Source organism: Bacillus sp. es.036 (assembly GCF_002563635.1).
Taxonomy (GTDB): Bacteria; Bacillota; Bacilli; order Bacillales; family Guptibacillaceae; genus Guptibacillus.
The window spans coordinates 1955782-2186467 of record NZ_PDIZ01000001.1; the positions used below are offsets into that span (position 1 = coordinate 1955782).

The 230686-nt window shown below is 39.6% G+C and carries 249 protein-coding genes, 8 tRNA genes, 1 other RNA gene, 1 pseudogene, 4 riboswitches and 2 other annotated features (1 of these 265 cut by a window edge); of the genes and pseudogenes, 46 read left to right on the forward strand and 213 right to left on the reverse strand.

What is annotated here, in order from left to right; genetic code table 11:
• Window positions 1–640: 640 nt before the first annotated feature.
• The 23 genes from ATG70_RS09990 to ATG70_RS10100 all read right to left on the reverse strand — a co-directional run bounded on the left by ATG70_RS09990 (window position 641) and on the right by ATG70_RS10100 (window position 17131).
• Entirely contained in the window at window positions 641–1522 is an 882-nt protein-coding gene (locus ATG70_RS09990; RefSeq protein ID WP_098444163.1) for a polyprenyl synthetase family protein, read from the reverse strand.
• The gene (locus ATG70_RS09995) at window positions 1519–1755 is read right to left on the reverse strand and encodes an exodeoxyribonuclease VII small subunit (protein WP_098444164.1); all 237 of its coding nucleotides are present in this window, start codon (window positions 1753–1755) and stop codon (window positions 1519–1521) included. Before ATG70_RS09995 ends, ATG70_RS09990 begins: the two co-directional genes overlap by 4 nt.
• Window positions 1742–3100: an exodeoxyribonuclease VII large subunit gene (gene xseA, locus ATG70_RS10000; protein ID WP_098444165.1), complete on the reverse strand. Its 1359-nt coding sequence runs from the start codon at window positions 3098–3100 to the stop codon at window positions 1742–1744. The genes ATG70_RS09995 and xseA overlap by 14 nt, the downstream gene beginning before the upstream one ends.
• A gap of 21 nt (window positions 3101–3121) precedes the next feature.
• Window positions 3122–3508 (reverse strand): transcription antitermination factor NusB, encoded by a 387-nt coding sequence (nusB, locus tag ATG70_RS10005; RefSeq protein ID WP_098444166.1) that lies wholly within the window; start codon window positions 3506–3508, stop codon window positions 3122–3124.
• 210 nt (window positions 3509–3718) lie between these two features.
• Entirely contained in the window at window positions 3719–4114 is a 396-nt protein-coding gene (locus tag ATG70_RS10010) for an Asp23/Gls24 family envelope stress response protein (protein ID WP_098444167.1), read from the reverse strand.
• Between the two features lie 10 nt (window positions 4115–4124).
• Window positions 4125–5492 carry an acetyl-CoA carboxylase biotin carboxylase subunit gene (gene accC, locus ATG70_RS10015; protein WP_098444168.1) on the reverse strand — a complete coding sequence of 456 codons (1368 nt, stop codon included), beginning with the start codon at window positions 5490–5492 and terminating at the stop codon, window positions 4125–4127.
• An 11-nt stretch (window positions 5493–5503) separates the two neighbouring features.
• The gene (accB, locus tag ATG70_RS10020; RefSeq protein ID WP_098444169.1) at window positions 5504–5992 is read right to left on the reverse strand and encodes an acetyl-CoA carboxylase biotin carboxyl carrier protein; all 489 of its coding nucleotides are present in this window, start codon (window positions 5990–5992) and stop codon (window positions 5504–5506) included.
• A gap of 333 nt (window positions 5993–6325) precedes the next feature.
• The gene (locus ATG70_RS10025; protein WP_098444170.1) at window positions 6326–6892 is read right to left on the reverse strand and encodes a SpoIIIAH-like family protein; all 567 of its coding nucleotides are present in this window, start codon (window positions 6890–6892) and stop codon (window positions 6326–6328) included.
• 1 nt (window position 6893) lies between these two features.
• A complete protein-coding gene (gene spoIIIAG / locus ATG70_RS10030; RefSeq protein ID WP_098444171.1) occupies window positions 6894–7532 on the reverse strand; it encodes a stage III sporulation protein AG in 639 nt (212 codons plus the stop codon).
• Window positions 7533–7537: 5 nt separating this feature from the next.
• Window positions 7538–8140, reverse strand: a complete 603-nt coding sequence (spoIIIAF, locus tag ATG70_RS10035; protein WP_098444172.1) for a stage III sporulation protein AF — start codon at window positions 8138–8140, stop codon at window positions 7538–7540.
• A gap of 10 nt (window positions 8141–8150) precedes the next feature.
• The gene (spoIIIAE, locus tag ATG70_RS10040) at window positions 8151–9335 is read right to left on the reverse strand and encodes a stage III sporulation protein AE (RefSeq protein ID WP_098445784.1); all 1185 of its coding nucleotides are present in this window, start codon (window positions 9333–9335) and stop codon (window positions 8151–8153) included.
• A 25-nt stretch (window positions 9336–9360) separates the two neighbouring features.
• Window positions 9361–9750 carry a stage III sporulation protein AD gene (gene spoIIIAD, locus ATG70_RS10045; protein WP_098445785.1) on the reverse strand — a complete coding sequence of 130 codons (390 nt, stop codon included), beginning with the start codon at window positions 9748–9750 and terminating at the stop codon, window positions 9361–9363.
• 12 nt (window positions 9751–9762) lie between these two features.
• Window positions 9763–9969 carry a stage III sporulation protein AC gene (gene spoIIIAC, locus ATG70_RS10050; protein ID WP_048308951.1) on the reverse strand — a complete coding sequence of 69 codons (207 nt, stop codon included), beginning with the start codon at window positions 9967–9969 and terminating at the stop codon, window positions 9763–9765.
• Between the two features lie 19 nt (window positions 9970–9988).
• Complete coding sequence (gene spoIIIAB, locus ATG70_RS10055) at window positions 9989–10501, reverse strand: stage III sporulation protein SpoIIIAB (RefSeq protein ID WP_098444173.1); 513 nt, start codon at window positions 10499–10501, stop codon at window positions 9989–9991.
• Between the two features lies 1 nt (window position 10502).
• Entirely contained in the window at window positions 10503–11438 is a 936-nt protein-coding gene (gene spoIIIAA / locus ATG70_RS10060; RefSeq protein WP_098444174.1) for a stage III sporulation protein AA, read from the reverse strand.
• Between the two features lie 76 nt (window positions 11439–11514).
• A complete protein-coding gene (locus ATG70_RS10065; RefSeq protein WP_098444175.1) occupies window positions 11515–11775 on the reverse strand; it encodes a DUF2619 domain-containing protein in 261 nt (86 codons plus the stop codon).
• A 109-nt stretch (window positions 11776–11884) separates the two neighbouring features.
• Window positions 11885–12544 (reverse strand): TetR/AcrR family transcriptional regulator, encoded by a 660-nt coding sequence (locus ATG70_RS10070; protein ID WP_098444176.1) that lies wholly within the window; start codon window positions 12542–12544, stop codon window positions 11885–11887.
• A 15-nt stretch (window positions 12545–12559) separates the two neighbouring features.
• Window positions 12560–13573, reverse strand: coding sequence for an ABC transporter permease (locus ATG70_RS10075; RefSeq protein WP_098444177.1), 1014 nt, complete (start codon window positions 13571–13573; stop codon window positions 12560–12562).
• The gene (locus ATG70_RS10080) at window positions 13570–14292 is read right to left on the reverse strand and encodes an ABC transporter ATP-binding protein (protein ID WP_098444178.1); all 723 of its coding nucleotides are present in this window, start codon (window positions 14290–14292) and stop codon (window positions 13570–13572) included. The genes ATG70_RS10075 and ATG70_RS10080 overlap by 4 nt, the downstream gene beginning before the upstream one ends.
• Window positions 14293–14422: 130 nt before the next feature.
• Entirely contained in the window at window positions 14423–14980 is a 558-nt protein-coding gene (efp, locus tag ATG70_RS10085; protein ID WP_098444179.1) for an elongation factor P, read from the reverse strand.
• A 19-nt stretch (window positions 14981–14999) separates the two neighbouring features.
• Complete coding sequence (locus ATG70_RS10090) at window positions 15000–16067, reverse strand: M24 family metallopeptidase (RefSeq protein WP_098444180.1); 1068 nt, start codon at window positions 16065–16067, stop codon at window positions 15000–15002.
• A gap of 20 nt (window positions 16068–16087) precedes the next feature.
• The gene (aroQ, locus tag ATG70_RS10095; RefSeq protein WP_098444181.1) at window positions 16088–16507 is read right to left on the reverse strand and encodes a type II 3-dehydroquinate dehydratase; all 420 of its coding nucleotides are present in this window, start codon (window positions 16505–16507) and stop codon (window positions 16088–16090) included.
• A gap of 93 nt (window positions 16508–16600) precedes the next feature.
• Window positions 16601–17131 (reverse strand): YqhR family membrane protein, encoded by a 531-nt coding sequence (locus tag ATG70_RS10100; protein ID WP_098444182.1) that lies wholly within the window; start codon window positions 17129–17131, stop codon window positions 16601–16603.
• A 223-nt stretch (window positions 17132–17354) separates the two neighbouring features.
• On the opposite strand from ATG70_RS10100, the gene ATG70_RS10105 reads away from it, so the two are divergent.
• Together ATG70_RS10105 and ATG70_RS10110 are read left to right on the forward strand one after the other, a co-directional pair.
• Complete coding sequence (locus ATG70_RS10105; RefSeq protein ID WP_098444183.1) at window positions 17355–18302, forward strand: DUF1385 domain-containing protein; 948 nt, start codon at window positions 17355–17357, stop codon at window positions 18300–18302.
• Window positions 18277–18714, forward strand: coding sequence for an SA1362 family protein (locus tag ATG70_RS10110; RefSeq protein WP_142329570.1), 438 nt, complete (start codon window positions 18277–18279; stop codon window positions 18712–18714). The genes ATG70_RS10105 and ATG70_RS10110 overlap by 26 nt, the downstream gene beginning before the upstream one ends.
• Window positions 18715–18801: 87 nt before the next feature.
• On the opposite strand, the gene ATG70_RS10115 is transcribed toward ATG70_RS10110, so the two are convergent.
• The 4 genes from ATG70_RS10115 to ATG70_RS10130 all read right to left on the reverse strand — a co-directional run bounded on the left by ATG70_RS10115 (window position 18802) and on the right by ATG70_RS10130 (window position 24272).
• Complete coding sequence (locus ATG70_RS10115) at window positions 18802–19716, reverse strand: patatin-like phospholipase family protein (protein WP_098444185.1); 915 nt, start codon at window positions 19714–19716, stop codon at window positions 18802–18804.
• A 118-nt stretch (window positions 19717–19834) separates the two neighbouring features.
• Window positions 19835–20281: a transcriptional regulator MntR gene (gene mntR, locus ATG70_RS10120; protein WP_098444186.1), complete on the reverse strand. Its 447-nt coding sequence runs from the start codon at window positions 20279–20281 to the stop codon at window positions 19835–19837.
• A 181-nt stretch (window positions 20282–20462) separates the two neighbouring features.
• Window positions 20463–23027 carry a vitamin B12-dependent ribonucleotide reductase gene (locus tag ATG70_RS10125; protein WP_098444187.1) on the reverse strand — a complete coding sequence of 855 codons (2565 nt, stop codon included), beginning with the start codon at window positions 23025–23027 and terminating at the stop codon, window positions 20463–20465.
• A gap of 414 nt (window positions 23028–23441) precedes the next feature.
• Window positions 23442–24272 carry a lipoate--protein ligase family protein gene (locus ATG70_RS10130; protein ID WP_373560760.1) on the reverse strand — a complete coding sequence of 277 codons (831 nt, stop codon included), beginning with the start codon at window positions 24270–24272 and terminating at the stop codon, window positions 23442–23444.
• Window positions 24273–24599: 327 nt separating this feature from the next.
• Here ATG70_RS10130 and ATG70_RS10135 point away from each other — a divergent pair, with 327 nt between their 5' ends.
• Window positions 24600–24971, forward strand: a complete 372-nt coding sequence (locus ATG70_RS10135) for a rhodanese-like domain-containing protein (protein WP_098444188.1) — start codon at window positions 24600–24602, stop codon at window positions 24969–24971.
• Between the two features lie 64 nt (window positions 24972–25035).
• On the opposite strand, the gene gcvPB is transcribed toward ATG70_RS10135, so the two are convergent.
• The 3 genes from gcvPB to gcvT are packed head-to-tail and all read right to left on the reverse strand — an operon-like array spanning window position 25036 to window position 28960.
• Complete coding sequence (gene gcvPB, locus ATG70_RS10140; RefSeq protein ID WP_098444189.1) at window positions 25036–26493, reverse strand: aminomethyl-transferring glycine dehydrogenase subunit GcvPB; 1458 nt, start codon at window positions 26491–26493, stop codon at window positions 25036–25038.
• A complete protein-coding gene (gcvPA, locus tag ATG70_RS10145) occupies window positions 26490–27833 on the reverse strand; it encodes an aminomethyl-transferring glycine dehydrogenase subunit GcvPA (protein ID WP_098444190.1) in 1344 nt (447 codons plus the stop codon). Before gcvPA ends, gcvPB begins: the two co-directional genes overlap by 4 nt.
• Window positions 27834–27859: 26 nt before the next feature.
• On the reverse strand, window positions 27860–28960 hold the full coding sequence (gene gcvT, locus ATG70_RS10150; protein ID WP_098444191.1) for a glycine cleavage system aminomethyltransferase GcvT: 1101 nt from the start codon (window positions 28958–28960) through the stop codon (window positions 27860–27862).
• Between the two features lie 211 nt (window positions 28961–29171).
• Window positions 29172–29260, reverse strand: a riboswitch (glycine riboswitch).
• Window positions 29261–29469: 209 nt separating this feature from the next.
• Here gcvT and ATG70_RS10155 point away from each other — a divergent pair.
• Together ATG70_RS10155 and ATG70_RS10160 are read left to right on the forward strand one after the other, a co-directional pair.
• Window positions 29470–31140: a DEAD/DEAH box helicase gene (locus ATG70_RS10155; RefSeq protein ID WP_098444192.1), complete on the forward strand. Its 1671-nt coding sequence runs from the start codon at window positions 29470–29472 to the stop codon at window positions 31138–31140.
• Entirely contained in the window at window positions 31118–31918 is an 801-nt protein-coding gene (locus ATG70_RS10160) for a YqhG family protein (protein ID WP_098444193.1), read from the forward strand. The genes ATG70_RS10155 and ATG70_RS10160 overlap by 23 nt, the downstream gene beginning before the upstream one ends.
• A 12-nt stretch (window positions 31919–31930) precedes the next feature.
• Here ATG70_RS10160 and ATG70_RS10165 read toward each other — a convergent pair whose 3' ends face one another.
• From ATG70_RS10165 to ATG70_RS10220, 12 genes are all read right to left on the reverse strand, one after another.
• A complete protein-coding gene (locus ATG70_RS10165) occupies window positions 31931–32128 on the reverse strand; it encodes a YqzE family protein (protein ID WP_098444194.1) in 198 nt (65 codons plus the stop codon).
• A 57-nt stretch (window positions 32129–32185) separates the two neighbouring features.
• Window positions 32186–32683, reverse strand: a complete 498-nt coding sequence (locus tag ATG70_RS10170) for a shikimate kinase (RefSeq protein WP_098444195.1) — start codon at window positions 32681–32683, stop codon at window positions 32186–32188.
• Between the two features lie 2 nt (window positions 32684–32685).
• On the reverse strand, window positions 32686–33105 hold the full coding sequence (comGG, locus tag ATG70_RS10175) for a competence type IV pilus minor pilin ComGG (protein WP_098444196.1): 420 nt from the start codon (window positions 33103–33105) through the stop codon (window positions 32686–32688).
• Window positions 33065–33478: a competence type IV pilus minor pilin ComGF gene (gene comGF, locus ATG70_RS10180; protein WP_098444197.1), complete on the reverse strand. Its 414-nt coding sequence runs from the start codon at window positions 33476–33478 to the stop codon at window positions 33065–33067. Before comGF ends, comGG begins: the two co-directional genes overlap by 41 nt.
• On the reverse strand, window positions 33468–33821 hold the full coding sequence (locus ATG70_RS10185) for a hypothetical protein (protein ID WP_098444198.1): 354 nt from the start codon (window positions 33819–33821) through the stop codon (window positions 33468–33470). The genes comGF and ATG70_RS10185 overlap by 11 nt, the downstream gene beginning before the upstream one ends.
• Window positions 33775–34227: a competence type IV pilus minor pilin ComGD gene (gene comGD / locus ATG70_RS10190; RefSeq protein ID WP_098444199.1), complete on the reverse strand. Its 453-nt coding sequence runs from the start codon at window positions 34225–34227 to the stop codon at window positions 33775–33777. Before comGD ends, ATG70_RS10185 begins: the two co-directional genes overlap by 47 nt.
• On the reverse strand, window positions 34227–34556 hold the full coding sequence (gene comGC / locus ATG70_RS10195; RefSeq protein WP_098444200.1) for a competence type IV pilus major pilin ComGC: 330 nt from the start codon (window positions 34554–34556) through the stop codon (window positions 34227–34229). The genes comGD and comGC overlap by 1 nt, the downstream gene beginning before the upstream one ends.
• Before the next feature lie 14 nt (window positions 34557–34570).
• The gene (comGB, locus tag ATG70_RS10200) at window positions 34571–35599 is read right to left on the reverse strand and encodes a competence type IV pilus assembly protein ComGB (protein WP_098444201.1); all 1029 of its coding nucleotides are present in this window, start codon (window positions 35597–35599) and stop codon (window positions 34571–34573) included.
• Window positions 35574–36656, reverse strand: a complete 1083-nt coding sequence (comGA, locus tag ATG70_RS10205) for a competence type IV pilus ATPase ComGA (RefSeq protein WP_098444202.1) — start codon at window positions 36654–36656, stop codon at window positions 35574–35576. Before comGA ends, comGB begins: the two co-directional genes overlap by 26 nt.
• A 99-nt stretch (window positions 36657–36755) precedes the next feature.
• Window positions 36756–37592: an alpha/beta fold hydrolase gene (locus ATG70_RS10210; protein ID WP_098444203.1), complete on the reverse strand. Its 837-nt coding sequence runs from the start codon at window positions 37590–37592 to the stop codon at window positions 36756–36758.
• A gap of 46 nt (window positions 37593–37638) precedes the next feature.
• A complete protein-coding gene (locus tag ATG70_RS10215) occupies window positions 37639–37953 on the reverse strand; it encodes a YbjQ family protein (RefSeq protein ID WP_098444204.1) in 315 nt (104 codons plus the stop codon).
• Entirely contained in the window at window positions 37934–38128 is a 195-nt protein-coding gene (locus ATG70_RS10220; RefSeq protein WP_098444205.1) for a hypothetical protein, read from the reverse strand. Before ATG70_RS10220 ends, ATG70_RS10215 begins: the two co-directional genes overlap by 20 nt.
• Before the next feature lie 262 nt (window positions 38129–38390).
• Between ATG70_RS10220 and ATG70_RS10225 the strand changes: the two genes are divergently transcribed.
• Window positions 38391–38462: transfer RNA gene (locus ATG70_RS10225), tRNA-Gln, on the forward strand.
• Here ATG70_RS10225 and ATG70_RS10230 read toward each other — a convergent pair.
• Window positions 38463–38846, reverse strand: a complete 384-nt coding sequence (locus ATG70_RS10230; RefSeq protein ID WP_098444206.1) for a Spx/MgsR family RNA polymerase-binding regulatory protein — start codon at window positions 38844–38846, stop codon at window positions 38463–38465.
• A 248-nt stretch (window positions 38847–39094) separates the two neighbouring features.
• Between ATG70_RS10230 and ATG70_RS10235 the strand changes: the two genes are divergently transcribed.
• Window positions 39095–39340 (forward strand): DUF2626 domain-containing protein, encoded by a 246-nt coding sequence (locus ATG70_RS10235; RefSeq protein ID WP_098444207.1) that lies wholly within the window; start codon window positions 39095–39097, stop codon window positions 39338–39340.
• A gap of 23 nt (window positions 39341–39363) precedes the next feature.
• Here the strand turns inward: ATG70_RS10235 and ATG70_RS10240 are convergent, their stop codons facing one another.
• Complete coding sequence (locus ATG70_RS10240) at window positions 39364–40374, reverse strand: SAM-dependent methyltransferase (RefSeq protein ID WP_179886244.1); 1011 nt, start codon at window positions 40372–40374, stop codon at window positions 39364–39366.
• Window positions 40375–40455: 81 nt separating this feature from the next.
• A complete protein-coding gene (locus tag ATG70_RS10245; protein ID WP_098444209.1) occupies window positions 40456–41097 on the reverse strand; it encodes an MBL fold metallo-hydrolase in 642 nt (213 codons plus the stop codon).
• Between the two features lie 67 nt (window positions 41098–41164).
• Between ATG70_RS10245 and ATG70_RS10250 the strand changes: the two genes are divergently transcribed.
• Both ATG70_RS10250 and ATG70_RS10255 read left to right on the forward strand, forming a co-directional pair.
• Entirely contained in the window at window positions 41165–41650 is a 486-nt protein-coding gene (locus ATG70_RS10250; protein WP_142329571.1) for a hypothetical protein, read from the forward strand.
• A 143-nt stretch (window positions 41651–41793) separates the two neighbouring features.
• Entirely contained in the window at window positions 41794–41979 is a 186-nt protein-coding gene (locus ATG70_RS10255; RefSeq protein ID WP_098444211.1) for a DUF2759 domain-containing protein, read from the forward strand.
• Window positions 41980–42041: 62 nt separating this feature from the next.
• Here the strand turns inward: ATG70_RS10255 and ATG70_RS10260 are convergent, their stop codons facing one another.
• The 15 genes from ATG70_RS10260 to ATG70_RS10330 form a co-directional block, all read right to left on the reverse strand.
• A complete protein-coding gene (locus tag ATG70_RS10260; RefSeq protein WP_098444212.1) occupies window positions 42042–42347 on the reverse strand; it encodes an MTH1187 family thiamine-binding protein in 306 nt (101 codons plus the stop codon).
• Window positions 42347–43120, reverse strand: coding sequence for an ABC transporter permease (locus ATG70_RS10265; RefSeq protein ID WP_098444213.1), 774 nt, complete (start codon window positions 43118–43120; stop codon window positions 42347–42349). Before ATG70_RS10265 ends, ATG70_RS10260 begins: the two co-directional genes overlap by 1 nt.
• 3 nt (window positions 43121–43123) lie before the next feature.
• Entirely contained in the window at window positions 43124–43819 is a 696-nt protein-coding gene (locus tag ATG70_RS10270; protein WP_098445787.1) for an ABC transporter ATP-binding protein, read from the reverse strand.
• A gap of 132 nt (window positions 43820–43951) precedes the next feature.
• Complete coding sequence (thiD, locus tag ATG70_RS10275; RefSeq protein WP_098444214.1) at window positions 43952–44764, reverse strand: bifunctional hydroxymethylpyrimidine kinase/phosphomethylpyrimidine kinase; 813 nt, start codon at window positions 44762–44764, stop codon at window positions 43952–43954.
• A 15-nt stretch (window positions 44765–44779) separates the two neighbouring features.
• Complete coding sequence (gene thiO, locus ATG70_RS10280) at window positions 44780–45871, reverse strand: glycine oxidase ThiO (RefSeq protein ID WP_098444215.1); 1092 nt, start codon at window positions 45869–45871, stop codon at window positions 44780–44782.
• 15 nt (window positions 45872–45886) lie between these two features.
• Entirely contained in the window at window positions 45887–46648 is a 762-nt protein-coding gene (locus ATG70_RS10285) for a thiazole synthase (protein WP_098444216.1), read from the reverse strand.
• Window positions 46649–46652: 4 nt separating this feature from the next.
• Window positions 46653–46850 (reverse strand): sulfur carrier protein ThiS, encoded by a 198-nt coding sequence (gene thiS, locus ATG70_RS10290; protein WP_098444217.1) that lies wholly within the window; start codon window positions 46848–46850, stop codon window positions 46653–46655.
• Window positions 46847–47482, reverse strand: a complete 636-nt coding sequence (gene thiE, locus ATG70_RS10295; RefSeq protein WP_098444218.1) for a thiamine phosphate synthase — start codon at window positions 47480–47482, stop codon at window positions 46847–46849. The genes thiS and thiE overlap by 4 nt, the downstream gene beginning before the upstream one ends.
• Before the next feature lie 113 nt (window positions 47483–47595).
• Window positions 47596–47712: riboswitch (TPP riboswitch) on the reverse strand.
• Window positions 47713–47763: 51 nt separating this feature from the next.
• Window positions 47764–48951, reverse strand: a complete 1188-nt coding sequence (locus ATG70_RS10300) for a M14 family metallopeptidase (protein WP_098444219.1) — start codon at window positions 48949–48951, stop codon at window positions 47764–47766.
• A 168-nt stretch (window positions 48952–49119) separates the two neighbouring features.
• The gene (locus tag ATG70_RS10305; RefSeq protein ID WP_098444220.1) at window positions 49120–50991 is read right to left on the reverse strand and encodes an LTA synthase family protein; all 1872 of its coding nucleotides are present in this window, start codon (window positions 50989–50991) and stop codon (window positions 49120–49122) included.
• Between the two features lie 294 nt (window positions 50992–51285).
• Window positions 51286–52263, reverse strand: coding sequence for an ROK family glucokinase (locus tag ATG70_RS10310; RefSeq protein ID WP_373560761.1), 978 nt, complete (start codon window positions 52261–52263; stop codon window positions 51286–51288).
• 21 nt (window positions 52264–52284) lie between these two features.
• Complete coding sequence (gene nfsA, locus ATG70_RS10315; RefSeq protein WP_098444222.1) at window positions 52285–53034, reverse strand: oxygen-insensitive NADPH nitroreductase; 750 nt, start codon at window positions 53032–53034, stop codon at window positions 52285–52287.
• A complete protein-coding gene (locus ATG70_RS10320; RefSeq protein ID WP_098444223.1) occupies window positions 53027–53230 on the reverse strand; it encodes a YqgQ family protein in 204 nt (67 codons plus the stop codon). Before ATG70_RS10320 ends, nfsA begins: the two co-directional genes overlap by 8 nt.
• Window positions 53231–53322: 92 nt before the next feature.
• Window positions 53323–54786: a spore germination protein gene (locus ATG70_RS10325; RefSeq protein WP_098444224.1), complete on the reverse strand. Its 1464-nt coding sequence runs from the start codon at window positions 54784–54786 to the stop codon at window positions 53323–53325.
• A 108-nt stretch (window positions 54787–54894) separates the two neighbouring features.
• Complete coding sequence (locus ATG70_RS10330) at window positions 54895–55944, reverse strand: M42 family metallopeptidase (protein ID WP_098444225.1); 1050 nt, start codon at window positions 55942–55944, stop codon at window positions 54895–54897.
• 109 nt (window positions 55945–56053) lie between these two features.
• Here ATG70_RS10330 and ATG70_RS10335 point away from each other — a divergent pair, with 109 nt between their 5' ends.
• The gene (locus ATG70_RS10335) at window positions 56054–56962 is read left to right on the forward strand and encodes a hypothetical protein (protein WP_098444226.1); all 909 of its coding nucleotides are present in this window, start codon (window positions 56054–56056) and stop codon (window positions 56960–56962) included.
• Window positions 56963–56975: 13 nt separating this feature from the next.
• Here the strand turns inward: ATG70_RS10335 and ATG70_RS10340 are convergent, their stop codons facing one another.
• The 16 genes from ATG70_RS10340 to ATG70_RS10410 all read right to left on the reverse strand — a co-directional run bounded on the left by ATG70_RS10340 (window position 56976) and on the right by ATG70_RS10410 (window position 73233).
• A complete protein-coding gene (locus ATG70_RS10340; RefSeq protein ID WP_179886245.1) occupies window positions 56976–57683 on the reverse strand; it encodes an HAD family hydrolase in 708 nt (235 codons plus the stop codon).
• A 114-nt stretch (window positions 57684–57797) separates the two neighbouring features.
• Window positions 57798–57971, reverse strand: coding sequence for a hypothetical protein (locus ATG70_RS22490; protein WP_179886246.1), 174 nt, complete (start codon window positions 57969–57971; stop codon window positions 57798–57800).
• 67 nt (window positions 57972–58038) lie between these two features.
• Window positions 58039–59400: a Na+/H+ antiporter NhaC gene (nhaC, locus tag ATG70_RS10345; RefSeq protein ID WP_098444228.1), complete on the reverse strand. Its 1362-nt coding sequence runs from the start codon at window positions 59398–59400 to the stop codon at window positions 58039–58041.
• 86 nt (window positions 59401–59486) lie between these two features.
• Window positions 59487–59683 (reverse strand) — a binding site (T-box leader).
• Between the two features lie 112 nt (window positions 59684–59795).
• Window positions 59796–60815 carry a ThiF family adenylyltransferase gene (locus ATG70_RS10350; RefSeq protein WP_098444229.1) on the reverse strand — a complete coding sequence of 340 codons (1020 nt, stop codon included), beginning with the start codon at window positions 60813–60815 and terminating at the stop codon, window positions 59796–59798.
• Window positions 60816–61412: a molybdenum cofactor guanylyltransferase gene (gene mobA, locus ATG70_RS10355; RefSeq protein ID WP_098444230.1), complete on the reverse strand. Its 597-nt coding sequence runs from the start codon at window positions 61410–61412 to the stop codon at window positions 60816–60818.
• On the reverse strand, window positions 61409–62179 hold the full coding sequence (locus tag ATG70_RS10360) for a DUF92 domain-containing protein (RefSeq protein WP_098444231.1): 771 nt from the start codon (window positions 62177–62179) through the stop codon (window positions 61409–61411). The genes mobA and ATG70_RS10360 overlap by 4 nt, the downstream gene beginning before the upstream one ends.
• The gene (locus tag ATG70_RS10365) at window positions 62176–62742 is read right to left on the reverse strand and encodes a 5-formyltetrahydrofolate cyclo-ligase (protein WP_179886247.1); all 567 of its coding nucleotides are present in this window, start codon (window positions 62740–62742) and stop codon (window positions 62176–62178) included. The genes ATG70_RS10360 and ATG70_RS10365 overlap by 4 nt, the downstream gene beginning before the upstream one ends.
• Before the next feature lie 78 nt (window positions 62743–62820).
• Entirely contained in the window at window positions 62821–62970 is a 150-nt protein-coding gene (rpmG, locus tag ATG70_RS10370) for a 50S ribosomal protein L33 (protein WP_048308894.1), read from the reverse strand.
• Window positions 62971–63046: 76 nt separating this feature from the next.
• Entirely contained in the window at window positions 63047–65029 is a 1983-nt protein-coding gene (locus ATG70_RS10375; RefSeq protein ID WP_098444233.1) for a glycoside hydrolase family 15 protein, read from the reverse strand.
• Window positions 65030–65143: 114 nt separating this feature from the next.
• Window positions 65144–65803: a phosphate signaling complex protein PhoU gene (gene phoU / locus ATG70_RS10380; protein ID WP_098444234.1), complete on the reverse strand. Its 660-nt coding sequence runs from the start codon at window positions 65801–65803 to the stop codon at window positions 65144–65146.
• Between the two features lie 21 nt (window positions 65804–65824).
• Window positions 65825–66646 (reverse strand): phosphate ABC transporter ATP-binding protein PstB, encoded by an 822-nt coding sequence (pstB, locus tag ATG70_RS10385; protein ID WP_098444235.1) that lies wholly within the window; start codon window positions 66644–66646, stop codon window positions 65825–65827.
• Window positions 66647–66687: 41 nt separating this feature from the next.
• Window positions 66688–67566 (reverse strand): phosphate ABC transporter permease PstA, encoded by an 879-nt coding sequence (gene pstA, locus ATG70_RS10390; protein WP_098444236.1) that lies wholly within the window; start codon window positions 67564–67566, stop codon window positions 66688–66690.
• Window positions 67566–68498, reverse strand: a complete 933-nt coding sequence (gene pstC, locus ATG70_RS10395; protein WP_098444237.1) for a phosphate ABC transporter permease subunit PstC — start codon at window positions 68496–68498, stop codon at window positions 67566–67568. Before pstC ends, pstA begins: the two co-directional genes overlap by 1 nt.
• Window positions 68499–68577: 79 nt before the next feature.
• Window positions 68578–69555, reverse strand: a complete 978-nt coding sequence (locus tag ATG70_RS10400) for a PstS family phosphate ABC transporter substrate-binding protein (RefSeq protein WP_098444238.1) — start codon at window positions 69553–69555, stop codon at window positions 68578–68580.
• A gap of 292 nt (window positions 69556–69847) precedes the next feature.
• Window positions 69848–71869: a peptidoglycan D,D-transpeptidase FtsI family protein gene (locus tag ATG70_RS10405; protein WP_257147659.1), complete on the reverse strand. Its 2022-nt coding sequence runs from the start codon at window positions 71867–71869 to the stop codon at window positions 69848–69850.
• A gap of 113 nt (window positions 71870–71982) precedes the next feature.
• Window positions 71983–73233 carry an MFS transporter gene (locus ATG70_RS10410; protein WP_098444240.1) on the reverse strand — a complete coding sequence of 417 codons (1251 nt, stop codon included), beginning with the start codon at window positions 73231–73233 and terminating at the stop codon, window positions 71983–71985.
• Between the two features lie 101 nt (window positions 73234–73334).
• Between ATG70_RS10410 and ATG70_RS10415 the strand changes: the two genes are divergently transcribed.
• On the forward strand, window positions 73335–73622 hold the full coding sequence (locus tag ATG70_RS10415) for a hypothetical protein (RefSeq protein ID WP_098444241.1): 288 nt from the start codon (window positions 73335–73337) through the stop codon (window positions 73620–73622).
• A gap of 47 nt (window positions 73623–73669) precedes the next feature.
• Here ATG70_RS10415 and ATG70_RS10420 read toward each other — a convergent pair whose 3' ends face one another.
• The 10 genes from ATG70_RS10420 to ATG70_RS10465 all read right to left on the reverse strand — a co-directional run bounded on the left by ATG70_RS10420 (window position 73670) and on the right by ATG70_RS10465 (window position 77854).
• Entirely contained in the window at window positions 73670–74281 is a 612-nt protein-coding gene (locus ATG70_RS10420) for a superoxide dismutase (RefSeq protein ID WP_098444242.1), read from the reverse strand.
• Between the two features lie 271 nt (window positions 74282–74552).
• Window positions 74553–74628: transfer RNA gene (locus ATG70_RS10425), tRNA-Phe, on the reverse strand.
• 156 nt (window positions 74629–74784) lie between these two features.
• Window positions 74785–74861 (reverse strand) — tRNA-Met (locus tag ATG70_RS10430).
• A 184-nt stretch (window positions 74862–75045) separates the two neighbouring features.
• Window positions 75046–75138 (reverse strand) — tRNA-Ser (locus ATG70_RS10435).
• A 10-nt stretch (window positions 75139–75148) separates the two neighbouring features.
• Window positions 75149–75225, reverse strand: a tRNA-Ile gene (locus ATG70_RS10440).
• A gap of 12 nt (window positions 75226–75237) precedes the next feature.
• A tRNA-His gene (locus tag ATG70_RS10445) sits at window positions 75238–75313 on the reverse strand.
• A 22-nt stretch (window positions 75314–75335) separates the two neighbouring features.
• Window positions 75336–75412, reverse strand: a tRNA-Met gene (locus tag ATG70_RS10450).
• Window positions 75413–75415: 3 nt separating this feature from the next.
• Window positions 75416–75490: transfer RNA gene (locus tag ATG70_RS10455), tRNA-Asn, on the reverse strand.
• 133 nt (window positions 75491–75623) lie between these two features.
• Window positions 75624–76106, reverse strand: coding sequence for a DUF456 domain-containing protein (locus ATG70_RS10460; RefSeq protein WP_098444243.1), 483 nt, complete (start codon window positions 76104–76106; stop codon window positions 75624–75626).
• Between the two features lie 119 nt (window positions 76107–76225).
• Complete coding sequence (locus tag ATG70_RS10465; protein ID WP_179886248.1) at window positions 76226–77854, reverse strand: Na/Pi cotransporter family protein; 1629 nt, start codon at window positions 77852–77854, stop codon at window positions 76226–76228.
• Window positions 77855–78092: 238 nt separating this feature from the next.
• Here ATG70_RS10465 and ATG70_RS10470 point away from each other — a divergent pair, with 238 nt between their 5' ends.
• The 5 genes from ATG70_RS10470 (at window position 78093) to metH (ending at window position 86757) form a co-directional block, all read left to right on the forward strand.
• The gene (locus tag ATG70_RS10470) at window positions 78093–78890 is read left to right on the forward strand and encodes a DUF1189 domain-containing protein (protein WP_098444245.1); all 798 of its coding nucleotides are present in this window, start codon (window positions 78093–78095) and stop codon (window positions 78888–78890) included.
• A 94-nt stretch (window positions 78891–78984) separates the two neighbouring features.
• Window positions 78985–79095, forward strand: a riboswitch (SAM riboswitch).
• A gap of 74 nt (window positions 79096–79169) precedes the next feature.
• A complete protein-coding gene (locus ATG70_RS10475; protein ID WP_098444246.1) occupies window positions 79170–80297 on the forward strand; it encodes a methionine biosynthesis PLP-dependent protein in 1128 nt (375 codons plus the stop codon).
• Entirely contained in the window at window positions 80287–81480 is a 1194-nt protein-coding gene (gene metC / locus ATG70_RS10480; RefSeq protein WP_098444247.1) for a cystathionine beta-lyase, read from the forward strand. The genes ATG70_RS10475 and metC overlap by 11 nt, the downstream gene beginning before the upstream one ends.
• The gene (locus tag ATG70_RS10485) at window positions 81477–83333 is read left to right on the forward strand and encodes a bifunctional homocysteine S-methyltransferase/methylenetetrahydrofolate reductase (RefSeq protein WP_098444248.1); all 1857 of its coding nucleotides are present in this window, start codon (window positions 81477–81479) and stop codon (window positions 83331–83333) included. Before metC ends, ATG70_RS10485 begins: the two co-directional genes overlap by 4 nt.
• Window positions 83314–86757: a methionine synthase gene (metH, locus tag ATG70_RS10490; RefSeq protein WP_098444249.1), complete on the forward strand. Its 3444-nt coding sequence runs from the start codon at window positions 83314–83316 to the stop codon at window positions 86755–86757. The genes ATG70_RS10485 and metH overlap by 20 nt, the downstream gene beginning before the upstream one ends.
• A 90-nt stretch (window positions 86758–86847) precedes the next feature.
• Here the strand turns inward: metH and ATG70_RS10495 are convergent, their stop codons facing one another.
• From ATG70_RS10495 to ATG70_RS10540, 10 genes are all read right to left on the reverse strand, one after another.
• Window positions 86848–87429 (reverse strand): NAD(P)-binding protein, encoded by a 582-nt coding sequence (locus ATG70_RS10495; RefSeq protein WP_098444250.1) that lies wholly within the window; start codon window positions 87427–87429, stop codon window positions 86848–86850.
• The gene (locus ATG70_RS10500; RefSeq protein ID WP_179886249.1) at window positions 87426–88169 is read right to left on the reverse strand and encodes a sirohydrochlorin chelatase; all 744 of its coding nucleotides are present in this window, start codon (window positions 88167–88169) and stop codon (window positions 87426–87428) included. Before ATG70_RS10500 ends, ATG70_RS10495 begins: the two co-directional genes overlap by 4 nt.
• Before the next feature lie 13 nt (window positions 88170–88182).
• Entirely contained in the window at window positions 88183–88968 is a 786-nt protein-coding gene (gene cobA, locus ATG70_RS10505) for a uroporphyrinogen-III C-methyltransferase (protein ID WP_098444252.1), read from the reverse strand.
• Window positions 88969–89019: 51 nt separating this feature from the next.
• Entirely contained in the window at window positions 89020–89625 is a 606-nt protein-coding gene (gene cysC / locus ATG70_RS10510; RefSeq protein WP_098444253.1) for an adenylyl-sulfate kinase, read from the reverse strand.
• A 14-nt stretch (window positions 89626–89639) separates the two neighbouring features.
• A complete protein-coding gene (gene sat, locus ATG70_RS10515; RefSeq protein WP_098444254.1) occupies window positions 89640–90788 on the reverse strand; it encodes a sulfate adenylyltransferase in 1149 nt (382 codons plus the stop codon).
• Between the two features lie 25 nt (window positions 90789–90813).
• Window positions 90814–91878 carry an inorganic phosphate transporter gene (locus tag ATG70_RS10520; protein WP_098444255.1) on the reverse strand — a complete coding sequence of 355 codons (1065 nt, stop codon included), beginning with the start codon at window positions 91876–91878 and terminating at the stop codon, window positions 90814–90816.
• The gene (locus ATG70_RS10525; protein WP_098444256.1) at window positions 91875–92597 is read right to left on the reverse strand and encodes a phosphoadenylyl-sulfate reductase; all 723 of its coding nucleotides are present in this window, start codon (window positions 92595–92597) and stop codon (window positions 91875–91877) included. The genes ATG70_RS10520 and ATG70_RS10525 overlap by 4 nt, the downstream gene beginning before the upstream one ends.
• 98 nt (window positions 92598–92695) lie before the next feature.
• Window positions 92696–92839 carry a YezD family protein gene (locus ATG70_RS10530; protein ID WP_098444257.1) on the reverse strand — a complete coding sequence of 48 codons (144 nt, stop codon included), beginning with the start codon at window positions 92837–92839 and terminating at the stop codon, window positions 92696–92698.
• Between the two features lie 96 nt (window positions 92840–92935).
• A riboswitch (SAM riboswitch) is annotated at window positions 92936–93041 on the reverse strand.
• A 116-nt stretch (window positions 93042–93157) separates the two neighbouring features.
• On the reverse strand, window positions 93158–93814 hold the full coding sequence (locus ATG70_RS10535) for an NfeD family protein (protein ID WP_098444258.1): 657 nt from the start codon (window positions 93812–93814) through the stop codon (window positions 93158–93160).
• 71 nt (window positions 93815–93885) lie between these two features.
• The gene (locus ATG70_RS10540) at window positions 93886–94761 is read right to left on the reverse strand and encodes a DUF1002 domain-containing protein (protein WP_098444259.1); all 876 of its coding nucleotides are present in this window, start codon (window positions 94759–94761) and stop codon (window positions 93886–93888) included.
• Between the two features lie 184 nt (window positions 94762–94945).
• Between ATG70_RS10540 and ATG70_RS10545 the strand changes: the two genes are divergently transcribed.
• Together ATG70_RS10545 and ispG are read left to right on the forward strand one after the other, a co-directional pair.
• Window positions 94946–95275, forward strand: coding sequence for a hypothetical protein (locus ATG70_RS10545; RefSeq protein ID WP_098444260.1), 330 nt, complete (start codon window positions 94946–94948; stop codon window positions 95273–95275).
• Between the two features lie 140 nt (window positions 95276–95415).
• Window positions 95416–96534 (forward strand): flavodoxin-dependent (E)-4-hydroxy-3-methylbut-2-enyl-diphosphate synthase, encoded by a 1119-nt coding sequence (gene ispG / locus ATG70_RS10550; RefSeq protein ID WP_098444261.1) that lies wholly within the window; start codon window positions 95416–95418, stop codon window positions 96532–96534.
• Between the two features lie 68 nt (window positions 96535–96602).
• Here the strand turns inward: ispG and ATG70_RS10555 are convergent, their stop codons facing one another.
• Window positions 96603–97004: a DUF4190 domain-containing protein gene (locus ATG70_RS10555; RefSeq protein ID WP_098444262.1), complete on the reverse strand. Its 402-nt coding sequence runs from the start codon at window positions 97002–97004 to the stop codon at window positions 96603–96605.
• Between the two features lie 151 nt (window positions 97005–97155).
• Here ATG70_RS10555 and ATG70_RS10560 point away from each other — a divergent pair, with 151 nt between their 5' ends.
• The gene (locus ATG70_RS10560; protein WP_098444263.1) at window positions 97156–97734 is read left to right on the forward strand and encodes a hypothetical protein; all 579 of its coding nucleotides are present in this window, start codon (window positions 97156–97158) and stop codon (window positions 97732–97734) included.
• A 12-nt stretch (window positions 97735–97746) separates the two neighbouring features.
• Here the strand turns inward: ATG70_RS10560 and ATG70_RS10565 are convergent, their stop codons facing one another.
• Genes ATG70_RS10565 through ATG70_RS10575 form a run of 3 tightly spaced genes read right to left on the reverse strand, consistent with a single transcriptional unit; the run spans window position 97747 to window position 99800 of the window.
• Window positions 97747–98163: a Fur family transcriptional regulator gene (locus ATG70_RS10565; RefSeq protein ID WP_098444264.1), complete on the reverse strand. Its 417-nt coding sequence runs from the start codon at window positions 98161–98163 to the stop codon at window positions 97747–97749.
• A gap of 17 nt (window positions 98164–98180) precedes the next feature.
• Window positions 98181–99020 carry a metal ABC transporter permease gene (locus tag ATG70_RS10570; RefSeq protein WP_098444265.1) on the reverse strand — a complete coding sequence of 280 codons (840 nt, stop codon included), beginning with the start codon at window positions 99018–99020 and terminating at the stop codon, window positions 98181–98183.
• A gap of 3 nt (window positions 99021–99023) precedes the next feature.
• Window positions 99024–99800, reverse strand: coding sequence for a metal ABC transporter ATP-binding protein (locus ATG70_RS10575; protein WP_098444266.1), 777 nt, complete (start codon window positions 99798–99800; stop codon window positions 99024–99026).
• Window positions 99801–99954: 154 nt separating this feature from the next.
• Here ATG70_RS10575 and ATG70_RS10580 point away from each other — a divergent pair, with 154 nt between their 5' ends.
• Together ATG70_RS10580 and ATG70_RS10585 are read left to right on the forward strand one after the other, a co-directional pair.
• The gene (locus ATG70_RS10580; protein WP_098444267.1) at window positions 99955–101490 is read left to right on the forward strand and encodes a Ppx/GppA family phosphatase; all 1536 of its coding nucleotides are present in this window, start codon (window positions 99955–99957) and stop codon (window positions 101488–101490) included.
• 90 nt (window positions 101491–101580) lie between these two features.
• The gene (locus tag ATG70_RS10585; protein ID WP_098444268.1) at window positions 101581–103683 is read left to right on the forward strand and encodes an RNA degradosome polyphosphate kinase; all 2103 of its coding nucleotides are present in this window, start codon (window positions 101581–101583) and stop codon (window positions 103681–103683) included.
• Between the two features lie 87 nt (window positions 103684–103770).
• Here the strand turns inward: ATG70_RS10585 and ATG70_RS10590 are convergent, their stop codons facing one another.
• Complete coding sequence (locus tag ATG70_RS10590) at window positions 103771–104571, reverse strand: lytic transglycosylase domain-containing protein (protein WP_257147660.1); 801 nt, start codon at window positions 104569–104571, stop codon at window positions 103771–103773.
• Between the two features lie 78 nt (window positions 104572–104649).
• Entirely contained in the window at window positions 104650–105516 is an 867-nt protein-coding gene (locus ATG70_RS10595) for a YitT family protein (RefSeq protein WP_098444269.1), read from the reverse strand.
• Between the two features lie 150 nt (window positions 105517–105666).
• Here ATG70_RS10595 and ATG70_RS10600 point away from each other — a divergent pair, with 150 nt between their 5' ends.
• Window positions 105667–105927, forward strand: coding sequence for a DUF2624 family protein (locus ATG70_RS10600; RefSeq protein WP_098444270.1), 261 nt, complete (start codon window positions 105667–105669; stop codon window positions 105925–105927).
• Window positions 105928–105953: 26 nt separating this feature from the next.
• Here the strand turns inward: ATG70_RS10600 and ATG70_RS10605 are convergent, their stop codons facing one another.
• Window positions 105954–106847: a deoxyribonuclease IV gene (locus ATG70_RS10605; RefSeq protein WP_098445789.1), complete on the reverse strand. Its 894-nt coding sequence runs from the start codon at window positions 106845–106847 to the stop codon at window positions 105954–105956.
• Between the two features lie 134 nt (window positions 106848–106981).
• Entirely contained in the window at window positions 106982–108259 is a 1278-nt protein-coding gene (locus ATG70_RS10610) for a DEAD/DEAH box helicase (RefSeq protein WP_098444271.1), read from the reverse strand.
• A gap of 304 nt (window positions 108260–108563) precedes the next feature.
• On the opposite strand from ATG70_RS10610, the gene vrrA reads away from it, so the two are divergent.
• Together vrrA and ATG70_RS10620 are read left to right on the forward strand one after the other, a co-directional pair.
• Window positions 108564–109157 (forward strand): VrrA/YqfQ family protein, encoded by a 594-nt coding sequence (gene vrrA, locus ATG70_RS10615; RefSeq protein ID WP_098444272.1) that lies wholly within the window; start codon window positions 108564–108566, stop codon window positions 109155–109157.
• Between the two features lie 93 nt (window positions 109158–109250).
• Window positions 109251–110195, forward strand: coding sequence for a 4-hydroxy-3-methylbut-2-enyl diphosphate reductase (locus ATG70_RS10620; protein ID WP_098444273.1), 945 nt, complete (start codon window positions 109251–109253; stop codon window positions 110193–110195).
• Window positions 110196–110228: 33 nt separating this feature from the next.
• Here the strand turns inward: ATG70_RS10620 and ATG70_RS10625 are convergent, their stop codons facing one another.
• The 25 genes from ATG70_RS10625 to rpsU all read right to left on the reverse strand — a co-directional run bounded on the left by ATG70_RS10625 (window position 110229) and on the right by rpsU (window position 133414).
• Window positions 110229–111350, reverse strand: coding sequence for a Nif3-like dinuclear metal center hexameric protein (locus ATG70_RS10625; RefSeq protein WP_098444274.1), 1122 nt, complete (start codon window positions 111348–111350; stop codon window positions 110229–110231).
• The gene (locus ATG70_RS10630; RefSeq protein WP_098444275.1) at window positions 111347–112057 is read right to left on the reverse strand and encodes a tRNA (adenine(22)-N(1))-methyltransferase; all 711 of its coding nucleotides are present in this window, start codon (window positions 112055–112057) and stop codon (window positions 111347–111349) included. The genes ATG70_RS10625 and ATG70_RS10630 overlap by 4 nt, the downstream gene beginning before the upstream one ends.
• Before the next feature lie 137 nt (window positions 112058–112194).
• Entirely contained in the window at window positions 112195–112557 is a 363-nt protein-coding gene (gene cccA, locus ATG70_RS10635; protein WP_098444276.1) for a cytochrome c550, read from the reverse strand.
• A 217-nt stretch (window positions 112558–112774) separates the two neighbouring features.
• On the reverse strand, window positions 112775–114430 hold the full coding sequence (locus ATG70_RS10640; protein WP_098444277.1) for an AMP-binding protein: 1656 nt from the start codon (window positions 114428–114430) through the stop codon (window positions 112775–112777).
• 97 nt (window positions 114431–114527) lie between these two features.
• Entirely contained in the window at window positions 114528–115667 is a 1140-nt protein-coding gene (locus ATG70_RS10645) for an acyl-CoA dehydrogenase family protein (protein WP_098444278.1), read from the reverse strand.
• Between the two features lie 350 nt (window positions 115668–116017).
• Window positions 116018–117133: an RNA polymerase sigma factor RpoD gene (rpoD, locus tag ATG70_RS10650; protein WP_098444279.1), complete on the reverse strand. Its 1116-nt coding sequence runs from the start codon at window positions 117131–117133 to the stop codon at window positions 116018–116020.
• A 48-nt stretch (window positions 117134–117181) separates the two neighbouring features.
• Window positions 117182–119002: a DNA primase gene (dnaG, locus tag ATG70_RS10655; RefSeq protein WP_098444280.1), complete on the reverse strand. Its 1821-nt coding sequence runs from the start codon at window positions 119000–119002 to the stop codon at window positions 117182–117184.
• A 19-nt stretch (window positions 119003–119021) separates the two neighbouring features.
• On the reverse strand, window positions 119022–119513 hold the full coding sequence (locus ATG70_RS10660) for a YaiI/YqxD family protein (RefSeq protein ID WP_098444281.1): 492 nt from the start codon (window positions 119511–119513) through the stop codon (window positions 119022–119024).
• Window positions 119514–119768: 255 nt separating this feature from the next.
• The gene (locus ATG70_RS10665) at window positions 119769–120593 is read right to left on the reverse strand and encodes a pyruvate, water dikinase regulatory protein (RefSeq protein WP_098444282.1); all 825 of its coding nucleotides are present in this window, start codon (window positions 120591–120593) and stop codon (window positions 119769–119771) included.
• Window positions 120594–120607: 14 nt separating this feature from the next.
• Window positions 120608–121246 (reverse strand): helix-turn-helix transcriptional regulator, encoded by a 639-nt coding sequence (locus tag ATG70_RS10670; protein ID WP_165996774.1) that lies wholly within the window; start codon window positions 121244–121246, stop codon window positions 120608–120610.
• A 150-nt stretch (window positions 121247–121396) separates the two neighbouring features.
• Window positions 121397–122146: a DNA repair protein RecO gene (recO, locus tag ATG70_RS10675; RefSeq protein WP_098444284.1), complete on the reverse strand. Its 750-nt coding sequence runs from the start codon at window positions 122144–122146 to the stop codon at window positions 121397–121399.
• Between the two features lie 39 nt (window positions 122147–122185).
• Window positions 122186–122323: a YqzL family protein gene (locus ATG70_RS10680; protein ID WP_098444285.1), complete on the reverse strand. Its 138-nt coding sequence runs from the start codon at window positions 122321–122323 to the stop codon at window positions 122186–122188.
• Window positions 122324–122423: 100 nt separating this feature from the next.
• Window positions 122424–123332, reverse strand: a complete 909-nt coding sequence (gene era, locus ATG70_RS10685) for a GTPase Era (protein WP_098444286.1) — start codon at window positions 123330–123332, stop codon at window positions 122424–122426.
• Window positions 123325–123723: a cytidine deaminase gene (locus ATG70_RS10690; RefSeq protein WP_098444287.1), complete on the reverse strand. Its 399-nt coding sequence runs from the start codon at window positions 123721–123723 to the stop codon at window positions 123325–123327. Before ATG70_RS10690 ends, era begins: the two co-directional genes overlap by 8 nt.
• 12 nt (window positions 123724–123735) lie before the next feature.
• Window positions 123736–124125: a diacylglycerol kinase family protein gene (locus tag ATG70_RS10695; RefSeq protein WP_098444288.1), complete on the reverse strand. Its 390-nt coding sequence runs from the start codon at window positions 124123–124125 to the stop codon at window positions 123736–123738.
• The gene (ybeY, locus tag ATG70_RS10700) at window positions 124109–124582 is read right to left on the reverse strand and encodes an rRNA maturation RNase YbeY (protein ID WP_098444289.1); all 474 of its coding nucleotides are present in this window, start codon (window positions 124580–124582) and stop codon (window positions 124109–124111) included. Before ybeY ends, ATG70_RS10695 begins: the two co-directional genes overlap by 17 nt.
• Window positions 124579–126705: an HD family phosphohydrolase gene (locus ATG70_RS10705; RefSeq protein WP_098444290.1), complete on the reverse strand. Its 2127-nt coding sequence runs from the start codon at window positions 126703–126705 to the stop codon at window positions 124579–124581. The genes ybeY and ATG70_RS10705 overlap by 4 nt, the downstream gene beginning before the upstream one ends.
• A gap of 232 nt (window positions 126706–126937) precedes the next feature.
• A complete protein-coding gene (locus tag ATG70_RS10710) occupies window positions 126938–127900 on the reverse strand; it encodes a PhoH family protein (protein WP_098444291.1) in 963 nt (320 codons plus the stop codon).
• Between the two features lie 6 nt (window positions 127901–127906).
• The gene (gene yqfD, locus ATG70_RS10715) at window positions 127907–129094 is read right to left on the reverse strand and encodes a sporulation protein YqfD (protein ID WP_098444292.1); all 1188 of its coding nucleotides are present in this window, start codon (window positions 129092–129094) and stop codon (window positions 127907–127909) included.
• A gap of 45 nt (window positions 129095–129139) precedes the next feature.
• A complete protein-coding gene (gene yqfC, locus ATG70_RS10720) occupies window positions 129140–129430 on the reverse strand; it encodes a sporulation protein YqfC (protein WP_098444293.1) in 291 nt (96 codons plus the stop codon).
• A 147-nt stretch (window positions 129431–129577) separates the two neighbouring features.
• Complete coding sequence (locus ATG70_RS10725; RefSeq protein WP_098444294.1) at window positions 129578–130027, reverse strand: hypothetical protein; 450 nt, start codon at window positions 130025–130027, stop codon at window positions 129578–129580.
• Window positions 130028–130062: 35 nt separating this feature from the next.
• A complete protein-coding gene (gene floA, locus ATG70_RS10730) occupies window positions 130063–131052 on the reverse strand; it encodes a flotillin-like protein FloA (protein WP_098444295.1) in 990 nt (329 codons plus the stop codon).
• 21 nt (window positions 131053–131073) lie between these two features.
• Window positions 131074–132387 carry an NfeD family protein gene (locus ATG70_RS10735; RefSeq protein ID WP_257147663.1) on the reverse strand — a complete coding sequence of 438 codons (1314 nt, stop codon included), beginning with the start codon at window positions 132385–132387 and terminating at the stop codon, window positions 131074–131076.
• Between the two features lie 389 nt (window positions 132388–132776).
• The gene (locus ATG70_RS10740; protein WP_098444297.1) at window positions 132777–133220 is read right to left on the reverse strand and encodes a GatB/YqeY domain-containing protein; all 444 of its coding nucleotides are present in this window, start codon (window positions 133218–133220) and stop codon (window positions 132777–132779) included.
• Between the two features lie 17 nt (window positions 133221–133237).
• Window positions 133238–133414 carry a 30S ribosomal protein S21 gene (gene rpsU, locus ATG70_RS10745; protein WP_048312787.1) on the reverse strand — a complete coding sequence of 59 codons (177 nt, stop codon included), beginning with the start codon at window positions 133412–133414 and terminating at the stop codon, window positions 133238–133240.
• Window positions 133415–133776: 362 nt separating this feature from the next.
• Here rpsU and ATG70_RS10750 point away from each other — a divergent pair, with 362 nt between their 5' ends.
• A complete protein-coding gene (locus tag ATG70_RS10750) occupies window positions 133777–134709 on the forward strand; it encodes a Na/Pi symporter (RefSeq protein ID WP_098444298.1) in 933 nt (310 codons plus the stop codon).
• A 43-nt stretch (window positions 134710–134752) separates the two neighbouring features.
• On the opposite strand, the gene deoC is transcribed toward ATG70_RS10750, so the two are convergent.
• From deoC to gpr, 12 genes are all read right to left on the reverse strand, one after another.
• On the reverse strand, window positions 134753–135424 hold the full coding sequence (deoC, locus tag ATG70_RS10755; RefSeq protein ID WP_098444299.1) for a deoxyribose-phosphate aldolase: 672 nt from the start codon (window positions 135422–135424) through the stop codon (window positions 134753–134755).
• 46 nt (window positions 135425–135470) lie between these two features.
• Window positions 135471–136826, reverse strand: coding sequence for a tRNA (N(6)-L-threonylcarbamoyladenosine(37)-C(2))-methylthiotransferase MtaB (gene mtaB / locus ATG70_RS10760; protein ID WP_098444300.1), 1356 nt, complete (start codon window positions 136824–136826; stop codon window positions 135471–135473).
• A 4-nt stretch (window positions 136827–136830) separates the two neighbouring features.
• Window positions 136831–137583, reverse strand: coding sequence for a 16S rRNA (uracil(1498)-N(3))-methyltransferase (locus ATG70_RS10765; protein ID WP_098444301.1), 753 nt, complete (start codon window positions 137581–137583; stop codon window positions 136831–136833).
• 12 nt (window positions 137584–137595) lie between these two features.
• Window positions 137596–138540, reverse strand: a complete 945-nt coding sequence (prmA, locus tag ATG70_RS10770) for a 50S ribosomal protein L11 methyltransferase (RefSeq protein WP_098444302.1) — start codon at window positions 138538–138540, stop codon at window positions 137596–137598.
• Between the two features lie 91 nt (window positions 138541–138631).
• Complete coding sequence (gene dnaJ, locus ATG70_RS10775; protein WP_098444303.1) at window positions 138632–139741, reverse strand: molecular chaperone DnaJ; 1110 nt, start codon at window positions 139739–139741, stop codon at window positions 138632–138634.
• A 366-nt stretch (window positions 139742–140107) separates the two neighbouring features.
• Window positions 140108–141940, reverse strand: a complete 1833-nt coding sequence (gene dnaK, locus ATG70_RS10780) for a molecular chaperone DnaK (protein WP_098444304.1) — start codon at window positions 141938–141940, stop codon at window positions 140108–140110.
• Window positions 141941–141971: 31 nt separating this feature from the next.
• Entirely contained in the window at window positions 141972–142544 is a 573-nt protein-coding gene (gene grpE / locus ATG70_RS10785) for a nucleotide exchange factor GrpE (RefSeq protein WP_098444305.1), read from the reverse strand.
• A 92-nt stretch (window positions 142545–142636) separates the two neighbouring features.
• A complete protein-coding gene (gene hrcA, locus ATG70_RS10790; RefSeq protein WP_098444306.1) occupies window positions 142637–143677 on the reverse strand; it encodes a heat-inducible transcriptional repressor HrcA in 1041 nt (346 codons plus the stop codon).
• Window positions 143678–143878: 201 nt separating this feature from the next.
• Window positions 143879–145021 (reverse strand): radical SAM family heme chaperone HemW, encoded by a 1143-nt coding sequence (hemW, locus tag ATG70_RS10795; protein ID WP_098444307.1) that lies wholly within the window; start codon window positions 145019–145021, stop codon window positions 143879–143881.
• Between the two features lie 103 nt (window positions 145022–145124).
• On the reverse strand, window positions 145125–146957 hold the full coding sequence (gene lepA / locus ATG70_RS10800; protein ID WP_098444308.1) for a translation elongation factor 4: 1833 nt from the start codon (window positions 146955–146957) through the stop codon (window positions 145125–145127).
• A 165-nt stretch (window positions 146958–147122) separates the two neighbouring features.
• Window positions 147123–147470, reverse strand: a complete 348-nt coding sequence (locus ATG70_RS10805) for a DUF3679 domain-containing protein (RefSeq protein WP_098444309.1) — start codon at window positions 147468–147470, stop codon at window positions 147123–147125.
• 68 nt (window positions 147471–147538) lie between these two features.
• Window positions 147539–148660, reverse strand: a complete 1122-nt coding sequence (gene gpr / locus ATG70_RS10810; protein WP_098444310.1) for a GPR endopeptidase — start codon at window positions 148658–148660, stop codon at window positions 147539–147541.
• A 153-nt stretch (window positions 148661–148813) separates the two neighbouring features.
• Here gpr and rpsT point away from each other — a divergent pair, with 153 nt between their 5' ends.
• Window positions 148814–149080: a 30S ribosomal protein S20 gene (rpsT, locus tag ATG70_RS10815; RefSeq protein WP_098444311.1), complete on the forward strand. Its 267-nt coding sequence runs from the start codon at window positions 148814–148816 to the stop codon at window positions 149078–149080.
• Window positions 149081–149126: 46 nt separating this feature from the next.
• Here rpsT and holA read toward each other — a convergent pair whose 3' ends face one another.
• On the reverse strand, window positions 149127–150149 hold the full coding sequence (gene holA / locus ATG70_RS10820; RefSeq protein WP_098444312.1) for a DNA polymerase III subunit delta: 1023 nt from the start codon (window positions 150147–150149) through the stop codon (window positions 149127–149129).
• A gap of 402 nt (window positions 150150–150551) precedes the next feature.
• Between holA and ATG70_RS10825 the strand changes: the two genes are divergently transcribed.
• Complete coding sequence (locus tag ATG70_RS10825; protein ID WP_098444313.1) at window positions 150552–150683, forward strand: YqzM family protein; 132 nt, start codon at window positions 150552–150554, stop codon at window positions 150681–150683.
• 20 nt (window positions 150684–150703) lie between these two features.
• On the opposite strand, the gene ATG70_RS10830 is transcribed toward ATG70_RS10825, so the two are convergent.
• The 3 genes from ATG70_RS10830 to ATG70_RS10840 all read right to left on the reverse strand — a co-directional run bounded on the left by ATG70_RS10830 (window position 150704) and on the right by ATG70_RS10840 (window position 154227).
• Window positions 150704–152971, reverse strand: coding sequence for a DNA internalization-related competence protein ComEC/Rec2 (locus ATG70_RS10830; protein ID WP_179886250.1), 2268 nt, complete (start codon window positions 152969–152971; stop codon window positions 150704–150706).
• Between the two features lie 17 nt (window positions 152972–152988).
• A complete protein-coding gene (locus ATG70_RS10835) occupies window positions 152989–153552 on the reverse strand; it encodes a ComE operon protein 2 (RefSeq protein WP_098444315.1) in 564 nt (187 codons plus the stop codon).
• Between the two features lie 63 nt (window positions 153553–153615).
• Window positions 153616–154227: a helix-hairpin-helix domain-containing protein gene (locus ATG70_RS10840; RefSeq protein WP_257147664.1), complete on the reverse strand. Its 612-nt coding sequence runs from the start codon at window positions 154225–154227 to the stop codon at window positions 153616–153618.
• 101 nt (window positions 154228–154328) lie between these two features.
• Between ATG70_RS10840 and comER the strand changes: the two genes are divergently transcribed.
• Window positions 154329–155165, forward strand: a complete 837-nt coding sequence (comER, locus tag ATG70_RS10845; protein ID WP_098444316.1) for a late competence protein ComER — start codon at window positions 154329–154331, stop codon at window positions 155163–155165.
• An 88-nt stretch (window positions 155166–155253) separates the two neighbouring features.
• On the opposite strand, the gene ATG70_RS10850 is transcribed toward comER, so the two are convergent.
• The 8 genes from ATG70_RS10850 to ATG70_RS10885 are packed head-to-tail and all read right to left on the reverse strand — an operon-like array spanning window position 155254 to window position 160268.
• A complete protein-coding gene (locus ATG70_RS10850) occupies window positions 155254–155982 on the reverse strand; it encodes a class I SAM-dependent DNA methyltransferase (RefSeq protein WP_098444317.1) in 729 nt (242 codons plus the stop codon).
• A gap of 1 nt (window position 155983) precedes the next feature.
• Entirely contained in the window at window positions 155984–156337 is a 354-nt protein-coding gene (gene rsfS / locus ATG70_RS10855) for a ribosome silencing factor (protein ID WP_098444318.1), read from the reverse strand.
• 20 nt (window positions 156338–156357) lie between these two features.
• Entirely contained in the window at window positions 156358–156924 is a 567-nt protein-coding gene (gene yqeK, locus ATG70_RS10860; RefSeq protein WP_098444319.1) for a bis(5'-nucleosyl)-tetraphosphatase (symmetrical) YqeK, read from the reverse strand.
• Window positions 156911–157483 (reverse strand): nicotinate-nucleotide adenylyltransferase, encoded by a 573-nt coding sequence (locus ATG70_RS10865; RefSeq protein ID WP_257147665.1) that lies wholly within the window; start codon window positions 157481–157483, stop codon window positions 156911–156913. The genes yqeK and ATG70_RS10865 overlap by 14 nt, the downstream gene beginning before the upstream one ends.
• A 17-nt stretch (window positions 157484–157500) precedes the next feature.
• On the reverse strand, window positions 157501–157791 hold the full coding sequence (gene yhbY / locus ATG70_RS10870; RefSeq protein ID WP_098444321.1) for a ribosome assembly RNA-binding protein YhbY: 291 nt from the start codon (window positions 157789–157791) through the stop codon (window positions 157501–157503).
• A complete protein-coding gene (gene aroE, locus ATG70_RS10875) occupies window positions 157785–158630 on the reverse strand; it encodes a shikimate dehydrogenase (protein ID WP_098444322.1) in 846 nt (281 codons plus the stop codon). Before aroE ends, yhbY begins: the two co-directional genes overlap by 7 nt.
• Before the next feature lie 10 nt (window positions 158631–158640).
• A complete protein-coding gene (yqeH, locus tag ATG70_RS10880; RefSeq protein WP_098444323.1) occupies window positions 158641–159750 on the reverse strand; it encodes a ribosome biogenesis GTPase YqeH in 1110 nt (369 codons plus the stop codon).
• 2 nt (window positions 159751–159752) lie between these two features.
• Window positions 159753–160268 (reverse strand): YqeG family HAD IIIA-type phosphatase, encoded by a 516-nt coding sequence (locus tag ATG70_RS10885; RefSeq protein WP_098444324.1) that lies wholly within the window; start codon window positions 160266–160268, stop codon window positions 159753–159755.
• A 354-nt stretch (window positions 160269–160622) separates the two neighbouring features.
• On the opposite strand from ATG70_RS10885, the gene ATG70_RS10890 reads away from it, so the two are divergent.
• Window positions 160623–160766 carry a sporulation histidine kinase inhibitor Sda gene (locus tag ATG70_RS10890; protein WP_098444325.1) on the forward strand — a complete coding sequence of 48 codons (144 nt, stop codon included), beginning with the start codon at window positions 160623–160625 and terminating at the stop codon, window positions 160764–160766.
• 41 nt (window positions 160767–160807) lie between these two features.
• On the opposite strand, the gene ATG70_RS10895 is transcribed toward ATG70_RS10890, so the two are convergent.
• Window positions 160808–161266 (reverse strand): hypothetical protein, encoded by a 459-nt coding sequence (locus ATG70_RS10895; RefSeq protein WP_098444326.1) that lies wholly within the window; start codon window positions 161264–161266, stop codon window positions 160808–160810.
• Window positions 161267–161444: 178 nt separating this feature from the next.
• Here ATG70_RS10895 and ATG70_RS10900 point away from each other — a divergent pair, with 178 nt between their 5' ends.
• The 6 genes from ATG70_RS10900 to mnhG are packed head-to-tail and all read left to right on the forward strand — an operon-like array spanning window position 161445 to window position 166705.
• On the forward strand, window positions 161445–163787 hold the full coding sequence (locus ATG70_RS10900; RefSeq protein WP_098444327.1) for a Na+/H+ antiporter subunit A: 2343 nt from the start codon (window positions 161445–161447) through the stop codon (window positions 163785–163787).
• Window positions 163787–164125, forward strand: a complete 339-nt coding sequence (locus ATG70_RS10905; protein ID WP_098444328.1) for a Na(+)/H(+) antiporter subunit C — start codon at window positions 163787–163789, stop codon at window positions 164123–164125. Before ATG70_RS10900 ends, ATG70_RS10905 begins: the two co-directional genes overlap by 1 nt.
• Window positions 164118–165599, forward strand: a complete 1482-nt coding sequence (locus tag ATG70_RS10910) for a Na+/H+ antiporter subunit D (protein ID WP_098444329.1) — start codon at window positions 164118–164120, stop codon at window positions 165597–165599. Before ATG70_RS10905 ends, ATG70_RS10910 begins: the two co-directional genes overlap by 8 nt.
• 5 nt (window positions 165600–165604) lie before the next feature.
• On the forward strand, window positions 165605–166081 hold the full coding sequence (locus ATG70_RS10915; RefSeq protein WP_098444330.1) for a Na+/H+ antiporter subunit E: 477 nt from the start codon (window positions 165605–165607) through the stop codon (window positions 166079–166081).
• Window positions 166078–166368: a Na(+)/H(+) antiporter subunit F1 gene (locus ATG70_RS10920; RefSeq protein WP_098444331.1), complete on the forward strand. Its 291-nt coding sequence runs from the start codon at window positions 166078–166080 to the stop codon at window positions 166366–166368. The genes ATG70_RS10915 and ATG70_RS10920 overlap by 4 nt, the downstream gene beginning before the upstream one ends.
• Window positions 166340–166705, forward strand: coding sequence for a monovalent cation/H(+) antiporter subunit G (mnhG, locus tag ATG70_RS10925; protein WP_306472702.1), 366 nt, complete (start codon window positions 166340–166342; stop codon window positions 166703–166705). The genes ATG70_RS10920 and mnhG overlap by 29 nt, the downstream gene beginning before the upstream one ends.
• A gap of 41 nt (window positions 166706–166746) precedes the next feature.
• On the opposite strand, the gene ATG70_RS22495 is transcribed toward mnhG, so the two are convergent.
• The gene (locus tag ATG70_RS22495) at window positions 166747–166902 is read right to left on the reverse strand and encodes a hypothetical protein (protein ID WP_168212300.1); all 156 of its coding nucleotides are present in this window, start codon (window positions 166900–166902) and stop codon (window positions 166747–166749) included.
• Between the two features lie 187 nt (window positions 166903–167089).
• Between ATG70_RS22495 and yfkAB the strand changes: the two genes are divergently transcribed.
• Window positions 167090–168208: a radical SAM/CxCxxxxC motif protein YfkAB gene (gene yfkAB, locus ATG70_RS10930; protein ID WP_098444333.1), complete on the forward strand. Its 1119-nt coding sequence runs from the start codon at window positions 167090–167092 to the stop codon at window positions 168206–168208.
• Between the two features lie 114 nt (window positions 168209–168322).
• Window positions 168323–169069, forward strand: a complete 747-nt coding sequence (locus ATG70_RS10935; protein ID WP_098444334.1) for a GDSL-type esterase/lipase family protein — start codon at window positions 168323–168325, stop codon at window positions 169067–169069.
• A 112-nt stretch (window positions 169070–169181) separates the two neighbouring features.
• Here the strand turns inward: ATG70_RS10935 and ATG70_RS23030 are convergent, their stop codons facing one another.
• The 4 genes from ATG70_RS23030 to ATG70_RS10950 all read right to left on the reverse strand — a co-directional run bounded on the left by ATG70_RS23030 (window position 169182) and on the right by ATG70_RS10950 (window position 171038).
• Window positions 169182–169421, reverse strand: a complete 240-nt coding sequence (locus ATG70_RS23030; RefSeq protein ID WP_441296374.1) for a WYL domain-containing protein — start codon at window positions 169419–169421, stop codon at window positions 169182–169184.
• 128 nt (window positions 169422–169549) lie between these two features.
• On the reverse strand, window positions 169550–170257 hold the full coding sequence (sigK, locus tag ATG70_RS10945; RefSeq protein ID WP_159783352.1) for an RNA polymerase sporulation sigma factor SigK: 708 nt from the start codon (window positions 170255–170257) through the stop codon (window positions 169550–169552).
• A gap of 127 nt (window positions 170258–170384) precedes the next feature.
• Window positions 170385–170543, reverse strand: a complete 159-nt coding sequence (locus ATG70_RS22500; protein WP_179886251.1) for a hypothetical protein — start codon at window positions 170541–170543, stop codon at window positions 170385–170387.
• A 54-nt stretch (window positions 170544–170597) separates the two neighbouring features.
• Entirely contained in the window at window positions 170598–171038 is a 441-nt protein-coding gene (locus ATG70_RS10950) for an Rrf2 family transcriptional regulator (protein WP_098445792.1), read from the reverse strand.
• A 197-nt stretch (window positions 171039–171235) separates the two neighbouring features.
• Between ATG70_RS10950 and hmpA the strand changes: the two genes are divergently transcribed.
• Window positions 171236–172450 (forward strand): NO-inducible flavohemoprotein, encoded by a 1215-nt coding sequence (gene hmpA / locus ATG70_RS10955; protein WP_098444336.1) that lies wholly within the window; start codon window positions 171236–171238, stop codon window positions 172448–172450.
• A 44-nt stretch (window positions 172451–172494) separates the two neighbouring features.
• Here hmpA and ATG70_RS10960 read toward each other — a convergent pair whose 3' ends face one another.
• The 6 genes from ATG70_RS10960 to ATG70_RS22510 all read right to left on the reverse strand — a co-directional run bounded on the left by ATG70_RS10960 (window position 172495) and on the right by ATG70_RS22510 (window position 175166).
• Window positions 172495–172941: a hypothetical protein gene (locus ATG70_RS10960; RefSeq protein WP_098444337.1), complete on the reverse strand. Its 447-nt coding sequence runs from the start codon at window positions 172939–172941 to the stop codon at window positions 172495–172497.
• Between the two features lie 97 nt (window positions 172942–173038).
• Window positions 173039–173488: a hypothetical protein gene (locus tag ATG70_RS10965; RefSeq protein WP_098444338.1), complete on the reverse strand. Its 450-nt coding sequence runs from the start codon at window positions 173486–173488 to the stop codon at window positions 173039–173041.
• A gap of 86 nt (window positions 173489–173574) precedes the next feature.
• Complete coding sequence (gene nadE, locus ATG70_RS10970; protein ID WP_218925497.1) at window positions 173575–174387, reverse strand: ammonia-dependent NAD(+) synthetase; 813 nt, start codon at window positions 174385–174387, stop codon at window positions 173575–173577.
• A 203-nt stretch (window positions 174388–174590) separates the two neighbouring features.
• Window positions 174591–174734, reverse strand: coding sequence for a hypothetical protein (locus ATG70_RS22505; RefSeq protein WP_179886252.1), 144 nt, complete (start codon window positions 174732–174734; stop codon window positions 174591–174593).
• A gap of 123 nt (window positions 174735–174857) precedes the next feature.
• Window positions 174858–174992 carry a hypothetical protein gene (locus tag ATG70_RS22775; RefSeq protein ID WP_257147670.1) on the reverse strand — a complete coding sequence of 45 codons (135 nt, stop codon included), beginning with the start codon at window positions 174990–174992 and terminating at the stop codon, window positions 174858–174860.
• A gap of 27 nt (window positions 174993–175019) precedes the next feature.
• Window positions 175020–175166 carry a hypothetical protein gene (locus tag ATG70_RS22510; RefSeq protein WP_160918700.1) on the reverse strand — a complete coding sequence of 49 codons (147 nt, stop codon included), beginning with the start codon at window positions 175164–175166 and terminating at the stop codon, window positions 175020–175022.
• 508 nt (window positions 175167–175674) lie between these two features.
• Between ATG70_RS22510 and ATG70_RS10975 the strand changes: the two genes are divergently transcribed.
• Both ATG70_RS10975 and ATG70_RS10980 read left to right on the forward strand, forming a co-directional pair.
• Complete coding sequence (locus ATG70_RS10975; protein ID WP_098444340.1) at window positions 175675–177216, forward strand: hypothetical protein; 1542 nt, start codon at window positions 175675–175677, stop codon at window positions 177214–177216.
• The gene (locus ATG70_RS10980) at window positions 177213–177902 is read left to right on the forward strand and encodes an OmpA/MotB family protein (protein ID WP_098444341.1); all 690 of its coding nucleotides are present in this window, start codon (window positions 177213–177215) and stop codon (window positions 177900–177902) included. The genes ATG70_RS10975 and ATG70_RS10980 overlap by 4 nt, the downstream gene beginning before the upstream one ends.
• Window positions 177903–177986: 84 nt before the next feature.
• On the opposite strand, the gene ATG70_RS10985 is transcribed toward ATG70_RS10980, so the two are convergent.
• From ATG70_RS10985 to ATG70_RS11010, 6 genes are all read right to left on the reverse strand, one after another.
• Window positions 177987–178217, reverse strand: a complete 231-nt coding sequence (locus tag ATG70_RS10985) for a YrhC family protein (RefSeq protein WP_098444342.1) — start codon at window positions 178215–178217, stop codon at window positions 177987–177989.
• A gap of 115 nt (window positions 178218–178332) precedes the next feature.
• Window positions 178333–179466 carry a bifunctional cystathionine gamma-lyase/homocysteine desulfhydrase gene (locus tag ATG70_RS10990; protein WP_098444343.1) on the reverse strand — a complete coding sequence of 378 codons (1134 nt, stop codon included), beginning with the start codon at window positions 179464–179466 and terminating at the stop codon, window positions 178333–178335.
• 3 nt (window positions 179467–179469) lie between these two features.
• The gene (locus tag ATG70_RS10995; protein WP_098444344.1) at window positions 179470–180393 is read right to left on the reverse strand and encodes a PLP-dependent cysteine synthase family protein; all 924 of its coding nucleotides are present in this window, start codon (window positions 180391–180393) and stop codon (window positions 179470–179472) included.
• A 15-nt stretch (window positions 180394–180408) separates the two neighbouring features.
• Window positions 180409–180876: an S-ribosylhomocysteine lyase gene (locus tag ATG70_RS11000; protein WP_098444345.1), complete on the reverse strand. Its 468-nt coding sequence runs from the start codon at window positions 180874–180876 to the stop codon at window positions 180409–180411.
• On the reverse strand, window positions 180869–181573 hold the full coding sequence (mtnN, locus tag ATG70_RS11005) for a 5'-methylthioadenosine/S-adenosylhomocysteine nucleosidase (RefSeq protein WP_098444346.1): 705 nt from the start codon (window positions 181571–181573) through the stop codon (window positions 180869–180871). Before mtnN ends, ATG70_RS11000 begins: the two co-directional genes overlap by 8 nt.
• 19 nt (window positions 181574–181592) lie before the next feature.
• Window positions 181593–182231, reverse strand: coding sequence for a class I SAM-dependent DNA methyltransferase (locus tag ATG70_RS11010; protein ID WP_098444347.1), 639 nt, complete (start codon window positions 182229–182231; stop codon window positions 181593–181595).
• Window positions 182232–182391: 160 nt separating this feature from the next.
• Here ATG70_RS11010 and ATG70_RS11015 point away from each other — a divergent pair, with 160 nt between their 5' ends.
• On the forward strand, window positions 182392–182598 hold the full coding sequence (locus tag ATG70_RS11015; protein WP_098444348.1) for a YrzA family protein: 207 nt from the start codon (window positions 182392–182394) through the stop codon (window positions 182596–182598).
• A gap of 33 nt (window positions 182599–182631) precedes the next feature.
• On the opposite strand, the gene ATG70_RS11020 is transcribed toward ATG70_RS11015, so the two are convergent.
• The 18 genes from ATG70_RS11020 to ATG70_RS11105 form a co-directional block, all read right to left on the reverse strand.
• Entirely contained in the window at window positions 182632–183312 is a 681-nt protein-coding gene (locus ATG70_RS11020; protein ID WP_179886253.1) for a YrrS family protein, read from the reverse strand.
• Between the two features lie 83 nt (window positions 183313–183395).
• Window positions 183396–185120 carry a peptidoglycan D,D-transpeptidase FtsI family protein gene (locus ATG70_RS11025; RefSeq protein ID WP_098444350.1) on the reverse strand — a complete coding sequence of 575 codons (1725 nt, stop codon included), beginning with the start codon at window positions 185118–185120 and terminating at the stop codon, window positions 183396–183398.
• Between the two features lie 145 nt (window positions 185121–185265).
• Window positions 185266–185742, reverse strand: coding sequence for a transcription elongation factor GreA (greA, locus tag ATG70_RS11030; RefSeq protein ID WP_098444351.1), 477 nt, complete (start codon window positions 185740–185742; stop codon window positions 185266–185268).
• A gap of 82 nt (window positions 185743–185824) precedes the next feature.
• Window positions 185825–186463, reverse strand: a complete 639-nt coding sequence (udk, locus tag ATG70_RS11035) for a uridine kinase (RefSeq protein ID WP_179886333.1) — start codon at window positions 186461–186463, stop codon at window positions 185825–185827.
• A gap of 57 nt (window positions 186464–186520) precedes the next feature.
• Entirely contained in the window at window positions 186521–187165 is a 645-nt protein-coding gene (locus ATG70_RS11040) for an O-methyltransferase (protein ID WP_098444353.1), read from the reverse strand.
• Window positions 187166–187251: 86 nt separating this feature from the next.
• Entirely contained in the window at window positions 187252–188406 is a 1155-nt protein-coding gene (mltG, locus tag ATG70_RS11045; protein WP_257147672.1) for an endolytic transglycosylase MltG, read from the reverse strand.
• A gap of 217 nt (window positions 188407–188623) precedes the next feature.
• Window positions 188624–188932, reverse strand: a complete 309-nt coding sequence (locus ATG70_RS11050) for a DUF1292 domain-containing protein (protein WP_257147774.1) — start codon at window positions 188930–188932, stop codon at window positions 188624–188626.
• The gene (gene ruvX / locus ATG70_RS11055) at window positions 188928–189347 is read right to left on the reverse strand and encodes a Holliday junction resolvase RuvX (RefSeq protein WP_098444355.1); all 420 of its coding nucleotides are present in this window, start codon (window positions 189345–189347) and stop codon (window positions 188928–188930) included. The genes ATG70_RS11050 and ruvX overlap by 5 nt, the downstream gene beginning before the upstream one ends.
• A gap of 9 nt (window positions 189348–189356) precedes the next feature.
• Window positions 189357–189620: an IreB family regulatory phosphoprotein gene (locus tag ATG70_RS11060; RefSeq protein ID WP_098444356.1), complete on the reverse strand. Its 264-nt coding sequence runs from the start codon at window positions 189618–189620 to the stop codon at window positions 189357–189359.
• 79 nt (window positions 189621–189699) lie between these two features.
• A complete protein-coding gene (gene alaS, locus ATG70_RS11065) occupies window positions 189700–192333 on the reverse strand; it encodes an alanine--tRNA ligase (RefSeq protein ID WP_098444357.1) in 2634 nt (877 codons plus the stop codon).
• Between the two features lie 371 nt (window positions 192334–192704).
• Window positions 192705–193769, reverse strand: coding sequence for an AI-2E family transporter (locus ATG70_RS11070; RefSeq protein ID WP_257147673.1), 1065 nt, complete (start codon window positions 193767–193769; stop codon window positions 192705–192707).
• Window positions 193770–193799: 30 nt separating this feature from the next.
• A complete protein-coding gene (locus ATG70_RS11075; protein ID WP_098444358.1) occupies window positions 193800–193988 on the reverse strand; it encodes a hypothetical protein in 189 nt (62 codons plus the stop codon).
• A gap of 145 nt (window positions 193989–194133) precedes the next feature.
• Window positions 194134–196404 (reverse strand): SF1B family DNA helicase RecD2, encoded by a 2271-nt coding sequence (recD2, locus tag ATG70_RS11080; protein ID WP_098444359.1) that lies wholly within the window; start codon window positions 196402–196404, stop codon window positions 194134–194136.
• A 27-nt stretch (window positions 196405–196431) separates the two neighbouring features.
• The gene (locus ATG70_RS11085) at window positions 196432–197100 is read right to left on the reverse strand and encodes a tetratricopeptide repeat protein (RefSeq protein ID WP_098444360.1); all 669 of its coding nucleotides are present in this window, start codon (window positions 197098–197100) and stop codon (window positions 196432–196434) included.
• A gap of 108 nt (window positions 197101–197208) precedes the next feature.
• Entirely contained in the window at window positions 197209–198324 is a 1116-nt protein-coding gene (gene mnmA, locus ATG70_RS11090; RefSeq protein WP_098444361.1) for a tRNA 2-thiouridine(34) synthase MnmA, read from the reverse strand.
• Between the two features lie 44 nt (window positions 198325–198368).
• On the reverse strand, window positions 198369–199511 hold the full coding sequence (locus tag ATG70_RS11095; RefSeq protein ID WP_098444362.1) for a cysteine desulfurase family protein: 1143 nt from the start codon (window positions 199509–199511) through the stop codon (window positions 198369–198371).
• A gap of 37 nt (window positions 199512–199548) precedes the next feature.
• Window positions 199549–199968: a cysteine metabolism transcriptional regulator CymR gene (gene cymR, locus ATG70_RS11100; protein ID WP_098444363.1), complete on the reverse strand. Its 420-nt coding sequence runs from the start codon at window positions 199966–199968 to the stop codon at window positions 199549–199551.
• Window positions 199901–200608: a YczE/YyaS/YitT family protein gene (locus ATG70_RS11105; protein ID WP_098444364.1), complete on the reverse strand. Its 708-nt coding sequence runs from the start codon at window positions 200606–200608 to the stop codon at window positions 199901–199903. The genes cymR and ATG70_RS11105 overlap by 68 nt, the downstream gene beginning before the upstream one ends.
• A gap of 147 nt (window positions 200609–200755) precedes the next feature.
• Here ATG70_RS11105 and ATG70_RS11110 point away from each other — a divergent pair, with 147 nt between their 5' ends.
• Window positions 200756–202099 (forward strand): AAA family ATPase, encoded by a 1344-nt coding sequence (locus ATG70_RS11110; RefSeq protein ID WP_098444365.1) that lies wholly within the window; start codon window positions 200756–200758, stop codon window positions 202097–202099.
• Between the two features lie 149 nt (window positions 202100–202248).
• Window positions 202249–202914 (forward strand): RsfA family transcriptional regulator, encoded by a 666-nt coding sequence (locus ATG70_RS11115; protein ID WP_098444366.1) that lies wholly within the window; start codon window positions 202249–202251, stop codon window positions 202912–202914.
• Between the two features lie 676 nt (window positions 202915–203590).
• Here the strand turns inward: ATG70_RS11115 and ssrS are convergent.
• The 4 genes from ssrS to ATG70_RS11135 all read right to left on the reverse strand — a co-directional run bounded on the left by ssrS (window position 203591) and on the right by ATG70_RS11135 (window position 207491).
• Window positions 203591–203774: non-coding RNA, 6S RNA (gene ssrS, locus ATG70_RS11120), on the reverse strand.
• 77 nt (window positions 203775–203851) lie between these two features.
• Window positions 203852–205639: an aspartate--tRNA ligase gene (gene aspS, locus ATG70_RS11125; RefSeq protein ID WP_098444367.1), complete on the reverse strand. Its 1788-nt coding sequence runs from the start codon at window positions 205637–205639 to the stop codon at window positions 203852–203854.
• Between the two features lie 2 nt (window positions 205640–205641).
• A complete protein-coding gene (hisS, locus tag ATG70_RS11130) occupies window positions 205642–206922 on the reverse strand; it encodes a histidine--tRNA ligase (protein ID WP_098444368.1) in 1281 nt (426 codons plus the stop codon).
• A 102-nt stretch (window positions 206923–207024) separates the two neighbouring features.
• Window positions 207025–207249 (reverse strand) — a binding site (T-box leader).
• Window positions 207250–207317: 68 nt separating this feature from the next.
• Window positions 207318–207491, reverse strand: a complete 174-nt coding sequence (locus ATG70_RS11135) for an RNA polymerase subunit sigma-70 (protein ID WP_098444369.1) — start codon at window positions 207489–207491, stop codon at window positions 207318–207320.
• A 131-nt stretch (window positions 207492–207622) separates the two neighbouring features.
• Between ATG70_RS11135 and ATG70_RS11140 the strand changes: the two genes are divergently transcribed.
• A complete protein-coding gene (locus ATG70_RS11140) occupies window positions 207623–209053 on the forward strand; it encodes an N-acetylmuramoyl-L-alanine amidase (RefSeq protein ID WP_098444370.1) in 1431 nt (476 codons plus the stop codon).
• 72 nt (window positions 209054–209125) lie between these two features.
• Here the strand turns inward: ATG70_RS11140 and dtd are convergent, their stop codons facing one another.
• The 9 genes and pseudogenes from dtd to ATG70_RS11185 all read right to left on the reverse strand — a co-directional run bounded on the left by dtd (window position 209126) and on the right by ATG70_RS11185 (window position 219486).
• The gene (gene dtd, locus ATG70_RS11145; protein ID WP_098444371.1) at window positions 209126–209569 is read right to left on the reverse strand and encodes a D-aminoacyl-tRNA deacylase; all 444 of its coding nucleotides are present in this window, start codon (window positions 209567–209569) and stop codon (window positions 209126–209128) included.
• Between the two features lie 19 nt (window positions 209570–209588).
• The gene (locus ATG70_RS11150; protein WP_373560782.1) at window positions 209589–211751 is read right to left on the reverse strand and encodes a RelA/SpoT family protein; all 2163 of its coding nucleotides are present in this window, start codon (window positions 211749–211751) and stop codon (window positions 209589–209591) included.
• A gap of 187 nt (window positions 211752–211938) precedes the next feature.
• Window positions 211939–212451: an adenine phosphoribosyltransferase gene (locus tag ATG70_RS11155; protein ID WP_098444373.1), complete on the reverse strand. Its 513-nt coding sequence runs from the start codon at window positions 212449–212451 to the stop codon at window positions 211939–211941.
• The gene (gene recJ / locus ATG70_RS11160) at window positions 212452–214806 is read right to left on the reverse strand and encodes a single-stranded-DNA-specific exonuclease RecJ (RefSeq protein WP_098444374.1); all 2355 of its coding nucleotides are present in this window, start codon (window positions 214804–214806) and stop codon (window positions 212452–212454) included.
• A 129-nt stretch (window positions 214807–214935) separates the two neighbouring features.
• Window positions 214936–215271 carry a LapA family protein gene (locus tag ATG70_RS11165; RefSeq protein WP_098444375.1) on the reverse strand — a complete coding sequence of 112 codons (336 nt, stop codon included), beginning with the start codon at window positions 215269–215271 and terminating at the stop codon, window positions 214936–214938.
• Window positions 215272–215306: 35 nt separating this feature from the next.
• Complete coding sequence (locus ATG70_RS11170) at window positions 215307–216215, reverse strand: cation diffusion facilitator family transporter (RefSeq protein ID WP_098444376.1); 909 nt, start codon at window positions 216213–216215, stop codon at window positions 215307–215309.
• Window positions 216216–216345: 130 nt separating this feature from the next.
• Window positions 216346–218560 (reverse strand): annotated as a pseudogene (gene secDF / locus ATG70_RS22930) (protein translocase subunit SecDF).
• Window positions 218561–218668: 108 nt separating this feature from the next.
• Window positions 218669–218926 carry a post-transcriptional regulator gene (locus tag ATG70_RS11180; RefSeq protein WP_098444377.1) on the reverse strand — a complete coding sequence of 86 codons (258 nt, stop codon included), beginning with the start codon at window positions 218924–218926 and terminating at the stop codon, window positions 218669–218671.
• Between the two features lie 74 nt (window positions 218927–219000).
• Window positions 219001–219486 carry a COG2426 family protein gene (locus ATG70_RS11185; RefSeq protein WP_098444378.1) on the reverse strand — a complete coding sequence of 162 codons (486 nt, stop codon included), beginning with the start codon at window positions 219484–219486 and terminating at the stop codon, window positions 219001–219003.
• Between the two features lie 120 nt (window positions 219487–219606).
• On the opposite strand from ATG70_RS11185, the gene spoVB reads away from it, so the two are divergent.
• On the forward strand, window positions 219607–221160 hold the full coding sequence (spoVB, locus tag ATG70_RS11190; protein WP_098444379.1) for a stage V sporulation protein B: 1554 nt from the start codon (window positions 219607–219609) through the stop codon (window positions 221158–221160).
• A gap of 55 nt (window positions 221161–221215) precedes the next feature.
• Here the strand turns inward: spoVB and ATG70_RS11195 are convergent, their stop codons facing one another.
• The gene (locus ATG70_RS11195; RefSeq protein ID WP_098444380.1) at window positions 221216–221881 is read right to left on the reverse strand and encodes a YetF domain-containing protein; all 666 of its coding nucleotides are present in this window, start codon (window positions 221879–221881) and stop codon (window positions 221216–221218) included.
• Window positions 221882–221987: 106 nt separating this feature from the next.
• A complete protein-coding gene (locus tag ATG70_RS11200; RefSeq protein WP_098444381.1) occupies window positions 221988–223277 on the reverse strand; it encodes an ArsB/NhaD family transporter in 1290 nt (429 codons plus the stop codon).
• Window positions 223278–223404: 127 nt separating this feature from the next.
• Between ATG70_RS11200 and ATG70_RS11205 the strand changes: the two genes are divergently transcribed.
• Window positions 223405–223794 carry a TIGR04086 family membrane protein gene (locus ATG70_RS11205; protein WP_179886254.1) on the forward strand — a complete coding sequence of 130 codons (390 nt, stop codon included), beginning with the start codon at window positions 223405–223407 and terminating at the stop codon, window positions 223792–223794.
• Between the two features lie 37 nt (window positions 223795–223831).
• Here ATG70_RS11205 and yajC read toward each other — a convergent pair whose 3' ends face one another.
• The 9 genes from yajC to ATG70_RS11250 all read right to left on the reverse strand — a co-directional run.
• Window positions 223832–224104: a preprotein translocase subunit YajC gene (gene yajC, locus ATG70_RS11210; protein ID WP_098444383.1), complete on the reverse strand. Its 273-nt coding sequence runs from the start codon at window positions 224102–224104 to the stop codon at window positions 223832–223834.
• 40 nt (window positions 224105–224144) lie between these two features.
• On the reverse strand, window positions 224145–225287 hold the full coding sequence (gene tgt, locus ATG70_RS11215) for a tRNA guanosine(34) transglycosylase Tgt (RefSeq protein ID WP_098444384.1): 1143 nt from the start codon (window positions 225285–225287) through the stop codon (window positions 224145–224147).
• Window positions 225284–226330, reverse strand: a complete 1047-nt coding sequence (gene queA, locus ATG70_RS11220) for a tRNA preQ1(34) S-adenosylmethionine ribosyltransferase-isomerase QueA (RefSeq protein WP_098444385.1) — start codon at window positions 226328–226330, stop codon at window positions 225284–225286. Before queA ends, tgt begins: the two co-directional genes overlap by 4 nt.
• A gap of 127 nt (window positions 226331–226457) precedes the next feature.
• Entirely contained in the window at window positions 226458–226655 is a 198-nt protein-coding gene (locus ATG70_RS11225; RefSeq protein ID WP_098444386.1) for a DUF2905 domain-containing protein, read from the reverse strand.
• A gap of 2 nt (window positions 226656–226657) precedes the next feature.
• Window positions 226658–227656: a Holliday junction branch migration DNA helicase RuvB gene (ruvB, locus tag ATG70_RS11230; protein WP_098444387.1), complete on the reverse strand. Its 999-nt coding sequence runs from the start codon at window positions 227654–227656 to the stop codon at window positions 226658–226660.
• A gap of 12 nt (window positions 227657–227668) precedes the next feature.
• Window positions 227669–228271 (reverse strand): Holliday junction branch migration protein RuvA, encoded by a 603-nt coding sequence (gene ruvA / locus ATG70_RS11235; protein WP_098444388.1) that lies wholly within the window; start codon window positions 228269–228271, stop codon window positions 227669–227671.
• A gap of 345 nt (window positions 228272–228616) precedes the next feature.
• A complete protein-coding gene (locus ATG70_RS11240) occupies window positions 228617–229153 on the reverse strand; it encodes a BofC C-terminal domain-containing protein (protein WP_098444389.1) in 537 nt (178 codons plus the stop codon).
• Between the two features lie 102 nt (window positions 229154–229255).
• A complete protein-coding gene (locus ATG70_RS11245; protein ID WP_098444390.1) occupies window positions 229256–230005 on the reverse strand; it encodes a YebC/PmpR family DNA-binding transcriptional regulator in 750 nt (249 codons plus the stop codon).
• A 118-nt stretch (window positions 230006–230123) separates the two neighbouring features.
• On the reverse strand, window positions 230124–230686 hold the 3' portion of the coding sequence (locus ATG70_RS11250) for a YhcN/YlaJ family sporulation lipoprotein (protein ID WP_098444391.1). 64 nt of this gene lie beyond the right edge of the window; only the last 563 of its 627 coding nucleotides appear in the window; its start codon lies off the right edge, out of view; it ends in the stop codon at window positions 230124–230126.

Here is a 230686-nt window from a genome sequence, read left to right on the forward strand (position 1 = left end):
GGTCACTTAAAGAGTAAAGACTGCGGCTTAGGTCCAGTAGGTTTTCCCAGATTGATACCTCAACGTCGCCGTTCAGGCGGTTTCCCTTTACATCAATCTTAGCGTAGTCACCATGCGCTAGACTGGATTACCACTTAGTCCGCACTATAATCCCCTTTAAGTGTCACTCGGAACAGTCTAGGAGTTTTCCTCAACAGTTCCACACATTTCCTAGCCTCTTTTGCAGAGCAGATTTCATATGGGTGGTAGGAAAAAAGCGGCCGGCCGAGCTGCAAATTTCCAATAATCCATAATCCCCTCTAGCTCCACTCAAGGCAGGCTACGCTGTTCAACTGCGTTCCCATGCAGCTGCAACAGGTTCATACCCCAATTCATAGCAGGCAGCGTTAACCGCTCTGCTACAAGAATGGGCCTCCGCGGAAGCAGGGTCAACGCCCACATGCCTTTGTGGATCGCCCTGCGACCTTAACTCCCAGCATCGACCCAAGTCTGGGCGACTCAAGCCAACACCAGGAACTTCATCGATGTGCCCTATGGCGGATTTTTAGGCCCGCCTTCAGAAATGGCGAACTGACTAGAATACTGCACCACTCAGTCTTAGTTTATTATACCACACATTAGTTTTATGCTCAATTATGTGTTAGTGGTCCCGCTCTACAATAAATTTCGCAATAGATTGTAAAGTGTCTTTTTCTACGTTAGCAGCAGTTAGATGGGCTAATCCCTCTTTAAAATGGTGATTAAGTTTTTCTTTTGCTCCGTCTAGCGTGAGAAGCTTTGGATAAGTACTTTTTTCGTTCGTTTCATCACTACCAGGAAGTTTTCCGATCTTCCCTTCTTCTCCTTCAACGTCAAGAATATCATCGCTAATTTGGAAGGAAAGACCTATGTGTTCGCCAAAAGCACGTAGATGTTCACGTTGATGACTTGTTGCATGACCAATTATTGCCCCAGCCATAATAGAGAATACAAGAAGTTTTCCTGTTTTATGATGATGAATGTATTCAAGTTGTTCTAGCGTTAATTCTTGCTTCTCCCCGTCTAAATCCGCCATTTGTCCTCCTACCATTCCGGAAGGACCAGCAGCGTGTGATAATAATTTAATCAAGTCAACTTTTTGTTCACTTGTTAAATTGGAATCTGCAATAAGTTCAAAGCTTTGGGTTAATAGCGCATCCCCAGCAAGAATTGCAGTTGCCTCTCCAAAAACGATATGATTTGTTGGTTTACCTCGACGTAAATCGTCATCGTCCATTGCAGGCAAGTCATCATGAATCAATGAGTACGTATGAATCATCTCAACCGCACACGCCACTGGAATGGCTTCTTTAATGGAGTGACCAAATGCTTCTACGGTAGCGAGCATTAATATTGGACGGATACGTTTTCCACCTGCGTGAATCGAATACAACATCGCATTCTTCAATGATTCCGGCATCTCCAAGCGGTCAATGTATGCGGGAAGTTCTTCATCCAACAGTTTCTTACATTCGTTCATATAGGAACTGAGATCTGAAGTCACGCTTCATCCTCCTGGACAGAAAAACGTTTAATTTCACCGTTTTCTTCAACGATTTGATCCATTTTACCCTCAACAGATTGCAGTTTCTCATGACATACATTTGATAAATTCATTCCTTCTTGAAAGAGTGAAATCGCTTTTTCAAGAGGTACATTACCTTCTTCCAATGCTCCGACAATTTGCTCTAACTTTTCCATCGCTTCTTCAAATGTTACGTTCTCATTTTTCTCCATTCGAATCACTCTCCTCTAATCCCCATACATGGCAATCAATTTTTCCATCTGTCATTTCAAGTTTTAGAATATCTCCAGGTTGAACCTGATGAACAGATTTAATGAGTTCTTCTTCTTTATATGCAAGGCTATAGCCACGCTCCATTACTTTCAATGGACTTAAAGCATTCAGTTTCCCTGCAGCAAGCGAAAAATCACGTTGTTTTCCCAGTAGAACACGCTGCATTTCTTTATTTAAAGAATGCTTAAGCTCTTCAAGCTCCTGACTCGCTTCTTTAAGAAGTTTTTGTGGATGCTGCTTCACTAGCTGCTTATGATTTCGTTCTACTCGCTCTGTTGTATATGATAGCAATCGCTTCATATTTCGTTGCATTCGTTCAACTTGCAAATCAAGCTCTTGTTCCTTTTGTTTCAATAATTGATCAGGGTAACGAAATGCATATGACTTCTGGAGGTTTGACAACCGATCTCGATCCGTAGCTAACTTTTCTTGCATGACTCTCATTAACCTATGTACTCGTTGGTCAACCCGCTCTTTTAATTCTACTACGCTGGGTACTGCCAGTTCAGCTGCTCCAGTTGGGGTCGGTGCTCTTAGATCTGATACAAAATCAGCAATTGTAAAATCGGTCTCATGGCCAACAGCTGATATAATTGGCACTTTTGAATTTGCTATGCTTCTGGCAACTTCTTCTTCGTTAAACGCCCATAACTCTTCAATTGACCCTCCACCACGTCCAACAATCAGCACATCAATCATTTTCATGGCATTTGCCATCTCGATCGCCTGAACAATTGATCCCTTAGCACTATTCCCCTGAACGAGAACGGGAAACACCGTTATCCTAGCAGCAGGATAACGTCTTTTGATCGTTGTAAAAATATCTCGAATAGCTGCTCCAGTTGGGGAGGTAATCACTCCAATTTCTGTAGGATATCGGGGTATTTGCTGTTTGAGGTTTTCTGAAAACAATCCTTCAAAATCGAGTTTTCGTTTCAATTCTTCATAAGCTAAATACAAATTTCCAATTCCATCAGGCTGCATTTCTTTTGCATAGAGCTGATATTGACCATACGGTTCAAACACTGATATCTCGCCTCTAATAAGGACTTTCATCCCACTTTCCGGCTTGAATTTCATATGTCGATTGTTTCCAGCAAACATCACTGCCTGAACACGCGACTTATCATCTTTTACAGTAAAATAAAGATGCCCTCGATTGTGAAGCTTCACATTCGATAGTTCACCACGTAACCAGACATCTTGAAGTGCTGGCTCATTATCAATCATCCGCTTCACGTGTCTCGTAAGGGCTGTAACCGATATATAGCGATCCGCTTTCACAACGTTCCCCTCCTCATTGAATTAGCTTTTTTGTATGATTTTAGAGAGGACTCCATTTACAAAGCGTCCCGATTCTTCTCCACCGAACAATTTTGCTAGTTCAACGGCTTCATTTAAACTAACATTTACTGGTATATCATCTCTCATCACTATTTCATACGAAGCCATTCGAAGAACAGAACGGTCTACATTACCAAGTCGGCTAAAGGTCCAGTTAACAAGGTTCTCTTTAATGACTGCATCAATCTTTTCGAGATTCTCAAGCGTTCCGAAGACAAGCTCAGATAAAAACTCGTCACCTTCTCCCTCATTTAAAACGTGTTGCAGGGCCTCACGTGGATCGGTGTCTGTTACATCTATTTGAAACAATACCTGGATGGCTTTTTCTCTTGCATGTCTTCTTTTCATTGCTATACTCCCTTTACGCTAATATTGCTATACCAATAAATAATAGCATAATGTTGAGGACAAATACAGGTTTTGCAATGTCCAATTGTTTTCACAAACTTAGGAAGGTTCATGAAAGTTGCTCGGATGCGTAAAATTTATTTCATTAATGAGTGGAGTCACATTCGTAAAAAAAGCAAAAAAACAAGCAGAGGGGACATGCCCCGCTGCTTATTCTTCGTCTTCAGTTTCTTTTTTATCAAACGTGATTCCAACAACGCTCACATTAACTGCGCTGATTTCTAGCGCAGTCATTGTTAGAAGCGCCTGTCGAATGTTTTCTTGTACCTTCTCACACACTTCAGGAATAGATAAACCATAGCTTACCACAACGTATGCATCCAAGATAATGCCATCCTCATCAAGCTCTACCTTGACACCTTTTCGATGATCTTTTCGTCCAAAGCGTTCCACAACACCTGAAGCGAAATTCCCTCTCATTTCTGCAACACCGTCAACTTCTGAAGCAGCAATACTACCGATTACTTCAATAACTTCTGGTGATATTTCGACTTTTCCAAGTCCAGTATCGTGCTCTTCCATTTCAAATGATTGAAGTTCATTCATATTGAACACCTCACTTAGAATTCGTTGATTGTTCTGTTAAATCGTATTTCTCAAGAAACTTAGTATTGAAATCGCCGCTTACAAATTTCTCGTGACTCATTAAACGCATATGGAATGGAATGGTCGTTTTGACACCTTCCACCACAAACTCTCCAAGAGCTCGTTTCATTCTAGCAATCGCTTCTTCTCTTGTATCAGCGTAAGTAATGAGCTTTGCTACCATTGAATCATAGAAAGGCAAAATATCATAACCAGGATAGACAGCAGAATCTACACGAACGCCAAACCCACCTGGAGGGAGGTACATGTCGACTTTCCCTGGAGATGGCATGAATTTCTTGTCAGGGTCTTCTGCATTAATGCGACATTCAATCGCCCATCCTTTGAACGTTACATCTTCCTGAGTGTACCGCAACGTTTCATCAGAAGCTGCTCGAATTTGCTCTTTAATTAAATCAATACCCGTTACCATTTCTGTCACAGGATGCTCAACCTGAATACGTGTATTCATTTCCATAAAATAAAAATTCCCTGTTGGCTCAAAAATAAACTCAACAGTTCCTGCACCAGAATATTGGACGGCTTTCGCAGCACGAACGGCAGCATCGCCCATTTTTTTTCTGATGGTTTCATCAAGAGCTGGGGAAGGGGTTTCCTCTACAAGCTTCTGCAAACGTCTTTGGATTGAGCAATCTCGCTCTCCAAGATGGATCGCATTGCCATGATTATCAGCAAGGACCTGAATTTCCACATGGCGAAAATCTTCGATAAACTTCTCAATGTAGACACCAGGATTACCAAATGCAGTCGATGCTTCCTGCTGGGTAATGTTAATTCCTTTTACTAATTCGTTTTCATCCTTAGCAATCCGGATACCTTTACCACCACCGCCAGCGGTCGCTTTAATAATGACAGGGTACCCCATCTCATTAGCCAGAGCTACCGCTTCGTCTGCATCCTTCACGATGCCCTCAGAACCAGGTACAATCGGAACTCCAGCTTCCTTCATCGTTGTTCTAGCAACGTCCTTTGTACCCATACGACTAATCGCCTCAGGGCTTGGTCCAATGAAGGTAATATTGCACTCTCTACATAACTCTGCAAAGTCTGCGTTTTCCGAAAGAAATCCATAACCAGGATGAATCGCATCAACACCGGTTACCGTTGCAATACTCATGATATTGGTGAAGTTTAAATAGCTGTCTTTTGAAGCAGTTGGTCCAATACAATAAGCTTCATCAGCTAACCTAACATGCAGGGCTTCTTTATCGGCTTGAGAATACACAGCAACCGTTTCAATGCCAAGCTCTTCACAAGCACGGATAATTCGAACAGCAATTTCTCCTCGATTGGCTACAAGTACTTTCTTAATCTCCATACCATCATCACCTATGCTTTCACTAAAAACAGAGGTTGTCCGTATTCAACTAGCTGTCCATCCTCAACTAGCATTTCAACGATTTCTCCATTTACCTCTGCTTCTATTTCATTAAAAAGCTTCATTGCTTCAATGATGCAGACTACGCTATCTTCTGAAACTTTCTCTCCAGTTTTCACGTAAAGTTCCGATTCTGGATTCGGACGAGCATAGAACGTTCCAACCATTGGTGATTCAATCTTATGTAATGATTCATCTTGTACTTCTTCTTTTTCAGCCGCTTTAGGTTCTTCTTTTACAGGAGAAGAAGCCGGCATCGTTTGATCAACAGGCTGTTGCGCAATGGTTTGCTGTACAGGTTGTTGAACAGGTGCTTCTGCATATTGCACTTCATTTTTCTTTAATACAATCTTAGATCCATCACTTTCATATTCAAATTCATCAATGCTTGATTGATCAATTAGTTTGATCAATTCGCGAATTTCTTGAACTTTTAACAAGATTTCCACTCCCTGTCGTCTTTTTGCTAATTTTAGATAGTAAGGAGGTTTTCTGTATAGAAGACACTCTCCAACTTATAGCGATTATAGCATAATAATAATGACCATTAGTATCTCCCGTAAAACTTACAGTCAATCAAACCTCATGATTAAGACCATTATATAACAGCTGGTCCTAAGCCTATATATCATATCATATCTTACGGTTACTTGGTAGAAGTCAACTTTGCATGACCTCCTCCACTAAGGGTAACAAATAAAGAAATCGTTTTCACTAGTATTTTTTGAAACGCGCTTAATTATAAAAAAAAAGAGATGGAGTAATCTCCATCTCTACTTTGCCACAGGCTGAAATTCTACAGCGATTCTATGACCTTCCCCTAACTGTTCTTCTGCTAGCACCATAATGTTATTTGCTTCTTCATTTGATAGCTGATCCGCTTTAACAATTACTCTTACTTTCTCGTCTTCAAGGGTATAAACCACTGCATCGCTATACCCTTCTGACTTGATCACATTTTCTAGAACTGATTCCTTTTGAGACAAAGCCATTAATTCTTGACGCTGTTCGTGTGCTTCATTTCGTAAGTCTGCTGATGCTTCACTTGCTATCACAGCCGTATAATCTTCAATCGCTGCATCTCGCTTTTCTTGAATTTCAAGCCTTAGCGCAGCAAAGACTTCATCACCAGAAACATTCATCGAAACAGATTTATCTTCAACACCATTCGTTTCTTTTGCTTCTTTTGCTTCTTCTCCTTTCGCCCCTTCCTCGCTTTGCTCCTGATCTCCCACATATGCCACATTATCCGAACCAGGTGTCATGATGTAATAAGCTGATAAAACAATAATTAAACTTAGCATTGTCAATAACCATACCGTTTGCTTTTTTAAGACCATTTTATGATTCCCCCTTTAGTTTTTTCGGCAAAACCATCACCCGATGACTTTTCACATCAAGTAGTCTCGTCACTGCATCGACAATCATTTTCTTCACTTCCATGTTTTCTGCTCCAACTGCCACGACAACTACACCTCTTACAACCGGTTTCTTCGTACTTACTACGATCGGTCCTTGACCATTATCATTCTGGACAATAACGACTTGTTCATCGTTTGATTGTTCTTCAATCTTTCTCGAACCTCCATCGTTTGGAGATTCATAAGTATATTTATCAGTAGAAGTGCTGTTTTTCTCCACAACTTTTTGCTCTGTAGAATCTAAATTTACAATGACAGTGGCGTCTGACACTCCAGCCACTTCGTCTAACGCTTCCTTTAATTGAGTTTCATACATATTTTCATATTCTGACATTGACGAGGGACTGGACTTTTTTTGACTAAAGGCTTCTTCACTTTCCGATGAGCTTTCCTGCTCACTGAACACTTGCTGGCCCGGTTCAGGCGTCGAGAAGAAACTACCGGAAAACATGAAGATGACACCAAGCCCTGCTGCAATCATTAAATAATAAAGCGGGATTCCTTTTTTCTTCTTCGGTTTTTTCAATTGATCTAGCCAGCTTGTTGGTTTTTCATCCATGTTACCTACTCTCCTCCCTTCACCTGAACGCCAACCTGGTTTGGATATAATCCCCATTCATCAGCTAGAAAATAAGCGACTTTCTTTGACTGTGCATCTGATGATTGAACCTCTTCTTCCGAAAGTTCAAATGATACCGATACAGCTTCGACGTCCTGAACATCCTTTTCTACTGCCTTACTTACCGTTACTGCAATTTGTTCAATATTCTTTTCTCCCTCTGCATCTTTTAGCTCAAGACCTACATGTGTAATTTCAAGGTTAAACTGGTCTCTCAACTCCTTTTCAACCTGGCTTTTCATTTGGACAGCCATTTGTTCTTCAATATATGCAGCATTGGATGCTTGTATTTCACTTTTCTTTGATTCTATCTGATTTTCCATCCTTACATCCGGAGTCGCATCTGTGAGAGCTGCTGATCTTAACATTGAATCAAAATCTTTTGTGAAGATTGTTAGAATAGGCGATAGAATAACAGCCATTAACATTAATCCGATGACCATTTTGACATATCGCTGCATATTGGAATTTGGCAACAACAATTCAAGAACGGTAGCAAGTAAAATAAGAACAATGATATTCGTGATCCATCCCGTAATAACTGCCAATTCAAACCTCCTAACGCACCATTAGCGTAATATTTCCAGATGCTATAATAATTGTTACCGCTAAGAAAAACATCAATGAAACAATGGCAAGAGCTGCAAAAATAAACAAAATACTTTTTGATATTACATTAAGAGACTGGATAATTGGTCCTCCTCCTAATGGTTGAATGACTGCTGCCGCAATATTATAAATCAGCACTAGTGATAAAACTTTTAGTGCAGGGAAGGCACATATCATTAGTAAAATGACAACCCCAGCTAGTCCTACCGTATTTTTCAAAAGCACCGATGCACTTAGTACGGTATCTGTTGCGTCCGTGAACATCCGTCCTACAACAGGTATGAAATTACCAGTTACAAATTTAGCCGCACGAATCGTCACACCATCTGCTACGGCGGTTGAGGCACCCTGCACTGAAATCACACCTAAAAATACTGCAAAAAATACTCCTAGTGTACCGATCGCTATATTTCGTAGTAAATTAGAAAGCTGGGTAACTTTGTACTGCTCACTAATCGTACTTACAATCGCAAGAACTGCGGATAGAAAAAGCATTGGTAGTACAAACTTCTGGATAAGCAATCCACCAGTGTTAACTAAAAACAGGACGATTGGGTGAAAAAAAGCTACAGAAGCCACGCCACCAACAGAAGCAATCAATGCTAAAAGTAGCGGAATTAACGCTAAGAGAAACCCCATCATATTCGCTATCGCGCTTTCTGTATATTGAATTGCCACGTGAAAACTATTAAGCGCAAGAATAATTAAAACCATATAGATAATGCCATACGCCACTGTGCTTACTGCTTTATGTTCAAAGGCATTTTGCATGTTTTGTAACAGAATGCTGAAAATAGTTAACAATATTAAGCTACCAAGCAATTTGCCATGGACAAGTAATTCATGAAAAAGAAATTTCAATAAACCTAATAAATAAGCTTTTAGAGAAAATTGTTTTTCTCCTTTTATAAATTCCAAGAAGGAACCTTTCTGACTTTCAGGCAAAAAGCCGCCATACTCTTCGATCACTTCGTCCCAATAGGCCTGAATCTCTTGTAATCCGAGTGTGTTTAACTGCTTGTCTACAATTTGAGTTGTTAGCGGCTCATTTTCTTCGCCCTGAGCAAGTACTGTAGATTGAAATTGCAATAAGGTGAAGCAGAGGAATAGTAGCATCAACATCGTTTTTTTCATGTGAGGCATGTCCTGCTCCTCCCTCTTATGATGGTAAAAGTTTAAGCACCGTTTCAATAATCAGTGTGAGAATCGGTATGGCCATCGCTAAGATTAATAATTTACCAGCAAGTTCAATCTTCGAAGCAATCGCCCCTTGACCAGCATCTCTCACAATTTGCGCACCGAATTCAGCAATATAGGCAATTCCTATAATCTTTAACACCGTTTCAACATAGACAATTTCGACATTTGCTTTTGACGCCAGACTTTCTAACATTTGAATAATATGTTGAATTTCTCCAATTAAATATAGAAAAATCAAAGCGCCTGTGAAAACCGTTATTGTAAAGGCAAACACAGGCTTTTGTTCTTTGACAACAATGACAAGGAAGGTAGCGATTAAACCTAGACCAACGATTTGCAAAATATCAATCGCAGTCACCCCCTAACCCTGGAAAAGGAAGACCCCTCGTATTTTCTGAAAAAGATCGTCAATGATCGTGATTACCATATAAAGAACAACGATAAAACCAATTAAGGTAACCCAGTGCGCATATTCCTCTTTCCCCATTTGCTTAAGAATCGTATGAAGCATTGCCACAATGATTCCGATACCCGCTATTTGGAAAATTGTATTCACATCATGATTCATTTCCATTTCCTCCCAATGACTAAATCAATAGAATGACAAGAAGAATCCCTCCAAGAACACCAAGACTCTTGAACATCCGTTCATACTTCATTTGGTTGTCTCTTGCTTCACTTTCTTCTCTTTCTAAATGAATCAAGGCAAGTTTGATTTGTTTCTGTTCATGCTCCCTATCGTGTTGTCCAATAGTGGCACCAAGTTGTTTCATTACTTCTTTTTCTTCTTGCTTAAAAGCCGTATACTTCCAAACCTCATCCATACTTTCCATCCACGCTTCATAAGCTGTGCCTTGTCCAGCATCGAGCTTTTTCCGAAATGAATCGAAAAACCAGGAAATTGGGTGGCCTACCTGTCTACAAATGTGACTACAGGCAACACTGAGCGGTGTCATTCCATATACAATTTCAGCTTCCAATGACTGAAGTGCCGCTTTTAACTGCCGCAATTGTCGAGATCGTTCGCTCACAGTTCTTGACCATTCCACACCTGCCCACGTACTCGCTAAAATAATGAGCACTGCACCTAATAGCTTCATGCTAGATCACCTTTTTACGTCGAATTTCCTTACCCGTTTTATCTTTGATCGCATGAATCGTCCCAGGACCATTTTTACGTGACAGTTCGACAATTCTTTCAAAAGATCCAGAGTTCAATAAACCTTTCATACTTGGCCTTCTGTGTAAATCATCCATGCACGTTCCGTGGACAGTTACAACAAGGTTAATACCAGCATTAATTGCTTCAACAATAGCTTCACTATCTTCTTTTCGACCAATTTCATCAACGATCAATATTTCTGGACTCATGGAACGAATCATCATCATCATTCCTTCTGCTTTTGGACAAGCATCCAAAACATCGACGCGATTTCCTAACCGATGTTGAGGGATTCCATGGACACAACCAGCAATTTCAGATCGTTCATCAACAATCCCTACTTTAGCTGACGGAATCCTTCTTACGTCATCGCCTTCAGCCATTATTCGAGTTAAATCACGTAGCATCGTCGTTTTGCCGGATTGAGGTGGTCCTAGAATAATTGTATTTGTCCAACCCCCTGCATAAAGATATGATACAAGCGGTACAGCTATACCAAGCTTTTGTTTTGCGATTCTGACATTAAATGATGCAATGTCACGGATCGCTTTAACATGTCCGTTTAGCGTAATGACTTTTCCTGCAAGACCGACGCGGTGCCCGCCTTCAATCGTGACAAATCCCTTTTTTAATTCTTCTTCTAACGCGTACAGGGAATAATGGCTAAGTTTATTTATCATTTGTTGACTATCATCTTTTGAAATGAAGTATGTTTGACCGTTTAAGAGAGGAAAATTCGGTTTTCCATTGATCATTATTTCAAGCGGACGGTTAATGCGCATTCGAATTTCTTCAATCGTTGATTTTTCCATTTCTGTGTATTGACGCAGGATTTTCTTTACGTTTTCTGGAAGCACACGAAGAGCTTCTTCCACGAATGTCCCTCCTCCCACTGCTTGTTTCTCTCTACACTACTATTCCTATTACGATCGAAATATGTCTCTATCAAATCTATGAGAGCGTCCCAATTAAAATAAAGCCTACACCAATTACAATGAATAGAATTTTTGTGATTGATAGATCTCCTGCTAGACCAATTAGTCCAGCTGTCATCGTAACGACAAGGATGATAGGCCCGACAATGGCTAAAAATGCATTGATCAACATTGCGGTTTTAAGATCATGAATAACTAGAATCAATACAGCTGCAATGAGCTCAATAACACCAGATAGTATGCGAAGTAAACCCATTAAAAGAACGGAATGAATCATCCTAACCCTCCCTAATCAGTACAACTTATGATGACACCGATTATTTCAGAAGACTAAGTTATAGACCAGTTCTTAAAAGAACACAAAAAAACCACCCTAATGTGGGTGGTTATCTTGCTTTTAAACCATGTAATATGAATTGAACAGTTATTTCAATTTCTTTCTCATCATCCCAATCACGGTCCGGAACCATAATATATCTTGCTAGAAAAAAACCGAGAATGGCGGTTAATGAAAGTCGAATTGCAGAGGAAGGTGGGATTTCAATCAATTCTCCTTTTTCTTGAAAGTGAACGACTACTTTTCCAAATCGATCAAATAAATCTTTCGCTATATGCTCGATAAATTGTGTGCGAAGTTCTTCATGAAAGGGAATTTCCTGAATAAGGATTTTCACAATCGGTAAGTGCTTACGAATAAATGTTTGTCTATTTCTTACAACCGCCTTTAAAAAATCTTCATAGTGCTCATAGTCTTGTTTTAGTACTTTATCTAAATCTTTAACGATAAAAGGAGCAACAAGATGACTCATGACAGGTGTAACAATAGCTAGAAGCAAATCTTTTTTCGTACGATAGTGGCGAAATATGGTTCCTTCTGCTACACCAGCACGTCTGGCAATTTCGCTAGTTGATGAAGCAGAAAATCCCTTTTCCTGAAACATCTCAACCGCTGCTTTTACGATGCGCTTTTGCTTCTCAGTTAAATCTCCAGAATCGCTCACTTCTTCATCAAAAAGCCATTCCATGTCATTCTCTTCCTTCTTCATATGCTCCCCCTGATTCTAAATTCGTCGATGTTTTTTTAGTGCGTATATGTTTAAAATCATAAAAACGATTGAAAATCCAAGTAAAACAAGTAAATCAATCCATATATCTGTTAAGCCTTGTCCTTTAATCATAACACTTCTCAGGGCATCAGCTCCATAATACAAAGGAGTTAACGGACCAATCCAACTAAGATAGTTTGAGATCGTATCAAGATTAAACAGCCCAGAGAAAAAGATTTGGGGAACGACCACAAGAGGAATGAACTGAATCATTTGCAATTCATTTTTTGCGAATGAGGAGAGTAAAGTTCCCAACGTTAGTGCACTTAACGCTAGCATAAGTGTAATCAACAAGACATAAAGAAAAGCTCCTTCCATCATGAGATCAATCACATAAATACTATATAATGCTATTATGGCCGATTGAAGCATTGTAAATAATCCAAAACCGATTACATAACCTGTTACAAGTTCCCACCGTTTTATTGGGGTAGCCAAAACTCGTTCAAGCGTCCCTTGTGTCCTCTCTCTTAAGAAAGAGACTCCAGCAATCAAAAACACAAAGAAGAATATAAAGAAGCCTACTAAAACAGGTCCAAAGTGATCAAATGAACTCATATTGTTCGAACCAAACAAATAGGACACTTCCAAATCCATTTTTTGATTTTTCCCCATTGAACTACTTTGAACCATATTTATGACTGCTCGATTAATAGAAGGATCGCTTCCTTCAAGATATAGCTTTTTCGCACCGTTCCCAAAATCAATCACAGCATCATAATCTTTTTTTAAAGTAGATTCAATAGCTTCATCTGAAGCAATGGGTTTTACACTAGCGTGTTTTTCCATTTGTTCAACGATCGATTCAGGGGTGTTTCGTACGCCTAATTTCAATTCCAGATCTTCTCCGTTAAAGACAAGAGATAGCATGGTTAAAATGATAATAGGTGCCACAATCATTAAAGCCATCGTTCGTTTATCACTTATAAACTGCCTCAATATCCTTATTACAACTGCAAATATCCTCATTCCACCCCACCTCCAAACGAAAGAAACGCTTCCTCGATTGTTACTGAGTCAGTTTGTTTTTTTAATTCGTCCGGTGTACCGACTGCAATCAATTGACCATTTCGGATCATACCAAGCCTTGAACATCTTTCAGCTTCATCCATTACATGAGTTGTTACCAATATGAGGACTCCATTGCTTCTTAGTTTTTCAAATGTCCACCAAATTTTTTGTCTAAGTGAGGGGTCAATTCCAACAGTTGGCTCATCTAACAATAAAATATCAGGATTGTGCAACAAAGCAATGGCGAGGGATAAGCGTCGCTTCATTCCACCCGAAAAATCTTCTACTTTCTTTTGAAGTTCATTTTCTAAATTAACGAGCTTCATTACCTCTATAATCCGTTCTTTTTGATCACGTCGATGGACACCGCTTAGAGTTGCAAAAAACTTCAGATTTTCATAAGCTGTTAATTCACCATACAAAGCATCCGCCTGCGCCATATAACCAACTTTCTTCATCATACCAAGATTGGGCATTTTCGTATCGAGCACCTTCACCTCACCTTCAGAAGCCTCTTCAATACCACATAAGAGTTTCACTAAGGTAGTCTTACCAGAGCCGGATGGTCCTAAGAGACCGAATATCTCACCGCGTTTTAGTGAAAGATTAACATGATCTAAAATGGTAGTTTTGCCGTAGTTCTTCGTAACATTTGCTTCAATTGCATCTTTGGGCATGTGACCCCTCCTAAAATGAGTGATTACTCACTATATTTTATCACGAAATCATTCAATGTAAAGTGAGTAATCACTCATTTTTAAAAAACAAAAAAACCGCTCATACAGAGCGGTTTTAAAAATCATTTCACTATCCCCTTGATACATATTCACCTTTAGAAGTATCAATAATGAGAATGTCTCCCTGGTTCACAAAGAACGGTACTTGAACCGTTAAACCAGTTTCAACAGTTGCAGGCTTTGTTCCTCCTGAAGCTGTATCACCTTTAATACCAGGCTCAGTTTCAGTAACAACGAGTTCAACAGTATTTGGTAATTCCACACCAATTGTTTCTTCACCGTAAGTACGAATGGAAATTTCCATGTTTTCTTTTAGGAATTTGAGTTCATAATTAATTTGCTCTGTAGGAAGTTCCACTTGTTCATAAGATGTTGTATCCATAAATGTGTGCATATCTCCACTTGCATAAAGGTACTGCATTTTACGGTTTTCAATATGAGCTTTAGAAACCTTTTCGCCAGCACGGAATGTTTTTTCTTGAATACCGCCAGTACGAAGGTTACGTAGCTTTGTTCTTACGAAAGCTGCACCTTTACCAGGCTTCACGTGTTGAAATTCCATTACTGTCCAGATCCCATTATCCACTTCAATCGTAAGACCAGTTTTTAAATCGTTAACAGAAATCATAAGTAGTCCCTCACTTTCATTATTCGCCGAGAATCAGCAATTCCTTAGTTGAATGAGACAGCGTCTCATTGCCAGTCTCGGTAATGACTGTATCATCTTCTATTCGTACTCCGCCCTTACCAGATAAGTAAATGCCTGGTTCAACGGTAACGACCATACCCGGTTGTAACACCGTATCAGATTTAGCTGAAAGCCCAGGGCCTTCATGTACTTCAAGACCAACACCATGACCAAGTGAATGCCCGAAGTATTCTCCGTAACCTTTTGCAGCAATTAAATCCCGGGATATAGCATCTGCTTCTTTTCCACTCATTCCAGGCTTAATTTGTTCCATCGCCTTAAGCTGAGCTTCAAGGACCGTGTGATAAACACCTTTAAGTTCTTCGCCAGGATCTCCAACAGCCACAGTACGTGTAATATCAGAACAATATCCTTTATAATAGGCGCCAAAATCTAGTGTAATTAGTTCGTTTTTGCCAATAACTTTATCACTTGCAACACCGTGTGGAAGGCTTGAGCGAATACCCGACGCAACTATAATATCAAATGAAGACGAGGTTGCGCCATTTTTTCTCATAAAAAACTCAAGCTCATTGGATACATCAAGCTCGGTTAAACCCGTACGGATATAGCTTGTGATATGTTGAAAAGCAGCATCTGCTATTTCAGTAGCTTCTTTCAAAACGTTTAATTCACTAGCATCTTTGATCATACGTTGTTTCTCAAGAAGTCCATTTATAGGAACAAAACTTGCTTCTACTTTGGATTCATATGTCTTAAAAATCTGATATGTAACTTGTGTTTCTTCAAACCCTAACTTTTTAACGCCTAGTGCATTTGCTATTTTTGCCACTTCATCTACAATTGGGCCTTTGTGTTGTACAATTTCAAAACCCTTCGCCTGTTCTTTTGCCTGGTCAATATAGCGGAAATCAGTTACAAACTTGGCTTCATTCTCAGTAATTAGAACAACGCCTGAACTTCCCGTAAACTGAGAGATATACCTGCGATTGCTTGTTGATGTAATTAACATCGCATCAATATCATACTCTTTAAATGACTGACGTAGATTCTCAATACGTTCCAAAACTTCGTCCTCCTTTAGAATTATAAAAATGATCGCAACGCTAGTTCATAACCCACTAATCCAAATCCTACAATTTGCCCTGTAGTGACAGGGGAAATGACAGACGTGTGTCGAAAAGGCTCTCGCTTATGTACATTTGAAATATGTACCTCTACCACTGAAACAGGAACACTAGCAATTGCATCACGGATTGCATAACTATAATGAGTGAAGGCGCCTGGATTTAGTATAATACCCGAAGCATTCTCTGCTTCATGAATCCAATCAATTAGATCTCCTTCGTGATTCGATTGACGAAAAATTACAGTTGCCTCATTTTCACGAGCTAATTGAGATAATCGCTGTTCCACATTTTCAAGCGTTTCGTTCCCATAAATGTCGGGTTCACGTTTACCCAGTCGATTTAAATTAGGTCCGTTTAGCACATAGAATGTTTTCATGCCAGTCTCCTTAATCATGACGATTCGGCAGTTCTCTCTAACTCAGATGTTGCATAAAAAAAGAGAATGTTCCATGAACATTCTACCATAGCTTCATTTGTTTGAATAGGAAGTGCCCTTTTGCTGGTTCTCATGATACTCAAAGGAGATCGAATAGCCAATGAATACTCCATAAAGTAAATAGAGGCAGATTGTTGTAATAACTGTATTGCGATCTAGTTTTGTAATTGTTGGCAAGTCAATAAACATTGGATTAAGCAAGTAGAATACAATGATCCATAGTACAACCCCATAAGCAAGCCCTGCCAGCATATTATTGATTTTCACAAGCGTTATTTTATATAAAAATGCAACGAGAATGGAAATGAGTCCAATTGAAAGGATACCTATCCATTGACCTAGCTGTTCATTCTTCCACTCTCCAAGTGCCCACGGTGAAAGAATTAACGAAGGCGGTATTTTCGTGAACTTAAACAAATAAGTCAAGTACCCAATAAGCCCCCAAAACAGCCCCCCCGCTATTCCGATGGTAACAATTTTTGATGTGAAAGAAAGAGGTTGTTCTTGCTTATTCTGTTCAAGCTGCTCGTTTTCTTTTGAGTCCTGCTGCTTTTCTTTTTCCATTACATTCACCTCATACCTAGCATTTCCTACTGTACACGAAATTATTTATTAGAAAATATGTGTATTGAAGAGATTAAAATCGCTAACGTTGGGGAAAATGATTATTAACATCTCCTATCTAGAGGTTTTTGCCTATTTCTTGTAGAATGGTATTAAGTACATTTAATTAAGAGTATAATCGTTTCAAAACATTCTACTTCATACTATAGGTTGGTGAGAGATATTGTCAGATACTAACAAGCCTGCATATGGCGGGCAAGCGGTTGTGGAAGGCGTCATGTTTCAGGGGAAACATACATCTGTAACCGCTATTCGGCGAAAGGATGGATCGATTGATTATCTAGAAGTTCCCAAACAGCCGAAACCAATACGAACAAAACTTAAGAAAATCCCCTTCATACGCGGAGTTGTCGCAATCATTGATGCTAGTGGAAATGGGACGAAGCATTTAAATTTCTCTAGCGAGCGTTACGATGTTGATCCTTCTGAAGATGAGGAAGTCCTTGGAAAAGATGAGCCTTCTAAACTAACTCTTTTATTAGGTGCTGCTGCTATAGGCGTTATTTCTTTCGCTTTTGTGAAAACGATTTTCACCTTATTACCAGCATTAGCTGCAGCTTCACTGGAGTTTATATTTCCAGGTCACGTGGTTCAGAATTTAATAGAAGGTTTCATTAAACTGATTCTACTGCTAGGCTATATTTATTTCATTTCACTCACACCTATCGTTAAAAGAGTGTTTCAGTATCATGGTGCAGAGCACAAAGTAATTAATGCTTATGAAGCTGGATTACCCATTACAATCGATAATGTGCAGAAACAATCACGACTGCATTACCGATGCGGAAGTAGCTTTATTCTTTTCACAGTCGTCATTGGAGTATTTATTTATCTATTAGTTCCCACTGACCCTTTATGGGTCAGGTTAGTATATCGTGTGGCATTAATACCAGTTGTCCTTGGTGTCTCTTTTGAAGTTCTTCAGCTAACGAACAAAGTGAGAGATATCCCAGTTTTGAAGGGGCTTGGCTATCCAGGATTATGGGTACAGCTCCTAACGACGAAAAATCCTGATGACAAGCAAGTAGATGTAGCAATTCACTCATTTAAAGAACTACTTTCTCGAGATAAATTACGAGAGGAAGATGATTCAAGCACAAAAGTTGTGTAAAGATGAACAGGAGGTGAATCATTTGTCGCGCCGTGTTGTTCAACCTCTGATTTATTTATTAATAGGTCTTGCAGCTATTGGTTTTTTATGGAAAATACTCACAGATCCAAGCGGACTTTTCAAGCAGCTTCTTATCACTGCAGCAATTGCCGTCGTGATCATCTTTATTGCCAAAAAATTGATGGCAAAAAAAATGGGGCAACAATCAACTGCCTATCAAAGAGCTGCAAAACAATCTTCAAAATTAAAAAAGAAAAAAGCTACACCTAGAAGAAATGCCACTCACCTGCGGGTCATCCCATCTAAACGACTTACGCCTAAGAAGCGTTCATTACAAGAAGACAAGAAAGAAAATCCTTTTACGGTCATTGAAGGACGTAAAGGCAAGAAGAAAAACAGAGCTCTTTTTTAAAATTGTGGCTTTAAAGTGAAGCACCGTGCTTTTAGCAAGAGTTTTCATTTGAATTTAAGTCTTTAAATAAGAAAGGATGGCTGATATTCAGCCATCCTTTCTTTGTATTTCGGGCATTTTCCGCCACGTATTGAGGAATTGAGAAGTTCGCTCCTTACCTAACATGATTAATTTCTTCTGCCCATGTCTCTCTAATTTAAATGCAGTGGTAATATCCTGATTGATCGGAATGAATACGATATTTTGAGCTTTTTGATCATCAATGTATCGTGCATCATGAGCTCGTTTCATTGTTTCAAAGAGAGCCTGATACATGTCAACGGCATTTGATATTTTATTTTCAGGAATTTGATTAAAGTTTGCACTCAGTTGAAACCCCAGCACAGGGCGAAGCGGTTTTTTATGATCAGGCGTTTGAAAAACCCACAGTGGAAAATTACTCAATATCCCCCCATCTACCATGTAATGTTTTTTTCCATTAATGGAATAAAGAGGCTGAGGCTTAAAAAAGAATGGCAAACTTGCACTCATACGCACTGCTTTAGCAACTGAAAATTGCTCTGGCACGAATCCATAATGGGCAAGGTCATCAGGTAATACAACAAGCCTTCCTTTCGTAATATCTGATACGATAATCTTAAGGGAACCTTCAGGCAGATCTCCAAATGTTGAAATTCCCTTCTTTTTCAATAATCCCCCCACCCAAAGTTCTAGGTCCTTTCCAGAATAAAGACCAAGATTCCAATATAACATCAACCAGCGAAGAAGCGGGAACGTAAAACCTGAATTTTTCTCTAATAATGAAGTCAAATCTGTATCAAGCAATGTGTTTTCTAACTCATGCCCCTTATACCCTGCAATGATCAGTGCAGCAATAAGAGCACCAGCACTCGTTCCAGCTGTTCTCTTAAATGAAAGCCCTTTTTTCTCCACAGCTTGAAGTGCTCCCACAAGTGCAATTCCTTTTACTCCCCCACCTGAAAACACTCCGTCAATATACACATCTCTACCTCCTTCCAACCTTATTAAAGCCTAAGCTTATAAGCTAAGATTTAGTACAGAAAAAAAGATATTGTTTCATATCCAAAAAGCCTTTATTGATAAAAAAAGAACAATCCGATTACACCTCGGATTGTTCCTCGTGAGCTTCTTCATTTTTCCGCTGGACTTCCCTAAGTTCATCCACTCGTCCATTCGTTTCTTCAAAATATTGGACTAGATCTCCAATTCGATCAATAGCATCCCAACTTAAATGATGCTCGATCCCTTCAACGTCTTCGTATATGTTCTCTTCATTAACCCCGATAACACCTAGAAATTGTTCAAGCAAAGCATGGCGATCAACGAGTCGCTTGCCTAGCTTTTTCCCTTTGGGAGTAAGCATGAAGCCGCGATACTTTTCGTAAACGACATATTTACCTTTATCTAATTTTTGAATCATTTTTGTTACCGAGGAGGGATGTACCTCTAGTGCTTCCGCAATGTCTGATACGCGAGCATACCCTTTTCCGTCTATTAGTGCATAAATACGTTCAATATAATCTTCCATACTTGGAGTAGTGGCCATTGGATTCCCTCCATCTTTTATTCCATTTAAGCCAGTTAATAAAAGCATACACCATAGTATGGGCGGATACAAGGAAAGGTTCCATATGCTTTTATTAAGAGGCAAACCTTAGTGAACCAGCTAAAGGAGATCACAAAAAGATGAAGGATAAACGTTTCCGCTTATCCTTCGCTCCCAGATCCTAAAGTCCGCACTTCAGTTGTGCACTACAATTATCACATGTATTACATCCACCGATTTCTTTTACTTGTCCTTTCCGACAGACTGGACACGTATTACCTACTTCAGACCCGATTGTTACATCAGTTGAACGAAGGTCAGTGATTGTATCAACAAGAACAACTTGTTTCTTTTCTTGCATCCCATCCTCAAATTCAAGCTGCTCAAATGAATTATCCTCAGCTTTAAGGGTTAGAACTTGAGAATCACGGCTTCCATCTACATAAACCGTGCCTCCCTTAGCGCCGCCATTATAAAGACGCTCATAAACAGCTTCTACTTGCTTTACGGAATAACCTTTTGGCGCATTTACCGTTTTAGAGATCGAACTATCTACCCAGCGTTGAATCACACATTGCGTATCAGCATGATCTTCAGGGGCAAGTTCCATTGCGGAAACAAACCATTCTGGCAACTTCTCTGGATCTGCTTCTGGATTTTTTTCGTAGTATTCTGCTAGTATATCTGCTTTCACTTCGATAAATTTACCGAGGCGACCACTGCGGAAATAAGAGAACGAGAAGTATGGCTCAAGACCGGTTGAAACGCCAACCATCGTACCTGTACTACCCGTAGGCGCTACAGTTAGTAGATGTGAGTTACGAATACCATAATCCATAATGCTGTCTCGTAAATCATTCGGCATTTGTTGCATATAGCCAGTGTTAACAAAAGCTTCACGTAACCGATTTGTTTCGTCTGCTGTCTCACCTTCTAGGAACGGGAAACTGCCTTTTTCCTTAGCTAAGTCAACTGAAGCACGATAAGCCGTAGTCGCGATTGTTTCAAATATTTGATCAGTTAACTTATTTCCTTCTTCAGAGCCGTACACTGTTTCGCAATAGATCAATAAATCATGAAGCCCCATTACTCCTAGACCCACGCGGCGCTCACCAAGAGCTTGTTTTTCGTTTTCTCTTAAGAAATATGGCGTTGCATCAATAACGTTATCTTGCATTCTTACGCCTACTTCGACAGTTTCTTTCAATTTTTCGAAATCAACTGTTTTCTTCTCTTTATTTGCCATTTCAGCGAGGTTTACAGCCGCGAGGTTACAAACTGAATAAGGCGCTAACGGTTGCTCTCCACAAGGATTCGTTGCTACCACTTTTTGGCCATAAGATGTAGCGTTTGTTTTTTCATTAGCATTATCAATAAAGAAGATTCCTGGTTCTGCCGAATATGTTGCACAAATATTGATAAGATCCCATAGCTCTTTTGCCTGAACTTTACGATACGTTCTTACAGGGAATCCTTGTTCTTTCCAATCACGAACATCACCAGATTCGTGCCAGTTCTCATTGTAGAAACTCATTTGTTCTTTCGTATAGTTTTCTACATCAGGAAAGCGCAGTTCATACTCAGCATCATTTTCGACTGCATCCATGAAATCCTTCGTGAGACAAACAGAAATATTTGCTCCAGTTAAAAAGTCTGGATTATGAACGGAATACGTACCACCAGTCGCTAATTTTTCCTGTGCGTCTTGCATCACTTTTTCTTCAAAACCACCTGTACCGGGGATACTACGATAATTTAGAATGCTTTGGTACATCGATCTCTCAGCATCAGAAAGAGGCGTGAATTTCAGTTTATCTTCTGCAAGCTTTTTAATCTGCTCGTCTTTTGTGTTTTCCACAAGAAAACGAAGGATGCGTGGGTTTTGCATTTTTGAAATGATGAATTCAATAATATCAGGATGCCAATCTGCAAGCATGATCATCTGTGCACCGCGACGTGATCCGCCCTGCTCTACGAGATGTGTAAGCTTTGCAATATCATCAAGCCATGAAACGGACCCCGATGACTTTCCATTAACTCCTCTTGCAAGAGTGTTCCTCGGACGAAGCGTTGAGCCATTTGTTCCTACCCCGCCTCCGCGACTCATAATTTCCATTACCTGTTTGCGGTGCTCCGAAATGCCTTCTCTTGAATCTTGTGGAAACGGCATAACATAACAATTGAAATAGGTTACTTCCGTATCTGCACCTGCGCCATATAGTACTCGTCCTGCTGGGACAAAGTTCATTGATGAAAGTTCATTATAGAAACGATCTTCCCAATATTTCTTTTCACCATCCGTTTTCTCAACATCTGCCAAGCCCCGAGCGTTCCGTCGTGCAATTTGCTCATAGTAAACTTCAAGAGGCTTCTCAATAACGTCCAATGAACGTACAATTAAGCCAGTTTCTCTCTCTTCTTCAGTATCCAGTACACCGATATAGTCTTCATGCACAGCAACAGTCGCTTTCTTTGAAGCTAGATCCAGTTTTTCAATATATCCAAGACCTCGTGCTGGGAACTTTGGATCTTCCTTAATCGTTAAGACAACAAAATCACCTTTTTGCAACGTCTTTTTTTCAGTATCTTTAAAGGCATAGCGATCCAGCATAACAAGACGACTTACACCTTTGTGGCTAAGGTGCATATCTTCTGTAATAGGATGAACCTGCGCGAACATCTCAATATCTTTATTTAACTGTGCGATGTTAATGGACCTTCTTTTTTCATTGGTTTTTATTGTCATATAAACCCCTCCGTTTCGACATTTATACATATAAGAGCAACTCTAGATGTATGTAACTGTGATAAATCGTCTTGATTAATAGTAGCACATGTCCATCATGCAGACAATCATTTTAAACCATATATAGTGTTCAGAATTCTTTGCCCAATACTACATATAGTAAAACGGCGGATGTTCGTTTAATTTGTCAACTTTCAAATTAAGTGAAAATACGAGATTACACTCGATAAATCCAGGTTGAATTACAAGAACAGAGAAAAAAGAGGAATTTTGTCTATTGCACATTTATCCACATTCTGTCTTTTGATCTTAGCCTATCTTTAAATAAAGAACGCGTTTCGTTAATGCAACAAGAATAACTTTAGAACATTTGTTCCTCTATAGTCAATAGGAAAAAGCACCCATGGCAGGTGCTCATTTACTAAAGTTCCATTCGTTACTTGCATACTTGTCCATTGCCAAATCGTTCACGTAAGCTTCTTGTTCTTTTGATAGCTCAAATAGGACTAACTCAATGTTAAGGCCTTTTTGAAATCCATCATAAAAGGCTTTAATCGCTTCTGAAATTGATACTGGTGTATCGCGAAGTGCATTAATAGCCACCGCTTTGTTTCTGAATCCTCTTTGCATCCGTTCACGAATTCGATCATTTTTAAATTTAAAGCAATCAAACAATTTATCTTCATCAATATCTAGCAAAATAGATCCATGCTGGAGGATGACACCTTTTTGGCGCGTTTGAGCACTCCCAGCCACTTTCCGTCCTTCTACAACAAGTTCATAATACGAGGGAGAATCAAAGCATACACCAGACCTGGGAGCCCTAAGTTCTTCTTTTTCTTTCTCAGTTTCAGGAACAGAGAAGTAAGCATTTAAACCAAGTTGTTGAAAACCAATCAATAGGCCTTCAGAAATAACACGGTATGCTTCCCTTACTGTAGTTGGCATATCAGGATAATCTTCAGATACAATAACGCTGTATGTAACCTCTTTATCATGAAGAACAGCTCTTCCACCTGTAGGTCTTCTCACAAAGCCCAACCCATAGTTCTCTACGGCTTCCATATTTATATCTTTTTCAATACGTTGGAAGTAACCGATTGATAGGGTTGGAGGGTTCCATCCGTAAAATCGAATGACTGGAGGTATGCTCCCTTCACTGTGCCATTTCAACAACGCTTCATCTAGTGCCATGTTATATGCTGGAGAACGTTCTCCCGAATCAATAAATGCCCATTGCTTCATTATCGGTACTCCTTTATCACAGTTAATTTCTAACACCTCTCCTATTCTAGCAGAGGTGAAAATGGATGACCAATGAACACTCTCTTATTTTATAAAAGAAAGATCGATACGTGACGGACGTTATTTCTAACCAAGTTTCTTTTTAAAACAAAAATAAATGACGAACAATCTCAGAACTACCTATCGGAACTAGAAAATAATATTCCGCATTTAATTCAGTAACCTTCAGGTGAATTTTTTATTTATTCTTTTTTTCTTTTGCGGAAAGGGGAAAAGACGTGTAAACTTAAGGTTGTCGATTTTACTTGAAAGGGTGTAACAAAGTATATGGAATGGATTATCGCATTACTCGTCGCGATCATTGTGTATGTTGTCATTACTCGCTACATACAGAAAAGGAATTTGAAAACGTTAACGGAGGAAGAATTCCGAGCGGGCTACCGTAAAGCCCAACTGATTGATGTTCGTGAACCAAACGAATTTGATAACGGCCATATTCTTGGCGCAAGAAATATTCCTGTTAGTCAACTCAAAATGCGTATTAAAGAAATTCGCAAAGACCAGCCAGTCTATATGTATGATTACAACGGAATTATTGTCGCTCGTGCTGCAAGCATCCTTAGAAAGCACGGGATCAAGGACCTTTATCAGTTAAAAGGCGGCTTCAAAAAATGGGGCGGAAAAGTAAAGAAGAAATAAAAAGCAGCTGCGTAGCAGCTGCTTTTTTATTTCCGCAAAGTATTTAATTACGCTGATACGCAGATTACGCTTTTTGGTATCGTAATATTGGTTTTCTAGCAGCGGTCGTTTCATCCAGTCGACCAATGACAGTTGTATGAGGAGCTTCCTGCACAATTTCAGGGTTATCTTCTGCTTCTTTAGCAATCTGAAGCAGTACATCACAGAATTCATCAAGCGTTTCTTTTGATTCTGTTTCTGTAGGTTCAATCATCATACACTCTTCGACATTGATAGGGAAATAAATCGTAGGTGGATGATACCCAAAATCAAGCAAACGCTTGGCCATATCTAACGTTCGAACACCCAGTTTCTTTTGTTTCTTACCAGAAATAACGAATTCGTGCTTACAATGCTGTTCATACGGCAACACAAAAGCATCTTGAAGACGTCTCATCATATAATTTGCGTTCAAAACCGCGTTTTCAGATACTTGCTTTAGTCCTTCTGGCCCCATCGTACGAATGTACGTATAAGCACGGACGTTAATACCAAAGTTTCCATAATAAGGTTTCACTCGTCCAATCGATTGAGGACGATCATAGTCAAAACGATACGCATCATTTGCTTTTACAAGGACTGGTTTCGGAAGATATGGGATTAAATCTGATTTAACGCCCACAGGTCCTGAACCAGGTCCTCCTCCACCGTGTGGTCCAGTAAAGGTTTTGTGTAAATTTAAATGCACGACATCAAAGCCCATATCCCCCGGGCGAGCTGCCCCCATAATGGCATTCATATTTGCACCATCATAATAGAGTTTTCCACCAGCATCATGAATAATTGTCGCCATCTCGGTAATTTGCTCTTCAAACAGACCAAGGGTATTGGGATTTGTAAGCATAAGAGCTGCCGTGTCATGATCTACAACACGCTTTAGATCTTCAAGATCAACTAGCCCTTTTTCATTTGATTTAACGGTCACTGCCTCAAAACCAGCAACGGTGGCAGAGGCGGGATTTGTACCGTGGGCAGAGTCTGGGACAATGACTTTTGTACGATTAAAATCCCCATTTGCTTCATGATAGGCACGAATCATCATTAATCCTGTCCACTCGCCATGAGCACCTGCAGCAGGTTGTAGGGTCACTTCGTCCATACCTGTTACAGCGACAAGGTTTTCCTGAAGGTTGTACATCATTTCTAGCGCACCCTGAACGGTCTCCTCTTCTTGAAGCGGATGGACAAAAGCAAAACCAGGATACCTTGCCACATCTTCGTTAATTTTTGGATTATACTTCATCGTACATGAACCAAGCGGATAAAATCCAGAATCCACCCCGTGATTACGTTTCGATAAGGCGGTATAGTGACGCATTAGCTGCAGCTCTGACACTTCTGGTAGCTCCGGTTCAGTATTGCGATTAAATTCCTCCGGTAACCATTCATCTAAATCAATGTCAGGAACATCAAGTTCAGGAAGACTGTATGAAATACGCTCCGGTTCACTTAGCTCAAATATTAACGCCTGGTCTTTACTCATTTTGCTCCCCCCACTTCTTCTACAAACATATCAATTTCCGCTTTTGTACGATTTTCTGTTACTGCGACAAGCATGTGATTGTTAAGTTCCGGATAATCGCGACCAAGATCATACCCGCCGATGATTCCTTTAGTTAATAACTTGCGATTCAATTCCTTGATTGGGCCGTTAACCTTAATAACAAATTCATTGAAATAGATGCCATTGAACACAGTCTCTACACCAGCTTCTTGAAGACGTGCTTTCGCATAATGAGCTTTTTTTATATTTTGCTCTGCCATTTTGCGTACGCCTTTCTTTCCGAGCGCGCTCATAGCAACTGAGGAAGCTAGCGCATTTAGTGCCTGGTTTGAACATATATTGGACGTCGCTTTATCCCTGCGAATATGCTGTTCTCTTGCTTGTAACGTAAGTACAAAACCACGCTGTCCATTATCATCAGTTGTTTGTCCAATCAAACGTCCTGGAACTTTCCGCATTAGTTTTTTCGTCACTGCGAAATATCCACAGTGAGGCCCACCAAATTGAGCTGGGATACCAAACGGCTGACAATCTCCCACAACAATATCTGCACCCATCTCACCAGGTGGAGTTAAGCGCCCAAGCGCCAGTGGGTTACTTGAAACGACAAACATTGCTTTTTGCTCATGTACAAGCTTTTCAATATCTGGCAATGGTTCAAGTTGCCCGAAAAAGTTCGGATACTGAACCATCACACAAGCAGTATTTTCGTCAATTTCTTGCTTCAACTTATCTAAGTCTGTAACTCCATTGCTCGAATCGACTTCAACCACGGATAAGCGTTGCCCTCTAGCATAAGTATCAATTACGGCACGCGCTTCTGGGTGGACCGTTTTAGATACGATGATTTTTTTCTTTTTTGTTTGTCCGGCACTTAGCAGACCCGCTTCAGCTAGAGCCGTAGGACCATCGTACATCGAGGAATTCGCTACTTCCATTCCTGTTAATTCACTAATCATCGTTTGAAACTCAAAAATAGCTTGCAATTCACCTTGAGAAATTTCAGGTTGGTATGGCGTGTAGGCCGTATAAAACTCAGAGCGACGAATAACGTGATCTACGACAGAAGGAATGGCATGATCATAAACGCCTGCACCGAGGAAAGACGCATTTTCGAGAGTATTCGCATTTTGGGATGATAGCTTTGACATGTAACGAATCAATTCCGATTCAAAAAGCTGCTTTTCCACCTTAAGTTCGCCTTTAAAACGAATGGCTTCTGGAATATCCTCAAAAAGATCCTGAACAGAGTCCACCCCAATTGTTTCAAGCATTTCTTTCCTGTCCTGGTCAGTCGTTGGCAAATAGCGATGTTTCATATGTTCATTTCCTCCTCAGTATCCGTTTATTTCTGACGTTTATAGAATGGTGATGGAATAACTTTTGCTTGTACACGCTTATTGCGAATTTCCACATCTAACTCAGTATCCATTTCTGTATACTCTTTCTTAATTAGCGCAAGACCAACGTTCTTTTTTAAAGTTGGCGATTGTGTACCTGTTGTCACTTCTCCAATCAGTTGTTCCCCTTTATAAACAAGGTAGTTCGTACGAGGAATACCCCTCCCAATCATTTCAATGCCAACCAATTTTCGCTCCAGGCCTTTTTCACGCTGACGAAGGAGAGCAGATTTACCAATAAAATCAGCCTCTTTACTAGTTTTAACAGCAAAACCGATTCCCGCTTCAAGCGGAGTGATATCCTTCGTTAGCTCCTGTCCGTAAAGAGCCAGCTTAGCTTCAAATCTAAGAGTATCACGAGCTCCCAAGCCGCAAGGTAAGATATTTTCAGGTTCACCCGCAGCTAAAATTGCCTTCCAGAGAGCAGGGGCATCTTCTGAAGCGGTATATAGTTCAAATCCATCTTCACCTGTATAACCAGTTCGAGAAACTAACGTTTTAATTCCCGCGATCATAAGATCAGCCTGAAACTTAAAGAAACCAATTGATGAAAGATCTGTATTTGTGAGACGTTGCAGAATGACCTCTGCTTTTGGACCTTGAATCGCTAGTTGAGCCATCTCATTCGATATATTGTTAAGGGATACACCTTCAATGATGTGCTCCTCAAGCCAGTCAAAATCCTTAACGGTATTCGCTGCATTTACGACTAATAAGTAATGTTCCTCCGAGTATTTGTAAACGAGAAGGTCGTCTACCGTACCACCATCCTCATAGCACATCGCAGTATACTGGGCTCCATTTACTTTCAGTTTGCTAACATCATTTGTCATCATCTTCTGAAGATAATCAAGGGCTTGTTCACCTTTGACATCAATTTCTCCCATATGAGAAACATCAAATAAACCAGCTCTTGTTCTCACAGCTTCATGCTCTTCCTTAATACTAGAAAATTGAACAGGAAGTGCCCATCCACCAAAATCAATCGTTTTAGCACCCATTGACTTATACGTTTCAAATAACGGGGTTTTCAATAACTCGCTCATCTTGTTCCCTCCTATAACATCGAAATCAAAATCGTTTCATTTAACCCTAACCAACTATGCAAACCAAACCATGTCCAGCCATTAAAAAAGGACAGAGAAAACCCGCTGTCAGTAGCGCGTTTTCTCTGTCCTTTTGACCTGAAAGTTTCTCCTCACATTAAAGTGCGAGGATTACATCTTTGGCGGCTTAAAGAAGCTCTCTCCAGAGGTGCGTCTAACAAGAGTCTTTTTGCCTGAGAGATTCACAAATTTGCTTGCTCCTTCGGCGCTGCATCTAGCAGTCTCTCCTCTTGCCTTCATTCGCTTATTTTCAGTTTTAAGGTATTGGATTGTATGGATTGATTCATACTATTAATGCTTTCGATTTCAATCCTACCACTACCACAGGAGCGTTGGCAACAATCTTTTTAATAATAAAAGTATTTTAACTACTATATTAAACACGAACAATATTATACATTAAACTTATATCATTCGTAAATAACAGTTTTAAAGAAAGGGTTTTCATTTTGAGGACTGAATTACAATTCGATCAACAGTGGACAAACAACTTTCTCAAACAAATTGAAGAGGATGGACCATGGGCTAATTGGGAGCTTTTTAAACTGGCTATCGAAGCTGAACAACATCGGGCTATCCCATCGTTTAAAGGATTACAAGCTCCTACTTACCTTCCTGACTTAACACCCCACCCTTATCAACTCGAAGCTGCACGGCGAGTCGTTGAGGAGATGAACGGAAAGGCTATTCTAGCAGATGAGGTTGGTCTCGGAAAGACAATCGAAGCTGGTCTTATAATTAAAGAGTATATGATTCGTGGGTTAGTAAAAAAAGTTCTTATTCTTGTCCCAGCCTCGTTAGTGTCTCAATGGGCTATCGAGCTTAACACAAAATTTTATATACCTGCTGTCGTTCAACGAAAAAGCTATGTTTGGGATCAGTGTGATGTCGTCGTATCCTCGATTGATACAGCAAAACGTGAGCCCCATCGGTCAATTGTTTATGAGCAACATTATGATATGGTCATCATCGATGAAGCGCACCGTTTAAAAAACAACCGAACAAAAAACTATGAATTTGTCCAACATTTGCCTAAGAAGTTCTGCCTTCTATTAACAGCTACTCCCGTTCAAAACCGTCTTGATGAAGTTTTCAACCTAGTATCATTACTAAAACCAGGTCATCTCGGCAGCTTTGAGAATTTCGAAAAGGATTACAAAGGAAAAGAAAAAAATGCTGAAGACGAAGAGAGACTTCGCACACTGATACAAAAAGTAATGGTAAGGAATCGCCGCGAGGATACTGGTATGGATTGGCCTGAACGCATTGTAAAAACGGTACCGATTACTTTCTCGCCTGAAGAAGAAGATCTTTATCGTTCAGTTGAAGCATTGAAAAAGGAACCGATTTCAACCCGTAGTCAATTTTCAATTATTACCTTATTAAGAGAAATTTGCTCAAGTCGTGAAGCTGCCTATATGACGTTAAAAAAAATGCTTGAGAAAGATTCTCTTGATGAAGTCACACAAACCTTCATCCACTCCTTAATTAAAAAAATTGAAGGTGTACCAACAAATTCAAAAGCACAAAAAGCCCTTGAACTAATTCAATCAATTGAAGGAAAAGTCATTATCTTCACGGAATATCGAGCGACACAGCTATATTTACAATGGTTTTTAAAGGAGCACGGTATCACTTCCGTTCCTTTTCGAGGTGGGTTTAAACGCGGAAAGAAAGATTGGATGAGAGAGTTATTTAAAAATCACGCTAAAGTTCTTATTGCAACAGAAGCTGGTGGAGAAGGGATCAACCTTCAATTTTGTCAGCACGTCATTAACTATGACCTTCCATGGAACCCTATGAGGATTGAGCAACGGATCGGCCGCATTCACCGACTTGGCCAAGAAGGCGATGTTCACATTTATAATTTTGCAACAAAACATACGGTTGAAGAACATATACTTACCCTGTTATACGAAAAGATCCAGCTGTTTGAAAGTGTCATAGGTCAACTAGATGAGATCTTAACTCGCCTCGGGATGCGTGATATCGAAAAACATATTTCTGACATTCTACTTCATTCCGAAAGTGAAGGGGAAATAAAAATTAAGATGGATAATATTAAAGAACTAATCAATTATCAAAAGGAGGATTCAGATGCACCAAGAAAATATTCATAACTATTTGCGTTCGTATTTTCTCGCGAATGATTGTCGTATTCTACACGAAAAACCTGGCCTCCTCGATGTTCAACTCACCATTGAACTCGATAAAGAGTTAATGAACCGACCATTTTATTGGCATTATCTTGAAAAGACAGGCGGAACGCCACGACAAATGACGCTTACGTTAATTACAAATCAAACTATTGAAGAGAAAGGTGAGTTTGTTCATTTTGGAGCACCAAGACTGCATCAAATCTTTTCCTCCACAAAAAAACTCGCGTCTTCCATTCGTCTATATGAGGATGTACAAACGAATCAGCAACAGCAATATCCTCTTCATCCCTGGCTTTGTCTTAATATAAAAATTTCCTATCAATGTGATAGAAAAAAACACCGTCTTCTTTCACTCGGTCTTCACCTTGTTAGTGGAGCGGTAGTCGATGACTTTCACAATTTGTTACTAGAAAAGTCGCTTACCCCAAAAATTCCTGACTATGCTTTTACCGTAACACCTATCATAAAACCAGAAAGTGGATTAAAAAGACTCGAATCTGTTGTAGAAATGCTGCTCACAAAAGAAGACGTACAGTGGGCCGAAGAGGCAAGAATAAGGTGGGCTTCTGATCAGCACCTTCTTGATCAATTTTACGAGGGCAATACGAACGATCAACGATATGAAGTAGAAAAAGAGGCACTAAGGAAACAGTATGAGCCAATCATTACTGCAGAAATTATTAATGGAGGTATTTTCCACCTTGTTCCCGGTATCGAATCACAACCTTATCCCACTTAAAAAAGCTCGGACTCAACTGTCCGAGCTTTCACGCTTCTTTTTCTTCATGAACATCGATACCGACATTGGAATGATGCCAAACCATCGAAACAAAAAAGGCTGCTTTTTTGCTTTTCTTACAGCACGCTGCTGCTGTCTTTCTTCTTTTGGTTGATCAATATATGAGACAACTTGTTGTGTCATATATTTCACTAAATCATTCGATGACATCTTGATCACCCTTTTATCATTGTCTTCATTATTAAGGGTGTCCAAATACTTAGTTTTTTATCCTATGCGTTGACATATTTCGGCGACAATGTCTTTTACTGAACGATTCGTCGTTTCAATTTCATAATCTGCTTCACGGTATAACGGCAGCCTTTCCGTGAATATAGTGTTAATCTTATTTTGCTTGTTATCTCCAGCAAGCAATGGCCTAGAAGTATCGCCTTCTAACCGCTTAACAATTTCTTCAGGCTCACAGTGTAAATAGATCATTGTGCCATTCTGCTTCATAAAAGAGCGATTATTTTCACTTAAGACGATCCCACCGCCTGTACTAATAATAATATTTTCAGTCGGAAGATCTTTGAGAGACGCTGTCTCATATGATCGAAACGCTTTCTCCCCCTCACTTTCAAAGATAACTGGAATTTCTCGTCCTTGCATCTTCGTTACATGCTTATCCGTATCCTCTGAAGGAAGAGCTAACGCTTTTGATAACTCTTCAGCAACAGTTGTTTTGCCTGATCCCATAAAACCTGTTAAGTAGATCGCTTTCATGTTTATCCCTCACTCCATTCTACGACTTCTTTCAATGTTTGATTGTATTGGAACAGCGCAAAAACCTTCGTTGCATCTTGAGTTGTCCCATTTAACGTGATGTAAATAACTTCTGAAGGAGAAAACTGGATCGCGGCGTGAATCGTGCCTTCTTCATAAATAAATGTTTTCTCAGTAGTTTCGACATCGTTTTTTTGTATATATGAAATTGTATCTTTCATTCCTAGCACTAGCAAGGAATGCTTTTTGAATTGTTCCTCTTCACGATCTAGGAATGCTCGTTCGTTCATTGTTGCATAGCATAAATGAAAAATGAACCCAAGAAGAAGTGTGCTAATTAGCATCATCATAGCAGTCATATAGCCTTGGTCATCCAGTTGCTTAAGACATTTGAAAACTAACTTGTTTCTCCGTTTTCCCATTATTCAGATCCACCTCGATCATTACTCTCCTCCCGGAGATTTGAACCTTAAAATCTCTAATGTCTTGTAAGACAATTTCATGACCGGTATTATTGACGCGGCGACGTATGGAAGATCCATACCTTTCATACTTAACGATCGCTCCATCTTTTTTTGTTAGTTCAATACTTCCCTTACTAAGTATAATTTGAGTGGCTTCTCGAACTTCTTTAGAAAACAAGTGAAAAAACAAGCGTGCTTCTTCTTGCTGAAAATCTGCCCCTGAATTTTGGATGGCCGCGCTCATAAGTAAAGGAAGCGTCCATATTATAGCCAGTAATATGGTCAAGGTTAGCATTAGTTCAAGTAGCGTAATCCCTTTTTCACTTCTCATGAGGCAAGCTTCTACATATCAATAATTCATCCTTTTTCTCTTCATTGTAAGAAATACACAACCCATTCGGTGTTTCAGTTAAGTAAAATGCAGTGCCTTCCAAGATTTCTTGCTTGGGAGGTACTACATTGTTTAATACAAAGTCATTCCAATAATGATCGAGCAAAAGGATCGCTTCCTTTCTCGTTTGAATGCTCATTCGCTCTTCATAAAGTTGTACATAAATTGGCAATGCGCCAGAAGATAAAAGAGTAAGTATAGAAAGGGCTATCAAACCATCAAGTAACGAGTAACCATTACAATTTTTTAATATAGAAGCGACCCGCTCCCACTTGTACAACAAGCTTATACTCCTCCTTACCCGCCTTCATATAAAGGGTACCTGCCTTTTGAACATTTCCATTCCCGCCATAAACAATTTGATACCCCATTGTTCCTTCATCGATTGTGATGTGATCTGGAATCTCATTTGTTCTCACTACTGTCGAGGCATTACCCTGGATACTATAAATACCTTTACTTGGCGAAATCAAAAACCGATAAGAAGAACCATTTACATAAGCGAGTTCTTGAGTATACCTAAGATCCGATTGAATCTCTTCTAGGAAATGTTTTGTTACAGAAGCATTTTGCGTAGGCGTAATGTGGAGAAAAACCAGGGTTAAGAGAATCGACAATAGAGAAAGTACGATCATCATCTCGATTAAGGTATAGCCAAAAGAATTTATTACGTAATGAAATCGTTTCATTACTCGGTTAATATCACTTTTCCATCGGTGATCGTTAATGCCTCTCCTCCGGGACAAGTGGTTTCATCCATATCGAGATAGCCATCTGTAACAAGATCAGCGATTGTAGTTGGAAATTCTTTTTTATTCGCTTTGTATGCTGCTACCTGTGTTTGAGCGACTTTTATCGTTGCTTCACAACTTTTTTCTTCAACGACTTCGTTATTTTTCGTTAAACCAGGGACAGCAATTAAAAGAAGAACGGAAATAATCATAATAACGATCATCATTTCAATGAGCGTAAATCCTTTTTCTTGTTTAAATAAGCCTATCCATTTTCTTAATTTCATTCATAACTTCCCCCTTAAATGTTTTGCAAATAATAAAACATCGGCATAAGAATGGACATAAACATCAACATGACGACAAGACCAACACCAACAAAACTAACAGGCTGCAAAATCATAAACCCTTTCTTGACAAGCTCTTCAAATCGTTCGCCAACCACCTCCCCATACAGAATAAGCTCCCTGCCGAGATTACCACTTACTTGTCCATGCATTAAAATTTCTTTGAACTCAGGTACATATAAACTAGTGTGATCAAATAAACCTTCTAACTTTTCCCCGCGCATCAACGACAGGGAAACCCGACTAGCTTCCTCTTGAAAAAAAACAAAATGCGATTGCTTTGTTAACAGCGAAAAAGCCTCGGCAATGGAAAGACCACTTTGAAGTAATAAACCTAAGTGAAGGGAGGTATGATGAGTGAGGTAGAGAGGGATAAAGAGGTGAACGAATGGTACTTTACTATAAATAATCATTTTCTGTACTGCAGAACTAGGTTTGTTTTTCACTAACGTAGAAAGATAAAATGCAATGGAAAGTACAATAACACCTACAACAATAGCTGGCATAAACCGAACAAGCTCCATAAAAAACTTCGAAATAAATGGGAGAGGAACATCGAGCGTTTGGTACAACGTATTAAATTGAGGCAATAAATACTTTCCTACCACAAATAACATAATGGCCGTCATCCAAAATAGAAAGATTGGATAAGCAAGCGTACTGCGTAGACGTTTTTGCCATTCACTTCTCGTTTTCATTAATTGTCCAGATGCAGATATGCCTGTCGCAAAATCACGCTGTTCAGACATATACAAGTAAGATAATATATCTCCTGGGAAGTGAAAATCAGCTAAAACATCATGAAAGGAGTCCCCACCTTTTAACCTTACAATAATCATTTCAATGTTGGCTCGAATATGATCATTTTGATATAAAGCATAAACCTCCAGACATTTTGAGAGCGAATACCCCTCTTCAAGCATCTTCCCTACCCGACAAAGAAAGTCTGCTTTTCGATCAAGCTTCCATTTGGATCGTTTCACGGTTAAATAATCCCAACTCCTTCTCTACGGTTTCTTTTTGAATATAGCCTAAGGCATAGGCTCTAAGAATGTAATCTTTAATTGTGGATTGACCTGGTATGGTTAAAAGCTCTGGATAATCGAGGGCTTTTTGAAGGTGGAGACCTGCGAGGATTTCAACAACAGCAAGCTTTCTACGAGTTCTCCTTTTAAGACATTCAAGAGAACACACATCACAATAGGGACACTTTAAAGGTACTAACCGCTGAGTTGCAACCCCTCTTAACGTCTGGGTGATGTTATGAAGTGGAATACCGAACTCGAGTAATCTTGGAATGCATTCAAGTGTACTTCCCGTATGGAGTGTGGAGACAACCAAATGACCAGTCATACTAGCTCTTATCGCGAGCTGAGCCGTTTGTTCATCACGTATCTCTCCTACGACAAGAATATCAGGATCATGCCTTAAACCGGCTTTAAAACCCTCATAATACGAAAGTCCAGCCTTCTCGTTCACTTCCATTTGAATAAAATCAGGATTTCTCTTTTCGATCGGATCTTCTATTGTGAGAACACGGCGATGTCGCTTTACGCTTAACGTTTGAAGTAAGGAATACATGGTTGTCGTTTTACCTGATCCAGTAGGGCCTGTGATCATAAATAAACCACTGTTACAACTAACAATCTGAAGAAGTCGGTTTGCAATTGAGGGAAAAAGAAAAAGTTCTTTAAAGGAGTGAGTTTCATCTTGTGGCAAAATACGAATAACGAGACTTTCGTGGTACGGAGTTGGAATTGTAGAGAGACGGAGATGAAGTTTTCTTGGGTAAAGAATCATATCCATTGCACCATTTTGAGGACGACGTTTTTCACCAATGTCCATTCCACTCAAAAATTTAAAATGAGACAATAGCTTTTCAGCGACACTCATTGGTAACCATAAAGCATCATAAAGACGATTATCCACCCGAAATTGAATGGCTGCACCTTTCTCCTTCGGGTGAAAATGTACATCAGATGCCCCCACTTCCATCGCTTGTTTGATAATGTCTTTCCCCTTTTCTTCAATATTCAGCAAAACACACCTTCCTTTCGTCTAAGTTCACGATTTTAAATCGTAAAGAAAAGGATTCGCCAGGTAACTGGAAAATCCTTCTCGGTAATTTTAAATATATATTTATTTAAGTGAAAACTCTTGAATACTTAATTCAAACAAACACTCTTCTTCAAGGAATGGGTAATGATTGCTTTCATCAAAAACAACCAAATTTGCATTAGGAATCATACTCGCCATTTCTTCGGAATAAGAAAGCGGACATTGCACATCATATCTGCCGCAAGCAATAAGAGTAGGGGTTGTGATGGCAGTAAGCTGTTTTGTTACATTAAACTGTAAAATTTCTCTTGCGAAAAAATTCATTCGAGCTGCCGCCATCTTTTTATGTATTGGTTTTGAAAATAAAATATTATATAGCTCTGGTCGATAAAGAGAAAGTTTCGTCCTTTCCTCAGTTATTTTTTTTCGTTCATTTTGCTCAAGATCAGGGTCTTTTAACCGCTCAATGAGTTGCTGCATCAGCTCATGTTGAGGATGATCGACATGATAGATACAAGCGGGAGAAGAAGAGGCGTATTCCCTAGCAGCAGCTCCTACAATGATTAAACCTTTTAGTGAGTTTGATGCATGAATTCCATATACACAAGCCAGCATTCCACCTGTGGAATGACCAGCGAAAACCCACTTTTCAATTTTCATCTTTTCGCGTATACTTTCAAGATCAAATACCGTTTCAATCATAAAAAATTCGTGCGGTGAGTTTACAGAATCTGTGTTTCCTGCTTCTTTAAGATTCACTAAATATACGGTGTAGTTTTTTGTAAATACATCTGCAAAATAATCACCACTGTTATTAAATTGAGAATAAAGATGGGTCACGCAAAGTGCTGGACCATTACCTTTCACAAAAACCTCAAACTTACCTCGTTCTGTTTTAACGAAAAGTTGTTTCCACATCAAGAATCCCCCAAACGGTACTTATTATTAATACAGAAATGAAAGGCTACTCTAGAATGACAGCCGTACCGTAGGCAATGATTTCTGATGCACTCGCCATAACGGCTGAAGACTGTAACCGAAAAGCAACGATTGCATTAGCACCCTTACTTTCTGCATCCTTTACCATTCTCGCAATTGCTCTCTGTCTAGCTTCTGTCATCATTTCGGTATACTCAGTAATTTCACCACCAACAATTGTCCGAAAACTCGCAAGAATGTCCTTCCCTACGTGCTTAGACTGAACAGTGCTTCCTCTAACATAACCAATCACTTCCTTAATATTTTTATTTGCGACTTGATCAGTAGTTACGATTATCATCAATTTGTTCCTCCTTTTCCCTTTTCCTTCGATCTTTAATAAGCAAATAAATCAAGAAACCAAGTGAAAGCGCATATCCAACCATAACGAGCGGAACCCATGAAGCATTGATAAAAAACATAACGACAATCAGAACTTGAAAGATTGAAGCACCTATTAACAATAATATTTTCATTGCGCCTATCACCAGCTTTCTACATCTAACTTAAGAATACCTTATTTTGTGTGATTTTTCTTGTCCTGTTTTGCCAATTCAATACCACAAGAAAAAGCGATACGCAGAGTCGTTTCCGCATATCGCTGTGACATAGATTATGATGTTATCTTATTCAACCAATTGCCCGGACATTCCTATAATGAAGGTGATTTTTTGCCTTCTGCTAAAAATAAGTATAAGTATCTAAACCGCTGCTCATACTACTAGAGCACGAAACCATTGGGCTATAGCCAAGCGGTAAGGCAACGGATTTTGATTCCGTCATGCGCTGGTTCGAATCCAGCTAGCCCAGTTAAGAAACGACAGCAAGCTTCTTTTTACGTTGTTTTAAATTTTGCAAACCCGACTTATTGTAACCTACAATTAATTTCTTTCCGTTAGTCACGATAGGCCGTCTTAGAAGCTTTGGTTCATTATGCATTAGTTCAAGCATTTCAGTAAGGGTAAGATCATCAATTTCAACATTTAGCTTCTTGAATGAAGTACTCCTTCTTGCAAGAATTTCTTCAATACCATCTGTAGATAAGGTAATGATTTCTTTTAATTCATCAATTGAAGGTGTATCTTTAAATAAATGACGCTCTTCAAAATCAACACCATTTTCTTTTAACCATGCTTTTGTTTTTCTACAAGATGTGCAACTTGGATAAGTATAAAACAATAATTTATCTTCCAATTTAAATCCTCCCCGATTCGTTTTCCGTTGATAACTAACTTTACCCACATTATACAACACTTAAACAAATATTGTACAAGAAAAAGATTTGTATTTTTGTGAACGATTTGGGATAATAAATTGGAACCCTTTTCAAGGTTAAATAAGGAAAGTCATTATTTTGCCATGAGACTAGCATTTACTTTTCCACAAGAACTCATATATAATACGATGTGTATGGGGAATGAACGAGCAAGGGAGGAACTTTTATGCCTAGAATGTACCGAGTTTTAGCTTTCTGGACCGGCATTTTCTCACTCATGGGTTTTGTTGGTGAGATGCCAGTATTAGGATTGCTGTTCCTTGGCCAGGCCGGCATGTTTTTAGCGTTAAGTTATCTAAACTTAACAGAACGTACTTATTTGTATATTTTCGGTGTATACTTAACTTTGTTTATGGTCGGTTTTTCCTACTGGTCAGTGTTCATGATGACGCCTGGATCAGGCGGACATTAATCCGAACGCAAAAAAGACGATGCTTACGCATCGTCTTTTTTTGGGCGCTTTTCTTGAATCATTACTAAAAATTGATTCGACTGAGCAAGCCACCTTACTGCTCGATTTTGTTTATGTTCTCTAGAAAAAGGGTTATCCGGAGTCGTTTGCTGAAGAAATTGAAGCAAACCCTCTTTTAAAAGAAATTGTCCTTGTGGGAGACAATCCACCCACTGGATCCCATGACTTAGACCAATGTTTCGAATAGCGTCAACATGAACATGAGTTGTGATATCCATTTCCCCAGGGAACTGTAAAACATTTTCTATGAACTGATGATTTTGGTATCCCCTAAGACTGCCTTCTCTTCTTCCAGGGGTTTCCCATTCCTCATTTGTATATCCATAATCTACCGTAAAGACTTTTCCATGAGATAGCCAACTTCCTACCTCATTCAACCATTCTCCCATGGCAAGCGGAATTTCGATCCGTTGTCCATCACTAACCTGAAGTTCGTGACACGCTAACCAGTTCAGAATCTCCGGGTCTGTACAGGGAATGTACACCTCTTCAAAACAATCATAATCATTCAAACCAATACAGACTTCAACAAGTTCACGTTGTTTTTCAATAACACGTACAGGAAACGCATCGAGCAATTCATTTGAGAATAGAATGCCATTTAACTTCGGCAGCTCTTTCTTAATTGTAGAAAGTGAAGGATAAATCAGCACGTTATGATGCTTTGTGCGCTCAGCAATTAATTGCTGATGATAAGGACTAGATTCCAGTACAAAATAAGTTAACTTTTCATAAAACTTATAGTCCACCGTTTTTACTTCATCAAGAAAGGAAGAAATGAAGTTACCATCACCTGAACCCGCATCGACAATAACCGGTGCATACTCGTTCTTTTGTATTTCTTTTATAAGCACTCGGGCCATTACGCGAGAAAAAACGTCACCTATACTTGTTGAGGTAATGAAATCACCTCTTTCCCCCGTCTTTGGTGCATTCTTCTGATAATACCCATACTTTTGATGATAAAGAGACAATGTCATAAACCGCTCGAAAGTGATTGAACTATTTGGACTCTGTTCAATTTCATTTTTAATGACAGTTTTTAACGACATTGCCTATAAAGAAAAGCCATTTAGAAATGGATTTTCAGTCATCTCAGTTTCAATAGTTGTAGCAGCTCCATGTCCAGATGCTACGATCGTATGTTCAGGTAGCACAAGTAGGCGATTATGTATGCTCTTAAGCAATTGTTTTTGATTCCCGCCTGGAAGATCTGTTCTTCCTATACTTCCAGCAAACAGAGCGTCACCGGAAAAGACGATATTCGCGTCTTGGAAATAAAACGATACGCTGCCAGGTGAGTGTCCTGGTGTCTCTAGAACCGTAAAATTAAATGAACCGATTGTCATATCTCCTTCTCCCTCAATGAGATGGTCAGCGGGTTTACCAGAAATGTTATCAACAACCGGAAAAAGTTTTGACCCATTTAAAGAAGGATCTGAAAGCCAATTTGATTCATACGCATGCAAATAGACTGGAACTTGATAAGTCTCTCTTAGTAAATCAACGGCACCGATATGATCAAAATGAGCATGAGTTAAAAGAATAGCCAATGGTTTTAACTCATGCTTTTCGATCTTTCTCTTGATTCGTCCTCCCTCAGCTCCTGGATCTATAAGAAGAGCTTCTTTATTTTCATTCCATATGAGTGCTGCATTTGCTTGTACAGGACCAACAGCCATTTGTTTCCATTCCATAACATTCGCCTCCATTGAAAGATTATGCTTCTTATTCTACACTATAAAAAAGAGTGATTAAAAGGAGATGTTTCTTCTGAACTTCGTGTATGGTGTTGAAATGAAACCACCTGTTAATAAACTACCTGGGTTCATAGCGCAAATTGTCAAAAGAACGGCTGATCTTGCTAACGTGGTGGATCGTGATAAACAACTTGTTATCATTTCAGATCGAATCGAAGCTGAAGCCCTTCAGAACTACTATCAGTCCAAAGGTGTTCTCGAAGACGTTCATCCACTCATTCATCTTTCTAAAGCATCTGATTGTAAACTTTCTTTCACAGACTACGGCTTCAATTCTCAAAACAACGAACTTTATCTCTACAAAGAAATGGTTGCGTGGTTCAGGATACTTAATGGAGACGACCAACAAAAAAAAATGGCGCTTTTACAAATGGAAGAGCATTTCATTTGCCGGAATGACCAGCTTTTTTTTGTCGATCGAATGCACATAGAATTAATGCAGGGTATTGCTCGAGCTTACAACATTGAACTTACATTTTCGAGTGAATAACACCTCGACAAACGAAAAGAAAACGGTTAAAATAAGAAAGGACTTATCGTACATACCATTCAAGAAAAATTTACGATTCAACCATGCAACAGTCATTTTACGGGTATACTGATAATGAGTGCATGGATAGGGAGGTATTCCAAATGGGATTAGCAATTATTTTTGCAATCGTTACTTTATTTTGCGTATGGGGTGTTTTTCGTTCCCTTCGTGAAAAGAACTTTATGGGCCTTGCCTTTGCAGGATTAACAGTGCTTGTATTCGGCGCCTTTACTGTTGCTACAATGATCGATATTCTTTTCGGATCTGGTGGCGGCGGAGGCCACTAAAAAAACAGCCATTTCGGCTGTTTTTTTTATGTCTTAGAAGCACATGATACGTCATGTTACTTTTATTTTAAATGTCTTTTAACTGATTCGAGTTTATCTTCCATTTTCACCTTTTTATCACGACGATCATCGATTCGTAGATTGGTGGCTACACGCTCAATACCTGCTTGAAAGGGCGCTTCATGAATCGCTTTAACAACATCTAGGAGATCAGAAATATCTCCTTCAATAAGAGTACTCATAGGTGTTAAACGATATGTAATCCGATCAGAAAACGATTCTAGAACCTCCTGTACATCCGCTACATACTTACTAACACTTGGTGTTTCCGTTCCAATTGGAATCACTGTAACATCTACAATTGCCATTATTTTTTTCCTCCCTTTTCTTCAAGTAACTGCATTTTTCGATTAAAGAAAAAGCGATACGTCACCAATGAAATAATCATCGCACAAATGGATACAGATGAAAAGATGCTAATCGAAATGACGATCTGATAGCGAATGGCTTCAATTGGCGAAGCCCCACCAAGAATTAGTCCTGTCATCATCCCTGGCAATTGCACAAGTCCAATCGTTTTTAATCCATCCACATTAGGAATCATCGCTGCGCGAATCGTTTTTCTAATAATCATTTGAGAAGCTTGCGAAGCATTTGCTCCAAGCGATAATGCTGCAAGAATTTCTCCTTTACTATCGTGAAACTCGTTCTTCATTCTCTCAAATGCAAGACCAGTTGCCACCATACTATTACCAATAATCATTCCACTCATCGGAATAACCTGTTCAGATCGAAAAGGAATAATATCAAATACAATCCATAATGACAAAACAAACACTTCAATAAGAATAAGCGAAGAGAACGACAGGAGAAAAGCGTACGGAATCCCCTTTCCTCTCTTTGATGCTTGAAGAGAAGCAATGACTAGCATAACAGCTACCCACAATCCTACCCCCTGCCAATCTGGAATAGAAAAGAGAAATGTGAGAACATAACCTATAAAAAACAATTGAACGACGCCGCGGATAGAAGACCATATAGCTGATTTGCCTATCCCGAGCGAAAACAAATAAGAAAGCGAAACAGGAATCATGACAAATAGAATCATTGTAAGCAATGAAAGGTTCGATATGTTCGTCATAAATTATCCTTCGAGAAAGTGCTTTAACGTAGCGGATTTTGGTTGATAAAACAATTCGGTTGTTTTTCCTTGCTCTTCAACCCTACCTTCATTCATAAATAGGGTATAGCTACCAAGTCTTTCTGCTTGCTTAAGGTCATGTGTAATCATCAAAATTGTCTTCCCTTCTTCATTCACGAGCTTATGTAACAATTCTTCCATCAAATCCACTGTCCGCATATCAAGTGCACTGGTCACTTCGTCTAATAACAATACCTCAGGATTATTAGCAAGCGTTCTTGCAAATGCCACGCGCTGCTGTTCGCCACCAGATAAATTTTCTACTTCTTTCGTTAAAAACGCTTCAGGCAACTGTACTTTTTCCAATAACTTAACCCCATCATTGGGCTCCCACTTTTTTTGAAGAGAAGGACCAAACTTTAAATTATCTTCAACCGTTCCATCAAATAAATGAGCCTGTTGAAACACCATACCAATGTTTCTACGCAGCTCCGATATAGGAAAATCGCTAATTTTTTTCCCTTTAAAGTGGATTTCACCCTCATCCGGATCTTCTAGTCTATTTAACAAAAGTAATAAGCTACTCTTCCCTGCACCTGAGGGTCCGATAATTGTCGTTAAACTGCCTTCCATTAATGAAAATTGAACATCCGTTACACGTTCATTGGATACATTTTCTACTTCGATTAGTTTATTCATTGAACTTCCTTTCTTGAAAGCGAATTGCTTCATTAACACCATTCTCAAAGTTCCTTGCTTAGTCTATGTATTTTTCCCCTCCTCATTCGAATAGCAAACTTATTCACATAAAAAAACCCTGCAGAAGCAGGGTTAAGTTTTCATGATGGAAGTTTGTGTTTGTCGATAAGCAGCATGGTTTGTTGGCCCAATTCCTTTTCCTATTGGGAGGGCGTGTGTTATAGCAGCCGTAATATATTCTTTTGCAATAGCTACAGCCTCGGGGATCGGCCTCCCCTTAGCAAGTTCAGCTGCGATACAAGCTGAATACGTGCAACCAGTTCCGTGAGTGTGTTTTGTTTCAATACGCTCTGATTCATAATGGTAAAAGCGGTCGTTTAGATACAGAACATCCACAGCAGTATTACTCGTCATATGTCCACCTTTAATAAGAACAGCTTTTGCACCGCTTTCATGTAGGGTTTTTGCCGCCTCCTCCATACCCTTGATAGAAGTAATAGCATTACAATTTAGCAATTCGGCTGCTTCAGGAAGATTAGGCGTAATAACAGCTCCTAGCGGAAAAAGCTTTTCTTTCATAGCCAATTTTGCTTCATTTTGCAAAAGAGACGCCCCACCTTTTGCGATCATCACAGGATCAATAACAAGATTTGAGACATTGTAGTCCCTTATCTTTTCCGAAACCGCAAGAATGATTTCACTCGAAAAAAGCATCCCAGTTTTTACTGCGTCCGCCCCAATATCTGAGAGAACAGCATCTAGCTGTGATTGCACCGCTTCGACCGTTTGTGGGAACACATGATGAACGCCAAGCGTGTTCTGAGCTGTAAGTGCTGTAATCGCACTCATCCCAAACACGTTGCGCTCTTGAAACGTTTTTAAATCAGCCTGAATCCCAGCTCCGCCACCACTATCTGAACCAGCAATCGTCAGTGCTTTATACATTAGACCCTCTCCTTATTAGATAGCCTGAAAACGATCCGGACGAAATTGACCAATTGCAATTTGTTGGGGAACCTGATCAATTTCATCCGCTACGATTTTTGCCGTAATTGGGCTAAGTAAAATTCCATTTCGATAATGTCCGGTCGCCAAAATAACCCTCGGTTTCTCAATTAACTTTCCAATAAGTGGAAAACCATCCTGTGTAGCCGGCCTTAACCCGGCCCATTTATGAAATGGATCCATCTTCTCGAGAACAGGCATCACCTTCTTGCTCCACTTTTCGAGACGACCAATCCCATGTTCTGTTACGTTCGTATCAAAATTAGCGATATCCTCTGAGGCACCGACCACAACGGAACCATTCGCTTTAGCTACCAAATACCCCTGGCTTGTAAAAACAATGTGGTTTAAAGGTGGAGCTTCATATGCACAGATTTGTCCGCGGATCGGATATACGGGCAATGTGCAGCCAAGCTCTTTTTCCCAATACATTGACCAGGCCCCTGCTGCAAGAACAACCTGATCACTGTCAATTCGCTCCTGTTTTGTTACAACAGCATAACCATCAAGCGTTGCATCTCCCACATATTCGATGACATGAACACCTAGATTACGGCAGGCTTGTAAAAGAGCCGCCACATAGCCAGGGGCATAAATATGAGACTCTTCGGGACACCATAAAGCGGCAACAACATCTCTAGAGAGCCCTGGTTCTTTAACGCTTACTTCTTCAGCGCTTAAGATCGTCGATTCAACGTTAAACTTTCTTTGCCATGCCTGTTTTGTTTCAAGAGAAAGACGGTCGGCTTCATGATAAATACAATAAAGACTACCACTTTCATTGTACTCAAAATCAATATCCGAATGACGTTTGACCTCTTCTTGCCATTTAGGAAAAATCTGCAAACTCCTTTGGCATAGTCGGAAAAAATCGTCAGGGTCTTCTTCAATTTCAGAATATGGAGCAAGCATTCCTGCTGCTGCACCAGAAGCCTGTCCACCACATTGCTGCGCTTCGACCACAGTAACGTTATGTCCTCTTCTTTGACATTCAAATGCAATGGATAAACCGATCACTCCGCCACCAATAATCGTGATTCTAGCCATATAGATCCTCCTTTCTTAGCTTTGTATCGGACTACTCGCCGTCGCATACTTCTTTTTAGAAATTCTACCTGCGCTATAGGACAACCTTCCAGCTTGAATCGCATGTTTTACAGCCTCTGCCATCATAACTGGGTTTCTCGCTTTTGCTATCGCTGTATTTAACAGCACGCCATCTGCGCCGAGTTCCATTGCCTCTGTAACATCAGCTGCACTTCCAAGACCAGCATCTACGATCACTGGCACTGTAAGCTTCTCAGTAATCCGTTCAATATTATAAGGATTTAAAATACCAAGACCTGTACCAATGGGAGACCCACCTGGCATCACTGCCGCGGCACCAGCTTCTTGTAATCGATAACAAAGTGCAGGATCATCTGATGTGTACGGCAAGACAATAAACCCTTCGTTCGCTAAGATTTCTGTTGCTTTTAGAGTTTCGATTGGATCAGGAATGAGCATTTTTTCATCTTGGCTCACTTCGATCTTAATCCAATCACTTAGTCCAGATGCTTTTGCTAAACGAGCGATTCGAATCGCTTCTTCTGCTGATGTTGCACCTGAAGTATTCGGTAAATATTGAAATGGTTTTTCGATGTGTTGAAGGATCGCATCTTCGTCTGGTGCTGAAAGATTCACTCTTCGAATCGCGAACGTGAGAACCTCCGCTTCGGAAACCTCAATCGCCTTGTTTTGAACATATGGATTTGGGTATCTTCCTGTGCCTAGAAAAAGCCTCGATGATAATTGTTTACCAGCTATTGTTAATTTGTTAGTCATTTACTCAACCTCCACCTACAAAGTGAACAAGTTCAATTTTCATGCCATCTTGTACATTGATATCTTTCCAGTTCGATCGATCAATAATTGTCCCATCTACCTCTGTTACAACCAGACCTTCTTGCAAACCAAAATGCTTCACAACATCCTTCAACGTAATCACGTCTAGATGGTGCTCATCGCCATTTATTTGTAATCTCACTTCTCGATCACCTCACTTTTAATCACTTGCTGAAATAATTCACATGTTCCTTTCACATCGTCACTTCCTACTACTTCGCTGATCACACAAATCCGTTTCGCCCCCGCACGTAAGACGTCTGAAACATTGTGTAGTTTAATTCCTCCAATGGCGACAAATGGAATGGAAATTTCAGAAGTCACTTCCTTGATATATTCAGTAGTAACAGGGTCTACCACATCGCTTTTACTGTTAGTCGGAAAAATTGGACCTGCCCCGATGTAATCAGCTCCTCCCTTTTCTGCAGCAAGCGCTTCTTCAATACGATGAGTTGAGATTCCGATTATTTTACCTGGTCCAATGATTTTTCTTGCCGTTTCTAAAGGCAAATCATCTTGCCCTAAATGAATACCGTCTGCATCAACAGCTAGAGCGACATCAATATGATCATTAACAATAAACGGTATATTGTACTTTTTTGTTAATGCTTTTAACTTTAGCGCTTTTTCAAGCACTACTTTTTTTGAATTTGTTTTATCACGTAGCTGAATAATATCCGCTCCACCTCGTATGGCTTCCTCCATTACGTCGACTAAATCTCGATCTGGATGAAATTCTTCTCCTGTAATCACATATAATTGAAACTGCTTCATGACTGGCTTCCTCCATTATCGTTATGACTTACTTCACATTTCTACAAAAATGAGATAAAAGACGCTAGAACGTGAAAAACCCCCATTCCGCGTATGGAATGGGGGTAGTATAAAAACACCGCTACCGACTTCCCTACGCTGGTATCAACCAGATCAGGTTCAAGGGTAAAAGAAATAACGGTTTCTTTTTCTCAGCCTTCCCTTATTTGAAGGCACCCCTAGTCTTAGAAATTATGAAATTACTATTATTATGACAAAAAAGCTCTTAGAATTCAAGCTCCCTACATGTATAGGGAAGACAAAAAGATGCCTATCGTATTTTGATAAATATCGTTAAATTGGCTAACTGGTAAAGGATTCTCTCCTTTCCCGATTTCAACAGTGAAACCAGGTCTTCTAAAATCCTGTATAAACCAATCCTTGTAACCTGCAAAACTATCAACATACCGAATGGGTAGATAGCCACTTAAGCGAGAAAATTCTGTTACAAGAATTTCCGACTCAGGGGGTTCAAGACCTTCAAATCCCCAAAAAATCACTTCACCCTGTGAATGGAATGCTAGCGCTCTGTCAAACTTCTTTCTTCTAGTTAAATCAGCAATTGCAATTGCTTCTGGTTCAGTAAGCGGGGCTTTTCCCGGGTAATTTCTTGGAGATGGCTTTGTTGGTTTACGCTCAGCTTCTACTTCCCATTTGGCCGGGTATTGATTATTTAAATCAACACCTCGAATGTTCGCCTTCCAACGACTAAATTGGTCACTCCCATTGTTAATCTCATTTGCAAGAGAACGATAGGGTTCCTCTTCAGGTAAACCATTAATGACAAGATCAACACCATCTGGATTGACCATTGGAACGAGTGACAAAGAAGTGGATTCATAAAGCGGGGGGAGATAGACACCGCTAAGCTGCTGGCTACTTGTTAATTCTTGTGCATAATCATCGATAAATTTCATGATTAAAGTTGTCGTTAACCACTCATTTGCGTGGAATGAGCCATTCATGTGAACTTTTTTCACGCCAGTTCCTACCACTAATTCCGGAATTGGTTTTCCCATTACTGTCTCACCAATTAGTCCTCTTTTAATAAATGGGTAAACACCAAGGATTTTTCGGATATCCTTAACAAGAGTCCCATAATCATAATTTTGATCGGGGTTTATCAGTGACCACGTGACACGAATCGGGATGTTCACTTTCTCACCCGGCTTTAGCGAAAAGGGATTTTGATCATTTAGCAATAAAACACCGTCTAAAGGCGCACCATACCAACCCGCTATTTTCCATAATGTATCTCCTTGTTTAATCGTATAACTTTTTGTTACATAACCAGGGATCTGTATTTGTTCTCCAATCATCAACTGATCAGGATCTTCAAGATTGTTGCTATCTAAAATGAGACGGAGCGGTATTTGAAAGACACGACTATATTTCCAAAGGCTGTCCCCACTTTTCACCCTAATTTTCATCATTCACCCTCCCACATGTCATCTCCCTCTTACAATAATATGACTAGAAGGGTGGCCTATGCTTCGTGAATAAAGCTTTTCTCAGAAGAAGATGTTTATTATCTCCACTTCTATGTTTAGATGCATATAAAAAAAACCACGCTTTAAAAGCGTGGTTTTTCTGGTGGTTTATTTTACCTCGGCATCTTCTTGTTGCTCTCCATGCTTTCCTAAGAAACGAAGCAGATCGCCGTACACAATTTTATCTGAGTAAGCAAGGTCTGTTTTTGCCTTTTCCATGTATGGTTCACAGGCAGCTTTATCCGTTTCTTCTCCGGTTTCCTTATCATAACAAACATTTTTCGTATAAAGGTTATTTTCTGTAATGAAACTTCCATCACGAAGTATCGTGAAATTATCCTGTTCTTCTGCAAACAGGTCATTACCAAACTTAATCATATCTTTTGTTTCAATTCCGAGAAGGTGCATGATTGTAGGTTTCAAATCAATTTGTCCACCCACTTGATCCATTACTTCTCCCTCCTGGCCAGGGATATGGATAATAAGAGGAACCTTTTGTAGTTCTGTCGATTCAAATGGTGTGATTTCTTTCCCTAGAAACTCGCCCATTGCTTTATTATGGTTCTCAGAGATACCATAGTGATCCCCATACATAACAAAGATTGAATCTTCATATAGTCCTTCTTCTTTCATGCGCTCAAAGAATTTTTTAACAGCTTCGTCCTGATAGCGAACCGTTGTGAAAAATCTGTTTACAGTACCATCGTCTGAAGTCCACTCTGGAATATATTCATCTTCTGATTCAAGAGTGAAAGGGAAATGATTCGTAAGGGTAATATATTTAGCATAGTAAGGTTCTGGCATTGTTTCTAAATACTTAATGGATTGATCAAAGAAATATTCATCTTTCAATCCCCATCCGATTGAATTATCGGGTGTGACCGTAAAGTCATTAATATCATAGAACTTATCATATTTAAGGGCATCATACATAACGTCACGATTCCAAAAACTTTTATTATTTGCATGGAAAACGGCATTATAGTAGCCATTTTCACTTAAAATTTCTGGAGACGCATTGTATTCATTTCCTGAGTGCGTAAAGAACACCGCACCGCTCGGTAGTCCATAAAGAGAATTCTCAAGAATAAACTCAGAGTCGGAAGTTTTCCCCTGTGCTGTTTGATGATAGAAGTTAGGGAAATAATAACTTTCATCAATAAGATCATTAAGGAATGGGGTAATTTCTTTTCCGTCAACCTCTTCGTTTATCACGAAACTTTGCGTAGACTCTAGAGATACGAGAATAATGTTTTTGCCTTCTGCTTTACCGAACATTTCAGGGTTTGGTTCAACATGGTTCGCTTTCACATAGTTTTCAATATCGACAATTTCACTACCGTCGGCAAATGCTCGTTGTGCCTTTGCTTTCGATTGTAGAACAGCATCATAAACATGATAGTTGTAAGTACCGATATATTTAATAAGCATTTCACGATCAAACGTCCGAGTTAAGAGTTGAGGACGCTCTGTTTCAGCAAGGCCGACATTAATAGCGAAAAGGGCGATGGCACTTGCAAATACAATAGCGATTTCTTTTTTCTTAACTGCGTATGTTTTAGTTTTACGTACAAATAGATAAGCTGAGAGAAGTATGATATCTATAAATAACAAGAAATCAAAACCGCTTACTAGCTCTGCGATACTGTTACCAAGTTCACCCATGTTATTCGTTTGAAAAAGAAGCGGTATCGTAATAAAGTCTGTAAATTCTCGGTAGTAGACAACATTTGCAAATAAAATAAATGACCCGACAAAATTAATGATCAGCAATACTCTGTTGCGATACTTAGGTGAGGCAAATAATGCAAAACCGAGGAATAACAAGACAGAACTAATCGGGTTTAAAAATAAGATAAACCCTTCCATTTTATTTTCAGGTTCAATGTTAAACGCAAATTCATACACCAAATACGTTTTTAACCACAGCAAAAATGCTACGACTAGAAAAAACGAATACTTATTTTGTAGCTTTTTCATGTTTTCTTAGTACCTCCTTAGTTGGATATAAGGAAAAGCTACCATATCTTTCTACGACCATACATAATCGCTATGATAGTATGTTTTCGAAATTTAATCAACTAACTTTTGTCCTTATTTTAGTATTTCTTTCAACAATTTTTTTGATTCTATTTAGTGCGGCCATTACTAATAACGAATAAGTCGTCCAAAAAGTTTCATCTGTGCAAAAAAATCATAAAAAAAGAAGAGATCAGACTCCACTGATCTCTTCTTTACCCCTATCATGACAGGGATAAACGCGAACAACTAGGACTATTTAACTAATTTAGTTTTAACAAGCCAGGCCCCACCTATAACGCCAGCATCATTGCCAAGAGTAGCAATTGCGAAATCTGAGCCTTCTTTCACCCTCGGTAAAGCATATTTTTCAAATTGATGCTTTAATGGTTTTAACAAAGCTTCTCCCGCTTTAGAAACGCCACCTCCAATGACAATCTTAGATGGATTTAAGGCGTTTGCTAAATTAGCAATGGCCAAACCAAGATAGAACGTAACTTTTTCAACTACTTCTTCAGCGTAAGAATCATTCGCTTCTGCAGCTTCAAAAATGTCACGAGAAGTAAGCTGATTCTGCTCCTTATATGTATGATAAAGAACGCTTTCTTGATTAGACGTAAGGTTTTCCATCGCAATCCGAACAATACCAGTTGCAGAAGCAACGGTTTCAAGACAACCCGTTTTACCACAGTTACATGAAGCACCGGCTTCAGGAACAGAGGTAATATGTCCAATCTCTCCCGCCATTCCGTTCGTCCCATGTATTATCGTACCATTTGTAATAATGCCACCGCCTACTCCAGTTCCAAGCGTTACGCAAAGCAAATCACGAGCACCATCACCTGCACCTCGCCACATTTCTCCGAGTGCAGCAATATTAGCATCATTATCAATAATAACCGGTAATCCTGTTTCAACTTCTAGCTTATCTTTTAAAGGAAAGTTCCGCCATCCGATATTAACAGCATGGTAGATAAAACCTGTCTCCATCTCAATGAACCCTGGAGCTCCCATGCCAATTCCAGCAAATTTCTCTTTGGCTAATTCCATTTCTTCCATTTTATCGTCGATTGCTCTTGCAATATGCATGGTAATATGTCGACCCGCTTCTGATTTATCCGTCGGAATTTCCCATTTCTTTTTAATTTCTCCGTAAAAATCAAGGAAAGCAAGCTTGATTGTTGTGCCTCCCAGATCCACACCTATGAACCATTTTTCTTCTTTCATCATCATCCACCTTTCATAACCTTGATTTTATTTTAAAGGAAAACCTTTCTTTTCGAGAAACTTTTTCATGTACGTTCGAACAGGACTCGTTAATTTATGAGCCATCATCGCTGTCCAACCACCTGTGCGCTGTCCAGCCGTTCGATCTGTATAATAAGATGAAATCACTTCATCATATTTGATTAATTCATCTTTAAAAACTTTTTCATTTTGTTCATATTCATCTACGTGATAAATGTTTTCTAGAGGCAAACGCGGTTTAATATCAGGTTCCTGATTAGGATATCCTACGCAAAGACCGAACAATGGAATCACGTGTTGAGGTAGATTCAATAAATCATTTACTTTTTCTAGATCATTTCGAATACCACCAATATAACAAATACCAAGACCCATTGATTCAGCAGCCACGCTTGCATTTTGTGCTGCAAGAGATGCGTCGATTAATCCTACCATGAATTTTTCAGTAGATTGAACCGTTTCTATAACATCAGTTCCGTGCATTTCTGCCGTAGCATGATGACGGTTAAAATCGGCACAGAATACGAAGAAATGGCCATTCTCTTCGACGTAACTCTGTCCCCCTGCGAGCTCTGCTATTTGTTTTTTCTTCTCTCTATCTTTCACACCGATAATAGAGTATGCCTGAATATAACTTGACGTTGACGCAGACTGGGCCGCTTTGACAAGAATATTAATTTGTTCTTCTGTTAGTGGCGTATCTTTAAACGCTCGAATAGATCGATGAGCGAGCATCGTTTCAATGGTTTCATTCATGTTTGTCTCTCTCCTTGTTGATTTCATTTCGTAAGATCATTCTGGCGACGAGGTAATCTTCTTTTTCGAGAATCTTCATTTCATATAATTCTTGTACCTCATCTTCCATTAATTCAAGATCTCCAAGTCTGCTACCAGTATAAACGATCATGCCATAGCGTTTTAAAAGTTGTTGTATATCATAAAATGTTTTCATTTTCCTCACCATTGCTATTATAGCAATCCATACTCTTAAAAAAAATAAATAAGCACAAAAAAGGACACATTCTTTAGTAAAGAACATGTCCCTTAACGATCTGGATCTTTTGTATGAAGGACTGTTGGCCTTCGATTTTTAAGAGGCATCGGCGCTCGGAAAATAACATCGCGAAAAGCACGATATGAAAAAGGAATAAACGGCCACAGGTATGGAATATGAAAAGATTTTGTACGAATAAGAAGGACCATCCAAAGAGTAAAGCCGACAACAAAACCAATGACTCCAAAGGCAGCTGTTACGACAAGTAATAGTAGTCGAAACAAACGGTTGGCAAGACTCAATTCATAAGACGGCGTTGCAAAGGTACCTAAAGCTGCAAGAGCTAGATATAAAATAACCTCATTAATAAATAATCCTACCTCAACAGCTACTTGTCCTATTAATATAGCTGATACAAGACCAAGCGCTGTCGCTAAAGACGTTGGTGTATGAATTGTTGCCATTCTAAGAATATCAATTCCTATTTCAATAAGTAAAAATTGAACAAATAACGGCAGGGTCCCCCCTTGATCAACGCCAATAAATTGCATATTCGATCCTAATAACCTTGGATTTGTAGCAAATAAATACCAGAGCGGTAAGATGAAAATTCCGATCCATACAGCAATAAAACGGACAAGCCTCAAATAAGCTCCAACAAGCGGTTTTTGTCGATACTCTTCCGCATGCTGCAAGTGATGCCAAAATGTAGTTGGTGTGATGAGCACACTTGGGGATCCATCAACATAAATCAAAACGTGACCTTCATAAAGATGAATGGCAGCAGTATCTGGTCGCTCTGTATACCGTACAAGAGGATACGGATTTAAATGCCTACCACAAATAAACTCTTCAATTGTTTTTTCACCCATCGGTAAACCATCTGTATCGATATTACTAACCGATTCCTTGATCCTCTTAACAATTTCTGGATCCGCAATATCCTCAATGTAACTAATACAAATATCTGTTTTAGACCTTCTACCAACCTGCATATATTCCATTCTTAGTGTTTTGTCCCTAACTCTTCTCCTAGTCAATGACGTATTAAATACAATTGTTTCAACGAATCCATCTCTAGCCCCTCTCGTTACACGTTCCAAATCTGGCTCTTGTGGTCCACGAACTGGATAGGTTCTTGCATCAATCATGATAATTTCGCTTATGCCTTCTACAACAAGAGCCGTTGGACCCGCTAGAACAAGGTCCATGACGACATCAAGGTCGTTCTGTCGATCAATTTCAACATAAGGAATATGAACTTTCATGAGCTTTTCAAGCGGATCTGGATCAAGTTGTTCTGGCTCAAGTCTTGATAATAATTTCATTAAATAATGCAGAATATCATCTTTTACAAAACCATCAATTAAGAACATCGCCATTTTCCGACCTGCATAGTCGAGATCAAGTTGAATCACATCAAAGCTTTTACCGACTCCTAATTCTTTATGAAGAAAATCTATATTTTTTTCAAATGAATGACTAACTGGATGAATAATCTTTTTTTGAGACATTGGTCCCCCTCCTCGTTTCCATCATTCACCAATCTCATTCGTTACATACCTATCAAATAATTGGGCAAAGAAATGCCAGCCTTCTCTTTGAGAAGGCTGGCATTTACTTCAGTCAATCATCTGTGATAAAAGATAGCGATAAATTAAATGAGCTGTATGAAGCATTGAAGCCTCATGGGTGCGCTCATAAGCATGGGAAGCATCAATACCAGGACCAATTAGAGCATGCCGGACATCTACACCTGCACGGATAGCTGCCGATGCATCTGAGCCATAGTAAGGATAAATATCTAGCTTGTACTCAATATGGTGTTCTTCTGCAAGGCTGACCAAATGCTCTCTAAGGCGATAATGATAAGGACCACTCGAATCTTTCGCGCAAATGGAAACGGTGTATTCATCTGAGGATTGCCCATCACCAAGTGCCCCCATATCCACGGCTATGTATTCTACAGTTTCTTCAGGAATATTCGAATTTCCACCGTAACCAATCTCTTCGTTATTAGAAATTAAGAAATGTGTTGTATGAGGAAGCGTTTTGTTATCTTCTTTTAGTTTTTTTATATTTGCAAGAAGGAGGGCAACGCTTGCTTTATCATCTAAATGTCTGGACTTAATAAACCCACTCTCTGTTAACTGCACCCGAGGATCAAAAGATGTAAAATCGCCGACCCGTATTCCTAATTTCTTAACGTCTTCAGCGTTAGCAACACGTTCGTCGAGGCGCACCTCCATATTTTGTTCGTCTCGCTTGATCTCTCCATTGTTTTTATAAACATGGACAGAGGTTTGGTGTAAAAGTATTGTGCCAGTAAAACGCTTACCATCTCCTGTAATTATTTCACAGTATTCTCCTTCTATCGCATTAAATCGAAAGCCACCAATTAAAGATAGGCGTAGGCGACCATCACTCTTGATTTCTTTAACCATCGCGCCTAACGTATCTACGTGAGCTGTTAACATGCGCTGTCGGGACGAATCAGCACCTTCTATCGTAGCAATTAGCCCACCTTTATGATTTCGCTTCGTTTCTACACCAAGTTCTTGCATTCTTCCTTCCACCCAACTAATCACTTCATCCGTGTAGCCTGATGGACTAGGAATACTAACTAATTCTTTCGTCGTTTGTAGAAGCTCTTCTGCATGGAATACTTTCATTGCAATCATCCTTTCAAATTAGCTTGTAGTAGGGGGAAAACGATCTTCATATTTTTGTTTTCTATCTCATAACATATGATGACAAGCTTAATGAATCGGAGGGCTCCGGATGATCAAAAGAATTCACTACGTTATCATGCTAGGAATGATTGGTTTTTTTGCGCTCATCCTTGTTAATACAAGTAGTAATCCTGTCAGGGAATCATTTACGTATTTCCCTCCCGACCCGGACGTTTCATTTGATTCAGCTAGTACATCTCTCACTATTTTAACGCAGGAAGATGAAGATGAATACACATTGAACTGGAAGACTGAGTCAACTCTTTCGGAAACGGCCTATTTACGTCAAGATTTATCGTTTCTTTATGAAGAGGGACGCTTAATCGACTCCATGTCGACCTGGAAAGAGAATACGGCAACCATTCGGCAAAAAAAAGGAATCACGAGTGAAGATAGTGGTCATTATGAAGCCATCACTTACCATTATGGCGAAATACACTACCCAAATGATGTGATAAAAAGCGCTCAAAAAATGAGCTACGACCAGCTATACGTGATTGATTCGCCAATGACTCCTCTAGAATCATTCAAACAAGCTTCAAGTGAAGAAGAAAAAGAATGGCAATACATTCTTGATCATGCTATAGATCAGCAAGCTCAATTGGTTTTCAAATCTATGGTAGCTGAATATAACTTACATCCTGAAGATTATACGATTTTATCACTCACTTCATTAGATCAATATGAAAACAAAGCACTTCCTGGCTTATCTCAAAAGCAAACTACTGATGCTATTGGAGGGATATGGGAAGGGTTATATAAGAACTATTTTCTAGGCATCTTGCTCCCTGATAGTTCTACTGAACCACCTATAGGAAGCACCATTCCAGTCATACTCATTCATAAACAATCCCCTTATCTACTTATCCTATTTCAAACAAAAAGTGGAAAAAACGTTCAATTAATCCAATACCTTAACGAGCCCTTACTAGAGCGTAAAGATGACTCAACTAACTAAAGGAAAGTGTCTGCTAATCAAATAAAATCTTCTTTAATTCATCATAAGTAACGATTTCAGGGACTTGATTGACAAGACTCTGATCAACCTTTTCGTTTCGAGAGTTGAAATAAATCACATCAAAGCCTGCTTCTAATGCAGGTTTAATGTCATGTTCAAAGGTGTCGCCTATGTATAGATATCGACCGGTACTACCTAAAACGTAGTGAAAGATAGAAGTTTCGGGTTTTTCCAACCCTATAACTTCTGAAATATAGATGTTTTCTCGAGGAATCCACTGTAACAGTTGTAACGCCTCAATCTTTGCTGTTTGGGTTTCCTCCTCACCGTTCGTAATGATGCCTAGTTCAATCCCTTTATTTTTCAGTAATGATAATATAGAATCACTTTCTGGATATAACTCAGCGAAAGAGGCCACTTTGGACTGATATTCTTCTTGAAAATCAATTGCTTCTTGTTCAGAGCATGTTAAATCAAAAAATTCATTCGTCTTACAAAATCGATTGATCTGATAACGCTCTCTTGACCACTCTCCTTCTTCATAAAATCCCCAAAATTTATCACAGTTACATTTGAAAACAGTAAACCATTTATGAACTGGAAGAGATGATTTTTTCTTATATAACATGTTTTCTGCACAATGCAAAATGGTTTTTTCAAAAGCTTTTTCATGATCGTAAAGAGTATTATCTAAATCAAAATAGATGTGTGTCCATTTCACAAAAATCGCCTCCAATCTGAGTGGAATCAAATCTTCACTTTCTTATCATGCTTCTTATTTTACTCTTTTCTATTTTTAGAAGAAAGGAAAAACCTCCACCCTTTGAGGTGGAGGTTATGATAAAAACGAGTTAAAAAGTTTGTTACGTATACCAGGGAATTTTAATGAATTGCCCACGATGAAGCGTCTAATTACCGCCACACCTAATAGTCCATTTAATAAACGATAGCGATATTCATAAATCACCACGACTAAGGATAAAAGAACGAGTACCTTCGTTATTTTCATCATACGCCTCCTGAAACTGTACTATACCTCTACTGTTTGCAGGTAATGGCGTTTTTATCCATAGTTCCTATCCAAGCTTCTTATTATTCGAGTAACCCAGTATTATTGTAAATAATGGAGATAACCAAAGGAAGATGGCAAATGGAAGATAGCTCATTACCGCTACACCTAGCGTATCTGCAAAAAAGGCTCCCGAAACGCCCCAAGGAATTAATGGATTTATTAATGTTCCTGCATCTTCAAGTGTGCGAGAAAGGTATTTACGATCTACTCCTGCTTTATCATAAAAAGGCTCAAACGTTTGGCCTGGAAGTAAAATTGACAAGTACTGCTCACCCGTTAATAAATTCACACCAATGGCTGATGTCGCTGTCGCAGAGATTAAATGTCCTCGCCTGTTTAGCAGCTTTGTTAAACCGCTCATGAGCGATTGAATCATACCCATGGCTTGAAGTACACCCCCAAGTGCAAGTGCTAATATAATGAGGGACACGCTCCACATCATTGATTGTAGTCCACCTCTATTTATAATTCCATTTACGAGATCACTGGACGTTTCACTTGCAAAACCATTTTGCATGGTTCCTATAATCGAGGAGGCTGAATAAACGCCTTGTGTTACCATTGCCACAATAATCCCTGCAAGTAATCCAGCAAATAGAGTAACGAGAACCGGCACTCTTTTAACTGCAAGTATAAGCACAAGCAGTGGTGGGACTAACGTCCATAGCGATATATGAAACTCGCTTTTTAGAACCATCATTGCGTTGTTTAGATCCTCTGGATTAACAGAAGAAGATAAGTTTTTACTCATAATAAAAAAGAAAATAACCGTTACGATAATCGCTGGAATTGTTGTTCGCATCATGTGTCGAATGTGCGTAAACAAATCTACTTTTGCCACTGCAGGTGCGAAGTTAGTTGTATCAGAAAGAGGAGACATTTTATCACCAAAACATGCACCAGAAATAACAGCTCCTGCTGCTAGCGCCGGACTTACCCCCATTGCAGCACCTATACCCATCATCGCAACTCCAATTGTACCTATCGTTGTAAAAGAGCTCCCCGTAAAGGTTGATACGATAATGGTAACAATCAACGCACTTATTAAGAACCATTCAGGTTGGATAAATTGAAGTCCACCATACAATAATGTTGGCACCGTTCCACTTTGCATCCAGACAGCAATCATCATACCAACGACAAAAAGTATTAAAATCGGTTTTAACCCCGTTGTAATGCTCTCTAAAAGAGCCTTCTCAATTGCCTCCCACTTCATACCGAGTAAAAGTCCCATTATACCCATACCAACTACGCCCGCAAGGAGAGGAATATGAGGCTCCACCTTTAACCCAATAATACTAAATAACATCCAACTCATTAGTAAACCAATAACAACAAGCGCAACTGGAAACGAAATTTTTTTCATTTTCTTTCTCTCCCTTAATCTATGTGTTCTCATCGATTAGTTTTGCTCTATCTGTATTATTCCATTAAAAAAAGCCCTTCTTTAATTGAAGGGACGAAGTTCTTCGCGGTACCACCCTTATTGACAACGTTAGCTGCCCACTTATACCCCTTTTAACGGCTGGGATGCCGCGTACTAGTTCATCAGATGTAATTTCACTTCTAGACGCTCTGGTTTACAGCAACCACCAGATCTCTTCTGCTGCTCTTCTAAAGAAGTTACTTTTCTAAATCTTCACTTTTGTACTTTTATGCTTTTGCGCGTTTAAGTAACATCGTTATTTTATACTTGAATCCATCCTCCTGTCAAGAAAATGACGGATGTAAAAAAGCACCAGCCATGCGACTGATGTTTTTTTACATTCCAATATACCTTGCATAAAGTGCTTTTGCTCTTCCGCTATCTTCTGTTCCTTGAACAAGCACCCGACCGTCTGGAAATAATACAAGCCTCTCCCCTTCTTCCAGCTGAGCTTTAAGTAGGAAAGGTGTTTTCTTTACTTTTGTCGTTTTTTCAAGTTTTTCTGCCCATTCTTTTAGATCAAAATGACTTTCAAGCTGAATCTGAATCGTTTCTCTCCCACATAAAGAGGTAATATCCTGCATTACTCCTGTCTTTAAAGAAGGGTACTCGTTCGTTTGACAAGTTGGACAATCTTTCTTTGGAGAAGAAAACTTCATAGCATAACTGTGATTCTGCCAAATATCCATGGTCATTAGGCTACGATGAAGCTTTTCATGATCTCCAGCTATATATTTCATAATTTCTGTCACTTGATACGATGCGATAATATCTACGATCGGAGAGATAACACCAATCGTATCACACGTTTCACCTGTCGTTCCTTCTCCTCCCTGAATAAAGCACCGTAGGCAAGGAGTTTCATCTGGGACAAATAGAGCTGTCATCCCCCTCGAACTAACAGCACCACCATAAACAAATGGAATTTTATTTTTAAAACAAGCATCATTTAGAAGAAATCGCGTAGAAAAGTTATCCGTACCGTCCATTACAAAATCCATACTTTCAATAAATTCGGTAATGTTACTTGGGTTTACGTCGGCTGTAATGGCTTCGATTTCAACAGCGGAATTCATTTTTTTTAATTTATTTTTTGCCGCAACTGTTTTAGGTAATGCCGCTGCAACATCCTCTTCGTCAAATAACATCTGTCTTTGAAGGTTGCTTTTTTCTACATAATCTCGATCGACTATTCTTATGTAGCCGAAGCCTGCTCGAACAAGATGATTCGCTATAGAAGTCCCGAGCGCCCCCATTCCGACAATAAGAGCTCGCGACTGACTGAATTTCTTTTGCCCAACTTCGCCGATAGGAGAAAAAAGCATTTGTCTAGAATATCTTTTGAAGTGATCCATTTAATCTATCTCCTTTTGAACAAGTTTAAATTCTTCACGTGTATTTACATTTAAAAATTGTCTTTCTCGATTTTCAACTTCTACAAAATGGACATCAATTGATTGGAGAAGATCATTCATTCTTCTTTTCCCTGATATGAGTAGCTCTTCGATAACAGGCTGACATGAAGAATGGTAAAGAGCACAAAGAGGCTGGCGCCTTCCTGAACTGACAGGTATAATTGCCATTGCATCGCGATGCATTAATCGCTCTTCTATTAAAAGCGAAAATAAACCATCTGTTACAAACGGCATATCGCAAGCTACAGTAAGATAATAATCCCCATTCGATTGATTTATCCCAGAATAGATCCCTGCTAACGGACCCATCCCCTCGAAAGCTTCCTCATCTTTTATTACTCTTATATTTTCAGTTACCTGCATGTTAAACTGCTTTAATAAATTCATTTTGGTTACGATCATGGCTTCATCTACTACAGGATGAAGCTGATTTAACACCACTTGATAAAATGGTTTGTCATAATAAGTAGCAAATGCTTTTGGAGACCCAAATCTTCGAGACTCCCCTCCTGCTAGCAATAAACCAGTTATTTTCATAACAACGCTGCACCTCCAACGAGTGCGCCAATAATAGACGAGGCGAAATTGACTACATCATTATTCAAACCTTTTAAGCCTTTTATTTTGTCAGTCTTATTTTCACAATGAATATGGCGCTCGGTTTTTGTTCCACACCTTTGGCATTGAAACTCTTCTTGCAAGGTTCCTCCAATTAACGTATCGCTTAAACAACCGACAAAGCCTGCGAGCGTAACAAAGGCTATTGCTTGAAAAGATAAGTCAAAAACGAAAGCACCAACAACACTAATTAAACCCGCTCCCAGAATAGACGCTAATAAACCTAGCATACTAACTGCTCCAGAAGTGCCTGGTGGAACGAATTTCAAAGTTTTTATATGGAGCGGTCTTCGCGTCGATAGAACACCAAGTTCAGATGCCCAGGTATCAGAATTAGAAGTAGCAATCGCTCCTAGAAAAATCAACAACCATGCATCTCCAGGGAAAATGCTCATCATTACTCCAGCTAAAGCGGCAACCCCGCCGTTAGCAAGGACCTGATATTCATCTCTCGACGAACCTTTTTCTACAATTTCTTCCACGTTATCTTTTAACTCCGTTTTATACTTACTCCAAATCGTTGAAGACAGAAAAAAGATACCGAGAAGCAAAAGCCCTTTCCATGCAAAACCAAGTGCAATGGCGCACCCTATTCCTGTAGCAGCAACTGCTCCTTTTTTCGAAAGGGCTTTAGCTTTGTAACCTAGAAAACCTGTAATCGCACATATAAAAAAGTAAATGCTCATTTAACGTTAACAATCTGTTCATCTGTGATGATTGCCTCCACAGGCAAATCAAACGTTTCGGTTGGCACATTTTCGACAACTTGAAATTGGTAAGCAAGTGAAACAGTTGAGTTTGAATAGTCCTTCAAATAGCGATCATAGTAGCCACCACCAAAACCAATTCTATACCCATTTCGATCAAAAATGAGTCCTGGTACAAGCAAAAGTTCTATTTCGTCAGGAGGACACATTTCTGTTTTTTTGGGACGTGGTTCTTCTAGACCAAAATATACTTTTTCTAATTGATCCCATTCCGTTAAATAGTAAAAAGTCATCTGTTTGGTTTTTGGATTACACTTCGGTACTGCTACTCTTTTCCCTTCACTCCATGCTCTTTCTATAATTTCTTTTGTATTTATTTCACCTTTCATTGCCACCGTTAAGCCGATCGTTTCTGCATTTGTGTACGGTTTATATGTATATAGACGATCAAGTATTTGTTGATCAAGATTCACTTTATCAGCAGCAGTTATTTCTTTTAATTTTATTTTCATATTTGTTCGCCACTCGTGTTTTGATTGCATCATCATTCCTCCTACTTTTCTCACTTACTAGTTTACGGGAAAATGAGCAAATAAAAAAGCAGTAGGATAACCTACTGCTTACTTTGTTTCGCGATGTAACGTCTGCTTTTTAAGTCTTGGGCTGTATTTTTTAAGTTCAAGACGATCAGGGTTAGTACGTTTGTTCTTCGTCGTGATGTAGTTACGATCGCCTGTTTCAGTGCAAGCCAATGTAATTTGTACGCGCATGAATATCCCTCCAAATCCTATCAAACTGTTCATTTAACAACATACTTTATTATGATAACAAACAAATCTCATTCAATCAAGTTGTTTTTGTTGTGGAAAGTGCTTCATACTTTTCAAGGTAATCTTTCACAACATCCACAAACGTAGCATGCGACCATGTTAAGGGCGCTACTGATAATGGTTTTCCTGTATACGGATGTACCTGCTCTGGTAGTATACCACTTGAGAGGGCCTGTTTATATACCCAATCTATGTGATGTTTCGCATCACGTAATTGTTTCAGTGTTTGGGCACGGGAAATTTTCCATTTAGCGATCCACAGAGTACAAATTACCCAAGGATTACCGGGTACTTCTTCAACATTTTGCGATTGTTGAAAATAATAATCGCTAACATAACGCGCTACACCACCAATGCTCGTTTTTACAGAAAGTCTTTTTTCAATCTCTTCCATCGTTCGAACCATACGAGGATCATTAGCAGGAAAAACCCCAAATGCAAATAATCCAAATAGGCTGCTTTCGATTGTATAATCTTTCGTTATTTCACCTGTTTCATTATTTCGATAAAGCCCCCTTAAGAAGCAGGAACGTGTTTCGTCATAGAGATGTTCCTCAATCCCCTTTTTAATCCGCTCTGCCCCTTTATAATAGCTCTCAGCACGATCATCTTCTCCGAACAACCTTGCAAACGAGTGAGCAGCCATAAGACCACCATAGCAAGCGGACGCTGTAAAACTAAAAACACCAAACCTTTCTTCCCAAAGATCATAAGAAGGAAGTGGCAGATCGAGGGTTTCATCCATAAATTGCAACAGAAATTTTGCACCAGGTCGAACTAAAAACTTATAAAGCGATTGAGCAAATTCAATATCACCTGTTGATTGGTAATGTTCCCAGAACGCCCAGAGAACAAGAGCCGTCTCATCCTCTTGTATCGGAAGCTGAGTTTTCTTTAAACGATCGACATAAGGATGCCAGCTCGACCCTACAGAACCATCAGGATTGTATTTATGATGTAAATACCCTTCTTTTGAAAGAAGCTCTGCACAGCAGCGATAAAAGTTTGTAACCATTCCATGATACCCTGCTTTAGACATGGCAGAAGCAATTAGCGCACCATCTCTAGGCCACATATAGCTATAGTGATCGCGGTTATAATGCAAAATATCTGAGTCATTCGCTGCGATAATCGTACCATTTTGATTCGTTTGTGTTCGAACAATTAATAGACTTCTTTTATAAAGAGATAGGATATTTGGACCTAAATCAGTCTCCGGAAGCACGGATTTGTTTACCCATCGATTCCAATACATACGAATTTTTTCAACCGTTAATTGAGTACCAATCTCGCTCACATATTCATGAATGCTACTCACTTCTTCTTTAGTTCTACCTACTGTCATCCAGTAATAAGCTGTTTTTTGTTGATGCGGTTCCAACTTTGTTTCGAGTGAAAAAGTACTATCAACTGAACCTTGCGCAATTGGATTAACATGTAGATGGCCATCTTCAGCATCACGCCACGTGCCCTCAGCAGCCTGAAATCGCTTTACTCCAGTCGTGTACTGTTCAATTCCCTCTCCATCTAGCTCGCCATTGAACAGAAAATACCTGTAGCGTTTATAATGAATCACAGACTTTGTATCCGGACAAAAGTAAGCTGTGTCGCCTACTTCTGTTTCATAAATATTTAAATCTTGATGAAAAAATAGTCTTACATCGCGATTTTGATTTTCTAAATTAACAATCGTAATTTTACGAATCATTAGCATTTCACGTTGATGCACGCCTTCTTCAAAAACAAGTTTAATTCCAAGATGAGGATGTACCGCAGTACTATACGTCACGAGCGTATCCTGATCATAATTTGGCTGGATATCCCATTCCGATGAGTGGAGCCATGAAAATTTCCCATCTACCCAAACCCCGATTCGATTTGCATGACCTTGAACGTGATTTTGCTGCCCTACATAAGGGTAATAAATATCTCGAATTTGTAGAAATTGATCCATATTGATAAGCAGTTGGCCGTTTCCAATGACTAAATGTCTTGGCATTTTGCTCCCCCCTATCCATCTCCTACACTAGTCTATTGCAGAAGTGGACAGGTCATTACTTAACCTTTCTAAATAGATTAAAAAACCACACTCATTTAGAGTGTGGTTCTTTGATTAAGCATTTAGGTCGTAGCGCTTCCCTTTCACAACGTAGATCACGCTTTCTGAAATATTTGTGCAATGGTCTCCAATACGTTCTACATAGCGGCAGATAAAAGAAAGCTGTTGAATTTGGCTAACACTTTCAGGATGTTCTGTCATCAATTCAAGTAGTTCTTTTACCAGACGTCCGTACATGTTATCAATTTCATCATCAGCATCCGCAACAGCCATTGCCTGATTCACATCTTCATCATAAAAGGAAGCAAGCACTTCCTTTAACATATTATTCGCTTTTTGAGCTAATGCTGGAATTTCTTCAATCGGTTTAACAAAAGGTTTGTCCCCGATTCGAATAATTGACTTAGCAATATTAACAGCAAGATCGCCAACGCGCTCAACGTCCGTTGTTATTTTCAATGCAGAAATAAGTCTTCTTAGATCGGTTGCAAGCGGCTGCTCCTTCGCGATTAACCAAATCGCTGTTTCGTTAATCTCTTCCTCGAGGCGGTTAATTTTATAATCATTATCAATAATTTCAAGTGCTTTATCAACATCCTGATTCTTTAATGCAGTAATCGCATCATCAACCGCCACCTGCGCTAAAGAGCCTAGTTCAAGAAGCTTAGTCTTTATTTCATCTAATTGTTCTTGGAAATTTTCTCTTACTACCATAAATGCTCACCCCCGAAATAATTAACCGAAACGGCCTGTAATATAGTCTTCTGTTCGCTTATCTGTAGGATTAGAAAATAACTGGTTCGTATCAGAAAACTCTACGACTTCACCGTTTAAGAAAAAGGCCGTTTTATCAGAGATACGAGCTGCTTGTTGCATGTTGTGCGTTACGATAATAATACTGAAATCTTTCTTTAATTCTTGAACAAGTTCTTCTACTTTAAGGGTAGAGATTGGATCAAGCGCAGATGTTGGCTCATCCATCAAGATAACATCAGGCTCAATTGCGAGACAGCGAGCGATACAAAGGCGCTGTTGCTGACCACCAGATAAACCGTAAGCATTTTCGTTTAGACGATCTTTTACTTCTTCCCAAAGTGCTGCACCTTTTAAGCTTTTTTCGACAATTTCATCAAGTACTTTTTTGTTTTTAATGCCGTGAATTTTAGGACCATAAACGACATTTTCATAGATTGATTTTGGAAATGGATTCGGCTTTTGGAAAACCATTCCCACTTTTGTGCGCAAATCTTCTACTTTGTATTTGTTCTCAAAAATGTTTTTCCCACGATAGTTAATATCACCAGACATTTTTACAATTGGTACCATTTCGACCATTCTATTAAGAGCTTTAATAAACGTGGATTTACCACAACCGGATGGCCCGATAATGGCTGTTACCTGTTTTTCTGGAATATCGAATTTAATATCTTTTAGAGCCTGGTCTTTTCCGTACCATAAATTAAAATTCTGAATGCTATATACAGAATCTTTTTCTTTTATCTGTTCTTCTGACCGCGGAGCTTTTACGACTTTCTTTTCATCCATAACTGTTTTCATTTTCAATATCCCCTTTACACATTGATGAGAGCTTTACGTATCTACAGTCTTTTAGAAAACTTATTTCGAATTAAGACAGCAATTGAATTCATAATGAGCAACATTGCGAGAAGTACGATAATACCTGCTGCTGCTACATCGTGGAATTCCGTTTGCGGACGACTCGTCCAGTTGAAAATCTGGATCGGCATAACAGTAAATCCGGACAAGAAATTCTCAGGCAAGTAGGCAACAAACGTTAATGCACCAATCATAAGTAGTGGTGCTGTTTCACCGATTGCGCGTGATAAAGCAAGAATTCCTCCTGTTAAAATCCCGGGGATTGCTGCAGGTAATACAACCTTTTTGATTGTTTGCCATTTCGTAGCACCCATCGCATAAGAAGCCTCTCGAAGCTCTTTTGGAACCGAACGTACAGCCTCTTGAGCAGCAACAACGATAATAGGCAAAATTAATAAACTCATCGTCAAACCACCGGCAAGAACACTTCGCCCCATTTCCAACATCCGAACAAATACAGTTAGTCCAAGTAAACCAAAAACAATCGAAGGGACACCTGCTAAATTGGAAATATTTATTTGAATAAACGTTGTAAACTTATTTTTTTTTGCATATTCTTCAAGATAAATCGCGGTTCCAACTCCAATTGTAAGTGCGACTGGAGCAATCACTGCCATCATCCATAAAGTACCGAAAAATGCTGCTTTAATTCCTGCTTTTTCAGGGAATCGAGATGCAAAATTTTGAAAGAACTGAAAATCTAAGTAGCCAATCCCTTGAGTGAATATCCGATATAACAAGATAACAAGCACTACGAGTGCTAGCATTGTTGCTCCAAAGAAGATTCCTTTAAGAATCTTATTTTGTGCCAGTCTGGTTTGCATTTTACTTTTTACTTTTGCCTGATCTACTAATTGCATTAGTATTCCTCCCTGAATCTACGAGAAATATATTGCGCGATAAGGTTCATGATAAGTGTGAAAAGGAAGAGCGTCATCCCAACAGCATAAATGCTGTAGTAAATTGTCGTTCCATAACCAGCATCCCCTAGACTTACCTGCACAATATAAGATGTCATTGTCTGTATAGACTCCGTTACATCTAGAGTAAGTTTTGGTGTTGCACCACCTGCGACTGTTACGATCATTGTTTCACCGATTGCTCTTGAAATCGCAAGTACAAAAGATGCAATAATTCCTGATAATGCAGCTGGTAGAACTACTTTCACAGCAACCTCAAATCGTGTAGCGCCAAGTCCGAGTGCACCTTCTCGAATTGCGTTGGGTACAGAACTCATCGCATCCTCTGAGAGAGATGCAACCATAGGAATAATCATAATCCCTACAACGATACCGGGGCTCAATGCGTTGAAAATAGGAAGACTCGGAATAATATTTTGTAGAACTGGTGTAACAAAAGTTAAAGCAAAGAAACCATATACAATCGTAGGAATACCTGCTAATACTTCCAGAATCGGCTTAATGATTCTTCTAACGCTATCACTTGCATATTCACTCAAATAAATGGCTGCTGCTAATCCTAATGGAATGGCAACGAGCATGGCGATCCCGGTAATCATTAATGTTCCAGAAATCAGTGGCCAGATTCCATAATCAGGGTTGTCTCCAAAAAACGGGTACCAATCTTTATTCGTAAAGAATTCAATAATTGAAACACGGTTGAAAAACGTAATTGTTTCTACAATCAATGTAAAAACAATACCAAGCGTTGTTAATACAGAGATAATTGCACATAAAAGCAATAAGCCCGGTACAAGTTTCTCCATAAACTTCGCTCGTGATTGATTTTTCTCTTTTTTGTCTTTAATCATCTGACGAACAGAGCTTTGCATTTATTACTCCCCCTCACAAAGAGCAAAACAGGATAAAGTGAGGAGCCGTAACTCCTCACCAATCTGTTTCATTTTATTCTTACTTACCAGCGATTTCGTTTAGCTTATCCATAGCTTCTGTATACTTTTCTTCAGGAAGAGCTACGTAACCTACAGCTTCAGCCATTTCACCAGCATTCTCAAGTGCATATTTAGTGAAATCATATACAGCAGGATTTTCCTCTACTGCAGAGTGCTTCACATAAGTGTATAGCGGACGAGAAAGTGGCTCATATGTTCCATCTTGGATAGTTTCTGCATTTGGTTCTACAGCTTCACCGTCACCATTAACGATTGGAATAACGTTAAGGCTATCTTTGTTTTCAAGGTAGTAAGCATAACCGAAGAATGCCATACCGTTTTTAGAGCCAGTTACACCATTTACAAGTACATTGTCATCTTCAGAAAGTGTTGCTTCTTTCACCATTTGCTCATCTTCTAGTACTACTTCATTAAAGTAGTCATACGTTCCAGAATCTGTACCAGGGCTAAATAATTCGATTTTTTCTTCAGGCCATTCAGGGTTGACGTCGCTCCACATTGTTGCTTCGCCTAACCAGATTTTCTTTAGGTCGTCAATTGTAAGCTGATCTACCCAATCATTCTCAGAGTTAACAACGATAGAAAGACCGTCTTTTGCAATTTCAAATTCTGTGAAGTCAATACCAGCTTCTTCAAGTGCAGCTGTTTCTTCTTCTTTGATTGGACGAGAAGCGTTACTCATGTCTGTTTCACCAGCAGAGAATTTCTCAAATCCACCACCAGAACCTGAAACACCTACACTAACTTTTACATCAGGTTGTACAGAAGCGTATTCTTCAGCAACTGCTTCCATAATCGGGAATACTGTAGAAGATCCGTCCATTAGAACTTCGCCAGATACTTCTTCACCAGAAGCTTCTCCGCCACTGTTTGTGTTACCAGAATTTTCTGTGTTACCAGAGTTATTTCCGCAAGCTGCTGCGAAAATCATTACCATCGACATAACTACCATAAGCATAATGCCCTTGAACTTCATGTTATTTCCCCCTAAATGGATGTTTGTACTTGTGACCAACCAGGTTGTTTGTGTACTGGCCTCTCAATCACAATTCTTAGAATACAGCCCAGATATTAATGTCGTATAAACCAATTGTAAAGAGATTGTAAATGCTTGTCGGAAAACGTTTTAATTTCTCTTTTTTTGGGGAAATGATAGATTTTTCCCTTCTATTAGCTTTAAATTACATTTCATCCAGGATGATTCTGTTGTTAATTTGTCCTTATAATATAAAAAAAACCGCTTTTTCAGCGGTTTTTTTTATTCTTACTTATTCAGTTTCTTTTTCTTCATACCCAATTGGTTTCTTAGCTTCATCTTTCAGTTCAAAATAAGCATCAAGAATTCGACCACCTATTTTTTTGTTCACGGAACCAGAAGAAGAATCATTCACTTCTGGCACAACAACCGAAATCGCAACTTCAGGATTGTCATAAGGGGCATAGCCAACTAGAGTTAAATTATACCCATCTCCAATCTGCGCTGTCCCAGTCTTTCCAGCTGCTTGATAGTCATCACTTTGGAAGTAAGGATAGTGTGTGCCTGCAGTACCATTTTCAGTATTCATAACCATCCACATTCCCTTTTGGACATGAGCCACTTCTTCTTCACTCATTTTAATTTTGTTTAACACTTCCGGAGTATTTTGAAACAAAATCGTATCAGACAAACCATCTTTTTCAGAAGGTTCATGGACTTCTTTCAAGAGATGAGGTTCAATACGATAACCTCCATTTGCAATTGTAGAGGTATATTGAGCCATTTGCATTGGTGTATACGTATCGTACTGTCCAATCGCAAAATCTAAAATTTTACCAAATTCACTTATCCCACCATTTAACCCTGAACTTTCGCCAGGCAAGTCAATTCCTGTTTTCACTCCTAAACCAAACTGAGAGAATGATTCTTTTAGCTCATCATAAGCTGCCGGGTCATAACCACTACTTTCATAAGGAGCGTAGTCATAATCAGCCATGCTCATCGCAATTTTCCACATATATACGTTTGAGGATCTTTGTAAAGCAACAAGATCTGAAATAGGTCCCATTGCATTAGCCGTATAAGATGACTTTTTACCTTCATCTTTAAAGTATAAGACTTCGTCTACAAGAGTTGTATTTGGATTAATTACTCCATACTGATAACCTGTTAAAACCGTTGCTCCTTTAACTGTTGATCCCATCGCATAAGAGTCTCCAATCACACCAAAAGTGCGATCTTTGAACTCGCCATTATTATATTCTTTACCTGCAAACGACAAGATTTCCCCAGTATTTGGATCCATCATCACAACATAGCCTCTCGTTGCTCCATATTGCCTCGCATCGTTAAGCTCTTCATCAAGAATTTTCTCAACTTCTTTTTGAAGATCAATGTCTAATGAGAGTACCAAATCATTTCCTCTTTGTCCTTCAATTACTTTTGGCTCGCCTATTGGCTCACCTGATTTATCTGTGACGTAAGTTTGCTTTTCTTTTTGACCTTTTAGGTACTCTTCGTATTCTTTTTCAAGATAGCTAATGCCAACTTTGTCATTTCGCTCATAATCTCTTAATCCATAATAACTCAATTCATCTTTAGGAATAGGTCCGACTCTCCCAAAAATAGTTTGAAGGGTGTCTCCATAAGGATATTCTCTTGTGGCGTCTGCTTGTATCTCTATGCCTGGTAAAGAACCAAGATTTTCACTCACTTTAGCAATTTCATCTTCATTTAAACCGATTTTAATTGTCTGAGACGACAAAGCATAACCAGTGTCCATTGCTCTTTTTATAGCAGCAACTTCAAGCTCTTGTGGATTGTTTTTAATTTCTTCTAGATCTTTATCACTAATGCGTTCAATTTGTAGCTGATAAGCTTCACTAGACTCCATCTCTTCCCATTCTTTTTCGGTTAACTTCGCCTTCGCTTTTTCTGGATTCGTGACAATCCAATAATCTTTTAAATCTCGATCTATAACATCTTCAGTATCCATCTCAATATATTCAGCTAATTTTTGAGCTAATTCAAGCCTTTCAGCTTGTTTTGTATTCTGTGTTCGAATATATGTAAGAGCAAACTGAGGATTATTATCTACAAGAACTCGTCCGTAACGGTCATACATTTTCCCACGAGGTGCAGTTGACTCTGCAGTCACGTTTTCCGTTTGTTCAGAAACACGCTCGTATTCTTCTCCATTTACAATCTGAATAACACCCAGTCGAAGAATTAAGGTAGAAAACAAAAGGAAAACCGATAAAAATAATATATTTAGCCTAAAAGGTACATGATTTTTCTTTTTCTTAGCTTTCACAATAAACTCCCTTCCCCTTAAACAAATATAGACACCTGTTTCAGACAGGTGTCTCTGATCTCTCTTCTCCTTACTATACTTAGTGATAATAAAAAAGTAAAGGGACTAATGAGCTATTGTAATGGGTCAGGAGACGGTTCTGCCACGGTTGCTGAAGCCGATTGAAGTTTTCTTACGAACAGGTAAATAAACGTATGTCCCGCTCCAACAATTAATAACAAAATTGGAATGCTTTTTTCATCGTTAAACAGCGACACTGTTAGTAGGAATAAAAGGATTGATACAATTCGACCCAGGTTTAAGTAAACCTCTCGAACAACAATATACTCAATACGCATTTCTGCAGCATTCCATGCTTTACCAATGACATCATAAGTTAGTGAAATGTACGGAACAAGAAGTAATGGATAGGCAAGAGAGATACAAACACCATACATTAACAATCGCGCAAATGTTAGATCTGTTACAAGTAAGAATACCGATGCATAAAGAATTAGCCCCCCATATAAGATTGCTTTTTTTCGAAACCTTGGTTTTATTAAACGGGTCGCCAAGTAATACGCTAAAAAGGAAACTGCGGAGTTTACAAGTCCGAATGTACCGATAGCAAGTTCACTTTCCGTCGTTATAAAAACAAGAACGACGATAATGAAAATAAAAGTACCTTCTCTTATCCCTTGAAAAAAATGCGCGTGCAATATATTGAGCCAATCGGCATTCGCTTTTCTTTCTTGAAAAATTCGGGTAAATGAAAAGTTGCCTTTCGCAGATCGTCGTTCAAGAAAGAAACTTAAGATGACGGCTGCAAAAAACAAGGCCAGTGAAACTCCAAAAATGACCTTATATCCCGTAAATGCTTCGAGACTAGAAATAATCACACCGGCAAAAATCGGACCAATCATACCTGCAAAAGAAGTGAGTAAGCCGAGAAAACCATTAAAAAAATCCCTCGTTTCTGGCTCAGTAATTTCAAATGTTAACACATTAAACGCTAGCCAATAAAAGCCAAACCCAATCCCAAGTAAGGAGCCAAGTAAGATCAATAAATGACTCGCATTTTGACCTAAAGAAAGGACCGTTATATAAAAGAGGGCTAGAAAAATGACGCCTATTCGTAAGACGATCACTCTATCCATTTTCTTCGCCCACCTGCCTGCAAGAATAAACGTAAGTGGCTGGCTAATAACAGCGGAAAGGTTATATATACCGATATCAGCAAACTCTCCGGATTGCTTCCACAAATACACATTCACAAACGTATTTGAAAGTGCAATGCTCAGGGCATATAAACCACCGATTGTTAGCAATAACAACAGATCTTTTGTTACTTCTATCTCACCAATCATATGTTTTATCACTTTCATTAGAAACTCCCCTTTTTTCATCCACCCTTATTTTGACTTAATTCTTCCTCGTTATGCGGAAGAATCAAAAAGGATAAACTATGTTTGAAAGGGGACTATGTATGTACTACTTTCTATATCGAACAGATTATCTTACTAAACCGCTACGCAACCAACTAATTCAAAGCATTGAAACTGTAGTAAATGAAGATAGATGTTCTTTTTTCATTTCTAAGATGACGCACTATTTCCTTATTAGTTATCGAAATAAAGAAGTGTCACTCACCTTATCTGATCAACAAGTACTTGTAGGTTCACCTACCGACTTCGAAAATGGTTGTGATTTCACCGATTATTTAATAAATCATATCCTTTATCAATTAGGACCTATTTATACACTGATTGAATGAGAAATGAAAAGCCCCCGGCAAAGTGCCGAGGGCTAAGATAACCTATTTTATTTAGCTGCTTCGTAACGCTTAGCAACTTCATCCCAATTAACGACATTCCAAAATGCGCTAATGTAATCAGGACGTTTGTTTTGATACTTAAGGTAATAAGCATGCTCCCAAACATCTAATCCAAGGATTGGTGTAACACCTTCCATAACCGGGGTATCCTGGTTAGGAGTGCTTGTTACTTCAAGTTCTCCGCCTTTAACTACAAGCCAAGCCCAGCCTGAGCCAAAGCGACCAGCAGCAGCGTTAGCGAAATCTTCTTTAAAGCTTTCAAAGCTACCAAATTTCTTTTTAAGCGCTTCGCTTAAATCACCTGACGGCTCTCCGCCACCGTTAGGGCTAAGAAGTTGCCAGAAAAGTGAGTGGTTAGCGTGTCCGCCACCATTGTTACGAACAGCAGTGCGAATGCCTTCAGGAAGCGCATCTAGATTGCCAAGAAGTTCTTCAAGGCTTTTTGATGCGTGTTCTTCATGACCTTCTAGTGCACCATTTAGTTTTGTTACATATGCGTTATGGTGCTTGTCATGGTGGATCTTCATTGTTTCTTCATCGATGTGTGGTTCTAGTGCATTGTAGTCGTAAGGTAGTTCTGGTAGTTCAAATTTAGCCATTGTGAATCTCCTCCTCAAATATAATATGTAACTTGCTGTTAGGGCAACGTTAATTGCCACTTAAACATGATGACGTCACAAGTTTACATTAGCAGAATTGTCATGCGTTTTCAAATAATAAACATTTGAATCTCCGCAACACAGGTAAAGTTTCCCCTCATTATATGGAATTAAACATCTTAAAGAAAAAATCAATAATTAATAGTGTGATCTAATGTATTTAAAACATAAAAAAACTCGTCATTTAATGACGAGTGGGATCTTTATTGAGTGGTGGCTCCGGACGGAATCGAACCGCCGACACGAGGATTTTCAGTCCTCTGCTCTACCGACTGAGCTACAGAGCCAAATATGTATAACGTTTAATCGAAATATCTTAATTTGAGTTTGTGTGTTGTACATTTACGTTTAATGGTAATAACACCTTGCTATGAGTTTAGGTTGCCCCTAAAGGGACTACAATAAAAATTTAACAAGAAGCTTATCCGACGCAGGTAAATTTTTGGTTGCGGGGGCAGGATTTGAACCTGCGACCTTTGGGTTATGAGCCCAACGAGCTACCGAACTGCTCCACCCCGCGACAATATGAATGTAAATATGCTGCACATGCTTCATAATGCTGTACACTGTTTCTTTCTCTACAAGGTTATGCTTCGATGCGTATCCGTCGAAACAACTCGATGTTGATTCATAGATATAACGCTCGTTGCTCCACCCCGCGACAATATGAATGTAAAGATACTGTGTAAACCATTATAGAAAAATGGAGGAGGAAGAGGGATTCGAACCCCCGCGGGCGACTAAGCCCCTGTCGGTTTTCAAGACCGATCCCTTCAGCCAGACTTGGGTATTCCTCCGATATGCATTTGGTGGACCCTGCAGGACTCGAACCTGCGACCGGACGGTTATGAGCCGTCAGCTCTAACCAGCTGAGCTAAGGGTCCTTATGTAAATAGTGGGGCGGCTGATGGGAATTGAACCCACGAATGCCGGAATCACAATCCGGTGCGTTAACCACTTCGCCACAACCGCCATGCTTATTTATTCAACTATATGGTAGCGGCGGAGGGGATCGAACCCCCGACCTCACGGGTATGAACCGTACGCTCTAGCCAGCTGAGCTACACCGCCATATGGCTCCACAGGTAGGATTCGAACCTACGACCGATCGGTTAACAGCCGATAGCTCTACCACTGAGCTACTGTGGAATATCTCTTAACGACAAGAACTAATATACCATAGGATTAAATAAAACGTCAATACTTTTTTGGGATTTAATCATATCCCTTTCAAAATCAATCATGAAAATACTATATCACTCTTTCACTTCACCATCAAGATCTACAAAACATACACCAAAAACACGATAATCATGATGGCTTGCAGAACTCCTTTCATAACTGCACCACCAAGGAAACCAAGCAAAGATCCTACTCCAACTTGTACAGACTCCTTGAATGGTTTTCGATGAATCAGTAACTCTGCTACCACTGCGCCTATAAAAGGTCCAAGAATAATTCCCGCAAATGGAATGATGAACGGGCCAACTAACAAACCGATCGTACTTCCCCAAATGGCAGCTTTTGATCCTCCATACTTTTTAACACCAAATAAATTACTCGCATAATCTGCTACAAATAATAAAAGGGTTAGCAACACCTGAATAACCCAGAAAGAAAACGTCATTGAACCGAAATCATAAAATACACCATACAAAATAAACCCAACATAAATAAATAGGACCGCTGGAATGATCGGATAAATCAATCCAACAAATGCAATAATAAATGAGGCAACGATTAAAGACCAAAATAAAATATCCATACCTTCTCTCCCCCTCTAACTGTAGTCTATTTTATAGTAAATAACATTTTCCTTCTATATAATATACAAAATTCCTGTGAAAATAAAAAGAAGCAGAGGCAACCCTCTGCTTCCATTGTTTATTCTTCTCCAATAACGGCTTCTGCGATATTTACCGCATGATCACCAATACGCTCAAGGTTACTGATGATATCAACAAAAACGATTCCAGCACTTCCAGTACATTCACCTTCATTTAGGCGAAGGATATGCTGTTTACGAAGTGTTCGTTCCATTTTGTCAATTTTATCTTCCAGTTTCACAACTTCCTGTGCCTTCGCTATATCCCACTTATCAAGTGAATCAAAGGCTTCATGAAGTGCAGAAAGGGTTAGATTGAACATTTCATCAAGGTCTTGCATTGCAACGTCAGTCATTTTTACTTTATTACTGATTTGATAATCAACCAATTCAACGATATTCTCCATATGATCGCCAATACGCTCGATATCACGAACAGAGTCCATTAACATACCGTGACGTGTTGACTCATCTCCTGACAGAGAAGTTGCGGATAGCTGAATAAGGTAGTCTGTAATCTTAGTATCTAAATTGTTAATGGCTTCTTCATACTGAGCGGTTTTTTCTGCGCTCTTCTGACCTTTAGATATTAAGTAGTTGGATGCTTCCTTAACACCTTTATAAGCAAATTCACTCATTCGAATTACTTCTTCTTTAGCCTGTCCTAAAGCAACAGAAGGAGAACGCTCGATGAATACTGGATCAAGATGCTTCGGTTTATATTCTATCGTTGCATCATCACCAGGAATAATTTTCGTTACAAGATAAGCAAGTCCAGCAATGAACGGGAATTGGATCACAGTATTTGTAATGTTAAAGATCCCGTGTCCAAATGCGATCGTCATTTCTGGTGTTAAGTTTAATGCATCTCTCAAGTATTCAATTAAAGGCGTATAGGCAAATAAGAAGATCAAGAAGATCGCCGTTCCAATTAAATTAAAAATAACGTGAGTTAGTGCTGTACGTCGAGCGGCTACAGAAGCACCGATAGAAGCAAGCACTGCTGTAATTGTTGTACCGATATTATCTCCGAAGAGTACTGGTAACGCAGCTTGGATATCCATAGCATTCTGTGAATAAAGTCCTTGTAATACACCAATTGTAGCACTAGAACTTTGCACAATAACCGTAAATACCGTACCAATTACAACGCCTAATAGCGGGTTTGAACTCATGCTCACTGTGAGTTCTTGGAAAGCCTCAAGACTTCTAAGTGGCTTCATTCCTGTACTCATTAATTCAAGTCCAAAGAATAACGCACCAAAACCAAAAACAATTTGCCCTGCGTAATTAATTTTCTTGTTTTTAAAGAAGAAAATTAATAGAGAACCAATAGCAATGATTGGTAGAGCGTAATCTTTAATAGGAAAACCAATAATAAATGCTGTAACAGTTGTTCCAATGTTAGCTCCCATTACAACACCAATCGCTTGCTTGAGAGTCATAAATCCTGCATTAACAAGACCGACTGTTAAAACCGTTGTCCCTGAACTACTTTGGATGAGAATCGTAACAATGACCCCGGCTAGCACACCCATAAATGGGTTCGTCGTAAAGCGATCAAGAATGTCTCTTAATCGATCACCTGCAGATCGTTGAAGGCCATCTCCCATATACTTTAGTCCAAACAGGAAAATACCAAGACCTCCCACAAACTGAAAGATCATCTCCTGAACGTTGAGTTCCATCATTTCAACCCCTTGCACTCATGTTTTATTTTTTTCGACAATACTCAACAAAGTCCCTTGTCTATTATCTACATCGCTCCCCTCTTTGTAAAGAGTTAATATAGAATTGTAATGATATTATGATGAAATCAATTTTGTTTCAAGAAAGTTTCAGCAAGTTTATTGTTCCCATCTACTTATATAAGATAAACTGGTTTAGTGGGATTACTCTCACATACCTAGAAAGGAGATTTTCAATTTGAACGTTTTTAAACAACTGTATTATAGCTTATTTTCTCCAAAAATGATGGCGCGATTCCGTTTTCAAAAACTAGGGAAGCCGATATTGTATGTGTTTCTCCTAATGCTACTTTCTTCTGTACCTATAGGGATTATTACAGCGGTTTCGTTTACCAATGCTTACGAAGACCTTAAAACACATATGGGAGATTTACCTGAATTCACTTTACAAGATGGCACACTAAAAAGTGACCAATCTGAACCACTTATAAAAAAAGAAGATGGAAACACATTTATTTTTGATGCTACAGATGAAATAAAGCCAGACGATGTTGATTCCTATGAATCAGCTATTGCGTTCCTAAAAGATCGAATTATCGTAATGGATAGTGGGACAAGACAAGAGTTTAATTATAGTAATTTCAGCTCAATGACTTTTACAAAACAAGATGTAAGTGAACTCACGAAAAATTTAGATAACTTGCTTCCAATCTTTATCCCACTCTTAATCTTTGTCGTCTATTTATTCCAGACTGGCCTCAAATTTATCGGAATTACCGTTCTAGCGACAATCGGTTTACTATTAAAGTCACTCGCGGGTAGAAAAGCATCCTATAAACAACTCTGGGTCCTATCGGTTTATTCCGTTACGATTCCAACCCTTTTCTTTACTATTATGGCGTTAGTAAAAACAACCGTCCCATTTGGATTTCTTCTCTATTGGTTTGTAGCCATCATGCTACTCTACCTAACCATTAAGGAAATTCCTCTTCCGAAAAAACGTGTAACGAACGAAAGACCTAATTCACCTGAGTAAAAATTTTGATTATTTTATCAAATCACTTGATTTTCGCTTTAAAGTAATGTAGATTATGTAAAAAGCGACACATTAAAATTCCATATACTTTCAATTCTTATCAAGAGAAGCAGAGGGACTGGCCCGAAGAAGCTTCAGCAACCACCGGATATTTTCTGGAAAGGTGCTAACTCCAGCAAGTTGAATTCAACTTGGAAGATAAGAAGAAGAGCAACCAAAGTCTTCTTCTTATAGAGGGCTTTTTTTTATTGCCCTTACTTAATGAAAAGGAGATTGATTATGTCAAATAACCATTACGATACGCTACTTGTTCAACTAGGTAATAAATCAGATCCACAAACTGGAGCTGTAAATCCTCCTGTTTATTTTTCCACTTCCTATAGGCATGAAGGAATTGGCCAATCAACAGGGTTTGATTATTCAAGAACAAAAAACCCTACTCGTTCGATTCTGGAGTCTGCAGTAAATGAACTCGAACATGGTGACCAGGGCTTCGCATTTAGTTCCGGCATGGCTGCCATCCAATCAATTATATCTTTATTTAAAACCAGAGATCATATACTCGTTTCAGATGACCTATATGGTGGCACATATCGATTATTTGCTCACGCAGAAAAGCATTTCAACTTATCATTCACCTATTTTGACAGCCAAAATATTGATAGCATCGCACCATTAATAACTCCGTTTACTAGGGCAATCTTTATCGAAAACCCTTCAAACCCCCTAATGAAGTTAACCGATGTTGAAGAGATTGTGACGATTGCCAAGACATACAATTTATTGTCAATCGTAGACAATACGTTATTCACCCCTCTTCTACAAAACCCCCTTTTACTAGGGGCTGATATTGTTATTCATAGCGCAACGAAATACCTTGGGGGTCACAATGATGTGCTTGCAGGACTTGTCATTGCCAAAGGTGAAAAGCTCTGTGCTGAGATTGAACAATATCAAAACGGTGCTGGAGCGGTTCTTTCTCCGTTCGACTCCTGGCTCCTCATTCGAGGAATGAAGACATTACCTCTTCGACTAAAGCAACATGAGGAGAATGCTCGAGCTATCGCAACATACTTAAGAAATCACGACGCAATATCTGACGTCTTCTATCCTGAAAAAGGGGGTATGCTGTCGTTTCGATTACAGTCTGAAGCATGGGTTGATCCATTTCTAAGGAACTTGAAACTGATTACCTTTGCGGAAAGTCTTGGAGGCGTTGAGAGCTTTATTACTTATCCAGCCACACAAACACACGCCGATATCCCAGAAAAGATCAGACTCGAGAAAGGTGTTTGTAATCGACTTCTCAGATTTTCGGTAGGAATTGAACAAATCAACGATTTAGTGAAAGATTTGGATCAAACACTAGCAACTTTCATAGAGGATGGTGTGCGACATGACTACTAATTCATATACATTTCAAACAAAACTTCTTCACAACGATCATAAATTTGATAAAAGCACTGGTGCTGTCAGTGTTCCAATTCAACAAGCATCTACCTTTCATCAATTGGATTTTGATCATCCAGGAAAATATGATTATAGCCGCTCTGGTAACCCTACCCGTGAAGCTCTAGAAGAAACGATTGCAGACCTTGAAGGTGGCGTTAGGGGGTTTGCATTTGCTTCTGGTATGGCTGCTATCGCTACTTCTTTTATGCTCCTTTCACAAAATGACCATGTTTTGATTTCAGAAGATGTTTATGGCGGGACTTATCGGATGATACACGATGTTCTCTGCAGATTTGGAATTAGTCATACTTTTGTAGATATGACTGATTTAAATAAAGTTGCGAACGGGATTCAATCCAATACAAAAGTGATCTACATCGAGACACCTTCTAACCCATTGCTCAAAGTGACTGATATTCAAGCCGTCGTTAAGTTAGCGAAAGCGAATCAATGTCTAACATTCGTTGATAACACTTTTATGACGCCTGCCCTCCAAAGACCACTGGACTTCGGCGCGGATATCGTTCTTCATAGTGCAACAAAATTTATTGCCGGACATAGCGATGTTGTTGCAGGTCTTGCCGCAGTTAAAAATGAAAAGCTGGGTGAAAACCTTGCTTTTTTGCAAAACTCTTTCGGATCCATTTTAAGTGCTCATGATTCCTGGTTAGTTCTTCGCGGATTAAAAACATTACATTGTCGGCTCGAGCAATCTTCAAGATCGGCTTTCCGGCTTGCTCATGCACTCCTTAAAGAGCCGCTTGTAGAAGAAGTTTATTATCCTGGATTCTCTTTCCATCAAGGCCATTCGACTCACCTTTACCAGGCAGCAGGTCCTGGGGCTGTTCTTTCTTTTCGACTACCTGATGAAAACGCGATTCGGTTGTTTACAAAGAACGTGCAACTTCCAGTTTACGCTGTTAGTCTTGGTGCGGTTGAATCGATTCTCTCTTATCCAGCGAGAATGTCTCATGCATCAATGTCAGCTGCCGAACGAAACAAGCGTGGCATCACAGATGGCTTGTTACGCTTATCTGTTGGTCTTGAAAATGCTGAAGACTTGCTTCAAGACTTTAAACAAGGATTTGCTGCCATTACTAAACTTTACGCTCCTACAGCCGGAGGTGCTAAAGGATGAGCTTACTTGAAGATCTCGAGCACAAAATTTTGATTGGTGACGGTGCGATGGGAACCCTTCTTTATTCATACGGCATCGACCAATGTTTTGAAGCGCTGAATCTTTCACATCCGGATCAAGTATTAAATGTTCACCAAGCTTATGTTCATGCCGGTTCAGATGTGATTCAAACCAATACGTACGGCGCGAACTATAGCAAGCTATCACGATATGGCCTTGAAGACCTAGTAAAAGAGATCAATAAAGAAGGCGTTAAACTCGCTCGAAAGGCTGCGACAGACTCTACTTACGTTCTTGGGACAATAGGAGGAATACGAGGAATTAATACACGATCGACGCCCCTTGATGAAATTAAGCGTAGCTTTAGAGAACAGCTATATTGCCTTCTATTAGAAGGAGTCGATGGTCTTTTATTGGAAACGTATTACGATCTAGAAGAGATCATAACCGTACTTAAAATAGCTCGAAAGGAAACGGATTTACCTTTAATTGCACAAGTTTCCATGCATGAGCCAGGCATTTTGCAAGATGGCACTTCTCTTGCTGCTGCCTTAAAACAAATTGAGAATGCCGGAGCTGATGTAACAGGCGTTAACTGCCGACTCGGCCCTTATCATATGATTCAATCATTAGAACAGGTGCCTCTCTCAGGTCGTTTTCTTTCTGCCTATCCTAACGCGAGTTTACCTGAATATGAAGAGGGGCGTCTTGTTTATCCTACCGCGCAAGACTATTTCAAACAAAGTGCAGAAACCCTACGTCAACAAGGCGTTAGACTTATTGGTGGTTGTTGTGGAACAACTCCTGAGCATATAGCTGCTGCAGCTAATGCACTAAAGGGTTTAAAACCAATTACAACGAAAGAAGTAACCGTTAACGAAAAAGAGGCTAGGATCATCGATTTTGAGGAAGAAAGGCTGCCTCACTTACATGAAATAGCAAGAAAACAGCGATCTGTTATCGTTGAGCTCGACCCTCCAAAGAAATTATCGATTGATAAATATCTTGAGGGAACAAAGGCGCTACAAGAAGTTGGCGTTGATGCGATTACGCTGGCTGATAACTCTCTTGCCTCACCGCGAATTTGCAATACCGCCATGGCTTCTACGATTAAAGCTCAGCATAATGTTCGACCACTTGTTCATGTTGCCTGTCGTGATCGGAATTTAATTGGCTTACAATCCCATTTAATGGGGCTTCATACACTTGGAATTAATCAAGTTCTTGCCGTAACAGGTGACCCTACTAAAATCGGCGATTTCCCTGGCGCTACTTCGGTTTACGACGTCTCATCATTTGACCTAATTCGTTTAATGAAACAATTTAATCAAGGACGTTCTTATTCTGGTAAATCACTTGGAATTAAAACCTCATTTTCAATAGCAGCCGCCTTTAATCCGAATGTACGCCATTTAGATCGAGCTGTCGAACGCCTTGAAAAAAAACAGCAGTGTGGAGCGGATTACTTTATAAGTCAACCCATTTACAACGAAGAACAGTTACTAGAAGTCTATGAAGCGACGAAACATTTAACTTGTCCCATTTACATTGGGATCATGCCACTTACAAGCTACCGAAATGCTGAATTTCTCCATAATGAAGTACCGGGAATTAAACTATCCGATTCCATACGCAATCGTATGTTACACGCTACAGATTCAACGCAATCAATTGAAGCAGGGCTTGCAATCGCGAAGTCGTTAATTGATGCTGCTTTTGATTTGTTTAATGGGATTTATTTAATCACCCCCTTCTTGCGTTATGAATTAACAGTAGAATTAACGCGATACATTAACGAGAAAACTCGCCTTGAAGAAGAAAGGAAGAATCGAAATGGCCTACACCTCATTTGAAGATCTACTTACGAAGAGACTCCTTGTTCTTGATGGAGCTATGGGAACAATGATTCAACAGGCTAATCTGACAGCTACTGATTTTGGTGGTGAAGACTATGAAGGCTGTAATGAATACTTATCCTTAACTAGGCCAGAGCTTATCTCCTCTATCCATGAAGAGTACTTAGCTAGCGGAGCAGATATTATTGAGACGAACACCTTTGGAGCAACAGATCTTGTCTTAGATGAATATGATCTCGGTCATCTTGCGGAAAAGCTAAACTACACCTCTGCAAGGCTTGCAAAGGAGGCTACTGCTAAATTAACTACGCCAGATAAACCACGTTTTGTTGCAGGCGCCATGGGGCCAACTACCAAAACATTATCCGTCACGGGCGGAACGACTTTTGAATCACTTTCTAACTCATATGCCATTCAGGCTAGAGGCTTACTTAACGGAGGCGTGGATCTTCTATTAATTGAAACCAGTCAGGATATGCTTAACGTAAAAGCTGCTTATATTGGTATTTCGAAAGTATTTCAGGAATTGGGGATGACCGTTCCTTTAATGATCTCGGGGACTATTGAACCGATGGGCACAACACTCGCTGGTCAAAGTATTGAGGCATTTTATTTATCGCTTGAACATATGAATCCAGCAGTCGTTGGACTAAATTGTGCAACAGGACCAGAGTTTATGAGAGATCACCTCCGCTCCCTTTCTGATCTTGCCACAACTTCAGTAAGCTGCTATCCCAATGCTGGTCTTCCTGACGAAGAAGGAAATTATCACGAAACGCCTGAAAGCTTAGCAGCTAAAATTCACGGATTTGTAGAAAAAGGTTGGCTTAACGTTGTCGGTGGCTGTTGCGGAACAACTCCTGCTCATATAAAAGCCATTTCAGAAGCTATAAAAGGACTACACCCGCGAAAAGCTCCTGTGAGTCATCCTCACGCTGTTTCTGGAATTGAACCATTTATATACGATGATAGCACTAGACCTATACTCGTTGGAGAACGAACAAACGTCATTGGATCGCGTAAGTTCAAACGTCTTATAGCAGAGGAGAAATTTGAAGAAGCGTCTGAAATTGCGCGTTCACAAGTAAAAAAAGGTGCACAGGTGATCGACATTTGCCTAGCAAATCCAGATAGTGATGAACTTAGAGATATTGAGAATTTTATGAAATATGTTGTAAACAAGGTTAAAACCCCTCTTATCATCGATTCTACTGATGATGCAGTTATCGAAAAAGCCCTCTCTTATTCACAAGGGAAAGCGATCATTAATTCCATTAATCTTGAAGATGGTGAAGAACGCTTTGAAGCTGTCGTTCCTCTTATTTATAAGTACGGCGCTGCCATTGTCGTTGGTACAATTGACGAAACCGGCATGGCGATTACAGCAGAACGTAAGCTCGAAATCGCGAAACGCTCCCATGACTTACTCGTTTCAAAATACGGCCTTAACGCATCTGATATTATATTTGACCCTCTTGTTTTCCCAATCGGTACAGGTGATGAACAATACATTGGCTCAGCTTCCGAAACCATCGAGGGGATCAGACTCATTAAATCGCAATTGCCAGATTGTCAGACAATCCTCGGGATAAGTAACGTCTCTTTTGGTCTTCCTCCAGTAGGGAGAGAAGTACTAAACGCTGCCTACTTGTATCACTGTACAAAAGCCGGATTAGATTATGCAATCGTGAACACAGAAAAGCTGGAAAGATACGCTTCTATTTCTGATAAAGAAGTCCAGCTTGCCGACAACCTCCTTTTTCAAACAAATGATCAGACATTAGCAGATTTCACTGCATTCTATCGAGGTAAAAAGAAAGAAAGTAAAGTGCAAACTTCCACGCTCACACTGCAAGAACGTCTAGCTTTATATGTCGTCGAAGGCACCAAAGAAGGACTTCTACCAGATTTAGAAAAAGCCTTAATTGAATATCATGCGCCGCTTCAAATCATTAATGGACCATTAATGAAGGGGATGGCAGAGGTTGGGAAATTATTTAATGATAATCAATTAATTGTCGCAGAAGTACTTCAAAGTGCCGAAGTCATGAAGGCTTCTGTCGCTTTCCTTGAACCTCATATGGAAAAAGAAGATTCTTCTAGTTCTAAAGGAAAAGTACTTTTAGCGACTGTAAAAGGTGATGTGCACGACATTGGCAAGAACCTTGTCGAAATTATTTTAAGTAATAATGGTTTTGAAGTCGTTGATCTTGGCATTAAGGTTACTCCAACAGACCTTATTAAACAGGTTCAAGACCACCAGCCAGACTTTGTCGGTCTTTCTGGACTACTTGTTAAATCTGCTCAGCAAATGGTATTGACTGCTCAAGATATGAAGCAAGCTAAAATCTCGATACCCATTATGGTAGGTGGTGCCGCCTTATCGCGAAAATTTACTGACAATAAAATTTCAGCTGAATATGACGGACCTGTTTTCTATGCAAAAGACGCTATGGAGGGATTAGCCCTTTCAAATCAGTTAAGTAACGAAGAAGAAAAAAGAAAACTCGTACAAGAACATGCGATCAAAAAAGCTTCTTCTGAATTGCAACCAAAAACGATTTCAAACGGCGGAACAGCAGTTGCGATTAAACCAGTTTCTACTGTTTCGACTGATGTACGAGTTTATCAACCGTATGATCTAGAGCCTCATATTTTAAGAAACTACTCGGTTGCTCACATCGAACCATACATCAACATGCAAATGCTAATCGGTCATCATCTAGGCCTTAAAGGAAAAGTATCAAGACTACTTGCAGAAAAAAACGAGAAAGCCGTGCATTTAAAAGAAGTGGTAGATCACCTTTTAACACGAGCCAAGATTGAAAGTTGGATACAACCTTCAGCTAAATATCAGTTCTTCCCAGCACAATCTGATGGAAATGATGTTATCATTTACTCTCCTAATGATCATCAAACGATCATTGAACGATTTTCATTTCCTCGTCAACAAAAAGAACCTTTCTTGTGTCTTGCAGATTACCTTCGTTCAGTATCTAGTGGCGAGATGGACTATGTTGGATTTTTTGCAGTTACAGCAGGAAAAGGCATTCGAGAACGTTCAGTAGAGTTAAAAAATCAAGGGAGTTATCTCGAAAGTCATGCTTTACAAGCCCTTGCGCTTGAAACTGCTGAAGGTCTTGCCGAACACGTTCATCAATTGATGCGTGATAAATGGGGGTTCCCTGATCCAACGGATTTCACAATGCAAAATCGCTTTTCGGCTAAATACCAGGGACAGCGCTTTTCTTTTGGCTACCCCGCTTGCCCTGAGCTTGACGACCAGAAAAAACTTTTTAAACTTATCCAACCTGAAGATATTGGGGTAGAACTCACAGATGGCTGTATGATGGAACCAGAAGCTTCTGTTACTGCGATGGTTTTCGCGCACCCTGAAGGAAGATATTTTAATGTTTTATAAGACGTAAAAAGAGGAGCCTGGGCTCCTCTTTTTCACTTCTTATTACATGATTAATACCATCCTGACAAACCAATTATGTAAAAGTCTAGACTAGTCAATTTCAAGTGGTTCGGTTAATGCATGATTCATAACTTTTTCCAATACTTTCTTCTTTTCACTTTCGCTTATGTTTTCGCTCTTTATGGCCAACCGCTTTTCATATAAATACTCCAAACGTTTGCTATATGACTCATCATACTTAGAAGAGAGATCATCTCGGATTTTTCTTGCGAGCAGAGGACTCGCTCCACCTGTAAAAACAGAAATAATTAATCTCCCTCGCTTAAGCGTAGCAGGTAAAGATACGTTCCCTCGATCAGCCTGGTGAGAAGCATTGACTAGCTGATGATCTCCCACTTGATTAATGACAAATTCATTCACTTCAAACGAGTTTGTCGCTACAATAATCAAAAATGCGTCTTGTAAATCACTTCCTCTAACTTCTCGTTCAACGAAAGTGATAGTGTCAAAATCCACAAAATTTTTGATCTCTTCATTAATTTCAGGACTAACCACTGTAAGAATAGCACCGCACCCAAGTAACCCTTTAAGCTTTCTCAGTGCGATACGACCTCCGCCAACTATAACGATTCTTTTTTCTGTCAAGTTTAGAGAAACAGGATATTCGCTCATCCGCTTCCTCCCTCAAATCCTTCTACAACCCTTTCTTTCAATACATCTATCAATAATTTGTGGTAGCCAAGATAGTGACAAAGATAAAAATCTGGACCACCTTTTTCTAGCCTGCTTATTTTTTGTTCCATTTCTTTCATTAGTATACCTGTAAATAAAAGGTAAGGAATAACAAAAACCTGACTATTGTTGTCTGATTGAGCCTGTTTAATCCCCTCATCAAAGGTTGGGTTCGCTGCTGCAAGATAGCACACAGACACTTTTTGAAACGGTATCTTCTCAAGTATTCGATTTGCGATTTGATCTAAATCGCTTAGTGTATCAGGATCACTACTTCCCCTCCCCACGAGAAGCGCACTAGCATCCTTTCTGAGGGAGGCATTCGTTTCCATTACTCTTTCTTCAATGACAGAGATCAACTTATCATGGATACCGAGTGGACGTCCTATGTGAAAAGTTACCCACGGGAATTGTTTAGAGACACGCTCTACTTCATTCGGAATATCTTTCTTCACATGAGTAGCAGCAAGTAACAAAACCGGTATGACTACAATTTCGAGCGCACCCTTTTTGACGCATGCGGTGATGCCCCCGAAAATATCAGGCTCTGAAAGCTCAAGAAAACAGGTCTCTTGAATTGGGTACGAAAGTTCTTCTTTACATTTATTAACGAATTCTAAAGCTTGATTTCTTCCCTCTTTTACGCGGCTACCGTGACAAATATAGAGAACAGCCTTCACTTTCATTCACCTCCTATAATGCACTTACGACAGTCTTCGTGGTTTGTTTATCTAACGACATTTTTTCAAACCAGTTTAACTTCGCCCTTAAGTTCACAACTTCCCCTACTATAATCATACTCGGATTTTGAATTTCTGCCTTTCTCACATCGTCTGTAATTGTTTCAAGAGTTCCTGTAACTGTTTGTTGAGTATGAGTTGTACCCCAATGGACGAGGGCAACTGGGGTCTCCTTCTTCTTGCCATACTTGCGAAGCATTGAGCATATATACGGTAAGTTTTTCACTCCCATATAGATGGCAAGGGTATCGATTCCCTTTGCGAGGCTCTCCCAGCGTAATTCTTCCTCTTCACCATCTTTACGATGTCCTGTTACAAACGCAAATGTTGAACTTAAATCGCGATGTGTCACCGGTATGCCAGCATAGGCAGGTGCAGCAATCCCGGAAGTAATACCAGGTACAATTTCAAACGGAATCCCATGGTTCGAGAGAGCTTCAGCTTCTTCACCTCCTCGCCCGTATACAAAAGGATCTCCTCCTTTTAATCTTGTCACGACCTTTCCTTTTAGCGCATGCTTCACGAGAAAACGATTAATGGTTTCCTGTTTTAGGGTATGATAGTCTGGTAGCTTTCCACAATAGATAAGCTCAACGCCTTCCTTGGCGTACTCTAATAATTCTTTGTTAATTAGTCGATCATAAAGGATGACATCTGCTTGCTCAATGCATTTCACACCTTTTACTGTAATTAAATCAATGTCACCTGGCCCTGCTCCAACTAGGAAAACTTTCCCCATTTCACTTCCTCCTCGATACGATTTATTTCAATAGACCTTATTTTTTGATACTCATGTTGTGATTAACTGATGATCTACTAGATAAGAAAGAACGATTTCTGCGCACCTCTCTCTTGTTTCATTGTACGTATCAACAATCAATTCAGGATTAACAGGCTCTTCATAAGGAGAGGACACCCCTGTAAAGTAAGGGATTTCTCCACTACGAGCTTTTTTATATAGCCCTTTAGGATCTCGAAGCTCACACTCATTTAAAGGACACTTTACATACACTTCAATAAACTCATCCTTCAAAAGGAGTTCTCGCACAACCTGTCGATCACTTTGATAGGGAGAAATAAAAGCAGTAATTGCAAATTGACCGCTATCAACGAGAAGCTTCGATACCTCTCCAATACGCCTTATATTTTCCTTACGATCTTCTTCTTTGAAACCAAGGTCTTTGTTTAATCCCTGTCTGATATTATCTCCGTCAAGTACATAGCTTTGAACGTTTAATTCATGTAGCTTTCGTGATACATCATTCGCTAATGTAGATTTCCCCGACCCTGACAATCCTGTAAAGAAGAGAACAGCACTTTTGTGCTGGTTTCTCTTCTGTCTCATTTCTTTCGTTACTACTGTATCGTGCCACGTTAAATTATTGTTTACTGTCATCACGAATCTCCTCCTTATGCTTTAACTGCATTTTTGCTCATTCCTTTAATAAGGATCTCAACTACCTCAGGACGACTAAACGTTGCAGGAGGTTGCTCACCATTTCGTAAAAGCGCCCGTACTTTCGTACCTGATAAAATGACGTGATGTTCCTTACCATGAGGACACGTCTTCGCTGAAGCCATGCTATCGCACTTCTTGCAATAGAAACTATGTTCAAAGAAAAGCGGAATGATCCCTAATTCTTCGCTTGTAAACCGACTGAAGATTTTCTGTGCGTCATACGTACCATAATAATCACCTACACCAGCATGGTCTCTTCCAACAATAAAATGTGTGCATCCGAAATTTTTACGTACAATTGCATGGAAGATTGCCTCTCTAGGCCCTGCATAGCGCATTGCAGCAGGGAAAACTCCAAGATGAACACGATCAGCAGGATAGTAATTTTTAAGTAATACCTCGTAGCTCTCCATGCGGATTTCTGCTGGAATGTCATCTGATTTCGTTTCACCTACAAGTGGATTTAAGAAAAGCCCATCCACTGTTTCGAGAGCTGTTTTTTGAATATACTCATGGGCTCGATGAACAGGGTTTCTCGTTTGAAATCCAACCACTGTCTGCCAACCTTGATCTTCAAAATAAGCTCTCGTTTCAGCTGGATCAAAATGATAACGATCGAACTGACCTTTTTCACTTCTTTTAATAAGCGAAATAGGTCCACCAATGTATACATTAGGTCGATCATAGACTTTTTTTACGCCCGGATGATCATTATCCTCTGTTAAATAAACATGTTTTGCTTCTACTACCTTATCTGGTTGATAGATCGATTCAACGGTCACAGTACCATATACGGTTCCTTCGCTTATAAGCTTCACTTCATCGCCAAGAGAGATTTTTTTAGCGACGTTATCGGTTACTGGTAACGTAATGGGAATACTCCACGGCAAACCGTTTTCTAATTTAAGATTATGAACAACTGATGTGTAATCACTTTCATTAAGAAAACCGGTTAATGGACTATATGCTCCAGTTCCAATCAATTCCAGATCGCTTAAAGCTGTTTTATCTAATTCTATTTCTTTTTGAATTCCTTCTATCTTTTTATCTGGGTTAAAACGATCGATCAGTTTTCCACCATGTGCATGAATTGTTGTCATAGTAATCCCTCCAAAATAAAATGTTTTATAAACTTTCTTTTTCTTGTAAGGTTCTTTTTTGTGTACGAATTGATCGAATCAAACTTCCTGATCCTACCGTTGCAAGAATAACGCTTCCGATTGCTATTAACGTGTACAGGTCACTTTCTAGAAAAAGCTTAATCATACTGTAAGAAATAACTAATGAAAAAACTGGTGAAACGGCCCATACCTTTAACATCTTTGTAATGACATCTTTTTGCCAGAGTTGAAAGCCATCTTTTGCTGTACCAATTCCAATGATTGAAGAAGTCGTAATTTGTGTAAGTGGGACTGGAATTCCAAAAAAGGAAGCACCGATTACTAGCCCAGCGCTCGTACCCGATATCGCACACCCTTCACCTAGCGAAAAACGTGTAATGCGGTAGCCATTCGTTTCAAGTACGCGGCTTCCAAAGACAAGTGCACCTAAAGCAACAAATGCTCCCCCTAACCACGCACCGTGAGAAAGGGAAAGAACTCCCGCTCCTACTAAAGGGCCAACTGCATTGGCCACATTATTCATTCCTGCCGAGAATGCTTCAAGAAATCCAGCTGCAATTAAAACGATAGTAAGCGTTTTTTGCCATTTTGTTGTAAGGTGTAAACGCTTTTTTAGAGCCTTCAACCCTTTCCCTACTATTAAGGCTGTCACAAAAGCAATAACTGGAATAATAATCCACAATAGCATAATGACTATAACATTTGAAAAAAACAATGCACGGTATGCAATGCCTACCCCTACAACTGATCCAACAGTTACTTCACTCGTTGATAAAGGGATCCCCATAATATTTGCTAGAAAAAGTGCCGTTGTCGCTGAAATGAATATAATCAGAATCACTTTTAAACTAAGCACTGAGGTGGGAATAATTCCACTGCCCATCGTCTTAATGACATTCCCTCCACCAAAAATGGCCCCGGCTACTATTCCGAAAGCACATATAGCTAGTGCTGTGCGTCTTTTTTTTATGGCACCAGCTCCATAGGCCACCCCCATTGATGCAGCTGCACCACTTGCTCCAATATTCATGGCAAAAAACAGCGCAACTGTAATCACTAAAATCGTCATCGGCTTGATGCGGAATCAAGATGCAATCCGCACTCTGTTTTCTCCTGACTTGCCCATCTCCCCGCTCTAGAATCACTTCCACTCAAAACTCTTTCTGTGCATACGGCACAGCCGATACTTGGATAGCCTTGATCGTGAAGGGGATTATATGGTAAATCTTTCTCGTAGACGTAGCGCCAAATTTCTTTCCACGTCCAATGAATGAGTGGACAAACTTTTATGGACTGAAATTTTTTATCTCGATTTAAATAATTCGTTTTTTGTCTTAGAGGGGACTGTTCTCTTCTTAAGCCCGATATCCAGGCGCTTACGCCATCTAGTTCTTCATGTAAAGGAACAATTTTTCGTAAATTACAGCATTGCCCTGGATCCTTCTCCCAAAGCGCCTCCCCTTTACTTAATGCTTGCTCTTCTACAGACTCTTTTGGTTGCTTCATCTTTATCTTAAGCTTTGGATATCTCGCTTTTACTTTCTCAATCAATTGATACGTTTCTTCAAAGTGAAGTCCGGTGTCTAAAAAAACAATCTCCGCTTCCTCATTTACACGAGAAATCAAATCAATGAGAACAATACCTTCCACACCGAAACTACATGCATATACGATGTCTTCTTTATAAGTTTGATAAGCCCAATTAAGAACTTCCAATGCTCCTTTTGTATCTGAATGCTGATTGAATTCCGGCTCCTCGCCTGACCAGCTCTCATATAACCATTCCATTACAAAACCTCCTATTGCAATCAAATTATCCTAAAAAAAGAGGCAGTCCTAACCACCGTGGTTAGAACCGCCTCTAGTGTCTCTAGTCAGCGCTAAAATTAAAGTCGTTCTTTTTCTTTTCTTTCAAGTTGAATCACCTTTCCATCTTGAATAACAAGTGTAATCGATCCATACTTCAACGTACTTAGCATTCGTTCAATACGCGCTGCAACGTCTGAAAAGTTCTGCTCCTTGCTTCCCATCTTGCAACCTCCCTTGCTCATCATAATCTATAGGAGAGGCTAAACAACTAAAAAAGCCTTCCCAAATTGGAAAGACAGATTAGGTTACCTTAATTCACCTTATCTTCCAAAATGGACTCCATTTTGCTGGAAGTAGCACCTTGCCTCGAAGGCAGGTTGCTGGACGTCATCGGGCCAGTCCCTCGGTCTCTCTTGATAAGTTATTTTCTAAATCTTAACTATTATCTAACAATCTGTCAACCCTAGTTTAGAGATCGGGATAAACGGATTAGTAAAGAATATGAAAAAAACCCCGAATCTATGACTCGAGGCTCAGTTTTATATCGGATGACGTTTACTTTCTACTTTCTTTTCTTCTACTACAATGCGCGTTCCATCAACAGAGGTTACTACAACTACCGCATCCTTATCGATCCAGCTTCCTGCTGAAATCGCGCTATACTTTTTATCGTTCATTTCAATTGTCCCACTCGGTCGAAACGGAGTAAGGGCGATAGCTGTTTCTCCAACTAATTTTTTATACTCCACATTCATCGAGTTGTATCCCATTTCACTACTAAGACGATCTTTTAGCGTCATCTTCGTCCACATGGACCTGGCAGGAAATACTCTTAAAAATAGAAAGGACGCAGCAGTTCCAATTAAAAATCCACTTGAAACAAGCAGTCCATACAGAAAAGTTGGGGAAGGTATAGCAACTGCCGTTACCATCATTGCTAATCCAATCAGTCCAAACGTTCCGTCATTCAATAATTTTCCGTCTAGAATAACTAATCCAAGACCAACCGCAAACACAAGACCCATCCAAACCATAGATGATAATGATGTTAAATGGTAACTGAAATAGAATGTAAGGATCAGGATTCCAATCAATCCAAAAATCCCTTTTACTCGAACAAGCAACTCTCCGAATAAGAAAAGCACGCTAAGTAAGACAACAAGAAAACCAACTGCAGGCAAAGATAGGATTTCCATCCTCGCTCCCTCCTTTTCTTTCCACTCTTAATACGTATAACGAGAGAAGAAAGTTTCAGTCCATTGTCACTTTACGATTGAAATACCCCTTTTATTCCATCAATAAGCGCAATAAAAAAATCTATTATTTTCTTAATAAAAGATTGTGTTTCATCTTTGTTTAAAAATTCATCAAGATTTTCTCTCGCATTCTCGAGCTGACTCTTCATTTGATCCCAGTCGATATCGAGATTCTTCATTCGATTAAACAGTGCCACAAGTCCGTCTAGTTCTTCTTGAGTTAGTTCAATTCCTGAATCGCTAGCCGTTTGTTTAATCATCGTTCTCATGTCTTCTTCTGTCTCAGGGGGATTTGTAGCAATTTCATCTTTAATTTTCGTCATTAACTCTGTTGCTTTATCAGCACCAATGCTATCACTTAATTGAGCAGTCGTTACTAATTCTTCATTTGCAACCTGTTTCTGTTCCTCAGGAATGACTTCATCTGAACTTAACTCATACGCTTTAATCAAACCAGTTAAAGCTGCCGTACCGGATACTTCCGTTGGTGCTGTCACGTAGATATCAGCGTCTTTTACTCCCGCTGTTATTAAAGCATTGGCATACATCTCATCTGTAACCCAGTTGATATTTTTTGTTTCAACACTTAACCCAGCATCTTTCTCACCAATTGTAATCGAGGAGGAAGACAAGGCACGCGTACCAATTAAGGCTTTACTAATATAGTTTCCAAGGTATTTATGCTCTTCTTCATTTGATACTGTCACGGTCATGACATCGTCTGATGCTTTCATTTCTTCTAACAGCGTTTGCTTTTGCTCTTCTGATAAATCTTCACCAAGTGTCACAATGACATCACCAACGCTAGCATCAGCCAACGTTACAATTGGCACAATGAACATGATCAACAACATCGACAGAAAAAATGGCATTACTTTTTTAAACATGTTTTGATCTCCTTTTTAAACGTAAGGCTTGCTCGATGAGTAGATGTTTAGACTTCTCATCTCCTTGTATTCTACTCGACAGTTGCTCGAAAGAAAAGATAATTCATTAAGAAACCTGTCATATCATGGAAGGACAAGCATACCTTTATATAAAAGAAATAAACCCGATAGGAAGGTGAGAGCGATGAAAAAGTTGCTAATGGGAATCCTTTTACTCCTAATTCTTCACACCACTTACTATGATTTAACAACTGGGACACTCCCCTCACCCAGAGTGGAGTCTGAAGCAGCAGAAGTACTCGCTCCACCAAAAGACGATGCTCCCTATGTGGTTTACAAAATCAACGCTGGTGATACCGTTCTTTCTTTAGTGGAAAAAGCAAATGGATCGGTTCCTGTAGCAATTGAAACGATTGTTCACGATTTTGAAACGTTAAACAAAATTCATCCTACAGGGATACAAATAGGAAAAGAATATAAGATACCAACTTATCCCAACACATCTGCTCAGTGATTATTTCTTGTCAATAGCTCTGTAAAGTTGCTACAATGGGATAGTATTACAGATGAGTCTTATTCCCTACTAGGGAAGCATATAAAAGCGATCTAAATCATGAGGTAAGCAATCCTACATGTAAAAGGAGCGATTTTCGCATGAATGAAATTACCCACCGTAGTAAAACAAGACCTGTTAAAGTAGGTCCTTTAACGATAGGCGGTAACGATGAAGTTATTATTCAAAGTATGACAACCACTAAAACGCACGATGTGGAAGCAACAGTAGCTGAAATTAATCGTCTTGAGGAAGCTGGTTGTCAGATCGTACGTGTTGCTTGTCCAGATGATCGAGCTGCAGATGCGATTCCAGAAATTAAAAAAAGAATCAATATTCCTCTTGTCGTTGACATCCATTTCAATTACAAGCTTGCCCTCAAAGCAATTGAAGGTGGAGCAGACAAGATTCGAATTAACCCAGGTAACATTGGGCGTCGTGAAAAAGTGGAGGCAGTTGTTAAGGCTGCTAAAGAAAAAGGTATTCCAATTCGCATTGGGGTAAACGCTGGTTCACTAGAGCGTAAAATCCTTGAGAAATATGGATACCCAACGGCTGAAGGTATGCTTGAAAGTGCCCTTCATCACATTAAAATTCTTGAAGACCTTGATTTCTACGATATCATTGTCTCAATGAAAGCATCTGATGTACAACTTGCTACAGAAGCTTATGAGCTCGCAGCTCGCTCATTTGATTATCCATTACACCTTGGGATCACAGAATCTGGAACGCTATTTGCTGGTACAGTAAAAAGTGCCGCTGGTTTAGGTGTTATTCTTTCTAAAGGTATTGGAAATACGGCACGTATTTCTCTAAGTGCTGACCCTGTTGAAGAAGTTAAAGTAGCTAGAGAACTTCTTAAATCATTTGGTCTCGCTGCGAACGCTGCAACATTAATTTCTTGTCCAACATGTGGACGAATTGAAATTGATTTAATTTCGATTGCAAATGAAGTTGAAGAGTATATTTCAACGATCAAAGCACCAATTAAAGTAGCTGTGCTTGGCTGCGCCGTAAACGGCCCTGGTGAAGCACGTGAAGCGGATATTGGTATTGCAGGCGCTAGAGGTGAAGGTCTTCTCTTCCGTCACGGAGAAATCATCCGCAAGGTTCCTGAAGAAACAATGGTAGAAGAATTGAAAAAAGAAGTAGATAAAATAGCAGAAGAACACTACAAGAAAATGGCAGAAGAAAAAGAGAAAGCAGAAGCTAACTCTTAAGAAACTGTTCCTGTAGACACGAAAAGCCAGGCACGAAAGAGTGCCTGGCTTTTCTATTTCGGTTATAACTAAAAGAACGGTGCGAAGAATAAGCTGATGATCATTGAAGCGGCACCGACACCTACCGCCCATGATCCAAGCGTTGTCAGTCCCTTTCTCCTAGCAACAAATCCTACCACAATTCCCGCTGCTCCAAGAATGACGGGAAGAATGAACAAAGAAATAACGGATAGAGCAAGCGCTGCTACACCAATACCTACTCCCGTTTTTTCTTGTTCCTGTCTTTTAGCTTCAAAGTGTTCATGATGCTCTTCAGAAGTTGGACGTTCATTTTCAGGTGACTGTAAATAAGGGCGGTCCATTACACCGGGAGCTACTTCCGCTGCTGCTTCTTCATAATAATCCTCTTCAGCGCGTACTTCTCGCTCCTCGATTAGGTCCAGATCCTCATCTTGTCTGTCTTCTGTCATATACATCCCTCACTTTGCCTTGTTGTGGAGCATGCTTAGTATTCGTAAGGAAACCAAAGAATATGTTTAATTCTTCAGTAAGATCCTTCCAACTCAAGGCCTTTGCTTCTGTGTTATGATAATACATGAGATCACAAAAAGGGGTTTTATCATGACTATCAAAAGACTCGGACTTGATATTGATGGAACAGTCACAAGTCCTAAAACATTCCTTCCATATTTAAACTCATCATTTAATAAGAAATTGTCACTCGATGATCTAACAGAGTATAATCTTGCGAATATCCTCGGCATTCATAAAGATGAATTCTTCAAGTGGTTAAAAGCAAATGAGAAAAACATTTATGCTAACGCAATAATCGCTGATGATGCTCATCCAATATTAAAATCTTGGGAAGGAAAGTACGACCTTTTCTACATCAGTGCCAGAGGGAATCACCTTCTAGACACAACAAAAAATTGGTTTGCTGCAAATTCTGTTCCGTTCCATCACATTGAGCTTATTGGAAAACATGATAAAATTGACGCGATAAAAAAACATGGTGTTGACGTATTTTTTGAAGACAAACATGATAATGCTTGTGCCATTGCAGAAGAGTGTCAAATACCTGTTATTCTTTTTAATACACCTTATAATCAAGGAACCGTTCCTTCTAATGTTTCCCGATTAGAATCGTGGCATGAAGCACGTCAATGGGTTCAACAACACAACAAAAGCGGCAGAGCCTGAGCTCTACCGCTTTTAATTTGCTTGACATTCGTCACAGCGTCCATATACCTCAAATTTATGACCAGTTACTTCAAACCCTGTATCCCCCACTGGAATAGCTTCCATAGGACAAGAATCAATATGTCGTGTTTTTCCGCAGTCCAGGCAAATGAGGTGATGATGATGACTTTGTGTTGCACAGCTAAGTCGATAGCGCTTTTCACCATTCCATTCCGTCTCTTCTAAAATAGCCAGGTCGGTAAATAGCGTCAAATTTCGGTAAATCGTATCTACGCTCATCCCAGGATAACTTCTCTGCATATGATTCAGTACATCCCTAGCGGAGAGATACCTCTTCTCTTTAGCAAATAAGGTCACAAGATCTTCGCGCTTCTCAGTATATTTATAGCCTTGTTCTTTTAAAATACGCAATGCTGTAGAGACATTCATACTTCCACCTCATCATGTTAAGATTTCCATTGTTTAATCCGTTTTACCAAAAGTACGAACAGTAAAATAAATGCTGATAAAAGAACGATTGTTCCACCTGGCGCGATATCAAGATAATAGGCCAGAACAAGTCCTCCAAGTACAGCCATCTCACCGAAAATGATTGAATAGGCAATCGTCTGCTTAAATCCACGTGCAATTCGAATGCTGGCGGCCACAGGAAGCGTCATTAGTGCAGAAACCAATAAGACCCCTACAATTTGCATTGAAACAGCAATTACAAATGCCACGAGTAAAATAAAAATGAAATGGATCCATTTTGCCCTTACTCCTGATACAATTGCTTGTTCTTCATCGAATGAAAGGAAGAACAGTTCTTTATATAATAGCGTTACGACAATAACGACAATCACACTAATGATTGCAACTGCCATTAAGTCACTTCGACTAATAGCAATCACACTTCCGAATAAGTAATTAAACAAATCCGAATTAAATCCATCTGCTAAAGATAAAAAGACAACCCCTAGACCAATGCCACCAGACAGCGTAATCGGAATAGCAAGCTCTTCAAAATGCTTATATACTTTACGAAGCTGTTCGATAAATAACGAGCCCGCTGCTGAAAAACCCATTCCCATATAAACAGGATTAACACCTTGCCAAAATGTAGAATACTTACCAAGAAGCAGGCTAGCGGCAATTCCAGCAAGTGTTATATGTGATAAGGCATCGGCAATTAATGCCTGTCTTCTAACAACGATAAATACCCCAAGAAGCGGTGCAATAACTCCAATTAAGATACCTGCCATAAAGGCATTCTGTAAAAACTCAAATTTCCATAAAGCTTGAATCATTTTCTAAAAGCCTCCATGATCATGATCGTGACTTAATACATGAACATGATGGCCATAAAAACCTGATAATTCACGTTCATTAAACTGTTCAAATTCATTCGTCTCTCCATGAAAATGAAGCGTTTTGTTTAGACAAGCAACGTGCGTCACTTTGTCCGTAATCGTTCCGATATCGTGTGTAACAAGCAATAAGGTAATCCCATTATCCTTATTCAATTTACCGAGAAGCTCATAAAAATCACTTGTAGAATTCGCATCTACTCCTACTGTCGGTTCATCAAGAATCAGAATTTCCGGTTGACTGACCAATGCTCTTGCAATAAATACCCGTTGTTGCTGGCCGCCTGAAAGTTCCCCAATATTACTGGATGCAAAATCGCTCATTCCAACTAATTGCAGAGCATCCATGACTGCCTTACGATCATTTGGTTTCATAAATTTGAATAAACCAAGTTTGCTTGTCAGTCCCATTGAAACAACTTCAAAAACAGAAGCAGGAAAACCAGAATTAAAACTATTGGCTTTTTGTGAAACATAACCAATTTTACTCCAATCATGAAATTTACTCATTTTTTTTCCGAAAATATGAACAGAACCTTTTTGAGCTTTTAATAAACCGAAGATAATTTTAATTAAAGTTGATTTTCCGGATCCATTCGGTCCCACCAATCCAACAAAGGCCCCTTGAGGGATCGAGAAAGTAATATCTTCTAGTACATTGCCATCTCCATAATGGAAAGAAATGTCCTTAAGATCGATTAAATTATTAGAAGTACTCATTTTATTACCTACCATCTATAAGAATCATTACGATTTACATTATGTAGTATACATGACATCAGGAGTGTTTGTAAATTTAAATACTGATGTCACTCCCCTTTTTCATCTTCATGTATAATGAAAACAAAATTCATTTTTAGAAAGGAATTTCACCTTGTCTCGAAAATCTTATTATGCTGTCATTGATATGGGATCGAATACGATTCGGCTTGTTATCTATAAATTAAATTCATTCGGTGAATTACAAGAAGAACAAAATCTCAAAGTTACAGCTCGTTTGCGCTCCTATCTTGAAGAAGACTTAACAATTAATCCAGAAGGTTTAAATGTCATCCTAACGACTTTGCAGCACTTCCAAACAGTCACAAGATCGTATGACTTAAAAAGAATTAATTTAATTGCAACTGCAGCTGTCCGACAAGCGAAAAACAGAAGTACGATTATGCGATTAATAGAGAATGAAACAGATTTCAAAGTTAACATTCTAAGTGAAAAAGAAGAAGCTTACTACGGTTATCTTTCTGTCATTCAGTCCACTAACCTTCAAGATGGCTATACAATTGATATAGGTGGCGGTAGTACGGAAATCACTTATTTGGAAGATCGTCAAATGAAGCATTACCACAGTTTTCCTTTTGGAGCTCTTACGCTACAGAAAGAATTTATTCATAGTGAAAAACCTACAACGAAAGAACTAGGAAAGCTCCGTAATTTTTTAACCGAGCAGTTTAAAACCATTCCATGGATAAATAAGCGAGGCTTGAGAGTTGCTGGTATTGGTGGGAGCGCAAGAAACCTTTCTCTTATGCATCAAAAAAAGTATCACTATCCTCTTTCAGGCATTCATCATTACGAATTTCCTGCTGAACAAATAGAAGGTATGATTGCTCAATTAAATATTTTATCTTTAAGTCAACGAAAAAAAGTAGAAGGATTATCAAAAGAAAGGGCCGATATCATCATTCCAGCTGTACAAGCGATTGAGACATTCACTTCATTTGTACAGGCTCCTTCCTTTCTGATGTGCCGAAAAGGGTTACGTGAAGGCTTTATGTACGAAACCCTCATTACAAACAAGGTAACGGATCGATTTCCAAATATCATCGAACGTAACGTGGAATCATTAGTTTCGAAATACAATATTAACACTGCCAAAGTTGATGTGAATAAGAGGATAGCGTTTCTTCTCTCAAGCGAATTGCAAAGGGCAGGATTGCTTTTGAATTCAGATTATGAAAACCTTCTGGCTCAAGCTACAAAACTAAATTATCTTGGCGATCACATCGAGAGCGAATCAGTAAGTCAACATACCTTTTATATTTTATCTAATACTGCCTTAAATGGTCTGAATCATAAGGATCGCATCATTCTCGCGCTTTTAGCATCTTTTAAAAATAGATCAACCTATCAGGAATTCTCTGCCCCCTATTCCTCTTGGTTTAACGGTGATGAGTTAGATCAAATTGAAATACTAGGAGCGGTACTAAAACTTTCCTATTTTTTAAACACAACAAATCGTGATGTTGTACACGAAATCTCGCTTACTGATGTGAATTCTGATCGATTTACATTGGAAATATACTGTACGAAAAGTTTTCTTTTTGAGAAAGAAAAATGCGAAAAGCATATTAAGCATCTCGAAAGAGCACTCTCAATGGATATTTCTTTAGAATTCCTTCTTAAGTCATGAATTTTTACAATTTCATTACAATTCCACATGAAGAATTCAATTAATTTCTGGTAAAATGGACTTAAGCAACTCATAAAGGAAGGTAATTGAATGAAGGAATTAGACAGCAATCCTAAAAAATTGAATATAGCTTCTTCTGATTATTACAACAACCGTGAACTTAGCTGGCTTGGCTTCAATGAAAGAGTACTAGAAGAAGCGGTGGATGAACGTAATCCACTATTGGAACGGTTGAAATTCCTTTCGATTTTCAGTTCAAATTTGGATGAGTTTTTCATGGTTCGAGTGGCGGGTCTAAAGGACCAGATCGCCGCAGGATTTGAAAAGCCCGAAAACAAAGCAGGTTTAACACCCAAAGAGCAGTTGGCTGAAATATTTCAAATAAATCATGGTCTCGTTGACCATCAATATGAAACATTCACCCATTCTCTTCTTCCCTCCCTGCAAAACGAGAACATTCATATGCTTAAATGTGAGACGTTAACGGATGCTGAACGATCTTTCGTTAATGATCATTTTGAAAATCAAATTTATCCTAGTTTAACTCCTATGGCGATTGATGCGTATCGCCCATTCCCGGTCATTCCAAATAAAGCGTTAAATATCGCTATTTTTTTACAAAAAGAAGACGATGAAACTTCCGAAAATCACCTAGCTATCGTGCGAATTCCACCCGCACTTGATCGTTTTATTGAGGTTCCTTCACTCGATTCAAGACGATGTTTTGTTCTTTTAGAAGATGTTATAAGCCAAAATTGTTACAAGCTTTTTGAAGGTTATCGTGTTATATCTACATCTCAATTTCGTATTACTCGTAACGCTGATTTATCAATCCATGAAGAAGGTGCGCGAGATCTTCTTGAAGTTATTGAAGAAGAATTAAAGAAACGAAAGTGGGGCGCTGCGGTTCGTCTTGAAATTCGGAAGGATTGGAATGACAAAGCAGCAACTCGTTTTCTAATTGAAAAACTCGAGCTCCATGAGAAGGATGTTTATATTGTAGACGGTCCGATTGACCTTACATTTTTATTTGGGTTTTACAAAACATTAAGCGATACCCATGATCATTTACTATTTGAAACCCTTGTTCCCAAAATTCCACGAGCACTTCAAAACGAGCGTTCCATATTTTCAACTTTACTAAATAGGGATATTTTTTTGCATCATCCTTATGAATCATTTGATCCTATTGTTGATTTCATTCAACAAGCATCCGTTGATCCTAAAGTACTTGCGATAAAACAAACCCTTTATAGAGTGAGTGAAGATTCTCCGATCATTAACGCTCTAGCAAAAGCTTCAGAAAACGGGAAGCTTGTCACAGTACTAGTTGAATTAAAGGCACGATTTGATGAAGAAAACAATATTCAGTGGGCTAAGAAACTAGAGAAATCTGGTGTTAACGTCATCTACGGTATGACATCTTTAAAAACACATAGTAAAATCACGCTCGTAGTGCGCAAAGATCGTAATGTCATTCAGCGTTTTGTTCACCTTGGTACAGGCAACTATAATGATGCGACTGCAAAAATTTACACCGATATGGGACTACTAACCTCAAACCAAAAATTGGGTATTGATGCTACAAATTTCTTTAATTATTTAAGTGGATACCGTACAAAACCAGATTGGTACTACTTCTCTATTTCACCTGGTGAGATTAAAGAATCGTTCATTGAGCTCATTGAAAAGGAAATGGAACATCATCGTAGAACTGGAAGAGGACGCATTATTGCTAAAATGAATTCTCTTACAGATAAAGACCTTATTATGCAATTTTATAAAGCCTCACAAACGGGAGTAAAAATCGACTTAATCGTGAGAGGAATTTGCTGTCTTCGCCCAGGAATAGAAGGTGTGAGTAGTCATATTACCGTGCGGAGCATAGTGGGAGAGTTTCTTGAACACACGCGAATTTTTTACTTCCATCATAGCGGAGAGGAAAACATCTATCTCTCTTCAGCAGATATGATGACTCGAAACATGGATAAACGAATTGAAATCCTATTTCCTATACTCCAATCCAATTTAAAACAAAAAGTAAAAGCAACGTTAGACCTCATTCTAAAGGACAATGAGAAAGCACGGGTTCAGGATAGTAATGGTATTTATCACTATGTCGAAAGGAATACAAATGAACCCTCCATTAATAGTCAACAAAAATTAATGCAGAATCCATTTTCTTATTTATAAACATTAAACCATCATCATAAAAAACCCCCTACTTTAAAGTAGGGGGTTTTCGCTTCCATTATGAACGAAGCGAAGGTGCTATTTCAACTACATATCATGGTTACTAGCCATTTCTTGAATCTCGTCTGAATAACCACTTCTAGGTGTTCCTTCATTTGCTACATAGGTTTTTAATCCACCGATGCCACGGTTATAAGCCGTCAGGGCTTCATCCCAATTATCGTATTTGTCATAAAGATAATCAAGATAAGTGACAGAAAGGGTTATTGAAAAATAAGGGTCAAATAATTTTTCTTCCGAGTAGTCAATTCCAGCCATATCAGCAATCCACGGGGCGGTATTCTTCATAAATTGAGCCATGCCATACGCATGCCCATATTTTGTTTCTGGCCCGATAAGCTCTGGATCAAACGTATTACCTGTTTCTACCTTTAAAAGCTCATAAGCAATTGCAGGATCAATATCTGCTTTCATTGACTGGTAAGTTAGAAATAATCCCCACTTTTTGTTAAACTTTCCTTCACTGTCATTATAAAATTGCTCAGAGTATGCTTTTGCTTGTTTCCATTCTTCTACACTCACTGATTGCGTACCGAGTGAATAACCTGTTTCTTTCTCTAATCTAGTTATCGCTGTCTGTGTTTTGATCTGATCGTTCTGGGAAGATTTTTGATCCAACTCCCCAACCGTTGTTTTCGCATCGGCAACTTGTTCGTTAAAAAAGTGGAATTGTACGAGAATGATAGCTAGTACAAGTGTTAGAACAATAGCAGTGATCATTGACAGAGTTTTTTTTAGGTTGTTTTGAATAAAATTGATAGTGTTGCACTCCTTTACAACTGGTATTAATAAAGCTGAAGAGCACCAGTTAAGTTTATACCCTAACATTTATATCTCAAACCTTTCTACTATTTTGCTCATCAATGAACATCCTTTTATAAGAAAAAAGGCCCCAATTTAAGGAGCCTAATGAATCGGTGATTTGAATTTTGCACCTCTCGTTTCCTGCGTATTCATAATCGTAAGAAATGCGTGAGGGTCAATATCATAAATAACACTTTTAAGCTTTGTAACCTCAAGACGAGTGATAACCACGTAGATTACTTCTTTTTCTTCATCAGTATAACCACCCTTGCCAACCAGTTTTGTTGTTCCTCTACCAAGTCGATCAAGGATCGCATCAGAAATCTCCTCATATAAATCTGATACAATCAATACTGCTTTTGTTTCATCAAGACCTTGAATGACGGTATCTATTGTTTTAAATGCAATATAATACGCCATTACAGAATACATGGCATTTTCCCAACTGAAAACAAAACCAGCCCAGGTAAAAATAAAAATGTTTGTAAACATAACAAATTCGCCAATTGAAAAGGGGATTTTTTTTGTTAATAGAATACCTAATATTTCCGTCCCATCCATTGAGCCTCCATGTCGAATAACTAGCCCAACTCCAAGTCCTAAAGTTAGCCCACCAAACACCGTACCCAAAATTGGCTCAGTGGTAAATGGCGCAGTATGATGAAGGAGCGTTTCAAAAGTCGCAAGCCCTATAATTCCAAATAAGGTTGAAAATGCGAACGTTTTTCCAATTTGTTTGTAGCCATAATACATAAACGGAAGATTTAAAACAACCACTAAAATAGCAAAATTAAAGGGTGTGAGATGATCGAGAATCAGAGAAACGCCGATTATCCCTCCATCAATTAATTGATTAGGAACAAGAAACAATTCAATAGCGGCTGCAGCGAGAAAAGCGCCAATCATAATCATAAGTAATCGGTAAATTAAGTGCGTTTTACTTTCTTTCCTATGCTGTTTTTTTTCCATTACACCCTCCAGAAAGTTCCAAAGTAAGGATCTTAATACTTATTATATTAAAATTCTCCTTGTACTAAAAGACACGAAAGCTTCTTACACAATTTTGAACACCATCACAAGGAGGATGCATAGTATGAGATAGGCAAAGGGGGCATCGTGATGAATCCAATACAACTTCAACTTGTAAACTTCAAATTGAACCGTATTACGGCTGAAGAATTACTTCAGCTATCTAAACAATATGGTATTACACTTACAACAGGAGATGCAAAGAAAATCGTCCAAATATTGAAACAAGAAAATATCGATATTGCAAATCAAACGCAGCGAAAGCGCATTTTATTGAAAATTAGCCGTGAAGTTAGTCCTTCCGTTGCATCACGTGTAAATAAGTTAATGTTATCTTTTTTAAATCAATAACAAAAAACCGCTAAAGCGGTTTTTTGTTAGACAGTCATTAACTTGTTTTTTAAATCCTCATCAAACTTCTTATTACGAAGCATTTCAATCTCAAGTTTATACGGCGCTTTCTTATTTTTCTTATCTTCTCCTACATACGGTGTTTCTAGGATTTTGGGAATTTCTTTTAATTGCGGATGATGAATCACTTTATTTAGAGCATCAAAACCAATATAACCAAAACCAATATTTTCATGGCGGTCTTTCGCTGCTCCACATTCATTTTTACTATCATTTACGTGAAGAACCTTCAATCGCTCTATCCCAACAATACGATCGAATTCATTTAATACACCATCAAAGTCATTAACAATATCATAGCCCGCGTCGTGAGTATGACACGTGTCAAAACAGACAGATAGCTTCTCATTATGCGTCACACCGTCAATAATTTGAGCCAGTTCTTCAAAGTTTCTTCCACATTCAGACCCTTTCCCTGCCATTGTCTCTAAAGCAATCTGTACTTCTTGCTCCGGTGTAAGAACTTCATTTAATCCTTCGATAATCTTCTGAATCCCTTTGTCTGCCCCCGCTCCTACATGAGCACCCGGGTGTAAGACAATTTGACGGGCGCCTAGAGCATGGGTCCGTTCGATTTCGGAACGAAGAAAATCAACTCCAAGCTGAAATGTTTCTGGCTTTGTTGTATTCCCAATATTAATAATATACGGAGCATGTACGACAATATCCTGAATGCCATGTTCCTTCATGTGAGCGGCACCCTGTTCAATGTTGAGTTTTTCAATCGCCTTACGCCTTGTGTTCTGAGGGGCACCCGTATAGATCATAAAAGTTGTTGCACCATATTTCACAGCTTCTTCACTTGCTCCAAGTAGCATTTTATCTCCACTCATTGAAACGTGAGATCCTATTTTTAACATTATCTTCAGCCCTTCCTTTTTTAACTTTGTTTCCATTCTCCTCATTTGATGACACAATAGCGACATCACATCCAACTACAGCATTTATCATAATAAAGCAGACAAAAACCCTCTGTGTTAAGAGGGTTTTTGAGTTATTTTCTACGTTGCTTTTGCTGAATTCTGTCACGCTCTTGTTGCATTTTCTTTTTGTACCCTGGTTTAACTTTCTTTGGCTTTGGTACAAAAACGTCCGGCTTTGATGAAGTTGGTTTTTTACGAGGAGTTACAGGTTTCGCTTCTACCCATTCCCCGTTCTTAACCTCTTTATATGCAATACTGATTCCCTTTGCTGACAGCTTTTGAATCGCTTGTTGATCGGAAGGCTCTGCAAGTGTATAAGCAATTCCATCCTGACCTGCACGTGCTGTTCGACCTACGCGGTGAATATAGAAATCAAGATCTTTTGGTAATTCAAAATTTATAACGTGCGACACGCCTTTTATGTCAATCCCTCGTGAAGCAAGGTCTGTCGCTACGACATACTGACATTCAGCTTCTTGAATTTTCTTCATAATTTGCTTGCGTTGACGAGCTTGAACACCGCCGTGAAGTCGCTCTACATTATGCCCGTTCTCAATTAAAAAGTCAGCTACTTCATCAGCCGTTTGTTTCGTATTTGTAAAGACAAGAGCTAAATAAGGGTTGATGGCTTTTGTTACATTAAGCAGCAACTCTTTCTTCTCACGATATCGGGCTGGTATAAAAATATTTTCTACTTTATCAGCCGTTACCTGCTCAGCATTGACTTCAACAAATTTAGGGTTGTCCATATATTTCTTCAAAAATGGTTGCAGACTCTTTGGAATTGTTGCAGAGAATACGAGCATTTGTAATTCTTTTGCCATTCTTGAAGCAATATAATCCACATCTTCAATGAAACCCATATCTAGCATCTGATCAGCTTCATCTACTACGAGCATAGTTGCAGGAAAAACGCTTAAAGCTTGCTCTTCAACAAGGTCTTTAATTCTTCCTGGTGTTCCAATCACGATATGTGGCGTATTTTTCATCCGACTAATCATGCGTTTCCGATCCGTTCCACCTACGGCTTTTTTGATGGAAATCGCTTCTTCTTCTGAAAGCGGTTCGATTAATTTTAATGCTTCATTATATATTTGATCAGCTAGTTCGCGAGTTGGTGCTGTAATCACGGCCTGACATTCATTCTTCTCACGGTCAATACGATGAATAAGCGGTAAAAGAAAAGCAAGTGTTTTACCTGATCCCGTTTGTGATTGTCCAATTGCACTCTCACCATTACGTATAGCTGGCACAAGTCTCTCTTGTATTTCAGTTGGTCTTGTGAATTTCTGAGCTTCTAGCGCTTCAATTAAGAATGGCTTAAGCTCTAATCTATCAAATTGTTTCATTATCGTTGTTCCTCCATCCATTAATCCACTTTGTATTATAAAGCAAATTCACGTAAAGCGCCATACGTTCAGAAAAGACCTTCCACTCTGATTTTGCATGCACTGTCATATAATAGAAATATTACGTTTCCTTCGCATTTATTTTAGAAGCGATTCCATGCTTAAAGAAGGCAGATCTGAGTTAAAAACTTTTCTATTATTTGTATTGCCCAATATTGTACCTTCTCACACCTTCTATTTTTTCAGCATACCTTAATAGTACCAACAGTTTATTTTGGTCAAGTTATAAGAAGGAGGGTATGACATGAATCAATTTCCTCCCTCCCCTCAAAGTGGTCCGGGTCCTGGCATGGGCTTTCCATTTTCCGGCGGAGGGTTTCAAGGTCCCGGCCCAGGCTTTTCACAGCCTCCACAAACAGGAACTGGAGGACTATTATCTAGGTTTTTAGGCGGTGGCGGAACGCAAGCAGGTGGACTCCCTATGCCTCCAGGTTCATTTCCAGCAATGCGCGGGGCGATACCTGGTTTTCCTCAGCAGGCTGGGATGTTATCTCGATTTCTTCCTGGTGCCGGCCAGGGTGGTATGGATATGATGGGCATGATCCAAAATGTTCAAAAAGTGATGCAAGCTGCCGACACAATTAAACCTATGGTACAGCAATACGGACCAATGGTAAAACAACTGCCAGAAATGATCGCTTTATTTAAAGAATACCAAAAATCCTCAGGGGAAACAGAAGATGATGAAGATAGCGAAGCAGACGAAACACCTAAGAAAGCAAAGAAATCTTCTAAAAAAACAAAAGGCAAAACCCCTCCAATAACAAACGCAAAGAAAAAATCAAAACCGGTTTCAAATGAACAAAGTATTAAATCAAAACCTAAACTCTATGTTTAACCAACGTGTTTCGTTGAGTTATCTCGATATCTCCTTTATAATTAGGAGAGATCAGTTATACAACAATCCATGAATGGATTGAGGAGGTACTCGATGAAAGTAACTAAAATTTCACCTAGAGGTTATTGCTATGGCGTTGTGGATGCAATGGTCATTGCACGCAATGCAGCGCTTGATAAAACTTTACCGCGCCCGATTTTTATTCTCGGGATGATCGTTCATAATAAACATGTAACAGATGCTTTTGAAGATGATGGCATTATTACCCTTGATGGACCGAACCGTATGGAAATTCTTAAGAAGGTAGAATCCGGAACGGTTATTTTCACTGCTCATGGCGTTTCGCCTCAAGTTCGTGAGCTAGCTGAAGAAAAGGGGTTAACTGTCCTTGATGCTACTTGCCCCGATGTGACGGTAACACATGATTTAATTCGTGAAAAACAACAAGAAGGCTATCACGTTATTTATATTGGTAAAAAAGGACACCCCGAACCTGAAGGAGCCATGGGAATCGCTCCTGAAATCGTGCATCTTGTTGAAAAACCAGAAGAAGTCGATGATCTTCAAATTAACAGTGAAAAGATTATTATTACAAACCAAACGACAATGAGTCAGTGGGATGTACAAGAAATTATGGAAAGAGCGACTGAACGGTATCCGCATGCCGTTATCCATAATGAAATTTGTAATGCTACTCAAGTACGTCAAGAAGCCGTTGCCGAACAGGCTGGTGATACAGATTTAGTTCTTGTCGTCGGAGACCCAAAAAGTAATAATTCGAACCGCCTTGCGCAAGTATCAATTGAAGTTGCAGGAACACCTGCATACAGAATTACCGACATTTCAGAATTACAACTTGAGTGGCTCAAAGGAGTTGAAACAGTCGGTGTGACTGCTGGAGCTTCTACTCCAACTCCAATTACGAAAGAAGTGATCCGTTTTCTTGATCAATATGATCCAGAAGATGAAGATACGTGGGTACGGGAAAGAAAGGTACCTTCATCCAAAATCCTTCCTAAAGTAAAAGTGAAAAAGTAACAAAAAATCCCGCCTGTAGTGGCGGGATTTTTTTCATCTAAATTGGAATGGATCAGTTTTCTCTTGAGAGGAAATAATCTCTGTTTCATATCGCTTCTCTTCTAGAAAAGCTAACAATTTCTTACGCACGCCCTCGACCATGATTTTTTCAATATTATGTCCTGCATCTATGATTTGGAGCCCTTCGATCATAGCATCATGTGCCACGTGGTAATAAATATCACCTGAGACAAAAACATCTGCTCCACTAAAGCGAGCTGCGTTTATAAATTTATTACCGTCTCCACCTAATACAGCTACCTTTTTAATCGTAGATTGGAGATCTCCGACAATCCGAACGCCACCTGCACCAAGCTTTTCTTTCACAAAACCGGCAAAGCTTTCTAAGCTCATCTCAGTTTCAAGTTGACCAATTCTTCCTAGACCTAACTTTTCTGGTTCATTATCAAGTGGATAAATATCATAAGCTACTTCTTCGTATGGATGCGCCTTCTTTATAGCATTTATAATTGCTGCTTGGTGATCCGCATAGAAGATACTTTCAATTTTCACTTCATCTACAGATTCTAAAGCGCCCGCCTTACCAATGAACGGCTGTGCATGGTCAGTTGGCTTAAACCTTCCGGTCCCCTGAGAAGTAAAGGTACAATCACTATATTCTCCTATAGAGCCAGCTCCTGCGTTAGCAAGAGCATTTCTTACCTCTTCCTGGTGAGATGCCGGTACAAAAACGACAACCTTTTTTAGCTCTCTCTGAAATGTTTCCACGAGAACGCTTGTATCTTTTAATCCTAACGCTTCTGCCAGCATATCGTTCACACCACCAGGGGCCACATCCAAGTTCGTGTGAGCAGCATACACTGTAATATCATGCTTAATCAGCGTTTCAATCATTTTCCCTTGAGCTGTATCTAAATTAATTTTTTTTAGCGGTCGATAAAGGATAGGATGATGCGCTATGATTAAATCGACTCCTTCATTCACCGCTTCTTCAACAACATTGGGAAGAACATCAAGTGCAGTCATGACTTTCTTGATTTTCTTGTTAAGACTGCCAACCTGTAGCCCGATCGGGTCTCCCTCTTCTGCATATTTCTTTTTAGACCAGGATTCAAATTCTTGAATAATTGCCTGCCCTGAAACTAGCTTACTCATGAAAGAACCTCCTTAATAATGTCCCGTTCATTTTTCACCTGTGCTTCTTTATCTGAAACACCGTGTGTTTTTGTTAACGACGTTAAGATCCGTTCCCTCTTCGTTAATTCATTTTGCCACTTTGTCCGGAAGGCTTCGTTTTGATTTTTTATAAGTATCGGACCAACTAACATACTTTTTCGTAGCTCTTTATCAGACATTCCTTCATAAGGACGCTTTCCATTTCCTGCATCGAACACAAGAACTTCGTAAACCTTATGATCTTCTTCAAGAATGCATTCATCAACTAGCTCCCAATCTAAATCGGAAAGTCGTTCACGGAGAAGATGTGCAGCCACATTAGGTTGTAGGACCAGTCGCTTTACGTTCGCTAACTTCTCTCTTCCCTCTAGTAGAATATCCCGAATCAATTGACCGCCCATTCCAGCAATTGTAATGACATCTACTTCTCCAGGAGAAAGTACTTCAAGACCATTACCTTTACGCACTGTGATTTCTCTCGTGAAGCCGCTACGTTTAACCTGGTTAACGGCTGATTGATAAGGACCTTCATTTACCTCACCTGCTACTGCAAACGTGATGTGCTGTTTATTCATTAAGTAGCAAGGTAAATACGCATGATCAGATCCAATATCCGCTACACTACTTCCTACTGGAACAAAGTTTGCTACCGTTTTTAACCGCTCTGACAATAATTTATCGTTCATTTCTTCACCTTACCCAATTTTCTTCTTTATAGTTTACCCTTTACTATTTCTTGATAACAGAAATTCGCATCAAAAGGAATTAGGTTTTCTTCCAAATAGAAAAGCTTCCTGTTCTCACAGAAAGCTTTTTTCGCTTCTTATTTTTTCTCGGAAAGCCACTGAGCAACTGCTTCAGCTTGTTCTCCTTGAATGAGTCCCGCAGGCATTCCGGAGCCTTTACCATTATTAATAATGTCGAGAATTTCATCCTTGGAGTACTTTCCTCCAACCGCATTTAGAGCTGGTCCTACCTGGCCACCAAGATCACCACCGTGACAAGATGCACAATTTTGAGCGTAAATATCTTCAGGTGCAGCTGCTTCAGCCTGTTCTTGCTTTTCACCTTCGCCCTCAGCGCTCTCTTTGCCGTCCTGTTGCAATGCCCAGAAAGAAACACCAATAATGAGAATTAATCCGATAACGGCTGTCCAAGCAAATGGAATAAGCGGATTCTTTTTCATTTCTTTTCCTCCTTGTACCGATTCGCTGATGTCGTTTTCCCCAAATATGTAAGAGTAAACAAATCATAACTTATTTTACTTGAAAACGCTATGAAAGAAAAGGGGAAGCGAGGCAAATCACATATTTGTCATAGTTATTCACTCTATCTCTATGATAGCAAATTTTCTCAATAAAACAAACGGCATCAGCACAATTACTGATGCCAGTTCATATCATTTATTTTTCTAAATTAGAATGAAAATTAGTCCACTTTACCGCGGTTTCACGGAGTTTATACTTTTGGATTTTTCCAGAAGCAGTCATTGGATAGTCATCGACAAAAAAGATATGAGACGGGATTTTATATCTTGCAATTTTCCCTTCACAAAAATGAAGAATATCGGCAGGGGTAATCGTTTCATTCTCTTTCAATTGTACACAAGCCACAACGATTTCTCCGTATTTCTCATCTGGAACACCAATAACTTGAACGTCCTGAACAGCAGGATGTGTATATAAAAATTCTTCAATTTCTCGAGGGTACACATTCTCCCCACCACGAATGATCATATCCTTTAATCGCCCTGTAATCTGAACATACCCGCTCTCATTCATTTTCGCTAAATCTCCGGTATGTAGCCAACCGTCCTGGTCAATTACCTGCTTCGTCGCATCGGGCATGTGATAGTACCCTTTCATCACATGGTAACCTCTTGTACATAATTCTCCTATCTGATTTTCCTGAACTTCTTTACTCGTTAGAGGATCTACGATTTTAACCTCAACACCAGGTAAAGCTTGACCAACAGAATTTACTCTGTATTCAATCGGGTCATAAGTTCTAGTTTGGGTAATAACTGGAGAAGATTCCGTTTGACCATAAGCAATCGTAATTTCTTCCATATTCATTTTGTTCATCACATTTTTCATCACTTCAATTGGACAAGGACTTCCAGCCATGATTCCGGTACGCAAAGATCGCAAATCAAATGTATCAAATTCAGGAAGATTGAGCTCTGCAATAAACATCGTAGGTACACCGTGTAGGGCTGTGCACTTCTCCTGTTCCACCGTCTTCAATACAAGATTCGCCTCAAATTCAACAATCGGAACGATGGTGGCTCCTGCTGAAAAAGCAGCTAAAGTACCTAATACACAGCCAAAACAATGAAAGAAAGGCACTGGAATACAGAGACGATCTTCTTCTGTTAGTTTCATACACTGGCCAATCTGATAGCCGTTATTAAGGATATTGTAATGAGTAAGCATAACACCTTTTGGAAAACCAGTAGTCCCTGACGTATATTGCATATTGATCACATCATCAGGATCAAGCTCTTTCTTTCTTATATTCAACTCCTCTTCTGACGTTGACTTACCACATTGAAGGAATTCATTCCATGACATAAAAGAAGATTGTGGATTTGATCCGATATAAATCGCATGTTTTAAATAAGGGAGATCATGCAAGGCACATTTCCCATTAATAACCTGGTCACCACTTTTCGTCAGATCAAGAAAGGCTTTTGGATAAGAAGTACCTTTGAAACCATCAATTATAAATAGATGAGTGGCATCAGATTGCTTGAGAACGTACTCCAATTCAGTTGACTGATAGTTCGTATTCACAGTAACAAGCACCGCACCTATTTTAGCAGTGGCAAATTGCAATAGTAGCCATTCTGGTACATTCGTTGCCCATACGGCAATATGCTCTCCTTTGACCACACCTAAATCAAGTAGCGATTTTGCAACTGAATTAACTTCCCTATTAAATTCACTGAAAGTGTACCGAACATTTTCTTTTGCATATACGACAGCTTCTTTCGAGCCAAATTGATGAACCTGTCTCTCAAGCATCGCCCCAATTGTCTCATGAAGCAATTTCGTCATAGTCGCACCCCTTTTTAATTACCATGTTATAACTCGCATGTATACTGAATCAAAAGCAATTCCCAACACATCTCATCTAACCGAGCGCTCGTTCAGTTTAACAACCAATTTCACGAGCAATGACCATTCGTTGAATCTCTGATGTTCCTTCGCCAATTTCAAGTAGTTTCGCGTCTCTAAAATAACGCTCGACATGATAATCACGCATATAGCCATTTCCACCGTGAATTTGAACTGCCTGGTCGCAAACTTCCATACAGATTTCTGAAGCATATAATTTGCAGATAGAGGCTTCTTTTGTGAACTTTTTACCCTGGTCTTTTAACCAGGCAGCTTTGTATACCATTGTGCGAGCTAATTCTATTTTCATAGCCATATCTGCTAATTTAAATTGTATGGCTTGAAAACGTGAAATTGATCGACCAAACTGCTTCCGTTCATTTGCATACTGTAACGCCTTCTCATAAGCCGCCTGAGCAATTCCTACACCCATAGCACCAATCCCTATCCTTCCACCATCAAGCGTCATAAGGAATTGTCTAAAGCCATCTCCACGCTTCCCAAGTAGGTTCTCCTCCGGTACGACGACGTCTTCCATAACAAGTTCCGTTGTATTCGACGAATGCAATCCTAATTTCTCATAATTATCAATCACTCTAAAGCCAGGTGCGGAAGTAGGCGAAATTATAGCGCTAATTTCTTTTTCGCCGTCTTTACGATTTGTAATCGCCGTTAATGCAAGATGATCGGCGTAAGATGCATTTGTAATATAGCACTTATTCCCATTAATAACCCACTGGCCGTCATTGAGAAAGGCTTCTGTTTCTGTCCCTCCTGCATCTGATCCGGCATTAGGCTCTGTTAATCCAAATGCACCCAATGACTCTCCAGAACAAATTGGTGCAAGGTATTTTTGCTTCTGTTCTTCTGTGCCAAACAGGTGCAGCGGTGCTCCTCCAAGCGATACGTGAGCGGAATAAGTAATTCCAGTTGACCCGCACGCACGGCTTAATTCTTCTACGACAATGGCAAAGCTTATTGTATCTGCTCCTCCTCCACCGTACTCTTCTGGAAATGGAAGACCCATAATACCCAGTTCACCGAGTTGTTGAAAAATCTCTTTAGGAAACCTCTTTTCCTTATCTCTTTGTTCTGCACCAGGTGCAACCTTCTCATCTGCAAACTCTCTAATCATCTTTTGAATCATTTTTTGCTCTTTCGTTAAGTCAAAATTCATTACCATATAACCTCCTATAAATACCACCAAATTGAATGCGCTTACATTTTATTATCTCTTTTAGATGTAATTTTTTCAACATTTTAGAAAATAAAAATAATTTTATATATTATTTTTTTGTTACTAAGACTCTAAAGCCTATTATGACAAGAGGCAGTACTTTTATTTTCAAAACGGTCATTTGCAAAACGAAAGAAAAATCAGTAAAATAAATGACAAGAAATGTATTCTTTAATCCACATAGTAATTCTTCGTTGGCTAAATAAACAAGTTAAATACGAATGAGACATAAACGCTAATAAATAATAAAAAACTCTCTGACCGCTTAAGCAGTCAGAGAGTAAGTAAGTCTATTCCAGAAAATCTTTTAATCGTTTGCTACGGCTTGGATGGCGAAGTTTACGAAGAGCTTTTGCTTCAATCTGTCGGATTCGCTCACGCGTAACGCCAAAGACGCGTCCTACTTCTTCTAGCGTTCTTGTTCGCCCATCGTCTAGCCCGAAACGAAGTCTCAATACGTTTTCTTCTCGATCAGTTAGCGTATCTAGAACATCTTCAAGCTGCTCTTTCAGCAGTTCATAAGCTGCAGCATCCGATGGCGCAAGAGCATCTTGATCTTCAATAAAATCTCCAAGGTGGGAGTCGTCTTCTTCACCAATAGGCGTTTCAAGAGAGACAGGTTCTTGAGCAATCTTAAGAATTTCACGGACTTTCTCTGGAGAAAGATCCATTTCTTTACCAATTTCTTCAGGTGATGGTTCACGCCCAAGATCTTGAAGAAGTTGACGCTGAACTCGAATTAATTTATTAATCGTTTCGACCATATGAACGGGAATACGTATCGTTCTAGCTTGGTCTGCAATTGCTCGAGTAATGGCTTGACGAATCCACCACGTTGCATACGTACTAAATTTGTACCCTTTACGATAATCGAATTTTTCAACTGCTTTAATGAGTCCCATGTTCCCTTCTTGAATTAAATCTAAGAAGAGCATGCCTCGTCCAACGTATCTTTTCGCAATACTAACAACAAGTCGAAGGTTTGCTTCAGCGAGACGACGCTTAGCCTCTTCGTCACCTTCTTCGATACGTTGTGCTAGACTAATCTCTTCCTTTGCAGAAAGAAGGTCTACACGGCCAATCTCTTTTAGGTACATACGAACCGGATCATTTATTTTGACACCCGGAGGAACACTTAAGTCGTTTAAATCAAATTCTTCTTCTTTATTAACTTCTTGAGGCGAAGGATTATCAGAAGTATCTTCGATGACTTCAACACCTTGTTCCTCTAGATATTCAAAGAATTCATCCATTTGATCGGAATCCTGTTCAAATGGGGACAACCGTTCTACGATCGTAGAGTAAGTAATTAAGCTTGTTTTCTTTCCAAGCTCTACTAACTGCTCTTTCACTTGATCGATGGTTAATTCACCTTCCGCCGGTTGGCGAGTTGGTTTTTCAGCCATTCGATCCCCTCCTTCCATACATCTCAACAATAAAAATCAGTCATTATCTTAAAATGAATTTTTTAAGTTCTTTTTCATTTCAAGAATTTCCATAGCGATCTTGGCTGCCTGGACAAAATCTTGCTTCATTTCCGCTTCTTTCTTTTCTTTTTCTCTCTCTTCTATCTTTATCCATTCTGGATAATTTAACACCTGCCGGATATAATCATGTAATTCTTTGTCCGACACGTCATTATTTAAATCCATCATGGCCAGTTCAGAAGCAATTTTGACAAGGTTAGGATCAGTCAGCTGCTCCATGAATTGACTCACGTCAGCTTCATGGCCGTTAGCATAAAAGCTATACAGGTATGCAGCAATCGCACTATGCTCGTCAATATTAAACGAACCGCCAACCTCTTCCTGTACTTTTTCTGCCACTTCCAGATCACGCATCATATAAGCAAGTAAGATACGTTCTGCATTCTGGAATGCTGGTAAGAGCTTTTTCTTAACATAGAAATTTTTCCTAGCATTATTATCCCTTTTCGGAGGAGCATTATCCTTACTTTTCTTCCCCTCTTTAAAAAACTGGGAAACCTGCTGCTTTAAAGCATCGAGTGAAAGTGAGAATTCTTCCGCTAGCTGTCGTAAATAATGATCGCGTTCAACAGCATTAGGAAGACGGCTAATTTCTTTAAGTACTTCTTCGATATAGCGGATTCGTTCTCCTTCATCCGATAGGTTTTTTCCTGATCGAAAAACCTCCATTTTGAAAGCCATTACCGTTGGCGCTGCCCCTATTACATCCTTTTCAAACCGTTCTGCACCGTATGTCCGGATATAGTCATCGGGATCTAGTCCACCTGGCATTTTTGCTATTCTAACGTAGCACCCGGCTTCCATTAATTCGTCTGCCGCTCTTGTGGCAGCATTGGTTCCAGCCTTATCTGAGTCATAACAAATGACCACGGACTCTGTCTGTCTTCGCAGCAGCTTTGCTTGATCTTTCGTTAAAGCCGTACCTAAACTTGCTACAACGTTTTGTACCCCATTTCCGTATGCTGTAATCACATCAACATAGCCTTCTAATAGGATTGCCTGATCTTTTAAGCGAATAGCCGAGCGGGTAAGGTGAAATCCATAGAGAAACTTCCCTTTTTGAAAAAGCTTCGTTTCCGGACTATTTAAATATTTAGGTTCGCCATCTCCTATGATTCTTCCTCCGAATGCAACTGGTCTTCCTTTTGGATCCCAAATCGGAAACATAATCCTATTTCGAAAGCGATCGAAATACTTTCCATCAAATTCTCTTTTGGCGAGTAAGCCTGCGTCAGCCACTTTTGCGAGAGGGTAGTTTCTTTTTTCCAAATACGAGGTTGCATAGTCCCAAGAATCAGGTGCAAAGCCTAACTGAAACTTTTCAATCATTTCTTTCGAAAAACCTCGTTCATTAAGATAAGCACGGGCTTGTTCGCCTTCCGGAGTCTTAACCATACAATGATTGTATAGTTTAGCGAGAAAGTCATGGGCCTTATATATGGTGTCATTCTCAGAATTTGTTTTTGCACTACCGCTCTGATTCTCTTGCACTTCAGGTAAGTCAATACCGGATTTTTGTCCAAGACTTTGAACAGCTTCTACAAAGTTATACCCTTCAATTTCCATTAAAAATGAAAAAGCGTTCCCGCCAGCACCACATCCGAAGCAATGATAAATTTGTTTGTCCGGCGCTACTGAAAATGAAGGAGTGCTTTCACCGTGAAAAGGACAAAGGCCAAAGAAATTTCTTCCTTGCTTTTTCAGCTGGACATAATCGCTAATCACATCAACAATATCTGTGGATCGGCGAATCGCTTCAATTTTTTCTTCTGGGATTCTGCCACTCATTATTTATCACCAACAGACTCTATAGTTTCGACAAATAAAAATAATCTCCTTCATAGTTCGACAATATTTTTATTAGTTCTTCCCGAAATTGAACTCGATCATCACTGGTAAACTTTCGTGGACCTTTTGTATGCTTACCAGCTCTTCTACTTTTAGATGCCAGGTACCGCGTATGTAAAAGAGTCGATATGTTCTCTTCTGTATACTGTTTCCCTCTTGGAGAAAGAACAAAAACACCTTTTGGAAGGAGCAAACTTGCAAGACCATAGTCTTGGGTCACAGCAATATCGCCTTTTTTGGCATGGCGATGAATATAGAGATCCGCTTCTTCCTTTTCAGAGTCTACCATAACCCACTTCGCCTCACGGAACGTCGTGCTCATATGGGCATAAGAAGCAACAAAAATCGTTTCTACTTCTGATAGAGCTTTCTGAAAAGACATAATTTCTTCTTTAATTAGAACAGGACATGCATCTGCATCGACAAAAAGCGTCAGTTTCTTTTTCGTCATAATTCTCTATTCTACATCTCCCTGAGTTATCCTTCTTTTGATATTTATGTTTTAACTTTCAGAATTTTAGATCGCACTATTTCAGATAACTACTATATTCTTCTGAAAGCCTTCTTTAATGATTATAGACAAATTTTATTGACAATATTTGATTATATACTAAAAATATTAAATTGAACAGATAAAAACGATAAAAAAACGCCATCATCGAGAACATTTTTGTCTCGATAATGGTGTTTTCTTGTTATGTTTTTATTAAGATGTATGCTTCCCTTTATGAAGGCTTAAAATTAAATTAGCTGTTTCCTCTACTGCTCGATTTGAAACATCAATAACTTGGCAGTTCATTTTATTAATAATCGTATCGAAGTATTCCAGTTCATCTTTGATTCTTGTCATATTAGCATAGCTTGCTTCAGCATTTAATCCAAGCGCAATTAGTCGCTCTTTACGAATGTTATTTAACTTCTCAGGACTTATTTTTAGAGCATAGCATTTTCCTTCTGCAACATTAAATAATTCATCAGGCGGATCGACTTCAGGGACTATAGGAACATTGGCTACCTTCAACCTCTTGTGTGCTAAATATTGTGATAAAGGGGTTTTAGAAGTTCTAGAAACACCGACAAGCACAATATCCGCAAGAGCAATCCCACGTGGATCTCTCCCATCATCATACTTCACCGCAAATTCTATTGCCTCTACTCGACGAAAATAGTCTTCGTCAAGTTTATGTACAAGTCCAGGCTCATTTCGTGGTTCTTTCCCTATTACTGTTTTCATATGGTCAATCATTGGACCAATAATATCAATAGCCTGAATATTTTCTTTTGATGCGACTTCAAGTAGGAAATTTCTTAACTCCGGAACTACGAGAGTAAAAGCGACAATCGCTTTTGTTTCTTTGGCAAGAGTCATCACTTCGTGAATTGTCGCTGTATCTTCTACGTAAGGGACTCTTCGAACATCAAAATCGGTAGGGTCAAATTGACTTGCGGCTGCCTTTACAACAAGTTCCGCTGTTTCCCCTACCGAATCAGAAATCACATACACAATAGCACGATTCGTTGAATTCGTCATATAAACCTCCTAAGCTAAATAATTTCGTCTTTGGCAAGATCCACTAGTGCTCGCGTTACATTTGTCTTGGTTATCCTTCCAATAACCTCAATACCATTCTCTACTTCTTTTACAATCGGCAATGCATCAATCTGCTTTTCAATTAACTGATTCGCTACTTCGATTAAGAGATCATCTCTCTGACATACAGTAATATTCGGCATTCTCGTCATAATAATTGTAACGGGTATACTTTCAAGATCTTGTTTACCAAGTGCAGCTCTTAATAGATCTTTTCTAGATAATACACCAACGAGATGTGCCAATTCATTCACTACAAACAATGTGCCGACATCTTCTAGAAACATGGAACATATCGCATCATAGACACTTGCGTTTTCTTGTACGACGACGGGGATTGATTTGTAGTCATCAACTTTAATTTTTCTTATTTTCTCAGTAAGAAGCTGCGAACCAGTTTTACCTGTATAAAAATACCCGACTCTCGGCCTCGCGTCAAGATACCCTGCCATTGTTAAAATGGCTAGATCTGGTCTAAGCGTAGCTCTAGTCAAACTGAGCTTCTCTGCAATGTGTTCCCCTGTAATCGGCCCTTCATTTTTCACGATCTGAAGGATGGTTTCCTGCCTATTGTTTAATTGGATAAGAATCACCACCTTTAATAAGGTTATACTTTATTTTCATTATTATATACGATTATACCATTTTAACGAAAGTACTCCGCATCGTTTTGTGAAAACCATCTGTAAAATACTTTATTTAAAATAAAAAACCTCCGGATTACATTCCGCAGGCTAATCTAATTACTCAAGTTTAAACCGGTCCAATTGATCCAAAAAACGTTTTGATTTTAAATAAAGGCCGGAATAGGCATCAAAATAAAGGTTAAGAATTTGTCTAATCTCTTTTTTTGTTTCTTTTTTCAGCGAAATATTTCCCAATCTTCCCAAATCAATATGTGCAAATAAATGAAGAAGTTCTGCCGTCCGTTTCATAATTGGAATGTTATAAGGATCCACTGAAAGACACCGATGACATAGTAATCCACCTTCATTAATAGAGAAATGAAACTTCCCTTCAGAAAGACCACAGTTTGCACAACGATCTAGTTGTGGTGTAATTCCCGCAACGCGAAGCATTTTAAGCTCAAAAATAAATAAAATAACTTCAGGGTCTTTTTCTTCATTCAACGCATGAAGAACTTGATAAAGCATTTCAAATAAATAGGGATTGGGTTTTCTCTCTTCTGTTAATTTATCAACTAACTCTGCTGCATATGCCGCATAAGAAGTGAGAAACAAATCATTTCTTATAGAGCGAAACGAATCAATTATTTCTCCCTGATTCAATCCCCCAAGACCCGATGTATGCTGATAAAGGTACTGTCCATAGACAAAAAGTTGTGAAACAGCAGAAAGACGGCTTTTAGGTTTTTTTGCGCCTCTTGCCATGACGCCAACCTTACCCGTCTCTCTCGAATAAATCGTCAGTATTTTATTTGTTTCACCATAGTCCACGGTTCGAATTACAATTCCTTCAACCTTTTTTAACAAGAACTTTCACCAACCGTTTCCTGTTGCAATTCCAAAAGGTCAAGAGAGGCGAGGTACTTCTTCCATCTCGGTGAGAGAATCATTGTCTTCATCATTCGGTATTTCCATTTCCTTTAAAAGAAGATAAGTATCAATGTTTCCTGTTTCACAAAATATTTTCCAGGTAAACTCTAACACTTTAGATCCCACCTTTCATTTTGTAAAAAGTTTATCTCTTACCTCTAGCTTGACCTTACATAAGTCGGTTTATGTGATGGAATATTTAACAAAATTTCACTTAATAGTCATCTTCTCGATAACCATAATCACGTAACGATGAAGGTTTATTACGCCAATCCTTCACAACCTTCACCCAGATTTCCATAAATACACGGGAACCAAGAAGAGCTTCAATATCTTGACGAGCTCGTTTCCCAACTTCTTTTAGCATCTTTCCTTGCTTTCCAATAATGATGCCCTTCTGAGAAGAACGTTCAACAACCACCGTTACGTGAATATCAATGACGTCAGATCCTTCACGTTTTACCATTTGCTCGGTTACTACCGTAACAGAGTGAGGAATTTCTTCTCTCGTTAAATGAAGAACTTTCTCTCTCACAAGTTCAGCTACAATAAAGCGTTCAGGGTGATCGGTAACGTGATCACTTGGGTAATACTGTGGCCCTTCTTCAAGGTAGTCAACAACTTGCTCAAGGAGAGTGTTAACGTTATTTCCCTGCAATGCAGAGATTGGAACAATTTCAGCAAAAGAATATTTATCTTTATAAAAATTGATCATAGGGAATAGCTGTTCTGGATGAACCTGGTCAATTTTGTTGATCACAAGAAAGACTGGGCTTTCTACATTTTGCAAACGATCTATAATGTACTGATCACCAGCACCATAACCTTCTTCTGCATTAATCACAAATAAAATTAAATCAACTTCATTTAATGAACTCTGAGCCATTTTGATCATAAAATCGCCAAGTTTATGTTTAGGCTTATGAATACCTGGGGTATCAATGAAAACAACCTGAGCATCATCTCTTGAATAGACACCCTGTACCTTATTCCGGGTGGTTTGTGCTTTATCACTCATAATCGCAATTTTTTGTCCAATAACTTCGTTTAACAATGTCGATTTTCCTACATTTGGTCTACCGACGATTGATACAAATCCTGACTTAAACACTTCTTTACTCATTCAAATCCTCCGGTGAAAATGCGCCAGGAAGTAATTCGCTGACGGTTAATTCCTGTATTTTTCCATCTAAGTTAGTTAAAATCACTTGCATTCCTGGGTCACATAGTTCCGAGATCACTTGTCTACATGCACCACAAGGTGGGACAGGACGCTTTGTATCAGCTACAACTGCAATGGCTTTATATGATTTATGGCCTTCTGAGTAGGCTTTAAATAAAGCCGTACGCTCTGCACAATTACACATACTATAAGCAGCATTTTCAATATTACATCCGCCAAATACCGTACCATCCTCAGAAAGCAATGCCGCACCTACTTTAAACTTTGAGTAGGGCACATAGGCCATCTCTCTTGCTTTTTTTGCTTCCTCAATCAACATTTGCTTTTCCATTATAATTCCTCCTTATGACTGAAACAACTGAGCAATCGGTTCAAAAAAGAGAAGGACACCGATTATAACTGAAATAACTGCAAAAAGAAAGACTGCTGCAGCTGACACATCCTTTGCTACCTTTGCTATAGGATGTTCTTCTTCCGTAATTAAATCAATTGTTCTTTCAATGCCTGTATTTAGTGCTTCCAAACTTAGCATGATACCGATTACAGTTAGCAACACACACATTTTAATTACTGATAACCCCAACACTAACCCAGCTATTACGACCACAAAACCTGCTAGGAGATGGAAGAGAAAGTTTTGTTCATTTTTTATTAAGTAACGAAAACCTTGCGATGCATATAGAAAACTTCGCAAAAACCGCAGAAGCCTTGAACGCTTATCTTGTGAGGCCATATTGCTCTAAAAGCACTTTTTGTTTACCGAACATTTCTTTCTCATCTTCGTCTGTCATATGATCATAACCGAGTAAATGAAGGAAACCATGAACACATAAAAAACCCAGTTCACGTTCAAAGCTATGTCCATAATCAGCTGCCTGCTCTTCTATTTTCGGGACCGAAATGACAATTTCTCCAAGCAGGTGCGGTATTTGTTCATCAAATACGATCGGATCATCACCCTCTTCTTCGTCATCAAGAGCAAAAGAAATGACATCAGTTGGCTGATCTTTGCCGCGATAATCTCGGTTAATCTCCGTGATCCGCTCATTATTTACAAACATAATGGACACTTCGCTTCCAGCTTCAACCCCTTCTTCCTTTGCTGCATGGCTCAATAATTTTTCAAGCATTTCAAGCTGATCTTGTTTTAATGTTTCAGTTTCATCAATAAAATCAATTGTTAGATTCATGAAGTCACCTTCTTTTTTATTTCTGTTGGATACTCAATTCGACTGTGAAAAATGCCGTTCAACGTTTCTAGAATCGTTCTTGCAACAATGTCAAGCTCTTTTAGTGATAAATCACATTCGTCAAATTGACCATCTTCTAGTCTGTCAGTAATGATTTTTCTTACAAGCGATTCAATCGTTGTTGGATTTGGTTTCGACATCGATCTTACCGCCGCTTCAATGCAATCCGCAATTCCGACAACTGCCGCTTCCTTTGTCTGTGCTTTTGGCCCAGGGTATCGAAATTCCATTTCGGAAACCGTCTGATCCGTCTGTTCACTTGCTTTGTAATAAAAATATTTCAATAATGTTGTACCATGGTGTTGTTCAGCAATATCCACAATTTCTTTTGGCAATCGATGCTTTCTTAACATCTCAGCTCCATCAGAGGCATGCGATACAATAATCGTTTTACTTAGGTGAGGCGAAATCTTATCATGCGGATTTTCCATATTCATTTGATTTTCAATAAAGAAGTGGGGCCGTTTTGTTTTTCCGATATCATGATAATAAGCGCCTACTCGAGCAAGAAGACCATTTGCCTCAATTGATTCACAAGCTGCTTCTGACAAATTTGCCACCATCACACTATGATGGTAAGTTCCAGGCGTTTCCACGAGTATTTTTCTTAACAAGGGGTGATTTGGATTTGATAATTCAATTAACCTTGTAGTCGAAATAATGCGGAATCCAGCTTCAAAAAACGGCATCAATCCCAGAGTTAACATGGAAGATAAGAAACCAGACAAAAAGGCAAAGACAAAATGATAGCTAAGTTCTATACCACCATATTGGCCATTCTTTAACATTAATAATATAGCCACAGCTACTATGTTTATTAGTGAAACAAGCAATCCCGCTGTTAAAATGTTTGAACGATGATTTCTCTTTCCTAGAAAAAACACTCCTGATAGCGAACTCATTAAAACGTAGAATCCAAGCGAAGCATTCATTGGCCCAGTAATTTCTCCGTTAAAGAAAACCCCAGCACAAACGCCAAAAAGTAAGCTTGAAGCAATTGCTAATTGTTCGTTAAAAAGCATCTTTATTAACATGGACCCTACTGCTGCTGGAACGATATAAGCAATCCCAGGAACTTCTATCCCCTGTAATAAGCTTGATAGCTTAAGAACTAGAAGGGTGCTGAGATAAATAAGCACTAGAATAAGGAGGTTTGTATTTGAAGAACGAACTCTTGATTTGACGTCTTGAAAGAAATAATATAAATATCCTGTAAGTAACATCACAAGAAGAGCAAGTCCTACATACGGACCAGCATCAAAACCTTCATCAAGTAAACCAGCTAGTCGAAGCTGCTCCATTACTTCTCGGTTAATCATGGCGCCTTCTTCCACAATGATTTGTCCTTCGCGTATCATTACTGGCTGTACAGCTTCAATTGCTTCTTGACGACTTTGTTCTGTTTGTTCTGGATCAAGAAAGTAATTTGGTACAATACTTTGCTGTGCTACTGTAATCATTGCTTTCTTCTGGTCAGTTGGGAGCGAAGTAAGAGATAATCGGTCTTCAACATCTGATTTAGATTGCTCTAAATTATCAATTGATACACGATCAGTCATAACTTCCATTACCTCAGATAACGTTAGTTCTTTTATTAAACTAATTTGAGAAGGTTCCGCTTCAATTAACGGCTTTAATGTATCATCTGTAAGTTCATCAGACATTGAGACTGAAATAATTGATTGAAGCTCTGATATTTTTTCTTGAGTCGTTTTTTCCTCGGGTTCATTCTTATTCACTTTATCTATCCCAGAAAACAAATCATTTAACTTATCAAACTGGGACTGTGAAACCTCATCACGGTAAACATATTTCGCATCAACTTGAGCGGCTTTTGATCGCTCATCTTCTGTAGCGGTTTTATTTTCAATCGTAATTGGTGAAGCAATATCATGATCAGCTCTTGAATATAGCGTAATATCCAGGGACTCTGGCATAACATTTGATAACATCGTTAAGTACATAATGAGTGCCACTAGTCCATAAAGCGACCATTTTATCATTTTAATTTGTTCGATATTACGGAGATTATTTTGCAACAAATGCTTAATCTTCGCAATCATAGCTTCCTTCACCTCATAAGTTCTGGCCTCTACTGCTCTTCTTCATATTTTATCAGAATTCCCTAATTAATGGACCATAATCTTATAATATGTTCACGTCTTAATGCGCCTTGTCTCTTCTTATCCTTTTTTCACTAGTCCGACTCTCCAACTAGTTTGATTAACGATAGAGCCCTGGAAAGTTGAGGGATAAGGCTCAAAAAAGGCCCGTTTTCAAACGGGCCTTTTAAGCTTATTTTGTTTCATGTTCATATGCATCAATAATACGCTGAACTAACGGGTGGCGGACAACATCTGTCTGCTGAAGATAAATAAACGACACATCTTTTACTCGTTTAAGAATTTTTTCTGCGGCCGCTAAGCCTGATTCTTTTCCCTTAGGAAGATCGATCTGTGTGATATCACCAGTGATTACCATTTTTGAACCAAAACCTAACCGAGTCAAGAACATCTTCATTTGTTGAGAGGTTGTATTTTGTGCTTCATCCAAAATTACATAGCTATCGTCAAGGGTTCGCCCTCGCATATAGGCAAGCGGAGCGATCTCAATCGTACCTCTTTCAATCAGTCGAGTCGTTTGTTCAACCCCTAGAACATCATGAAGAGCATCATATAGGGGACGTAAATAAGGATCTACTTTTTCCTTCAAATCTCCTGGAAGAAAGCCTAAGCTTTCTCCAGCTTCAACTGCTGGACGAGTCAGAACAATCTTCTTCACTTGATTGTATTTAAGAGCAGTTACCGCCATAACAACGGCAAGATACGTTTTTCCAGTTCCAGCTGGCCCTATACCGAACACCAGGTCAGTCTTTTTCATCGCCGATACGTAATGGCGTTGACCAAGTGTTTTCACTTTAATCGGCTTTCCCTTTGCATTCGTGGTAATTTCCTCTTGATACAGTTCCAGAAGCTGATCAAGCATTCCTTGCTGCACTAATTGACACGCATAAACAACGTCTCTTCCAGAGATACTTGCGCCTCGTTTGATGAGGGTGTGAAGGGTATGCACAACTTCTTTTACCATCGTGATGCTTTCTTCATCCCCTCTCACAGATATACCTTCTCCTCGAGTAACAAGTGACACTTTAAGGGCTTCCTCAATTATCTTTAAATGCTCATCACCAGGGCCAAATAAGCTTTGAGCTTCATTAGAATTTTCTAGCTGTAATGTAAGATCAACATAAGATTCTGCCAATAGACCTCAATCTCCTTGAATAATCGGTATGTCTTTCCCAATCTCTTCTATTATTTCATAGTGTATCTTTACGTTTACTTTACCATTCTCTACCTCATGGTGTAAAATCTTTTCCTCTTTAATTTCTGCTTTTTCTGATGTTTTACTTATTATGTCTTCTCTACTTACTTGACTAGCTGCCTGAAGCGCTTCCTTTTCTGTATACTCTCTCGTTACTTCTTTGGTTTCTAGAAGCTCTTTTGTTTGAAATGATAAAGGAATTTCCCATTTTAAAAAGCGTAAATTCGTTTCACTTATCATTGTCTCATAACGAGAAAACTCCGGCTTTGAAAATCCCCATATTGGAAGATGAAAACCAAAAAAACCTACCGAATATTTCGTCTCTCTTTCACCAGTATTCGTTTCAAACGTAGATTTTAAAGGGATAGATACATTTGTTACATACCATGTTTTTCCATAAACTTCCCCTCTCGCTGGGACAAGTTCACTTTTTTCTTCTTTTCCAATAAACCCCGAAATGAGGAGCTGACCTGGTTTAACATAATCGTTTTCTTTTACCTGAACCTGTCCTTCTTCAACATATATTTTTGTAATAATGGCTTTTTTATCAGCCACGATATGCCTTGCATTTAAAGCAGGCTGTTTTTCAGGCAACTGTTTTTGAACAACTTCAAAGTGATACGTGGAACCACTTCTTTTAACACCGACCCAGGTAATTTCTTCAAGACTTTCTGTCATTTCTTGCTGTAGCTCCTGATTGGATGGTAACTGAAATATGAATGCACCTTTTTTCACTCCGAGTTCTTCGGCTACTTGCTTTAACTTATGCTCCACTTCAGGTGTTGCGCCATTCACAGTGATTGACCATACCATATTCGATAAAATGAGAATGAGTAGAATGCAACTTATAACCCCACTCAGAAACCCTCTAGAGTAGACTACTTTTTTTAAGATAAAAGGAAATCCTTTCCTTTCATTAATGCGTATTTTACATCTTGTCCTCTTTAAATGCGGCCTAATACGTTTAATATCGGTAGTGTAGAGCGATAACAGAATCGTTTCATTATCCACACGAGAGATGTCCCAAATTGGAATGTTGTACTCGATACAACGATTAATAAAAAGTTCCGTATAGGACCCGATCACTTTAATTCGCACATATCCAGAAAAAAGTTCTTTAATGTATTCCTTCATAATACCCTCCCGTATCGTCAGCCCGAGAATCGTTTAAGGCTTTTATCAGTTTTGGGGTTTATCAAGATAGGAAACATGTTCAATTTTACCTTCCAGTAAAATTTCCTCAGGAAGGATTGTTTTCAACATAAAATCCTCTCCTTTTATTACCAATTGACCATTTTTAAGAAGTAGTCGGACTTCCTCATTAGAGAATTTGAGAACACCTTGATGATTCTCTATGTAAATATGCAGCTGTCCAACCATCGTGATCCGCGGCAAATCCATGACCGCATCTGCTGGAAGCTCTAATCTTCTCGTTAACCAACTTTTTAGATTGTGCTTCCACTTTGCCATGGATACTCCCCCTCTCCACTCATCTTTATGAAAGAAAACACAAAACTATCCCACTTACATGCGATTATAGCTCCTGTTACCATCTTATGCAGTTGCCATTTAAATCATTGCAACCCATAAAAAAAAGACGCCATATGGCATCTTTTTTTACCTATTTCTTTGTTTCACGGCCACCATTGAAGGATGGGGTTTTCTTGACCTCGGGGGTCCAAGAATTTCTGCCCATATAATGCCGTTTCGAACATTTGACTTGCTAATAGAGAGACTCTTATCTTTCATATATGGCGCTGATTTCACATTTTTTTGTACTTTCAGCTCATTCTGTGAACCGTAATGCTCACGTTTCGCCATACGTCCTAAAGCTTCCTTGTAAGCACTAACCGTATCAGATTGAGAAGCATCTTCCTCTATTTCACTTGCTTGCATAGAACCACCTGAACGAGGGTTACTTTGTTCTCTTTGTGGCCGCTTTTGAGTCGGATCGGCTTTTTGTTTTTCTTCCTCTCCGCTCATACGCTTGAAGAAGCTAATAATACCACCAATTGCAATAATAACAAAAACAATATTGTTTAATAGCAGTTCAATAAGATTATCCACGACGATCACCTCCAACAAAGGATTGAGGGAATAGCTTAGCGATCATCCTCATCTTCTTCCTGATTTGGTTTACCGATCATGTCTCTCATGTCAGTATCTGCTTCAATGTTTTTTAGATTCATATAATCCATGACACCAATGTTACCAGAACGTAGCGCTTCAGCCATAGCCATTGGTACTTCAGCCTCTGCTTCAACTACTTTCGCACGCATTTCTTCTACGCGAGCCCGCATCTCTTGCTCTTGCGCAACTGCCATTGCACGACGTTCTTCAGCTTTTGCCTGAGCAATGTTCTTATCAGCCTCAGCCTGATCTGTTTGAAGCACCGCACCAATATTTTTACCAATATCAATATCCGCAATATCAATGGAAAGAATCTCGAAAGCTGTTCCAGCGTCCAGTCCTTTTGATAACACAGTATGAGAAATCATATCGGGATTTTCAAGAACCTTTTTGTGGTTTTCAGATGAACCAATCGTACTGACAATGCCCTCACCTACACGAGCAATGACGGTGTCTTCACCAGCTCCACCTACGAGACGATCGATGTTTGCACGTACAGTGATTCTTGCTTTTGCTTTTACTTCAATGCCATCCATCGCAACACCTGCAATAAATGGCGTCTCGATTACTTTAGGATTAACACTCATCTGAACAGCATCTAAAACATCTCGACCGGCAAGGTCAATGGCTGCACAGCGTTCAAAACTAAGCTCAATATTAGCTCGGTGTGCGGCAATAAGCGCATTAACGACTCGGTCTACATTACCACCAGCAAGGTAATGGCTTTCCAGTTGATTTGTGTTTAATTCAAGACCCGCTTTGACCGCTTTAATTAACGGGTTAATAACACGGGATGGGATTACACGACGAAGCCTCATTCCTACAAGATTGAATATACTCACGCGTACTCCTGCTGCTAGTGCTGAGATCCACAGCATCACAGGTACAAATGTAAAGAGTATTGCTAAACCGATAATGACTAACCCTACAATAACTAATAATCCTAACGTGCTAGTGTCCATCATTTTCCTCCCTATTATTCCTTATTTACTTGCTCTTACAACGACTCTTGAACCATTCGTTTTTACAATTTTCACTTCTGTGCCAGCAGGTAAAAAACCCCCCTCTGTCACAACATCCATGCGCTCATCTCCAAAGTCAGCAATACCCGATGGCCTTAGCGGTGTAACGGCTTTTCCCTCCATACCTATCAACTCATTTCGAGTGGCATTAGACACATAACCTAACTCAGTTTTTGTTGAATCGGAGAGAATGATTTTCTTAAAGAATCCTCGATATCCAAAGATTCGAATGAAGAGGTAGGAACCACCAACTGTAACCGCGATAGCAATCAGGACCGCTAACAAAACGTATTGCATGGATTGTCCTGAAGCCAAAATGATACTCGCAACAATCCCAACAGCACCTAGAACCCCAAATATTCCAAAACCAGGAATAAACACCTCCACCAAAATGAGAACAACTCCTACAACCAATAGTAGTAGTGATTCCCAACCAGCAAATCCTGCAATCATATGACCAAAGAAAAACAGAAGTAATGCACCGGCACCCATAAAGCCTGGTACGCCAAATCCAGGAGAATACAATTCCAATACAAGGCCCAGACTTCCAATTGATAATAAAATCGGAATAATGATTGGGTTTGTAACAAAGCGAGCAATTCTTTCTGCAATACTCACTTCAGCATCACTAATTTTAGCTTCTTCAAGATTAAGGATGTTAAGTAACTCAGTTCGATCCTCAGCCGTTCCTTCAGCATACCCAACCTCTACCGCTTCCTGATCACTTAGTGTAAGAAGCTCCCCTTTTGGGGCGTTATAATCCGGGAGGTCAACATCTGGATCTGCCATAGCTAAAGCGTATTTTGGATCCCGCTCATTTAGCTCTGCCGCAGACTTCATTGCTGCGTGCCAAAAAGATTCTGCTTTTTTGCCGGCTGCATTTCCTGACTGGTCAATGATAGCGGCTGATCCCATTAAAGCCCCAGGCTCCATAATAATTTGATCGGCATTCAAAGCGATGTAAGCGCCCGCTGAAAGAGCACGGTTGGAAACATAAGCAGTGATCGGAACGTCAGATGCTTTGATGATTTTTGCAATATTATCTGCTGCATTTACTGCTCCACCAGGCGTATTAATTTCTAATACAATATGATCAGCGCCTTGATCCTCCGCATCCTGAATCGATCGCTTTAGAAAAGCTTCCAATCCACGTTCCACTTCTTGTTCAACAGGAATAAATGTAACGAGATCGCCCTCGCCTTTACTTAACACGAAATTTCCTGCAAACGGAAGAATAACCATCATCATGAAACAAACAGATACAAAGAAACGCATTGTATTTTTTCTGATTGTGATCCCTCCCTCCAGCTACATAAGTATACGAATAAGGTCATCAAGAAGTTTCATTTTTATGTAGATAATACTAATTTTAGTATGACAAAAAAAGAAACTATTTACTAGCTTAAAATGATGAACTGAAAATCCCTTAACTTGTTTATATATTATCATTGTAAAAAAGAATTATATGTATAGAAAAACACGCCCTGTTTTGTACAGAGCGTGTTTGCGCTTCATCATATTTATCCAACGCTTAAGGCAAAGTTTAGCTGTTTCTTTTTCATATGAAGAAAGAAGAAAGAAGAAATCAACTTCACCTTAAGGTCTGATTGTTTCAACTAGTCACCTTGAGGAAATGAGTGATCTCCTAAGTTGAAAGTATCACTTTATGATAAGTTCTTTTGTACAAGACGATTAACAAGTCCGCCGTCCGCTTTGCCCTTTACACGAGGCATAAGCGCACCCATTACCTTGCCCATTTCTTTCTTTGAAGAAGCACCTGTTTCAGAAATAACTTCCTGAACAATTTGTTCTACTTCTTCTTCAGAGAGTTGTTTCGGCAGGTAGACAGATAAGATCGACAGCTCTTCATCGAGATTCTGTACAAGATCACTTCGGCCAGCTTTTTCAAATTCAAGGAGGGAGTCTTTGCGTTGCTTGACTTCGCGAGTGAGAACGGTAAGTTCTTCCTCTTCAGTTAAGTTATGACCCAATTTAATGGATTCATTCTGAATTGAAGATTTAACCATCCGAATAACAGATAGTTTGTTTTTTTCTTTGTTCTTCATCGCTACTTTCATATCTGCTGTTAAACGGTCATTTAGACTCACTGACCTAACACCCTCTCTTAGAACTTACGCTTTTTCCTTGCTGCCTCAGATTTCTTTTTACGCTTAACACTTGGCTTTTCATAGTGCTTGCGCTTCTTTACTTCAGCCATAGTGCCTTCTTTAGAAACCGTTCTCTTGAAGCGACGAAGAGCATCATCGATCGACTCGTTCTTACGCACGCGAGTTTCCGCCATCTCTATCCCTCCCTCCAAAACATAGACAATCATAACACATGACTTTCTAACAAAGACATGTCACCTGCAATTATAATACATCCCTGTCGGTTTATCAACATTTCTTTCTGTAATTTTCTTTTTAAACTTCTTTCTAAAAATAAATATGCAAGTAGTTCGCTTGATTACAACAAAACTGAGAATTGAAAGAGCTTTGGGTTAATACATGCATAAAACGAATACCACATTTCGCTAATTGGAGCGGAAATTAACCACTTATCTAAAAGCAACAATATCTACGAAAAGAGTCTTCTAAAAAAATAACGAGCATGTCGATAACGTCCTGTCCATAAACTTTCAATGGAAAGGAGAATTTATATAAAATGAGTCCATATATAGCCTCTTTTATTGTCTTCATTAGTATTTTTCTTTTTGGTATGAGCATTCTTCGTGTAGGGTTAAACACAATTTCCAATACAAAATTACAGAAATGGCTTTATCATGCCTCTTCAACACCCATTCGTGGACTTCTAACAGGAGCTCTTGTCACAGCGCTCTTGCAAAGTAGCTCCGCCGTCATGGTCCTAACCATCAGTTTAATTGCAGCTAAACTTCTTACATTTAGGCAGTCCATTGGCATCATTCTTGGTACAAATATCGGCACAACGATAACTGCAGAATTAATGACACTTAATCCCGAACACCTTGTATTACCATTATTACTTACAGGGTTTATTATGCTTCAAATTCGACATCAGTTCATTTTTAGTTCAGGAACCGTTCTATTTGGTCTTGGATGTATTTTTGTAGCGATGCACGGACTAGAAGCACTAGCCATCCCGTTATCAACACTATCGTTTTTTGAACATGTGATTCACGAAACAAATTCTAGTCTTCTGTATGGAATCGGGATTGGAACCTTAGTCACCGCTGTCATTCAATCTAGTTCAGCCACTACCGGAATTACAATGGGGTTTATTAATCAGGAATTACTTACATTACCTGCAGCTATTGCCATACTATACGGATCTAATGTTGGCACGTGCATCACCGCACTAATGGCAAGTATCGGTAGCAGCAAGGAAGCAAAACTCGCAGCTTATGCTCACGTTTGGATCAACATCATAGGCGTGATATTGTTCTTCCCATTGATTGGCTTATTCGGCGCATTTGCAGCTAGTATGACATCTCTCCCAGATGTTCAACTTGCCCATGTTTCAATTCTTTTCAATGTTCTTTCTGCGTTATTATTCTTACCTTTTGTAGGGCTACTTGCCAGATCGATCGAAAAGTTACACAATTATCATTTACAATAAAAAATCCATCACTTCTAGTACTAGAAGTGATGGATTTATCGTCTTAATAATCTGTATCAGCTGTTTCACCTTGCACAATCTTCACTCCGGCACTCGCTCCAATTCGTGTAGCGCCAGCATCAATCATCGCTTGAGACCCTTCTAAATCACGAACGCCTCCAGATGCCTTTACACCGATGTTTGGTCCAACTGTTTTTCTCATCAACTTAATATCTTCTACTGTCGCTCCACCAGTTGAAAAACCTGTTGAAGTTTTAACATAATCAGCACCCGCTTTAACAGAAAGCTCACACGCACGTGTTTTTTCTTCATCTGTTAAAAGACACGTTTCGATAATAACTTTTACAAGGGCTTTGCCTTTTGCTGCTTCAACGACTGCTTTAATATCTTGCTCTACAAGTTCGTTGTTACCGTCTTTAAGGGCTCCGATATTAATAACCATATCGACTTCTGTCGCACCTTTTTGAATGGCATCTTTTGTTTCGAAAGCTTTCGTTTCAGTAGTAACGGCGCCTAGAGGGAAACCGATTACTGTACAAACTTTTGCTTCCGCTCCTTCTAACTTCTCTGCAGCAAGAGCTACCCATGTGGGGTTTACGCACACAGAAGCAAAGTTGAAGTCTCTCGCTTCGTCACAAAGTTTCTCGATTTGCTCTCGGCTTGTATCTGGCTTGAGAGCTGTGTGGTCAATCATTTTCGCTAGTTCTTTATTCATGGTTGTCATCCTTCCAGTTCTGTATAAGTAGGCTAAGCCCCTCTATTTAAAACGAAGCAACTGCAGCTGTTGGTTCATCCTCATTCATAACACGAACGAATTGTCCTTCGTTATAAGGATAGCCCGCCTTTGTGATTTTCACTTTAACTATTTTTCCTATCATTGCTTCTGATGCTTCAAAAATCACTTTCATATAGTTCGCCGAATACCCGACATATAAGTCTGAAGTCTGATCTTCCTTGTATTTCTCTTCAGGAATAACTTCAAGAACTTCTCCTTCATAGTGAGACGCGTACTCTTTTGCCAGCTGATTGGAAAGCTCAATCAAATGATGAACTCGCTTATTCTTAATTTCATCATCTACCTGGTCTTCCATTCGCGCTGCTGGTGTACCTGTACGCCTAGAAAATGGGAAAACATGAAGTTCTGAGAATTTATGTTTTGCAATAAAATCATACGTTTCGTTAAATTCTTCTTCTGTTTCACCAGGGAATCCTACAATTACATCTGAAGTAATCGCAAGACCTGGAAGAGCTTGTTTCAAACGCTCTAAGCGCTCACCAAACATTTCCATTGTATACTTTCTTCTCATGCGCTGAAGCACCGTGTTTGAACCTGATTGAAGTGGAATATGCAAGTGCGGAACCACTTTTTCTGACTGATTTAATACTTCAATCACTTCATCCGTTACCTGACTTGCTTCAATAGAAGATATACGAATTCGTTTCAAACCTTTTACTTTCGCATCAAGATCACGAAGAAGTTGGGCAAAATTATACTCCTTTAAATCTTCTCCATATCCCGCTGTATGAATACCAGTCAGAACGATTTCTTTATAGCCCGCATCAACAAGTTGCTGCGCCTGAGTCAGAACAGCTTCAGGTTCACGCGACCTTAGAAGACCTCTTGCCCATGGAATAATGCAGAAAGTACAAAAATTGTTACACCCCTCTTGGATCTTAAGGGATGCGCGCGTACGATCCGTAAATGCTGGAACTTCAAGTTCTTCATATACCCGCGCTTTCATAATATTGCCTACACCGTTCACAGGCTCTCTCTCACGTTTATATTGCTCAATGTAATCAAGCATCTTCACGCGATCCTGTGTTCCTACCACTACATCCACACCAGGAATTGCCATAATTTCAGCAGGTGAGGTTTGAGCGTAACAACCCGTTACACAAATGACAGCATCTGGATTTTTTCGAATCGCTCGACGAATGACCTGTCGACTTTTCTTATCCCCAGTATTTGTTACGGTACAAGTATTAATAACATAAACATCCGATGCATGATCAAACTCCACTCGCTCATAATCATGATCTTTAAACAACTGCCAAATCGCTTCCGTTTCATAGTGATTCACTTTACAACCTAATGTATGGAATGCAACTGAAGGCATATCATCACCCCATTAATTCAAAATGATAAGAAATTGCTGCCAGTACATACATAGCAGCCGTTTCTGTTCGTAATATTCTAGGACCAAGTCCACATGAAGAGAACCCAGCTTCTTTCAAAGTGGCGACTTCATTTTCTGATAGCCCGCCTTCCGGACCAAACACAACCATAATTCGATCGTTCATATTTGCCTCGTGAAGCGTTTGAACGAGCTTAGCAGATTCTCCTGCTCTTGCTTCTTCTTCGTATGCAATTAACTTATGGTCATATGATTCACTCGTCTTAATCAGTGAGGAAAGGGATTGAGGCATATCAATCCTTGGAATCGTTGTTCGATGAGACTGCTCAGCCGCTTCTTTTGCAATTTTGTTTAGCCTCTGCAACTTTTTCACGCTTTTTTGCTCATCCCATTTTACAACAGAACGCTCAGCTTTAAAAGGAATAAACTGATCAGCACCAAGTTCTGCTCCTTTTTGTATAACCGTCTCAAGTTTGTCTCCTTTAGGTAACCCCTGTACAATTGTCACATTTACAGGTAACCTTTTTTGCTCGTCAAGCCACTCTTTTGGAATAGCTTTAATGAAGTCAGCTGATAGCTCATCTAATTCACAAATCGCTGATTGACCATCTTCTGTACAACAAATAATGCGATCCCCTACTGCCATCCTCATCACTCTTGAGATATGCTTGACATCTTCCCCTTCAATCAAAATATGATCTTGGTGAAGCTGAGATTTAGAGATAAAATATCGTTGCATGACTTCCTCTCCTTACGCGTGGGGCTTTCTCGCAATAAAGGCAACCCAATCTTCCATTTGAAGCGTTTCTTCAATTTCAAGGCCCTGTTCTAGAATCGATTGTTTCACTTCCTGTTTCTTGGCCGTAATGATACCAGAAGTAATAAAGGCACCACCAGGCTTAAGAACCCTAGCAACGTCATCTGTAAAACGAACGATAATTTCCGAAAGTAAGTTCGCCACAACCACATCATAGGACTCTTCTACACCCTCTAGAAGATTATTTTGACTCACGCTAATTTTGTGATGAACTTTATTAAGCTTTGTATTAAGAGCTGCGCTTTTTACAGCTATCTCATCAAGGTCAAGTGCATCCACTGAATCTGCACCTAAACTAGCTGCCGCAATACTTAATACCCCAGATCCGGTACCGACGTCAATCACACGGTGTCCTGGTTTAATAATTTTCTCCAGCGCTTGTACACATAAAACCGTTGTCGGATGTGTACCGGTTCCAAATGCCATTCCAGGATCAAGCTCAATAATAATTTCATCTGTTGTAACAGGCTGATAGTCTTCCCATGTAGGTGTAATGGTGATACGTTCAGAAATTTTGACAGGTTTATAATATTTTTTCCAAGCTGTAGCCCATTCTTCCTCATTTACTTCACTTATTTGAACAGTGTTATGCCCTAGATCAATATCATAGACAAGCAATCCATTAATCGCTTCTTTAATTTGTTCAACCGTTTCACCAAGAAAACTATTGACTGGTAAGTACGCCTTTAAAATAACGCCTTCCTCAGGATAATCATCAGGATTTAGCTGATAAACCTCTCCGAAAGTAGTATCCCATACTTTCACAAGATCCATCGGGTCTTCAATAACTACCCCACTGGCTCCTGCTTCATGTAGAATGTTTGACACCGCTTCAATCGCTTCGTTTGTTGTATGAATGCTTATTTCAGACCATTTCATTCATTGTCCACTCCTCTTTTGGATCCTTTTTTCGGAAAGGAAACAGGCAGGCCATATTGTACGGCCTGCTTGCTACCAGCTTTCATCTTGCTTATTCTCCCTTAAAAGCTTTTTTAACTTTAGAGAAAAAATTCTCATGTTGCTCATCAGGTACCTGTCCTGAAATCTCACTAAATTCACGTAAAAGATCTTTTTGACGGTCTGTTAAGTGTTTAGGAGTAATCACTTGAATTTTCACATGCTGATCTCCTTGACCGTATCCTCTCACGTTTTGAATTCCCTTGCCTTTAAGGCGGAAGTTCGTACCACTTTGTGTTCCAGCTGGAACCTTAAGTTTAACTTTTCCGTGGAGCGTTGGGACTTCAATTTCATCTCCAAGACCCGCTTGAGAGAACGTGATTGGCATCTGGCATAATACATCATCGCCACTTCGTTCGTAAAAATCATGTGATTTCACATAAACCACTACAAATAGATCTCCTGGAGGACCACCATTAACTCCAGCTTCGCCTTTACCAGTAATGCGAATTTGTTGACCTTCATCAATACCAGCAGGGATTTTAACATGGATCTTTTTCTTCACTTCCACTTTCCCTTTACCTCGGCAAGTTTTACATTTATCTTTAATAAGCTTACCAGTACCTTCACAATGGTGACAAACGCGACGATTAACAACGCGGCCAAACGGTGTGTTTTGTTCAACGTTTAATTGACCTGCACCACCACAGTGAGAACACGTCTCAGGAGATGTTCCAGGTTTTGCACCTGATCCATCACAAGTAGAACATTCCTCTTCTTTTGGTATATAAATATCCGTTTCTTTACCAAAAGCTGCTTCCTCAAATGTTAATTCCATGGAATATTGAAGGTCAGCACCCTGTCTTGGAGCATTTGGATTGCGTCGTCCACCTCCACCAAAGAACATATCAAAAATATCACCAAAGCCGCCAAAGTCAGCTCCGCCACCGCCAAAACCTTGGTTAGGATCGGCATGACCAAACTGATCGTACTGAGCTCTCTTTTGTGAGTCACTTAGTACCTCATACGCTTCTGTCACTTCTTTAAATTTCTCATCTGCACCAGGTTCCTGATTAATATCAGGATGGTATTGCTTGGCAAGCTTGCGATAAGCCTTTTTCATTTCAGCTTCCGAAGCATCTTTGCTAACGCCAAGCACTTCATAATAATCTCGTTTACTCATCGTATCCACTCCCGATTCTCTTCACATAACGTTTATCATATCATTGAGTTTATACGCTCTGCAATACTATATCGTTAGCACCAGTGAACGTTAACAGTTATCGTAGGCTAAACTGATCCTAGCTAAATAAAAATTGTAGCAGAAAACCATCGTTTTGCTCGCTAACCTCAAAAGTTCAACCCTTTCATGTATGGAAAAAAACGTGACTTGTGATTTTTTCTAGACTTTAAAGTTATTTCAATGAACCTTTTAACGCCACTTTATCAGTAAGTGGTTAACGGTTAAAATGAAAAAAGTCAAAGTCAAGATACGCCTGACTTTGACTTTTTTTCGTATCATTTTCTTACTTTTTTTCGTATCATTTTCTTACTTTTTGTCGTCGTCTACTTCTTCATATTCAGCGTCAACAACGTTATCATCTGCTTGCTCTGCTCCGCCTTCTTCGCCAGCTTGAGCTTGTTGAGCTTGTGCAGCTTGCTCATATACTTTCATTGAAAGTGCTTGAACGATTTCTTGAAGCTCATCTTTCGCAGTGCGAATTGCTTCAATGTCGTCATTTTCAAGTGCTGCTTTTACTTTATCTTTCGCTTCGTTAGCTTTTGTTACTTCTTCTTCCTCTACTTGACCTTCAAGGTCTTTAAGAGTCTTTTCAGTAGTAAACACTAGCTGATCAGCTTCGTTACGTGTTTCAACTTCTTCACGACGCTTCTTATCATCTTCAGCATTTGCTTCAGCGTCTTTCACCATGTTTTCAATTTCATCATCTGATAGACCGCTTGAAGATTTGATTGTAATTGACTGTTCTTTATTCGTACCAAGATCCTTCGCACGAACGTTCACGATACCGTTTTTGTCGATATCAAATGATACTTCGATTTGCGGAGTTCCTCGTGGAGCTGGAGGAATATCAGTCAGCTGGAAGCGACCAAGAGTCTTGTTATACTGAGCCATTTCGCGCTCACCTTGAAGAACATGAATGTCAACTGAAGGTTGGTTATCAGCTGCAGTTGAGAAAGTCTGTGACTTACTAGTTGGGATCGTTGTATTACGCTCGATAAGCTTCGTAAATACGCCACCCATTGTTTCAATACCGAGAGAAAGAGGTGTTACGTCAAGAAGAACAACGTCTTTCACATCTCCAGCAATGACACCAGCTTGAATTGCTGCACCAAGTGCAACGACTTCATCAGGGTTAACGCCTTTGTGTGGATCTTGTCCTGTTTCTTTCTTAATCGCATCTTGTACTGCAGGAATACGAGTAGATCCACCAACAAGAATTACTTTATCAAGTTCAGAAGGTGACATTCCAGCATCTTTAAGAGCCTGACGAGTAGGTGCCATTGTACGCTCTACAAGATTTGCAGAAAGCTCTTCGAATTTAGCACGAGTTAGGTTAAGCTCAAGGTGTTTAGGACCTGAAGCATCCGCTGTGATAAATGGAAGAGAAATTTGAGTTTGTGCTACACCTGAAAGATCTTTCTTCGCTTTTTCAGCAGCATCTTTCAAACGTTGAAGTGCCATCTTATCCTGACCAAGATCAACACCTGTATCTTTCTTGAATTCAGCAACTAAGTGATCAATGATCACCTGGTCAAAGTCATCACCACCAAGACGGTTGTCACCAGCAGTCGACTTAACCTCAAATACGCCTCCACCAAGTTCAAGGATTGATACGTCGAACGTACCACCACCAAGGTCAAATACTAGGATTGTTTGATCTTCGTCTTCTTTATCAAGACCGTAAGCAAGCGCTGCAGCAGTTGGTTCGTTTACAATACGCTCTACTTCAAGACCAGCGATTTTACCAGCATCTTTTGTTGCTTGACGCTCAGCATCGTTAAAGTATGCAGGAACAGTAATAACCGCTTTTTCAACGCCTTCACCAAGATAATCTTCAGCGTATGATTTTAGTTTTTGTAGGATGATTGCAGAAATTTCTTGAGGAGAAAATGATTTATCCTCAACATCTACTTTATGATCCGTACCCATATGACGTTTGATTGATTGAATTGTGTTAGGGTTTGTAATTGCTTGACGCTTCGCAACTTCACCTACCAGACGTTCTTCATCTTTAAATGCAACGACAGATGGTGTTGTACGGCTACCTTCCGGGTTAGGGATAACGGTAGCTTCTCCGCCTTCCATTACAGCGATACAAGAGTTTGTTGTACCTAAGTCAATACCAATAATTTTACTCATTACATTCTACCTCCTATTTCTTGTTATGTAGTTAAGAGCTTACCTTTACCATTGCTGGTCGAAGGACGCGATCGTTTAATTGATAGCCTTTTTGTAAGACCTCTACAACCACATCTGAATCATGTTCATCTGATTCAACCTGCATAACTGCTTGATGGAGATGCGGGTTGAAGGATTCTCCTACAGTACCAACTTCCTCAACACCTTCATTTGCAAGTGCTTCTTTTAACTGACGATATACCATTTCCATTCCAGTAAGCAATGACGTTACTTGCTCATTATCACTTTGAACAGCTAGTGCACGTTCGAAGTTATCCATTGCTGGAAGTAGCTCTTCAGCCAATTTCTGAGAACGGTATTTAGCATCTGCACTTCGTTCTTCACGTGTTCTACGTCGGAAGTTATCGTACTCTGCCTGTGTGCGCATATATTTATTCTCAAGCTCTTCTACTTGCTGTTGCAAGTTTTCAAGCTCTTCATTTTCATTGGTTTCAGATACTTCAATCACTTCAGGTTCATCATTCTCTTCAGCATTTTGCTCAAGATTCTCTTCCTCTTCAGTTAGAAGCTCTTCTTCCTCTTGATGACTGTTTTGCTTTTCCACGAATTTCACCTCCCTATCGAAATATACCAAATCATTCTCTCATAGAAAAGGATGGAAGAAATGTTTCTCCCACCTTCTTCACTATTACCAAATTACCAGTGTTTGAAACTTTGATATCGATCCGTAAGCGTCTTTGTAAGGTCATTAGCAAGGAAACCTAGAATGCTCATTGACCGTTGATACTCCATTCTAGTCGGTCCTAGTAAAGCAATGGAGCCCATTCGTTTTCCTTCAATAAAATAATCTGCTGTCACAATACTACAGTGTTGCATCGCTTCAAGATCATTTTCTTGACCAATTTTAACTTCGATTCCGTTTTTCTCCGGACGAAGAATATTATACATCACATCATCTTGTTCGAACGTATTAAGTAATAACCTGACTTTGTCTATGTCTTTAAACTCAGGTTGAGTAAGAATATTTGTCTTACCTCCGTAATAAACTTTCTCTGCATTCGTATAGAGGAAAAGACTTTCAAGCATTGTATTCACTTGATTGTAATTCTCGATATGCTTCTTCAAAACAGTTGCCATTTCTTTCATCATGGTAGACTTCAAGGAAATAAGTGGCACATCCTTCAAGCGCTCATTCATAATGTTAACAACTTTTTCAATATCAGACATGCTAACCGATGCGGGAATTTTCATCGTTCGATTCTCAACATGCCCACTGTCAGCTACTAAAATAACGACAGCTGTATCCTTGGATAAAGGAATAATTTGTATCTGGCGAAGTCTTGTTTCAAAAACCTCAGGTCCAAGAATAATTGACGTATATTGAGTGAGTTCAGAAAGGATCCCCGCAGATTGCTGAATCACTTTTTCTACTTCCACCATTCTCTCAGCAAAAAGAGAATGAATGTTATTCACGTCTTTTTTTGAAAGCACAGGTGGAGATAGAAGATGATCAACATAAAAGCGATAGCCTTTTTCGGATGGTACTCTGCCAGAAGAGCTATGCGTCTTCTCGATATAACCCATCTCTTCAAGATCTGCAAGTTCGTTGCGAATAGTTGCAGAGCTAAAAGTAACGTCTTCACGTTTTGAAATCGTTCGTGATCCAACCGGTTCTGCCGTTTGAATATAGTCGTTAATTAACAACTGCAAAATGAATAGTTGACGTTCTGTTAACATCTCCTCATCACCTCTGTTAGCACTCTAAGGGACTGAGTGCTAAATCTAATAATAAGGTAACAGAAACTTAATTTAGTTGTCAATCATTACGTTAATCATTATTGTACCCAAACAATATTTTTTATGAAAAGGAGAGAAAGAACACAATCTCCCCCTTAAATAAACCGTTCTATTCAATCATTCTCTCTTATCTCAAAGAAACTAAATCGCAAGAAATTCCTGAAACACTTCGTTACCTAAAAAGAAACCTTGTTCTGTTAAGGTAATGTGTGTTCCGGTGTCTTGTATAAGTTGATTTTGAACGAGCTTATTGATTTGCTCGCTAAATACATCTTCGATCGAGTGATTGAACTTCTTTTGAAACGTTTCTTTTGAAACCCCTTCTTTCATGCGGAGGCCCATAAACATTTCTTCTTCCATTCGCTCGTTTTCCGTTAGAACGTTATCATCCATATATGGAAAACCACTTTCATCGATCTTCGTCATATACTGCTTGAGAGGACCGGCATTTGCCCTTCTAACCCCATCAATATAGCTGTGAGCACCAGCACCTATTCCGTAGTACTCATTATTCTTCCAATACGTAATATTGTGTTTGCTTTCATAACCTGGTTTTGCGAAATTGCTAATCTCATATTGCAATAGACCAGCTTTTTCAAGACGCGTTATCAGAATTTCATACATATCAGCTTCTGCTTCTTCGGTAGGAAGCGGTAATTCACCTTTACGCCATTTATTGTAGAAAACCGTTTTTTTCTCTACTTGTAAGGAATAAGAAGAAATGTGCGTGATTCCCAATTCAATCGCTTTCGTAATTGACTCTGAAAACTGAGGAATTGTTTGATCTGGTAAACCGAACATAAGATCTAAGGAAAGATTCATAAAACCTTCATTCTGTGCCATCCGAACAATTTCCCCAATTTCTGCAACTGAATGCCCTCTCCCAAGTTTATTTAGGAGAGAATCCTGGAATGCTTGAGCTCCTATACTTAAGCGATTCACCCCATAAGCTTTCATAATTCTTAGCTTTTCAGGTGTGACGCTCCCTGGATTTGCTTCCATCGAAAATTCAACAGAATCACATAGATAAGGCCCAAAACGATTTTGAACATCCTTCAGAAAACGTTCTAGCTGCTCTTCATTGAGCGCGGTAGGAGTGCCTCCCCCTACGAAGATAGTTTCAATCCGATCCGTCGGAAACTGTTCAAGGGTATGTTTCATTTCCAAATCCATATGAGCCAAATAATCATTTACAGGCTGTCCCTGCATAAACACTTTATTAAAATCACAATAGTGACAAATATAATCACAAAAAGGGATGTGTAAATAAACAGCGTTAACCATTTCAATCACTGCTTTCTAACATAATGTAAAGACCGCAGAAACGCTCTGCGGTCTTCTAACCTACATGGTATAAAAATCAACTCAGCACTTCAACTAAAGCACCTTAATTATTCTTTGTATTATCCTGGCGAAGAACAGCCATAAATGCTTCCTGTGGCACTTCAACTTTCCCTACCGTTTTCATTCGTTTTTTTCCTTCTTTTTGTTTCTCAAGAAGCTTACGTTTACGTGAAATATCTCCACCGTAACATTTGGCAAGTACGTTTTTACGCATCGCTTTAATGGTTGATCGCGCAACAATCTTCTGCCCGATAGAAGCTTGGATCGGCACTTCAAATTGCTGTCTTGGAATAAGATCTTTCAAAGTTTCTGTAATGTCTTTCCCGCGATCATAAGCAAAGTCTCTGTGAACAATAATAGAAAGCGCATCAATCTTCTCAGCGTTTAAAAGAATGTCCATTTTCACTAGGTTCGATTCTCGGTATCCAATTAACTCGTAGTCGAAGGATGCATACCCCTTTGTGCTGGATTTCAATTGGTCAAAGAAATCATAGACAATTTCAGAAAGCGGAATATGATAAACAATATTCACACGACTTTCATCCATGTACTGCATGTCAATGAAATCACCACGTTTGCCCTGACATAACTCCATAATCGCTCCAACATAGTCGTTAGGTGCCATAATTGTTGCTTTTACATATGGCTCTTGCACTTCTGCGATCGATTGAGCATCAGGCATCATCGCAGGGTTATCGATAATAACTTCTTCTCCATCAGTAAGTTTTACCTGGTATATAACACTTGGTGCTGTTGTAATGAGATCGATGTTAAACTCTCTTTCAATACGCTCCTGAACAATCTCCATATGAAGAAGCCCAAGGAAACCACAGCGGAAACCAAACCCTAGAGCCTGAGAAGTTTCTGCTTCATATTGAAGGGAGGAATCATTAAGTTCAAGGCGTTCAAGAGCTTCACGAAGATCATTGTATTGAGCAGAATCAACTGGATACAGTCCACAATACACCATCGGATTCATTCGACGATAACCCGGCAGTGGAGTGGCAGCTGGATTTTTCACTGATGTGATGGTATCGCCTACGCGGGAGTCGCCCACGTTTTTAATCGCAGCTGTTAGAAAACCAACATCACCAACAGAAAGCTCCTTCTTAGCAACTGGCTTAGGGTTAAACACCCCGAGCTCATTCACTTCAAATTCTTTTCCTGTTGCCATCATGCGAATTTTATCTCCGACTTTTACAGACCCTTCTGTGATTCGAATATATGCGACTACTCCTCTATACGGATCATAGAGCGAATCAAAAATAAGCGCTTGAAGCGGGCCATCCGGATCGCCTTGAGGCGCGGGCACTTTCTCAACAATCTGCTCTAGGATGTCTTCGATACCAATGCCAGACTTAGCAGAAGCTAATACAGCTTCAGATGCGTCCAAACCAATAACGTCTTCTACTTCTTGACGCACTCTCTCTGGCTCAGCACTAGGTAAATCAATTTTATTAATAACTGGAAGGATTTCTAAGTCATTATCAAGAGCAAGATAAACGTTTGCTAACGTCTGTGCCTCAATCCCCTGTGCTGCATCGACAATTAATAGCGCTCCTTCACAAGCTGCAAGGCTTCTAGATACTTCATAAGTGAAGTCGACGTGGCCCGGTGTATCGATTAAATGAAAAATGTATTCTTCTCCATCTTTCGCTGTATAAGTAAGCTGAACAGAATTCAGTTTAATCGTAATTCCTCGTTCACGTTCAAGATCCATCGCATCAAGCGTCTGGTCTTTCATTTCACGGTCAGTTAACGCACCTGTCCGTTCTAAAATACGGTCAGCAAGAGTCGATTTTCCATGATCAATATGGGCAATGATGGAAAAATTTCGAATCCTAGACTGTCTTTTTAACTTTTCTTCAAGGTTCATCTACAATCACTCCTAAGGCGAAACTACGCTAGTATAGATTATAGCAATACCGCTGTCCAGATTCAATCCGCAATCCGCCCATATCTTAATATATGGGCACCACATCTCTAATTTCATACCAAATAAAAACAGAAACCCATTAAAAAAAGGCGCAACAGCGCCCTTTCACCTCTGAAAGAAAGATAATAAAGTTGTAATAATCGTAAACACGAACGACAAAACCGCTTGAATGAGCGATGATACCCATTGGCTTACAGTACTCCCTAATTGTCCAAGAACATTAAATTCGTTTGCACCTTCAAGTGTTTTTTGTTTGTCTTTTAGATCTTCTTGAGTAATGGATGTGCCAAGGATTTCAGCTTCGACTCCGTTAGTAGCATTAATCTGAAACGCACCTGTATTTTCGCTTGCTTGCATGTTATTCATATTTTTAGAAGCCTGTTCCATTCCTAATAGCACTCCAAACAAAAGCAATGAAACAAGGAGAAAAGTTTTCATAAAAAACAACGCCATCTCTCCAGCTCCTTCCTAATAAGCTTGTCCTACTCTTCTATACGTATGCCAAAAGGAAATCGATATTCCTAATGTGTGTACATGCCACTATTCTGCTGATTTACTTCTCCATGCAAGCAACTATTTAGACCACCCGAAATAACATTTGCCATATCCTCTATAAATACATCAACTTCTTTTGGGGTAACCATTAAGTTATGTCCCATCGGTGCAAGCACTTCACGAATTAAGTTTCGCTTTTCGTCATCTTCGAGTGTACCAACCATCCCAAGAAACGTTTGTCTCTTTCCTTCGTCAGGAAGATCTTCTTCTGTATAAGTCTTCTTCTCACCAAAGGTCATGCCAGCTGGTGCGAGTGATTTTGATGGCTTATCTTTTTCTTTTAATTCTCTTCCGAAATGCTTTAAGATAAAATCGATTGTATCACTCGTAATCGAAACCGCATCAACAACAGTTGGGATCCCAATAGCGATAACTGGAATGCCAAGTGTATCAAAGCTTAATTCTTTCCGCTTATTCCCAACACCTGATCCAGGGTGAATCCCCGTATCCGATATTTGTATCGTTGTATTAACACGCTCAATCGATCGCGACGCTAGCGCATCGATCGCAATCACGAAGTCTGGCTTTGCTTTTTCAATAACCCCGTGAATAATATCACTCGTCTCAATTCCAGTGATTCCCATGACACCTGGCGTGATCGCACTTACGGGGCGAAACCCCTCGGAAACTGTCTCGGGTTGAAGTTCAAATAAATGATTCGTAATGAGCAAATTCGAAACAACGAGAGGACCTAGTGAATCAGGGGTCACGTTCCAATTCCCAAGACCTACAATCAGACAACTTGCTTCTTTGGAGATATTCTGTTGCTTTAGAAATGCAGCAAACTCATGAGCAAAAACATCTTGAACGGTCTGTTGGAGAGCTGAGTCTTTTCTTCTAATCCCCTGTACCTCAAAAGTTAAATAGTGTCCCGCTTTTTTGCCAATTTCTTTCTCGCCTTGTTTTGTTACCTCGACTGTTGTAATGCTCACACCCTGTTCGGTCCTTTCTTTGACGATAACGCCCTTTAACCCATCAGGTTGCTCTTCTTTCATGCTTTTTGCTTTTTTTTCTTTCACCATTTCTTGCGCTTCTACAGCTAGATCTGTCCTTACTTGATAGTTATCTAGTTCAACGCTTCCCATCAGATCACCCCTTGTTCTATCTGTTACCTGTTAGCGTAACCCCGAAATAAGGTTTTCATTCTCTATTGCAATTCATTGTCCTATTTGATAGAATGTTTCTTGTTCTATGCACGGATATGACATGGAATTGTTAAGCCTTGCAAGGAGGTGAAAGGTATGCCAAATATTAAATCTGCGGTTAAACGCGTTAGAACTCAATCTGATCGTCGCGCTAATAACATTGCTTTCAAATCTGAAATGCGTTCTGCAATCAAGACTTTTGAAGCAAAAGTTGAAGCTAAAGACGTTGAAGCTGCGAAAACAGCTCTTAACCAAGCTTCTAAGCGCATCGACAAAGCTGCTGACAAAGGAATCATTCACAGAAACACAGTAGCACGTAAAAAATCTCGTCTAACTAAAATGTACAACGAGATTTCAGCGTAATTCCTTAAAAACGTTAAAAGCTGTTGGGATATCCCAACAGCTTTTTTTATGCATTTTTAATTTTAGTAACTAACAATTCAAGAATCAGTTTTTTATCCATCTTACCTGTTTTCATCTCATAATCCGATTCAGCAATTTGATCTAAAATAAAGCGCAGTTTTTCTTCTTCGAAACTTCTACTTTGTTGCTGTGCAATTTTCACAGCATAAGGATGCAATTTAAGGGTGGAGGCCATTTGCTTCTGACCATACCCTCTCTTCGAAAGCTCACTAACCTGATAAATAATCCGAAACTGTCTGCCAATTAACGAAAGAATTTTAATGGGTTCTTCATTGATTTTAAGTAAATCATATAAAATGCGAAACGCTTTGTTTAAGTCTTTCCTTACAATACGATCAATTAACGCAAAAATATCATTTTCTAATGTTCTTGCGACGAGAAGATCGACAACTTCCGCATTGACAATGCCACCTTCTCCAACGTATAGTGCCATTTTATCTATTTCCTGTTGCAGCAACATCAAGTGACTACCTGTTAACTGAACAAGCCTCTCTTCGCCTTCCAGATCAAGAGAAACACCATGTTGGTTTGCGCGTTGCTGAAGCCAGTCACCCAAATGATTTTCTTGTAACGCCTCGGCTTTAACAAATGCTCCTGTTTTCTTAATGGTTTTCACCAATTTTTTCCGCTCATCCAACTTTTCATAAGGTGCTTCAATAATAAGAATTGTAAAAGGAGATGGGTTTTCAGCATACCGCTGAAGTGAGTCCAGATCATGCTCTACTTTGCTCTTATCCTTAGCAGCTGTTAAAAACAATGGATTCTTTAATATAATGACACGCTTCTCCCCTAAAAATGGCAGCGTTTCAGCATCTTCTACTGCAGCTTGTACAGGTGTTTCGTTTAGATCATAATAAGCAAGTCCAAATTCTTTCTCTTCTTCTGGGAGCGCCTGATTAATGATCATTTTTTGTAATTCATCAACCAAGAACGTTTCTGTGCCCGTTAAGAGATAGAGTGGATCTAACTTGTTTTGTTTAATTTTCTTTTTTAAGTCTGAAATGGACATCTATGTACACCTCGTTTTTATTCGTCCATTTCTATCCTAATCCGTCAAAACGATGTTGGCAAGTAGAAAAGGGAAGCCGGCTGCTATAACCAGCCTCCCATTTATAGTAAACGCTCCTTCATAAGGCCTAGGACTCTCATGAAGCAACGATGTTCGGTGTGTAGTAGATAGGATATCCTATGCAAACTTAAAGTATGGGTGACAACTCTTTACAGGAAAGGGAGTGATTCTTTCGAATAAATTCCTTTCACTAAAACTGTGACAGTTACTGAAGATTAAAGACATAAAGTGGAATACATGATACAATATTGATTGAAATGTACCTTTTTAGGAAATCCCCTACATAAAGACTACATTAGTAGTGAACAGTGAATACTATGGGGAAAGCAGGAGGGAAGGCAAATGAACGAGTTCGAAAAAGATGTTCAAGCTAAGGATAATGACGCTGTTCAATCAGCTGTTGGCTTCGTTGTACCATTTTTATTCTTTTCCATCATTTTCTTCACGGCTGTAATTATTAAAGCAATTGGCTAAATAGACTGCCCCTAGGCAGTCTATTTTCCATTTAACATCACGGACCAACTTCCTTTTTTATTCAATCGATATGTGTATCGGATCGTGCCATTTAGGTCGGTTCGAAGAATAGAGACACCTTGCTCTTGATAGCGTTCTAATACATCTTCATCAGGATGACCATACCGGTTATCTTCCCCAACCGATATGATCGCAATATCGGGAGTGACACGGTCAATGAACTCTGATGAGCTAGAAGTAGCGCTACCATGATGGCCTACTTTTACCACGTCAATTTTTGGAAGAGAGCGACCAGCAAGAAATTGATGTTCTCCCTCCGCTTCCAGATCACCCATTAAAAGCCAGCTATATCCGCCAACGCTTGCATGCAAAACGATACTCCCATCGTTCTCTTCCTTCGTCTGTAACGCCTGAACAACAGTGAAATCCGCCTTCCCTACGCTCCACGATTGTCCTACTTTTGCGTTTGATACAGGAACACTTTTTGTTCGTGCGATTTGCATTATATTCGCTTCGACTTCCGTTTGTTCAATACCTTGATCAAGTAACAATCTTTTTATAGAGATGCCTTCTAAAATCTCCTTCGCTCCACCCACATGATCAAAATCACCATGAGTAAGCAGCAATAAATCAAGCTCACGAATACCTTTCGACTTTAAAAATGGGAGAACAACATCACCCCCTATGTCAAATGTTGACTCTCTTTGTCGCCACATCTCTTCTTTGCCAAAACTCGGTTTTCCGCCTGTATCAATCAAAATAACCTGTTGTTGAAAAGGGAGCATGATCAAAATACTATCCCCTTGCCCAACATCGATGAATGTCACCTCTCCATTTGGGTTGAGATAAGGAGCTATGTACAGTCCACCGCAATAAAGCGACCAGATTACACTAGCTTTCATAAGTGACCCTCGCTCCCATAACAGAACGACGAAAAAGCAAAGCCCTAAAGAAATGATTAGCATACCTTCTGAAATCGCTCCAAAAACCACATTCATGTTTAACTCCGAGAGAAACAAAAACAAACGATGAATGGACGCAATGAGCGTAGCGAGTAGTTCAGACAATACCGTAAAAAGAAAGGATACAGAAAGCGTTTGTAACAGGAAGAGAAGCAATAGAGCTGGTAAAACGATGATTGAAATAAATGGAACATATATGAGCTTCAATCCTAAACTGATAAATGAAATTTGATGAAAGTGATAAATAACAAGAGGAAAAGAAATGACTTGAGCAAGAATTGATAAAGCCAGAAGTTGGGTGAAGGGATGTTGATAACGCTTCAAGATCGTATGAGAGGATACGATTAAAGCAAAAGCAATAAGAAAAGAAAGTTGAAATCCAATATGATAAGCATAATAAGGATTTACAAATAGTGTTATTAAACAAGCTGCCGCAATTCCATCAAGAGGATTAAGCTTTAACTGAAACCGCATACTAAAAACAACTGTCATAGCCATTAAAGACGCTCTAACGACCGATGGTGCACCACCTGTGAAAACAAGGTAAAAAGGAAAAAAAATGAAAAGCGTACTATACGCTTTTTCTCTTGTCACACCAATTCGTATCATTAGCCAGAAAAACAAACCTCCTATGACGCCAACGTGCAAACCCGATACAGCAAGAACATGACTCAAACCTAATTCTTGATAAGCATCAGTGACATCAGGGGGTAATAAGCTGCGATCGCCAACAAGTAACGATGCCGCTAGCCCTTGAAGTTGAATAGGAAAAACAACTGTAATATCAGATACAACTTTCTGCCGGTATTGTTGAATCTTTACGATCAGTGATTTGGAATGTGGTAAGCAAGTTGGTTTTTCATTCAGTTCAAAAATCCAGTGAATTTTTTTATGATAAAGGTAACGTTCGTAGTCAAAAAGAGAGGGAATTCTTAGGGGGGATGGGGGTTTCAGCGTCCCTGATAAACGACACAAGTGACCTACTTTTAAATTTCTCAAATCATTCTTTTCCACTTCTGATGATAAATAATACTGTACCTTTAAATTCTCATTCATTGTGGAAGCTTCAAAAGAAAGAGAATCACCATCAACTTGAGGCAGCGAAGAAATCTTCCCATTTAAGGCTACTTCACCTTCTTTTAAAGAGGTGATATTGGTACTATTTGTGAAAACTGTATAACTAAAAGATAATAGGAAGGTAAGAGTAGCTAACAATAGTAGCCCTCTCTTACCTTTCCATAACCATATCAACAAAATACTACTCACAGAAACGGCATAGTAGGAATCAACACTGAACACACCAAGTAGCGAAGAAAGCGCTAGCACCCACAGGTTTCCTTTCATTACATACCGTATAGTTTGGAAGCTTTCTCATATAGTGGCCTTACTTCATTTGTATCAAGACCTGACGCTGAAAGTTTGTCCAATAAATCCGCAGTTAAATTAAGCTTTTCTTGACTATTCGTATCAAGGATCATCTCTTCTAGTTCAACTTGTCTGACTGTTACGCCAGCATCTTCAAATAGCTCAACCGCATAAGGATAATTTTTATAATTCTCTGCATAAATCACTGTTTTAATTCCTGCCTGTATAATCGCTTTACAGCAGTTAATACAAGGAAAATGAGTGACGTAAATTTCAGCTCCGGTTGTTTGCACACCAAATTTAGCGCATTGAATAATGGCATTCATCTCAGCATGAATCGTTCGAACACAATGATTGTCGATTACATAACACCCTTCGTCAATACAATGAACGCCACCTGATACAGATCCGTTGTATCCACCTGCAATCATCCTTTTATCTCTTACAATTGTTGCGCCAACCGTTAAACGAGTACATGTGCTTCTAAGAGCAAGTAAATGGCTTTGGGCCATAAAATACTGATCCCACGAAATACGTTCCATGGATTTCCCCCCAATGTTTTATCTTCTATTAGTTTGATCGAAATAATCCTGCTAGTCAATGACTCATTGAACCGTTATAAGATCCTTTAACTTTTCAAACGTTTTTTCTCCTATTCCACTAATATTTTGTAAATCCTCACTAGCACTGAAAGGACCATTTTCTTCCCGATATTGAATAATCGCTTCTGCTTTTGCTGGCCCAATACCCGGAAGTTCTTGAAGTTCAATAAGATCCGCCGTATTGATGGAAATAAGTCCTGACTCGGCAGTCACACTTCCAGCAGCCACTGTGGTTTCTCCTTTTATAGGAACGTAAATCATCATCTCATCGATCACTTTACCAGCGAGGTTCAGCTGAGCTTGATCTGCTTCTTCAAGAAACCCACCAGCCTTCTGAATAACATCTTTCACACGCCCATTCCCACTAACTTCGTACACACCTGGTGTGACCACGGCCCCCTTTACATCTACGAGCACAATCGTTACCTCACTTTCTTGAGCAGGCAGAGGAACTTCTTTGTCTTCGACCCCCTCCTCTACTTCTTCTTCAAACACAAACTGGTCTTCCTCGCCTTTAGGTAAATCGTAATAAAAGAATACAGCCATTCCAACTGCTAACAAAATGATACTGAGAAGAACTTTCTCCCTTGTATTAAACGCTTTCAGATACTTCATTGGGTATTCATACCTTTCGAATGTTTCATGTTCTTAAACATATAATGAGACTTTCTTACATATGTTTTAGGAGAAATGAGTATGGAAGGAGGGGGAGTTTATTGAAAATCGGTGTCATAGGTACCGGCAATATGGGGACGATTCTTGTATCTTCCTTTATTGATTCTTGCGCCGTAATACCTTCCCATCTCACAATTGTAAATCGTTCAAGTGAAAAGGCTTCGAAACTTAAACAGCAATATCCTTCACTAAATGTTGTCAAAAGTGCAGATGAAGTCGTTAAAAAGTCTGATATGATCTTTATTTGTGTCAAACCTCATGAATATTTTCCGCTATTCAAAAAGATACGGTCTAATTTAAAACAACAGCAGTTAATCGTTTCCATCACAAGTCCAATTAAGGTAAGTGAGATTGAATCATTCGTTACTTGTGACGTAGCTAGAGCCATTCCAAGTATTACGAACAGAGCTCTTAGTGGCGCATCACTTGTTACGTTCGGAAGTCGTTGTTCTGAAGCAAACAAAGTAAAGCTACTTTATCTGATGTCACAAATTTCTACGCCAATTGAAACAGACGAGGATATCACAAGGGTTTCTTCTGATATTGTGAGTTGTGGCCCAGCTTTTCTAAGTTATTTGATTCAACAATTTATTGAAGGAGCAGTGACAGAAACAAACATATCAAATGAGCAAGCTACGATCCTTGCCACAGAAATGCTCATTGGTATGGGGAAGCTACTTGAAAAAGATTATTTTTCTTTAGAAACTTTACAGCGAAAGGTAACCGTCAAAGGTGGCGTTACAGGAGAGGGATTAAAGGTTCTTGAAGCAGAAACTGGAGAGATGTTTCATCATTTGATTCAGAGCACTCATAGAAAGTTTAAGGAAGATCGCGAAGGAATTAAAGTACAATTTAAGGAAGAGTCGAAGCAGAAATAGCGAGGTGTATAGTTGAATTCGCTACGAAAAGATAAATCCCTTCAATAAAAGATAAAAAGAGTGATTTCAATTGAAATCACTCTTTTTACTATTTAACAGCTCTAAAAAATAAACGCTCGGATGACGGTGTTGGCTCTAAAGTTGTAAAATCAGATGTCACCGAAATATTTTCAAAGCCTACTTCTCTTAGCCAGGCTAGATATTCATCGATTGCAAACGTTCTTTGGTAATGAATTTCATCAAACCGTTCATAAAGTCCTTCTTCATTTTCAACAAAGAAGCTGAGCTCATGCTCAACAGCGCCTTCTTCTGCTCCAGCAAAGCTATTCCATATATAAGATATATCATCTTCACTACTTGCAAAGGTGTTATCAACAAAAAGGCTTTGTACTTTATAAAGAGAGTGAACATCAAATAATAATACACCACCCTGTTTCAGGTGCTGATATACGCTTGATAAGGTTGCTTTCACACCTTCTCTGTCTGTCACATAGTTCAACGAATCACAAAAAATTGTAACAACATCATACAATTCTCCAGTTTCAAGCTCTCGCATATCCTGCTGTAGAAACTTGATTGGAAGTTTTTCACGAATAGCTTTATCCTGAGCTACAGAGAGCATATGCTCAGAAAGATCCACAGCTGTAACATCAAAACCAACTTGAGCAAGATTAATGGAACATTCTCCTGTTCCTGAGCCCAGATCGAGAACTTTTCCAGTTGCTACTTCCTTTTTGACAAGATCCACCCATTCACCGTATGGAGCTTCTTCCATTAAACGATCGTAAACATAAGAAAAGCGTTCATATGATTGCATATTACGCTAGAATTTCCTCAAGTGGTAAATGTGGCGCATCTCCCCAAAGCTTCTCAAGGTTATAATAATGGCGTTCATCTTTATGAAATATATGAACAATAACGCTGCCTAAGTCAACAAGAACCCAGCGTGCCTGATCATAACCTTCCAGTCTCTTTATATCCATCCCTTGTTCTAATGCCTGATCTTTAATTTCTTTAGCGATTGCTTGAACTTGTTTTTCTGAATTACCGTGACATATTAAAAAGTAGTCCGCAATTAATGAAACTCCATTCATATTAAGTGCAACGATATCTTCTGCTCTTTTATCGTCAGCTGCTTTGGCAGCAAGGCTAATCATTTGCTTCTCATTCATTTAGTTTCCTCCATTTCTTCTCAGGCGTTCAACGACTTTACAATGCTGTTATATGTTAAGAATGTCGCCGGATAAATAGGCTGATTCTTTTTCATTAAAAACTGCACAGTATTCCTGAGAGACAACGCAATAGCTTGATCAAGATCTTTTTGGACAACTTCTCTAACCTCATCTACACCAGGAAATGATCTGCCCGGTTCAATGTAATCAGCAATAAACACACACTTATCCATTAACGTCATATTAGGACGTCCAGAGGTATGGTATTTGATTGCGTTTAGAATCTCTTCGTCATTGATGCCAATCTCATAGCGTACTAAATAAGCTCCGACTGGAGCGTGCCAGAGTTCGGATGAGTACTCGAGCAAATCTTCACTAAACGATTGATCAATAATAATTTGACGCATTTCTTCTTTAGGTCGAAACTTGGCATAATCATGAAAAACAGCTGCAATTTCGGTCCTTTGTGGATCTGCCCCATATTTTTCAGCAAGATCAACCGCAGTATCCGTTACCCCAATCGTATGAACATAGCGATGTTCTGTTAAATGAGGCTTAACAAGCTTTAACGCTTCAGTTCGATTCATATAATCCCTCCTCTGCAATAAAAGTTCGGACGGATTCGGGAAGTAAATACCTTCCACTCTTTTTGTCATGTAAATTTCTTCTTAATTCACTTGATGAGACATCAATTTGTGGAACATCAATGAGAGAAACATGGTACCGTTCTTTATCCGGATGATACCCCGGACGGTTAACCCCAATGAACGTAATCATACGAGACAATTCATCTATTCGATGCCAGTTCGGTAAATCCTCAATCATGTCTCCACCAATAATAAAATAAAAATCGATATGTGGATAATTATCTTTCAATATTTCAATGGTATCAATCGTATATGAGCGATCATTACGTTCAAACTCAATTAAAGAAAGCTTAAAATGAGGATTTCCATCAATCGCTAACTGAGTCATCTTCATCCTTTGATGATTATCAGTAATGGCACTACCGTTTTTATGTGGCGGACGATGGCTCGGCATAAACCAGATTTCATCAAGTTTACATGTCTCGAGTACTCCTTGTGCAATCGTTAAATGTCCAAGATGAGGGGGGTCAAATGTCCCTCCAAGTAAGCCGACTCTCAACTTTTTTCCTTCAGTCATTATGGAAGAATAATTTCTTTATTCTCTTCTGATTCTTTATACAGTACAATCATATTTCCGATAATTTGAACAAGCTCCGCTCCAGTTTCAGTGGACAATTGCTCTCCTACACTATTACGATCTTCTTCACAATTTTGAAGAATGCTTACTTTAATAAGCTCTCTAGCCTCTAAAGCTTCCTCAATTTGCTTCGTCATATTTTCATTAACGCCACCTTTTCCTACTTGAAAAATAGGATTGAGACGATTTGCTTTTGCGCGTAAAAAACGTTTTTGTTTACCTGTTAACATGAATATCCTCCTAACTCTTTTAAAACCGCATTTCTCATTCTTTCTCGATCAGGCGTTTCCCCTGTCCATTTTTCAAAAGCTAGAGCCCCCTGTTCAACAAACATAGAAATTCCATTATCTGTGACAGCACCTTTTTGTTTTGAAAGTCGCATCCATTTTGTTTCAAGCGGATTATAAATAAGATCACTTACCACTGTTCCCTTATTCAAATCCTCTACGGATAAAGGCATCCGATCAAGGTGTGGGCTCATCCCTATTGATGTTGTGTTAATAATAATATCAAAGTGAGTAAGCATCACTTCTGCTTCTTGCAGTGTTGTGGCATTTGCTGTTGTATAGGCGTGACATACACTTGTTAGATTTTCCGCCTTCTCAAGGGTACGGTTTGCGATCGTTAAGGAAAGCACACCAGCCCTAGAAATGCTAACAGCTACGGCTCGTGCGGCCCCCCCTGCTCCAATCACAAGGACTCTTTTGTTCTTAAGATCCTTTACTTGCATTAGAGTAAGTAAAGAGAGTAAGTAACCTTTTCCATCTGTGTTTGTGCCAATATATTTACCATCACGCTTGTAAACTGTATTAACAGCACCGATATCAAGGGCTTCTTGCTCCACCTCATCTAGTAATGGGATAATGGCGACTTTATGAGGAATGGTCACGTTGAATCCCTGAATATCAAGCATCTTCATAGCCTCTACGCCATCCTCTAACTGTTCAGGTGAAAGATCAAATGCTTGGTAGTGATGTGACAAACCAAGCGCTTTAAATTCACCATTATGCATAAGTGGTGACATCGAGTGTCCAACAGGATGACCAATAAGTCCATATAGTTTCCCCATTACCTGCCTCCTAAATTAGTGATTTTCTGATTGAGACGCCGACACCTTCAGGAGCATAGGCTTTAACAGTTGTACCCTTTCCAGATACGGTAACCCACCCAAGTCCTGAAAAAACAATATCCATTTTTTCTTCTTTAATTCGAAGCTCATGTCCAATTAAAGAAGGAAGCTCTTTTTTCGTTTGATCACCAGGTGGATACAGAAGTTCTCCAAGGTGGTCTCGGTAGAGCTCATCAGCTTTCTCAATCTTCGTACGGTGAATATAGAGATCGTTCGAAACATGACAAATAAAGGACTGCCTTCCACCTTCCACAAAGTCAAGACGTGAAAGTCCTCCAAAGAAAAGGGTCTGCCCTTCATTTAATTGGAATACCTTTGGTTTTATCTCTTTTTTAGGGCTAATTAACTTTAATTCTTCAGCATTTACGAAATGAGCCATCTGATGATGATTAATAATTCCTGGAGTGTCATATAAGGTATTGCCATCATCAAGTGGAATATCAATCAAATCAAGCGTAGTCCCTGGGAATTGACTTGTTGTGATCATTTGTTCTTCATCGCCACCAAACTCGTGGATCAGACGGTTTACAAATGTTGATTTTCCTACATTCGTACAGCCAATAATATAAACGTCTCTTCCATCCCTTAAGCGATCAATTTCAGCAGCAACGTCCATTACACCATCGCCTTTATCTGCACTCATTAACATCACATCTGCTGGCTTTAGTCCATTTTCTTTTGAACTTGTTTGCATCCATTTCACTAACTTTGCTCTGTTCACAGATTTAGGCAGAAGGTCCACCTTGTTTCCAACTAATAATACGGGATTTCCACCCGCAAATCTTTGAATACCTGGTAACCAGCTCCCGTTAAAATCAAAAATATCAACAATTTTGACAATAAGAGCATCCGTCTGACTAATTTCATTTAGAATCTTTAAAAAATCATCATCGGTCAACGAAACGTCTTGAATTTCATTATAATGCTTCAAACGAAAACAGCGCTGACAGATAATCACATCACGTTTAAGCGCAGAAGGCGGCGCATAGCCTAATGCGTTTTTATCTTCTGTTTGAATGTGTATGCCACATCCAGCACAAATGATTTGTTCATTTTCCAAACCTATTCCTCCCAATTTATCTTCCCTTTACGCTTCATATAAGCAAGGAACACACTTTCCATTCTTCTATTAAATTTCGTAAAGAACCCATCCGTTTTAGCTACAGGAACAACTAGAATGGTATGAAGTCCCATTCGATTTCCTCCAACTACATCTGTAAAGATCTGATCTCCGATGACAACAGTATCTTCGGCTTTCAGCTTCATGTCCTTTAAAGCTTTACGGAATGCCTTTGTCATTGGCTTCCTAGCTTCATATATAAATGGTACCTTCGCAGGGGAAGCGAACTTCTCCACTCTAGTCTTATTATTATTTGAAACGATGGTAACGAGAATACCTTCGTCACTCATTTGTTGAAACCATTTTAATAATTCAGGCGTAGCATCTGCTCGATCCCACTCAACAAGAGTGTTATCAAGATCTGTGATAATACCTTTCACACCACGTTCTTTAAGTAGCTCCGGGCTTATTTGAAAGATGTCTTGCACATGTTCATTTGGCAAAAAATTATTTAGCAAATTGCAACACTCCTAGTATTAGTGACATCCCTATTGTATCAATATTTTCATCACGCACAACTATTAACTTACAAACGAATCTAACGAAAAAAAACAAATGATATCAAAATTTTTCGACAAATAGCGTCATTTCCAAAAAATGTGGATAACATTATTAACATATACAAACCATTAAGCCATTGAAAATAAGTAAGATATAAACACTATACCCACAAATTATCCACTTTTAACTGTGGATAACGGAACGGTTGTTCTATGAATCTTTCCATGGTAAGCTAACTGCAAATAAAAGATCCACATACAAACTATGCGGAATAATCGGAGGATAGAACCTTATTTTGGAGGTGCGTAATCATGGAAAAGTTATCAGATGACTTGTTGATTGAATCCTTTTATAAGGCAAAGGAACTTAAACTTAGTAGTGAATTTATTCACCTTATTCAACGTGAAATACAAAGACGCAGACTCGATAAACAAGTTTCTATGCTTGGGGTATAACATTCGCCAACCTTGATCTCATACCAGGGTTGGCCTTTTGTTTATTTTCCTTCAAAATAACTTCCCCACGTGGCTTCCCACTCTTCATTGCTAACATCGTTTTCTTGTTTCATCTTCTTAGCGCTTCTATAATGATTAGGTTCTGTTAAAAAGACAGCTGCTACCCCTTCTGCCTTTAGTAAGTCCTGATACTTAGATAATAAAGAATCAACATCTCTTCGCTTATATGCAAAAGGTTTTAATGCTACAATCGTTTGATTATCACGAGACAGAATAATAACATCATTTATAGCTGACTCGTTTTTCAACATTTTTTGAATCGTTTCTATCGAACTGTTCGGACTATGTTCTTTCATTAACGCTGCTCCAAGTGGTTCAACTTCAATTGCTCTAAAATACTCTCGTGGTGCGTACGGTGATTGATCCTCACTTTTATATACACTTTGACAGGCAGTTAATAAAATCATGATGGGAAAAAGAATAGAAATGGATTTTATCATGTGTATCCTCCTTTCGCAAATAGAATCGGCGTTGTTTGGAAATCTTATACGGGAAAGTTGCATTTTCAAACATGAAAAGTTGATAAATGTGTCGGTTTTTGATTACAATTGAATTATTGCAATATGAGTTCATTTGAACTTTTATCATATTGAGCATTAGTGGGGAGGTTTTTGTAGAATGCTTCATGCAGCTGTCTTGCTACCTTTTCTGGCAGCGTTTTTCATCCCGTTGCTTTATCGGGGCGTGAAACAAGTCCATTTAGGATGGTTTGTTCTTTTAGTTCCGATTCTTCTATTCGGGTATTTTCTTACGTTTATACAGGGAGTTATGCAGGGTGTACATACACTAAAAACGTTTGAGTGGATTCCATCACTTGGAGTGAACGTTACATTCTATATCGATGGTCTTGGCCTGTTTTTCGCGCTTTTGATCACTGGAATTGGATCTCTTGTCGTTCTATATTCCATCTATTATTTAAGTAAAGCGGAAAAACTTGGCCATTTTTATGTTTATCTTCTATTGTTTATGGGAGCTATGCTTGGGGTTGTGTTATCGGATAATTTATTTGTTCTTTACACATTCTGGGAACTAACAAGCATCTCATCATTTCTACTTATCGGCTACTGGTATCAAAGAGAAAAATCGACTTCTGGTGCCCTCAAGTCCATGATGATTACTGTATTCGGTGGTCTTGCGATGCTTGGTGGTTTTATATTAATGGCCGACATTACAGGAACTGCAAGCATTCGAGGGATTATTGAGAATGGGGAAATGATTGTTAACTCAACTCTCTTTCCATTTATCCTTATTCTTGTACTTCTTGGAGCCTTTACAAAATCGGCTCAATTCCCATTTCATACGTGGTTGCCTGATGCTATGGAAGCACCAACGCCAGTTAGTGCCTTTCTTCATTCAGCTACGATGGTTAAAGCAGGTATCTATCTAGTCGCTAGATTGAGTCTTATCTTCGCTGGGACAGACCTTTTCTTTTTAATTGTCAGTGGTTTTGGTTTACTCACACTATGCTGGGGATCCTATATGGCTGTTACACAAACCGATTTGAAAGCGATACTTGCCTATTCTACGATCAGTCAACTTGGAATGATCATGGCGATGTTAGGCTTTGGTACAGAACTAGCTATTCTTGCTGCTGTATTCCACATTTTAAACCATGCGACATTTAAAGGGAGTCTCTTTATGGTTGCGGGTATTATTGATCATGAAACAGGAACGCGGGATATTAGAAAGCTCGGAGGACTATTTACATTCATGCCGATTACGGCCACATTAGCCTTCTTTGGCACGTTCTCTATGGCCGGATTTCCGCTACCATTTTTAAACGGCTTCCTAAGTAAAGAAATGTTTTTTGATTCATCACTTCATTTTGAAAATGCTTCTACAATTGTTGAGGCTGTATCACCTTTCTTCCCATATTTTGCTGTTGGTGGAAGTATCTTTACATTCATCTATTCCATCATGCTATTCTTCCGTACGTTTACCGGGAAACAGAGGGAAACATTACCGAAACAGCCGCACGAAGCACCAATTGGCATGCTTATTTCACCTATAGTACTTGTTTTGCTTGTCATCATTATTGCGTTTATCCCGGATGCATTTGGCCATGCACTTCTATCGCCAATGGTCGATGCCATTAATGGCTCCGTCGGGGAAACACATATTAAATTTTGGCATGGCTTCGGACCGGCCCTTTATATGAGCCTCGCCGTTCTCATTCTAGGTTCTGCATTGTACCTGACGCGAGAAAAATGGCAGCATGTTTACAAGGCGTTACCAGGTAAATTATCTGCTGCAAAAGCTTACGATGGTCTCATAAACGGACTGATCAACGGCTCAAGAAAATTAACAAATGTTTATATGACTGGTTCTCTTCGTCATTACATGATTTATATTTTCGTCTTTTTCATTGCCTTAGTTGGGATTACAATGAGCGTAACTGGCGGTTTTCAAATTAACTTTGATGACCTGGCACCAATCGCTATACCTGAAGTAATGATTGCGATTGTAATGGCGGGTGCTGCTATCGCTACGATTTTCATGAAAAACCGCATTGCAGCCATTTTAGTTCTTGGAATTGTTGGGTATGGACTATCTCTTCTCTTCGTCTTTTTCCGAGCACCGGATCTCGCACTAACACAGCTTATTGTTGAGACGGTTACTGTTGCTCTATTTTTACTTTGTTTTTATCACCTACCTAACTTTGATAAAAAGAAAGAATCCAAAAGAACAAATGCCGTTAACTGGGTTATTTCGATATCAGTCGGTGTTCTTGTCACAATGGTAGGTATCGCTTCTCATAGCACAAAGCTTTTTGAACCGATCTCCGACTATTTCCTAAAGAACTCTTATAAATTAGGCGGAGGAGATAACGTGGTTAACGTGATTCTTGTTGACTTCCGTGGACTGGATACGATGCTTGAAATCCTTGTGCTTGGACTAGCCGCTCTTGGTATTTATACAATGATCAAACTTCGTCCAGGTAAGAAGGAGGGAAATGATTAATGGAAATCATCATGTCTGTGCTTGCAGGAATTCTTTTCACTGCAGGGGTTTATATGATTTTGCAGAAACAAATTCTTAAAATCATTATCGGTACGGCACTGTTGTCTCATGGGGCTCACTTATTTATTATTACGATGGGAAAGTTGAATCGTGGGAAACCACCAATTCTATCTGAGGGAGTAACGAGCTACGCTGATCCGCTCCCCCAGGCCCTGATTTTAACTTCCATTGTTATTAGCTTTGGGGTGACTTCATTTCTTCTTGTGCTAGCGTATCGGACGTACCAAACGAATGGTACCGATAATATGGAGAAATTGAGGGGTAATGACCATGAGTAACCTAGCTATACTTCCAATTTTATTACCGCTCTTAACAGGAATCATTCTTGTATTCTTGAATAAGCGGTTACCGCTTGTAAGATTGATCACCCGTATCATGGTTCTAGTAAACCTTGCAGTTGTTTCAATTATTGCTTTTAACGTTATTCAAAATGGAACGATTGTGCTAAAAGCAGGTGATTGGACAGTGCCTTATGGCATTGTTCTCGTCGCTGATCCACTTGCTATGCTACTCGTTGTTACAGCGAATATCATCTCGGTTGCATGTGCTTTCTATGCGTTTAAATCACTAGATGAACAGCGTGAGCGGTACTACTTTTATCCGCTCTTTCAGCTTCTAATTGCAGGGGTAAGTGGAGCCTTTTTAACAGGAGACTTGTTTAACTTATTCGTATTTTTTGAAGTTCTCTTAATTGCTTCATACGGGTTAATTGTTCTTGGAGGCACGAAAGAACAATTCAGAGAGTCATTTAAATACATTATTATCAACTTGTTCTCTTCAATGCTCTTTGTTACAACCGTATCCTTTCTTTATGCAGTAGTTGGAACAGTAAATATGGCTCAATTGGCAGAACGTGTAGGGGAAGTCCAACAAGATGGTGTCTTAACAACCATTGCTATACTCCTCCTTATTGTATTTGCAACAAAGGGAGCACTATTTCCGCTATATTTCTGGCTACCTAAGTCTTACACTGTTCCACCAACCGTTATTTCAGCATTATTTGGTGCACTCCTTACGAAAGTTGGAGTCTACTCGATTCTTAGAGTTTTCTCATTGATTTTTGTCTATAACCTTTCTGTAACGCACCAAGTTTTACTTATCATGGCTGGTTTTACACTTGTATTTGGGGTGATAGGAGCTTTGTCAACGAATAATGTACAACTTATTATCGCCTACAATATCATCCCGGCAGTTGGCTATATGATTCTAGGCATTGGCGTCTTCTCAGCTACTGCACTTGCAGGAACTGTTTATTACCTCCTACATGATATGATTATTAAAGCGGCGCTCTTCTTCCTTGTAGGTGCTATGGTTGCTTATGCTGGCACTTCAGATTTAAGGAAGATGGGTGGCATTATTAAAAACCAACCACTACTTGGATGGCTCTTTTTCATTGGTGCACTCGCACTTGCAGGGTTACCGCCTTTTAGTGGATTTATCGGTAAGCTTTTGATTCTAAGAGGAGCGTTTGAAGAAGGCCATTATGTACTGGGCGTAATTGGCTTAGTGACAAGTCTCTTAATTCTCCTATCTGTTATTCGCATCTTTATTAATGGTTTCTGGGGCGAGCCTAAATCGGAATACGTACAAAGTGGAAATTCTATTAACGGTAAGATCTTGCCAGCTGCCTTTCTATTAGTGTTCACCGTATTCCTTGGACTAGGTGCAGAGTTTATTTATCCTACTGTCCAAACTATTGCAGATCAAATGATTGATCCAGCAAACTATATTGATTCCGTCATGAAGGAGTAGATGGCATGCCAATTCAAATTATCATTAATCTCATAATTGCCGTTCTCTGGATGTTTCTTTTTGAAAGCTACTCTTTTAGTACATTTTTTATCGGTTACTTATTTGGGATTGGGCTGCTCCTCTTAATGGAGCGTTTTATTCCAGATCGATTTTATTTCTATCGTCTCTGGGCAATTATTAAATTGTTGTTCTTGTTTATTAAAGAATTGTTAATGGCCAATGTACAAGTCGTTAAACTCGTCTACAGTCCTAAGCTTAAAATGGAACCTGGTATTATTGAAGTTCCTATTGACGTTCGCACAAACTGGGAAATAACAATGCTTGCGAATCTAATCACGTTAACTCCCGGTACGCTAACGGTTTCAGTTGCACCTGACAATATGCACATCTATATTCATGCGATGGATGCTCCTGATGCTGATGAAGTCATTAAGGAAATTAAAGGAACATTTGAGAAAGCGATTATGGAGGTGACAAGATGACTTCCCTTTTATCTACCGTATCAACGATCTGTATCGTCATCATTGCGATCTCCACTTTGTTTTTACTTTATCGAGCCATAAAAGGACCTTCGAATCCTGATCGGGCAGTTGCACTAGATACAATCGGCATTAATTTAATGGCAATAGCTGGTATTCTAGCAATTAAACTAGAAACTGAATATTTCAATGATATTATTCTTCTCATTGGAATCCTTGCTTTTATAGGGACAGTAGCTATCGCTAAATTTTTGGAAAAGGGTGTTATCATTGAAAGAAGTCGTGATTAGCATTTTTATGCTTATCGGTACGTTTTTCCTTTTTTCTGGAGCGCTGGGAATTTTTCGACTTCCTGACGTATACACTCGTCTACACGCCGCTTCAAAAAGTGCTACGCTAGGAGTAGCAGGGATCCTCATCGCTGCATTCCTTTATTTTATTTTCGAACAACAAATGGTGAGCGGTAAACTTATTTTGGGAATTATTTTCATCCTTATGACAGCGCCGGTCTCTGGACATATGATTTCAAGAGCTGCCTATCAAAAAGGAGTCCCTCTATGGGAAAAGACGACGAGAGATGATCTTGATAAAGCGCAACAAAAAAAAGCAAGCACGAACAAGGGTTAATCCCTATCGTGCTTGCTTTTTCACATTCGCGAAAACGTTCATTAACGATAATTTGCGTAATAATAGTACCCGCCGCCAATCACAAGCAATAAAACAAGCAGTACAACAATTAAAGCAAAGTACCCTCCTCCATAGCCTGGATATGGATATGGGTATGGCGGATAGGGATATCCACAGCCAGGATAGCCGTAACTCATACGCCCCCTCCTTTTCTCCCTTAGACATTCTTCTGGTAGATAGTATAGTCTATGAAAGATTCGAATAGGATGTATGGACATTGGCGGAGTTTTCTAAATTCATCACTATCGCTGTTCATCCGTTTCTTAATGCTCTACAATTAGGAGGGGTATGAAGCCTTGCAATTACTAAAAGGGGTCGATATCAATGACAACATCAATGAAAACAATAACACCCACATATGACCCATGGGAAGCTTATATGGATGTTGAAGAATACGGAAGTATGATACTTTCTAATATTGAACTAACGACAACGACACTATGCAATATGCGGTGTGAGCACTGTGCAGTTGGTTATACTCTTCAACCAAAAGATCCTGATCCGCTTCCACTGGACCTTTTGACTGGTAGACTAGACGAAGTGGAAAAACTTCGTGCACTAAGCATTACAGGTGGCGAGCCAATGCTATCTATGAAATCAGTGAAACAATATGTAGCGCCACTACTTAAATATGCCCATGACCGAGGGGCACGCACACAAATAAACTCCAACCTAACGCTTGATCGAAAGCGATACGATCTTATTCTACCTTATTTGGATGTTTTACATATTTCTCATAACTATGGAAGTATTGAAGATTTTACTGACATTGGTTTTGCAGTAATGGAACGTAAACCTTCGATCGCCCAACGAGAGTCCTATTTTCATCGCATGGTTGAAAACGCAAAAGATTTAACTTCTAAAGGAGTAATCGTTTCAGCCGAGACTATGATTAATCGCAGAACAATTCCGAATATCGTTAGCATTCATAAACAAATTGCAGAGATGGGTTGTCAGAGACATGAGATTCATCCAATGTACCCTTCAGATTTTGCTTCTGATTTAGACATTGCTTCATTGGATGAAATTCGTGAAGGTATACACCGTCTATTAGACAACCGAGATCCCGACGTCTGGCTGCTATTTGGAACACTGCCATTCTACCCGTGTAATTCAAATCCAGAAGATCTCAAACTTCTAGAAAGATTATATGCTGAGCCAAACGTAACAGTTAGAAATGATCCAGATGGTCGCTCAAGGTTAAACTTAAACATATTTGACGGGGACATCATCGTCACTGATTTTGGTGACACTCCTCCACTTGGGAATATTAAAGACACAAATTTAAATGACGCTTATCAAAAATGGCAAGAGAGTAAAGTTGCTAAAAGCATAAGCTGCCACTGTCCAGCAGTGAAATGTCTAGGTCCTAACCTTCTTGTTAAAGATGCCTATTACAAAAATATCGACTTTTTACAAAAAGAGACAAATATTTCTCTTTAAACCTCCAATTTCGGGGGTTTTTTTACTCATTTTTGTATCTAATCACAATTTCAGCTTTCACTTCTTTGAAGATAGGGTATAATACCTATCGTAATCTATAGGAGTGTGATACTTGTGAGGAAAAAAGTATGGATTCTGGTATTAGTTGCCGGTTCTCTAGCTATTTTACTAGCGCTGGCTGAAAATCAAACCGATTTTCTTAGAACCAATGCAAACGAAATGCCCGAGAACGATTCAGAATCTAAGAAGAAAAACATTACGTACTATACCAAATATTATCAAACGAAAAAGAGCATATATGACTCTTATACTCACAAAGACAGTGAGACAATTTTCCTTGGTGATAGCTTGACTGATTATTATGAATGGGGAGAAGCTCTCAGTGATCACGAGGTATTAAATCGAGGCATTGCTGGTGATACAACCACTGGAGTACTTAACCGAATCGATGAGGTGGTAAAAGCGAAACCTGATCGGGTGTATTTATTAATTGGGATTAACGATATGATTGCAGGTCAGTCTATTAATAAAATTGAGACAAACTATAAGCAGATTCTTGATATTCTGAAGACGCGATCTCCTAATACAAAGGTGTACGTTCAAAGTTTGTTCCCCGTTAACACGGCATTAACTGGTCATCCTCTTAATAACGCCACAATTCGTGATTTAAACAAGCGTTTAGAAGACCTCTCAAATCTGTATGATTATCAATATATCGATATTTATCCAGAGCTAGTCGAATTTGGGCAGTTGAATAAAGATTTTACGTTCGATGGTCTTCATCTCAATGGAGAAGGTTATCGCATTTGGACTCGAAAAATTCTTTCTACGTACAATACAAATGAAGATGCTGAAAAGTAATCACAACAATTCAGCAATCCGTTATCGCTTTTTCGCTTTTGTGTGTTAAACTACAATAGACCAACCTTAAAATGCTTCGGAGGGAAACCTTCGGAGTTCTTTTTTTAACTCCTCACTGGAATTTACTTTGGAATTCTTTCAAAGAGTATAACGCTAGAATTTGTTCAACCTTAAATGTTCGAACATCCCCTCTTAAGTAACAGTACCCAATAATTTCTTGTTCGTTTACATGGAGTATCCTAACAATTCTCTTAGTAATCTTGTTTTGCCCAGAAACATAGATCATTTCTACTTTTTTCTGATGTTTTAAGTGGTTTTTTATATTCTTATACATGAGACACTTCCTTCCCATACGATCATTTGTTCTTATTGTATGCCAAACAAACGTTCTTAACCACTACATTTCATCGATTGACATTGCTCTTTTTTCCATTTGGAAGTTAGGCTGAGTAAATTAAAAAACCCCGCTTTTTAGCAGGGTTACGCACCACTTTCTTTTCGATTTCGATAAAACTCATGAAACAATTTCATTAGTGCTCTTTTTTCAATTCTAGAAACATAACTTCGAGAAATACCAAGCTGCCTCGCAATTTCCCGCTGTGTCAATTCTTTTTCAAGGTTTAAACCAAACCGTCCCACAATGACTTCCTTTTCACGATCATCTAGAATATGAATGTATTCATAGATCTTCTTTTTCTCCATATTAAGTTGAATTAACTCTACAATATCTTCCGTTTCTGCTTTTAAAACGTCAATAAGTGAAATCTCATTGCCTTCCTTATCCTGACCGATTGGATCATGTAGAGACACATCTTTTTTTGTCTTTTTCAAAGCCCGTAAGTGCATGAGAATTTCGTTTTCAATACACCTTGCTGCATAGGTTGCTAGCTTTGTGCCTTTATCTGTTGAATAACTTTCAATTGCTTTGATTAAACCAATTGTACCGATCGAGATAAGATCTTCAGGATCTTCGCCAGTATTTTCAAACTTTTTCACAATATGGGCCACGAGACGGAGGTTGTGTTCGATGAGCCGATTTCTTGCATCTTCATCTCCTTCAGCCATTAATTCTAAATACTTTCTTTCATCTTTTCTAGAAAGAGGCTGGGGGAAGGCATTGTTTTTCACAAATGAGACAAAGAAAAGAACTTCCTTACAAACGTAAGCAAGTGCTGCCAGTAAGGACACATACTCACCTCCCATTGATGGGCTGTTACTATATCTTAAGCTTATGTAATTGCCTACCCCCACGTGTCTGTCCTTCTGGAATTTTAGATCAAAAAAATAAGACGCCCCTCAGAAAGCAAACGTCTCATCACTCATCATGATTTCTCTTCTTTTCTTTTATCCATTTCTCAGACATAAACTCTTCCCTTAAATAACGATGATGAGCTGAATACCGACCATATTTCATACGTATTACTGCAAGAATCGCAACAATTCCTCCAACACCCGTTAGTTCAAACCATTCCATACACTGCCACACTCCTCATATGACAGTGTATTCATCTAAACAATGATTGCTACCTTATCGATTCGTCTCAAATAATTGTCTAAGCATCTCATCATTTACGATAAGATCAGCCAATTGATATTGATCTAAAACTTCAAAATATGCTGTCAGAGCAGAATGAAGAACGTGCTTTAAACGACATGCAGGACTGATTACACATGAATTGTTTTCTTTATCAAAGCACTCCACTAAATTAAAATCCTCTTCGGTACTTCTGACAACTTCTCCAACGTTAATTTCCTTAGGGAGTTGGGCCAATCTTAACCCTCCATTCCTCCCTCTTATTGTCTCGATATATCCTTTTTTTCCAAGTTCATGTGCGACTTTCATAAGATGATTTTTCGAGATTTGATAAGCATCTGCAATTTCTTGTATGCTTGCTAAGTTATTTTTTTTCATACTCCCAAGATAAATTAGCATTCTTAAAGAGTAATCGGTATAATTTGTTAATCGCATGGTCATTCAACCTCTTTTCACTCCTATGTTCATAGGTCTATTTTATCATATCATTAAAAACTTAACGTTATGTAATGCTCTAGATAAGATGTGAACATTCTTTTAAAGATTCATTTTGGATATTGCTTTTAGGAGGAATAACCGCTACCATAAAGATATATTCAAAATACATCTTTAACTCAACTGGAGGTTTTTTTATGTTATCACCCAAAACAATAGCAACGATTAAATCGACTGTACCTGTTCTAGAAATTCACGGAACTGACATTACGAAACGCTTTTATAACATGCTCTTCACGAACCATCCTGAACTGTTAAATATTTTTAATCATGCTAATCAAAAACAAGGCAAGCAGCAGCAAGCTCTCGCGAACGCAGTTTATGCTGCAGCAAAAAACATTGATCAATTAGAAGCCATTCTACCCGTTGTAAAACAGGTTGCTCATAAGCATAGAAGCCTAGGGGTTCAACCAGAGCATTATCCAATCGTAGGAGAATATTTATTAAAAGCCATTAAAGATGTTTTAAAAGATGATGCTACAGAAGAAATTCTTCAAGCATGGGAAGAGGCATACGGGGTGATTGCTGATGTTTTTATTGAAGTAGAAGAAGAAATGTACCAAGATGCTGCAAAACAGCCTGGTGGTTGGGAACAGGAGCGTATTTTTGTTGTTGATCGTAAGGAACAGGAAAGTGACGTTATCACATCGTTTTACTTAAAGCCACTTGACGGAAAACCAATTGCATCGTTCAAATCTGGACAATATATTAGTGTAAAAGTATCGATTCCAGATGATCAATATACTCATATTCGTCAATACAGTCTCTCGGACGTACCTGGAAAACCTTATTATAGAATCTCTGTCAAAAAAGAAGCCAACCCCGCAAAGCCTGATGGTATTGTTTCTAATTATTTACATGATCATGTCGGAGTAAACGATCAGCTTACCGTTACTGCTCCAGCAGGAGATTTTTATTTACAAAAGTCAACAGCTCCAATTGTCCTCTTGAGTGGTGGTGTAGGGATTACTCCTATGCTTAGCATGCTAAAGAGCAGTGCGCTTCAACATAGAAAAACAACATTTATTCATGCAGCACTTAACGGAAATGTTCATGCTTTTCACCGTGAAGTTCTCTCTCTTGAACACCCTTCTCTAGATTATTTCGTCTGTTACGAAGCGCCGACAGAAAACGATGCTGATAAAAAGAGCTATAATAAAGAAGGCTTTATCACAAGCGACTGGTTAAAAGAAATATTGTCTCTTGACGCAGAGACTCAGTATTATTTCTGCGGACCTCTTCCATTTATGAAAGCTATTAAAGTTGCGTTAACAAACCTCGGTGTAGAAGAAAAGAATATGCATTTTGAATTTTTTGGCCCTGCTGTTGCGCTTGAACCCGCTATGTCATAAGTAAGCCTATTTAAAGAATAAAGAAGCGCCTTGATGGCGCTTCTTTACATAGAAATAATAACTTTTTGATTCCTCTCTTTAATAAATGAACTAATCTCTTCCCAATCTTTTTCGAATGGAAGATAAGGCACAAAGATTGGTTTTTCCATGTTCCCATTAATAATGGCAACGACGGGCGAGCCATTAACTTTGCCAAACATTACTTTTTTCACAGAAGAAAAAGCAACACTTCGACAACTCAATCCAAGTAGTTTATGTTCAATACGATACTCAGTTAATTCAATTCGCTGTGTTCGAATACAAAAGCTAAGGAAGATACAAAACGACACATAAATTAAGCCGATCAGCATGAAGTTTCGCCAGCGTTCGAATGATAAATCACCTTTAACCCACAATAAGAAGGTACCAAAGCAAACGACAATGCCGTAGACGAGAAACATGAACAGTTCAATCGCTCTCACTTTCGGATAATACGTTTTGATTACCTTCATGATCGTCACACCTTTACATGAGATGGCTAAAATCATAGTTTTTTAACTATAGTAACAAGGTGGAACGATTTTGTATATCCTTTCTAAAAAGTCTTTTCTACTGAATAATTTCTCTCTCCCCGTAAAGATCCATTGATTGATTCCTCACAGTAACAAGAATATGAGACAACTCTGGTATCAGTTTCATTGCAAATTTCCAGGCATTGTCTTCTATGATGATCGACAACTGCCTCTTCTTGTTTACACATCGTGTACTTGACCTCTCTTTCGCTAACAGGACAAGGCTTCTGTCAGCGGCGTGACCAAGTTCGTGTGCCACTATCACGGTAAAATAGTCATTCAAATGGTCATCAGAACCGAATAGAAGAATACATTGTTTCCTTACCTCTTCCATATAAATCGTGATCATATTCGTTTCTAACGAATACTTTCCCCCAATTAATCGTTCACCAGGAAAATAGTCTGTTAGTTGAATTGGTACATTCATGCTAGCCTGTTTCTGTAGCCTGCGTACGATTGAATGAAGTACACCAGAATAGTCTTTCATATGCGAAACTCCTTTGTGATGTAAATCGAACGTTTCATCTATTCATACGCAAAAAAAAGAGACCTTATTCAGGTCCCTTTCTAATCTTATTTCCACCAATTATCGAAAATGGTCGCTGCCATATTTCGCTTATGCTTTGTTTTGCTAAAATGATTTTCAATCGTTTTGGCTGCTTCTTCAGGTACTTCTCTTCCTTCAAGATAATCATCAATATGATTATAGCTTACTCCAAGTGCTTCTTCATCTGGAAGAGAAGGGCGATCATCTTCAAGATCAGCTGTTGGCACTTTTTCTACAAGATGATCTGGCATCCCAATGTCTTCCAGAATAGATCTACCCTGTCGCTTATTTAAACCGAAAAGTGGAGTAATGTCGCATGCCCCATCCCCATGTTTGGTATAAAAGCCTGTCACAGCTTCTGCAGCATGGTCCGTTCCAATGACAAGCTTTTTCTCGTCTCCTGCAATATTGTATTGCGCAATCATGCGTTCTCTTGCTTTATTATTGCCTTTTGTAAAGTCAGTTAAGTTATTACCCGTAGCTTCTAGATAACTTGAAACGGATGCATCAACAGCAGGCTTTACGTTGATGGTAACCGTTTGATCCGGTTTAATAAATTTTAAAGCAGCCTGGGCGTCATCTTCGTCTTTCTGTTCACCGTATGGCAATCTGACGGCAATAAAGGAAGCATCGATTCCTTCTTCCCGTAGTTCTTCAACAGCCATCTGAGCAAATTTTCCTGCAAGTGATGAATCCTGTCCACCTGAAATCCCCAGGACGAACCCTGTTGTTCCGCTTTTCTTTAAATATTCCTTTAAAAACCCTACTCGCTTCGTCACTTCTTCTTTTACATCAATTGTTGGCTGCACACCAAGTTCTTGAATGATTTCTTTTTGCATTTCTCTCATTCTCAATCACTCCTTTTTAAGAACACATCTTATATTTTTATACATTAAGCGCTAGTAATCAATACCCCTTCCTATTCTTTTAAAAACTGTTTCCCCATATGTACTCTTCTATTGTAAATCGAAAGAATAGATTTGATTCAGTTCTGAAAAGAATATTCAAAATAAAAAGGCAGGATTACACCTGCCTTTATTTATTAATGATGGATATAGAAGCTTTGCTTGTATTGATTGGCATCAATTATTTCCCGTCTTCTTTTATCGTTTAACTCTTGATCAAGCGTTTGCCGATAACGATTGATCGTGACAGTAATTGTGACAAATACTAAGTTTAAAGTCATTCCGCTCCACTCCCTTCTTCGTTTATTCGTTTCAGGTTAACCCTTTCTCTACAGTGATCCATTTTTGAATAGCGCATTTTTTTAAGGCGATCCTCATTTTACTCTTCCTTTCATTACATAATGTTAGAACATCCTGAACTGTTTTTCGTGGACCTGATTCATTTCGCTTTTTACTCGCATATCATTTTTTTCTTCCTCCAACGTTCGCTCATGAACGCGAATACCAATTGTTACAAATACTAAATTTATCGTTAACATGATCATTTCTCCTTATTTTGTATTGAATTAGGACAACCACATTGAAGCTCGATCTCGTTTAGATTCAGCTTCTGACATGCGTTCGTGAATGGAGCGCTGATGAAGCTCAGATGAGAGACTTCGGTCAAAAACGCTTTTCATTTTTGTTATGATCATTAGATGGAATGGCAACATGTTAACGACCTCCTTTCGGTTCAGTTATTTCAGGGGACCCATTTTCTCCTTTTCTCTTGCACATTAAACATCACGTTTCCTTTAATAACCAATTTAATTCCTCCTCTCAAAATTTGGACACAAAAAGCCGCAGGGCATGAGCCTGCGGCTAAAAAAGCATAGAAATACCGCAGGCGTCGACCTGCGGCTTTTCAATCCGTTAGTAAAAAAGGATTCCCCTTAAAGAGGCGCTGGTCGAACAGATCGTTCATATTGAGTTACAGTAGCTTTTACTTTCATCATCTTCATCATTCTGTTCGACCTCCTTTTTTCATAATTGTTTACAAAGGTAAGTATATCCATCACTTCCATTTTTGTAAACCATTTTTACTAAATTACCTAAATATTTTATTAAAAAGAATATTTTCGACAATCATCGTCGGAATTTACTTTAACCTCATTACCTCTGCAGAAAGCATGAAAGTTCTGTTAAAGAGGACATACATATGTATAAAGCGGAGGTGAACATATGCTGAACGTGACAACAATCGTCCTCTTTATCATTGGGTTCCTTGCTGTGTTTGGAGTAACAGCTACGATTCAAATTAGTATTCAAATGAAGAAATGGCTGAGAGATATTGAAAATGCAGAAGTTCAAAATGATGCAACGGCTTATACAGCACCATGGATTCAAAACGTGATTAAGGAGTATAAATCCTACCATTTAGCAGGCGTTTCTCAAGTCAATACGCAAGCGCTTATTGAAAAACATTTTTTTAAAGAATCGGTTCCTCTGTTTGGTTTTGCTCGTGTTCCTGCTGGAGGCATGATGCGATTTATGCAGCAGCTCCCACCGACCTCTATTATCATCGGGATATTAGGAACATTTATTGGGTTAACGCTTGCCATTTCTTCCATGCAAGAAACGCTTATGTTTCTATCACAAAAGCCAGAAGATGCCAATTTAAATCTAGCTTCTGTTATTGAAGCGATTTCTAGTCCATTTCAAGGTATGAGCGTTGCTTTTATTACGAGTATAGCCGGCATTGGAAATGCTCTTTTTTTAACGCTAATCCAAAATGGTGTATTAACGAATGGACGGACGACAGCCTATTATTTAGAGAAAATCATATCCGATTGCGAGTCGTTTCTTGATCATAATTTGAATGCAAGCTTAACTCAGGAAAAACCTCATGATGAAATGGAGCGAATTTTGGACCGCCTAGCGGGACGAATTCAAGAAAGCTTTCATGAAACGCTTGGAGATTTCTCAACGAACATGGTTAACTTTACATCTGGGCTTGAACAGGCGATGCAAGACGTTAAAGCAACATTGTCAGCGCAGCGTGAATATACGGAACAGTTTTCAAATAGCACAACGACATTAGAAGCATTCGGTGTGAAGCTTCAAGAGTCCTTTACACAACTAGACGGGGTTCAAGAAAAAGCTACGAACGGTATTATCGAACTTGGCAATCGATTAAAAAATCTTGAGAGTCAGCTTCAGTCTTTATCAAAGCATCATGAAGCAGGACAGCGTAAATTCGAGCAGCTCGTTCAACGTTCTGATCAATTAATCAAAGATACCCAGAAGAAATCAGAGGAGACAGGGCAGCATTATTTGAGAGGACTGGATGAACAAATGCAGCGTTTCCAGGGCTCACAAGAGGAGCTTGAGCGGCGTGTTCATCAAATGCAGGACGAATGGTATTACCGCTACCAGGATAAACAGAATCAATATGGGAGAGCATCTCAAGAATTTGCTGAATCAGTATCCCAACTTGAAAAAGCGTGGTATAGCTCTCTTGATAAAATTAAACGGGAAGCACTCGAACCGATTATCCATCGAATGGAACGCGATCAGCGTGATCAGCCTCTTCAGCATGAAATGAGAGCCCTTTCAAACAGCATTGATTCTCTTTACCAGGGGCTGGCTCGCGAGCTTAAAGATATTCAACATCAGCTAGCAGAATCACACCAGCTACAGCTACGCCTCTATGAAGAGCAAATGCGTCGTCAATCAATGGCCCAGCAGCATGTTCAATCTAGAATAATTGGTGACAATCGATGAAAAATCGAAAAAGACGCTTTCAAATCCAGGGTGATGAGGAACACTATTGGCCTAGTTTTGCAGATATGATGGCAATGATCGTTCTCGTCATGCTTTTTATTGCAATTATTGCCTTCGTTCAAATGATTTATGACGCTTATGATCAAACCGTTATGAAACAAGAACTAGCAAAAGTAGCGGATGTAAAAAAGCATATTAGTGATTTAATTGAAGAACAGTTAGAAGAAAATGTTGGAAAAGACAAGATTGTGCGTGGGCCAAACAATACGATTTCAGTTGAGGGGGATATTTTATTTGACACGGGAAGTGCTGAAATTAGTGAGGAAGGAAAACGAGTATTAAACGATTTAGCAGATGTTTTTGCAAATTTAATTGACGAGGAAGACATTAGTCAATATCTCTACATCATTTTAATTGAAGGACACACTGACAAAGTCCCTTATGATAACTGGAAACTTTCAGCTGATCGTTCTGTAGCTGTCGTTAAAGAACTAATGAAGGCGAACCCAAAGCTTAATTCACCTGAGTACGCAAAATATTTAGCCGCAACAGGTTACTCAGAATACAAACCGGTTGTCGAAGAAGACACGAATGAAGCATACGAGAAAAACAGACGTATCTCATTCCAAATTATTCTTGATGATGAGAAATGGCAGGGGCGGCTGAAAGAAATTATGACTTATTAAGCTCAATTACGCATCAAAGAATAATAAAAGCCGCTTCCTATTATTTAAGGAATCGGCTTTACATTGTTGTATTTCATCTATTAGTTAAGAATTCATGTTTTGCTCATTTATTTTTTTCTGTATGGCGATAGCGCGAGAATAAAAGAAAATCGCAATCCCAACTAGTAAAAATCCTCCACCAGTCAGTATAAGGGCAGCGCCATCCGTCTTTCCTTGAACCGGGAGAAAAGAACCAATATATAAGAAAACACTAAGACTAAGCAATACAAACGCAAATCGCTTATAGTCTGTCATTTTGTCTTGAAGTTGCTTCATAGTGCTCACCTCTCTCGGCTTTTATTCTATCATAAAAAACCAAGGTACTAGAGATGTAACTCTTTCCAGTCGTCTATAAGCCCTTACCCGGTGAATCGGATAAGGGCTTTCTACTTTATCCTAATGCATTTGAAAGGTCTTCAATCAGATCCTCTGCATCTTCAAGTCCAACAGAAATACGAACAAGCCCTTCGGTAATGCCGAGCTCTGCTCGTCGATCTTTTGGAATAGAAGCATGCGTCATTCGTGCAGGAACGGAAATTAAGCTTTCTACTGCTCCTAAGCTTTCAGCTAAAGTGAAATATTTCACTTTACTTAATAGCTCATCTGCCTTCTCTGCACTTCCAATATCAAAGGAAATCATCCCACCGAATCCACGGGATTGATTTACAGCAATATCATTACCAGGATGTGTACTTAACCCTGGATAGTAGATTTTTTCCACGGAAGGATGCTTACTAAGGAATTGGACGATTTTACCTGTGTTTTTTTCATGTTCTTCCATTCGTACACCCAGCGTTTTCAACCCTCTAATAAGCAACCACGAATCTTGTGGTCCAAGAATAGCCCCGGCAGAATTTTGAACAAAATGAACTTCTTCCGCAAGCTCTTTAGAATTAACGACAACAAGTCCTGCCACAACGTCACTATGTCCACCTAAATATTTGGTAGCTGAATGCACAACGATATCGGCCCCATGATCAATTGGGTTTTGCCAATATGGTGTATTAAAGGTATTATCAACGATTGTTAAAAGATTATGGTCTTTAGCAAGTTTCGAAATAGCTTGGATATCTGTAACCTTCAATAACGGATTCGTTGGGGTTTCAACAAAAATGGCTTTTGTATTACCTTTTATCGCTTCTTTTACTACGTCTAAATCAGTTGTATTAACAAATGTGGATTCAATGCCGAGACGATTTAACACCTTTGTCATTACACGATACGTTCCTCCGTATACGTCATCTGTCATGACCACATGATCTCCAGAATCGAACATCATCATTACAGAGGAAATGGCTGCCATTCCAGACCCAAATGCGAAACCTGCGAAACCATTTTCAAGGTCTTTAATTAACTCTTCAAGAGCGTGACGAGTTGGGTTTCCTGTCCTCGAATATTCATAGCCGTTGAACTTGCCAACTGCTTCTTGTTTATACGTACTAACCTGGTAGATTGGTACTGAGACCGCACCCGTTTGCGGATCACCAGTAATCCCACCATGAATGAGTTTTGTTTTTGGCTTCATTGCTTAAATGCCTCCCTCATAAATCTTCTTACTTAAGTATCGTTCACTACTATCTGGAAAGATCGTAGCAATATTCGTTCCTGGACGGGCTTGCTGTGCTTCAATAAGAGCAGCTTCAAGGGCCGCTCCTGAAGAACTACCTACTAAAAGACCTTCTTTTTCAGCAAGCTCTCTTACACGTTTGAAAGCAACGTCATCTGTCACAGTGTGAATACTGTCAAAGTAAGCGTCATCCATGTAATCTGGTAAAAATTCCATACCGATTCCCTCTGTTTTATGAGGCCCAGACTCTCCACCGTTTAAAATAGATCCTTCAGGTTCAACAATGACCGTTTTCACATTCGGATTCTGCTCCTTTAAATAGCGAGCTGTCCCCATGAACGTTCCACCCGTTCCTGCACCAGCTACGAAAACGTTAAGCTCCCCGTCAAGCTGCCTCCACAGTTCTGGGCCGAGCGTTTTATAATAAGTGAGAGGGTTAGCTGGGTTTCCGAACTGACGAGGCATATATGAATTGGGAATTTCCTTAATAAGTTCCTCAGCTCGGGCAATTGCACCCTTCATTCCTTGTTCAGTAGGGGTATTCACGATTTTGGCACCTAGTGCTCGCATTAAATCTTGTTTCTCTATGCTAAACTTCTCAGGGACCACAAACATGACAGTATACCCACGATTGACAGCTGCAAGAGCGAGGCCAATGCCTGTATTTCCTGCAGTAGGTTCGATAAATGTTCCACCCGGAGCTATTCGATTTTGCTCAATGGCTTCCTGAAGTAACTCCTGTCCGAGTCGATCTTTAATACTACCTCCAGGATTATAGAACTCAAGCTTAGCGAAAAGGCGAACGCCCTTCGGTATATCAAAATGATGAAGCTCGATGACCGGAGTTCGGCCGACGAGCTCATGAATGTTATGAAAGATTTCCATAGTGTGAAACCCTTTCTATTCAGCAAACACAATATGCCATTCGTCACGGTGTGTCAGCATTTCGTCTGCAATTTCTTTAGCTCCTTCTAAGCTGTGGTTAGCAGCCCATCCACACTGAACTTCATTGCATGCTGGTACTTCATCAGCATTAAGCACATCCTGTAATGTTTTCTCGAGAACTTCTAAGATCTCATCATAATTAGAGTGATTCAGAACCGCTAGATAAAATCCTGTTTGACAACCCATTGGCCCAATATCAACAACATTATCCATATGGTTACGAATATTTTCAGCCATTAAGTGTTCAATGGAATGGAGCCCTGCCATTTCCATATGTTCTTTATTTGGTTGCTTAAATCGAATATCGTATTTGTAAATTTCATCACCGTTTGGCCCTTTTGTTACACCTACAAGACGAACATATGGGGCTGCTACTTTTGTATGATCAAGATTGAAACTTTCTACATTCATTTTTTTAGCCATTCTTCTTCAACTCCTCCACTAGATTTAAAATTAAGTTTGCTGAATTAATTGAAGCTGTTTCTAGAAATTGATCGAAAGAAATATTTGATTCTTTCCCAGCAATATCAGAAAGCGAGCGGATAATGACAAAAGGTGTACCAAATTGATAGCAAACTTGTGCAATCGCTCCAGCTTCCATCTCTGCAGCGTCGAGATTGGATAGTTTTGATCTAACGTATTCCACTCTATCTGCGTCATTCATAAATGAATCGCCTGTTGCGATCATCCCTTTCACTACCTGGTGCTCCGTTACTTTCTCTGCGCTTCTTTCAGCCGCTTCAACAAGCATGCTATTTGGTTCATAAAGCGCCGGCATTTGAGGAACCTGGCCATATTCGTAACCGAAAATGGTAGCATCCACATCATGGTAGCGAACTTCGGAAGAAATCACGATGTCGCCTACTTTTAGTTCAGGATTAAATCCACCTGCAGAACCTGTATTTAGAATATAATCTGGTTTAAATAGTTGATTCATTAATGTCGTACCGATAGCCGCATTCACCTTACCAATGCCTGATTTTAAGAGAACGACCTCCTGGCCATCAATGCTTCCTGTAGTGAACTCAGATCCTGCAATCACCTGTTCTTCTCTGTGATCAAGACGGTCACGTAAAATTCTTACTTCTTCTTCCATTGCTCCAATAATACCGATCTTCATGATGTACTCCTTTACCTGTTCAATTTTTAACGGCTTCCATCAGCCAAACAAAATCATTTAGCTGAGTAAACACAACTCGAAATCCATGTTGTTGGAAAAGTTCCTCTAATACTGGAATGGTTGTATAATATTCCGTTTGCAAGTCCTGTAGCAAATTGTAATATCCCTTTGCTTTCACTTTCTCATGCATCTTTATTCTAGCATTCTCATCTTTGAATGCTGTATCCGCAAATACAATTTTATCATTTTGCCCCAGTAGTTGGCTATATTTGTGAATAGCGGTCTTTTTTTCTTCATCAGTGAGGTGGTGAAATGCATAGGTACTCACGATTGTTTGTACAGGTTTGGTCGGAGTTGGGAAAACCATAAAGTCCCCATCATAAAACGTGACATCTGGTAACCTTTCACTTGCCTTTTCTCTCATCGCTTTTGACGGTTCTACCCCAGTTACTTCCAGTCCTTTATTGAGTAAAATAGAAGTTAGATTCCCTGTTCCAACACCAAATTCTAAAACGTGTCCTGAGGAAGCTTGAGCGACTGAAGATAAGATTCCATCGTAGCCTTTAAAAACGTCCCGATACTCTTCATCCTGTCCAGACACTGTTGTATCGTAAGAGTCTGCCCAACGCTCAAATAAATCAATAAACTCTCTTCCCATTACTGTCACATCGCTTTCCGAAATTTAATTCATACTATTAAGGTATGAATAATATGCATTATGGTTCTAACTTATCATATTCTTTTTTGAATATCAATTTGTATGATTTAAAAAAAATGTGTAGACTGATAGATGGTCGCATTTTAAGGAGGAGCAACAAATGAGTTTTTCGCTCGAACGGATAGACGATAAAGTAGAATTTTTCGAAGGATTTTCACTAGAAGAGATCGAGAAAAAAATACAAGTTCAGATCGATAACAACAGGGCCCTGCTGCTTCAGGTTCATTCTGTTCAGCATCACGCCATCACCCATGAGAAAACAGGCAGACCTTACTATTCTGCTGTCGTTCATTTTAAAGCCAAATAAAAAAGCAGGAGCATTCGCTCCTGCTTTTTGTTGCTATTCTGGTTTAACACTAACTGGTTTCCAACCTTTTCCATCAATCCACTCAAGTTCGATGGAGTAAACCTGGTTTCCTGATGATCCTGCTTTACTTACACGCGCATATGACTGTTGAGGTCCGCCATTGCCCCCTATTTTCCAGATCGTCATTTCATCTGCAGAAATTCCCATAACAGATTCAACAGCTTTTAACTTTTCATTCCAATCAGTGGAACCAAGCTCATAACTCGATCTATGTGGACCTGTTTGCGATGTTCCTACAGGCTCCCAAGGTCCTTCAAGGTTTGGTTCACCCGGCTTCTGGTCTGCTTCTTCTTCTTTTTCTTGATCTTCTTGATCTTGACCTTCTTTGTCTTCATCATCTTGATCTTTCTCTTCGTTAGCACTTTCTTCTTTCGTACTATCTTTATCAGTGGCGCTATCCGACTCTGAATCACTAGCCTCTGAATCTTCAGCCTCATCAGAAGTAACGGCATCGTCACTGCTACTATTCGATTTTTCATCCGAATTTGTTTGTGCGGTTTTCTGTTCTTCACTTGCGGTTTGCTGAGAGTCATCACCAGAAAAGACTATATTGGCAACAAGTACAAGTATCACTGCGAGAACAATTCCAATTAAACTGTTTAATACGATATTTTGTTTTCTCTTTGAATGACGGTCCCCATATCGTGATCTCAAACCCATCCACTCCTCTATTTAGCTGTTGTTCTTATTTTACCATCTCTAAATGATTCGTAGAAGGCTTGACTTTTGTATCGTTTTTATCTCTCATTTTGGTATAAATCCTTAACGATGGTTGCAAATGCTTCATAAGCTCGATATTGCTTTTCTTTTCGTTCAAAATCCACAACCACTAAAGCATATTGTGGAGAATCATAAGGAAAATAACCTGCAAACCATTGATGATCAAAGGAGACGTCTTCGCCAAGCTCTGCGGTACCTGACTTTCCTGCTACTTGTATCGGTAGATCGTTTAAATAAGCATTCCCCGTGCCACTTACTACCACTTCTCGCAATGATTTTTGAAGAGACTTGATTACATTTTTCGAAAGGTTTTCATCATGGCTTATTTCTTTGAAGCTAAGAAAAGTCGTTCCATTTCGATATAGAACATCACTAACGACTTTCACATCTTTCGCTTCCCCACCCCTCCCAATTGTCGCCATCATATTACCAATTGCTAGGGGACTTAATTTCACATTTAATTGACCAATGGCTGTTTGGTCGATTGCTTTACGTATCCTCTTATCTTTTTCATCTTTAAAAAAGATCGGGCTAGACTCGTCAGGAAACTGCTTAAAATTTTCATAATGATAAAGCTTATCTTCCCATCCAACCGTTGTTCCTACTCCAAGTTTCTCTGCGGTTTTCTCAATGACATCTGGATCAGTCTTAATAAGCTCTTCAGCAAGTTGTGTGAAGGTCGCATTACAGCTTTGGGCAAAACTATCTTTAAGGCTAAGCATCCCTAGCGTACGATTACCAATGCCATCACGGTACAAATTTTGATCGCAGTCAAAAAGACGTGTATCTTTAACCTCATTTTCATATGCTGCTGCAAGAATAATTGTTTTAAATACAGACCCTGGGAAGTACCCTTTCACCATTTGATTCATAGCCCCTTTCCCTAAGGGGTCTTCTGAACCGAATAATGGACGACTAACCATGCCGATTACGTTATTAGAGTCGATATCTATGAGAACCGCACCACCATTCGTAATACCTGAGTCATCGATCGCCTCCTCTAAATTCTTCTGAATTTTTGTATCTAAAGTGGTCTTCACTTGGAGAGGATAAAATGAATCCGTACTAGAGAAATACTTCACATCAAGTCCAAGAAGAGGGTTCCCCTGACGATCAGCATGATAAAGGAGCGTTGTATCACCTTCAGATAACAAAAAAGGGTCAAATGCAAGCTGAAGCCCCGATATTCCTAATTTTGTTTCTTCATCAATGGATCCTTCAGCCCATTTCTCTGGATATTTTGATTGAATTAATTCCGGATTAGGTCTCACAGCCCCAATAACATGAGTCGCCAATGGATTTTTATTCACAGGCTTATGGACGGCGTAGACCCCAGGAATACTTTGTTCATTTATCTCTTTCATTTGATCAATCGTTAACGATTTGTCAAAAGTAAATGGTTGTAACTGTCCCTCAAATGAGCGTTCAAGACTCTCAGGAGTGACATTTATAATTTGGGCTACCTCCTCAAGTGGCCATTCCCTCTCTTTAAGAAAGGGAAATAAAACGAGAGAAGGAATTGATTCACTCATCGGAATCCCATTTCGATCAAGTATCGTTCCTCTACCTTCATCTAGCACATAGGACTGTGTACGTTGATTGATGCTTGCTTCGATTAAATTGATATGATGTTTTGAGTAAGACTCCGTTTCAACTAATTGAAGTTGGATCAAACGTCCGATTAACAAAAACATCCCACATACAAGGAGGAGACCAATCCCAATCATCCTTCTCCTTATCATCTCTCTCACCTCTGTAAGAGTTTCGACGGATGTTCTCTATTTCAAACCTCCTACGGTCATTTGCCAGTGTACAGGAGCTTAATGAGAAGTATTTCATGCATAAGAAAAAGACAACCTTTATGGCTGCCTTTTTTTAGTCTTTTAATTAGATTACTTCTAAAATTTCCACACGGATTTCTCCGCCTGGAGTTTGTACGTTTACTTTTTCTCCAATTTGACGACCTAGAAGACTTTTGGCCATTGGGGAATCATTTGAAATCTTTCCTTCAAAAGGATCGGCTTCTGCACTACCTACGATAAAGTATTCTTCTTCATCACCGTCTGGAATTTCAACGAATTTAACACGCTTACCTATTGATACAACATTAGATGAGCTATTGTCTTCTTCAATAATTTCAGCGTTACGAATCATATTTTCAACTGTTTGAATACGTGCTTCTACAAACGCTTGCTCATCTTTTGCAGCGTCATACTCAGAGTTCTCAGAAAGATCTCCAAAACTACGTGCTATTTTAATACGTTCCACAACTTCTTTTCTTTTCTCAGTTTTTAGAAGGTCAAGCTCCTTCTCAAGCTTTTCTTTACCATCTTGCGTCATATAATACTTTTTATCCTCTGCCATTTCATTCACTCCTTCATCAATTAAGGGCATCAATCGTAATAAACTGTATGAAAAAAAGAGGTAAATATACCTCATTTAATCGTTATAGCATAGCTTTTTCTTCAAGTATCGTATGAATTTTCGTAACCATAAGGTCAATCGCAACTCGGTTTTGACCGCCTTCAGGTACAATAATATCTGCATAACGCTTTGTCGGTTCAATAAATTGAAGGTGCATCGGACGAACCACTGAGGTATACTGCTCAACTACTGAATCAAGCGTTCTCCCTCTGTCACGTATATCGCGAACCATTCTTCTTAAGATGCGAAGGTCAGCATCAGTATCAACAAAAAGCTTAATATCCATTAGATCACGAAGACGTTCATCTTCAAGAATTAGGATACCTTCCAAAATAATGACATCTTTCGGTTCGACAGGAATAATTTTATCAGATCTTGTGTGAACTGTATAGTCATAGACTGGTTTTTGAATCGGTTTATATAACATTAACTCTTTAACATGTTCAATTAACAGATCGTTGTCAAATGCAAGTGGGTGGTCATAGTTTGTACCAAGTCGTTCAGGCATTGACTTTTCACTCTGATCTTTGTAGTAAGAATCCTGTTCAATAACTAAGACGGACTGATCGGCAAACTGTTTAAAAATCTCTCGTGTTACAGTGGTTTTACCAGAGCCTGATCCTCCAGCAACACCAATTACTACGGGTCTATTAACCATAATTCTTCCCCTTCTATTATAGAAAAACCGCCCGTACATTTGTACGTCGGCTTTCCTTCTTCATGAGTTTTTACGCTGACTAACAGCTAGACCATCTCCAATAGGATAAATCGTTGTATCTAACTCGGGATGGGAAATTAAAAATTCATTATAAAGACGGAGCTTTTTCACCATTGATTTAAAGCGCTTCTCCTCTATCTCATCTTCTGCAACCAGTCCTCTGAATAAAATATTATCAGAAAAGACGATGCCGCCTTCTTCTAATTCATTATAAAATTCATCAAAAAAGCGCTTATACTGACCTTTCGCCGCATCAATGAATAGAGCTTGATAAGGGCCGTATTGTTTGAGATCGTGAGCTAGATCAAATGCATCGCCAAATAGGACTGTAATTTGATCTGAATAGCCAGCTTTATCAATGTTTGCGATCGCTTCGTTATAACGAGTTTCGTCACGTTCTACAGTAAGTATGGCAGTATCCGGCAAACGCTCAGCCATACGAATGGCTGAATACCCAATAGCTGCACCAATTTCTAATATTCGTTTCGGTTTCAAGAAAGAAAGAAGTTGAAGCATAACATCGAGACTCGTTTGTTCCATAATAGGAACATGGTTTTCCTCTGCATATTCCTCAATTTCTTTAATTAAGCCTTCTCGATTCGGCCGTAAAGATTCAAGATATTGTTCAACATGATCGGATATCATGATCGGTCCTCCTTCATGTAACCCGAATAATTTTATCATAATCGAAAGGGGAATGGTAGTCTTACTCGCCATTCCCCATAAATTTCTTATTCTTCTTTCTCCTCTTCTTCTTTCTTCTTATAATACTCGTCCCATTCCTCTTTATACTTAGCTACTTTTTTATTGTGTTCTTTATTTGTTTCTGAGAACAACGTCTCTCCACTTGGGCGAGCATAGAAATAGAGGGCATCTGTATCAGCAGGTTCAATCGCAGCTACTATAGATGATTCACCAGGGTTCGCGATTGGTCCTACGGGCAAACCTTTTTGTTTATACGTATTGTATGGCGATTTTAAATCAAGATCATCCTGTGTAATTTCACCGGATTGTTCTCCTCTGGCATAAACAACGGTAGGATCCGTTTGTAAGATCATATCCTTATCCAGACGGTTATAAAACACTTTTGAAATCTTTGTTCGATCAGCATTGGCGGAGGCTTCTTCTTCAATGATCGATGCGAGCGTCATTAGTTCATGGATTGAGTCGTCCCGATCTTCTATTTCAGATCGATATTTATTTAGCACACTGTCTGTTTTATCTAACATCTCTTTTACAACAGCTTCCACTGACGGTTCTTCTACAAAATCATAAGTAGCAGGGAATAGATAACCTTCGAGCGGATGACGTATATCATCATTTAGAATATCATCTGTTAAAAACCAATATTCATTAATTAGAGCCTCCATGTACTTATCATCATCTAACTGCTTCATCACATCTTCTTTCTTTAAATCCAATTCTTTTGCGATACGGGCGGCTATGTCTTCTATCCAGATTCCTTCTGGTACAGGAATCGTAGCAACAGCCTCTTTCATTACTTTTCCGCTTTTCATAATCGCAATAATTTCATCCATCGTCATCGATGGTGAAAGCTCATAATCTCCAGCCTGAAAGCCGCTTTCATTCTTATATTTTACATAATAACGAAAAGCCGTCCCATCTTTGATAATTCCCTCTTGTTCTAAGGTTTCACCGATCGAAGAAGTTGAAGATCCAATTGGAATCGTAACAGCTGTTTTTGTGCTACTATTCGGATCCACTGGCTCAAGAATGTTTTTTATGTAGAAGTAACCACCTGTTATAACGGCAGCCACCGTTATGGTTAAAAGCAATAGAATGATAAAAACAATTTTTCTTACCGTATGATTTTCACTTTGGCGCTTCATAAGCTTCTCTTTGTACAAGTCTTTAAAATCAGACAACGCCGTGGCCCCCTTTCGTTCTTCACCTATTATACTACAAGTCGACATATTGTCAGCGTTATTGCTAACGTTCGCCATATTTACTCCAACATGTATTATACAAGTTAACGATAGAGGTTTGTAGTCATTTCCAAAATTCAGTAACGAAACGTTGTTATAATGATCAACTAAACATAAAAAAGCTACCGATGAACACATCGGTAGCTTTAATTGAACGTTATTCGTTCTCGTCCTCTTCCTCTTCTGAGAAAGTGTTGAGCATTTCTTCAACCATTTCCCATTCCTTATCTGATTCGATAGGGAAGAGCTTATAGTCTCGTTCTTCGTTATCTTCTTCTTCATAACGGAAAGCGTAAACCTCTACTTCTTCTTCGCTATCTGCCTGATCAGCTGGAACCACAGTCATATAAGATTGTCCGTTCTCAGCTACGTCGAAAGTAAAGAGAACTTCAAATAAATGTTCGTCTCCGTTTTCATCTGGAATGATAATGCGTTCTTTTTCCTCCATGCTTTTCACCTCATTAATTTTGCTTGCTGTCTAAGTATCCTTGCAGAATCATAACAGCAGCCATTTTGTCGATCACTTTCTTCCTTTTCTTACGACTCACATCAGCACTTATCAGCATGCGCTCAGCAGCGACAGTTGTCAGCCTTTCATCCCACATTTCAACTGGCAAATTGGTACTTGTCCGAATGAGCTCTGCAAATGCCTGACAGGCCTCACCACTCGGACCAATTGAACCATTCATGTTCTTAGGAAGTCCAACAACAATCTTGCTGACATCATTCCCATTAATGATTTCCATTAAACGATCAGGAATCACATCCTGCATATCCGGGTTACGTTTCACCGTTTCTAATCCCTGTGCCGTCCAACCCATCGCATCGCTTAGCGCGACACCGATTGTTTTCGTACCGACATCCAAACCAAGTGTTTTCATGCTGTCTCCTTATCTCTGATGATGAGTAAGATACGATTTTACAAGCTCTTCGATTAATTCATCTCGTTCTAGCTTACGAATTAAGCTTCTCGCATCATTGTGTCTCGGAATGTAAGCCGGATCTCCAGAAAGGAGGTATCCCACAATCTGGTTAATCGGATTGTAGCCCTTTTCTTGAAGAGCGCTATAGACGGTGAGCAACACTTCCTGGACATCGTGATTGTCTGCGTCGTCTGGAAAATTAAATTTCATTGTTTTGTCCATCGAACTCATTCCTTACACCTCTTTCTCCGATCCCCATCTAGAATCGTAACTAGTCAACTAATTCTTATTGTACACTACTAAAACCAAATTAGGAAATGGATTTAACCCAATCTGTTGCATAAGCAAGCGCGTCATCTAACTTCTCAGGGTTTTTGCCGCCTGCCTGTGCCATATCCGGACGACCGCCACCGCCACCGCCACAGCGTGTAGCAAGCTCTTTAATCAATTTCCCAGCATGATAACCTTCTTTTACAAGGTCATCTGTAATACCAGCCGCAAGTTGAACTTTACCATCAGCCCCACTTCCCAATACGACAATGACGCTTCCAATCTGTGACTTCAAATCATCAACAATACTACGAAGGTTATTCATATCTGTATCGATGCGTTTAGCAACTATTTTCACACCGTCTACTTCTTGAACATCTCCTGCCATTTGCTTCGCTTCAACATTTGCAAGTTTTGACGTCAATGAATCATTTTGGCGTTGTAAATCACGGATCTGACCAAGTAGTGCTTCTGTTCTTGAGGGAACGTCCTTCACATTTGATTTTAACAAGTTAGCCGTGTTTTTCAAAATCGACACTTGTTGATTCAAAACCTGGTAAGCTCCTTCACTAGTTACAGCTTCAATACGGCGTGTTCCTGCACCAATACCTGATTCAGAAACAATTTTAAACAATCCAATTTCTGCTGTATTTTGAACGTGCGTACCGCCACATAATTCAAGACTATAATCACCAACACGTACAACCCGAACAGTATCTCCATATTTTTCACCAAACAATGCCATAGCTCCCATTGCTTTAGCTTCGTCAATAGGCTTTACCATCGTATTCACTGGAATGTTCGCCCAAATTTGATCGTTTACTTGTTTTTCAATCTCTTCAAGTTCTTCAGATGTAATCTGTCCGAAATGAGAGAAGTCAAAGCGAAGGCGCTCTGAACCTACGAGTGAACCAGCCTGGTTGACATGCTCACCAAGAACATCCTTTAAAGCTTGATGTAGCAAGTGGGTTGCCGTATGATTCTTTACAATTGCCGAACGGTTTGAACGATTGATTTCAGCTGTAATTTTTGCTCCTGTTTTTATTGTCCCAGATTCGACAACCGCCGTATGGACGTGCTGGCCGTTTGGCGCTTTTTGTACATCCGTTACGCGAAGCTGAACATCTTCACCCCTAATAACACCAGGATCTGCAACTTGTCCGCCGCTTTCAGCATAGAAAGGCGTGCTTTGGATAATAACTTGGATTTCGTCCCCTTCTGACGCTACTTCCGTCAACTCTTTGTCTTTTATAATAGCGACTACTTCTGTATCAACAGATCGCTCTTCATATCCGACAAAATCGCTTTCCACTGAAATATCACCGAGGGCACCACCTTGAACTTGCATAGAACCTACATCCTGACGAGCATCTCTAGCACGTTTACGCTGCATTCCCATCTCATGCTCGAAACCTGTACGATCAATTTCCATACCTTCTTCTTCCGCATACTCCTCTGTTAGTTCGACAGGGAAACCGTATGTGTCATATAGACGGAAAACATCGCTACCTGAAATAACGTGATTACCAGCTGCTTTTTCTTTCTTCATAATATCCGAAAGAATCGAAAGTCCTTCATTTAAGGTTTCGTAAAAGCGATCTTCTTCGTTCTTAATCACTTTCTGAATAAATTCTTTCTTTGCATTTACTTCTGGGTAGAACTCAACCATAATGTCCCCCACTACAGGAACAAGTTCATACATAAATGGACGGTTAATACCAATTTGTTTAGCAAAACGAACAGCTCGTCTAAGCAGTCTTCTTAGTACGTACCCACGTCCCTCATTAGAAGGTAGGGCACCATCACCAATTGCAAATGTAACCGTTCGAATATGGTCAGCGACTACTTTGAAAGCAGTATCTCCTTCTCGAGAAGCTCCATACTTCACTTTTGCCATTCGCTCAGTTTCACGAATTGTCGGCATGAATAGATCTGTATCATAGTTTGTTTTTGCATCTTGAATAACAGATACCATTCGTTCGAGTCCCATTCCCGTATCAATATTCTTTTTAGGTAAAGGGGTATAAGTTCCATCTGGATTATGGTTGAACTGAGAAAACACAAGGTTCCAGATTTCAAGATAACGCTCGTTTTCGCCACCAGGATAGAGTTCTTCTGTAGGATCTTCAAAACCGTATTCTTCGCCACGGTCATAGAAAATTTCTGTATTTGGTCCACTAGGTCCTTCACCGATATCCCAGAAGTTGCCCTCTAGTCGAATGATACGCTCTTCTGGAAGGCCAATTTTTTCACTCCAAATTGTATAAGCTTCCTCATCTTCCGGGTGGATTGTTACGGATAATTTATCAGCTTCAAAGCCAATCCAATCTTTGCTCGTTAAAAATTCCCAGCCCCATTCAATCGCTTCTTCTTTAAAATAATCTCCGATTGAAAAGTTTCCAAGCATTTCAAAAAATGTATGGTGACGAGCTGTCTTCCCTACATTTTCAATGTCATTCGTACGAATTGACTTCTGTGCATTCACAATTCGTGGATTATCAGGGGTAACGCGCCCGTCAAAATATTTCTTTAATGTAGCGACTCCGCTATTGATCCACAACAAAGTTGGATCTTCATGAGGTACTAACGATGCACTAGGTTCCACCGAGTGACTTTTTTCTTTAAAGAAATCGATAAACATCTGTCTTACGTCAGCTGACGATAAGTTTTTCATACGAAACATCCTCCTTCAATTCTGATTGAACTCTTTCGCTATTCAAGGTGGTTTTTTTACATACAAAAAAAACTCCCATCCCTGAATAAATCAGGGACGAGAGTTTTGTTTTCATACTCACGCGGTACCACCCTGGTTATAGACATAATTGTCTATCACCTCAAGCGACCGTAACGAGGTCGAGACGGCGGGGATTAATCCGCACTCAGGATTAGCGTTCTGCTGATCTTATTCATAAAGCTCTTTCAGCCAAGGAGCTTCTCTCTAAGGAATACATTTTGTATTCATGAATAGGGGTCAACATACTGGATCCGTCAATGTGTTTGTTTCTTAATCTCTGAAATAATTATAGTCAGAGCTTGAATCGTTTGTCAATTGCTTCGTTCATCTTCGTTATGATAGAGAATGAGCGCCTTTAAAACCGCCAGAACAGGAACTGCCAGTATCAATCCAATCACACCGGCAATTTCTCCTCCTGCTAGTAGGCCGAAAATAATAACGACCGGGTGAATATGCAAACTTTTCCCTACAATATAGGGAGAAAGGATATTGCTTTCAATAAACTGAAGAACAATAATGACGATGATCGTAATCAACGTCATTTTAACTGAAACAGTTGACGCAATTAATAATGCTGGCGCCGCCCCTAAAAAAGGTCCAAAATACGGAATAATATCTGTTACGCCGACAATAATGCCAAGCAAGATCGCATATGGAAGCTTAATTAACCAAAAGCCTAGTGCCGCAAGAACACCTAGAACACTAATGACAAAAAATTGACCTCGAATGTAATTTCCAAGGGATTCATCAATTCGAATCAATACGTTTCTACCCGGTTTTCTCCATTTTGGGGGTGTAACTCTCCAGGCTATTTTCTTTAAATTTTCGAAATCTTTAAGCAAATAGAACACAATAAAGGGAATGATCATGATAATAAAAATAGAACTTAATAGCTTTTTTGCTAATTCAATTGCAAGTGTTAATGTACGGTTAACGGCATCTTCAGCATCCTGAAACGATTGATCCACCTTTTCTTGAAGAGCAGGAGGTAAATTAGCTGTAAAGTCATAGGTGTGGTGCACCGCATCTCGATACATATCAATAAACATCGGCACGTTCTCCATTAACTCCTGTGACTGCTTCACAATATGCGGAATACCTTTAACAATTGCATATCCAGTGCCTCCAAAAAACAGGAGATAGATTAAGAGGACAGCGACACCTCTTGGCAGTCCTTCTTTATGAATTTTCTCTACAATCGGGTGAAGTAAATACGTAATGAGAGAAGCAATTAAAAAGGGAACGATCAATACCGTTAACACATTTACAATCGGCTCCCAAATCGGAGCTAATTTCAATAACAAATACACACATAGAAATACAAGCAGAAGGGTTGTTAAATAAATGAGCCAATTAAGGTTCCATTCACGCTTCACATTTGATCCCTCCTGCTATTCACATGCCATCTACAGTTCAACTCGCATATCATAATCTTCAAATAAATCATCAAGGGATGTAAGTGAACCATCTTCTTCTACTTGATGAAGGGAGAGTACGCCTTTGATCACAGACATTTCCACAAAACAGTTCCAACAATAGAATTGATTGGCACCGATCTTCCCTATATTTTTACTTTTGCAATTTGGACAATTCATCTCCATACGCCTCCTAATCGAGCTATTTAAGAAGATATACATTCCATCCTGTCCATCCGCTCCACATTCTATACAACGGCTCTAGAAGTGCATTGCCTGTCCAAATATTTTTCCAATAAAAAAAAAGCCAGAAATTCTCTGACTTTTAGATTGATTCTTCAATTGTTGTTTGTTCGCCAATCATTTCATGCAATTTCTCTGTTAACTGCGTATTTCGAATCTGATCATCTTCTGTTTTTATAGCAAGCTTAATCGCATCTTCTTCGCCGCACAAAATCAAATAATCCTTGCTTCTTGTAACGGCTGTATAAAGAAGGTTCTTCCGCAGCATCCGATAATATCCTCTTACAATAGGAAGAACAACAATCGGAAACTCACTACCCTGGGATTTATGGATGGAGCAGCAGTAGGCATGTGTTAATTGATTAAAGTCAGGCCTGTCATAAACCACTTCCTGTCCATCAAAAGAAACAACAAGTTGATCCTGCTTTTCAATATTTTCTTTCGCAAAGAATACAGAAACCACTTCGCCCATATCGCCATTGAAGACATTGTCTTCAGGATTGTTTACAAGTTGAAGAACTTTATCTCCGACTCGATACACGAGATCTCCATGCAAAAGCTCTCTTCGCTGATCTGTTGGAGGATTAAATAGCTTTTGAAGCTCCTGATTTAGTCGATCCACTCCAGCTGATCCTCGATACATCGGAGCAAGAACTTGAATATCCCGAGGAGAGTATCCCTTCTTTAATGCATTGCCACAAACTTGCGAAACAACCTCAATAATCTGCGATTGAGAACAAGGAAAGAACCTTCGATCAGGCGTCGGTTTATGGAACTCTTCTGGAAGCTCTCCTTCTTTAATGGAGTGGGCAAGATCAATTATCGAAGAGCCTTCAGCCTGCCGATAAATGTCCGTCAGTTTACTAACGGGAACAGCATGTGAATCAATCATATCCTTAAGTACCTGTCCTGGTCCTACTGATGGAAGTTGATCTTCATCACCAACAACAATCACTTGAATTTGAGATGGTAAGGATTTAAATAATTGATTGGCTAGCCACACGTCAACCATAGATACTTCGTCAACAATTAATAATCTACCTTCAATTGGATTATTCTCATCATGTTCAAATCCCGCCTCACCTTTCCAGCCAAGTAATCTATGTATCGTGAAAGCCGGTAATCCGGTTGCTTCACTCATTCGTTTGGCTGCTCTTCCTGTTGGTGCGACGAGCAGAACGGGAAAGGGATTTTCTTTTGTGTAATCTTTTGGATCTAAAGAAAGGCCATTTAATTCAGCATAAAGCTCAACAATCCCTTTTATAACGGTTGTTTTGCCCGTACCAGGTCCTCCAGTTAAAATCATGAACGGAGACGATATCGCTTTTTGTACCGCTTCACGCTGTGATGGCGCATATTGAATGCCGAGTCGTTCTTCGAGATCTCCAAGTGCGCGATAAAATTCAGATTCAGGAAATGAATCAGCATACTCTGTTTGTGACATCACATTATTCAATCCAGTGACAAGACCTTTTTCAGCATAGTAAAGTGAATGTAAATAGATTCTCTCTCGATCAAGAATTAACTTATCACTCTCGTAAAGCGAAATCAGTTCCCTTGAAATATCTGCTTCATCAAGTCGATCACCTAGCAGCTCATTTACAGATCGAATCAAAGCATCGTAATCTAGATACACATGTCCTTCCTGTAACGTTTGTTCATTTAACGTATGAAGACATGCCGCCCTAATGCGATCAGGATGCTTTCCCTCAATACCAATCGATTTCCCTAAATCGTCCGCTCGACGAAAACCAATGCCTTCCACGTCTTGAATAAGCTGATAAGGATTTTTCTCAACAATTTCGAGTGTTTCTTGCTTATATGCTTTAAAAATTTTCATCGATAGTCTCGGTCCAAACCCTAATTCAGTTAATCGAATCATAATTTGGTCAAGCCCCTGATGCTCCATAAGAGAATCATATAATCCTTTTGCTTTTTCTTCAGATAGCTTTGGTACCTTACTTAATATTGAGGGATCACGCATAATCTTAGCTATGGCGCGCTCTCCTAGCGCATCAACAATCGATTCCGCCGTCTTTTCACCAATTCCATGGAATAAATCACTTGATAAGTATTGAACAAGCCCCGGTTTTGATTCAGGCATCTGTCGCTCAAATGATTCAACAGCATACTGTTTTCCGTAGCGTGGATGGTCTGTAAACCGTCCATAGAAAACGTACGTTTCATCTTCCAAAAGCCTTGGAATCATTCCATTTACAACGACTTCTTTCTCATCATAGGGTTCATTCGTTTCTGAAATTCGTAGTCTTGCCACCCCATACAAACTATCTTCATTGAAGAAAATCATTTGTATCGGTCTTCCTTTGATATAGCCTTTTTGTGGCTGATCCATAAGATCTTCTCTCCAATAACTTAAAATTTAATTGTTATTGTTCATCGCTTGTTCCATTTGTTTCTTCCCATTACCTGCTAAGAGATGATCTGGTTGAATAGCGAGTGCACGATCAAAACAGCTTATTGCGTTCTCCAAATTTTCTTGATAAGCATAGCTCACACCCAAGTTAAACCATGCATCTGCATGATCTGGGTCTTCTTCAACAACTCTCTCAAACTGAGGAAGAGCCACATCGACTGCCCCGTCTTGCGCAAGACAAAGTGCATACTGGAAACGAGCTTCCGAATCTTCCTCATTTAGTTCAACAGCTCTCTGGAAGAAAGGTAACGCTAAACGTAGCGCATCCTGCATCATAAAGCATTGACCCATCATGAAGTGAACATCGCTTTGATCAAGTCCTTGCTGAATCGCTTTTTGATACATATCTGCAGCGTCTTTATACTGCTCTAGTTCAAAGAATGCATTTCCTGCGCCATAATACGCTGTCCCTTGCGTTTCATCCAGATCAATCGCTTTTTCAAAATATGCGACAGCCTGCTTAATTTCTCCTGCCTGTGCAAGGAGGTTTCCAATATTCGTATAAGCAACCGGATCTTTAGGATTCTCTTCAATCGCTTCATATAGTAGCGTTACAGCTTTTTCTAATTCTCCATTATTCATCGCTTCAATCGCTTGTTCATTTTTTTTGCTCATCTTAAAAACTCCTTATTTCTTTAGCTTATTCTCTAGTTTAGCATAAGTTAGCAGTTGATTCTTCACCTCAAAAAACAGCCCCATTTCTTTTTGAAATGAGGCGTGTCATTAAACGTATGTGAGTTCACTTGCATTCTTAAATACTTGATCTATTGTTGCGCCGCCGAGACACTCATCACCATTGTAGAAAACAACAGCTTGTCCAGGTGTGATTGCACGAACTGGCTCATCGAACGTCACTTTTAAACGATCATCATCAAGCTTCTTAACCGTTACCCCTGAATCTTTTTGACGATAGCGGAATTTAGCCGTGCACGTTATCTCATCATCAATTGGTAAATTGGATACCCAGCTTGAATTTACAGCAATAAGGGAATCAGAATAGAGCAGCTCATTATGGAACCCTTGATCAACGTAAAGAACATTATCTTCAAGATTCTTTCCAACAACAAACCACGGCTCACCGTCGCCACCAATTCCAAGGCCATGGCGTTGGCCAATCGTATAATACATCAATCCGTCATGCTGGCCTTTTTCTTCTCCATCAAGCGTCATCATCTTGCCAGGTTGAGCCGGTAGATATTGCCCAAGAAATTCTTTGAAATTTCGTTCACCAATAAAACAAATGCCTGTACTATCTTTTTTCTTAGCTGTCGCAAGACCTGCTTCTTCCGCAATTTCTCTCACTTTTTTCTTTTCAATGCCACCAAGCGGGAACATTACTTTCGAGAGCTGTTCTTGTGTTAGCTGATTTAAAAAATATGTTTGATCCTTATTGTCGTCAACGCCACGGAGCATTTTCACTTCCCCATCACGTTCAACGACTTGAGCATAGTGCCCTGTTGCGAGATAATCTGCTCCAAGCGTAAGTGCGTGCTCAAGAAATGCTTTAAATTTGATTTCTTTATTGCACATCACGTCAGGATTTGGTGTGCGTCCACCTTTATATTCATCAAGGAAATAAGTAAAGACTTTATCCCAGTATTGCTTCTCGAAGTTGACTGCGTAGTACGGAATGCCGATCTGGTTGCATACACGAATCACATCATTGTAATCTTCTGTTGCTGTGCATACCCCGTTTTCGTCGGTGTCGTCCCAGTTTTTCATAAAAATGCCAATTACATCATAGCCTTGTTCTTTCAACATTAAAGCAGCTACAGATGAATCAACACCTCCGGACATTCCAACCACGACTCGTATATCTTCATTCTTTTTTGCTGTCATGGTTGCACCTCCTCTTCTATAACACAAATTGTGTCCTGCCTATTTTATAACTTCTTCAACCGATTGACAATCTTAACGACTTCACCGGCTGCTCTCTTAGCATCATCGATCGAATTTCCATATCCAAAACTAAATCGTATCGCTGTCTCTGTTCGCTCATTATCACCAAACATAGCTGTTAACACGTGGGAAGGTTCATGGGACCCTGCCGTACAAGCCGATCCGCTTGAAACCGCAATTCCTGCAAGATCAAGATTCATTAGCATCGGCTCAACCTTTGCATCTAAAAAGCTAACATTCATAACGTGTGGAAGCATGTTTTGACTATCTCCGTTCACCAGATAAGAAATAGATTCTTCATCAAATATATCTATCATCACTTGCTTCATATTTTGATAAAGCTCGACTTTCGCATCTCTGTCTACATGCATTAGCTCAGCTGCCTTCTCCATTCCAACGATGCCAGCCACGTTTTCCGTACCAGCACGGCGCTTACGCTCTTGCTCTCCACCATAAGAATAAGGAACTAACTTTGTGCCAGCCTTTGCATACAGAAAACCTACACCTTTAGGTCCGTTAATCTTATGAGCTGAAACAGAAAGGAGATCAATGCCTATTTCCTTCACATTCAGGTCGATTAAACCATAAGCCTGAACAGCATCTGTATGAAATAAGATACCAGAATCGTTTGCTATTCTGGCGATCTCTGCAATAGGTTGTATGGTTCCTACTTCGTTGTTTCCATACATAACCGTAATCAAGATCGTTTCTGGACGTATCGCGTCTTTCAGGTCAGTTATCGAAATCCTACCATTCTCATTTACTGGTAAGTAGGTCACAGTAAAGCCTTCGTTCTCAAGTCCTTTGCACGCATTTAATGCAGCATGATGCTCAATCGACGTTGTAATAATATGATTTCCTTTTGCCTGGTTTCCTTTTGCGGCTCCGACAATTGCAAGGTTATCTGCTTCTGTCCCCCCACTAGTGAAAATCACTTCATTCGGGTTAGCATGAATACTCCTCGCAAGATTGCTTCTTGATTCATCAAGTGCGTGACGCGATTTCCGACCAAACTGATGGATACTGGAAGGATTACCAAAATCATTTTGAAGTGACGTCATTATTGCCTTCATCACATCAGGATGGACGGGCGAAGTTGCAGCATGGTCCATATAAATTGCATTCATTCCTATTCACCTCTTACGACCAGCCGTGAGCTGGCAACTAAATATAGAACATATAGCTATCTTGTTCGCCTTCTCCTTCATAAGTTGCAAGGTCTTCAAGCGTAGTTGAATCTAGAACATCTTTTACAGCATCTCGTATTTTTAACCAAAGATCTCGTTTGGCAGGTTCTTCATCATCCATTACTTCAACCGGACTAATCGGTCCTTCTAGCACGCGAATAATGTCCCCTGCTGTAATTGAGCTCGCTTCTTGTGCAAGAATATAGCCACCATATGCTCCACGAACACTTTTAACGAGACCGGCATTACGTAATGGGGCTACAAGCTGTTCGAGATAATGCTCTGATAAGTCTTTGCTTCTAGCAATGGATTTCAAAGAAGTAGGTCCATCACCGTGCTTTTTTGCTAACTCCATCATAATCGTTAATCCGTATCTTCCTTTTGTCGATATCTTCATTTCTTCCACCTCTTTCTATCAATCGAGCGACAAACGTTTTACACTGTGGCAAAGAATAACCAACGATCGGACCAATCGTTATACAAAACAAAAGCGTTCCAATATTAACCGGTCCTTGTAATAGCCAACCAAGAAAAAGAACCACCATTTCCATTGAAAGGCGAATGCGTTGTACTTTCCAACCCGTGCGCTCGGTTAAGACAAGCATTAAGCTATCTCTTGGACCTGCTCCTCTATCTGCCGCAATATAGAGACCAATTCCATACCCCATAATAAGAATTCCACTAATCAGCATAACCAATTTTCCCGGTAAATGATCAGGGGTTTTAAGAAAAGGAAGCCATAAATAAATGTCAATAAAAACGCCAACTAGAAGCATATTCAGGAAAGCACCAAGTTTTGGCCACGACCGTTCTAATAAAGACGTCGCCCCAATAATCACGAAACCTATGAGAATGGACCACGTACCAATCGTTAATCCGAACTGCTGATAAAGTCCGATGTGGAATACATCCCACGGCGCACTTCCAGCTTCTGCACGAATCATGAGAGCAATTCCAAAAGCCATAACTAAAAGACCTGAAACAAAGATTCCCCAGCTCATCCAGAACCAGGATATGCCCCTATTCGCTTGTTTCATTTCATCCCTCTTATCTCAATCTAATCTCATCTATCTAGCTATTGTTTCTGTTAGTAAACCTTCGCTATTATAGCACGAACCGCTTTTTCTTGCATTTCCAAAACCCGTATAGTATGTTTCAAATAACTATGAAAGGACGGGTTTTCTATGGATCTATTTGATTATCCAAAAGATAATAGCAACACTACGTCAGGACCACTTGCAAGTAGGATGAGACCGAGATCGATCGAGGAATTTATTGGACAGGATCATATTATTGGAGATGGAAAGTTATTAAGAAGAGCGATTCAAGCAGATCAACTAACACCTATGATCTTTTTTGGTCCTCCTGGAACTGGGAAAACAACCCTAGCTCGCATTATTGCCAATACGACATCAGCTCATTTTGAACAGCTAAATGCTGTAACGTCTGGAGTCGCTGACATTAGAAGATTGACCTCTGAAGCAAAAGATCGCTTGAAACTTGACGGTCAAAAAACAGTACTCTTTATTGATGAAATCCACCGCTTTAATAAATCGCAACAAGATGCGCTTCTTCCTTTCGTTGAAGATGGAACGATCGTTTTAATCGGAGCTACAACAGAAAGTCCGATGTTTGAAATTAACGCGGCACTCCTTTCGCGCTCAAGATTATTTCGTTTTGAACACCTCAACGAAATAACGATTAAGAACATTCTTTACCAGGCGATCGAGGACAAAGATCGCGGTTTTGGTAAATATAATATTGAAATCGAAAACGATGCTATCGATCATCTCATTGATGTTTCAAACGGAGACGCCAGAACGGCGCTAAATGCACTGGAACTAGCCGTTCTTACGACAACGCCAAATCAGGATGGGCAGCTCATGATTACACTCGCAATCGCAGAAGAATCCATTCAACAACGTGTACTTCAGTATGATAAAGATAGCGACAATCACTATGATACCGTTTCAGCTTTTATTAAAAGTATACGAGGATCAGATCCGGATGCTACGCTATATTGGTTAGCTAAAATGATTTATGCAGGCGAAGACCCTCGTTTCATTGCAAGACGTCTTTATGTTCACGCTGCTGAAGATATTGGACTTGCTGATCCGAACGCACTTCTTATTGCACACGCCGCAACTTATGCGGTCGAATTCATCGGAATGCCGGAAGCTAGAATTCCGCTAGCTGAAGCAGCCTTATACCTTGCTACCGCCCCTAAAAGCAATGGTGTTATTTCTGGTATAGATGCGGCGCTTGCCGCAGTAAAAAAGGAAAAAAACGGCACTGTCCCTGTCCATTTACGTGATTCTCACTACAAAGGGGCTTCAGAACTCGGACACGGCGTTGACTACAAATACCCACATAATTATCCAGGAGGTTACGTTCCTCAACAGTACCTACCTGATCATATGATAAGAAAAACGTTCTATAAACCTACTGAGCGTGGCCACGAAAGAACCATTCAAAAAAGACTGGATTATTTCAGTGAGCGTATCAAATCAGATAGTAAGAAACCGTAACAGCAGGGCTCTAGCTCCTGCTGTTTTTTTATCTATTCTTGCAATCTACCTTAAATTTACAAGACTTCTGTATAAATTCTTCCAGACTGGCAAAGCTATGATTACTTTCAAAACGCAAAGTTTTTCACCACATAAAGGAGCTGAAGGAAATGAAAGTAAGACAAGATGCCTGGTCTCATGAAGATGATTTAATGCTTGCCGAAACAGTGCTGCGGCATGTTAGAGAAGGTAGTACACAATTAAAAGCCTTTGACGAAGTCGGCGATCGACTTAGCCGAACATCAGCAGCCGTTGGATTCCGTTGGAACGCCATTGTCAGAGATCGATACGAACAGGCTTTAAAGCTTGCGAAAAAGCAGCGAAAAGAAATGAAGCGTGCTGAGCGTAGACAACCCGAATATACAAAGAACGAGATGCATACACCATTGCAGCAAGAACAACCTATCGCCAAACCTGTACTTAAAACACCAGTCAACACGACTGAACCAATCCAAACTAAGAAGGAACTAACGATGAGAGATGTCATCACATTCTTATCCAATCTCGAACAATCCGCATCCTCAACAAACAAACTTAGAACAAACCTTGATAAACTAGAATCGGAGAATCAGCTACTAAGAGAAGAAAACACCCTGCTCAACCAAAGAATCAAAACGCTTGAAAACGAACAACTAGTAATGAAAGAAGATTACCAATCCCTCATCCAAATAATGGACCGAGCCAGAAGAATGGTCGTCCTAAACGACAACGAAGACCAAAACGTCCCAACCTTCAAAATGGATAAGAATGGGAACCTAGAAAAAGTCGCGAGGTAAAAACGAAAAGCGGAAATGGACGTTTAGACCCGGCAGGCACTGGAGCCTTATCATTTGAACACGGTTTTTGTGTTCGAATGATAAGGCGAAGTGACCGAGGGTCTGGCCATTGCAGCTGGATCTCCGTAAAGCGGAAGTGGGCGTTTAGGGTCGACAAGCGCTGGAACCCTATAAATTGAACACGGTCTTTGTGTTCGGATGAATGGCTGAAGCGATCGAGACCCTGCCCACTGCAGCTGGATCAATGAAAAGCGGAGACGAGCGCTTAGAAACGGAGATATTGGAACGCTTGAACTAGAACACGCCCTGTGTGTTCTGGTGAAAAAGTGAAATATCGTAGTTTCTGCGAGTCGCAGCTGGATCTCCGAAAAGCGGAAATGGGCGTTTAGACCCGGCAGGCACTGGAGCCCTCCAAATTGAACACTCCCTTTGTGTTCGAGTTGGAGGGTGAAGTGACCGAGGGTCTGGCCATTGCAGCTGGATCTACGTAAAGCCGAAGCGCCCGTTTAGACACGACAAGCGCTGGAGCCCCATGAAAAGAACACGCTCTTTGTGTTCATTTTGTAGGGTGAAGAGATCGAGAGGCAGGGCGCTGCACTTGAATCTAAAATTCTCCTAAAGAAAAAGCATCCGCTCAAGACTTGAGCGGATGCTTTATTAATTGTCATAAAAATAGAAGAGCCCCAACTGTGCCGTCCTTTCCATAATTGTTGAACCTGCATTGGCAGGTGGGTGCCCTATTCCACTCTCCGTACGTCCTCAGCTACCGAGGCATGTACTTTGAACGGAAAGAATCAGGCTCCCGTTGTAAAAGTGTTGGCTCAAATTATTATGGAAGTAAACGAACACTTCAGGACTCTTCGTTAACTTGTAATTGAATTATAGCAGACCTTCTAATCGATTTCAATCTTCGAGGATTAGGTCCTTTTTATTATTTTTATTCTTTCTCAGCGGCAACTGGCTTCTTAGCTAGTTCTAGATGTAGTTCTTTCAACTGATCTTCACTAACAGGAGACGGCGCTTCCGTTAACAAGCAGCTCGCGCTAGCTGTTTTAGGGAAAGCAATTGTATCGCGAAGATTCGTTCTTCCAGCAAGCAACATAACGAGACGATCAAGCCCAAAAGCAATTCCGCCATGCGGAGGTGTTCCGTATTCGAATGCTTCAAGAAGGAAACCGAACTCTGCTTCTGCCTCTTCTTTTGTAAAGCCTAGTGCTTTAAACATTTTTTCCTGAATATCACGTTGGAAAATACGCTGAGAACCACCACCAAGCTCATAACCATTGAGTACAAGGTCATATGCATCTGCACGTACTTTGCCAGGGGCTTCTTCAAGGAGATGAAGGTCCTCTTTCAATGGCATTGTAAATGGATGATGCTCCGCAAAATAACGATCTGCTTCCTCATCATAACTCATAAGCGGGAAGTCCATAATCCAAAGGAAGTTAAACTTCGAATAATCAATAAGGCCAAGATCTTTACCAAGCTTTGTACGAAGAGAACCAAGACTATCAGCAACAACAGATTTACTGTCAGCTACGAAGAGTAGGAGGTCTCCTGCTTCAGCGTCAAATGCTTCTTTTAGTTGAGTAGCTAGTGATTCATCAAAGAATTTAGAAATAGGTCCTTTCAAACCATCTTCCTCTACCTTCAACCATGCAAGTCCTTTTGCTTTATATGTTTTCACATACTCCGTTAATGCATCAATATCTTTGCGGGAATATGCACTAGCAGCGCCTTTCGCATTGATGCCTTTTACTGCTCCGCCAGAAGCAACTGCTCCAGAGAACACTTTAAAATCAGAATCCTTCACGAGTTCAGATACATTAACAAACTCCATTTCAAAGCGTGTGTCTGGCTTATCTGATCCATAGCGATTCATTGCTTCAGCATGAGTCATACGCTGGAAAGGTGTCTTTATTTCGATGCCTTTCGTTTCTTTCAATACAGCGCTCATCATTTCTTCCATCATGGAAATTAAATCCTCTTTTGGAAGGAATGAAGTTTCAATATCAACCTGTGTAAATTCCGGTTGACGGTCCGCTCTAAGATCTTCATCACGGAAACAGCGAACAACCTGATAATAACGTTCAAATCCAGAAACCATTAACAGCTGTTTAAACAGCTGAGGAGATTGTGGAAGTGCATAAAACTCTCCATCGTGCACACGGCTAGGCACTAAATAGTCACGAGCACCTTCAGGCGTACTCTTTGTTAGCATAGGGGTTTCAATCTCAAGAAATTCATTCTGATCTAGAAAATCACGTATCACTTTCGTTGTACGATGGCGAAGTTTGAATGTTTCTTGCATAACAGGACGTCGTAGGTCTAAATAGCGATATTTTAAGCGAATGTCTTCTCCAACCTCTACATCATTTGCGATGCTAATGGGAGGGTTTTTAGCCGCATTAAGAATTTCAAGTGATTCAGCATGTACTTCAATCGAACCAGTTGGTAAATTGGGATTAACCGTTCCTTCTGCACGCGCTACTACTTTCCCTGTGATGCCTAGCACATATTCATTTCTGACATTCTCCGCTAGTTCTAGCGCTTCTTTGGATAAATCCGGATTGAAAACAACCTGAACAATACCAGAACGGTCTCTAAAATCAATAAAAATTAACCCACCAAGATCGCGACGTTTTTGAACCCATCCTTTTAATTCTACTATTTCTCCGATTTCGTTTTCACGAATTTTTCCACATGAGTGACTTCTTCCGATCATTCTTAAACTTCCTCCTTTAATTTCCTACAAAGATAGGTATCAACTTCTGAAAGGCTAATCGCCTCTTGTTCACCAGTGTTCATATTTTTTATATTAATTTCATTTTTTTGAATTTCTTCATCGCCTAGAATAGCGACATATTTTGAATGAAGGCGGTTAGCCGCTTTAAACTGACCTTTCATCTTCTTATCAAGATAATCACGTTCCGTTGAAAGTCCAGCTTTTCTAAGTTTGTGAACAAGGCCGTTCGAAACTTTTTGCGCTTCCTCCCCCATTGTGACAACATAACAATCAATTGTCTTTTCAATCGGTAATTCTACGCCTTCTGCTTCTAACGCCATTAATAAGCGCTCAATGCTCATTGCAAAGCCAATTCCTGGAGTTGATGGACCACCCATCTCCTCAACTAGGCCATTGTAGCGACCACCACCGCTAAGCGTGGTTATGGCACCAAATCCATCCGCATCACTCATGATCTCAAATGCAGTGTGGTTGTAATAATCTAACCCGCGAACAAGGCGATCATCGAGAACGTAATCAATTCCCATTTGATCGAGCGCTTCTTTTACATTTGCAAAATAAGTTGCCGAGTCTTCGTTTAAGTAATCAATGATAGAAGGCGCAGTTGCCATCAATTCATGGTCACGGTCCTTTTTACAATCAAGAATACGAAGAGGATTTTTCTCAAGACGACTTTGACAATCGCTACAAAACTCTCCGATTCTCGGTTCAAAGTGATCCACTAGTGATTTACGATGAGCTTCACGACTTTCTTTATCACCAAGACTATTTAAGTAAAGCTTAAGCTTTTTTAACCCTAACTCCTGATAAAGTCCCATCGCAAGGGCAATAACTTCAGCATCAATGGAAGGATCGTTACTACCAAGCGCCTCAATGCCAAACTGAACAAATTGTCTCATTCTACCTGATTGTGGACGTTCATATCGAAACATCGGACCAATGTAATACAGTTTAACTGGCTGCTCAGGTAAACCGTACATTTTATTATTAACATAAGCACGAACGGCTGAAGCAGTGCCCTCAGGACGAAGTGTTAAACTACGATTTCCTCGATCTTCGAATGTGTACATTTCTTTTTGGACGATATCTGTTGTATCACCTACTCCGCGTTGAAATAACTCGGTATGTTCAAAGATTGGTGTGCGAAGTTCATGGTAATTGTATCTACGGCAAATTTCTCTCGCCTTATTTTCAATGTATTGCCATAACTCTGATGTACCAGGAACAATATCCTGAGTACCCCTAGGAATTTGAAAACTCATTCTTTATCCTCCTTTAATCACCAGTAAGAAGCTTTCCACTGCGAAACTGAACGAGTGGTACCTTTTTTTGGATACAAAAAAACTCCCATCCCTGAATCGAAATTCAGGGACGAGAGTTACCCGCGGTGCCACCCTAATGGAAGGACGTATCCTTCCGCTTGAAACAGTTAACGCCTGTCTACGTCGCCCCCTACTGAGTTAACTGTTCGGAGGCGATCCTTGGAAGTGTCTTTCAAAAAAGCGGTATCGAGAAATGCTCTCAGCCTAACGGCATTTCCTCTCTGCTCAACCCGGTATTTTTTTACTTTTCTTCCTCAACGGAGCTTCGTATCGATTTACTGAATTGTTTTCTATCATACGAGTCAGTCTTTTTTTTGTCAAGGGTATTCCTCGTGTTAACGTTTCATTTTTTGTTTCATGATCTTTACACTTTTTAGAGACAGTCCAAATTCTTCCGCGAGTTCCATATTTGACAAACACTGCTCTTTTTGTAGAAAATCATGAAAGTCGACGCCAAATTCCGGTTGCGACATGTTGTAGCTCATCATTTCTTTATTTGTCGATCGCATGAAAGCTCACCCTCTTCGTGTAGTATTTTCTTAGTTTCACCAAAAAGTAAAGGTTTTACAACTAAACGAAGGAATCTTTTCATCCGATAAAGAAATTATCTAAGCTAAGAATTATTGAAAGGAGATTTCCATTGAAAAGATTGATTTTTATTCTGAGCTTATTATTAATAGCCCTTTTTATTCCTCATACAACTTCAGCGGCTACTCGTGCACTTTTTGACCAAACCGTTAATGTGCGCTCAGAACCATCTATTTCGTCCACAATCATTGCTCAAGTGCACCAAGGTCACAAAGCAACGATCATTGATAATCAAGATAATTGGCTATATGTAGAACTTCCTACCGCGAAAAAGGGTTGGGTAGCCAGCAGATTCGCAACGTTAACGACTGATTCGCAGACCGAACAAACCATTCGATCCACCGTATCTGATTTACAAGTACGAGCTGGTCCAGGAAAAGAGCACAAAACTATCGGGAGTATTTCCCAAGAAAGCGAATGGAACGTTTTAAAGATCGATGGTGATTGGATTTCAATCGATTATAACGGTCAAACAGGTTGGGTGGCTTCATGGTTAGTAAATTCAACAACACAAGATAATGCAAACAATTCCAGTATAAAAAAAGAAGTCATCACACGACTATTAAATGTTCGAGAAATGCCCGGGACAGAAAACCGCATTTTATTTCAGCTCCCTTCAGGTTCTGTCGTTGAAGAAATCAAAACAGAAAACAATTGGAGTTTTATTCGTTATGAAAACGGACAAATAGGATGGGTGGATACTACCTATTTACAAAACACGAATAAGAAGGAAGAGGCAGGCTTTGTGACGATTTTATACCACGCAACAAACCTTAGAAGCGGACCTGCCTTAAGCAATGATGTCATCAAACAAGCGTCGGTCCAAGAGCGCTATCAAATAGATGGAAAAGAAGGTGAATGGTATCGAATACTCCTGGATGATGGCCGTTCAGCTTACGTAGCAGATTGGGTGGTTTCAACTGCTTCTAGGCTTACCACTTCTCCCAAGTTAAAGTCAGGAAAAACAGTCGTACTAGATGCTGGACACGGCGGTTTTGATAGCGGAGCTTTAGGAATTACTACACTTGAGAAAATCCTTACTCTCAAAACAACGAACACAATTGCTGAGAAATTAAAAAACGCAGGTGTAGAAGTGATTCTAACAAGAGATGATGATACATTTATCTCACTTGCACAACGAACTATAATTTCTGAGCAACACCAGGCAGATGCTTTTGTCAGCATTCATTTCGACAGCACTGTCGATCCAACGGCAAATGGCACGACGACTTATTACTATGAGGAAGCGGATATGCCACTTGCCTCATCCATTCATGCTGAGATTGGCGACGATACTTCTCTACGAGATCGCGGCATACGTTTTGGCAATTACTATGTCCTTCGAAATAATCAACAGCCTTCCGTTCTTCTAGAACTTGGATTCCTTTCCAACCCATGGGAAGAGCAATTAGTGAACAAGTCGACTTATCAAAATAACATTACGAATGAAATTTCTAATGGAATTCTTGCATTTTTACAATAATCTTTCTAAAAACATTTAAAAATAAATAAGTAACAAAATAAAAGCCGCGTCCAAAAGGAACACGGCTTTTACCTATTCTTTACTTTCAATCACCAGGGTAACAGGCCCATCATTCGTAAGCTGAACATCCATCATTTCACCGAATATTCCAGTCTGTACGTCGAGATCTTCTTTTCTAAGTAGCTCATTGAACTTCTCATATAGAACGGCTGCTTCAGAAGGCTTTGCTGCTTTCATAAAGTTCGGACGCCTTCCTTTACGGCAATCTCCGTACAAAGTGAATTGTGAAATCGAAAGAATGGCACCGCCTTTATCTTTGACAGATAAATTCATGCGATCACTGTCATCTTCAAATATGCGTAGATTGGCAATCTTTGAAGCAAGATAAGCAGCATCCTCCTTTGTGTCTTCGTGAGTGACCCCTAGAAGGACGACAAGACCCGAATCAATCTTACCTGTCGTCTCTCCGTTCACGGTGACTGATGCATGCTTGGAACGTTGTATAACAGCTTTCATGAAGAACTTCCTTTCTACTTTACTGCATAATCCTACGCACAGCATAGATATCTGGAATTCGCTTCACACGCTCAACGACTTTCTGAAGGTGAGCGGTATTCCTAATTGAAACAGTCATGCTAATCGTAGCCATTTTATTGTTATCCGATCGACCCGAAACGGATGTCATATCCGTTTTGGTTTCAGCGACGGCCTGCAGGACTTCATTTAAAAGACCACGTCGATCAAAACCACTGATTTCAATATCAACATTATAGTTTTTAGGAGAGTCGCTTTCCCATTCAACTTCAAGAAGACGCTCTTGGGCGTTATCTTCATTCACATTCGGACAGTCTTTTCTGTGAATGGAAACACCTCTTCCTTTCGTAATATAACCGACAATATCATCACCCGGAACAGGATTACAGCATCGCGAAAGACGAATTAACAGGTTATCAATTCCTTTTACGCGCACTCCTGACTCCGCTCGTTTTAGCGGTTTAGAAGGTGAGTGCGTTTTCCCCTCAATAATGGATTTTGCAAGCTCTTCTTCCTGCTCTTTCGTTCGTTCTTTACGCGCTTTATCGGTTAATCTTGTTGCAATTTGAGCGGCTGTAATACCACCATACCCGACTGCGGCATACATATCTTCTTCACTTGTAAAATTAAATTTCTTCGAGACATTCGCAATGTTATCTGAAGTCAGGACGGCTTTTAATTCAAAGCCATGATTTTTTATTTCCTTTTCAACTAGTTCCCGGCCTTTAACTACATTTTCTTCACGCTTTTCTTTCTTAAACCACTGCTTAATTTTGTTCTTAGCGTGAGAACTTTGACTAATTTTCAGCCAGTCTTTACTCGGTCCGTAAGAGTGCTTAGATGTTAGAACTTCGACGATATCTCCTGTTTTTAAACGATGATCAAGAGGTACCATTTTGCCGTTCACTTTTGCACCGATACAGTGGTTACCAATTTCGGTATGAATACGATATGCGAAATCAAGCGGAACAGAGCCTGTCGGCAGCTCAAACACGTCGCCTTTAGGTGTGAAAACGAATACCATATCACTGAATAAATCAATCTTAAGAGACTCCATAAACTCTTCGGCATTGGAAACGTCATTTTGCCATTCAAGAATTTGCCTAAACCAAGATAGCTTTTTCTCAAAAGAGCTATTTACTTGATTCTCGTCGCCTTCTTTGTAAGCCCAATGAGCTGCGATCCCGTACTCAGCTACTTTGTGCATATCAGACGTCCTAATTTGCACTTCGAGTGGGTCACCCTTCGGTCCAATAACAGTCGTGTGAAGGGACTGGTACATATTCGCTTTAGGCATGGCTATATAATCTTTGAAACGACCAGGCATAGGCTTCCAGCACGTATGAATGATTCCAAGAACGGCATAGCAATCCTTAATACTGTTAACAACAATACGAACAGCTAGCAAGTCATAGATCTCGTTAAATTGCTTATGCTGTTTGGCCATTTTTCGATAAATGCTGTAGATGTGTTTAGGACGACCCGATATCTCAGCGTCAATCGACACATCCTTCACGCGTTCTTGGATCTCGTCTACTACTTCATGGACGAACCCTTCACGTTCGGCTCGTTTCTTCTGCATTAAATTCACAATGCGATAATATTGCTGTGGATTTAAATAACGAAGCGCTGTATCCTCGAGCTCCCACTTAATCGTGGAAATACCAAGACGATGCGCAAGAGGCGCAAAAATTTCTAGCGTCTCATTTGCCTTTTGCATTTGTTTTTCTTTTGGCATGTGCTTCAACGTCCGCATATTATGAAGACGGTCTGCCAGTTTAATGAGAATGCACCTAATATCCTGAGCCATAGCAATCATCATTTTCCGATGATTCTCTGCTTGCTGCTCGCGCTTTGATTTATATTTGATTTTCTTCAGTTTTGTCACGCCATCTACAAGCATAGCGAGTTCAGGACTGAATTCATCAGATATTTGCTCAAGCGTTACGTCGGTGTCTTCGACGACATCATGAAGAAAGCCCCCTGCAACTGTGACGGGGTCCACTTCAAGATTCACAAGAATGCCAGCAACCTCAATAGGATGAATAATATAGGGTTCACCCGATTTACGGTACTGGCCTTCATGTGCGTTTCGCGCGTATTCATATGCTCTATTAAGATAGGAGAGATCGTCTTCAGACAAATACTGCTCCGCTCTTTCCATCACTTCTTCTATCGTCATCAAATCACCTTGATTACTGTTGGTATATTGCTTCTATTATCGTTAAAAAAAGGCAGCATGTAAAGAGATTAAGAGAAAAATGTCGTTTTTCCTAACGAGTAATGACAGGATTACCCTGATAATGGTTCATAAAGAGAAAGAGCGTCCGGCAATTCGGACACTCCATTCTTTAGTATGTCATTAACGTAAAGATATCATGACGATCAAGATTTTTACGACCTTCGAGGTATGAAAGCTCAATCATGAAAGCAAGTCCTACAACGACTCCTCCAAGCATTTCTACAAGTTCAATTGTCGCGTTGATCGTGCCGCCGGTAGCAAGTAAATCGTCCGTAATCAATACTCTTTGTCCCGGTTTAATAGCGTCCTTATGAATCGTTAGGACGTCTTTACCGTATTCGAGACCGTAGTCAACTTTTGCTACTTCACGCGGAAGTTTTCCTTCTTTTCGTACTGGTACGAAACCAATGCCGAGAATGTAAGCTACAGGGCATCCCACGATAAACCCTCGTGCTTCTGGTCCAACAATAACATCGATATCTTTATCTTTAGCGAAGTCCGCTATGTCATTTACGACAGCACTGTAAGCTTCTCCATTTTGCATAAGAGGTGTAATGTCTTTAAAACGAATCCCCTCTTTTGGATAATCTTCAACTACTGCAATATAATCTTTGTAATTCATTTACTTTATGGCCTCCTCAGTGCTATTGAAACAATTAACTGATTGATCGAACCAACTTTTCAAAGCATGATAGGAGGAATAGCAAAAATCGTTTTCGAGCTTTGCTTTTTCAAGCTTACTCCTATACGTTTTAGAAGAAGTTAATTCAGTTTTGACAGATTGTGGATTTAGAGAAATCAGTCCATTATCCATTGTAACAAAATCTAGCTCAAAAAACACCTCTGACATAAAAGGCACCGTTTCTTTTGACCACCCTTTATGTTTAGCGAGCTTTTCTGCGTCTCGTAAATGGAAGCTCCCTTTTTTCATTAAGAAAGCATAATACCATTTGAAATCCTCACGTGATGGTAAAGTTGAGAAAAAATGATCTTCCTCATGCTCAAATACCACATAAGTTCGATCTGGTATACCGCCTGAGCGAAAAAGGTTCACAAGGTCTTCTTCTAAATCAGGAAGATCAAGCAACATGACATACTTTTGATCAAACGAAATGTCTTTGTCTGATGGATCAGTAATGACGTAGTCCTTCCATTTTTCAAGACCTAGCTTTGAGATCGTATTGTTCTGAAAAGCTATCATCACTAACTTATCTAGCGGCAAAGTTTCCAGACGTTTTTTTAAATCCCGTATGCCTCTGTAATCAAAAAGCTGCCACTCATTAACTGCGATATCCTTCACGAAAATTTGAGGCTTTCGAAGCCCATTCCATTCGTTGACAGAGAGCTGACCGATTACACTCACTGCTGCCCTTGATGCAATTTCTTCAAAAGCATAGCCAAAATGGAACCCTACGCCGTCAAGCGTTGTACCATTTTCCTCAAGACCTACCTTAAGATGATTGTCCTGACTACCTATTCTTCTGATTTGAGATAAATGAACGTCCTTGAGCATAACAACTGGCTTTGGATTGCTCACCCCAAAGGGAGCAAGAAGATTCATCTCTTCAATCGTTTCTAGCGTTACATCTTCTACGCGACAATGAAGATCCACTTTTGTAAGCGGAGTTAGATCTTCTTCCGTTAACTTCTCTATAGCCAGGTTATTCAATCTAGTGCGCAGTTGCTCCAAGTAATCCAAATCAATCGTCATCCCAGCTGCCATTGGGTGACCCCCGAAATGTGGAAGAATATCTCTACACTCAGATAAATTCGCAAACATATCGAATGCCTCAATACTACGTGCGGAGCCTTTTGCCACACCTTTCTCTCGGTCAATACTCATCACAATCGTTGGACGGTAATATTTCTCAACAAGTCGAGAAGCGACAATTCCAATTACCCCTGCATTCCATCCTTCTTTCGCAATAATTAACACGCGATTGCTTTCATCACTTATATAATTTGTTTCAACTTCTTCGATCGCTTCTTTCGTCATTGTGTTTACAAGCTCTTGACGGTTTTTATTCAGAGTATCAATATCAGAAGCAAGTTGCTCTGCTAGTAACGGATCATCTGTTGTAAGCAGTTCAACAGCAGGATCTGCACTATCTAAACGTCCTGCAGCATTTAATCTTGGTCCTATTCCAAAACCAAGATGCTCTTCGTTTAATTCCTGATCTTTCAAGCCACATACGTCTAAGAGCGCTTTAATTCCGGGTTTATTAGAATTTTGAAGTGCTCGTATTCCTTCACTTGCTAGAAGACGATTCTCATCTTGAAGCGGAACTAAATCTGCTATAGTACCCATTGCTGCAATCTCAAGTAAATGTCCTGGAATCCGACCAAGTAAGGCCTGTGATAATTTAAACGCAACGCCTACACCTGCAAGTCCTTTAAAGGGGTAAGTGCATCCCGGTTTCTTGGGATTAATCGTCGCATAAGCATCAGGAAGTACAGGAGGTGGCTCGTGATGATCTGTAATAATGAGATCAACACCGATTTCCTTTGCAACTTCTGCCTCATGGACACCAGAAATACCAGTATCAACCGTTACAATGAGATGATAACCATCTTCCTTTGCCTGCCTAAAGGCCGCTTCATTTGGTCCATATCCTTCTGTAAAGCGATTTGGAATATAATAATCGAAGGTTGCACCAAGCTCTCGTAACGTATAAACTAGGACGGTTGTACTACTAACTCCATCCGCATCATAATCGCCAAATATTAGAATTCGCTCATCCGACACGATGGCTTGTTGAATTCTTTCAACCGCTTCCTTCATTCCACTCATGAGGAACGGGTCATGATATGCTAAATTCTCTTTATATAAAAACCTTTTAGCTTCCTCTTCTCCACTGATACCTCGATTCACTAAAAGCGAAGCAGCAAGTCGAGAAATTCCTAGTTCACTCTGGAGCCGATCAATGTTTGTTTCATCTGTTTCAGCAAGTTTCCAGCGCGTTTTAGATCTTAACATCGAATCACCTCTTAACCTGTTCATTATATATAGTTTACATAGGTTTGACTATAGTTCAAGGAGAGGAATCTTGCTAATGAAGATTTCTCTTCACTAAAAAAAGCCCCGATCTCACTCAGGGCTATCCCGTTATTCTCCATCCGTACCTGTACCTTCATCCATCGCTTCTCCGTCAAGTGGCGTATGCACTGATTTGGTTTCAGTAGCGATCGGCTCAGATTTTAATTTCTCATTTTCTTTTTGTAACTTTTTAAGTTCTCTCTTCAGTTTATAATATTTGACCATCCCAAAACCTAGAACAAGTATGGCTCCCATTAGTACCGATCCTAATATAACGAGAACGAGCGGCCAATCCGATGTACCAAATACGTAATTTACTTGAACTGGATCAACATTCACAACTGAAAAAACAGCAATAATCAGGGCAAATAAAAGTGCTACGACTAATCCCCATTGTCCTTTCAACTTAATCTACCTCCTCTACTCCAATATCTATTCCATTACTCACTCTTTTTTTCCTTCGGTTCAAAAGGATTGATATGAACTAATACGTCATGAACCTCATCCTCTTCAAGAAGGCGTTCTTTCACCGCTTTACCGATATCGTGACCTTTTTTAACGGAAATTTCTGGGTCCACGCCTAACTTCATATCAATAATAACATAGTGCCCATGCTCTCTAGCATAAAACTCATCAAGGTTCACAACGCCTGGCATTCCGATAATCAGTTCTTTATACTCAGTCGTATCTTCCTCATGCAACACATGATCAAGCGTCGTATGAATCGATTCAAAACCAAGTTTAACAGCCATTTTTGCAATCAGTACGGATACAAATATCCCTGCAATAGGATCCGCATAAATTAGCCATGGCAAGTTAAGCCTGCTTCCTAAAATAGCTCCCGCAATCCCGATTAAAACAGCAATAGAAGAATAGACATCAGAACGATGTTCGTATGCATTTACGATAAGTGCATCACTTTTTATCTTTTTACCCAATCGGTACTTATATTGAAACATCACTTCTTTTACTATGATTGAAATCAAAGCACCATATAGCGCAAGCGTTCCTGGAGCTTCAATCGGATTGAAAATAGCTTTTCCAGAACTAATGCCAATTTCCACTCCGACCAATAATAATAAAACCGCTACGATAATTGCTGCGATCGATTCCGCCTTCCCATGACCATAAGGATGATCTTTGTCTGGCGGCAGTTTCGCTGCACGCAATCCTACAAAAACAGCAAATGATCCAGCCACGTCTGAAGCCGAGTGTGCCGCATCGGCGATAAGGGCTCGACTGTTGGAAATTGAGCCAATAACCCCTTTTAACACAGCTAGAATAATATTTCCTAGAATTCCAACAATTGCTGCAATTTCTGCTTTCCGAAACCGTTCTTCCTTATTCATTCCTCCACCTCTTACAATTCCAATTCATTATCAATATAGCTTTTCCCGTATTTGAAAATCTCACACCCCGCTTTTGACACGCAAAAGCCATGGCTAGGCCATGGCTTTTCTTCTAAAGGTGTCATACCTCTCATACTTCAGTTTCAGCAGGAGTAAACTTTTTCTTTTTTAATTGTTTCCCTTTCCATACTGCCCAAAGTTGAGAAGCAATAAAGAGAGAAGAATAAGTACCTGCAACGAGACCAATCAATAGCGCGATTGCAAATGGTCTAATTGCTTCCCCTCCAAAGATTGTTAAGGCCGCTGCCGCAAAGACAACCGTAAGAACGGTATTAATCGAACGAGCAAGCGTTTGAACAAGACTTTTGTTCACGACACGTGCTACATCTTCAAACGTCTTCACTTTCTTCTCGAACTTCATATTTTCACGAATGCGATCGAATGTCACAATCGTGTCGTTAATGGAATAACCAACAATCGTTAGCACTGCCGCAATAAATGTAATATTAACTTCTATCTGCAGAATGCTAAAGACCGCAATGATGAAGAACGCATCATGGAATAGCGCAACAATCGCCGCTACACCTTGTAGCCATTCAAAACGCAGGGCCACATAGATAATAATCCCTACGGATGCAATCGCAAGGGCGATAAATGCATTTTTTGCTAAATCTACTGCTACATCTGGAGAAACGGTACTAATACTTGGTTCAACAGAGTAAAGTTCTGTGAAATGATTTTTAATTTCTGCAATTTCGTCTTTTCCAAGCTCATCTTTGAAGGCGGCTACTGCCATTTCACCACCACCTGCAAGGGTGACGGACTCAGGATCAAATCCAAGCTCATCAAATTCTTTGCTTACTTCTTCAGTTGTTAGCTTGCTATCTGATTGAAGATCTACACGAGAACCACTTGAAAAATCAATGCCAAGATTCAATCCAAAGATCGCAATTGCTAACCCACCAAGAACGATCAAAGCAAGTGAAATCGCAAAAAATTTATTCCGATGTTTGACAAAATCAAACTTGGTATCTCTTACTTTAGAGCTCATCGATTTCACTCTCCTTTACGCCAAAAAGTCCGGGCTTTTTATTCAGTGCCCTGCTCTTGACCCATAGGCCGAGAAGAATTCGCGAACCCCAAACGGCAGTCAAAAAGCTAACGACGATACTCGTGATTAACATTACTGCAAACCCTTTTACTGAGCTTGTTCCATAAGCAAATAAAACACTGGCAGCAATTAAAGTTGTAATATTCGCATCAAAAATCGTTGTAAAGGAACGTCTTCCCCCAGCTTTGAAGGCGGACATGACCGATTTACCTGAACGAATCTCTTCTTTAATTCGTTCATACGTAATTATATTCGCATCAACCGCCATACCTACCCCGAGTATAAGTGCAGCAATACCAGGGAGAGTTAATACTGCGTTCATCCAATTAAAGACAACAAGAATCAAATAGATATACGTAGTTAACGTAATCACCGCAATTACCCCTGGTAAACGGTAATAGAATAGCATAAATAGGAAAATTAACCCAACTCCAATAAATCCTGCAATAACCGTTTTATCAAGAGACTGTTCGCCGAACTGTGCACCAACTGAAGTTGAATAAATCTCTTCTAGCTGAACCGGTAAAGAACCTGCGTTTAAAAGCTCTTTTAGATTTTCAGCTTCTTCTAGTTGGAAAGGTGGCCCTGAAATGACTACAGTATTTTGAGAAAGGACCTGGTTGACAGCTGGATCGGAGATGAATTTTTGTTCATCAGCTGGCTTTGTCACTTCTTCTTTATAAGAATCGCCTTCCTCATAATCAAGCCAGATCACTAGTCGATTATCCGGCTGGGGCAATTGACTGAGGTCTCGCGTAATATTTGCGAATTTTTCAGGATCCTTTAGGGTTACTTGAACGACGGGTTGGTTATTATCAAAAACAACCTTTGCCGCTCCTTCTTTCAGATCAGCACCGCTCATCTTCTCCTCATCGTCCGTTGTGCGGAATGTTAGCTCCGCCTGTGTAGACAGAAGTTCACGAGCCTGATTCTGATCTTTTACACCAGCAAGCTGCACGCGAATGCGATCTTCGCCTTCGATCGTAATACGAGGTTCTGAAACCCCTAGTACGTTAATACGCTTGTACAGGGCACTTACTGTACTGTTTAATAAATCCTGACTAAGTTCCTGACCTTCTTGAGCAGGTTCTACTTCATAAAGGACTTCAAACCCACCTTGCAGGTCAAGACCTAGTTTAATGTCTTTTGTTACACCCATGACGGTTGTTCCAATCAATCCGCCAAGCAAAAGGACGATCAGAAAAAACGCTACGATCCTGCCTTTTTTCACCATAAAAAAACTCCTCTCTAAACCCCCAACATTCTTGCTTATGTAAATCACATCTCACACAGTACTAGCTATTATATCGAATCATGAATTTTTCTGTCAATTTCAGTCTTTTTAGGCCTTGCTTTCAAACGTTTTCGTACCTTTATAAGCATGGATTGTTAACCAGTTCATATACTCATTAACTGATAAACGCATAATCTCGTTTACCAACTGGTGTAATTTCATCTCTTCCAACTCATTGTTTCTTTCAAAACGAGCAAGGAGACACTCCCAGATTTCGTCCATAGTTGCGCCATTATAACCTAACAATAAAAATTCATCCCGCTTGCTTTCAAGAGCTGGAGATACTTCCTTCTTCCACTCATTCATCTCTCGGTCTCCTTTCTTAGAATCGTTTACATGCCAGAGATCTTGATCGACGACATGAAAAATGACGGGTCTATTTAAAAAATTGAATAGATTGCTGCTCCTACACCAAGTCCTGCAATGATGACCCCTGTAAGGATGGAAAGAAAAGCATATTTAAAACGGATTTTAAATAAAGCTGCAGCGACACACGCACTGTAAGCTCCTGTCGTCGGAAGAGGGACTGCGGTGAACAAAATAAGTCCAATCGCACCATATTTATCAACGTTCTTACTTTTGCTAATCGTTCGATGGTAAAGCCAATCATAAAACCGTTTATACAAGCTAAATCTCATCAACCAGTTACTTAACGGCTGAAACAGAAGAAGTAAAGGGATAATCGGTAACGCATTTCCTAGAAGGCTTAATGAGAAAGCCTTAAGAAAAGAAAAGTCAAAAGTATGAGCAAGAGGGATTCCACCCCTCAATTCTAATATTGGAAGTGCAGAGATCACTACGACAATCACTTCCTGAGGTAGAAAACTAAGGTTCTCTACAACAAACTGTTTAATTTCTTCTTTCATTAAAACACTCCTATATGCCTGTCATGCTTTGTCCCCTAATAAGCATATACATAGTGATAAAAAATATCTAGACTTTTCTACAATTTCTCAGCTGTATTCTGGATAGAAAGTAGGGAGTATATGTCAAAGCAAACCTTTCTTAGAGGGACACTGTTTCTCATCTTAGCCGGGTTAATTACGAAAGTTTTAGGCTTTATTAACCGTATAGTGATGGTTCGTGTGATGGGTGAAGAAGGTGTCGGTCTTTATATGATGGCCGTTCCTACATTAATACTAACGATAACGCTAACACGCATGGGACTTCCTGTTGCGATCTCAAAAATGGTAGCTGAAGCTGATGCAGAAGGTAACCGCCAGAAAATCAAACAAATTTTAATTGTATCCCTTTCGATTACGACTGTGCTTAGCGTTATTTTTACAACGATGATGATCTTTGCAGCTCCATTTTTGTCAAAAGAGGTTTTCACAGATGAGCGCACATTTTATCCGCTTGTCGCTATTGCCCCTGTTGTCTCAATTGTGGCTCTTTCTTCAGTGCTTAGAGGGTATTTCCAGGGATTACAGAACATGAGACCGTCTGCTTATTCTCAAGTAATTGAACAAATTGTACGCATTTGTCTCGTCGCAGTTCTTACAGGCGCGTTTCTACCTTATGGTGTCGAATTTGCCGCGGCAGGTGCAATGATTTCCGTAGTGCTTGGAGAACTCGCCTCGCTTCTCTTTATGTTTTCCATGTTTAAAATGAAAAAGCGGATTAAAATAAGAAGTGGATTTTTCAACTATTTAAAAGGCGGGAGAGGGACTTTCAACAGTTTAATGAAGATTTCGCTACCGACAACTGGTAGTCAATTGATAGGATCTCTCTCCTATTTTTTTGAACCGATTATGGTGGCACGAAGCCTTGCCATCGCTGGAGTTGCCACAACGCTTGCCACAAAACAATACGGTCACTTAACTGGCCTTGCTATACCACTGTTGTTTCTCCCTACCTTTATCACCTACTCTTTGCAGGTATCACTTGTACCCGCAATTAGTGAAGCACATGCTCAAAAGCAGTATAAACAAATTCAACACCGGTTAAGTCAAGCAATCCGACTATCGATGGTGGCTGGTGGACTTTCGGTAGTCATCACATATATCTTTGCGGTTCCATTAATGGATATCATGTACAACGCCCCTCACGTCGCCATCTATGTACAAGTTATGGCTCCTTTCTTTTTCTTCTATTATTTTCAGGGTCCGCTTGCAGCCGCCCTACAAGCATTAGATTTAGCTAAGGCTGCTATGATCAATAGTTTTATTGGCGCAGGCGTTAAACTAATTGCGATCTTCTTTCTTGCTTCTCGACCTGAGTTAGGCATTATGGGCGCGGCTCTTGCAATTGTAATAGGCATTCTTCTCGTAACACTTCTCCACTTTGCCACTCTTGTGAAGGCAATTGGTTTTTCTCTTGTTGTAAGTGATTTACTTAAAGGCGTAACATCCATTATAGCAACTGGATTTGCCGGACATTTTCTTTATCAAACCTTCTCTTCGTCTTCCACTGATCTACTCGGTACGGTCTTAGCTATATCGGTCACATCAATCATTTATTTTGTCATTTTACTACTGCTTGGACTTATTAATCGACATGACTTAAGAAGAATGCCATTCATTGGGAAATTCATTCACTAATATAATTAAGCCTATTTTAAACTGCATCCATACAGAGAAAAAGTAACCTTCACGGTTACTTTTTCTCATTCTTCAAATCAATAAAAAAACTTCCATTTTTATGGAGGGAACAAAATGAAATCCGCTTTATATCTTTATGCCCAACTTTTCTAAGCTCTTGCCTAAGCCATAGCGCTGTTTTTCCAATTCGCTCAAGATGTTCCTCCTGAACTTTTCCATCCAAGATAAGGGGAAGAGGCATTAAAGTTGCAGGCTCTTCTTGTTTATTATCCTCCTCTTTTTTGATGACCGATAGCTTGCCTGAGGGTTCAAGGATCGCGAACTCAACATCTGAAACAGATGCAACGTTATTCTCTCGCAATTGAACCAGCAAATCATCAAAGTTATATCGCTGTTTTCTCATTTCCGTTTCATCGATTTTACCCCGATCAATTAACACGGAAGGCTTTCCGTCCACGATTTCCCGTACTTTCTCACTTTTAAGTGAAACAAAAGCCATAAGTATTTGTATTAATACAAGCACAACCATTGGAACAATCGTATTAAGCATCGGTGTCTGTGGATCTTCAATTGACATGACAGCAAGCTCCGCAATCATAATAGAAACGACAAAATCAAGAATACTTAGCTGACCAATTTCCCGCTTTCCCATCACTCTAAAAACGAAAATAATTACAAAATATAAAACAAGCGTTCTAAGTATAATGGTCATATATTCCATCCCTGATCCCTCCTTTCAAGCTTCTTTTGTTTAGTTTAACCACGTTTTGTTTCTACATGAGGGAATGTATTGGAAATGTTGTATTGCAGAAAATAAAAAAACTTCCCTAGTAATAGGGAAGTAAATATCTGAAATAGATGTAGACTGTACTAATAACAAGCGAGATGAAGACGACCGGTAATCCAATTTTGAGAAAAGCAATGAACCTTACTTCTTGGTTGTCTTTTAACGCAAGACCAGCCACCACCACATTAGCAGAAGCTCCAATTAACGTTCCATTCCCACCAAGACATGAACCTAAGGCAAGCGACCACCACAACGGATCAAGGTTCGTCATTCCGTACCCAGAGAATTCTGAAATCACCGGGATCATGGCTGCAACAAATGGAATGTTATCTAAAAAGGCAGAGAGAATACCTGCTCCCCACAAAATAATAAGGGAAGTCTTAGGCAAATCACCTTCAGTATATAAAAGAATCGTCCTGGCAACTTCATCAATAATACCTACTTCCTCTAATCCACCAATAAGGATAAAAAGACCCATAAAGAAAAATAACGTCACCCATTCAATCGATTCAAAAACCTCTTCCACCTTATGCTCTTTTTGAGTAATCAATAGTAAAAGAACTGCCCCCGCCATCGCAATATTCGTCAATTCAGTATGTAAGACAGGGTGCAAAAGAAAACCAGTAATTGTCATAAGTAATACGGCTGAAGACTTATAGAGCAAAGGTCCTTTTTTCAAATACTGAGACGCATCAATTTTTAACAATGACTTTCGATACGAATCATCTACGATTAATCCTTTCCGATAAAAAAACAAAAGACCTGTTATGATAACAGCATAAATGACCACAACAATCGGGGCTAAGTTATAAATAAAATCATTAAAATCAAGATGGTCAACTGCCTGACCAATCATAATATTAGGCGGATCACCGATCAATGTTGCCGTTCCTCCGATATTGGATGATAGGATTACCGTTACTAAAAAGGGCATGCTTGTGATGTTTAATATTTTCGTTAACGTCAGCGTTATCGGGACAAGTAGAAGAACTGTTGTAACGTTATCTAAAAGGGCAGATCCAACTGCAGTTAAAGTACCTATAACGGCGAGGAGCGGCAAAGGCTTCCCCTGCACCTGTTGGGCAAGCTTAATCGCGATATATTCAAATAGTCCATTTTGACTTGTAATGGAAACCAGTATCATCATAGAAAACAAGAGGGCGATCGTATTCCAATCAACGTGGTTCATAAAAGCTGAATCAGTGTTTGTAATCCCCGCCAGCAACATAAGCAGTCCGCCGCCACATGCGACGATAGCACGATTGATTTTTTCGGTAATGATGCCTATATAAGCAAGAACAAATATGGTGAGCGCAATGATTATGTCCAATCCATACTGCCCCTTCCCTGTCCCGTTTCTAACATCGTATGACGGGCTGTCCGAATTCATGAATAGACTTCTAATTCCTCCGTAGTCGAATAGAATGTACAAACTATCTCGTTTAAGGGGGAGGAAAATGAGATCCAAACACGCATTCTCAAGTATGGGGTCTGGCTTACTTGCGATTATTGTTATTGTGCTTGCGACTAGCGTCCTTTTTTCATTAATTCTTCGCTTCTCTTCGGTATCTGAAAAAGGAATTAGTCCACTCATTATTGTAGCGACTGTGATTGCCTTTTTTATTGGAGGCTTTATTTCTGGAGGCAAAGGGGGGGAACGCGGTTGGCTACTTGGCGGAGGAACAGCTTGTATGTATATCATGCTTCTTTTCCTCATTCAATACTTGGGATATCGCGTAAACATGAACCTCGAGCAGCTACTTTATCATGCTGGTTACGGTCTCATTTGCATTCTTGGAGGAATTATTGGGGTGAATGTTAAAGGTGGCAAGCATCGAGAAGCCTAGAAAAAAGAGCGCCCTCCATAGAGGACGCTCTTCTCAATTACTTGCTATTTTCAGTGATTGATTCGCGGATTGCCGCTCGGTCAAACACCATTTTTGTACCGTCAGTTGTGCGGATTGTAATTGTACCTTCGTCCATTGCATCAATAATTCCATGCATTCCACCGATGGTTACAACTTTATTCCCTTTTTCTAGGCTTGCTTGCATTTCTTTCGTTTTCTTTTGACGCTTCTGTTGCGGGCGAATCAAAAGGAAATAGAAAATCGCGAACATTAATAGAAGCGGGACTAAATTCATTAACGTAGAACTCATACTCTTTTCACCCCTTTCCAGCAGTTACACAATCTATGGATTAAAAGTTTTTCGCATTTGGTTTATTAAACCCATACTGTTCAAAAAACTCAGCCTTAAAGTCTAGAAGACGGTCATCCATAATCGCCTGTCTAACTTGCTTCATCAAGTTTAACAGAAAATAAAGGTTATGGTAAGTCGTTAAGCGAAAGCCATAAGTTTCATTTGATTTTACAAGATGACGAATGTAAGCTCTCGAATAATTCCGGCAAACGTGACAATCACAATTTTCATCAAGCGGACGGAAATCTCGTGCATATTTCGCGTTTCGAACAACAAGACGACCGTTACTTGTCATAAGCGTCCCGTTACGAGCAATCCGCGTTGGAAGAACACAATCGAACATGTCCACTCCTCTAATTGCACCATCAATAAGAGAATCAGGTGACCCCACTCCCATTAAATAACGTGGTTTGTGAGTTGGAAGATGAGGTGTTGTAAAATCTAACACGCGATTCATCACATCTTTTGGTTCGCCAACAGAAAGACCTCCGATTGCATAACCTGGAAAATCGAGTGAAACAAGATCCTCAGCACTTTGTTTCCTTAAATCTTCGTACTCGCCACCCTGTACAATACCGAACAACCCCTGGATATCTTTACGTTCATGAGCCGTTAAACAACGTTCTGCCCACCGACTAGTCCGCTCTACAGAACTCTTCATATAGTCAAATTCTGCTGGATATGGAGGGCATTCATCAAATGCCATCATAATATCAGAACCTAGTGCATTTTGAATTTCCATTGCGCCTTCAGGAGAAAGAAAAAGCTTCTCACCACTCATATGATTTCGGAAGTGAACACCTTTTTCCTCGATTTGTCTGAGGTCACTTAAGCTAAATACTTGAAAGCCGCCAGAATCAGTTAGGATTGGCTGATCCCAGTTCATAAATTTATGAAGACCACCCGCTTCTTTTACAATATCGTGTCCTGGTCGAAGCCAAAGATGATAAGTGTTACTCAAAATAACCCCTGCACCCATTTCTTTCAATTCTTCAGGACTCATTGTTTTAACTGTTGCAAGTGTTCCAACTGGCATAAACATTGGGGTTTCAAACGTTCCATGGGGGGTGTGAAGCTTCCCAAGGCGCGCACCACTTTGTTTACATGTTTTAATTAATTCATAGCGGATTGGTTCCGTCATACTTTCGTACTCCCTTCCAAAATCAACATTGCATCACCAAAACTGAAGAATCTGTATTCCTCTTCAACAGCAGTACGATAAGCGGAAAGCACAAAATCTCTTCCCGCAAGGGCGCTTACGAGCATGATCAATGTTGACTGAGGCAGGTGAAAGTTAGTAATCAGTCCATTGATTGCTTTAAACGTATAACCAGGGTAAATAAAAATATCAGTCCAACCTGATGATTCTTCAAAAAGGCCGTCATGGGCTGAAGCCACCGTCTCAAGCGTTCTTGTCGAAGTTGTGCCAACTGAAATTATTCGACCTCCATCTTCACGAACTCGATTCAAAAGATCCGCCGTCCCTTTCGTCAGCTGATAAAATTCCCCATGCATTTCATGTTCAAGAATATTATCGACAGAAACTGGTCGAAATGTACCTAGCCCAACATGTAGCGTGATAAAGGCTATGTGAACGCCTTTGTCTTCAAGACGTTGAAGCATTTCTTCTGTAAAATGCAGTCCTGCAGTTGGTGCAGCAGCAGATCCTCTATGCTTTGCAAAAACGGTTTGATAGCGATCTTGATCATCAAGCGTTTCTGTAATATAAGGAGGAAGCGGCATTTCACCAAGTTGATCAAGGATTTCATAAAAAACCCCTTCATATTGAAACTCCAGTACACGGCCACCGTGTTCTAAAGACTCTTTGCATACGGCTGTCAAACGGCCATCGCCAAAGGAAATTACCGTGCCTGGCTTCACTCGCTTGGCAGGTTTAACAAGCGTTTCCCATTCATCATCTTCCATTTGCTTAAGCAGGAGAACTTCAATCTTGGCACCAGTTTCCTCTTTTGAACCGTATAGTCTTGCCGGCATCACCCGCGTATCATTCAAGACAAGACAATCACCAGGATTGATATGTTCCTCCAAATTGGAGAACTCTCTATGCTGAAGCTTTTGCTCTAATGGGTCTAAGACCATCAATCGCGATTTTGTCCGCTCTTTTAACGGGGTTTGCGCGATTAATCTTTCTGGAAGCTCAAAATCAAAATCATTTACGTTCATTTTCTTCACCACTATTTCTAAAAAGTGTTCAACTTTATTGATTTTACCACAGCACTACCGATCCGCGCACCCTTAAGGGGCAGTTCTCCTTCCCCCAGCTTGTAACTGACGGTTGGAAAGCTCCCCCTTATCTGAACCTGCCTATAATAAAAAAGAGTAGTGACAGAACAATACTAACGATGATAGAAGTAACGATAGGAAAAAAGAATGTTGTGTTTCCTCTTTTAATTATCAAATCACCAGGTAATTTACCGACAAAGGACCACAAAACACCAATAGCTAAAAAAGCGATACCTAAAACGATAAATAGCTTTGAAATGCCCATCTTTATTTCGGAACCTCCATACCAAAGTGTTCGTATACATGATGCGTCACCATTCGTCCACGCGGCGTGCGCTGTAGAAATCCAATTTGAAGAAGGTAAGGCTCATACACATCTTCAATCGTATGACTTTCTTCACCAATGGTGGCGGCAATCGTATCAACGCCAACAGGTCCACCACGAAACTTTTCAATAATCGCTAAAAGAAGCTTGTGGTCAATATGATCGAGTCCGAGCGGATCCACCTGCATCATCTCCAGCGCCTGTGCAGCAAGCGATGACGAGATGACTCCATCGCCTTTTACTTGAGCGAAATCTCTTACTCGCTTTAACAAACGATTAGCGATTCGCGGTGTTCCTCGAGAGCGACGCGCTAGTTCAACAGCGGCATTCTGATCCATTTCTACATTAAAAATATCAGCTGTTCTCATGATAATCGTTTGTAATTCATCTTCTAGATAATATTCAAGCCTGCTTAAGACACCAAACCTGTCTCGTAAAGGGGCCGTTAATAACCCTGCTCTTGTCGTCGCACCGACAAGTGTAAATGGTGGTAGATCCAGTCGAACGGACCTGGCCGTTTCACCCTTTCCAATCACAATATCCAGGCAATAATCTTCCATTGCGGGATAAAGCACTTCTTCTACGCTTCTTGGAAGACGATGAATTTCATCAATAAATAAAACATCTCCAGGTTCAAGGGCCGTTAAAATAGCTGCTAAATCCCCTGGTCGTTCGATGGCAGGACCTGATGTTGTACGCAAATTCACTTCCATCTCATTAGCAATGATAGCGGAAAGGGTCGTTTTACCGAGGCCTGGAGGACCATATAACAAAACATGATCCAGAGGCTCTTCGCGCATTTTTGCCGCTTCAATAAACACTTCAAGATTTCGCTTTACTTTTTCTTGTCCAATATACTGAGCTAATCGCTGAGGACGGAGGCTATATTCTACGGATGAGTCGTCACCGACTTGTTCTCCAGATAGAATGCGATCTTCCACGTTACTCCCTCCTTATTGCTTCAGCATAAGCTGAAGGGCTTTCTTAATATACTGATCGGTTGTTAGCGTTTCTTCTAACAGTTTTGGTTTAACCTTCTTAATTTCTCGGTCTGCATAGCCAAGTGCTTTCAATGCTTCTAGCGCTTCATCAAGTTCATGAGCGCCTTCTTCTTGCACCTCGTCAACTGCAAATAATCCTTCTATTGGAGTTCCAAAACCTTTCAGCTTTCCTTTTAAATCAAGGATAATTTGACGAGCTGTTTTCTTTCCTACTCCAGGAAACTTCGTCAAGAATTTTTCATCTTCCATCTCGATGGCACTAACTACCTTGTCCGGTTCGCCAGTCGCTAAAATAGCAACCGCACCTTTAGGACCAATCCCTGATACATTTAACAGTTTTTCAAATAAAAGGCGCTCTTCTCGGCTTGGGAAACCATAAAGAGCAATAAGATCTTCTCTCACATAATGGTGCGTAAAAATTTGGATCGATTGATTTCGATATTTCTGAAACTCAAACGGATTGCCACAATAGATTTTATAGCCAATCGAATTGGACTCCACCACAATGTATTCTGTATCAATATATTCAACCGTGCCTTTAATATATTCAATCAAAGCTACTCTCTCCCCTGTACATACGAACGTGTATTTCTATCTCTCCATTCTACCATAAAAACATGAAAAGCGGAGCGGGCCGGTTAAAATCCGCAGGATGTTGGAACCCATGAGATTGAGACGCTTTTTGTCTCATTCGATTGGGTGAAACAGCCGGAGGATTTGGCCCGCGCAGCTAGACATGAAAAGCGGAGACGAGCGTTTAGTAACGGAGATATTGAAGCTCTTGAACCAGAACACGCTTTTGGTGTTCTAGTTATAGTTTGAAGTGACCGAGTGTCTGCCCACTGCAGGTGGATCTCACGAAAAGCGGAAGGAAGCGTAAATTAAACGCAAAAACCTGTCCTATTGGACAGGTTCGCTTTTGATTTTCGAAAAAGATTGAATCACATCTTCAAACTGATACCATGACTCTACAGGTATACCATCCATAAGTTGTTCTCGCCTTTGACTTTCAAGCTTCCCTACATCAATTTGGAAGAACGTTTGAATCACTTTCTCATCGGCAGGGTCACCATCAAAAATGGTAAGAACACCATCCTTCGTTAAACCAAAATGACCATTTTGTTTACTTGCAGGTGAAATGTCTTCAAAATTCCGTTCAAAAACCATTTTTCCTTCTTCCTGATCCACAAGTTGCCAGTCTGCATATTGACTCCAAAAATCCTCCATTGCCCAGATCGTTTCATATACGGATTGTTTTGTTGTCACACCATCAGCATAATTCGTTCGTAGTTCTACTTCAATGACTAACGGCCCTTCTTCTAGTAGAGACTCTGATGTTACCGTTGCTAAACCGTTATTAGGCTCAAAAGCTTCGGCAGATGTTCCACCAAAAACTAGAAGGAAACCTAACAGAATGAGTGGATAAAGGTTTTTCATATATCTTCAACACCTTTCTTCCATATTCAATAAGTTCATGCCGTTAGCGTTTCCAACTTTTCTCTCTCTATTCATCAAAAAAAGCTACAGAAAATCTGTAGCTTAAAGTTGCTCATAAACCTCATCATTTATTTCCGCATTATGATATACTTCTTGCACATCATCATTATCTTCAAGCTGTTCAATTAGCTTCACCATGTTAATACCATCTTCGTCCTCTAGAGGGGCATACGTTTCTGGAATCATTGTGACCTCAGCAGATGAGAATGTTAAGCCGTCTGCTTCTAGCTGATGCTTAACCACCTGAAACTCTTGTGGATCCGTATAAATCTCATACGCTTCCTCCGTTGTTTCCATTTCTTCTGCACCAGCTTCAATGACCTGAAGCAATAATTCCTCTCCATCAATTTCGCTTTCAGAGCGGTCAATGATCAGTAAACCTTTGCGATTAAATAAAAAGGATACACAACCATTTTCGCCCATATTTCCATTATTTTTACTAAAAGCATGTCGTACATCGGCCGCAGCACGATTTTTATTATCTGTGAGCAATTGAACCATGAGCGCTGCGCCACCTGAGCCATAGCCTTCATATATAACATTTTCGTACTGTACGCCATTTAAATCACCAGTGGCTTTCTTTATCGCACGATCAATGTTATCGTTCGGCATATTTGATGATTTCGCCTTATCAATCGCAAGTCTTAAAGAAGGATTTGTTTCCGGATCGCTTCCCCCTTGCTTAGCAGCAACAAAAATTTCCTTCGCTAGCTTCATGAATACTTTCCCACGTTTCGCATCCTGTGCGTTTTTTCTACGTTGAATATTTTTCCATTTGGAATGTCCAGCCATCGGTACGAACGACTCCTTTCAAATAGAGTGATTTCTCTAACCGTAACATAGGAGTTATTCGACCGAAAAGTGTTCTGCATATGTAGGCGAGCAGGCTTCTGCCCACTCGCTATTTTGATTACTTGTTGTTCTCAAAAGGACGCTTTGCAGCATTGCCGATGTCATCTAAAATCCCATTCACATCAGCCTGAACCTCTTCAAAGCCATTTCCATCTGCAAGACGGTTATTCACGTCGCCCATGCGACCAAAAACATCTTCATCTGTTGAGATCGAAACATTTTTCTGTTTCGTTACTTTTGCTACTTCACTACGAACTGTATCCTTTACATCTGCATCATTTTTGTCGTTTGTATCAACGCCAATCATGATCTGATCACCGTATACAATGACACGAGAATCGTCCACATTTTTAAGCTTGTTGATTCTCTTCGCAAGTCGGGTAGACAGTTCATTGTCATAACCTGAATAATTATCATCGGTACGCATGTATCCTGGCCCGTTCATTCCATTACGTTTATCAATTTGCTTTCCATCTGGAGCTTTTACACCGTGTTCATAATCTCGGTCAATCATGTCTGTAACGGCACCTTCGCGATAATCACCGTTATTATCTTCACTTGTGTAATAACCAATCGGACGTGTGGAATCATTATAACGTGTATCCATCGCCTCATTATCGG

Excerpts from the sequence above, each read along its gene's own strand:
- ATG70_RS10765 (WP_098444301.1), bottom strand. The coding sequence starts at position 137,583 with ATGCAACGATATTTTATCTCTAAATCTCAGCTTCACCAAGATCATATT.
- ATG70_RS10735 (WP_257147663.1), bottom strand. The coding sequence starts at position 132,387 with ATGCGTTTCTTTGTATCTGTTTGTTTCATGATGATGGTTATTCTTCCG.
- ATG70_RS11085 (WP_098444360.1), bottom strand. The coding sequence starts at position 197,100 with ATGAGCAAAAAAAATGAACAAGCGATTGAAGCGATGAATAATGGAGAA.
- ATG70_RS10585 (WP_098444268.1), top strand. The coding sequence starts at position 101,581 with ATGAAGGAATTAGACAGCAATCCTAAAAAATTGAATATAGCTTCTTCT.
- ATG70_RS10625 (WP_098444274.1), bottom strand. The coding sequence starts at position 111,350 with ATGAGTAAGCTAGTTTCAGGGCAGGCAATTATTCAAGAATTTGAATCC.
- ATG70_RS11040 (WP_098444353.1), bottom strand. The coding sequence starts at position 187,165 with ATGATATCCGATCATGTTGAACAATATCTTGAATCTTTACGGCCGAAT.
- hemW (WP_098444307.1), bottom strand. The coding sequence starts at position 145,021 with ATGGTTAACGCTGTTTATTTACACATCCCTTTTTGTGATTATATTTGT.
- ATG70_RS10995 (WP_098444344.1), bottom strand. The coding sequence starts at position 180,393 with ATGGAAATCTTTCATAACATTCATGAGCTCGTCGGCCGAACTCCGGTC.
- ATG70_RS10410 (WP_098444240.1), bottom strand. The coding sequence starts at position 73,233 with ATGAAAGTGATAAAACATATGATTGGTGAGATAGAAGTAACAAAAGAT.
- ATG70_RS10660 (WP_098444281.1), bottom strand. The coding sequence starts at position 119,513 with ATGACGAAAAAGAAACTGACGCTTTTTGTCGATGCAGATGCATGTCCT.
- ATG70_RS11060 (WP_098444356.1), bottom strand. The coding sequence starts at position 189,620 with ATGAGTTCGATGGACAAAACAATGAAATTTAATTTTCCAGACGACGCA.
- ATG70_RS10075 (WP_098444177.1), bottom strand. The coding sequence starts at position 13,573 with ATGAGGATATTTGCAGTTGTAATAAGGATATTGAGGCAGTTTATAAGT.
- thiE (WP_098444218.1), bottom strand. The coding sequence starts at position 47,482 with ATGAAGCAGTTTCAATTATATGTGATTACAGGAGAAGAATTTCATCCA.
- ATG70_RS10165 (WP_098444194.1), bottom strand. The coding sequence starts at position 32,128 with ATGTCATCGAATGATTTAGTGAAATATATGACACAACAAGTTGTCTCA.
- ATG70_RS11135 (WP_098444369.1), bottom strand. The coding sequence starts at position 207,491 with ATGCGATCGACAAATAAAGAAATGATGAGCTACAACATGTCGCAACCG.
- thiD (WP_098444214.1), bottom strand. The coding sequence starts at position 44,764 with ATGTATAAAGCACTGACGATTGCTGGTTCAGATAGTGGTGGCGGAGCT.
- ATG70_RS10690 (WP_098444287.1), bottom strand. The coding sequence starts at position 123,723 with ATGGAAAAGCAAATGTTGATTGAGGAAGCAAAAAAAGCAAGAGAGATG.
- ATG70_RS10595 (WP_098444269.1), bottom strand. The coding sequence starts at position 105,516 with ATGGAAAAAAAACAGCATAGGAAAGAAAGTAAAACGCACTTAATTTAC.
- ATG70_RS10460 (WP_098444243.1), bottom strand. The coding sequence starts at position 76,106 with ATGGATATTTTATTTTGGTCTTTAATCGTTGCCTCATTTATTATTGCA.
- dnaG (WP_098444280.1), bottom strand. The coding sequence starts at position 119,002 with ATGAGTGGCAGAATCCCAGAAGAAAAAATTGAAGCGATTCGCCGATCC.
- cccA (WP_098444276.1), bottom strand. The coding sequence starts at position 112,557 with ATGAAAAAGAATCCGCTTATTCCATTTGCTTGGACAGCCGTTATCGGA.
- ATG70_RS10420 (WP_098444242.1), bottom strand. The coding sequence starts at position 74,281 with ATGGCTAAATTTGAACTACCAGAACTACCTTACGACTACAATGCACTA.
- ATG70_RS10960 (WP_098444337.1), bottom strand. The coding sequence starts at position 172,941 with ATGAAGGTAATCAAAACGTATTATCCGAAAGTGAGAGCGATTGAACTG.
- ATG70_RS22775 (WP_257147670.1), bottom strand. The coding sequence starts at position 174,992 with ATGTTAACGATAAATTTAGTATTTGTAACAATTGGTATTCGCGTTCAT.
- spoVB (WP_098444379.1), top strand. The coding sequence starts at position 219,607 with ATGTCAAAGCAAACCTTTCTTAGAGGGACACTGTTTCTCATCTTAGCC.
- ATG70_RS10910 (WP_098444329.1), top strand. The coding sequence starts at position 164,118 with ATGAGTAACCTAGCTATACTTCCAATTTTATTACCGCTCTTAACAGGA.
- ATG70_RS10895 (WP_098444326.1), bottom strand. The coding sequence starts at position 161,266 with ATGATAAAATCCATTTCTATTCTTTTTCCCATCATGATTTTATTAACT.
- aroE (WP_098444322.1), bottom strand. The coding sequence starts at position 158,630 with ATGGGGAAACTATATGGACTTATTGGTCATCCTGTTGGACACTCGATG.
- rpmG (WP_048308894.1), bottom strand. The coding sequence starts at position 62,970 with ATGCGCGTACAAATTACATTGGCTTGCACTGAAACAGGCGATCGTAAC.
- ATG70_RS10080 (WP_098444178.1), bottom strand. The coding sequence starts at position 14,292 with ATGCCCAAAGATGCAATTGAAGCAAATGTTACGAAGAACTACGGCAAA.
- deoC (WP_098444299.1), bottom strand. The coding sequence starts at position 135,424 with ATGAATAAAGAACTAGCGAAAATGATTGACCACACAGCTCTCAAGCCA.
- ATG70_RS10570 (WP_098444265.1), bottom strand. The coding sequence starts at position 99,020 with ATGATTCAAGCTTTATGGAAATTTGAGTTTTTACAGAATGCCTTTATG.
- ATG70_RS10590 (WP_257147660.1), bottom strand. The coding sequence starts at position 104,571 with ATGTTAGGGTATAAACTTAACTGGTGCTCTTCAGCTTTATTAATACCA.
- cymR (WP_098444363.1), bottom strand. The coding sequence starts at position 199,968 with ATGAAGATATCGACAAAAGGAAGATACGGATTAACGATTATGATGGAG.
- ATG70_RS10750 (WP_098444298.1), top strand. The coding sequence starts at position 133,777 with ATGAGTCCATATATAGCCTCTTTTATTGTCTTCATTAGTATTTTTCTT.
- ATG70_RS11110 (WP_098444365.1), top strand. The coding sequence starts at position 200,756 with ATGGATCTATTTGATTATCCAAAAGATAATAGCAACACTACGTCAGGA.
- ATG70_RS10485 (WP_098444248.1), top strand. The coding sequence starts at position 81,477 with ATGAGCTTACTTGAAGATCTCGAGCACAAAATTTTGATTGGTGACGGT.
- nfsA (WP_098444222.1), bottom strand. The coding sequence starts at position 53,034 with ATGAATGAAACCATTGAAACGATGCTCGCTCATCGATCTATTCGAGCG.
- yqfC (WP_098444293.1), bottom strand. The coding sequence starts at position 129,430 with ATGGCAAAGTGGAAGCACAATCTAAAAAGTTGGTTAACGAGAAGATTA.
- pstA (WP_098444236.1), bottom strand. The coding sequence starts at position 67,566 with ATGCAATTAGTAGATCAGGCAAAAGTAAAAAGTAAAATGCAAACCAGA.
- ATG70_RS10495 (WP_098444250.1), bottom strand. The coding sequence starts at position 87,429 with ATGAGCGAATATCCTGTTTCTCTAAACTTGACAGAAAAAAGAATCGTT.
- ATG70_RS10540 (WP_098444259.1), bottom strand. The coding sequence starts at position 94,761 with ATGTTTAAAAAAGTAATGCCATTTTTTCTGTCGATGTTGTTGATCATG.
- hisS (WP_098444368.1), bottom strand. The coding sequence starts at position 206,922 with ATGAGTTTTCAAATTCCTAGGGGTACTCAGGATATTGTTCCTGGTACA.
- ATG70_RS11155 (WP_098444373.1), bottom strand. The coding sequence starts at position 212,451 with ATGAATTACAAAGATTATATTGCAGTAGTTGAAGATTATCCAAAAGAG.
- ATG70_RS10840 (WP_257147664.1), bottom strand. The coding sequence starts at position 154,227 with ATGAAGTATCTGAAAGCGTTTAATACAAGGGAGAAAGTTCTTCTCAGT.
- ATG70_RS10825 (WP_098444313.1), top strand. The coding sequence starts at position 150,552 with ATGAACGAGTTCGAAAAAGATGTTCAAGCTAAGGATAATGACGCTGTT.
- ATG70_RS10235 (WP_098444207.1), top strand. The coding sequence starts at position 39,095 with ATGCCTAGAATGTACCGAGTTTTAGCTTTCTGGACCGGCATTTTCTCA.
- mobA (WP_098444230.1), bottom strand. The coding sequence starts at position 61,412 with ATGAAAATAACTGGTTTATTGCTAGCAGGAGGGGAGTCTCGAAGATTT.
- mtaB (WP_098444300.1), bottom strand. The coding sequence starts at position 136,826 with ATGCCTTCAGTTGCATTCCATACATTAGGTTGTAAAGTGAATCACTAT.
- ATG70_RS10100 (WP_098444182.1), bottom strand. The coding sequence starts at position 17,131 with ATGGAAAAAGAAAAGCAGCAGGACTCAAAAGAAAACGAGCAGCTTGAA.
- ATG70_RS11170 (WP_098444376.1), bottom strand. The coding sequence starts at position 216,215 with ATGAATAAGGAAGAACGGTTTCGGAAAGCAGAAATTGCAGCAATTGTT.
- ATG70_RS10695 (WP_098444288.1), bottom strand. The coding sequence starts at position 124,125 with ATGGCCTCACAAGATAAGCGTTCAAGGCTTCTGCGGTTTTTGCGAAGT.
- ATG70_RS10400 (WP_098444238.1), bottom strand. The coding sequence starts at position 69,555 with ATGAAGTTCAAGGGCATTATGCTTATGGTAGTTATGTCGATGGTAATG.
- nhaC (WP_098444228.1), bottom strand. The coding sequence starts at position 59,400 with ATGAAAAAAATTTCGTTTCCAGTTGCGCTTGTTGTTATTGGTTTACTA.
- era (WP_098444286.1), bottom strand. The coding sequence starts at position 123,332 with ATGAGTAAAGAAGTGTTTAAGTCAGGATTTGTATCAATCGTCGGTAGA.
- ATG70_RS10560 (WP_098444263.1), top strand. The coding sequence starts at position 97,156 with ATGACTATCAAAAGACTCGGACTTGATATTGATGGAACAGTCACAAGT.
- ATG70_RS10665 (WP_098444282.1), bottom strand. The coding sequence starts at position 120,593 with ATGACGAATTCAACGAATCGTGCTATTGTGTATGTGATTTCTGATTCG.
- ATG70_RS10255 (WP_098444211.1), top strand. The coding sequence starts at position 41,794 with ATGGGATTAGCAATTATTTTTGCAATCGTTACTTTATTTTGCGTATGG.
- ATG70_RS22500 (WP_179886251.1), bottom strand. The coding sequence starts at position 170,543 with ATGGAATGGTTTGAACTAACGGGTGTTGGAGGAATTGTTGCGATTCTT.
- mntR (WP_098444186.1), bottom strand. The coding sequence starts at position 20,281 with ATGGCCACTACTCCAAGTATGGAAGATTATATTGAACGTATTTATGCA.
- prmA (WP_098444302.1), bottom strand. The coding sequence starts at position 138,540 with ATGAAATGGTCTGAAATAAGCATTCATACAACAAACGAAGCGATTGAA.
- metH (WP_098444249.1), top strand. The coding sequence starts at position 83,314 with ATGGCCTACACCTCATTTGAAGATCTACTTACGAAGAGACTCCTTGTT.
- ruvX (WP_098444355.1), bottom strand. The coding sequence starts at position 189,347 with ATGAAAACACTTGGTTTGGATGTCGGTACGAAAACAATCGGTGTCGCG.
- dnaJ (WP_098444303.1), bottom strand. The coding sequence starts at position 139,741 with ATGAGTAAACGAGATTATTATGAAGTGCTTGGCGTTAGCAAAGATGCT.
- yqfD (WP_098444292.1), bottom strand. The coding sequence starts at position 129,094 with ATGAAGGAATACATTAAAGAACTTTTTTCTGGATATGTGCGAATTAAA.
- gcvT (WP_098444191.1), bottom strand. The coding sequence starts at position 28,960 with ATGAGCGAGTTATTGAAAACCCCGTTATTTGAAACGTATAAGTCAATG.
- recJ (WP_098444374.1), bottom strand. The coding sequence starts at position 214,806 with ATGTTAAGATCTAAAACGCGCTGGAAACTTGCTGAAACAGATGAAACA.
- ATG70_RS11225 (WP_098444386.1), bottom strand. The coding sequence starts at position 226,655 with ATGGGCATTTCAAAGCTATTTATCGTTTTAGGTATCGCTTTTTTAGCT.
- ATG70_RS10890 (WP_098444325.1), top strand. The coding sequence starts at position 160,623 with ATGGAAAAGTTATCAGATGACTTGTTGATTGAATCCTTTTATAAGGCA.
- ATG70_RS10330 (WP_098444225.1), bottom strand. The coding sequence starts at position 55,944 with ATGAAAGTATTCCATGCAGAAGAGCTTCTACAAACGACGAAAGAATTA.
- yhbY (WP_098444321.1), bottom strand. The coding sequence starts at position 157,791 with ATGTTAACAGGTAAACAAAAACGTTTTTTACGCGCAAAAGCAAATCGT.
- yqeK (WP_098444319.1), bottom strand. The coding sequence starts at position 156,924 with ATGAATCGAACTGAAGCGTTAAAGCTTGTTAAGCCTCATTTAACAGAA.
- ATG70_RS10900 (WP_098444327.1), top strand. The coding sequence starts at position 161,445 with ATGCTTCATGCAGCTGTCTTGCTACCTTTTCTGGCAGCGTTTTTCATC.
- ATG70_RS10010 (WP_098444167.1), bottom strand. The coding sequence starts at position 4,114 with ATGAATGAACTTCAATCATTTGAAATGGAAGAGCACGATACTGGACTT.
- comGF (WP_098444197.1), bottom strand. The coding sequence starts at position 33,478 with ATGAGAAGTGAAAAAGGGATTACGCTACTTGAACTAATGCTAACCTTG.
- ATG70_RS10350 (WP_098444229.1), bottom strand. The coding sequence starts at position 60,815 with ATGGATCACTTCAAAAGATATTCTAGACAAATGCTTTTTTCTCCTATC.
- rpsU (WP_048312787.1), bottom strand. The coding sequence starts at position 133,414 with ATGGCGGAAACTCGCGTGCGTAAGAACGAGTCGATCGATGATGCTCTT.
- ATG70_RS10265 (WP_098444213.1), bottom strand. The coding sequence starts at position 43,120 with ATGACGAACATATCGAACCTTTCATTGCTTACAATGATTCTATTTGTC.
- ATG70_RS10310 (WP_373560761.1), bottom strand. The coding sequence starts at position 52,263 with ATGATGATGAAAGAAGAAAAATGGTTCATAGGTGTGGATCTGGGAGGC.
- ATG70_RS10065 (WP_098444175.1), bottom strand. The coding sequence starts at position 11,775 with ATGATTCATTCCGTTCTTTTAATGGGTTTACTTCGCATACTATCTGGT.
- ATG70_RS10975 (WP_098444340.1), top strand. The coding sequence starts at position 175,675 with ATGCTGAACGTGACAACAATCGTCCTCTTTATCATTGGGTTCCTTGCT.
- recD2 (WP_098444359.1), bottom strand. The coding sequence starts at position 196,404 with ATGGATCAGCCACAAAAAGGCTATATCAAAGGAAGACCGATACAAATG.
- ATG70_RS10325 (WP_098444224.1), bottom strand. The coding sequence starts at position 54,786 with ATGTCTCAAAAAAAGATTATTCATCCAGTTAGTCATTCATTTGAAAAA.
- ATG70_RS10465 (WP_179886248.1), bottom strand. The coding sequence starts at position 77,854 with ATGGAACTCAACGTTCAGGAGATGATCTTTCAGTTTGTGGGAGGTCTT.
- dtd (WP_098444371.1), bottom strand. The coding sequence starts at position 209,569 with ATGAAAGCTGTTATACAACGTTCCAAGCATGCATCAGTCACCGTGAAC.
- pstC (WP_098444237.1), bottom strand. The coding sequence starts at position 68,498 with ATGCAAAGCTCTGTTCGTCAGATGATTAAAGACAAAAAAGAGAAAAAT.
- ATG70_RS10980 (WP_098444341.1), top strand. The coding sequence starts at position 177,213 with ATGAAAAATCGAAAAAGACGCTTTCAAATCCAGGGTGATGAGGAACAC.
- ATG70_RS11245 (WP_098444390.1), bottom strand. The coding sequence starts at position 230,005 with ATGGCTGGACATTCCAAATGGAAAAATATTCAACGTAGAAAAAACGCA.
- ATG70_RS10990 (WP_098444343.1), bottom strand. The coding sequence starts at position 179,466 with ATGAAGCCAAAAACAAAACTCATTCATGGTGGGATTACTGGTGATCCG.
- ATG70_RS10375 (WP_098444233.1), bottom strand. The coding sequence starts at position 65,029 with ATGCCAAGACATTTAGTCATTGGAAACGGCCAACTGCTTATCAATATG.
- ATG70_RS10555 (WP_098444262.1), bottom strand. The coding sequence starts at position 97,004 with ATGACAGAAGACAGACAAGATGAGGATCTGGACCTAATCGAGGAGCGA.
- ATG70_RS10305 (WP_098444220.1), bottom strand. The coding sequence starts at position 50,991 with ATGAAAAAGCTACAAAATAAGTATTCGTTTTTTCTAGTCGTAGCATTT.
- ATG70_RS11115 (WP_098444366.1), top strand. The coding sequence starts at position 202,249 with ATGAAAGTAAGACAAGATGCCTGGTCTCATGAAGATGATTTAATGCTT.
- floA (WP_098444295.1), bottom strand. The coding sequence starts at position 131,052 with ATGGACACTAGCACGTTAGGATTATTAGTTATTGTAGGGTTAGTCATT.
- ATG70_RS10250 (WP_142329571.1), top strand. The coding sequence starts at position 41,165 with ATGTTTCTTCTGAACTTCGTGTATGGTGTTGAAATGAAACCACCTGTT.
- gcvPA (WP_098444190.1), bottom strand. The coding sequence starts at position 27,833 with ATGAAACATCGCTATTTGCCAACGACTGACCAGGACAGGAAAGAAATG.
- greA (WP_098444351.1), bottom strand. The coding sequence starts at position 185,742 with ATGGCAGAGGATAAAAAGTATTATATGACGCAAGATGGTAAAGAAAAG.
- ATG70_RS11205 (WP_179886254.1), top strand. The coding sequence starts at position 223,405 with ATGAGATCCAAACACGCATTCTCAAGTATGGGGTCTGGCTTACTTGCG.
- ATG70_RS10525 (WP_098444256.1), bottom strand. The coding sequence starts at position 92,597 with ATGGAATGGTTATATGAGAGCTGGTCAGGCGAGGAGCCGGAATTCAAT.
- ATG70_RS10110 (WP_142329570.1), top strand. The coding sequence starts at position 18,277 with ATGATTCAAGCACAAAAGTTGTGTAAAGATGAACAGGAGGTGAATCAT.
- ATG70_RS10415 (WP_098444241.1), top strand. The coding sequence starts at position 73,335 with ATGTACTACTTTCTATATCGAACAGATTATCTTACTAAACCGCTACGC.
- holA (WP_098444312.1), bottom strand. The coding sequence starts at position 150,149 with ATGTCCATTTCAGACTTAAAAAAGAAAATTAAACAAAACAAGTTAGAT.
- ATG70_RS10600 (WP_098444270.1), top strand. The coding sequence starts at position 105,667 with ATGAATCCAATACAACTTCAACTTGTAAACTTCAAATTGAACCGTATT.
- comGC (WP_098444200.1), bottom strand. The coding sequence starts at position 34,556 with ATGAAATTAAGAAAATGGATAGGCTTATTTAAACAAGAAAAAGGATTT.
- ATG70_RS10835 (WP_098444315.1), bottom strand. The coding sequence starts at position 153,552 with ATGGAACGTATTTCGTGGGATCAGTATTTTATGGCCCAAAGCCATTTA.
- tgt (WP_098444384.1), bottom strand. The coding sequence starts at position 225,287 with ATGACGGAACCAATCCGCTATGAATTAATTAAAACATGTAAACAAAGT.
- ATG70_RS10125 (WP_098444187.1), bottom strand. The coding sequence starts at position 23,027 with ATGACAATAAAAACCAATGAAAAAAGAAGGTCCATTAACATCGCACAG.
- ATG70_RS10130 (WP_373560760.1), bottom strand. The coding sequence starts at position 24,272 with ATGAAGCAATGGGCATTTATTGATTCGGGAGAACGTTCTCCAGCATAT.
- efp (WP_098444179.1), bottom strand. The coding sequence starts at position 14,980 with ATGATTTCTGTTAACGATTTAAAAACTGGTCTTACGATTGAAGTGGAT.
- ATG70_RS11240 (WP_098444389.1), bottom strand. The coding sequence starts at position 229,153 with ATGAAAAACCTTTATCCACTCATTCTGTTAGGTTTCCTTCTAGTTTTT.
- ATG70_RS10220 (WP_098444205.1), bottom strand. The coding sequence starts at position 38,128 with ATGAAAATATTATTGTTAATAGGTGCTTCAATCTTTCAAGTTCTGATT.
- comGG (WP_098444196.1), bottom strand. The coding sequence starts at position 33,105 with ATGGGAAAACGGAGAAACAAGTTAGTTTTCAAATGTCTTAAGCAACTG.
- ATG70_RS11000 (WP_098444345.1), bottom strand. The coding sequence starts at position 180,876 with ATGGCTAAAAAAATGAATGTAGAAAGTTTCAATCTTGATCATACAAAA.
- ATG70_RS11150 (WP_373560782.1), bottom strand. The coding sequence starts at position 211,751 with ATGGAAAGAGCGGAGCAGTATTTGTCTGAAGACGATCTCTCCTATCTT.
- ATG70_RS10950 (WP_098445792.1), bottom strand. The coding sequence starts at position 171,038 with ATGCGATTAACAAATTATACCGATTACTCTTTAAGAATGCTAATTTAT.
- ATG70_RS10630 (WP_098444275.1), bottom strand. The coding sequence starts at position 112,057 with ATGAACGATAAATTATTGTCAGAGCGGTTAAAAACGGTAGCAAACTTT.
- ATG70_RS10135 (WP_098444188.1), top strand. The coding sequence starts at position 24,600 with ATGGAATGGATTATCGCATTACTCGTCGCGATCATTGTGTATGTTGTC.
- rpsT (WP_098444311.1), top strand. The coding sequence starts at position 148,814 with ATGCCAAATATTAAATCTGCGGTTAAACGCGTTAGAACTCAATCTGAT.
- ATG70_RS10475 (WP_098444246.1), top strand. The coding sequence starts at position 79,170 with ATGTCAAATAACCATTACGATACGCTACTTGTTCAACTAGGTAATAAA.
- ATG70_RS23030 (WP_441296374.1), bottom strand. The coding sequence starts at position 169,421 with ATGGGAAGGAAGTGTCTCATGTATAAGAATATAAAAAACCACTTAAAA.
- alaS (WP_098444357.1), bottom strand. The coding sequence starts at position 192,333 with ATGAAAAACTTATCGTCAGCTGACGTAAGACAGATGTTTATCGATTTC.
- ATG70_RS10170 (WP_098444195.1), bottom strand. The coding sequence starts at position 32,683 with ATGAAAGCGATCTACTTAACAGGTTTTATGGGATCAGGCAAAACAACT.
- ATG70_RS10575 (WP_098444266.1), bottom strand. The coding sequence starts at position 99,800 with ATGAGTACTTCTAATAATTTAATCGATCTTAAGGACATTTCTTTCCAT.
- ATG70_RS10605 (WP_098445789.1), bottom strand. The coding sequence starts at position 106,847 with ATGTTAAAAATAGGATCTCACGTTTCAATGAGTGGAGATAAAATGCTA.
- ATG70_RS10160 (WP_098444193.1), top strand. The coding sequence starts at position 31,118 with ATGCACCAAGAAAATATTCATAACTATTTGCGTTCGTATTTTCTCGCG.
- ATG70_RS10705 (WP_098444290.1), bottom strand. The coding sequence starts at position 126,705 with ATGATTGCGAAGATTAAGCATTTGTTGCAAAATAATCTCCGTAATATC.
- ATG70_RS10070 (WP_098444176.1), bottom strand. The coding sequence starts at position 12,544 with ATGAAGAAGGAAGAGAATGACATGGAATGGCTTTTTGATGAAGAAGTG.
- ATG70_RS10805 (WP_098444309.1), bottom strand. The coding sequence starts at position 147,470 with ATGGCGTTGTTTTTTATGAAAACTTTTCTCCTTGTTTCATTGCTTTTG.
- ATG70_RS10335 (WP_098444226.1), top strand. The coding sequence starts at position 56,054 with ATGATCAAAAGAATTCACTACGTTATCATGCTAGGAATGATTGGTTTT.
- spoIIIAB (WP_098444173.1), bottom strand. The coding sequence starts at position 10,501 with ATGAAGCTATTAGGTGCAGTGCTCATTATTTTAGCGAGTACGTGGGCA.
- ATG70_RS10610 (WP_098444271.1), bottom strand. The coding sequence starts at position 108,259 with ATGAAACAATTTGATAGATTAGAGCTTAAGCCATTCTTAATTGAAGCG.
- thiO (WP_098444215.1), bottom strand. The coding sequence starts at position 45,871 with ATGGCTAGAATCACGATTATTGGTGGCGGAGTGATCGGTTTATCCATT.
- ispG (WP_098444261.1), top strand. The coding sequence starts at position 95,416 with ATGAATGAAATTACCCACCGTAGTAAAACAAGACCTGTTAAAGTAGGT.
- ATG70_RS10210 (WP_098444203.1), bottom strand. The coding sequence starts at position 37,592 with ATGTGGAAACAACTTTTCGTTAAAACAGAACGAGGTAAGTTTGAGGTT.
- ATG70_RS11010 (WP_098444347.1), bottom strand. The coding sequence starts at position 182,231 with ATGGGAAGAGAGTTTATTGATTTATTTGAGCGTTGGGCAGACTCTTAC.
- ATG70_RS09995 (WP_098444164.1), bottom strand. The coding sequence starts at position 1,755 with ATGGAGAAAAATGAGAACGTAACATTTGAAGAAGCGATGGAAAAGTTA.
- ATG70_RS10320 (WP_098444223.1), bottom strand. The coding sequence starts at position 53,230 with ATGAAAACATTTTATGATATACAACAACTTTTAAAACGCTATGGCATG.
- sat (WP_098444254.1), bottom strand. The coding sequence starts at position 90,788 with ATGACAACAATTCATGCACATGGTGGAAAACTGATCGATCGTTTTAAC.
- ATG70_RS10285 (WP_098444216.1), bottom strand. The coding sequence starts at position 46,648 with ATGACTAACAAATTAACAATAGCTGGTAAACAATTATCATCGAGGCTT.
- lepA (WP_098444308.1), bottom strand. The coding sequence starts at position 146,957 with ATGAACCTTGAAGAAAAGTTAAAAAGACAGTCTAGGATTCGAAATTTT.
- aroQ (WP_098444181.1), bottom strand. The coding sequence starts at position 16,507 with ATGAAAACATTCTATGTGCTAAACGGACCTAATTTAAATCGACTGGGT.
- phoU (WP_098444234.1), bottom strand. The coding sequence starts at position 65,803 with ATGGTAGTAAGAGAAAATTTCCAAGAACAATTAGATGAAATAAAGACT.
- ATG70_RS10905 (WP_098444328.1), top strand. The coding sequence starts at position 163,787 with ATGGAAATCATCATGTCTGTGCTTGCAGGAATTCTTTTCACTGCAGGG.
- nadE (WP_218925497.1), bottom strand. The coding sequence starts at position 174,387 with ATGCAAAAAGAAATCATTCAAGAACTTGGTGTGCAGCCAACAATTGAT.
- ATG70_RS10360 (WP_098444231.1), bottom strand. The coding sequence starts at position 62,179 with ATGAGCATTTACTTTTTTATATGTGCGATTACAGGTTTTCTAGGTTAC.
- ATG70_RS10645 (WP_098444278.1), bottom strand. The coding sequence starts at position 115,667 with ATGAATTTTGACTTAACGAAAGAGCAAAAAATGATTCAAAAGATGATT.
- mtnN (WP_098444346.1), bottom strand. The coding sequence starts at position 181,573 with ATGAAGATCGGTATTATTGGAGCAATGGAAGAAGAAGTAAGAATTTTA.
- ATG70_RS10530 (WP_098444257.1), bottom strand. The coding sequence starts at position 92,839 with ATGGGAAGCAAGGAGCAGAACTTTTCAGACGTTGCAGCGCGTATTGAA.
- ATG70_RS10640 (WP_098444277.1), bottom strand. The coding sequence starts at position 114,430 with ATGACGAAATTGCTTCATGAGACAATTGGGGCGATGCTTGAGAGACAG.
- vrrA (WP_098444272.1), top strand. The coding sequence starts at position 108,564 with ATGAATCAATTTCCTCCCTCCCCTCAAAGTGGTCCGGGTCCTGGCATG.
- ATG70_RS10985 (WP_098444342.1), bottom strand. The coding sequence starts at position 178,217 with ATGAAGCAACTTCAAGACAAAATGACAGACTATAAGCGATTTGCGTTT.
- gcvPB (WP_098444189.1), bottom strand. The coding sequence starts at position 26,493 with ATGAGTAAAGACCAGGCGTTAATATTTGAGCTAAGTGAACCGGAGCGT.
- ATG70_RS11075 (WP_098444358.1), bottom strand. The coding sequence starts at position 193,988 with ATGAATTGTCCAAATTGCAAAAGTAAAAATATAGGGAAGATCGGTGCC.
- spoIIIAC (WP_048308951.1), bottom strand. The coding sequence starts at position 9,969 with ATGAATCATGATGTGAATACAATTTTCCAAATAGCGGGTATCGGAATC.
- ATG70_RS11025 (WP_098444350.1), bottom strand. The coding sequence starts at position 185,120 with ATGATAAGGAGAAGGATGATTGGGATTGGTCTCCTCCTTGTATGTGGG.
- ATG70_RS10520 (WP_098444255.1), bottom strand. The coding sequence starts at position 91,878 with ATGACGATTTTAGTGATTACAGTTGCGCTGTTTTTTGCCATGAATATT.
- rsfS (WP_098444318.1), bottom strand. The coding sequence starts at position 156,337 with ATGAATGAGAAGCAAATGATTAGCCTTGCTGCCAAAGCAGCTGACGAT.
- ATG70_RS22495 (WP_168212300.1), bottom strand. The coding sequence starts at position 166,902 with ATGAGTTACGGCTATCCTGGCTGTGGATATCCCTATCCGCCATACCCA.
- ATG70_RS10270 (WP_098445787.1), bottom strand. The coding sequence starts at position 43,819 with ATGAATAAACTAATCGAAGTAGAAAATGTATCCAATGAACGTGTAACG.
- ATG70_RS10565 (WP_098444264.1), bottom strand. The coding sequence starts at position 98,163 with ATGAATGTCTCTACAGCATTGCGTATTTTAAAAGAACAAGGCTATAAA.
- ATG70_RS10965 (WP_098444338.1), bottom strand. The coding sequence starts at position 173,488 with ATGAAAGACTATTCTGGTGTACTTCATTCAATCGTACGCAGGCTACAG.
- nusB (WP_098444166.1), bottom strand. The coding sequence starts at position 3,508 with ATGAAAAGAAGACATGCAAGAGAAAAAGCCATCCAGGTATTGTTTCAA.
- comGD (WP_098444199.1), bottom strand. The coding sequence starts at position 34,227 with ATGAAACGATTTCATTACGTAATAAATTCTTTTGGCTATACCTTAATC.
- hmpA (WP_098444336.1), top strand. The coding sequence starts at position 171,236 with ATGTTATCACCCAAAACAATAGCAACGATTAAATCGACTGTACCTGTT.
- yajC (WP_098444383.1), bottom strand. The coding sequence starts at position 224,104 with ATGAGTTCTACGTTAATGAATTTAGTCCCGCTTCTATTAATGTTCGCG.
- ATG70_RS11185 (WP_098444378.1), bottom strand. The coding sequence starts at position 219,486 with ATGAAAGAAGAAATTAAACAGTTTGTTGTAGAGAACCTTAGTTTTCTA.
- metC (WP_098444247.1), top strand. The coding sequence starts at position 80,287 with ATGACTACTAATTCATATACATTTCAAACAAAACTTCTTCACAACGAT.
- ATG70_RS10215 (WP_098444204.1), bottom strand. The coding sequence starts at position 37,953 with ATGATAATCGTAACTACTGATCAAGTCGCAAATAAAAATATTAAGGAA.
- ATG70_RS11180 (WP_098444377.1), bottom strand. The coding sequence starts at position 218,926 with ATGAATGAGTGGAAGAAGGAAGTATCTCCAGCTCTTGAAAGCAAGCGG.
- cobA (WP_098444252.1), bottom strand. The coding sequence starts at position 88,968 with ATGGGGAAAGTTTTCCTAGTTGGAGCAGGGCCAGGTGACATTGATTTA.
- ATG70_RS11105 (WP_098444364.1), bottom strand. The coding sequence starts at position 200,608 with ATGAAACAAGCGAATAGGGGCATATCCTGGTTCTGGATGAGCTGGGGA.
- ATG70_RS10920 (WP_098444331.1), top strand. The coding sequence starts at position 166,078 with ATGACTTCCCTTTTATCTACCGTATCAACGATCTGTATCGTCATCATT.
- accC (WP_098444168.1), bottom strand. The coding sequence starts at position 5,492 with ATGGAGATTAAGAAAGTACTTGTAGCCAATCGAGGAGAAATTGCTGTT.
- yfkAB (WP_098444333.1), top strand. The coding sequence starts at position 167,090 with ATGACAACATCAATGAAAACAATAACACCCACATATGACCCATGGGAA.
- spoIIIAG (WP_098444171.1), bottom strand. The coding sequence starts at position 7,532 with ATGGATGAAAAACCAACAAGCTGGCTAGATCAATTGAAAAAACCGAAG.
- ATG70_RS10915 (WP_098444330.1), top strand. The coding sequence starts at position 165,605 with ATGCCAATTCAAATTATCATTAATCTCATAATTGCCGTTCTCTGGATG.
- ATG70_RS10245 (WP_098444209.1), bottom strand. The coding sequence starts at position 41,097 with ATGGAATGGAAACAAATGGCTGTTGGTCCTGTACAAGCAAATGCAGCA.
- ATG70_RS22505 (WP_179886252.1), bottom strand. The coding sequence starts at position 174,734 with ATGACTTTAAACTTAGTATTTGTCACAATTACTGTCACGATCAATCGT.
- cysC (WP_098444253.1), bottom strand. The coding sequence starts at position 89,625 with ATGACAGTAAACAATAATTTAACGTGGCACGATACAGTAGTAACGAAA.
- ATG70_RS10260 (WP_098444212.1), bottom strand. The coding sequence starts at position 42,347 with ATGGCAATTGTAGATGTTACAGTGATTCCAATTGGAACGGAAACACCA.
- ATG70_RS11195 (WP_098444380.1), bottom strand. The coding sequence starts at position 221,881 with ATGGAATATATGACCATTATACTTAGAACGCTTGTTTTATATTTTGTA.
- ATG70_RS10300 (WP_098444219.1), bottom strand. The coding sequence starts at position 48,951 with ATGAAAATTAGGGTGAAAAGTGGGGACAGCCTTTGGAAATATAGTCGT.
- ATG70_RS10365 (WP_179886247.1), bottom strand. The coding sequence starts at position 62,742 with ATGCAATCAAAACACGAGTGGCGAACAAATATGAAAATAAAATTAAAA.
- ATG70_RS11015 (WP_098444348.1), top strand. The coding sequence starts at position 182,392 with ATGAGTTTTTCGCTCGAACGGATAGACGATAAAGTAGAATTTTTCGAA.
- ATG70_RS11095 (WP_098444362.1), bottom strand. The coding sequence starts at position 199,511 with ATGAATGCAATTTATATGGACCATGCTGCAACTTCGCCCGTCCATCCT.
- rpoD (WP_098444279.1), bottom strand. The coding sequence starts at position 117,133 with ATGGCTGAAAAACCAACTCGCCAACCGGCGGAAGGTGAATTAACCATC.
- hrcA (WP_098444306.1), bottom strand. The coding sequence starts at position 143,677 with ATGTTAACAGAACGTCAACTATTCATTTTGCAGTTGTTAATTAACGAC.
- dnaK (WP_098444304.1), bottom strand. The coding sequence starts at position 141,940 with ATGAGTAAAATTATTGGTATTGACTTAGGTACAACAAACTCTTGTATC.
- ATG70_RS10025 (WP_098444170.1), bottom strand. The coding sequence starts at position 6,892 with ATGGTCTTAAAAAAGCAAACGGTATGGTTATTGACAATGCTAAGTTTA.
- ATG70_RS10535 (WP_098444258.1), bottom strand. The coding sequence starts at position 93,814 with ATGGAAATCCTATCTTTGCCTGCAGTTGGTTTTCTTGTTGTCTTACTT.
- ATG70_RS10545 (WP_098444260.1), top strand. The coding sequence starts at position 94,946 with ATGAAAAAGTTGCTAATGGGAATCCTTTTACTCCTAATTCTTCACACC.
- pstB (WP_098444235.1), bottom strand. The coding sequence starts at position 66,646 with ATGAAAACAGTTATGGATGAAAAGAAAGTCGTAAAAGCTCCGCGGTCA.
- mnmA (WP_098444361.1), bottom strand. The coding sequence starts at position 198,324 with ATGACAGCAAAAAAGAATGAAGATATACGAGTCGTGGTTGGAATGTCC.
- ATG70_RS22490 (WP_179886246.1), bottom strand. The coding sequence starts at position 57,971 with ATGAAAATAACGAAGGTACTCGTTCTTTTATCCTTAGTCGTGGTGATT.
- ATG70_RS10620 (WP_098444273.1), top strand. The coding sequence starts at position 109,251 with ATGAAAGTAACTAAAATTTCACCTAGAGGTTATTGCTATGGCGTTGTG.
- ATG70_RS10850 (WP_098444317.1), bottom strand. The coding sequence starts at position 155,982 with ATGCAATCATATGAACGCTTTTCTTATGTTTACGATCGTTTAATGGAA.
- queA (WP_098444385.1), bottom strand. The coding sequence starts at position 226,330 with ATGAACGTAAATGATTTTGATTTTGAGCTTCCAGAAAGATTAATCGCG.
- aspS (WP_098444367.1), bottom strand. The coding sequence starts at position 205,639 with ATGATCGGAAGAAGTCACTCATGTGGAAAAATTCGTGAAAACGAAATC.
- ATG70_RS22510 (WP_160918700.1), bottom strand. The coding sequence starts at position 175,166 with ATGTTGCCATTCCATCTAATGATCATAACAAAAATGAAAAGCGTTTTT.
- ybeY (WP_098444289.1), bottom strand. The coding sequence starts at position 124,582 with ATGAATCTAACAATTGATTTTATTGATGAAACTGAAACATTAAAACAA.
- spoIIIAE (WP_098445784.1), bottom strand. The coding sequence starts at position 9,335 with ATGAAAAAAACGATGTTGATGCTACTATTCCTCTGCTTCACCTTATTG.